This window comes from Enterobacter sp. 01-M-03-SI-ECC, from assembly GCF_047530215.1.
In the GTDB taxonomy this organism is placed as follows: domain Bacteria; phylum Pseudomonadota; class Gammaproteobacteria; order Enterobacterales; family Enterobacteriaceae; genus Enterobacter; species Enterobacter chengduensis.
In genome coordinates this window covers 114,840-345,525 of the sequence record NZ_JBLKDA010000002.1, presented here as the reverse complement: position 1 = coordinate 345,525, position 230,686 = coordinate 114,840, and the positions used below count along the sequence as shown (strand labels likewise).

201 protein-coding genes, 2 tRNA genes, 2 pseudogenes and 1 riboswitch (1 of these 206 running past the window's edge) are annotated in these 230,686 nt (G+C 56.9%); of the genes and pseudogenes, 63 read left to right on the top strand and 142 right to left on the bottom strand.

The genetic code is table 11. From position 1 onward, the window contains the following. Positions 1-47 precede the first annotated feature (47 nt). From ftsZ to leuO, 19 genes are all read right to left on the bottom strand, one after another. Positions 48-1,199: a cell division protein FtsZ gene (ftsZ, locus tag ACMWKK_RS03490; protein ID WP_008501978.1), complete on the bottom strand. Its 1,152-nt coding sequence runs from the start codon at positions 1,197-1,199 to the stop codon at positions 48-50. Between the two features lie 63 nt (positions 1,200-1,262). Then, the gene (gene ftsA / locus ACMWKK_RS03485) at positions 1,263-2,519 is read right to left on the bottom strand and encodes a cell division protein FtsA (RefSeq protein ID WP_023334508.1); all 1,257 of its coding nucleotides are present in this window, start codon (positions 2,517-2,519) and stop codon (positions 1,263-1,265) included. Further along, positions 2,516-3,358 carry a cell division protein FtsQ gene (gene ftsQ, locus ACMWKK_RS03480; protein WP_025756756.1) on the bottom strand — a complete coding sequence of 281 codons (843 nt, stop codon included), beginning with the start codon at positions 3,356-3,358 and terminating at the stop codon, positions 2,516-2,518. The genes ftsA and ftsQ overlap by 4 nt, the downstream gene beginning before the upstream one ends. A 1-nt stretch (position 3,359) precedes the next feature. Then, positions 3,360-4,280 carry a D-alanine--D-alanine ligase gene (locus tag ACMWKK_RS03475; RefSeq protein ID WP_112781163.1) on the bottom strand — a complete coding sequence of 307 codons (921 nt, stop codon included), beginning with the start codon at positions 4,278-4,280 and terminating at the stop codon, positions 3,360-3,362. Next, on the bottom strand, positions 4,273-5,748 hold the full coding sequence (gene murC / locus ACMWKK_RS03470) for a UDP-N-acetylmuramate--L-alanine ligase (RefSeq protein WP_045327725.1): 1,476 nt from the start codon (positions 5,746-5,748) through the stop codon (positions 4,273-4,275). The genes ACMWKK_RS03475 and murC overlap by 8 nt, the downstream gene beginning before the upstream one ends. 57 nt (positions 5,749-5,805) lie before the next feature. Continuing rightward, positions 5,806-6,870, bottom strand: coding sequence for an undecaprenyldiphospho-muramoylpentapeptide beta-N-acetylglucosaminyltransferase (gene murG / locus ACMWKK_RS03465; RefSeq protein ID WP_045327723.1), 1,065 nt, complete (start codon positions 6,868-6,870; stop codon positions 5,806-5,808). After that, positions 6,867-8,111, bottom strand: coding sequence for a cell division protein FtsW (ftsW, locus tag ACMWKK_RS03460; protein WP_045327720.1), 1,245 nt, complete (start codon positions 8,109-8,111; stop codon positions 6,867-6,869). The genes murG and ftsW overlap by 4 nt, the downstream gene beginning before the upstream one ends. Next, complete coding sequence (gene murD / locus ACMWKK_RS03455) at positions 8,111-9,427, bottom strand: UDP-N-acetylmuramoyl-L-alanine--D-glutamate ligase (protein WP_112781162.1); 1,317 nt, start codon at positions 9,425-9,427, stop codon at positions 8,111-8,113. Before murD ends, ftsW begins: the two co-directional genes overlap by 1 nt. A 2-nt stretch (positions 9,428-9,429) precedes the next feature. Then, positions 9,430-10,512 (bottom strand): phospho-N-acetylmuramoyl-pentapeptide-transferase, encoded by a 1,083-nt coding sequence (gene mraY, locus ACMWKK_RS03450; protein ID WP_008501985.1) that lies wholly within the window; start codon positions 10,510-10,512, stop codon positions 9,430-9,432. After that, entirely contained in the window at positions 10,506-11,864 is a 1,359-nt protein-coding gene (gene murF / locus ACMWKK_RS03445; RefSeq protein WP_112781161.1) for a UDP-N-acetylmuramoyl-tripeptide--D-alanyl-D-alanine ligase, read from the bottom strand. The genes mraY and murF overlap by 7 nt, the downstream gene beginning before the upstream one ends. After that, positions 11,861-13,348: a UDP-N-acetylmuramoyl-L-alanyl-D-glutamate--2,6-diaminopimelate ligase gene (gene murE / locus ACMWKK_RS03440; protein ID WP_112781160.1), complete on the bottom strand. Its 1,488-nt coding sequence runs from the start codon at positions 13,346-13,348 to the stop codon at positions 11,861-11,863. The genes murF and murE overlap by 4 nt, the downstream gene beginning before the upstream one ends. Beyond that, positions 13,335-15,101 carry a peptidoglycan glycosyltransferase FtsI gene (locus ACMWKK_RS03435; RefSeq protein ID WP_029741225.1) on the bottom strand — a complete coding sequence of 589 codons (1,767 nt, stop codon included), beginning with the start codon at positions 15,099-15,101 and terminating at the stop codon, positions 13,335-13,337. Before ACMWKK_RS03435 ends, murE begins: the two co-directional genes overlap by 14 nt. Before the next feature lie 15 nt (positions 15,102-15,116). Further along, entirely contained in the window at positions 15,117-15,482 is a 366-nt protein-coding gene (gene ftsL, locus ACMWKK_RS03430) for a cell division protein FtsL (protein WP_406542744.1), read from the bottom strand. Beyond that, complete coding sequence (rsmH, locus tag ACMWKK_RS03425) at positions 15,479-16,420, bottom strand: 16S rRNA (cytosine(1402)-N(4))-methyltransferase RsmH (protein ID WP_021240527.1); 942 nt, start codon at positions 16,418-16,420, stop codon at positions 15,479-15,481. The genes ftsL and rsmH overlap by 4 nt, the downstream gene beginning before the upstream one ends. Positions 16,421-16,422: 2 nt before the next feature. Next, the gene (gene mraZ, locus ACMWKK_RS03420) at positions 16,423-16,881 is read right to left on the bottom strand and encodes a division/cell wall cluster transcriptional repressor MraZ (RefSeq protein ID WP_032642561.1); all 459 of its coding nucleotides are present in this window, start codon (positions 16,879-16,881) and stop codon (positions 16,423-16,425) included. Between the two features lie 598 nt (positions 16,882-17,479). Continuing rightward, on the bottom strand, positions 17,480-18,487 hold the full coding sequence (gene cra, locus ACMWKK_RS03415; RefSeq protein ID WP_032644059.1) for a catabolite repressor/activator: 1,008 nt from the start codon (positions 18,485-18,487) through the stop codon (positions 17,480-17,482). A 179-nt stretch (positions 18,488-18,666) separates the two neighbouring features. Next, positions 18,667-19,158 carry an acetolactate synthase small subunit gene (gene ilvN / locus ACMWKK_RS03410; RefSeq protein ID WP_406542743.1) on the bottom strand — a complete coding sequence of 164 codons (492 nt, stop codon included), beginning with the start codon at positions 19,156-19,158 and terminating at the stop codon, positions 18,667-18,669. Between the two features lies 1 nt (position 19,159). Beyond that, positions 19,160-20,884: an acetolactate synthase 3 large subunit gene (ilvI, locus tag ACMWKK_RS03405; RefSeq protein ID WP_112781159.1), complete on the bottom strand. Its 1,725-nt coding sequence runs from the start codon at positions 20,882-20,884 to the stop codon at positions 19,160-19,162. A 380-nt stretch (positions 20,885-21,264) separates the two neighbouring features. Next, positions 21,265-22,227, bottom strand: a complete 963-nt coding sequence (leuO, locus tag ACMWKK_RS03400; RefSeq protein WP_274533062.1) for a transcriptional regulator LeuO — start codon at positions 22,225-22,227, stop codon at positions 21,265-21,267. A 589-nt stretch (positions 22,228-22,816) separates the two neighbouring features. On the opposite strand from leuO, the gene leuL reads away from it, so the two are divergent. From leuL to ACMWKK_RS03365, 7 genes are all read left to right on the top strand, one after another. After that, positions 22,817-22,903: a leu operon leader peptide gene (leuL, locus tag ACMWKK_RS03395; protein WP_071787438.1), complete on the top strand. Its 87-nt coding sequence runs from the start codon at positions 22,817-22,819 to the stop codon at positions 22,901-22,903. Between the two features lie 91 nt (positions 22,904-22,994). Further along, positions 22,995-24,566: a 2-isopropylmalate synthase gene (gene leuA, locus ACMWKK_RS03390; RefSeq protein WP_045327712.1), complete on the top strand. Its 1,572-nt coding sequence runs from the start codon at positions 22,995-22,997 to the stop codon at positions 24,564-24,566. Next, positions 24,566-25,657, top strand: coding sequence for a 3-isopropylmalate dehydrogenase (leuB, locus tag ACMWKK_RS03385; protein ID WP_023310385.1), 1,092 nt, complete (start codon positions 24,566-24,568; stop codon positions 25,655-25,657). Before leuA ends, leuB begins: the two co-directional genes overlap by 1 nt. Positions 25,658-25,659: 2 nt before the next feature. Next, on the top strand, positions 25,660-27,060 hold the full coding sequence (leuC, locus tag ACMWKK_RS03380) for a 3-isopropylmalate dehydratase large subunit (protein WP_045327710.1): 1,401 nt from the start codon (positions 25,660-25,662) through the stop codon (positions 27,058-27,060). A 10-nt stretch (positions 27,061-27,070) separates the two neighbouring features. Next, positions 27,071-27,676 carry a 3-isopropylmalate dehydratase small subunit gene (gene leuD / locus ACMWKK_RS03375; RefSeq protein ID WP_045327709.1) on the top strand — a complete coding sequence of 202 codons (606 nt, stop codon included), beginning with the start codon at positions 27,071-27,073 and terminating at the stop codon, positions 27,674-27,676. A gap of 161 nt (positions 27,677-27,837) precedes the next feature. Next, positions 27,838-28,728: a cation diffusion facilitator family transporter gene (locus ACMWKK_RS03370; protein WP_112781158.1), complete on the top strand. Its 891-nt coding sequence runs from the start codon at positions 27,838-27,840 to the stop codon at positions 28,726-28,728. A 106-nt stretch (positions 28,729-28,834) separates the two neighbouring features. Beyond that, positions 28,835-29,416, top strand: coding sequence for a cytochrome b/b6 domain-containing protein (locus ACMWKK_RS03365; protein ID WP_112781157.1), 582 nt, complete (start codon positions 28,835-28,837; stop codon positions 29,414-29,416). A gap of 47 nt (positions 29,417-29,463) precedes the next feature. On the opposite strand, the gene ACMWKK_RS03360 is transcribed toward ACMWKK_RS03365, so the two are convergent. Together ACMWKK_RS03360 and sgrT are read right to left on the bottom strand one after the other, a co-directional pair. Continuing rightward, positions 29,464-30,642, bottom strand: a complete 1,179-nt coding sequence (locus tag ACMWKK_RS03360) for a sugar efflux transporter (protein ID WP_112781156.1) — start codon at positions 30,640-30,642, stop codon at positions 29,464-29,466. A gap of 120 nt (positions 30,643-30,762) precedes the next feature. Then, complete coding sequence (gene sgrT, locus ACMWKK_RS03355) at positions 30,763-30,915, bottom strand: glucose uptake inhibitor SgrT (RefSeq protein ID WP_032644049.1); 153 nt, start codon at positions 30,913-30,915, stop codon at positions 30,763-30,765. A gap of 88 nt (positions 30,916-31,003) precedes the next feature. Between sgrT and sgrR the strand changes: the two genes are divergently transcribed. The 4 genes from sgrR (at position 31,004) to thiQ (ending at position 36,082) form a co-directional block, all read left to right on the top strand. Continuing rightward, the gene (gene sgrR, locus ACMWKK_RS03350; RefSeq protein WP_406542742.1) at positions 31,004-32,659 is read left to right on the top strand and encodes an HTH-type transcriptional regulator SgrR; all 1,656 of its coding nucleotides are present in this window, start codon (positions 31,004-31,006) and stop codon (positions 32,657-32,659) included. Between the two features lie 36 nt (positions 32,660-32,695). Continuing rightward, positions 32,696-32,796: riboswitch (TPP riboswitch) on the top strand. A gap of 31 nt (positions 32,797-32,827) precedes the next feature. Further along, on the top strand, positions 32,828-33,811 hold the full coding sequence (gene thiB, locus ACMWKK_RS03345; RefSeq protein WP_045327696.1) for a thiamine ABC transporter substrate binding subunit: 984 nt from the start codon (positions 32,828-32,830) through the stop codon (positions 33,809-33,811). Then, positions 33,787-35,397 (top strand): thiamine/thiamine pyrophosphate ABC transporter permease ThiP, encoded by a 1,611-nt coding sequence (gene thiP, locus ACMWKK_RS03340; protein ID WP_112781155.1) that lies wholly within the window; start codon positions 33,787-33,789, stop codon positions 35,395-35,397. The genes thiB and thiP overlap by 25 nt, the downstream gene beginning before the upstream one ends. After that, positions 35,381-36,082 (top strand): thiamine ABC transporter ATP-binding protein ThiQ, encoded by a 702-nt coding sequence (thiQ, locus tag ACMWKK_RS03335; RefSeq protein WP_112781154.1) that lies wholly within the window; start codon positions 35,381-35,383, stop codon positions 36,080-36,082. Before thiP ends, thiQ begins: the two co-directional genes overlap by 17 nt. Before the next feature lie 482 nt (positions 36,083-36,564). Here thiQ and ACMWKK_RS03330 read toward each other — a convergent pair whose 3' ends face one another. The 7 genes and pseudogenes from ACMWKK_RS03330 to dusC all read right to left on the bottom strand — a co-directional run bounded on the left by ACMWKK_RS03330 (position 36,565) and on the right by dusC (position 45,967). Further along, complete coding sequence (locus ACMWKK_RS03330) at positions 36,565-37,329, bottom strand: SDR family oxidoreductase (protein WP_072265666.1); 765 nt, start codon at positions 37,327-37,329, stop codon at positions 36,565-36,567. A gap of 50 nt (positions 37,330-37,379) precedes the next feature. After that, the gene (mdtQ, locus tag ACMWKK_RS03325) at positions 37,380-38,798 is read right to left on the bottom strand and encodes a multidrug resistance outer membrane protein MdtQ (protein ID WP_112779757.1); all 1,419 of its coding nucleotides are present in this window, start codon (positions 38,796-38,798) and stop codon (positions 37,380-37,382) included. A 201-nt stretch (positions 38,799-38,999) separates the two neighbouring features. Continuing rightward, complete coding sequence (locus ACMWKK_RS03320) at positions 39,000-40,394, bottom strand: glycoside hydrolase family 1 protein (protein WP_112779758.1); 1,395 nt, start codon at positions 40,392-40,394, stop codon at positions 39,000-39,002. Between the two features lie 12 nt (positions 40,395-40,406). Further along, positions 40,407-42,372: pseudogene (gene bglF / locus ACMWKK_RS03315) on the bottom strand (PTS beta-glucoside transporter subunit IIABC). Positions 42,373-42,396: 24 nt separating this feature from the next. Further along, entirely contained in the window at positions 42,397-43,230 is an 834-nt protein-coding gene (gene licT, locus ACMWKK_RS03310) for a BglG family transcription antiterminator LicT (protein ID WP_112779760.1), read from the bottom strand. 155 nt (positions 43,231-43,385) lie between these two features. Further along, the gene (locus tag ACMWKK_RS03305) at positions 43,386-44,693 is read right to left on the bottom strand and encodes a carbohydrate porin (RefSeq protein ID WP_236653132.1); all 1,308 of its coding nucleotides are present in this window, start codon (positions 44,691-44,693) and stop codon (positions 43,386-43,388) included. 341 nt (positions 44,694-45,034) lie between these two features. Further along, positions 45,035-45,967 (bottom strand): tRNA dihydrouridine(16) synthase DusC, encoded by a 933-nt coding sequence (dusC, locus tag ACMWKK_RS03300; protein ID WP_112779762.1) that lies wholly within the window; start codon positions 45,965-45,967, stop codon positions 45,035-45,037. A 167-nt stretch (positions 45,968-46,134) separates the two neighbouring features. On the opposite strand from dusC, the gene ACMWKK_RS03295 reads away from it, so the two are divergent. The 5 genes from ACMWKK_RS03295 to ACMWKK_RS03275 all read left to right on the top strand — a co-directional run bounded on the left by ACMWKK_RS03295 (position 46,135) and on the right by ACMWKK_RS03275 (position 50,593). Continuing rightward, entirely contained in the window at positions 46,135-46,530 is a 396-nt protein-coding gene (locus tag ACMWKK_RS03295; protein ID WP_023336341.1) for a CidA/LrgA family protein, read from the top strand. Next, entirely contained in the window at positions 46,527-47,222 is a 696-nt protein-coding gene (locus ACMWKK_RS03290) for a CidB/LrgB family autolysis modulator (RefSeq protein ID WP_024908161.1), read from the top strand. The genes ACMWKK_RS03295 and ACMWKK_RS03290 overlap by 4 nt, the downstream gene beginning before the upstream one ends. Positions 47,223-47,351: 129 nt before the next feature. Then, positions 47,352-48,236, top strand: coding sequence for a cytidine deaminase (gene cdd / locus ACMWKK_RS03285; RefSeq protein ID WP_045328031.1), 885 nt, complete (start codon positions 47,352-47,354; stop codon positions 48,234-48,236). Positions 48,237-48,363: 127 nt separating this feature from the next. Continuing rightward, positions 48,364-49,080 (top strand): outer membrane permeability protein SanA, encoded by a 717-nt coding sequence (gene sanA, locus ACMWKK_RS03280; protein ID WP_045328029.1) that lies wholly within the window; start codon positions 48,364-48,366, stop codon positions 49,078-49,080. A gap of 124 nt (positions 49,081-49,204) precedes the next feature. After that, positions 49,205-50,593: a glutamine synthetase family protein gene (locus ACMWKK_RS03275; RefSeq protein ID WP_112779935.1), complete on the top strand. Its 1,389-nt coding sequence runs from the start codon at positions 49,205-49,207 to the stop codon at positions 50,591-50,593. 50 nt (positions 50,594-50,643) lie between these two features. Here the strand turns inward: ACMWKK_RS03275 and mglC are convergent, their stop codons facing one another. The 7 genes from mglC to ACMWKK_RS03240 all read right to left on the bottom strand — a co-directional run bounded on the left by mglC (position 50,644) and on the right by ACMWKK_RS03240 (position 58,836). Beyond that, positions 50,644-51,654, bottom strand: coding sequence for a galactose/methyl galactoside ABC transporter permease MglC (gene mglC, locus ACMWKK_RS03270; protein WP_008500921.1), 1,011 nt, complete (start codon positions 51,652-51,654; stop codon positions 50,644-50,646). Between the two features lie 15 nt (positions 51,655-51,669). Further along, on the bottom strand, positions 51,670-53,190 hold the full coding sequence (gene mglA, locus ACMWKK_RS03265; RefSeq protein ID WP_008500922.1) for a galactose/methyl galactoside ABC transporter ATP-binding protein MglA: 1,521 nt from the start codon (positions 53,188-53,190) through the stop codon (positions 51,670-51,672). 79 nt (positions 53,191-53,269) lie between these two features. Continuing rightward, complete coding sequence (gene mglB, locus ACMWKK_RS03260) at positions 53,270-54,268, bottom strand: galactose/glucose ABC transporter substrate-binding protein MglB (protein ID WP_014884564.1); 999 nt, start codon at positions 54,266-54,268, stop codon at positions 53,270-53,272. Between the two features lie 293 nt (positions 54,269-54,561). Beyond that, on the bottom strand, positions 54,562-55,584 hold the full coding sequence (gene galS / locus ACMWKK_RS03255; protein ID WP_045328027.1) for an HTH-type transcriptional regulator GalS: 1,023 nt from the start codon (positions 55,582-55,584) through the stop codon (positions 54,562-54,564). A gap of 155 nt (positions 55,585-55,739) precedes the next feature. Beyond that, on the bottom strand, positions 55,740-56,897 hold the full coding sequence (gene yeiB / locus ACMWKK_RS03250) for a DUF418 domain-containing protein YeiB (RefSeq protein WP_112779763.1): 1,158 nt from the start codon (positions 56,895-56,897) through the stop codon (positions 55,740-55,742). Positions 56,898-56,916: 19 nt separating this feature from the next. Continuing rightward, entirely contained in the window at positions 56,917-57,585 is a 669-nt protein-coding gene (gene folE, locus ACMWKK_RS03245; RefSeq protein WP_048993901.1) for a GTP cyclohydrolase I FolE, read from the bottom strand. Between the two features lie 102 nt (positions 57,586-57,687). Beyond that, on the bottom strand, positions 57,688-58,836 hold the full coding sequence (locus tag ACMWKK_RS03240; RefSeq protein ID WP_112779764.1) for a YbfB/YjiJ family MFS transporter: 1,149 nt from the start codon (positions 58,834-58,836) through the stop codon (positions 57,688-57,690). Between the two features lie 138 nt (positions 58,837-58,974). On the opposite strand from ACMWKK_RS03240, the gene fghA reads away from it, so the two are divergent. Next, positions 58,975-59,802: an S-formylglutathione hydrolase gene (gene fghA, locus ACMWKK_RS03235; protein WP_112779765.1), complete on the top strand. Its 828-nt coding sequence runs from the start codon at positions 58,975-58,977 to the stop codon at positions 59,800-59,802. Between the two features lie 103 nt (positions 59,803-59,905). Here the strand turns inward: fghA and cirA are convergent, their stop codons facing one another. The 3 genes and pseudogenes from cirA to yieE all read right to left on the bottom strand — a co-directional run bounded on the left by cirA (position 59,906) and on the right by yieE (position 64,590). Then, on the bottom strand, positions 59,906-61,876 hold the full coding sequence (gene cirA / locus ACMWKK_RS03230; RefSeq protein WP_112779766.1) for a catecholate siderophore receptor CirA: 1,971 nt from the start codon (positions 61,874-61,876) through the stop codon (positions 59,906-59,908). A gap of 224 nt (positions 61,877-62,100) precedes the next feature. Further along, on the bottom strand, positions 62,101-63,570 hold the full coding sequence (locus ACMWKK_RS03225; protein ID WP_112779767.1) for an amino acid permease: 1,470 nt from the start codon (positions 63,568-63,570) through the stop codon (positions 62,101-62,103). A gap of 152 nt (positions 63,571-63,722) precedes the next feature. Continuing rightward, positions 63,723-64,590, bottom strand: a pseudogene (gene yieE / locus ACMWKK_RS03220) (DNA-binding transcriptional regulator YeiE). A gap of 97 nt (positions 64,591-64,687) precedes the next feature. On the opposite strand from yieE, the gene ACMWKK_RS03215 reads away from it, so the two are divergent. Further along, positions 64,688-65,734, top strand: coding sequence for a YeiH family protein (locus ACMWKK_RS03215; protein ID WP_112779769.1), 1,047 nt, complete (start codon positions 64,688-64,690; stop codon positions 65,732-65,734). Between the two features lie 64 nt (positions 65,735-65,798). After that, positions 65,799-66,656, top strand: a complete 858-nt coding sequence (gene nfo / locus ACMWKK_RS03210; protein ID WP_032641793.1) for a deoxyribonuclease IV — start codon at positions 65,799-65,801, stop codon at positions 66,654-66,656. Positions 66,657-66,703: 47 nt separating this feature from the next. Here nfo and fruA read toward each other — a convergent pair whose 3' ends face one another. From fruA to fruB, 3 genes are read right to left on the bottom strand one after another with little or no spacing between them, the layout of a single operon-like run. Next, entirely contained in the window at positions 66,704-68,383 is a 1,680-nt protein-coding gene (fruA, locus tag ACMWKK_RS03205; RefSeq protein WP_045328012.1) for a PTS fructose transporter subunit IIBC, read from the bottom strand. A 16-nt stretch (positions 68,384-68,399) separates the two neighbouring features. Next, a complete protein-coding gene (gene fruK, locus ACMWKK_RS03200) occupies positions 68,400-69,338 on the bottom strand; it encodes a 1-phosphofructokinase (protein WP_008500936.1) in 939 nt (312 codons plus the stop codon). Further along, entirely contained in the window at positions 69,338-70,468 is a 1,131-nt protein-coding gene (gene fruB / locus ACMWKK_RS03195; protein WP_112779770.1) for a fused PTS fructose transporter subunit IIA/HPr protein, read from the bottom strand. The genes fruK and fruB overlap by 1 nt, the downstream gene beginning before the upstream one ends. Positions 70,469-70,829: 361 nt before the next feature. On the opposite strand from fruB, the gene setB reads away from it, so the two are divergent. Then, positions 70,830-72,011: a sugar efflux transporter SetB gene (gene setB / locus ACMWKK_RS03190; RefSeq protein WP_112779771.1), complete on the top strand. Its 1,182-nt coding sequence runs from the start codon at positions 70,830-70,832 to the stop codon at positions 72,009-72,011. Here the strand turns inward: setB and ACMWKK_RS03185 are convergent. Continuing rightward, the gene (locus tag ACMWKK_RS03185; protein ID WP_045328007.1) at positions 72,008-72,262 is read right to left on the bottom strand and encodes a zinc/iron-chelating domain-containing protein; all 255 of its coding nucleotides are present in this window, start codon (positions 72,260-72,262) and stop codon (positions 72,008-72,010) included. The two genes, setB and ACMWKK_RS03185, sit on opposite strands and share 4 nt — an antisense overlap. Positions 72,263-72,426: 164 nt before the next feature. On the opposite strand from ACMWKK_RS03185, the gene yeiP reads away from it, so the two are divergent. After that, positions 72,427-72,999: an elongation factor P-like protein YeiP gene (yeiP, locus tag ACMWKK_RS03180; protein WP_008500940.1), complete on the top strand. Its 573-nt coding sequence runs from the start codon at positions 72,427-72,429 to the stop codon at positions 72,997-72,999. A 117-nt stretch (positions 73,000-73,116) separates the two neighbouring features. Here yeiP and uxuA read toward each other — a convergent pair whose 3' ends face one another. Continuing rightward, complete coding sequence (gene uxuA / locus ACMWKK_RS03175) at positions 73,117-74,307, bottom strand: mannonate dehydratase (protein WP_045328005.1); 1,191 nt, start codon at positions 74,305-74,307, stop codon at positions 73,117-73,119. Positions 74,308-74,512: 205 nt separating this feature from the next. Between uxuA and ACMWKK_RS03170 the strand changes: the two genes are divergently transcribed. From ACMWKK_RS03170 to yejF, 9 genes are all read left to right on the top strand, one after another. After that, on the top strand, positions 74,513-75,979 hold the full coding sequence (locus tag ACMWKK_RS03170; RefSeq protein WP_112779772.1) for a mannitol dehydrogenase family protein: 1,467 nt from the start codon (positions 74,513-74,515) through the stop codon (positions 75,977-75,979). Between the two features lie 122 nt (positions 75,980-76,101). Continuing rightward, entirely contained in the window at positions 76,102-77,088 is a 987-nt protein-coding gene (locus ACMWKK_RS03165) for a CobW family GTP-binding protein (RefSeq protein ID WP_045328002.1), read from the top strand. 33 nt (positions 77,089-77,121) lie between these two features. Then, a complete protein-coding gene (locus ACMWKK_RS03160) occupies positions 77,122-77,835 on the top strand; it encodes a phosphatase PAP2 family protein (RefSeq protein WP_162837908.1) in 714 nt (237 codons plus the stop codon). A 415-nt stretch (positions 77,836-78,250) separates the two neighbouring features. Then, positions 78,251-78,820, top strand: coding sequence for a bifunctional murein DD-endopeptidase/murein LD-carboxypeptidase (gene mepS, locus ACMWKK_RS03155; protein ID WP_008500946.1), 570 nt, complete (start codon positions 78,251-78,253; stop codon positions 78,818-78,820). A 127-nt stretch (positions 78,821-78,947) separates the two neighbouring features. After that, complete coding sequence (locus ACMWKK_RS03150) at positions 78,948-80,504, top strand: cyclic di-GMP phosphodiesterase (protein WP_112779773.1); 1,557 nt, start codon at positions 78,948-78,950, stop codon at positions 80,502-80,504. 74 nt (positions 80,505-80,578) lie between these two features. Next, entirely contained in the window at positions 80,579-82,384 is a 1,806-nt protein-coding gene (locus ACMWKK_RS03145; RefSeq protein WP_112779774.1) for an extracellular solute-binding protein, read from the top strand. Between the two features lie 9 nt (positions 82,385-82,393). Then, complete coding sequence (locus tag ACMWKK_RS03140) at positions 82,394-83,488, top strand: microcin C ABC transporter permease YejB (RefSeq protein WP_045327997.1); 1,095 nt, start codon at positions 82,394-82,396, stop codon at positions 83,486-83,488. Continuing rightward, positions 83,488-84,513, top strand: a complete 1,026-nt coding sequence (locus tag ACMWKK_RS03135; protein WP_112779776.1) for an ABC transporter permease — start codon at positions 83,488-83,490, stop codon at positions 84,511-84,513. Before ACMWKK_RS03140 ends, ACMWKK_RS03135 begins: the two co-directional genes overlap by 1 nt. A 1-nt stretch (position 84,514) precedes the next feature. Further along, positions 84,515-86,104: a microcin C ABC transporter ATP-binding protein YejF gene (yejF, locus tag ACMWKK_RS03130; RefSeq protein WP_112779777.1), complete on the top strand. Its 1,590-nt coding sequence runs from the start codon at positions 84,515-84,517 to the stop codon at positions 86,102-86,104. A 3-nt stretch (positions 86,105-86,107) separates the two neighbouring features. Here the strand turns inward: yejF and ACMWKK_RS03125 are convergent, their stop codons facing one another. From ACMWKK_RS03125 to rsuA, 3 genes are all read right to left on the bottom strand, one after another. After that, on the bottom strand, positions 86,108-86,452 hold the full coding sequence (locus tag ACMWKK_RS03125) for a YejG family protein (protein WP_032641823.1): 345 nt from the start codon (positions 86,450-86,452) through the stop codon (positions 86,108-86,110). Positions 86,453-86,730: 278 nt separating this feature from the next. Continuing rightward, positions 86,731-87,927 carry a Bcr/CflA family multidrug efflux MFS transporter gene (locus ACMWKK_RS03120; RefSeq protein WP_112779778.1) on the bottom strand — a complete coding sequence of 399 codons (1,197 nt, stop codon included), beginning with the start codon at positions 87,925-87,927 and terminating at the stop codon, positions 86,731-86,733. A 15-nt stretch (positions 87,928-87,942) separates the two neighbouring features. Continuing rightward, the gene (gene rsuA, locus ACMWKK_RS03115) at positions 87,943-88,650 is read right to left on the bottom strand and encodes a 16S rRNA pseudouridine(516) synthase RsuA (RefSeq protein ID WP_045327991.1); all 708 of its coding nucleotides are present in this window, start codon (positions 88,648-88,650) and stop codon (positions 87,943-87,945) included. Between the two features lie 281 nt (positions 88,651-88,931). Here rsuA and ACMWKK_RS03110 point away from each other — a divergent pair, with 281 nt between their 5' ends. Both ACMWKK_RS03110 and rplY read left to right on the top strand, forming a co-directional pair. Beyond that, positions 88,932-90,692, top strand: coding sequence for a DEAD/DEAH box helicase (locus ACMWKK_RS03110; protein WP_112779779.1), 1,761 nt, complete (start codon positions 88,932-88,934; stop codon positions 90,690-90,692). A gap of 125 nt (positions 90,693-90,817) precedes the next feature. Next, positions 90,818-91,102, top strand: coding sequence for a 50S ribosomal protein L25 (gene rplY, locus ACMWKK_RS03105; RefSeq protein ID WP_008500956.1), 285 nt, complete (start codon positions 90,818-90,820; stop codon positions 91,100-91,102). A 50-nt stretch (positions 91,103-91,152) separates the two neighbouring features. Here the strand turns inward: rplY and yejK are convergent, their stop codons facing one another. After that, positions 91,153-92,160 carry a nucleoid-associated protein YejK gene (gene yejK, locus ACMWKK_RS03100; protein WP_032641831.1) on the bottom strand — a complete coding sequence of 336 codons (1,008 nt, stop codon included), beginning with the start codon at positions 92,158-92,160 and terminating at the stop codon, positions 91,153-91,155. A gap of 134 nt (positions 92,161-92,294) precedes the next feature. Between yejK and ACMWKK_RS03095 the strand changes: the two genes are divergently transcribed. The 3 genes from ACMWKK_RS03095 to ACMWKK_RS03085 all read left to right on the top strand — a co-directional run bounded on the left by ACMWKK_RS03095 (position 92,295) and on the right by ACMWKK_RS03085 (position 94,451). After that, positions 92,295-92,522, top strand: a complete 228-nt coding sequence (locus ACMWKK_RS03095) for a YejL family protein (protein WP_008500958.1) — start codon at positions 92,295-92,297, stop codon at positions 92,520-92,522. 19 nt (positions 92,523-92,541) lie between these two features. Further along, the gene (gene yejM / locus ACMWKK_RS03090; RefSeq protein WP_045327986.1) at positions 92,542-94,302 is read left to right on the top strand and encodes an LPS biosynthesis-modulating metalloenzyme YejM; all 1,761 of its coding nucleotides are present in this window, start codon (positions 92,542-92,544) and stop codon (positions 94,300-94,302) included. A gap of 72 nt (positions 94,303-94,374) precedes the next feature. Next, positions 94,375-94,451, top strand: a tRNA-Pro gene (locus ACMWKK_RS03085). Between the two features lie 37 nt (positions 94,452-94,488). Here the strand turns inward: ACMWKK_RS03085 and ACMWKK_RS03080 are convergent. Beyond that, positions 94,489-95,676: an MFS transporter gene (locus tag ACMWKK_RS03080; RefSeq protein WP_112779780.1), complete on the bottom strand. Its 1,188-nt coding sequence runs from the start codon at positions 95,674-95,676 to the stop codon at positions 94,489-94,491. Positions 95,677-95,801: 125 nt separating this feature from the next. Further along, positions 95,802-96,062, bottom strand: coding sequence for a DUF2534 family protein (locus ACMWKK_RS03075; protein ID WP_070534233.1), 261 nt, complete (start codon positions 96,060-96,062; stop codon positions 95,802-95,804). Between the two features lie 209 nt (positions 96,063-96,271). Between ACMWKK_RS03075 and eco the strand changes: the two genes are divergently transcribed. Continuing rightward, positions 96,272-96,775: a serine protease inhibitor ecotin gene (gene eco, locus ACMWKK_RS03070; protein WP_045327981.1), complete on the top strand. Its 504-nt coding sequence runs from the start codon at positions 96,272-96,274 to the stop codon at positions 96,773-96,775. 93 nt (positions 96,776-96,868) lie between these two features. Here eco and mqo read toward each other — a convergent pair whose 3' ends face one another. Next, on the bottom strand, positions 96,869-98,518 hold the full coding sequence (mqo, locus tag ACMWKK_RS03065) for a malate dehydrogenase (quinone) (protein ID WP_112779781.1): 1,650 nt from the start codon (positions 98,516-98,518) through the stop codon (positions 96,869-96,871). A 187-nt stretch (positions 98,519-98,705) separates the two neighbouring features. On the opposite strand from mqo, the gene ACMWKK_RS03060 reads away from it, so the two are divergent. Beyond that, positions 98,706-99,995: a SulP family inorganic anion transporter gene (locus tag ACMWKK_RS03060; protein ID WP_112779782.1), complete on the top strand. Its 1,290-nt coding sequence runs from the start codon at positions 98,706-98,708 to the stop codon at positions 99,993-99,995. Here ACMWKK_RS03060 and mgtE read toward each other — a convergent pair. The 6 genes from mgtE to ACMWKK_RS03030 form a co-directional block, all read right to left on the bottom strand. Then, the gene (mgtE, locus tag ACMWKK_RS03055) at positions 99,958-101,394 is read right to left on the bottom strand and encodes a magnesium transporter (protein WP_045327976.1); all 1,437 of its coding nucleotides are present in this window, start codon (positions 101,392-101,394) and stop codon (positions 99,958-99,960) included. The genes ACMWKK_RS03060 and mgtE overlap by 38 nt on opposite strands. A gap of 174 nt (positions 101,395-101,568) precedes the next feature. Beyond that, positions 101,569-103,212, bottom strand: coding sequence for a multidrug ABC transporter permease/ATP-binding protein (locus tag ACMWKK_RS03050; protein WP_112779937.1), 1,644 nt, complete (start codon positions 103,210-103,212; stop codon positions 101,569-101,571). 69 nt (positions 103,213-103,281) lie between these two features. Further along, positions 103,282-103,938, bottom strand: a complete 657-nt coding sequence (alkB, locus tag ACMWKK_RS03045; RefSeq protein WP_045327974.1) for a DNA oxidative demethylase AlkB — start codon at positions 103,936-103,938, stop codon at positions 103,282-103,284. Further along, positions 103,938-104,996 (bottom strand): bifunctional DNA-binding transcriptional regulator/O6-methylguanine-DNA methyltransferase Ada, encoded by a 1,059-nt coding sequence (gene ada, locus ACMWKK_RS03040; protein ID WP_112779783.1) that lies wholly within the window; start codon positions 104,994-104,996, stop codon positions 103,938-103,940. Before ada ends, alkB begins: the two co-directional genes overlap by 1 nt. A 72-nt stretch (positions 104,997-105,068) precedes the next feature. After that, positions 105,069-106,124: an FAD:protein FMN transferase ApbE gene (gene apbE, locus ACMWKK_RS03035; RefSeq protein ID WP_112779784.1), complete on the bottom strand. Its 1,056-nt coding sequence runs from the start codon at positions 106,122-106,124 to the stop codon at positions 105,069-105,071. 114 nt (positions 106,125-106,238) lie between these two features. After that, a complete protein-coding gene (locus tag ACMWKK_RS03030) occupies positions 106,239-107,354 on the bottom strand; it encodes a porin OmpC (RefSeq protein ID WP_045327971.1) in 1,116 nt (371 codons plus the stop codon). A 741-nt stretch (positions 107,355-108,095) separates the two neighbouring features. Between ACMWKK_RS03030 and rcsD the strand changes: the two genes are divergently transcribed. Beyond that, a complete protein-coding gene (rcsD, locus tag ACMWKK_RS03025) occupies positions 108,096-110,768 on the top strand; it encodes a phosphotransferase RcsD (RefSeq protein ID WP_045327970.1) in 2,673 nt (890 codons plus the stop codon). Between the two features lie 16 nt (positions 110,769-110,784). After that, a complete protein-coding gene (gene rcsB / locus ACMWKK_RS03020) occupies positions 110,785-111,435 on the top strand; it encodes a response regulator transcription factor RcsB (protein WP_003859405.1) in 651 nt (216 codons plus the stop codon). Between the two features lie 111 nt (positions 111,436-111,546). Here rcsB and rcsC read toward each other — a convergent pair whose 3' ends face one another. Together rcsC and gyrA are read right to left on the bottom strand one after the other, a co-directional pair. Then, a complete protein-coding gene (gene rcsC, locus ACMWKK_RS03015; RefSeq protein WP_112779785.1) occupies positions 111,547-114,393 on the bottom strand; it encodes a two-component system sensor histidine kinase RcsC in 2,847 nt (948 codons plus the stop codon). 134 nt (positions 114,394-114,527) lie between these two features. Continuing rightward, a complete protein-coding gene (gyrA, locus tag ACMWKK_RS03010) occupies positions 114,528-117,164 on the bottom strand; it encodes a DNA topoisomerase (ATP-hydrolyzing) subunit A (protein WP_045327968.1) in 2,637 nt (878 codons plus the stop codon). Between the two features lie 146 nt (positions 117,165-117,310). Here gyrA and ubiG point away from each other — a divergent pair, with 146 nt between their 5' ends. The 4 genes from ubiG (at position 117,311) to yfaE (ending at position 122,138) form a co-directional block, all read left to right on the top strand. After that, positions 117,311-118,039, top strand: a complete 729-nt coding sequence (ubiG, locus tag ACMWKK_RS03005) for a bifunctional 2-polyprenyl-6-hydroxyphenol methylase/3-demethylubiquinol 3-O-methyltransferase UbiG (RefSeq protein ID WP_045327966.1) — start codon at positions 117,311-117,313, stop codon at positions 118,037-118,039. 347 nt (positions 118,040-118,386) lie between these two features. Beyond that, the gene (nrdA, locus tag ACMWKK_RS03000; RefSeq protein ID WP_032641913.1) at positions 118,387-120,672 is read left to right on the top strand and encodes a class 1a ribonucleoside-diphosphate reductase subunit alpha; all 2,286 of its coding nucleotides are present in this window, start codon (positions 118,387-118,389) and stop codon (positions 120,670-120,672) included. Positions 120,673-120,753: 81 nt separating this feature from the next. Further along, positions 120,754-121,884, top strand: coding sequence for a class Ia ribonucleoside-diphosphate reductase subunit beta (gene nrdB, locus ACMWKK_RS02995; protein WP_045327964.1), 1,131 nt, complete (start codon positions 120,754-120,756; stop codon positions 121,882-121,884). Continuing rightward, a complete protein-coding gene (yfaE, locus tag ACMWKK_RS02990) occupies positions 121,884-122,138 on the top strand; it encodes a class I ribonucleotide reductase maintenance protein YfaE (protein WP_032641917.1) in 255 nt (84 codons plus the stop codon). Before nrdB ends, yfaE begins: the two co-directional genes overlap by 1 nt. Before the next feature lie 89 nt (positions 122,139-122,227). Here yfaE and glpQ read toward each other — a convergent pair whose 3' ends face one another. Continuing rightward, a complete protein-coding gene (gene glpQ / locus ACMWKK_RS02985; RefSeq protein ID WP_112779786.1) occupies positions 122,228-123,283 on the bottom strand; it encodes a glycerophosphodiester phosphodiesterase in 1,056 nt (351 codons plus the stop codon). Between the two features lie 11 nt (positions 123,284-123,294). Beyond that, on the bottom strand, positions 123,295-124,647 hold the full coding sequence (gene glpT / locus ACMWKK_RS02980) for a glycerol-3-phosphate transporter (RefSeq protein ID WP_047652552.1): 1,353 nt from the start codon (positions 124,645-124,647) through the stop codon (positions 123,295-123,297). 251 nt (positions 124,648-124,898) lie between these two features. On the opposite strand from glpT, the gene glpA reads away from it, so the two are divergent. From glpA to glpC, 3 genes are read left to right on the top strand one after another with little or no spacing between them, the layout of a single operon-like run. Beyond that, positions 124,899-126,527, top strand: a complete 1,629-nt coding sequence (glpA, locus tag ACMWKK_RS02975; RefSeq protein WP_112779788.1) for an anaerobic glycerol-3-phosphate dehydrogenase subunit A — start codon at positions 124,899-124,901, stop codon at positions 126,525-126,527. Further along, positions 126,517-127,734, top strand: coding sequence for a glycerol-3-phosphate dehydrogenase subunit GlpB (glpB, locus tag ACMWKK_RS02970; RefSeq protein ID WP_112779789.1), 1,218 nt, complete (start codon positions 126,517-126,519; stop codon positions 127,732-127,734). Before glpA ends, glpB begins: the two co-directional genes overlap by 11 nt. Continuing rightward, a complete protein-coding gene (glpC, locus tag ACMWKK_RS02965; protein ID WP_112779790.1) occupies positions 127,731-128,921 on the top strand; it encodes an anaerobic glycerol-3-phosphate dehydrogenase subunit GlpC in 1,191 nt (396 codons plus the stop codon). Before glpB ends, glpC begins: the two co-directional genes overlap by 4 nt. A gap of 33 nt (positions 128,922-128,954) precedes the next feature. On the opposite strand, the gene ACMWKK_RS02960 is transcribed toward glpC, so the two are convergent. From ACMWKK_RS02960 to ACMWKK_RS02915, 10 genes are all read right to left on the bottom strand, one after another. Beyond that, the gene (locus ACMWKK_RS02960; protein ID WP_112779791.1) at positions 128,955-130,154 is read right to left on the bottom strand and encodes a nicotinamide mononucleotide deamidase-related protein YfaY; all 1,200 of its coding nucleotides are present in this window, start codon (positions 130,152-130,154) and stop codon (positions 128,955-128,957) included. 93 nt (positions 130,155-130,247) lie between these two features. Further along, the gene (locus ACMWKK_RS02955) at positions 130,248-130,787 is read right to left on the bottom strand and encodes a YfaZ family outer membrane protein (RefSeq protein WP_112779792.1); all 540 of its coding nucleotides are present in this window, start codon (positions 130,785-130,787) and stop codon (positions 130,248-130,250) included. A 124-nt stretch (positions 130,788-130,911) separates the two neighbouring features. Next, positions 130,912-132,273, bottom strand: a complete 1,362-nt coding sequence (gene menE, locus ACMWKK_RS02950; RefSeq protein ID WP_112779793.1) for an o-succinylbenzoate--CoA ligase — start codon at positions 132,271-132,273, stop codon at positions 130,912-130,914. After that, positions 132,270-133,235 (bottom strand): o-succinylbenzoate synthase, encoded by a 966-nt coding sequence (gene menC / locus ACMWKK_RS02945; RefSeq protein ID WP_112779794.1) that lies wholly within the window; start codon positions 133,233-133,235, stop codon positions 132,270-132,272. The genes menE and menC overlap by 4 nt, the downstream gene beginning before the upstream one ends. Continuing rightward, on the bottom strand, positions 133,235-134,092 hold the full coding sequence (gene menB / locus ACMWKK_RS02940; protein ID WP_023312524.1) for a 1,4-dihydroxy-2-naphthoyl-CoA synthase: 858 nt from the start codon (positions 134,090-134,092) through the stop codon (positions 133,235-133,237). Before menB ends, menC begins: the two co-directional genes overlap by 1 nt. Continuing rightward, complete coding sequence (menH, locus tag ACMWKK_RS02935) at positions 134,089-134,865, bottom strand: 2-succinyl-6-hydroxy-2,4-cyclohexadiene-1-carboxylate synthase (protein WP_112779795.1); 777 nt, start codon at positions 134,863-134,865, stop codon at positions 134,089-134,091. The genes menB and menH overlap by 4 nt, the downstream gene beginning before the upstream one ends. Then, positions 134,862-136,532, bottom strand: coding sequence for a 2-succinyl-5-enolpyruvyl-6-hydroxy-3-cyclohexene-1-carboxylic-acid synthase (menD, locus tag ACMWKK_RS02930; protein ID WP_112779796.1), 1,671 nt, complete (start codon positions 136,530-136,532; stop codon positions 134,862-134,864). The genes menH and menD overlap by 4 nt, the downstream gene beginning before the upstream one ends. A gap of 88 nt (positions 136,533-136,620) precedes the next feature. Next, positions 136,621-137,916, bottom strand: a complete 1,296-nt coding sequence (gene menF, locus ACMWKK_RS02925; protein ID WP_112779797.1) for an isochorismate synthase MenF — start codon at positions 137,914-137,916, stop codon at positions 136,621-136,623. 95 nt (positions 137,917-138,011) lie between these two features. Beyond that, on the bottom strand, positions 138,012-138,317 hold the full coding sequence (elaB, locus tag ACMWKK_RS02920) for a stress response protein ElaB (RefSeq protein ID WP_008500219.1): 306 nt from the start codon (positions 138,315-138,317) through the stop codon (positions 138,012-138,014). 53 nt (positions 138,318-138,370) lie between these two features. Then, positions 138,371-138,832, bottom strand: coding sequence for a GNAT family N-acetyltransferase (locus tag ACMWKK_RS02915; RefSeq protein WP_045327936.1), 462 nt, complete (start codon positions 138,830-138,832; stop codon positions 138,371-138,373). A 71-nt stretch (positions 138,833-138,903) separates the two neighbouring features. Here ACMWKK_RS02915 and rbn point away from each other — a divergent pair, with 71 nt between their 5' ends. Both rbn and ACMWKK_RS02905 read left to right on the top strand, forming a co-directional pair. Continuing rightward, entirely contained in the window at positions 138,904-139,821 is a 918-nt protein-coding gene (rbn, locus tag ACMWKK_RS02910; RefSeq protein WP_112779798.1) for a ribonuclease BN, read from the top strand. A 64-nt stretch (positions 139,822-139,885) separates the two neighbouring features. After that, positions 139,886-140,890: a chemotaxis protein gene (locus tag ACMWKK_RS02905; protein ID WP_045327932.1), complete on the top strand. Its 1,005-nt coding sequence runs from the start codon at positions 139,886-139,888 to the stop codon at positions 140,888-140,890. Positions 140,891-140,989: 99 nt separating this feature from the next. Here ACMWKK_RS02905 and nuoN read toward each other — a convergent pair whose 3' ends face one another. The 14 genes from nuoN to lrhA form a co-directional block, all read right to left on the bottom strand. Next, positions 140,990-142,447, bottom strand: a complete 1,458-nt coding sequence (nuoN, locus tag ACMWKK_RS02900) for an NADH-quinone oxidoreductase subunit NuoN (RefSeq protein WP_032641954.1) — start codon at positions 142,445-142,447, stop codon at positions 140,990-140,992. A 6-nt stretch (positions 142,448-142,453) separates the two neighbouring features. Beyond that, positions 142,454-143,983, bottom strand: a complete 1,530-nt coding sequence (gene nuoM / locus ACMWKK_RS02895; protein WP_023312532.1) for an NADH-quinone oxidoreductase subunit M — start codon at positions 143,981-143,983, stop codon at positions 142,454-142,456. Positions 143,984-144,132: 149 nt separating this feature from the next. After that, positions 144,133-145,974 (bottom strand): NADH-quinone oxidoreductase subunit L, encoded by a 1,842-nt coding sequence (gene nuoL, locus ACMWKK_RS02890; protein ID WP_112779799.1) that lies wholly within the window; start codon positions 145,972-145,974, stop codon positions 144,133-144,135. Further along, the gene (gene nuoK, locus ACMWKK_RS02885) at positions 145,971-146,273 is read right to left on the bottom strand and encodes an NADH-quinone oxidoreductase subunit NuoK (protein ID WP_045327927.1); all 303 of its coding nucleotides are present in this window, start codon (positions 146,271-146,273) and stop codon (positions 145,971-145,973) included. Before nuoK ends, nuoL begins: the two co-directional genes overlap by 4 nt. After that, a complete protein-coding gene (nuoJ, locus tag ACMWKK_RS02880) occupies positions 146,270-146,824 on the bottom strand; it encodes an NADH-quinone oxidoreductase subunit J (protein WP_023336404.1) in 555 nt (184 codons plus the stop codon). Before nuoJ ends, nuoK begins: the two co-directional genes overlap by 4 nt. Positions 146,825-146,834: 10 nt before the next feature. Then, entirely contained in the window at positions 146,835-147,377 is a 543-nt protein-coding gene (nuoI, locus tag ACMWKK_RS02875) for an NADH-quinone oxidoreductase subunit NuoI (RefSeq protein WP_003861491.1), read from the bottom strand. A 13-nt stretch (positions 147,378-147,390) separates the two neighbouring features. Then, positions 147,391-148,368, bottom strand: coding sequence for an NADH-quinone oxidoreductase subunit NuoH (gene nuoH / locus ACMWKK_RS02870; RefSeq protein WP_008500211.1), 978 nt, complete (start codon positions 148,366-148,368; stop codon positions 147,391-147,393). Further along, complete coding sequence (gene nuoG / locus ACMWKK_RS02865; protein ID WP_284948353.1) at positions 148,365-151,088, bottom strand: NADH-quinone oxidoreductase subunit NuoG; 2,724 nt, start codon at positions 151,086-151,088, stop codon at positions 148,365-148,367. The genes nuoH and nuoG overlap by 4 nt, the downstream gene beginning before the upstream one ends. 54 nt (positions 151,089-151,142) lie before the next feature. Then, the gene (nuoF, locus tag ACMWKK_RS02860) at positions 151,143-152,480 is read right to left on the bottom strand and encodes an NADH-quinone oxidoreductase subunit NuoF (protein WP_003861487.1); all 1,338 of its coding nucleotides are present in this window, start codon (positions 152,478-152,480) and stop codon (positions 151,143-151,145) included. Beyond that, positions 152,477-152,977 (bottom strand): NADH-quinone oxidoreductase subunit NuoE, encoded by a 501-nt coding sequence (nuoE, locus tag ACMWKK_RS02855; RefSeq protein ID WP_003861486.1) that lies wholly within the window; start codon positions 152,975-152,977, stop codon positions 152,477-152,479. Before nuoE ends, nuoF begins: the two co-directional genes overlap by 4 nt. 2 nt (positions 152,978-152,979) lie before the next feature. Further along, the gene (gene nuoC / locus ACMWKK_RS02850) at positions 152,980-154,782 is read right to left on the bottom strand and encodes an NADH-quinone oxidoreductase subunit C/D (RefSeq protein WP_014884637.1); all 1,803 of its coding nucleotides are present in this window, start codon (positions 154,780-154,782) and stop codon (positions 152,980-152,982) included. Between the two features lie 89 nt (positions 154,783-154,871). Then, on the bottom strand, positions 154,872-155,546 hold the full coding sequence (gene nuoB / locus ACMWKK_RS02845; protein WP_003861482.1) for an NADH-quinone oxidoreductase subunit NuoB: 675 nt from the start codon (positions 155,544-155,546) through the stop codon (positions 154,872-154,874). Between the two features lie 15 nt (positions 155,547-155,561). Further along, positions 155,562-156,002 carry an NADH-quinone oxidoreductase subunit NuoA gene (gene nuoA / locus ACMWKK_RS02840; protein ID WP_006176516.1) on the bottom strand — a complete coding sequence of 147 codons (441 nt, stop codon included), beginning with the start codon at positions 156,000-156,002 and terminating at the stop codon, positions 155,562-155,564. A 630-nt stretch (positions 156,003-156,632) separates the two neighbouring features. Beyond that, positions 156,633-157,571, bottom strand: a complete 939-nt coding sequence (lrhA, locus tag ACMWKK_RS02835; protein WP_032641961.1) for a transcriptional regulator LrhA — start codon at positions 157,569-157,571, stop codon at positions 156,633-156,635. Positions 157,572-158,509: 938 nt separating this feature from the next. On the opposite strand from lrhA, the gene alaA reads away from it, so the two are divergent. Together alaA and yfbR are read left to right on the top strand one after the other, a co-directional pair. After that, complete coding sequence (gene alaA / locus ACMWKK_RS02830; RefSeq protein WP_003861471.1) at positions 158,510-159,724, top strand: alanine transaminase AlaA; 1,215 nt, start codon at positions 158,510-158,512, stop codon at positions 159,722-159,724. Positions 159,725-159,842: 118 nt separating this feature from the next. Next, positions 159,843-160,442 carry a 5'-deoxynucleotidase gene (gene yfbR / locus ACMWKK_RS02825; protein WP_045327921.1) on the top strand — a complete coding sequence of 200 codons (600 nt, stop codon included), beginning with the start codon at positions 159,843-159,845 and terminating at the stop codon, positions 160,440-160,442. A 54-nt stretch (positions 160,443-160,496) separates the two neighbouring features. On the opposite strand, the gene ACMWKK_RS02820 is transcribed toward yfbR, so the two are convergent. From ACMWKK_RS02820 to yfbV, 4 genes are all read right to left on the bottom strand, one after another. Further along, positions 160,497-162,329 carry an SLC13 family permease gene (locus ACMWKK_RS02820; RefSeq protein ID WP_112779801.1) on the bottom strand — a complete coding sequence of 611 codons (1,833 nt, stop codon included), beginning with the start codon at positions 162,327-162,329 and terminating at the stop codon, positions 160,497-160,499. A 75-nt stretch (positions 162,330-162,404) separates the two neighbouring features. Continuing rightward, positions 162,405-163,064, bottom strand: a complete 660-nt coding sequence (locus ACMWKK_RS02815) for a sugar phosphatase (protein WP_112779802.1) — start codon at positions 163,062-163,064, stop codon at positions 162,405-162,407. Positions 163,065-163,075: 11 nt separating this feature from the next. Further along, positions 163,076-163,570, bottom strand: a complete 495-nt coding sequence (locus tag ACMWKK_RS02810; protein ID WP_008502874.1) for a YfbU family protein — start codon at positions 163,568-163,570, stop codon at positions 163,076-163,078. Between the two features lie 91 nt (positions 163,571-163,661). Beyond that, entirely contained in the window at positions 163,662-164,117 is a 456-nt protein-coding gene (gene yfbV, locus ACMWKK_RS02805; protein WP_032641969.1) for a terminus macrodomain insulation protein YfbV, read from the bottom strand. Between the two features lie 337 nt (positions 164,118-164,454). On the opposite strand from yfbV, the gene ackA reads away from it, so the two are divergent. Both ackA and pta read left to right on the top strand, forming a co-directional pair. Beyond that, complete coding sequence (ackA, locus tag ACMWKK_RS02800) at positions 164,455-165,657, top strand: acetate kinase (protein ID WP_045327914.1); 1,203 nt, start codon at positions 164,455-164,457, stop codon at positions 165,655-165,657. A 76-nt stretch (positions 165,658-165,733) separates the two neighbouring features. Next, entirely contained in the window at positions 165,734-167,875 is a 2,142-nt protein-coding gene (pta, locus tag ACMWKK_RS02795) for a phosphate acetyltransferase (RefSeq protein WP_045327913.1), read from the top strand. Between the two features lie 115 nt (positions 167,876-167,990). On the opposite strand, the gene ACMWKK_RS02790 is transcribed toward pta, so the two are convergent. The 5 genes from ACMWKK_RS02790 to ACMWKK_RS02770 form a co-directional block, all read right to left on the bottom strand. Continuing rightward, entirely contained in the window at positions 167,991-168,944 is a 954-nt protein-coding gene (locus ACMWKK_RS02790; protein WP_112779803.1) for a transketolase family protein, read from the bottom strand. Beyond that, positions 168,937-169,767, bottom strand: a complete 831-nt coding sequence (locus ACMWKK_RS02785) for a transketolase (RefSeq protein ID WP_112779804.1) — start codon at positions 169,765-169,767, stop codon at positions 168,937-168,939. The genes ACMWKK_RS02790 and ACMWKK_RS02785 overlap by 8 nt, the downstream gene beginning before the upstream one ends. Then, positions 169,764-171,155, bottom strand: coding sequence for a PTS ascorbate transporter subunit IIC (locus tag ACMWKK_RS02780; protein ID WP_045327911.1), 1,392 nt, complete (start codon positions 171,153-171,155; stop codon positions 169,764-169,766). Before ACMWKK_RS02780 ends, ACMWKK_RS02785 begins: the two co-directional genes overlap by 4 nt. A gap of 21 nt (positions 171,156-171,176) precedes the next feature. Then, positions 171,177-171,449, bottom strand: coding sequence for a PTS sugar transporter subunit IIB (locus tag ACMWKK_RS02775; RefSeq protein ID WP_045327910.1), 273 nt, complete (start codon positions 171,447-171,449; stop codon positions 171,177-171,179). Between the two features lie 80 nt (positions 171,450-171,529). Further along, positions 171,530-171,973, bottom strand: coding sequence for a PTS sugar transporter subunit IIA (locus tag ACMWKK_RS02770; RefSeq protein ID WP_112779805.1), 444 nt, complete (start codon positions 171,971-171,973; stop codon positions 171,530-171,532). Positions 171,974-172,207: 234 nt separating this feature from the next. Between ACMWKK_RS02770 and ACMWKK_RS02765 the strand changes: the two genes are divergently transcribed. Beyond that, positions 172,208-173,227, top strand: a complete 1,020-nt coding sequence (locus ACMWKK_RS02765) for a LacI family DNA-binding transcriptional regulator (protein WP_045327908.1) — start codon at positions 172,208-172,210, stop codon at positions 173,225-173,227. 3 nt (positions 173,228-173,230) lie between these two features. Here ACMWKK_RS02765 and yfcD read toward each other — a convergent pair whose 3' ends face one another. Genes yfcD through yfcF form a run of 3 tightly spaced genes read right to left on the bottom strand, consistent with a single transcriptional unit; the run spans position 173,231 to position 175,093 of the window. Next, complete coding sequence (gene yfcD / locus ACMWKK_RS02760; protein WP_045327907.1) at positions 173,231-173,785, bottom strand: NUDIX hydrolase YfcD; 555 nt, start codon at positions 173,783-173,785, stop codon at positions 173,231-173,233. A 55-nt stretch (positions 173,786-173,840) separates the two neighbouring features. Then, positions 173,841-174,392, bottom strand: a complete 552-nt coding sequence (yfcE, locus tag ACMWKK_RS02755; protein WP_045327905.1) for a phosphodiesterase — start codon at positions 174,390-174,392, stop codon at positions 173,841-173,843. A 56-nt stretch (positions 174,393-174,448) separates the two neighbouring features. Next, positions 174,449-175,093 carry a glutathione transferase gene (yfcF, locus tag ACMWKK_RS02750; protein ID WP_045327903.1) on the bottom strand — a complete coding sequence of 215 codons (645 nt, stop codon included), beginning with the start codon at positions 175,091-175,093 and terminating at the stop codon, positions 174,449-174,451. 139 nt (positions 175,094-175,232) lie between these two features. Here yfcF and yfcG point away from each other — a divergent pair, with 139 nt between their 5' ends. The 4 genes from yfcG to ACMWKK_RS02730 all read left to right on the top strand — a co-directional run bounded on the left by yfcG (position 175,233) and on the right by ACMWKK_RS02730 (position 177,767). After that, positions 175,233-175,862, top strand: a complete 630-nt coding sequence (gene yfcG / locus ACMWKK_RS02745; protein WP_032641992.1) for a GSH-dependent disulfide bond oxidoreductase — start codon at positions 175,233-175,235, stop codon at positions 175,860-175,862. Between the two features lie 75 nt (positions 175,863-175,937). After that, entirely contained in the window at positions 175,938-176,306 is a 369-nt protein-coding gene (gene folX, locus ACMWKK_RS02740) for a dihydroneopterin triphosphate 2'-epimerase (RefSeq protein WP_045327902.1), read from the top strand. 13 nt (positions 176,307-176,319) lie between these two features. Next, a complete protein-coding gene (locus ACMWKK_RS02735) occupies positions 176,320-177,213 on the top strand; it encodes a TIGR01777 family oxidoreductase (RefSeq protein WP_161656385.1) in 894 nt (297 codons plus the stop codon). Between the two features lie 44 nt (positions 177,214-177,257). After that, the gene (locus tag ACMWKK_RS02730) at positions 177,258-177,767 is read left to right on the top strand and encodes a GNAT family N-acetyltransferase (RefSeq protein WP_112779807.1); all 510 of its coding nucleotides are present in this window, start codon (positions 177,258-177,260) and stop codon (positions 177,765-177,767) included. Between the two features lie 92 nt (positions 177,768-177,859). Here the strand turns inward: ACMWKK_RS02730 and hisP are convergent, their stop codons facing one another. From hisP to pdxB, 15 genes are all read right to left on the bottom strand, one after another. Further along, positions 177,860-178,633 carry a histidine ABC transporter ATP-binding protein HisP gene (gene hisP, locus ACMWKK_RS02725; RefSeq protein WP_045327899.1) on the bottom strand — a complete coding sequence of 258 codons (774 nt, stop codon included), beginning with the start codon at positions 178,631-178,633 and terminating at the stop codon, positions 177,860-177,862. Positions 178,634-178,641: 8 nt separating this feature from the next. Next, entirely contained in the window at positions 178,642-179,358 is a 717-nt protein-coding gene (locus ACMWKK_RS02720; protein WP_008502590.1) for an ABC transporter permease, read from the bottom strand. Beyond that, positions 179,355-180,041: a histidine ABC transporter permease HisQ gene (locus ACMWKK_RS02715; protein WP_045327897.1), complete on the bottom strand. Its 687-nt coding sequence runs from the start codon at positions 180,039-180,041 to the stop codon at positions 179,355-179,357. Before ACMWKK_RS02715 ends, ACMWKK_RS02720 begins: the two co-directional genes overlap by 4 nt. Positions 180,042-180,129: 88 nt before the next feature. Further along, positions 180,130-180,912: a histidine ABC transporter substrate-binding protein HisJ gene (hisJ, locus tag ACMWKK_RS02710; protein WP_406542741.1), complete on the bottom strand. Its 783-nt coding sequence runs from the start codon at positions 180,910-180,912 to the stop codon at positions 180,130-180,132. Between the two features lie 226 nt (positions 180,913-181,138). Further along, the gene (argT, locus tag ACMWKK_RS02705) at positions 181,139-181,921 is read right to left on the bottom strand and encodes a lysine/arginine/ornithine ABC transporter substrate-binding protein ArgT (protein WP_008502593.1); all 783 of its coding nucleotides are present in this window, start codon (positions 181,919-181,921) and stop codon (positions 181,139-181,141) included. Positions 181,922-182,219: 298 nt separating this feature from the next. After that, a complete protein-coding gene (locus tag ACMWKK_RS02700) occupies positions 182,220-182,789 on the bottom strand; it encodes a UbiX family flavin prenyltransferase (protein ID WP_112779808.1) in 570 nt (189 codons plus the stop codon). Between the two features lie 89 nt (positions 182,790-182,878). After that, positions 182,879-184,396, bottom strand: coding sequence for an amidophosphoribosyltransferase (gene purF / locus ACMWKK_RS02695; protein WP_021241570.1), 1,518 nt, complete (start codon positions 184,394-184,396; stop codon positions 182,879-182,881). Between the two features lie 33 nt (positions 184,397-184,429). Further along, positions 184,430-184,918 carry a colicin V production protein gene (gene cvpA / locus ACMWKK_RS02690; RefSeq protein ID WP_045327894.1) on the bottom strand — a complete coding sequence of 163 codons (489 nt, stop codon included), beginning with the start codon at positions 184,916-184,918 and terminating at the stop codon, positions 184,430-184,432. A 229-nt stretch (positions 184,919-185,147) separates the two neighbouring features. Continuing rightward, positions 185,148-185,834 (bottom strand): cell division protein DedD, encoded by a 687-nt coding sequence (gene dedD, locus ACMWKK_RS02685; protein ID WP_112779809.1) that lies wholly within the window; start codon positions 185,832-185,834, stop codon positions 185,148-185,150. After that, complete coding sequence (folC, locus tag ACMWKK_RS02680) at positions 185,824-187,092, bottom strand: bifunctional tetrahydrofolate synthase/dihydrofolate synthase (RefSeq protein WP_112779810.1); 1,269 nt, start codon at positions 187,090-187,092, stop codon at positions 185,824-185,826. Before folC ends, dedD begins: the two co-directional genes overlap by 11 nt. Positions 187,093-187,162: 70 nt before the next feature. Beyond that, positions 187,163-188,068, bottom strand: coding sequence for an acetyl-CoA carboxylase, carboxyltransferase subunit beta (gene accD, locus ACMWKK_RS02675; RefSeq protein ID WP_045327889.1), 906 nt, complete (start codon positions 188,066-188,068; stop codon positions 187,163-187,165). 154 nt (positions 188,069-188,222) lie between these two features. Continuing rightward, a complete protein-coding gene (locus ACMWKK_RS02670) occupies positions 188,223-188,882 on the bottom strand; it encodes a DedA family protein (RefSeq protein WP_045327886.1) in 660 nt (219 codons plus the stop codon). Positions 188,883-188,910: 28 nt separating this feature from the next. Next, positions 188,911-189,723, bottom strand: a complete 813-nt coding sequence (gene truA / locus ACMWKK_RS02665; RefSeq protein ID WP_112779811.1) for a tRNA pseudouridine(38-40) synthase TruA — start codon at positions 189,721-189,723, stop codon at positions 188,911-188,913. After that, complete coding sequence (locus ACMWKK_RS02660; RefSeq protein WP_112779812.1) at positions 189,723-190,736, bottom strand: aspartate-semialdehyde dehydrogenase; 1,014 nt, start codon at positions 190,734-190,736, stop codon at positions 189,723-189,725. Before ACMWKK_RS02660 ends, truA begins: the two co-directional genes overlap by 1 nt. Before the next feature lie 67 nt (positions 190,737-190,803). Beyond that, entirely contained in the window at positions 190,804-191,940 is a 1,137-nt protein-coding gene (gene pdxB, locus ACMWKK_RS02655) for a 4-phosphoerythronate dehydrogenase PdxB (protein WP_112779813.1), read from the bottom strand. A gap of 113 nt (positions 191,941-192,053) precedes the next feature. Here pdxB and flk point away from each other — a divergent pair, with 113 nt between their 5' ends. Next, positions 192,054-193,058 (top strand): flagella biosynthesis regulator Flk, encoded by a 1,005-nt coding sequence (flk, locus tag ACMWKK_RS02650; RefSeq protein WP_406542740.1) that lies wholly within the window; start codon positions 192,054-192,056, stop codon positions 193,056-193,058. Between the two features lie 89 nt (positions 193,059-193,147). On the opposite strand, the gene ACMWKK_RS02645 is transcribed toward flk, so the two are convergent. Together ACMWKK_RS02645 and fabB are read right to left on the bottom strand one after the other, a co-directional pair. After that, on the bottom strand, positions 193,148-194,326 hold the full coding sequence (locus ACMWKK_RS02645) for an MFS transporter (protein ID WP_112779814.1): 1,179 nt from the start codon (positions 194,324-194,326) through the stop codon (positions 193,148-193,150). A gap of 68 nt (positions 194,327-194,394) precedes the next feature. Continuing rightward, the gene (gene fabB, locus ACMWKK_RS02640; RefSeq protein WP_023312571.1) at positions 194,395-195,612 is read right to left on the bottom strand and encodes a beta-ketoacyl-ACP synthase I; all 1,218 of its coding nucleotides are present in this window, start codon (positions 195,610-195,612) and stop codon (positions 194,395-194,397) included. Positions 195,613-195,770: 158 nt separating this feature from the next. Between fabB and mnmC the strand changes: the two genes are divergently transcribed. Beyond that, entirely contained in the window at positions 195,771-197,771 is a 2,001-nt protein-coding gene (gene mnmC, locus ACMWKK_RS02635; RefSeq protein ID WP_112779815.1) for a bifunctional tRNA (5-methylaminomethyl-2-thiouridine)(34)-methyltransferase MnmD/FAD-dependent 5-carboxymethylaminomethyl-2-thiouridine(34) oxidoreductase MnmC, read from the top strand. Between the two features lie 97 nt (positions 197,772-197,868). Here the strand turns inward: mnmC and ACMWKK_RS02630 are convergent, their stop codons facing one another. From ACMWKK_RS02630 to prmB, 6 genes are read right to left on the bottom strand one after another with little or no spacing between them, the layout of a single operon-like run. After that, on the bottom strand, positions 197,869-198,150 hold the full coding sequence (locus ACMWKK_RS02630; RefSeq protein ID WP_045330976.1) for a YfcL family protein: 282 nt from the start codon (positions 198,148-198,150) through the stop codon (positions 197,869-197,871). A gap of 13 nt (positions 198,151-198,163) precedes the next feature. Beyond that, positions 198,164-198,709: an elongation factor P hydroxylase gene (locus ACMWKK_RS02625; RefSeq protein WP_045330974.1), complete on the bottom strand. Its 546-nt coding sequence runs from the start codon at positions 198,707-198,709 to the stop codon at positions 198,164-198,166. Continuing rightward, positions 198,709-199,518: a sulfite exporter TauE/SafE family protein gene (locus tag ACMWKK_RS02620; RefSeq protein WP_045330971.1), complete on the bottom strand. Its 810-nt coding sequence runs from the start codon at positions 199,516-199,518 to the stop codon at positions 198,709-198,711. Before ACMWKK_RS02620 ends, ACMWKK_RS02625 begins: the two co-directional genes overlap by 1 nt. After that, the gene (mepA, locus tag ACMWKK_RS02615; RefSeq protein WP_045330969.1) at positions 199,518-200,342 is read right to left on the bottom strand and encodes a penicillin-insensitive murein endopeptidase; all 825 of its coding nucleotides are present in this window, start codon (positions 200,340-200,342) and stop codon (positions 199,518-199,520) included. Before mepA ends, ACMWKK_RS02620 begins: the two co-directional genes overlap by 1 nt. Before the next feature lie 2 nt (positions 200,343-200,344). Further along, on the bottom strand, positions 200,345-201,430 hold the full coding sequence (aroC, locus tag ACMWKK_RS02610) for a chorismate synthase (protein ID WP_045330967.1): 1,086 nt from the start codon (positions 201,428-201,430) through the stop codon (positions 200,345-200,347). 60 nt (positions 201,431-201,490) lie between these two features. Beyond that, positions 201,491-202,423, bottom strand: a complete 933-nt coding sequence (prmB, locus tag ACMWKK_RS02605; protein WP_045330965.1) for a 50S ribosomal protein L3 N(5)-glutamine methyltransferase — start codon at positions 202,421-202,423, stop codon at positions 201,491-201,493. A 145-nt stretch (positions 202,424-202,568) separates the two neighbouring features. Here prmB and smrB point away from each other — a divergent pair, with 145 nt between their 5' ends. Further along, positions 202,569-203,120, top strand: coding sequence for an endonuclease SmrB (smrB, locus tag ACMWKK_RS02600; RefSeq protein ID WP_045330963.1), 552 nt, complete (start codon positions 202,569-202,571; stop codon positions 203,118-203,120). Between the two features lie 46 nt (positions 203,121-203,166). Here the strand turns inward: smrB and sixA are convergent, their stop codons facing one another. From sixA to ACMWKK_RS02580, 4 genes are all read right to left on the bottom strand, one after another. Continuing rightward, positions 203,167-203,652, bottom strand: a complete 486-nt coding sequence (gene sixA / locus ACMWKK_RS02595) for a phosphohistidine phosphatase SixA (RefSeq protein WP_045330962.1) — start codon at positions 203,650-203,652, stop codon at positions 203,167-203,169. A gap of 209 nt (positions 203,653-203,861) precedes the next feature. Next, complete coding sequence (fadJ, locus tag ACMWKK_RS02590) at positions 203,862-206,009, bottom strand: fatty acid oxidation complex subunit alpha FadJ (protein WP_045330959.1); 2,148 nt, start codon at positions 206,007-206,009, stop codon at positions 203,862-203,864. After that, complete coding sequence (fadI, locus tag ACMWKK_RS02585; protein WP_032666638.1) at positions 206,009-207,319, bottom strand: acetyl-CoA C-acyltransferase FadI; 1,311 nt, start codon at positions 207,317-207,319, stop codon at positions 206,009-206,011. Before fadI ends, fadJ begins: the two co-directional genes overlap by 1 nt. 235 nt (positions 207,320-207,554) lie before the next feature. Then, positions 207,555-207,839 carry a YfcZ/YiiS family protein gene (locus tag ACMWKK_RS02580; RefSeq protein ID WP_112779816.1) on the bottom strand — a complete coding sequence of 95 codons (285 nt, stop codon included), beginning with the start codon at positions 207,837-207,839 and terminating at the stop codon, positions 207,555-207,557. A 372-nt stretch (positions 207,840-208,211) separates the two neighbouring features. Here ACMWKK_RS02580 and fadL point away from each other — a divergent pair, with 372 nt between their 5' ends. After that, positions 208,212-209,534, top strand: a complete 1,323-nt coding sequence (gene fadL, locus ACMWKK_RS02575) for a long-chain fatty acid transporter FadL (RefSeq protein ID WP_181663631.1) — start codon at positions 208,212-208,214, stop codon at positions 209,532-209,534. A 44-nt stretch (positions 209,535-209,578) separates the two neighbouring features. Here fadL and mlaA read toward each other — a convergent pair whose 3' ends face one another. Continuing rightward, entirely contained in the window at positions 209,579-210,331 is a 753-nt protein-coding gene (mlaA, locus tag ACMWKK_RS02570) for a phospholipid-binding lipoprotein MlaA (protein WP_045330950.1), read from the bottom strand. 315 nt (positions 210,332-210,646) lie between these two features. On the opposite strand from mlaA, the gene ACMWKK_RS02565 reads away from it, so the two are divergent. Continuing rightward, a complete protein-coding gene (locus ACMWKK_RS02565; RefSeq protein ID WP_045330947.1) occupies positions 210,647-211,582 on the top strand; it encodes a formate/nitrite transporter family protein in 936 nt (311 codons plus the stop codon). Between the two features lie 68 nt (positions 211,583-211,650). Beyond that, positions 211,651-211,722: transfer RNA gene (locus ACMWKK_RS02560), tRNA-Arg, on the top strand. Positions 211,723-211,764: 42 nt separating this feature from the next. Here the strand turns inward: ACMWKK_RS02560 and ACMWKK_RS02555 are convergent. The 18 genes from ACMWKK_RS02555 to ACMWKK_RS02470 form a co-directional block, all read right to left on the bottom strand. Continuing rightward, positions 211,765-213,084, bottom strand: coding sequence for a VasL domain-containing protein (locus ACMWKK_RS02555; protein WP_112779818.1), 1,320 nt, complete (start codon positions 213,082-213,084; stop codon positions 211,765-211,767). A gap of 102 nt (positions 213,085-213,186) precedes the next feature. Beyond that, complete coding sequence (locus ACMWKK_RS02550; protein WP_112779819.1) at positions 213,187-213,657, bottom strand: hypothetical protein; 471 nt, start codon at positions 213,655-213,657, stop codon at positions 213,187-213,189. Positions 213,658-213,671: 14 nt separating this feature from the next. Then, a complete protein-coding gene (tssE, locus tag ACMWKK_RS02545) occupies positions 213,672-214,127 on the bottom strand; it encodes a type VI secretion system baseplate subunit TssE (protein ID WP_112779820.1) in 456 nt (151 codons plus the stop codon). Continuing rightward, positions 214,127-214,672, bottom strand: a complete 546-nt coding sequence (gene tssJ, locus ACMWKK_RS02540) for a type VI secretion system lipoprotein TssJ (protein WP_112779821.1) — start codon at positions 214,670-214,672, stop codon at positions 214,127-214,129. Before tssJ ends, tssE begins: the two co-directional genes overlap by 1 nt. Continuing rightward, positions 214,650-215,735, bottom strand: a complete 1,086-nt coding sequence (gene tssG, locus ACMWKK_RS02535) for a type VI secretion system baseplate subunit TssG (protein ID WP_284948351.1) — start codon at positions 215,733-215,735, stop codon at positions 214,650-214,652. Before tssG ends, tssJ begins: the two co-directional genes overlap by 23 nt. Then, the gene (gene tssF / locus ACMWKK_RS02530) at positions 215,699-217,453 is read right to left on the bottom strand and encodes a type VI secretion system baseplate subunit TssF (protein WP_112779823.1); all 1,755 of its coding nucleotides are present in this window, start codon (positions 217,451-217,453) and stop codon (positions 215,699-215,701) included. Before tssF ends, tssG begins: the two co-directional genes overlap by 37 nt. Before the next feature lie 40 nt (positions 217,454-217,493). Next, entirely contained in the window at positions 217,494-219,092 is a 1,599-nt protein-coding gene (gene tssA / locus ACMWKK_RS02525) for a type VI secretion system protein TssA (protein ID WP_112779824.1), read from the bottom strand. After that, the gene (locus tag ACMWKK_RS02520; protein ID WP_112779825.1) at positions 219,092-222,529 is read right to left on the bottom strand and encodes an ImcF-related family protein; all 3,438 of its coding nucleotides are present in this window, start codon (positions 222,527-222,529) and stop codon (positions 219,092-219,094) included. Before ACMWKK_RS02520 ends, tssA begins: the two co-directional genes overlap by 1 nt. Next, entirely contained in the window at positions 222,507-223,634 is a 1,128-nt protein-coding gene (locus ACMWKK_RS02515; RefSeq protein WP_406542739.1) for a hypothetical protein, read from the bottom strand. Before ACMWKK_RS02515 ends, ACMWKK_RS02520 begins: the two co-directional genes overlap by 23 nt. A 5-nt stretch (positions 223,635-223,639) precedes the next feature. Beyond that, a complete protein-coding gene (locus ACMWKK_RS02510; protein WP_025912756.1) occupies positions 223,640-223,897 on the bottom strand; it encodes a PAAR domain-containing protein in 258 nt (85 codons plus the stop codon). Positions 223,898-223,911: 14 nt separating this feature from the next. Further along, a complete protein-coding gene (locus ACMWKK_RS02505) occupies positions 223,912-226,356 on the bottom strand; it encodes a T6SS phospholipase effector Tle1-like catalytic domain-containing protein (RefSeq protein WP_112779827.1) in 2,445 nt (814 codons plus the stop codon). Next, a complete protein-coding gene (locus ACMWKK_RS02500) occupies positions 226,344-226,877 on the bottom strand; it encodes a DUF3304 domain-containing protein (RefSeq protein ID WP_112779828.1) in 534 nt (177 codons plus the stop codon). Before ACMWKK_RS02500 ends, ACMWKK_RS02505 begins: the two co-directional genes overlap by 13 nt. Before the next feature lie 181 nt (positions 226,878-227,058). After that, positions 227,059-227,592, bottom strand: a complete 534-nt coding sequence (locus tag ACMWKK_RS02495) for a DUF3304 domain-containing protein (protein WP_112779829.1) — start codon at positions 227,590-227,592, stop codon at positions 227,059-227,061. A 181-nt stretch (positions 227,593-227,773) separates the two neighbouring features. Further along, complete coding sequence (locus tag ACMWKK_RS02490; protein ID WP_112779830.1) at positions 227,774-228,307, bottom strand: DUF3304 domain-containing protein; 534 nt, start codon at positions 228,305-228,307, stop codon at positions 227,774-227,776. 181 nt (positions 228,308-228,488) lie between these two features. Continuing rightward, positions 228,489-229,022, bottom strand: a complete 534-nt coding sequence (locus tag ACMWKK_RS02485; protein WP_112779831.1) for a DUF3304 domain-containing protein — start codon at positions 229,020-229,022, stop codon at positions 228,489-228,491. 181 nt (positions 229,023-229,203) lie between these two features. Next, positions 229,204-229,737 carry a DUF3304 domain-containing protein gene (locus ACMWKK_RS02480; protein ID WP_112779832.1) on the bottom strand — a complete coding sequence of 178 codons (534 nt, stop codon included), beginning with the start codon at positions 229,735-229,737 and terminating at the stop codon, positions 229,204-229,206. Positions 229,738-229,851: 114 nt separating this feature from the next. Next, on the bottom strand, positions 229,852-230,634 hold the full coding sequence (locus tag ACMWKK_RS02475; RefSeq protein ID WP_112779833.1) for a DUF4123 domain-containing protein: 783 nt from the start codon (positions 230,632-230,634) through the stop codon (positions 229,852-229,854). Continuing rightward, positions 230,635-230,686 carry the 3' portion of a type VI secretion system Vgr family protein gene (locus tag ACMWKK_RS02470; protein WP_112779834.1) on the bottom strand. It continues 2,330 nt past the right edge of the window, so the window shows 52 of its 2,382 coding nt (coding positions 2,331-2,382); its start codon lies beyond the right edge, outside the window; its stop codon occupies positions 230,635-230,637.

The window sequence follows — 230,686 nt, the reverse complement described above, 5'->3', positions numbered from 1 at the left end:
GGCCAGTTTAGCACAAAGAGCGCAAATCCCCTAATTCCAGCCAATTCTTAATCAGCTTGCTTACGCAGGAACGCCGGGATATCCAGATAATCTGGCTCTTTCGCCGTTTGCGGCGTTGGGTCGTTCACCACTTTCGCGGCCGGTTTCTGCTCCTGAGTCAGAGGAGACATACCGTGCTGCTGGTAACGATCCATTACCGGTTGCTGAGTCTGCTTGTTGGTCACTAAAGTGATCTCAGGACGTTTGTCCATACCGATACCGGTCGCAACAACGGTCACACGCAGCTCGTCGTTCATTTCAGGGTCAAGGGAAGTACCGATTACCACGGTCGCGTTGTCAGAGGCGAACGCACGGATAGTGTTACCCACGGTTTCGAACTCATCCAGACGCAGGTCAAAGCCAGCGGTAATGTTGACCAGCACGCCGCGCGCACCAGACAGATCGATATCTTCCAGCAGTGGAGAAGAGATCGCCATTTCAGCCGCTTCTTCTGCACGGTCTTCACCGCTCGCCACGCCAGAGCCCATCATCGCGTAGCCCATTTCGGACATCACGGTGCGAACGTCTGCAAAGTCAACGTTCATCAGGCCAGGACGGGTAATCAGCTCAGCGATACCCTGAACAGCGCCTTTCAGCACGTCGTTTGCCGCACCGAAGGCGTCCAGCAGGGAGATACCGCGACCGAGCACTTTCAACAGCTTATCGTTCGGGATGGTGATCAGCGAGTCCACATGCTTGGACAGCTCGGTAATACCCTGCTCCGCGAAGGCCATACGCTTCTTGCCTTCAAAGTTGAAAGGCTTGGTCACGACAGCAACGGTCAGGATACCTAAATCTTTAGCGACTTCCGCCACAACAGGTGCTGCGCCGGTACCGGTACCGCCCCCCATACCTGCTGCGATGAAGACCATGTCCGCACCTTCCAGTGCAGCGCGCAGGGCTTCACGATCTTCTTCAGCCGCATTGCGACCGACTTCCGGGTTAGCCCCCGCTCCCAGCCCTTTGGTGATACCACCGCCGATCTGGATAGTCTGGCCTACAGCCGTCTTACGCAGTGCCTGTGCATCGGTGTTAACTGCAAAGAATTCAACACCTTCAATGCGTTCACGCACCATATGCTCTACGGCGTTACCGCCGCCGCCACCGACGCCGATGACTTTAATCACCGCGTCGTTGGTCAGTTCCATAGGTTCAAACATAATTTCTCTCTCCGTTGTGCCTGTCGCCCGAGACCGCTAATTCTCTCCGGTCTCTTAAAAAAATTAAAACTCTTTTCGCAACCAGTTGTTCAGTCGTTTGACCCACGACCCCACTGAGACGCGTTTTTCCACTTCTGCTTCACCACTGAGATGAGATTCCTTCCCGTAATGGAGCAGGCCCACGGCCGTTGAATAATACGGCTCCTGAGCATAATCCGTTAAACCGGTGATATTCAGCGGCGCACCAATACGCACCTGCGTATGGAACACGCGCTGAGCACAGGCCGCAAGACCTTCAATTTGCGCTGCACCGCCGGTTAATACAATCCCCGCCGCAAGATGATGCTTAACGCCCTGCTGACGAAGCTGTTCCTGTAACTGTAAAATCTCTTCGTTGACCAGGTTGAGCAGCTCGGTATAGCGCGGCTCAATCACCTCTGCCAACGTCTGGCGCTGCAGGCTGCGCGGTGGACGACCACCAACGCTCGGCACTTCAACGCTCTCATCTTTGCCAACGATAGACCCCAGCGCACAGCCGTGGCGTACTTTAATCGCTTCTGCATCGCTCGGTGGCGTACCAAAAGCGTAAGCAATATCGCTGGTCACAACGTTCCCGGCATACGGGATCACTTTGGTGTGGCGCAGCGCACCGCCGGTATACACGGCGATATCCATTGTACCACCACCAATATCGACCACACAGACACCCAGTTCACGTTCATCTTCGGTCAGCACAGAATAACTGGCCGCCAGACCGGCGAAAATAAGTTGGTCAACTTTCAGGCCACAACGTTCAACGGCTTTAACAATGTTCTTCGCCATATCGTTGTGACATGTGATCAGGTGCACTTTTGCCTGCATACGGACGCCAGAAAGGCCGACCGGATTCTTGATCCCTTCCTGGTAGTCAATCGCATATTCCTGCGGGATGACGTGCAGCACGCGGTGCTCATCGCGGACACGGACTGATTTCGCCGTGTGCACGACGTTTTCAACGTCTTCCTGCGTCACTTCTTCTTCAGAAATCGGCACCATACCGATTTCGTTCTGGCAGCTAATATGCTTACCAGAAAGGGCAAGATAGACAGAAGAAATCTGGCAATCTGCCATCAATTCAGCCTGATCGATGGCGCGCTGAACGCATTTCACCACCGATTCAAGATCGTTTACCCCACCTTTATCCATACCACGGGACGGGCAACTGCCCACGCCAATGATATTGACCATACCGTCGGGCAGAACTTCCCCTACTAAAGCGGCAACCTTCGCGGTGCCAATCTCCAGTCCAACTACCAGTTTTCTGTCCGTCGCCTTGATCATTGTTGTTCTGCCTGTACCTGTGCCTGATTCTGTTGCTGATTAGGTTCCTCGACCGGAGCCGGTACCCAACCGACTGCTGCGCCTGAGTCATAGCGCAAATCAACGTAGCTTATCCGTTTGCCGTCAGTCTGTGCCTGCTGCTGTAAAACCGGGTAAAGTTCGACAAAACGCGCCAGACGCTTCATGGTGTCGCCGCGTCCCAGGTTGAGCTTAATGCCGTTCGTTAAGGTCAGCTGCCAGGAACGGCGCGCCGTCATGGCTGCATCTTTTAACGTAAACCTGTCCTTCGCCAGCACCTGACCCATTTCACGAAAACCCTGTAACACTTCGTTTTCGCTGCCTTCAGGGCCATACAACATCGGTAAATTTTGCTTGTTGACACGATCGGCCGGGACGCTGAAGGAATTTCCGTCTACGTCAACCATGTGCTGATCATTCCAACGCGCAATGGGCACATATTCAACCAGATGAATCTTCAATTCATCAGGCCATTGCTTTCTTACGCTCGCCTGTTTTATCCAGGGCAGACGTTCAATCTGGCTCTGGATAATATTGACGTCCTGCGTCATAAAGGTGCCGGGCGAGCCCAGCGCCAGAATTGACTGGCGAATATCGTCGTTACGCGTGTAGTGACGCTCACCGGTGACCACCAGCTTAGAAAGCGGCAACCGCTGCGCATCTTCCATCCAGCCCAGGACCATCCAGCCGCTGATAAACACGGTGCACAGCACCCCGAGCAGGAAAATGATGCCTGCAAGACGCGTTCCATTGCTGCGGCGTGAAGAGGCGTATTCTTCCTCGTCATCGCGGTTGCGCGTGTTCAATGCAGCCTGAGACATATCAGCCCGCCTGGTCCAGAATGCGTACGACTAACTGCGAGAAGCTCATCCCCGCCTGACGCGCCGCCATTGGCACAAGGCTGTGGCTGGTCATTCCCGGAGAGGTATTCGCTTCCAGCAGATAAAATTGTCCATCGCTGTCCTGCATCACGTCGATGCGTCCCCAGCCCTGGCAACCCAGGACATGCCAGGCTTTAAGCACCAGGGACTGTAAATCGGCTTCGCGCTCTGCTTCAAGACCACCTGGACAGAAATATTGCGTCTCATCAGAGAGATACTTCGCCTCATAATCATAGAAGACGCCAGCGGGTTGGATACGGATTGACGGTAAAATTTCTTCGCCAAGCATCGCGACGGTAAATTCCGGCCCACTAAGCCATTTTTCTACCAGAACTTCATCATCGTGTTGAAATGCCAGCGCTAAAGCGGACGCTAAATCGTCAGCTTTATCGACTTTGGACATGCCCACGCTGGAGCCTTCCCGGCTGGGCTTTACAATAACCGGTAAGCCCAGATCAGCAATGCGTGCATTAACGCTATCCGGCAGGCCCAATTCAAATTCGCGACGCGTCAGTGCCACCCACGGAGCAACCGGTAGCCCTGCGCCCTGCCACAGCAGTTTGCTGCGCAGTTTATCCATAGAGATAGCGGAAGCCATCACGCCGCTGCCGGTGTACGGCAGGCCGATCAGATCCAGGAGCCCTTGCAGGGTGCCGTCTTCACCGCCGCGACCATGTAAAGCGATAAAGACTTTATCGAAGCCCATGGATTTTAACTGCGTCACGTCGACCTCTTTTGGATCGACCAGGTGCGCATCGACGCCACCTTCACGCAGGCCCGCCAGCACGGCCGCGCCGGAATTCAGAGAAACGTCGCGCTCGGCGGAGGTGCCGCCAGACAGGACAGCAATCTTATCAGCCATGATGCTCATCCTCCTGGTTTTGCGGCTTCAGTTTGATTTCAGCTAAGGTACGGGCGATTTTGCCGATATTTCCCGCACCCTGAATCAGAATTAAGTCGTTGCCCGTCAAAACCGGTGCCAGAATTTCCGCCACCTGTGCCGGGTCAGAGACCAGAATAGGGTCAACTTTACCGCGTCCGCGGATGGTGCGGCACAGAGAACGGCTGTCTGCACCGGGAATCGGAGGCTCGCCCGCGGCATAAACGTCCAGCATCAGCAGCGTATCCACCTGCGACAGCACGCTGGCAAAGTCGTCATACAGATCGCGGGTACGCGTGTAGCGGTGCGGCTGGAAGATCATGACCAGATTTTTTTCTGGCCAGCCCGCGCGTGCGGCTTTAATAGTCGCATCCACTTCGGTCGGATGGTGGCCGTAGTCGTCCACCAGCATCGCGGTGCCGGCTTTACCGTTCACGGCGTCCAGCGGGAATTCACCGAGGAAGTCGAAGCGACGGCCGGTGCCCTGGAAGCTTTCCAGCGCGCGCAGGATCGCGTCATCATCAATGCCTTCTTCCGTCGCGACGGCCACTGCCGCTGCGGCATTGAGGGCATTGTGGCGCCCTGGCGCATTTAGCGTCACGTGCAGCAGCTCTTTGTCCTGACGCGCCAGCGTAAAGTGCCCCTGCGCGCCAATCTGTTTGTACTCTTCTACGCGGACGTCAGCGTCTTCGCTGAAGCCGTAGGTGGTGATTTGACGACCCACGCGCGGCAGCAGCTCGCGGATCACCGGATCGTCTACGCACATCACCGCGCGACCGTAGAACGGCAGGTTGTGCAGGAAATTGATAAAGGTCTGCTTTAAATTCTCGAAGTCACCCTGGTAGGTATCCATATGGTCAGCTTCGATGTTGGTGACAATCGCCACCATCGGCTGCAGGTGCAGGAACGACGCGTCGCTCTCATCCGCTTCCGCAATCAGATAACGGCTGTGGCCCAGACGCGCATGTACGCCTGCGGCCTTGACCAGACCGCCGTTGACGAAGGTCGGGTCGAGACCCGCTTCCGCATAAATACTGGAAACCATCGCCGTGGTCGTGGTTTTACCGTGAGTCCCGGCAATGGCGATGCCGTGGCGGAAACGCATCAGTTCCGCCAGCATTTCTGCACGGCGGATCACCGGGATGCGCGCGTCGTGCGCGGCAACGATTTCCGGGTTGTCAGAGGAGATGGCGCTTGAAACCACCACCACGCTCGCATCGCGCACGTTTTCCGGGCGATGGTTGAAATAGATAGTCGCCCCAAGCGACGCCAGCTGCTGCGTAACAGGGTTTGGCGCCAGGTCAGACCCGCTGATCTGATAGCCTTCGTTAGCTAACACTTCGGCAATACCGCCCATGCCGGCACCACCGATGCCAACAAAGTGAATGTGCCGGACGCGACGCATCTCGGGCACGATTGAACGCAGTTTTGCCAGTTGTTGTGTATTCATTCTCTAAACGCCATCGACTACTTAAAAATTCGTGCCGCGCTTCACGCGCTGCGAGGGTTAAGCCTGGGCTGCCAGGCTCACTTCTTTTGCCACCCGTTCCGTCGCATCAGGGATGGCCGTCGCGCGCGCGCGTTCAGCCATCTCAAGCAATACGTCTCTGTTCCAGCCCGCCAGGGTGGTGGCGACCGCGTCAGCGGTAAATTGTGGCTGCTCAAATATCTTCGCCGCCCCCGCTTTCTCAAGCGGCAGGGCATTCCAGTACTGCTGTCTGTCTTTGTGCTGGAACGGCACAAACAGGGCCGGCAGCCCCGCGGCAGCGATTTCGCTGACCGTTAAGGCACCAGAACGACAAACCACGACATCGGCCCACGCATACGCTGCCGCCATGTCGTCGATAAACTCTGTGACTTTATGCTGCGGCTGCCCCGCCTCGGCGTAAGCCTGCTCGACGGTCTGCTGAGCGCCTTTTCCGCTCTGGTGCCAGAGGGTTACGGCATCTCCGAGCTTTGCAGCAACCTGCGGCATCGTCTGGTTTAAAATGCGTGCGCCCTGAGAGCCGCCGACGACCAGCACACGTACCGGCCCTTCACGGCCCGCCAGGCGAACCTCCGGCAGCGGCAGCGCCAGCACGTCCACGCGTACCGGGTTACCCACCACGTCCGCTTTAGGGAACGCGCCGGGAAACGCCTGCATAACTTTGGTGGCGATTTTCGCCAGCCATTTGTTGGTCAGGCCGGCAATACCGTTCTGCTCATGCAGCACGACGGGAATACCTAACGACCACGCCGCCAGCCCGCCGGGACCAGAGACATAGCCGCCCATACCCAGCACCACATCAGGCTTAAAGCGCTTCATGATGGTGCGCGCCTGACGCCAGGCGTTAAAAATACGCACCGGCGCCAGCAGCATTGCCTTGAGGCCTTTGCCGCGAAGGCCGGAAATACGAATAAAGTCGATCTCGATACCGTGCTTCGGTACCAGGTCGGCTTCCATGCGGTCTGCGGTTCCCAGCCAGCGTACCTGCCAGCCCTGATCCATTAAATGGTGCGCAACCGCCAGCCCCGGGAACACGTGTCCGCCGGTACCGCCTGCCATCACCATTAACCGCTTCGGTTGATTCATCGTGAACCTCGTGTAAACGCCTGGGCTTTTTCCAGACGCGTCTCATAATCTATGCGCAACAACAGCATGATGGCCGTCGACATTATCAACAGACTGGAACCACCATAACTGATCAACGGCAACGTCAGACCTTTGGTCGGCAGCATACCCGCTGCGGCCCCGACGTTAACCAATGCCTGGAAGCTAAACCAGATACCAATTGAGCAGGCCAGGAAGCCTGAGAAGCGGTGATCGATCTCCAGCGCTTTCCGGCCGATGGACATGGCGCGGAAAGCGACGAAGAATACCATTAAAAGCGCTAATACCACACCGATATAACCCAGTTCTTCCGCAATAATGGAGAAGATGAAGTCGGTGTGCGCTTCCGGTAAATACTCCAGTTTCTGTACCGAGTTACCCAGCCCCTGCCCCCAAAGTTCACCGCGACCAAAGGCCATCAGCGATTGCGTCAGCTGATAACCGCTGCCGAACGGATCTTCCCACGGGTTCCAGAATGAGGTCACGCGGCGAATACGGTAAGGCTCGGCGAGGATCAGCAGCACAACCGCTGAAATACCCATCCCGATGATGGCGATGAACTGCCACAGCTTCGCGCCCGCCAGGAACAGCATGGCCAGCGTGGTCACAAACAGCACGACAACGGTACCGAGGTCAGGCTGCGCCAGCAGTAATACCGCCAGCACCAGAATCACGCCCATCGGTTTCAGGAAGCCGCGCAGGTTGTTACGCACCTCATCTACCTTACGCACCAGGTAGTTCGCCAGGTAGCAGAACAGAGAGAGCTTGGTGAATTCCGCAGGCTGAATACGCAGCGGGCCAAAGGCGATCCAGCGCGATGCCCCGTTTACGGAACTCCCCACCACCAGCACGATCAGCAGCATAATGATCGATGCGATCAGCATCGCCGTGCTGTGCCGCTGCCAGAACTCCATCGGCAGACGCAGGGTCACCAGCGCCAGGCAAAACGCCAGGATGATGTAAAGCCCGTCACGCTTGGCGAACAGGAAGGGGTCATTCGCCAGACGCTGCCCAACGGGCATTGAGGCTGACGTCACCATAATAAAGCCGACCGCCGCCAGCCCCATCGTGAGCCAGAACAGCGTGCGATCGTACATGACCAGGCTGTCGTTATCCTTTTGACGAGAGCCCATCACCCAGCCTTTGAGCGCCGCAAACAGCCATGCCAGGATCCCAAATCCTGGCAGACGCGGCATTTTCAGGCGAGGGAGAGATAAACGCATCAGCCTAACTCCTTCGCCAGGCGGGTAAAGACATCACCACGCTGTTCGAAATTCTTGAATTGATCGAGGCTGGCACAGGCCGGAGAGAGCAGCACCATATCACCCGGCTTCACGCGAGGCGCAACCAGCCGCATCGCCTGTTCCATGGTCTCGGTTTGCTCGGCAACCTCAGGGCGCAGTTCAGCCAGCGCGCTGCCGTCGCGGCCGAAGCAGTACAGACGGATGTTATCGCCGGAGAGATACTGCTTAAGGGACGAGAAATCAGCGGATTTACCGTCACCGCCCAGCAGCAAATGCAGAGTGCCGTCAACGTGCAGGCCGTTCAGCGCGGCCTCCGTGCTGCCCACGTTGGTCGCCTTGGAATCGTTGATCCAGCGCACGCCGTTGTGCTCCAGCGCCAGCTGGAAGCGGTGCGCCAGGCCAGAAAACGTGGTTAACGCTTTCAGGCTTGAGGAGCGCGGCAGCCCTACGGCATCCGCCAGCGCCAGCGCCGCCAGGGCATTGGTATAGTTATGCTGGCCGGAAAGCTTCATCTCTTTCACGTTCAGCACTTTCTCACCTTTCACCCGCAGCCAGGTTTCGCCCAGCTGGCGGTTCAGATGATAATCCCCCATGGTGATGCCGAAGCTGATACAGCGATCGTCTGCGCCACGCACCGGCATGGTCAGCGCGTCGTCGGCGTTCACCACGCAGACTTTGGCATTTTCATACACGCGCAGCTTGGCGGCGCGGTACTGCTGCAGACCAAATGGATACCGGTCCATATGATCTTCCGTCACGTTAAGGATCGTCGCAGCGGCGGCGTGCAGGCTGGAGGTGGTTTCCAGCTGGAAGCTGGAAAGTTCCAGAACATACAGTTCACAGCCTTTGTCCAGCAGCATCAGAGCAGGCAAGCCGATGTTACCGCCCACGCCGACGTTCATGCCCGCCGCTTTCGCCATTTCACCCACCAGGGTGGTGACGGTGCTTTTACCGTTAGAACCGGTAATGGCAATAACGGGAGCCTGCGCTTCACGGCAGAACAGCTCGATATCGCCGACAATCTCAACGCCCGCATCCGCGGCGGCGCTCAGCGAAGGGTGCGCCAGCGCCATACCCGGGCTGGCGACAATCAGATCGGCTGCCAGCAGCCAGTCATCATTCAGACCACCAAGGTGGCGTTCAACCTGTTCCGGCAGCTTGTCCAGACCCGGCGGAGAGACACGCGTATCCATCACCCGCGGCGTCACGCCGCGCGCGAGGAAAAAGTCCACGCAGGAGAGCCCCGTGAGGCCCAACCCGATGATAACGACTTTTTTGCCCTGGTAATCTGCCATGATTAACGTACCTTCAGCGTTGCCAGGCCAATCAGCACCAGCATCAGCGAAATAATCCAGAAGCGCACAATCACGCGCGGCTCCGGCCAGCCTTTCAGTTCATAGTGGTGGTGAATCGGCGCCATACGGAAGATGCGCTGACCGCGCAGCTTGAAGGAACCGACCTGCAAAATCACCGACAGGGTTTCAACCACAAACACGCCGCCCATGATCACCAGCAGGAACTCCTGACGCAGCAGTACGGCGATAATGCCGAGCGCACCGCCCAAAGCCAGAGAACCGACGTCACCCATAAAGACCTGAGCCGGATAGGTGTTGAACCACAGGAAGCCCAGCCCCGCGCCGACAATCGCCGTACAGACGATCACCAGCTCACCCGCGTGGCGCAGATAAGGGATGTGCAGGTAGTTCGCAAAATTCATGTTACCGGTCGCCCAGGCTACCAGCGCAAAACCAGCCGCCACAAAGACGGTAGGCATAATGGCGAGGCCATCCAGACCGTCGGTCAGGTTAACGGCGTTGCCGGTGCCGACAATCACAAAGTAGGCCAGCAGGATGTAGAACAGACCCAGCTGCGGCATCACGTCTTTAAAGAACGGCACAACCAGCTCGGTCGCCGGCGTGTCTTTTCCGGCCAGATACAGCGCAAAAGCCACGCCCAGCGCGATCACCGACATCCAGAAATACTTCCAGCGCGCGATCAGGCCCTTCGTATCTTTACGAACCACTTTGCGGTAATCATCGACGAAACCAATGATCCCGTAACCCACCAGAACCGTCAGGACGCACCAGACGTACGGGTTGGACGGGTACGCCCACAGCAGTACGGAAACGACGATCGCCGTCAGGATCATGATCCCGCCCATGGTCGGGGTACCGCGCTTGCTGAAGTGCGATTCCGGACCGTCGTTACGCACAACCTGGCCGAAAGAGAGTTTTTGCAGACGGGCAATCATGCGCGGGCCCATCCACAGCGAGATGAACAGCGCAGTCAGCAGGCTGACGATGGCGCGAAACGTCAGATACGAAAAGACGTTAAAGCCTGAGTAATATTTGACCAAATGTTCGGCCAGCCAAACTAACATGTCCCGTTCTCCTGTAATGCGTGCACAACCTCTTCCATGGCGGCACTACGTGAACCTTTCACTAACACAGTCACAATTTGTTTTTCTGTTATCAATGTTTTAAGGCGTTCAATCAACGCTGCTTTATCGGCAAAATGCTCGCCAACGCCGCTGGCCTGGCTAATCGCCTGGCTCAGTTTTCCTGCGCTCAGCACGCAGTCCAGCCCCGCCGCTTTCGCCGCTTCACCGACCTGGGTATGGCAGGCTTCGCTTTCGTCGCCCAGCTCTGCCATGTCGCCAACCACCATGATGCGGTAGCCCGGCATTTCCGATAGCACCTGCACCGCCGCCGTCATTGAGCCAACGTTCGCGTTGTAGGAGTCATCCAGCAGCAGCTTGTTTTCCGAAAGCGGAATCGGGAACAGACGCCCCGGCACGGCCTTCAGGTTCGCCAGCCCGGCTTTGATCGCCTCATGCGGCGCGCCCACCGCCGTCGACAGCGCCGCCGCCGCAAGGGCATTGGCGATGTTATGACGACCCGGCAGCGGCAGCAGCACATCCATGCCGCCCGTTGGGGTCGTGAGGGTGAACTCCGTGCCGTGCGACGTCACATGGATATTGGTCGCGGTAAAATCACTGTTGGCCGCATTCGGCGAGAAGCGCCAGGTTTTACGCGCCCCAATGATGCTCTGCCAGTTCAGCCAGTCGTTGTTATCGGCGTTCAGAATGGCGATACCGTTTTCCGGCAGGCCGGTGTAAATCTCGCCTTTCGCTTTCGCCACGCCTTCCAGCGAACCAAAGCCTTCCAGATGCGCCGCCGCGAGGTTATTCACCAGCGCCGCCTCCGGGCGTGTCAGGCTCACGGTCCAGGCGATTTCGCCCTGGTGGTTTGCCCCTAACTCGATCACCGCATAGTCGTGCTCTTTGGTCAGGCGCAGTAACGTCATCGGCACGCCGATGTCATTATTGAGGTTGCCCGCGGTATAAAGCGTGTTGCCGCACTGGCTGAGGATCGCCGCCGTCATCTCTTTCACCGACGTTTTGCCCGATGAGCCGGTCAGCGCGACGACGCGCGCAGGCACCTGCTGACGAACCCAGGCAGCCAGCTCGCCGAACGCGAGACGCGTATCTTTCACCACAACCTGCGGCAGATCGACATCAAGCTTGCGGCTGACCAGCAGCGCACCCGCGCCGTTTTCTTTGGCCTGCTCGGCAAAATCATGCGCGTCAAAACGTTCGCCCTTCAGCGCCACGAACAGACAGCCTGCGGTGACTTTACGGGTGTCCGTCGTCACGGCATCAATGGTCAGGTCTTGCCCATGCAGGTCGCCGTGCAGCAGCGCAGCGGCCTGGCTTAATGAGAGGCTAATCATGCGACGACTCCCAGCAGGCGAGCTGCCGTTACGCGATCCGAGTAGTCCAGACGGCGATTGCCAACGATCTGATAATCTTCATGGCCTTTGCCCGCCAGCAGAACCACATCGTTTTCTTTGGCCTGCATGATGGCGTTGGTCACGGCTTCCGCACGGCCTTCCACGACGCGCGCGCGGCCCGCGTCCAGCATGCCCGCCAGGATGTCATTAATGATGGCGCGCGGCTCTTCCGTACGCGGGTTGTCATCGGTAACAACCGGAATATCCGCAAACTGCTCCGCAATCGCGCCCATCAGCGGGCGCTTGCCTTTGTCGCGATCGCCGCCGCAGCCAAACACGCACCAGAGCTTACCGGTACAGTGCAGGCGCGCCGCTTCCAGCGCTTTCTCCAGCGCGTCCGGCGTGTGGGCATAATCAACCACAACGGTCGGCTTGCCCGGCGCGCTGAACACTTCCATGCGGCCACAAACCGGCTGCAGACGCGCTGAGGTTTTCAGCAGTTCCGCCATCGGATAACCCAGCGCCAACAGCGTCGCCAGCGCCAGCAGCAGGTTGCTGACGTTAAACGCCCCCATCAGGCGGCTTTCAATTTCGCCTTCACCCCAGGAAGAGGCAAAGCGAATGGTCGCCCCGCTGTCGTGATAGTTCACCTCAACCGCCTTCAGCCAGCGGCCGTGGCAGTTAGGATTGATATGGTCTTCCATCGACACGGCAACCGCATCCGGCAGCTTCGCCAGCCAGCGGCGTCCGACTTCATCGTCGGCGTTGATGATCGCCTGACCACAGTGGTGAGTGGAATAGAGCAGCCATTTCGCGGCTTCGTAATGCTCCATATCACCATGATAATCAAGATGATCGCGGCTCAGGTTGGTAAACACGGATGCCGCAAATTTCAGCGCCGCGACGCGGTGCTGTACCAGACCGTGTGAAGAGACTTCCATTGCGGCAAAGGTTGCGCCCTGCCCTGCCAGACCGGCAAGCACGTGCTGGACGTCAACCGCCGAGCCGGTGGTGTTTTCCGTCGGGCTCACTTTGCCCAGCAGGCCGTTGCCCACGGTTCCCATCACCGCACCGGTTTCACCCAGCAGCTGGGCCCACTGCGCCATCAGCTGCGTGGTGGTGGTTTTTCCGTTGGTGCCCGTTACGCCAACCAGACGCAGCTGGTTGGAAGGTTCGTGATAAAAACGTCCCGCCAGCGCGGAAAGACGCTCGTTCAACTGGCTGAGATAGATAACCGGCACGCCGTGCATTTCACGGATCTCACCGTCGGTTGCCTCATCTTTAGCCTCAGCAATAATGGCAGCCACACCTTGCGCAATCGCCTGCGGGATATAACGACGCCCGTCCGCCTGATGACCGACCACCGCCACAAAAAGATCGCCAGAAGCCGCTACGCGGCTGTCCAGAACCATCTCTCGCAGTGCTCGCTCCGGTGCGTTTGGCACCCACGGAGCGAGAAGGTCGCGCAAATTACGATCTGCCACCTGTACCCTCGCCTTGATTAATTACAAATTCACTTTTTTCGCCCGTCGCCAGCGCATCCGGTTCAATGTTCATGGTGCGTAACACGCCGCCCATGATGGCCCCGAACACGGGCGCGGAGACGGCGCCGCCGTAGTATTTACCCGCCTGTGGATCGTTAATTACGACCACCAGCGCAAAACGCGGATTGCTTGCAGGCGCTACGCCTGCGGTATAGGCAATGTATTTGTTGATGTAGCGGCCGTCTGGCCCCACTTTTTTCGCCGTACCGGTTTTAATGGCGATGCGGTAGCCTTTAATGGCCGCCTTCACGCCGCCACCGCCGGGCAGCGCCACGCTTTCCATCATGTGAACAACGGTACGGACGGTCGATTCCGGGAAAATACGCTCACCGGGAACCGGTGGATCAACTTTGGTAATCGACAGCGGACGATAAACGCCATAGCTGCCGATCGTTGCGTAGACTCGCGCTAACTGTAACGGGGTTACCATTAGCCCGTAGCCGAAAGAGAAGGTGGCCCTCTCTATGTCAGACCACCGTTGTTTTTGAGGATATAAGCCACTGCGTTCTCCGACCAACCCCAAATTGGTCGCCTTTCCAAGCCCAAAACGTGAGTAAGTCTCTACTAACGCTGAGGACGGCATCGCTAACGCCAGCTTAGAAACGCCGACGTTACTCGACTTCTGCAACACCCCGGTCAGGGTCAATTCGCTATAACGTGCCACGTCTTTGATTTCGTGACCGTTAATTCGGTAAGGAATGGTATTCAGTACGGTGTTTTCATTCACGATACCGCGCTGAAGTGCAGTCATGACCACCATCGGCTTAACGGTCGAGCCCGGCTCGAAGACGTCGGTGATGGTTCGGTTACGCATCACATCCTTCTGCGTACCGGTAAGATTGTTTGGGTTGTAGGACGGGCTATTGGCCATCGCCAGCACTTCCCCCGTGTTGACATCGACCAACACGGCACTGCCCGATTCCGCCTTGTTAAAGGCCACGGCATTGTTCAGCTCGCGGTAAACCAGCGCCTGCAGACGTTCATCAATGCTTAGCGCAAGGTTGTGCGCCGCCTGGCTGTCCGTTGAAGAGATATCTTCAATGACGCGGCCATAGCGATCCTTACGCACGATACGTTCGCCCGGCTGGCCGGTAAGCCATTTATCAAAGCTTTTTTCAACGCCCTCAATCCCCTGACTATCAACGTTGGTGAAGCCAATGAGGTGAGCAGTCACTTCGCCGGAGGGATAGTAACGACGGGATTCTTCACGCAGATGAATGCCCGGCAGCTTCAGTTTTTTGATGTAGTCCGCCATGTCAGGGTTCACCTGACGCGCCAGATAGATAAAACGCCCTCTCGGGTTTGTATTCACGCGTGACGCCAGCTGGTCCAGCGGCATCTTTAGCGCATCGGCAAGCGCCTTCCAGCGGTTATCCAGCGTGATCCCGCCCGCGTCATGTAGCTCTTTCGGATCGGCCCAGATCGCCTTCACCGGCACGCTCACCGCCAGCGGACGGCCAGAGCGGTCGGTGATCATCCCGCGGGATGTCGATACTTCCTGGACGCGCAGAGAGCGCATGTCGCCCTGGCGCACCAGCATGTCAGGGGCGACGATTTGCAGCCACGCCACGCGTCCCAGCAGAAAACCCAGAGCGAGTAAAATGCAGCCGCAAAGCAGCGCAAAACGCCAACTGATAAAGTTGGCCTGTTCTTCCTGACGTTTTGGTTTTAGCGTTTTTGCCGCTGCTTTCATGCGTCGCGTTTTCCCTTATTTTTGTACTACGATATTTTCCTGTGAAGGATCAACATGCTGCAGCTGCAGCTTTTCCGTTGCGATCCGTTCAACCCGGCTGTGATCGCCGAGCGCGTTTTCTTCAAGGACCAGATTTCGCCATTCAATATCCAGCGCATCGCGTTCCAGTACCATCTGCTCGCGTTGCGCAGTCAATAAACGTGTATGGTGGGCGGTGGTCACCACCGTCACTGCCGTGACAATGATGCAAATGAACAGACAGAGTGGCAGTTTCCCAAACCGCAAAAGATCGTCGCCGATCACGCCAGGCAAGGCATGGCGCTCGTTGCTTCCTAACGAATCCTTAACTTTGCTTAGGGTCTCTGTCACTCTGCCGATCATGCGTTCGTCCTCTCTGCAACACGCAGCACTGAACTACGGGCGCGTGGATTCTCTGCCACTTCTTCTTCGCCCGGCATCAACTTGCCTAGTGCTCGCAACTGACGGCCACCCAGCTTCCTGAGTTGTTCTTCCGTCATCGGCAGCCCCGCTGGTACCTGTGGACCGCGGCTTTGTTCACGCATAAAGCGTTTCACAATACGGTCTTCCAGCGAATGGAAGCTGATGATGGATAACCGCCCACCCGGGGCCAGCACGTCGAGCGAGCTTTTTAGCGCCAGCTCTATTTCCTCCAGTTCACTGTTTACCCAGATGCGAACCGCCTGGAAGGTACGGGTCGCGGGATGTTTGTGCTTATCCTTCACCGGTGTCGCCGCCGCGATCACCTCGGCCAACTCTTTGGTACGGGTCATGGGCTCAATGCGATTGCGCTCAACGATGGCGCGCGCAATGCGTTTGCCAAAGCGCTCTTCGCCAAACGTTTTGATGACCCAGGCAATATCGGCTTCATCAGCGGTCTGTAACCACTCCGCGGCAGACTGACCGCGCGTCGGGTCCATTCGCATGTCCAGCGGGCCATCACGCATAAAGGAGAAACCGCGTTCAGCATCATCAAGTTGGGGTGAAGAGACGCCAAGATCGAGAAGAATCCCGTCGATCTTGCCCGTCAGGCCGCGCTCGGCAACGTAATCCGCGAGCGCAGAGAAAGGTCCATGCACGATGGAAAAGCGTGGGTCATTGATGGTCTGCGCAACGGCAATAGCCTGCGGATCGCGATCGATTGCCAGCAGACGCCCTTCCTCTCCAAGCTGAGAGAGAATCAAACGCGAGTGACCACCGCGACCAAACGTGCCATCAATGTAGATGCCATCCGGACGAATATTCAGACCGTTCACGGCCTCGTCCAGTAACACCGTTTTATGTTTATAATTTTCCATCATATTTATAGAGACAAGTCCTGCAGCCGTTCCGATAATGTCGCGGAATCAGACTGCTCAGCGTCGATATCTTCCTTGACCTGTTGATACCAGGTCGTTTCATCCCACAGTTCAAACTTGTTGAACTGCCCGACCAGCATCACTTCTTTGGTCAGACCGGCATGTTGCCGCAACACAGGGGCAATCAGTAATCGCCCTGCGTTATCCATCTGACATTCACTGGCATGTCCCAATAACAGCCGCTGCACGCGGCGTTCCTGCGGGTTCATGCTCGACAGTCGCGACAGCTTTTGCTCAATAATTTCCCATTCGGGCAAGGGGTAAAGCAGCAGGCAGGGGGAGTTAATGTCAATGGTGCAAACCATTTGACCCGCAGCGTTCTCAATCAGCCGGTCGCGGTATCGGGTTGGTACCGATAAACGTCCTTTGCTGTCGAGATTGACTAACGTAGCTCCACGGAACATGCCAGTCACACCCCTCCTCACCACTTTAACCCACAAATTCCCACCTAAAGGAGTTTACGGAGCGAGGGAAAAGCTTGTCAAGCCAGGACTCTCCCTATAAGGACTCGAAAGCCCTCTATTTACAGAGATAAACAACCCTGGTTAATAACTGCACAACTGGCGAGGCAAAATTAACGTTATGAATATTTGTAAGAAAAAAACCGAATATGCACACTAGCGTTAAGGCTCACTCAATATCATCGCAGATAAATATAAAGTGTCAGTTTGCGACGCGGGCAGCATTTTATGACAGATTCCCAGGGGATAACAGCGCCAGATTCACCCAGGCGCGCGGTAAGCGCGGCGGTTGCCACGTAAGTTGGCAAAGGCGAAGGAAAAACGTCTGAATATTCATCGCCCGAAGAGGGTTTGTAACAAATTAATACAAATAGTGCCGTTTAAAATTGCCCGCACGTTCTTTAAATGGGCAATTTAAAGGCCAGAATGAATTAAGAAAATAGGTAATAACGATCCCGCAAGAATTATCCTAATTTCTCTCCGGGAATTATCTGTACGAGTCATCGCAACAAAATGGGGCAGTTTTCGCTGCCCCGTCGTTTCATTTTTGGCGGCTTAAAATTCCGCGATGGTAGAGATTACGTTTGATACGCGTCAGGCCCGGCTTCGGTTTGCGCGGCTCATCCAGGCTTGCCAGCACAATCTCAAGCACGCGTTCAGCCACGTCGCGGTGGCGCTGTGCAACCGCCAGCACCGGGCACTGAAGGAAGTCGAGCAGCTCGTTATCCCCGAACGTGGCAATCGCCAGGTCGGAGGGCAGTTTACCTTCACGGCGTAAGGTCACATCCATGACGCCCTGCAGGAGCGCAAATGAGGTGGTAAACAGCGCCTGAGGCATCGGGTGCGTTTCAAGCCATTTCTCGAACAGCTGCGCGGCTGCTTCGCGCTCGTAGCTGTTGGCGTAGAGATAGTGCACCTCGCGCGGATCGTCTTTCCAGGCGGTTCTGAACCCCTGCTCACGCAGGAAGCTCACGGAAAGCTCGGGCAGCGCGCCAAGATACAGCACCGTTTCAGCAGGGAAGGTTCTCAGCTCCGCGGCCAGCATTTCGGCATCATCCTGATCCGCCCCCACGACGCTGGTGAAGTGCTCGCGATCGAGCGCGCGATCCAGCGCAACGATTGGGAACGCGTCGTTCGCCCAGCGCTGGTAAAAAGGATGCTCTGGCGGCAAAGAGGTCGACACGATGATGGCATCCACCTGGCGCTGGAGCAGATGCTCAATGCAGCGCATCTCGTTGTCGGGCTGGTCTTCCGAGCAGGCAATCAGCAATTGATAGCCGCGCTGGCGCGCCTGACGTTCAAGATAGTTGGCGATACGGGTATAGCTGGTGTTTTCGAGGTCAGGGATCACCAGACCAATAGAGCGGGTGCGCCCGGCACGCAGGCCGGCAGCGACAGCATTCGGATGGTAGTTATGCTCACGAACCACCGCCATCACTTTTTCAACGGTCTTGTCGCTGACACGGTACTGCTTTGCTTTACCGTTAATCACATAGCTGGCCGTTGTTCGTGACACGCCGGCTAGCCGGGCGATTTCATCCAGTTTCACAATTGCCCCTTAAAAAAAGAAAAGAGTCCATGGCCCTGTCAAGGTTATGGTTAAATCTTTTAACATCTAAACGCAGAAAAGCCTTCGCGGCAACCGCTTTTGTTTACGTTGTCGGCTGATTACGCAAAAAAAAGCCCGGCTTTGGTGACCGGGCAGAAAGAGGCGAACCTTTTTGACAACTAACGCATGATTTTCTCGCCGCGCGACAGGCCGACGACACCCGATCTCGCGACTTCAACAATTTTTGCGACATCCCGCACGGACGCCAGGAAAGCATCCAGCTTGTCGCTTGTCCCGACCAGCTGAACCGTATAAAGAGAGGGCGTGACGTCGATAATCTGTCCGCGGAAAATATCCGCATTGCGTTTGACTTCTTCACGTCCGTAGCCGCTGGCCTGAATTTTTACCAGCATAACCTCACGCTCAACGTAAGCGCCCTGCCCCAGCTCGCTCACGCGGAGCACGTCGACCAGCTTATGCAGCTGTTTCTCAATCTGCTCAAGCACTTTGGCATCGCCGACGGTTTGGATCGTCATGCGCGACAGCGTCGGGTCTTCCGTCGGGGCAACGGTCAGGCTTTCAATGTTATAGCCGCGCTGCGCAAAAAGGCCAATGACGCGCGACAGTGCGCCAGACTCATTTTCCAGTAAAATAGATAATATCCGGCGCATATCAGGTTCTCTCCGTTTTGCTTAACCACATTTCATCCATACCACCACCACGAATATGCATCGGATAAACGTGCTCGGTCCCATCAACAATCACATCCATAAAGACGAGGCGGTTGTTTTTAACGTGCTCAAGCGCCTGGGCGAGCTTCGTTTCCAGCTCAGCCGGATCGGCCACCCGCATGCCTACGTGGCCGTAAGCTTCAGCAAGACGAACAAAGTCCGGCAGCGATTTCATGTAGGACTGGGAATGACGGCCAGAGTAGATCATATCCTGCCACTGCTTAACCATGCCGAGATACCCGTTATTCAGGTTCAGCACCAGCACCGGCAGCTCATATTGCAGCGCGGTAGACAGCTCCTGAATGTTCATCTGAATGCTGCCATCACCGGTCACGCAGACGACGGTTTCATTCGGCAACGCCAGCTTCACGCCCAGCGCGGCGGGCAGGCCAAAGCCCATGGTGCCTAAACCACCGGAGTTGATCCAGCGTCGCGGTTTATCAAATGGGTAATACAGAGCGGCAAACATCTGATGCTGCCCGACGTCTGAGGTCACATACGCCTCACCTTTCGTCAGGCGCCACACCGCCTCAATGACCGCCTGTGGCTTAATGTTTTCACTTTGCGCGTCATATTTCAGGCACTGACGCGCGCGCCACTGTTCAATCTGCTGCCACCAGTCGCGGATCTCATCCAGCGGCTGAGCCGTGCTTTCGTGGGTCAGCAGATCCAGCATTTGCTCCAGAACCTGACGGGCATCTCCGACAATCGGCACATCAGCCGATACCGTCTTTGAAATTGACGTAGGATCGATATCAATGTGCAGTACGGTGGCGTTCGGGCAATACTTCGCCAGGTTGTTGGTAGTGCGATCGTCAAAGCGCACGCCGACGGCAAAGATGACATCGGAGTGATGCATCGTCATGTTGGCTTCATAGGTCCCGTGCATACCCAGCATACCCAGCGCCTGACGGTGGGTCGCAGGGAATGCCCCCAGCCCCATCAGTGACGACGCCACGGGCAGATTAAGCTTTTCAATCAGTTCACGAAGCTGGACTTCACAGGCCGAGCTTATTGCGCCGCCGCCGACATAGACCACCGGTTTTTTGGCGGCCAGCAGCGTCTGCAGCGCCCGCTTGATCTGACCTTTGTGCCCCTGCGTTGTGGGGTTGTAGGAACGCATGCTGACCGAGTCCGGCCAGACGTAAGGCAGCCTGTTTGCCGGGTTCAGGATATCTTTCGGCAGATCGACCACCACCGGTCCCGGGCGTCCACTTGCCGCCAGCCAGAAGGCTTTTTTCAGTACGCCGGGGATGTCTTCGGTTTGCTTGACCAGGAAGCTGTGCTTCACAACGGGACGCGAAATCCCGACCATGTCGCACTCCTGAAACGCATCGTAGCCAATCAGTGAGGTTGCCACCTGCCCGGAGAGGATCACCAGCGGGATGGAGTCCATATACGCTGTCGCAATGCCGGTAATAGCGTTTGTCGCGCCGGGGCCGGAGGTGACTAACACCACGCCCACTTCACCCGTCGCACGCGCCAGGCCGTCAGCCATGTGAACCGCCGCCTGCTCGTGACGCACCAGAACATGGTCAATGCCCCCTACCGTGTGCAGCGCATCATAAATATCGAGGACCGCACCGCCAGGGTAGCCGAACACTTGCTTTACGCCCTGATCGATCAGCGAGCGAACGACCATTTCCGCGCCAGACAACATCTCCATGCTTTGCCTCCAGGCATTTTGTTATAGACGGACTGCCGAATTCATTTCCGCACCGTCTTACGATTGGACTAAACCAATCTTATATTTTGCAGAGTGTTCTTTACCTTAACCGCTCGTTATGAGGCAGGCAATTAGCAAACCCGGAGAGATAAACGGTGCGTAAAGCAGAAAAAGCAGCCGTTAAGAGAAGATATGGTTATTTCGTCTGGGAAGAGAGGATGGGGTGATAAATCATCGCTGAAAAGCGCGACAATGCAGGAAATCATCTATTTTTACGCGCCGGAGAGCCGCCCGAAAAAAAACATCGCAGAATAAAATAGCAGTTATCTAAAAGAACTCAGGATAAATCGCATGAGACAATGCAATTTATCCTGATACGTTTACCGGCGACAGATGCTAACCAGCAATTCTTCCATCCACTGATGCCCTTTATCCCGGCCCGCCGCTTCGTGCCAGGAAAGATAACAGGTACGGCTATTGAGCTTGAGCGGCAGAGGCAAAATTTGCAGATTCAAAGGGTCAGAAAACTCTTCTGCCAGCCAGCGCGGCGCAATCGCTACCAGCTGTGTCTGGGAGACCACGTTTAATACGCTCACCATAGCCATGCCCTGATACGCCACGCTCGCCTGTTTGTCCGCCGTCTCATACCACGGCAGGCTAAAGGAAGCATATCTGTCGAGGGCAACCACGGCGTGCTGCTCGTTATAAACGTCGCTTTCGCGCAGCGGAGAATTCAGGCGCGGATGCTTTTTACTGGCGACCAGAACCATTTCATCTTTAAACAACGGTACGCAGGAAAATTCAGGTCGACGGAACTCTTCATACCCAAGAACGAATTCTATCTCCTGATAGCGTAACTGGTGCTCCGTGTTTTGATTCAGGGATGATTTAAAAACCAGATTGATATTGGGTGCGATCTCTTCAACTTTATTATAAATAACCGACGTTAAATAATTATCTAATGGGCTACAGACGCAAAGATGGAATACGCGCTCGCTGCTTAAGGGTTCAAAGCCCGATCCCGGCAGCTCATTTTGCACCAATTGCAGCGCCTGGCGGATAGAGCCGAACAGCTGAAATGCACGCGCCGTAGGCTGGATCCCTCTTCCGTAGCGGACAAATAATTCGTCGTTAAACATGACTTTAAGTCGGGCAACGGCATTACTCACGGCAGGTTGTGACATCCCCAACGTTTGGGCTGCGCGGGTGATGTTTTGCTCCTGCATGACCGCATCAAATACCGTCAGAAGATTAAGATCCACCGTGCGTAACTGCGGTTTAATCCCATCAGTAGCTTGAGGTTGTTTAATATTATTTTCTGGCACTTCTGACTCCACTGTCACGCTACACTTCCTTTGCCGCCGTACGGTAAAAATCTCGGAAAATATGATTTATCATGCAAATACGATCAGCGAAAGAGAATTATTTAAAATTCGGAATATATAAAGACGCTATATTAACGAAATCTAAAGAGCGCAAATGATATGTTTGACTTTAGGATTTAAATGAAACCATAAACCAAACAAATACACAATTGCCGTCAGGTTAATGATGACTTAAGTATTATTAAACTGTTAACGCTGTCGACCAGCCGTGCGTTAACAACCTGTTATCTCCCTTCGCTTTTCAGCATTCTGGAATAGATTCACTATAATTATAACTTAATGATATCAAAACCCTTTACGCCAAAGGCCTCCACGCCGGGACAGTTTACGCATTTTTAAAGAATTATATTTATCTCTTTCTGCAACTCTTTTCTTAAGTCCAAAATTAGACAATTCGTCGGCCCATGAAAGCAAAAACCAGCACAATTAGCTAAAGTAAATACCCTGTCGATTCCTTCTGTCGGGCCCGTTTTCATCCTCAGGGGTTGACATGAATGTCCGTATCCAGTACCACTAAAAGCATATTGAATTTAACGGAGCACGATTCATGATTCGCACCATTCGTTTCACCGGTCTACTACTACTAAACGCATTCACTGTGCGCGGTAGACTGGCGGGCGAAATTCAGCGTTGAATCGTCACCAGTAAGACTAAAAACCCGCGCCACTGCGCGGGTTTTTTTATGCTCGTAGCAAGGCGCCCTAAGACTGACAAGGACCTAACCCATGAGCCAGCAAGTCATTATTTTCGATACTACTTTACGTGACGGTGAACAGGCATTACAGGCAAGCCTGAGTGTAAAAGAGAAACTGCAGATTGCGCTGGCTCTCGAACGTATGGGTGTCGACGTGATGGAGGTCGGTTTCCCGGTCTCGTCCCCGGGTGATTTCGAATCCGTCCAGACCATCGCGCGCACCATTAAAAACAGCCGCGTGTGTGCCCTGGCACGCTGCGTAGAGAAAGATATCGACGTTGCCGCCGAGTCGCTGAAAGTCGCCGAAGCGTTCCGTATCCACACCTTTATTGCGACCTCGCCTATGCACATCGCCACCAAGCTGCGCAGCACGCTGGATGAGGTGATTGAGCGCGCGGTCTACATGGTTAAGCGTGCGCGCAACTATACCGATGACGTTGAATTCTCCTGTGAAGATGCGGGCCGTACGCCAATCGAAGACCTGGCGCGTGTGGTAGAAGCCGCCATCAACGCGGGCGCAAAAACCATCAACATCCCGGACACCGTCGGCTACACCATGCCGTTTGAGTTTTCCAACATCATCACCGGCCTGTATGACCGCGTACCCAACATTGATAAGGCAATTATCTCGGTCCACACCCACGATGATTTGGGCCTGGCCGTCGGCAATGCCATCGCCGCAGTCCACGCCGGCGCGCGTCAGGTAGAAGGCGCGATGAACGGAATCGGCGAGCGCGCGGGCAACTGCTCGCTGGAAGAAGTGATCATGGCGATCAAAGTGCGCAAAGACATTATGAACGTGCACACCCGCATCAATCACAACGAAATCTGGCGCACCAGCCAGACCGTCAGCCAGATTTGCAACATGCCTATTCCGGCGAACAAAGCGATTGTCGGTACCGGCGCCTTCGCGCACTCCTCCGGTATTCATCAGGATGGCGTGCTGAAAAACCGTGAAAACTACGAAATCATGACCCCGGAATCCATCGGCCTGAACCAGGTGCAGCTGAACCTGACCTCCCGCTCCGGCCGCGCGGCGGTGAAGCACCGCATGGAAGAGATGGGTTACAAGGACAGCGATTACAACATGGATCAGCTGTACGACGCGTTCCTGAAGCTGGCCGATAAAAAAGGTCAGGTCTTCGACTACGACCTGGAAGCGCTGGCCTTTATTAACAAGCAGCAGGAAGAGCCAGAGCACTTCCGTCTGGATTATTTCAACGTGCAGTCCGGATCCAGCGACATCGCTACCGCCTCGGTCAAACTGGCCTGCGGCGAGGAGATTAAAGCGGAAGCAGCGAACGGCAACGGCCCTGTCGATGCCATCTATCAGGCGATTAACCGCGTCACCGAGTACGACGTTGAACTGGTGAAATATGACCTGACGGCCAAGGGCCACGGCAAAGATGCGCTGGGTCAGGTGGATATCGTGGTCAATTACAACGGCCGTCGCTTCCACGGCGTGGGCCTGGCGACAGATATCGTCGAATCCTCCGCGAAAGCGATGGTGCATGTTCTGAACAACATCTGGCGCGCCGCCGAAGTCGAAAAAGAGTTGCAACGCAAAGCTCAGAATAAAGAGAACAACAAGGAAACCGTGTAATGTCGAAGAATTACCATATTGCCGTGTTGCCGGGTGACGGTATTGGCCCGGAAGTGATGGCACAGGCGCTGAAAGTACTGGAAGCCGTTCGCGCACGTTTTGCGATGAAAATCACCACCAGCCATTACGATGTGGGCGGTATTGCCATTGATAACCACGGTACGCCATTGCCGAAAGCCACCGTTGAAGGCTGCGAAAATGCCGATGCCGTGCTGTTTGGTTCCGTGGGTGGCCCGAAATGGGAGCACCTGCCGCCAGCGGAGCAGCCTGAACGCGGCGCGCTGCTGCCGCTGCGTAAACATTTCAAGCTGTTCAGCAACCTGCGTCCGGCGAAGCTGTATCAGGGTCTGGAAGAGTTCTGCCCGCTGCGCGCCGATATCGCCGCCAACGGTTTCGACATTCTGTGCGTGCGTGAGCTGACCGGCGGGATCTATTTCGGTCAGCCAAAGGGGCGCGAAGGCAGCGGTCAGCATGAAAAAGCGTTTGATACCGAGGTGTATCACCGTTTCGAAATTGAACGTATTGCCCACATCGCGTTCGAGTCGGCACGTAAGCGCCGCCACAAAGTCACCTCCATTGATAAAGCGAACGTGCTGCAGTCTTCCATTTTGTGGCGCGAGATCGTCAGTGAAGTGGCTAAGCAGTACCCGGACGTCGCGCTGTCACACATGTACATCGACAACGCAACCATGCAGCTGATTAAGGATCCGTCCCAGTTTGACGTCCTGCTGTGCTCCAACCTGTTCGGCGACATTTTGTCAGACGAGTGCGCGATGATCACCGGCTCCATGGGCATGCTGCCCTCCGCGAGCCTGAACGAAGAAGGCTTTGGCCTGTACGAACCCGCGGGCGGCTCTGCGCCGGATATCGCAGGTAAAAACATCGCCAACCCGATTGCGCAGATCCTCTCCCTGGCCCTGCTGCTGCGCTACAGCCTGGATGCAGGTGATGCAGCAACCGCAATTGAAAACGCCATTAACCGGGCGTTAGAAGAAGGCGTCCGTACCGGTGATTTAGCACGCGGCACGGCGGCAGTCAGTACTGATGAAATGGGCGACATCATTGCCCGCTATGTCGCAGAAGGGGTGTAACCATGGCCAAAACCTTATATGAAAAGTTGTTTGATGCGCACGTTGTCCACGAGGCGCCAAACGAAACCCCGCTGCTGTACATTGACCGTCATCTGGTGCACGAAGTGACCTCTCCTCAGGCGTTTGACGGCCTGCGCGCGCACAAGCGTCCGGTACGTCAGCCGGGTAAAACCTTCGCGACGATGGATCACAACGTTTCAACCCAGACCAAAGACATTAACGCCTCGGGTGAGATGGCGCGTATCCAGATGCAGGAGCTGATTAAGAACTGCAACGAGTTTGGCGTAGAGCTTTACGACCTGAACCACCCTTATCAGGGCATCGTTCACGTGATGGGGCCGGAACAAGGGATTACCCTGCCGGGCATGACCATCGTCTGCGGCGACTCCCATACCGCAACGCACGGCGCGTTTGGCGCGCTGGCGTTCGGGATCGGTACGTCCGAAGTGGAACACGTTCTGGCGACGCAGACCCTGAAGCAGGGCCGCGCCAAAACCATGAAGATTGAGGTTAAGGGTAAAGCCGCGCCGGGGATCACGGCGAAAGACATCGTGCTGGCCATCATCGGCAAAACCGGCAGCGCTGGCGGTACCGGGCACGTCGTTGAATTCTGCGGCGACGCCATTCAGGCGCTGAGCATGGAGGGTCGTATGACCCTGTGCAACATGGCGATTGAGATGGGCGCCAAAGCCGGTCTGGTCGCACCGGATGAAACGACCTTCAATTATGTGAAGGGCCGTCTGCACGCGCCAAAAGGTCAGGATTTTGACGACGCGGTCGCGTACTGGAAAACCCTGAAAACCGACGATGGGGCAACGTTTGATACCGTCGTCACCCTGCAGGCAGAAGAGATTGCACCTCAGGTGACCTGGGGCACCAACCCGGGCCAGGTGATTTCCGTCAACGACGCCATTCCCGATCCGGCCTCCTTCGCCGATCCGGTCGAGCGCGCCAGTGCGGAAAAAGCGCTGGCCTATATGGGGCTGAAGCCCGGCGTGCCGTTGACCGATGTTGCCATTGATAAAGTCTTTATCGGTTCCTGCACCAACTCCCGTATCGAAGATTTACGCGCTGCGGCAGAGATTGCCAAAGGCCGCAAAGTGGCGCCCGGCGTGCAGGCGCTGGTGGTTCCTGGCTCCGGTCCGGTGAAGGCCCAGGCGGAAGCCGAAGGTCTGGATAAGATCTTTATCGACGCGGGCTTCGAGTGGCGCCTGCCTGGCTGCTCCATGTGTCTGGCCATGAATAACGATCGCCTGAACCCGGGCGAGCGCTGCGCCTCTACCAGCAACCGTAACTTTGAAGGCCGCCAGGGCCGCGGTGGGCGCACCCATCTGGTCAGCCCGGCAATGGCCGCCGCCGCGGCCGTCACCGGCCACTTCGCCGATATTCGCAGCCTGAAATAAGGAGACAATCATGGCAGAGAAATTTACCCAACATACGGGCCGGGTTGTCCCGCTGGACGCCGCGAACGTCGACACGGACGCGATCATTCCTAAACAGTTCCTGCAAAAAGTGACGCGTACCGGTTTTGGCGCACACCTGTTTAACGACTGGCGTTTCCTGGACGACAAAGGCGAAGTGCCTAATCCCGAATTCGTTCTGAACTTCCCGGAATATAAAGGCGCCTCCATCCTGCTGGCGCGGGAAAACTTTGGCTGCGGCTCATCCCGCGAGCACGCGCCGTGGGCACTGACCGACTACGGTTTTAAAGTGGTGATTGCGCCGAGCTTCGCGGATATCTTTTACGGCAACAGCTTCAACAACCAGCTGCTGCCGGTGACGCTGAGCGATGAGCAGGTCGATGAGCTGTTTGCGCTGGTTAAGGCGAATCCGGGCATGGCGTTTGAAGTGGATCTGGAAGCGGAAGTGGTGAAAGCCGGGGACAAGACCTACAGCTTCAGCATTGATGCGTTCCGCCGTCACTGCATGCTGAACGGACTGGACAGCATTGGCTTAACGCTCCAGCACGACGCGGCAATTGCCTCCTACGAACAAAAACAACCTGCGTTTATGAGATAATGCTCCGGCCTGCAGTGCACGCTGCAGGCCGCACTTTACGCTCGTCCCCTCTCATTCTGTCACTGCTTCCAACATTTAGCGGATAAAGACGTTATATTTAATGTCAATTTAATATTCCCTGCGCAGAATACTCGCTCAATCAGTTTGTAGCGGAAATCATCATGGAAAAGAAAAATGGCAATGAGTCTCATCTCCGTTCGCGAGAAATACATAAATGCACATTAGTGAGCGTGATAATTAATATTATACTCACCGGCTTTCAGATACTTGCAGGATTATTTTCCGGCTCGCAAGGGTTAATTGCTGATGGGATTCATTCTCTTTCCGATTTATCCTCTGATTTTGTTGTTCTGATTGCGAATAAAAAAAGTCATAAAGCCTCTGATATCGATCACCATTACGGTCATCTGCGTTTCGAAAACGGTGCGAAGCTCATTATTGGCGCTATTCTGCTGCTGGTGGGCGTTGGGATGCTGTGGTCCGCAGGCAATAAACTGCTTCACCCCGAGACCCATCAGCTGGTGAAAGGGGCCGCCTTGTGGGTGGCAATACTGGCGCTGGTGGTGAAGGAAAGTTTATTCAGATACATGTTCGCCACGGGAAAACGCATTCAGTCCTCGCTGCTGATTGCCAACGCCTGGCATGCCCGCTCTGACGCCGCGTCGTCCGTGGTTGTCGCTATCGGCATTGCCGGAAATTTACTCGGTTTTCACGCAATGGACCTGGTTGCGGCTCTGATTGTCGGCATCTTCATCGCCCATATGGGCTATAAATTCTCTGCCGATGCCCTGCACGATCTGATGGACCGTTCGCTTGAACCCGAACTGGAAAACGATATCAAAACGTGCCTGCTCTCAACCGAAGGCGTCACCGGACTCCATGACTTAAAAACCCGCAAGATGGGCGATTTAGCTCTCGTCGATGTTCATCTCGAAGTGAACGGCGAATTAAGCGTAAAAGAAGGGCATCAGATTGCCGTCAATGCCAGAAACAAGGTGATGCAAAAGTTTAAGGTGCTGAACGTCATGACGCATATTGATCCTGCCCAGTAACCGGCACGCATAAATACAGCGTGACGCACCCGCTAGTTAAGGTTTCGTTAATTAATCTGCGTCACACTGCATCGCATCAGCTCTCTCATTATTGAGGTAAAAAGCGATGAACCCAACAATACGCGATACGCTTCCCCATAAAGAAACGCCTTTTCTTCGCGTGCTGCACATTGTTGTGGCCGTGCTGGTATTAGCGCAAATAATTAATTCCAATTTTACCGAAAGCGAAGCCCTCCACGAATCCGGGCTGAACGGAATTGTTACCTGGATCCACGTTATCTCCGGATTTGGTTTAATTTTTTGCGGCATTGCCATGTTGGCATGGATGTTAACCCAGCGCGGATTTAAGTATTACTTCGCCTGGCTGGCGCTGGATTTTCGCGGAATCGTTGACGATATTCGTACCCTCACGCAGCGTCAGCTTCCCGACGCGCATGCTGGCGGGATGGCGGCCACGGTGCAGGGTCTTGGCGTGCTGGCGCTGCTGGGCGTGGCACTCTGCGGCGCAGCCTGGTTCGTGCTGAACGCCACGCTCGGGCCGGTGTCGCCCGTCACGGAATCCGTCCTGGGTTTGCATAAATTCCTGACGGTCTTTATTGAGACCTATTTCTGGGCACACGGCTTCATGGGCCTCGTCCACATGTATCTGACGCTACGCGCACAGCGCAAATATCAGTATTCAGAATAAAAGGTTCGCAGAGCCCGGCGAGCCCGGGCTCCGCTTCATTTACCCGGTCACACGTCTTTAACGCGGCAGGTCAGCAGGAGCGTCACGACGGAGAGCGCCGCAATCATCCAGTACACCGCGCCGTGCCCGTAGCTTTGCGCCAGCGCCCCCTGGATCACCCCCGCCAGAATCACCCCGGTTGAAATGCTGTTGGTAAAAAGCGTCGTTGCCGAGCCTGCACGCCCCGGCATAAGGTCCTGAAACCAGAGCATGCCGATCCCGGCGACAATCCCGATGAACACGGCGTTAAACAGCTGCAGCGCCAGCAGCGCCTCGCGCGAATGAAAAAGGATCAGCCCCGCGTAGAACAGCACCCCGGCCGCTACGGCGACGATCATCATCCGACGCTTTCCGAAGCGTTTAACGTAGTAACCCGCCAGAATCATCGCCGGGATTTCCAGCCCGGCAGCGGTCCCCATTAAAATCCCCGCGAGCTTGTCCGGCAGACCGAGATCGCTGCTGATCCACAGCGGCATATCAATGATGTACATGGTGTTGCAGGTCCACATCAGCGTCGAGGCAATAAACAGCATGCGGACGTTTTTGTCCTGCCAGCCGCTCGCTTGCGTTATCGGTTTATCCGTCGTCTGTTCCACCCGCCCCACCGACGGCAGCGCGAAGGCAATTAGCACCAGGCTAATGGCAAAAATGGCCGCGGCGATAGAGAACATCGCGGTAAAGCCATAGTTTAACGCCAGCATAAAGGCCAGCGGCGGGCCGATGACCCACGCCAGCGAGAGCTGGGCACGCATCACCGAGCTGAACATCACCACTTCCCGCGCCGAGCTATCCGCATATTCCCGGGCCAGGGCGAACAGCTGCGGCATAGCGGTATTCGCCAGCGACGCCAGCAGCACGCCACAGGTAATCAGCGTCAGATAATGACGGTTGAACGCAAAGAGCAGCGCGTTGCCGACGGCCATCGCGCAGCAAAAGAGGATCAGCTTACGGCGATCGCCCTGGCTGTCCGATCGTTTCGCCAGCGCGAGGCTGACCAGGATCCCGGCAATGGCGTTGACGGTGTAGAACAGGCCGACCCAGAACGGCTGTGCCCCCACCTCGCGGCTGAGAAACAGGCTCAGCGTCGGCGCCTGCAGCGCCCCCGCCACGCCCATCATAAAGGCCACCAGCATAAAAGCGGCGTACACGCCGTTCAGGCGTCGCCCCATCGTCATCAACCAGAGCATGCGCAAGTCCTTGTGAAAGCAAATCGAAACCGGGTGAAAGAATAAACGAAAAAAGCCAGCAAAAACATTTTGCTGGCGGGTGATAAGCACCAATACTCAGTCACACATGATCGAGGCGAGTTAGCGGGAAGAGGTCGGCGTTGTAACGTCCCACTGCATCAATTCTTCTAACGTTTTCAGCCGCTGTTCTGCACACTGACGGGCCAGCCAGGACGATCCCTTTGTCGCTGAAAAGTACTGCTGATAAAACTGACGTGCGGTAGACCTCTTCATAATTTACCTCCTCGCTTCATCGAGAAGAATTATTGGCCTAATATAGGGATTAATAAATTGCTGGTTTTTTGTCAGGAGTTCCCCTTTTATGCCTTCCGGTCGTCTGCAACAACAGTTTATCCGCCTCTGGCAGTGCTGCGAGGGGCAATCGCAGGAGACCACGCTCAACGAGCTGGCCGACCTGCTCAGCTGTTCCCGCCGCCATATGCGCACGCTGCTCAACACCATGCAGCAGCAGGGCTGGTTAAGCTGGGAAGCGGAGGCGGGACGCGGCAAACGCTCGCGGCTGACCTTTCTCTACACCGGGCTGGCGTTGCAGCAGCAGCGCGCGGAAGACCTGCTCGAGCAGGACCGCATCGATCAGCTGGTCCAGCTGGTGGGCGACAAGGCCGCCGTGCGCCAGATGCTGGTTTCACATCTTGGACGCAGCTTTCGCCAGGGCCGGCACATCCTGCGGGTGCTTTATTATCGTCCCATGAAAAATCTGCTGCCCGGCACGGCGCTACGCCGCTCGGAAACCCATATCGCACGGCAAATTTTCAACGGCCTGACGCGCATAAATGAGGAAAACGGGGAACTGGAGGCGGATATCGCGCACCACTGGCAGCAGCTTTCCCCGCTTCACTGGCGGTTCTTCCTGCGCCCCGGCATCCACTTTCACCACGGGCGCGAGCTGGAGATACACGACGTCATCGCCTCTCTGGAGCGCGCCCGCAGGCTACCGCTCTACTCGCATATTTCCCGCGTTCATTCCCCCACGGCATGGACGCTGGATATTGAGCTGTCGCAGCAGGATAAGTGGCTTCCCTGGCTGCTGGGCTATGTGCCGTCGATGATTTTGCCCGCCGAGTGGGAGTCGCTGAACAACTTTGCCAGCCTGCCGATTGGCACCGGGCCCTACTCCGTGTCCCGCAATAACAGCAACCAGCTAAAAATCCGCGCTTTCGATGACTACTTTGGCTATCGGGCGCTGATTGACGAGGTGAACGTCTGGGTATTGCCGGATCTCAATGAAGACCTGAGCTGCGGGCTGACGCTGGAAGGGCCCACTGCGGGAGAAAAGGCGGTGGAGAGTCGTCTGGAGGAGGGATGCTACTATCTGCTGTTTGATAGCCGCACCCACCGGGGGGCAAACCAGGCCGTTCGTCAGTGGGTCAGCCACGTGTTGTCCCCCTCCAATCTGATCTACCACGCGGAAGAGCAGTACCAGACATACTGGTTCCCGGCCTACGGCCTGCTTCCGCGCTGGCACCACGCTCGCCCGACGCGCTGCGACAGGCCTGCCGGGCTGGAGTCCATCACCCTGACCTACTACCGCGAGCACGTGGAGCATCGTTTTATCGCCGGGATCATGGCCCGGCTGCTGGCCGCAGAAGGCGTTACGCTGGAGGTGAAAGAAGTGGACTATGACGAATGGCACCGCGGAGACATCGTCAGCGATATCTGGTTAAACAGCGCCAACTTCACCCTGCCGCTCGATTTCTCGCTCTTTTCTCACCTGTATGAGGTCCCGCTGATCCAGCACTGCATCACGCGCGACTGGCAGCAGGACGCCGAACAATGGCGCGCTGGCGACATGAATCTTGCCGTATGGTGCAAGGACCTGCTGGAGGAACAGGCGATCGTCCCGCTGATCCACCACTGGCTGATGATCCATGGCCAGCGCAGTATGCGCGGCCTGCGGATGAACACCCTGGGCTGGTTTGATTTTAAATCCGCCTGGTTTGCGCCGCCGGAGCCATAACGCTTTCGTAATATTCACCAAATCATTACAATAGCGCCGTTCTCAACGGGGTGCTGCATCACAGATGTGCGCTGAGATAATACCCGTCGAACCTGATCCGGATAACGCCGGCGAAGGGATTTGAGGCTGTTGCTCAAAATCCTTTGCCACTCAACTTTGAGGTGCAAAGTGTTAAAAAAAGTTCTTCCCCTGCTGGCGCTGTTTGCGCTGCCTGCTTTTGCTAAGCCCGTTCTGACGGTCTACACCTACGACTCCTTCTCTGCCGACTGGGGCCCTGGCCCGGTGGTCAAAAAAGCCTTTGAAGCCGACTGCAGCTGCGAGCTGAAGTTCGTGGCGCTGGAAGATGGCGTGTCGCTGCTCAACCGTCTGCGCATGGAAGGGAAAAACAGCAAGGCCGACGTGGTGCTCGGGCTGGATAACAACCTGCTGGAGGCCGCCTCGCAAACCAAACTGTTTGCCAAAAGCGGCGTCGCGGCCGATGCCGTTAACGTCCCGGGCGGCTGGAAAAATGACACCTTTGTGCCGTTCGACTACGGCTACTTTGCGTTTGTCTACGATAAAAACAAGCTGAAAAATCCGCCGAAGAGCCTGAAAGAGCTGGTTGAGAGCGACCAGAAATGGCGCGTGATCTATGAAGATCCGCGTACCAGCACGCCAGGGCTGGGCCTGCTGCTGTGGATGCAAAAGGTCTACGGGGATCAAGCGCCGCAGGCGTGGCAGAAGCTGGCCGCCAAAACCGTGACCGTAACAAAAGGCTGGAGCGAAGCCTACGGCCTGTTCCTGAAAGGCGAAAGCGACCTGGTGCTGAGCTACACCACCTCTCCGGCCTACCACATTATCGCCGAGAAGAAAGACAACTACGCCGCCGCGAATTTTGCTGAAGGGCACTACATGCAGGTAGAGGTCGCCGCGCGGACCGCCGCCAGCAAACAGCCGGAGCTGGCCGAGAAGTTCCTGAAGTTTATGGTTTCACCGGCGTTCCAGAACGCCATTCCAGCGGGCAACTGGATGTATCCCGTCACGAACATTTCCCTGCCGGCCGGTTTCGAGCAGTTAACCAAACCACAAACCTCGCTGGAGTTTACGCCGCAGCAGGTCGCCGCGCAGCGCGCAGCATGGGTAAGTGAATGGCAACGCGCCGTCAGCCGCTGATTCCCGGCTGGCTACTTCCCGGGCTGCTCGCCGCCGTTGTGATGGTGGCGGTCAGTCTGGGGGCTTTTCTTGCCCTGTGGTTTAACGCGCCAGAGAGCGACATGCTCGCCCTCTGGCACGACAGCTACCTCTGGCACGTGGTCCGGTTCTCCTTCTGGCAGGCGTCACTTTCTGCCCTGCTGTCAGTCATCCCCGCCATTTTTCTTGCACGCGCGCTGTATCGGCGGCGCTTCCCCGGCAGGCAGGCGCTGCTGCGCCTGTGCGCCATGACGCTGATCCTGCCCGTGCTGGTGGCCGTATTTGGTATTCTGAGCGTTTACGGTCGCCAGGGCTGGCTGGCGTCGCTGTTCGGCCAGCTTGGTCTGGAGTGGACCTTCTCTCCTTACGGACTGCAGGGCATTCTGCTGGCGCACGTCTTTTTCAATATGCCGATGGCGACGCGCCTTTTTTTGCAGGCGCTGGAAAACATTCCCGGCGAGCAGCGCCAGATTGCCGCCCAGCTCGGCATGCGCGGCGTGTCGTTCTTCCGCTTTGTCGAGTGGCCGTGGCTGCGCCGACAGATCCCACCCGTGGCGGCGTTAATCTTTATGCTCTGCTTTGCCAGCTTTGCCACCGTGCTGTCCCTCGGGGGCGGGCCGCAGGCCACCACGATTGAGCTGGCGATTTATCAGGCGCTGAGTTACGACTACGATCCAGGCCGCGCCGCGCTGCTGGCGATGGTGCAGATGGGGTGCTGCCTTGTGCTGGTGCTGTTGAGCCAGCGGCTGAGCAAAGCCATTCCCCCCGGCAGCAATCAAATAACCGGCTGGCGCGACCCGCAGGACAGCCTGCCCAGCCGCGTCACCGATTTTGTCCTGATCGCGCTGGCGCTTCTGCTTCTTCTGCCGCCGCTGATGGCCGTTATCGCTGATGGGCTGAACCTCAATCTGATGTCCGTCCTGCAACAGCCCGTCCTCTGGCAAGCCACCTGGACCTCGCTGCGCATCGCGCTGGCAGCCGGATTGCTGTGCGTGATCCTGACCATGATGCTGCTGTGGAGCAGCCGTGAGCTCTACGCTCGCCATGCGCAAAAGGCCGGACAGATGCTGGAACTGACGGGCATGCTGATACTGGCGATGCCGGGGATCGTGCTGGCGACAGGCTTCTTCCTGCTGTTCAACAGCACCGTCGGCCTGCCGGAACGCGCCGACGGCATCGTCATCTTTACCAACGCCTTAATGGCCATCCCTTACGCGCTCAAGGTGCTGGAAAACCCGATGCGCGACGTCAACAGCCGCTACGGTTTGCTGTGCCAGTCGCTGGGCATGCAGGGCTGGCAGCGGCTGAAGGTGGTCGAACTGCGCGCGCTAAAACGTCCGCTGGCACAGGCGCTGGCGTTTGCCTGCGTGCTCTCCATTGGAGATTTTGGGGTCGTGGCGCTGTTCGGCAACGACGATTTCCGCACGCTGCCCTACTGGCTCTATCAGCAAATCGGCTCTTATCGCAGTCAGGACGGGGCGGTCACCGCGCTGTTGCTCCTTATACTGTGCTTTGCCTTATTTACCGTTATCGAAAAACTTCCGGGGCGTGATGTTAAAACTGACTGATGTAACGTGGCTTTATCAGCATCTGCCGATGCGCTTCACGCTCTCCGTGCGCCAGGGAGAGAGGATTGCGGTGCTTGGCCCAAGCGGCGCGGGAAAAAGCACCCTGCTTAATCTGGTTGCGGGTTTTCTGCAGCCGGCAAGCGGCTCGATCGTCATCGATAACCGGGATCATACCCACACGCCGCCCGCCAAACGTCCGGTCTCCATGCTGTTCCAGGAAAACAACCTGTTTACCCACCTGACGGTGCGGCAAAACATTGCCCTGGGAATGCATCCGGGGCTGAGGCTGAACGATGCCCAGCGCCATAAGCTGGAGGAGATTGCCGCGCAGATGGGGATCGCCGGGTTTATCGACAGGCTGCCGGGCGAGCTTTCCGGCGGCCAGCGTCAGCGCGTGGCGCTGGCCCGTTGTCTGGTCCGCGAACAGCCGATGCTGCTGCTGGATGAGCCGTTCTCGGCGCTCGATCCGGCGCTGCGTCAGGAGATGCTGACGCTGGTGCAGGACGTCTGTCAGCGCCAGCAGCTGACGATGCTGATGGTGTCGCACAGCATAGAAGATGCCGCGCGGATTGCCCCGCGATCGGTGGTCATTGCCGAAGGAAGAATCGTGTGGGATGGGGTGACGGAAGAACTTTTGAAGGGTAAAGCGGGGGCGTCTTCACTGTTGGGGATTCGTGCGGTCTGATGCCCTCACCCTGGCCCTCTCCCACAGGGCTGAGAAATCCCCAGTAACTTTCAAACCTAAAGCAATGTATGTGCCATCAGGGTTATGAATGCCTTACAGCGATGCCCCGGTCCGGCTGTAAATCGCCGAAGCGTTTCCGTAAGGCCGGGGCGAGGCGCAGGGATGCGCCGAGAGGGCGTGGCCTGCAGGGATGCAGGCTCATGCCCGACCCGAAAGCCTGAAGGAATAAGCTGAGGGCACCGCGAAGCGGCGATTTACCGCCGGGAGCCCGGGTCGCCAGGATGGTGGCGATTGAGCCACCCTGGCACGTTCACCGGTCATTTTGTCACAAAGTAGCAAGGAACATGAAGTGAACGGAATGACCACTACAGCCGTATGTTCCCCCCCTCACCCCAACCCTCTCCCTCAATGGAGAGGGGGCCGAATGTGCTGGCATTATTTTGTGGGGATCCCTCAACCCACAGGGAGAGGGAGAAAGGAATCTACCCCTCTGGCTTAAACTGCGGGTTCGCCAGCATAAAACCCCCGTCGACGATAAACGATTGCCCCGTCGTGTAGCTGGCGTCGCTGTCGCACAGCCACGCCACCAGGCTGGCAATCTCTTTGGTGTGGCCCGGCCTCGCCAGCGGGATTTCCGGCATTGAGCCTGCCTTCACTCCGCTGTCGTCCATGTCATTCATCGGCGTGGCAATGGCACCCGGCGCGACGGCGTTCACCAGGATGTTGTGCTTAACCAGCTCCATCGCCATGGATTTGGTTAACCCGCCGAGCGCGTGTTTCGCCGCCGTGTAGGCACTCGCTTCCGGCAGAGGCGTGTGTTCATGCACCGAGGTAATGTTCACAATCCGCCCCCCGTTCCCCTGCTTCACCATCTGCCGGGCGGCAATTTGTGAACAAAGAAACGCGCCGTCCACGTCGACGGTGAAAATTTTCCGCCAGTCGTCAAACGCCATATCAAGGAACGGCGCTTTGCTCATCGCCCCCGCATTATTGACCAGCACGTCCAGTCGACCAAAGCGCGCAATCAGCGTGTCAATGGCCTCGGCGCCTTCCGGCAGCGTGCTTAGATCCAGATGGATAGCCTCCGCGCGCTGCCCTTTTGCTTCGACTTCACGGCAGGTTTCCAGCGCCCCTTTTTCATCCGAGTGCCAGGTGACGCCGATATCAAACCCGCGCTCGGCCAGCATCAGGGCCGTGGTTTTCCCAATCCCGGAATCCGATGCGGTAACAATCGCTACTCTGGTCATACTCACCTCCTGAAAAACAGCAAAGAGGTAAGTATAGATAATGACCTTTTTTAGCCATGATGATAACCACCACCCAGCGCCGACGTCAGCTGCAGCGTGGCGTCGACATACTGGCCTTTTAGCAGCAATCCTTCGAGGTGCTCTTTGAGGGCCGGTATTCTGGCTTCGCTGACCCGGGAGCCCGCAATGATACCCGCGCTGAAACGGGCCTGGGCCAGCGCCACAACGCGCGCCGCATCTTTTTCAACCTGCTGCTGATGGCTATTCTTCGCCATCAGCGTTTCGACTTCACTGGCCGTGCGCGCCACCTGGTTGACGGCCTCCACCACCGCTTTGTTGTAGTTAGCCACCGAGAGATTATTCTGCGCCTGGGCGATATCCAGGTTGGCGTTTAGCCTTCCGCTGTCAAAAATCGGCAGCGTCAGCCCGGCGGTCACGCCCATCTGCTGGGCGGATGAACGGAACAGATCGCTCAGATGGAGAGCATCCTGCTGCAAGAACGCCATCAGGTTCACGTCAGGATAAAACGCCGCTTTGGCGGCCTCCACCTCGCTCAGGGAGGCTTCGATATACCAGTGTGCCTCCTGGAGATCCGGACGGCGTGCCAGCAGTTCATAGCCGAGCGTCGACGGTAATGCGGCGTCGACCGTCGGCAACGCGTGCCGCGTAAGCTTCACGGAGGAGGAATTCGTCAGCGCGACCAGACGCGCCTCGATGGCTTTCATCTTGCCGTTGACCCCGGCCAGCTGCTCTTCGGTTTTGCTGGCGTTGATATCCGTTTCAACACCCTCCACGGAGGAGGTGATTCCGTGCTGATACAGCTCGCGGTCGGCGCCGATAATATTGTCCTGCTCATGTTTGATCTGCGCGAGGACTTCCCCCACGGCGGCCTGCGTTTGCCATTCCCAGTAGAGCCGCGCCACGCTGCTGGCCAGCAGCTGACGGGTCTGCTCCATCTCCGCCTTTTGCGCATTCACTTTGCCAATTCGGGCCTCGACCCGGGCGCGATTTTTCCCCCACAGATCGAGATCCCAGCCTGCGGTCAGGCCAAAGGTGCCGTTGGTGTACCAGGGCCCGGTTGTCCCCGCAGCCGGATCGGTAAGGGCAAAGGGTCCCATCAGCCCTTCAGCGGACATCTTCTGGCGCTCCGCATCGGCCGAAAAATCAATTTGTGGACCGTCTGCGGCCATCGCGGCTTTGGCCTGAGCTTCGGCAAGCGTAATGCGCTGACGGGCAATTTGCATATCCGGCGCATCGCTCAATGCTTTCGCAATCAGCGAATTCAGTTCGGGATCGTTATAGTCTTTCCACCACGCATTTTTCGGCCAGTCCTGATGATGCAGAACCGTATTCACCGACGCCGCCGTGGTTTGCGTTTTAATGGGAGATACCGTGGCATGTTCTGGCGCGCAGGCAGCCAGAATGAATGCGAAGGGAACACTCAGAGATAAAATAAAAGAACGATTCATTACGCCATATACTCAAAAAATAAAGGCGCAAATTACGCTTGATTCTGTTTATTTTTTTAGTAATACGTGGCAATGCGTAAATTGTCATAAATTTAAATATACCGAAAAGTATTCACCGGAATTATTATTTAAATTTAATTATGCAAATAAAAAATAATCAACCCGACAGCGTAAATGCCCCCTGCCAGGTTGATCGTTTTATTACACTTTCAACGAAGCGCCTTTTGTCGCAATAACCTCTTTATACCAGTAGAAACTTTTCTTCCGGCTGCGCGCCAGCGAGCCGTTACCGCTGTCATCGCGATCGACGTAAATAAAACCGTAGCGCTTAGAGAGTTCAGCTTTAGAGGCGCTCACCAGATCGATTGGCCCCCAGCTGGTATAGCCCATCACCTCAACGCCGTCGTCAATGGCTTCCCGCACCTGCACAAGGTGATCGTTAAGGTAGCTGATGCGATAGTCATCCTGCACCATGCCGTCAGGGTCCGGCTTGTCCTTCGCCCCGAGGCCATTCTCCACGATAAACAACGGCTTCTGATAGCGATCCCAGAGCACGTTTAACAGGGTGCGCAGACCGATGGGGTCAATCTGCCAGCCCCACTCGGAGCTGGCCAGATGCGGGTTTGGCACCATGCTCAGGATATTTCCGCGCGCCTGCTGATTGAGGGCCTCATCCGCAGTGACGCAGCCCGTCATGTAGTAGCTGAACGAGATAAAATCGACGGTCGATTTTAATGCATCGCGGTCGGCATCCGTTACCTCAAGCTGAATACCGTTGTCGCGGAAGAAGCGCCGCATATACCCCGGGTAAGCACCACGGCACTGCACGTCGCCAAAGAACTGCCAGGTGCGGTTTTCCTGCAGCGTCTCCAGAACATTTTCCGGCTTGCAGGTCAGCGGATACATCAGGCCGCCCAGCAGCATGTTGCCGATTCTGGCATCCGGAATAATCTCGTGGCAGGCTTTCACCGCCAGCGCGCTGGCCACCAGCTGATGGTGGATTGCCTGGTAGACCTCCGCTTTGCTGCTGGTTTCCGGCAGGCCCACGCCGGTCATCGGCGCGTGCAGAGACATGTTGATCTCGTTAAAGGTCAGCCAGAGCTTCACCTTCTCCCTGTAGCGCGCAAACACGGTGCGGGCATAGCGTTCAAAGCATTCGATAGTCTGACGGTTGCCCCAGCCGCCGTACTTTTTCACCAGTCCCCACGGCATTTCGTAATGCGACAGCGTCACCAGTGGGGTGATGCTGTACGCGGCCAGTTCGTCAAACAGCCGGTCGTAAAACGCAAGCCCCGCTTCGTTAGGCTCCAGCTCGTCGCCGTTCGGAAATATGCGCGTCCAGGCAATGGAGACGCGCAGGCAGCTAAAGCCCATCTCGGCGAACAACTTGATGTCTTCAGGGTAACGATGATAGAAGTCGATGGCGACATCCTTGATGCCGCTGTCTCCTGGGACGCGCTCAACTACCGGGCCGAAGACTCCCTGCGGCTGAACGTCTGAGGTGGACAGACCTTTTCCCTCCTCCAGATACGCGCCTTCTACCTGATTCGCGGCAACCGCGCCGCCCCATAAAAAATCGTCCGGGAAAGTTTTCATCACGTTCTCCTGTTATTGATGGCTTACGCTGAGTAATGGCGCACCGGCACTGACGGACGTTGCCGCCACGGTCACCACGTCACGATATTCATCGCTGTTGCTGATAATGATCGGGGTCGCCAGGTCGTATCCGGCAGCGATAATCGCCTGTCGGTCAAACTCCAGCAGCAGGTCGCCGGCCTGTACCTTATCGCCCACCTTCACGTGGGCGGTAAACGGCCTGCCGTCGAGCTTCACGGTGTCGATACCCACGTGGATCAACACTTCTATTCCGCTGTTACTGAGCAGGCCAATGGCGTGTTTGGTCTGGAACAGCGAGGCCACCACGCCGGCAAACGGGGCAACCACTTTGTTATCGGAAGGAATAATGGCGGCACCGCTGCCCAGCAGACCGCTGGCAAACGTGGTATCCGGCACCTGGTCGAGCGCCAGAACGGTTCCGGTCATCGGGGACAGGACATCGTCTTCGCCTGCCGAAACGACTGCTTCCGGCGCTTCGTGTCCCCGCATGCCTGCCACCAGCGTCAGCCCGCAGCTCAGCACCAGCGCTACCGCGGTGCCGATCACACCGCCCCACAGCGTGGCGTTTACTCCACCGGGCGGAATCATCTGGGCGATGGTAAAGATATTGGCGAAGCCGAAGGAGTAAACGTGGGTGTCGCTGAAGCCGACAATGGCCCCGCCGATAGCCCCCGCCACGCAGCCAAAGATAAACGGACGGCGCAGCGGCAGGTTTACGCCGTACACAGCCGGTTCGGTAATACCAAATATCCCGGCCGTCACCGATGAGCCGGCCAGCATCTTCTGGCGGGCGTCGCGGGTACGCAGGAAGATCCCGAGCGCCGCGCCGACCTGGCCAAACACCGCCGGGAGCAGCATTGGCAGCATCGAGTCGTGGCCCAGCACCGCGAGGTTGTTAATCATCAGCGGCACCAGCCCCCAGTGCAGGCCAAAAATGACGCAGACCTGCCACAGCGCGCCCATCGCCGCCCCCGCCAGCCACGGCGCCAGAACGTAGATGCTCTGATAGCCGTTCGCCAGCATTTGGCTCAGCCAGGTCGCCAGCGGCCCGATAACGAGGAAAGTCAGCGGCACGGTCACGCCCAGACAGATCAGCGGCGCGAAGAAGTTTTTCATCGAGGAAGGCAGCAGCCTGGTGCTCTGTTTTTCCAGCCAGCAGCTGACCCACGCGGCGAGAATAATTGGGATCACCGACGAGCTGTAGTTGAACCACGTAACGGGGATGCCTAAAAAGGCTTCCGAAACCGCACCCGGCTGCTGGCTGGCGTTAAACGCCGCAATCATCATCGGGTGGGTGAGCGCCCCGCCGATCACCATGGTAATAAACGGGTTGCCGCCGAATTTTTTCCCGGCGGTATAGCCCAGCACCAGCGGGAAGAAGAAAAACAGCGCGTCGCTGGCGGCGAACCAGATTTTATAGGTCCCGCTTTCGGTGGTGAGCCAGCCGCAGACCACTGCCAGCGCCAGCAGCCCCTTCAGGATACCGGAGGCCGCCAGAATGCCAATAAACGGGGTGAAAATCCCGGAGACAATGTCGATCAGACGGCCCAGCAGATTACCCTTTTCCCCTTTTTCTTCCACGACTGGCGCGTCGTCGGTGAGCCCGGCCTCGCTGCGCACCGCCTGCCAGACGTCGTGAACGTGGTTGCCAATCACCACCTGAAACTGGCCGCCGCTTTCGACCACCATGATCACGCCCGGGTTTTTCTTTAGCCCTTCGGCATCCGCTTTCTGGTTCTCTTTCAGTTTGAAGCGAAGCCGGGTCGCGCAGTGCACGAGGCTGACGATGTTCTCTTTTCCGCCAACGTGGCCGAGAATATCCTTCGCTAATGCCTGGTATTCCATCTCGATTTCCTTACATCCGATGCCCGCAGGCACCTGTTGACTGAGTACAAAAATAAAAAAACCCGAGAACGTCCTTCTTTCGAAGGCCGCGCTCAGGTTTTGCTTGCGTGATGCAGTAACAATCCAGATTTGAGGCTTAACGCCCCTCTTTTCTCACCCGCTCGATATGAATAGCGAGGAACATAATTTCTTCGGTTGTCAGCTCGCGCTGATAGCTTTTGTTCAGGTGCTGCGCGATTTTCTCGGCGCATTTCCACGCTTTCGCGTAGTTGTCTTTTACCGCCGTATGCAGCGAGACATCGTCATCCTCCACCACGGTGCGGGTAAGCATCCGCTGGGCAAAAAACTTCAGATGCGTCACGAAACGCTGGTAGCTGAGCGAGTCTTCATCGTACTCAAGCTGCAGCTGATACTTCACCAGCTGCAGGATCTCCTGCATAACCCGCGTCACGTGCATCACTTCCGGCATTTCGCTGTTCAACTGCGCGGTGACCAGATGCAGCGCGATGAACCCGGCCTCATCCTCCTCCAGTTCGACGTTCAGGCGTCTGGCAATAATGCTCCGCGCCTCCTGCCCTAATTCGAACTCCTTCGGATACAGCCGTTTAATATCCCACAGCAGCACGTTTTTGATCGCCAGCCCTTTTTTCTGCCGTTCGATCGCAAAGTAGCAGTGATCGGTTAGGGTGATATACAAACTCTCCTGCAATTTTCCGAGCCGCTGCGCCGCCAGCTCGATGATGCGGTCGCAGGTGGTCATCACCTCCAGCGGAATTTGACTCAGCAGCTCGCCAAGTCGACGCACCAGCTCATCGCTTTGTAACGCAAATACCTTTTCAACCAGCGCCGTATCCAGCGCTTCACCGACGCGCTTCTGAAAGGCCAGCCCACGGCCCATCACCACCTGTTCGCGCCCGCGCTCATCCTGAACAACCACCACGTTATTATTGAGTATCTTGGCGATTTTCATCTGAACCCCAGAAACAAAAAAACCTGACCTCCGGCAGATGCCAGAAAATCAGGTTTTGCCTGCCTAAGCAGTAACAATCCAGTTCTGGCACTCTATCAGTTTCATTCGTAGCCTCAATACGTCACGCGTCAGAAACGTGACGCGGATCGACATTGCTAGAACGTCACGACGGTTTTCAGCTCCGTTACCCAGGCATCCTGCGTCCGGGATACACCACCCGGATGGTGCCAGTACTGAATGCCCGGCTGCAGCTCCAGCCACGACACCGGACGGAAGCGATAGTAAAACTCTCCATTCAGGGAGTGGCCCGGCACCGGGTGATACGCCGGATTGTCATAATCGCTTACGCCGCTCACGCTGTTCAGGTAACGCTGGTTGCGCGCGTACTGGCTGCTCATATCAATCCAGGTTAAACCAAAGCCAATCCAGTCTTCCGGCCGGGCGTCAAACAGCCCGCGGTAGCGCAGCGAGGCGGCGTAAACCTGGTGCATGTAGTTAGTGCTCCGATCCGCAAGGCTCATGCTGAACGAGGTGCTCAACCCGCGATTCGGATCGTCCTGATGCTGCGTAAGCTGCTGGTTCAGCCCGGCGTACATAAACCAGGTTCGGCTGTGCGTTTCAAACCCGTCCGGGTCCGTCACGCCCGCACCGCCGGATTTGCCGCGATAGAGATCGGTTTGCGGCGCGTTGGTAAACACCACGCCCAGGTTGTACGCGCCCGGCAGGCCGTTAATCAGCGGACGCGCTTCGATTTCAACGGGCAGCAAGACCCCTTTGCTGCCCTTCGTCGACCAGCTCCAGGCGTGGCTGCGGCTGGAGGCCTGCGGATTCTGCTCCATCACGCCGCCTTTTAAGGTGACGGTTGGCGTCAGCTTATACTCCAGCGTGGTGCCCCAGGTGTGAACGTTCCAGTTGTTCCAGGTCAGCGAGTTGGCAGACTTCCCACCGCACTGGGACAGCAGCTGGAAATCACAGGGGATAATTTGGTCGAAGGTTTGCACCTTGTTCATCATCCCGATGCGCCAGGTGAGACGCCGGTCGTCAAAGCTGCGGGCAAAGGTCAGCCAACCCAGACGGGTAATCGACTGCCCTCCCCAGCTCTCCTGGGTCAGGTCGTTAAAGTTGACGCGCGGATCCTGCACGCGTTTGGTGGTGAGATCGTCATTGTGGTTGCGGTTGACGATGTTCCCCTCGATGCGCGCATCCGGGATACCGGTCCAGCGCTCCAGATCCTGGTTGAAGGTCAGCGCAAACTGGTCAATATAGGCCACGTGTGAGTCGTGGTTATAGCCACCGCCGCCGTTCCAGCCAATTTCATTCAGATACCCGAGGTTATAGGTAAAACCGTTATCGTTTAGGATTTTACGTATGCCGAGCATTTCGCCCAGAACTGGCTCCGGCGGGGCTTCAAACCCTAATACCGTTCCATTCCACTCCTGCGCCATTGTTAAAGGCGATATCATCAATAAAGCGAGGCCATAGAGATTATTTTTATATGTCATAATAGCAACCTGTAGCTGAGTATTATTGCGTAACCGTTCGCAGGAAATTTTTCTATTCCCTGTCGATATTTCATTTTTTTAAAATCAGTAAAAAGCGCTAAGCCAAATGTCTCTCCTGCGTAAACGACAGGCAAAAAAAAAACCTAAGCGCTCCACAGCGAAAATGCTGTGAAACGCTTAGGTTTTGCCTGTTAACCAGTAACAATCCTGCGTTGAAAACAGTGGCACCTTAACACCGTCGCGCCACGTTGAAAACCAGAACTGTTTTCTGGTTTAAAAAAGTGTGAGCAATTTAACGCTTATTATTTTGACTGAATCACCCGGGCAATATCAGACGAAGTCTGTAATGTCCGAATCTCCTGAAATAATCCCAGCGCTTCATCGTACTCTTTGCGTAAATAACTTAGCCACTGCTTAATTCGCGCGACGTGATACAAACCGGTGTCGCCCTGCTTTTCAAGACGGCTATATTTTTGCAGCAGCGTGACGACGTCTGCCCAGGGCATACGCGGTGCGTTATATTTCACTACCCGGCTGAGATTAGGCACGTTCAGCGCGCCGCGGCCGATCATGACCGCATCGCAGCCGGTGGCCTGCAGACAGGCCCGCGCGCTCTCGTAGTCCCAGATTTCGCCGTTGGCGATCACCGGAATGGTGAGGCGTTTGCGGATCTCACCGATAGCCTGCCAGTTAATGCGCTCGGCTTTGTAGCCATCTTCTTTTGTGCGGCCATGCACCACCAGCTCGGTAGCCCCGGCCTGCTGCACCGCATCGGCGATCTCGAACTGGCGGGCATCGCTGTCCCATCCCAGGCGCACTTTAACCGTCACCGGCAAATGCGAGGGCACGGCCTCGCGCATGGCTTTCGCGCCGCGGTAAATCAGCTCAGGATCTTTCAACAGCGTCGCCCCGCCGCCGCTGCCGTTCACCAGCTTTGACGGGCAGCCGCAGTTGAGATCGACGCCGTAAGAGCCCAGCTCCACCGCGCGGGCGGCGTTTTCCGCCAGCCATTCAGGATACTGGCCGAGGAGCTGAATGCGCACCAGCGTCCCGGAAGAGGTCCGGCTGTGGTTGTGCAGCTCGGGGCACAGCCGATAGAAGGATTTTACCGGCAACAGCATATCGACCACGCGCAGAAACTCCGTCACGCAGAGATCGTAGTCGTTTACCTCGGTCAGAAGCTCGCGCACGAGGGAATCGAGCACGCCTTCCATTGGGGCCAGTAAAACACGCATAGCAGTACCTGTGAAAAAAGACGCGCTATAGTATCTGCTCTGCCCGAGCGTGGAAAGCACGACGTTCCATTCCGGAATGTCTGTTATGCTCAAATTTCATGATGTGATCCGTGGCACATTTTTAGGTTTAATTGTATGATGAATGCGTTTCAGCAAGGACTATCACCATGAGCAAATCATTGAACATTATCTGGCAATATCTGCGCGCATTCGTCCTGATCTACGCCTGCCTGTATGCCGGGATTTTCGTCGCATCGCTGCTGCCCATCACCATCCCCGGCAGCATTATCGGGATGCTGATCCTCTTCGTCTTGCTGGCGCTGCAGATCCTGCCCGCAAAATGGGTCAACCCCGGCTGCTTCGTCCTCATCCGCTATATGGCGCTGCTTTTCGTGCCCATCGGCGTCGGCGTCATGCAGTATTTTGATTTGCTCAAGGCCCAGTTCGGCCCGATCGTGGTCTCCTGCGCGGTCAGCACGCTGGTGGTTTTCCTGGTGGTGAGCTGGAGTTCGCATCTGGTGCACGGCGAACGTAACGTGATTGGGGAGAAAACCAAAAAATGATGGCCAATATCTGGTGGTCGCTGCCGCTCACTCTGGCAGTGTTTTTCGCCGCACGTAAGCTTGCCGCGCGTTTCAAAATGCCGTTGCTGAACCCCCTGCTGGTGGCGATGGTGGTGATTATTCCGTTCCTGCTGCTCACCGGCATTCCTTACGAACGCTACTTTGCCGGCAGCAAAATTTTAAACGACCTGCTGCAGCCCGCCGTCGTGGCGCTTGCCTTTCCTTTATATGAGCAGCTGCACCAGATCCGCGCCCGCTGGAAATCCATCATTACCATCTGTTTTGTCGGCAGCCTGGTGGCGATGATCACCGGCACGTCGGTGGCGCTGCTGATGGGGGCTTCCCCGCAGATTGCCGCTTCTATTCTGCCTAAGTCGGTGACCACCCCTATCGCAATGGCCGTCGGCGGCAGCCTCGGCGGGATCCCGGCCATCAGCGCAATGTGCGTCATTTTTGTCGGTATTCTCGGTGCGGTGTTTGGCCACACCCTGCTGAACGCGATGCGTATTCATACTAAAGCGGCACGGGGGCTGTCGATGGGCACCGCCTCGCACGCGCTGGGCACGGCCCGCTGCGCGGAGCTGGATTATCAGGAAGGGGCGTTTAGCTCCCTGGCGCTGGTGATCTGCGGGATTATCACCTCCCTGCTTGCCCCGTTCATTTTTCCGCTTATTCTGGCGGTGATGGGCTAAAATTTGCGATGCGTCGCGCAAATTTCATTTTGATTTCATAAGTTGCATACATAATGAGAAGTGGATCACATATAAAGCCCAAGCGGCTCCGTAAACTACCGATCCATTAACCTTTATGAGGCAAACGCCATGCACCCACGTTTTCAAGCTGCTTTCGCCCAGCTTGCAGAGAATTTGCAGTCAGCCCTGGCTCCCGTACTGGCAGATGCGCACTTCCCCGCCCTGCTGACCGCGGAGCAGGTCACGATGCTGAAACAGGCAACGGGACTGGACGAAGACGCGCTGGCTTTCGCACTGCTTCCCCTGGCTGCCGCCTGCGCGCGGGCCGATCTCTCCCACTTTAACGTCGGGGCCATTGCCCGCGGCGTCAGCGGCACCTGGTACTTCGGCGGCAATATGGAGTTCCTGGGCGCCACCATGCAGCAAACCGTTCACGCCGAGCAGAGCGCCATCAGCCACGCCTGGCTGCGCGGTGAAAAAGCCCTGAGCGCCATTACCGTTAACTACACCCCGTGCGGACACTGCCGTCAGTTTATGAACGAGCTGAACAGCGGGCTGCAGCTGCGCATCAACCTGCCTGGCCGCGCGCCGCACACGCTGGCGGATTACCTGCCCGACGCGTTTGGCCCGAAAGATCTGGAGATCAAAACCCTGCTGATGGACGATCAGGACCACGGTTTCGCCCTGTCCGGCGATGACCTGAGCCAGGCAGCCATTCGCGCAGCCAACAAGAGCCACACGCCGTACAGCAAATCCCCAAGCGGCGTGGCGCTGCAGTGCCGCGATGGCCGAATCTTCACCGGCAGCTATGCGGAAAATGCCGCGTTTAACCCAACGCTTCCGCCGCTGCAGGGCGCGCTCAACCTGCTGAGCCTCAACGGCTATGACTACCCGGACATTCAGCGCGCCATTCTGGCTGAAATTGCCGATGCGCCGCTGATCCAGTGGGATGCCACTGCCGCAACGCTTAAGGCGTTGGGCTGCACGACGATTGACCGCGTGCTGCTGGCGTAAACCTTCCGGCGGGCAGAAATGCCCGCCAGTTTGCTGAAAAACCCCTCAGTTGAGTCGCTGTTTCTTGCGCTAACCAGGCGGGTAAAGTAGCCTGAGTTAAATTTCACCTTCGGTACGAGCCATCTGCATGTTAAAGCGCGTTTTTTACAGCCTGTCTGTCCTGGTCGGCATACTGCTGTTGATCGTGCTCGGTCTCGACCGCTGGATGAGCTGGAAAACCGCCCCCTACATCTTTGACGACCTGCAGGACCTGCCCTACCGTCAGGTTGGCGTGGTGCTCGGCACCGCCAAGTATTACCGCACCGGCGTCATTAATCAGTATTACCGTTACCGCATTCAGGGCGCGCTGAACGCCTACAACAGCGGCAAGGTGAACTATCTGCTGTTGAGCGGCGATAACGCGCTGCAAAGTTACAATGAACCGGTGACGATGCGTAAGGATTTGATTGCCGGGGGCGTGGATCCTGCCGATATCGTGCTCGACTACGCCGGGTTCCGCACCCTGGACTCCATCGTCCGCACTCGCAAGGTCTTCGATACCAACGACTTCATCATCATCACCCAGCGCTTCCACTGCGAGCGCGCGCTGTTTATCGCGCTGCATATGGGCATTCAGGCGCAGTGTTACGCGGTGCCGTCGCCAAAAGATATGCTGAGCGTGCGCGTGCGCGAGTTTGGTGCCCGCTTTGGTGCCCTGGCAGACCTGTATATCTTCAAACGTGAACCGCGCTTCTTAGGCCCGCTGGTGCCGATTCCGGCGATGCACGAAGTGCCGGAAGACGCGCAGGGCTATCCGGCCGTCACGCCCGAGCAGCTGCTTGATATGCAGAAAAAAGAGAAGTAACAGGGCCGTCTTTAGACTTTCTTTACGCCGCTGTTGACGCTTTTTATCTCGCCTTTACGTCGGCTCTTTTAAGCTGAGTTCACTGCCGCTACGGCTTCATTGAAGAATGACTATGAACTCGATAATGAACGCGTTTTTCCTCAAAAGTCTCCGCCCCTATTTTAACTTTCCCGGTTTATCACTCCCCGGCGCACCCGGTTCCGGTCTCTGGCTGGATGAAAAAATTGACGCCCTGCAGCACAACGTCGCCGTGGAAGTGGCCGATTACCTGGAACGTTTCCCGCAGACGAAACATATCGACGTTTACCTGAACGATATCAACGGCACGATGCGCGGCAAGCGCCTCTCGGTAGAGAGCATGCTGAATCTGGAAAAAGGCTGTTATTTTCCGCTGTCCGTATATTCGATGGACCAGAAGGGAAAAATCGCCGCCCCGCTTTATGATGAACCCGACCGGCTGTGCGTCCCGGTTGCCGGATCTTTGCGTCCCTGCCCGCAGGATCCGGAGCATAACGCGCAGATCCTGCTGACGATGAAGGACAGCGACGATAGCCCCTGCCCGCTTGAGCCGCGCGTGATACTGCAGAACGTTGTGGCCCGCTTCCACCAGCACGGCCTCTTTCCGGTCATCGCGCCTGAAATCGAGTTCTACCTGACGGGACGGGGAGATCGCGATCCACAAAATCAGGGCTGTTTTCATATGGATACCTCGTCGGCCCATACGGAACTGTTTGACGAGCTGGAACAGCTGGCGCACCTTCAGCGCATTCCGCTGTCCGGGGTCGTGGCGGAAGCAGAGTCCGGTCAGTATGAATTAAACCTGAAGCACAGCCATCGCGTCGTTGAGATGTGCGATAACGTGCTGGCGCTGCGCCGCCTGACCCGATACGTCGCTGAAAAGCACGGCCTGCAGGCCAACTTTATGGCTAAGCCGTTCAGCGAGCTGTCCGGCAGCGGTTTGCACGTCCATTTCAGCCTGAACGATAGCCGTGGCGAAAACGTTTTTGCCTCGCCGGTGAACGCCCTTAACAGCATGATGCGCTTGTGCATCGCGGGCCAGCTGGCGCTGATGCCCGCCTCTGTCGCCATTCTGGCACCGGGCGTTAACGCGTTTCGTCGCCTGCGTAAAAACCTGACGGAGCCGGTGTTTAACTCCTGGGGCTACAACACCCGCTCCGCCGCGTTGCGCATTCCCTGCTCGGATGAGCACAACCGCCGTATCGAGTACCGTCTGGCCGGGGCCGACGCCAATCCGTATCTGGTGGCGGCAACCGTCCTGATCGGCATGCTTTACGGGCTGGAACATATCGACGAGGGGGATCTCCCTGAACCGCAGCACGACCAGCCCGATCTGCCGCTGTTCCAGCAGGAGGCGATTGAGGCCTTTGCCCGCTGTCAGTATCTCACCGACAGCCTGGGCGACGCCTTTTCCGAACAGTGGGTCGCCTGCAAGCTTTCTGAGCTCGACTGGTTTGAACGCATCGTGACGCCAGAGGAGTCGCATCTGGCATAGGGCATAAAAAAGCCCGCTCGGTGAGCGGGCCCGGATATAGCCAGAGATGATTACTTCTTACGGGCGTACTTCAGTGAATCCAGCGCAACGGCGAAGATAATGATGGCGCCCTTGATGATGTACTGCCAGTACGGGTTCACGCCGATGTAGGTCAACCCGTAGTTGATGACGGTGAAGATGATCACACCGGTCACCACGCCGAGCACCGTCCCGACGCCGCCGCTGAAGGAGACGCCGCCCACCACGCAGGCTGCGATCGCATCCAGCTCGTACATGAAGCCAAGGTTGTTGGTGGCAGAGCCGATACGGCCCGCTTCCAGCATCCCGCCGAAGGCGTAGAACACGCCGGACAGGGCATAGATGATGAGCAGGTTCAGGGCCACGTTTACGCCGGACACCTTCGCCGCTTCCGGGTTACCGCCGATAGCGAAGATGTTTTTACCAAAGCGCGTCTTGTTCCACAGGATCCAGACGAAGGCCACCGCAATCAGCGCATAGAAGGTGATATACGACAGGCGGAAGCTGCCGAGCGCGATAAACCCTTGGGTAAAGGTCGAGAAGCCGCTGTCAAAGCCAGAAATGGGCGACGCGCCGACGAAGTCGTAGTACAGGGAGTTGATACCGTAAACGATGATCATCGTACCCAGGGTGGTGATAAACGGCGTCACGTTGAGATAAGCGATGATAATACCGTTGATCAGACCAATCACCGCCCCGATGGCGCAGACAATCAGGATCACCACGAAAATCGGCATGGTCGCCATTTCCGGGAAGACCTTGTTGGCGTTTTCCATCGACTGCAGCAGGGTTGCCGCGATAACCGCCGCCAGGCCCACCTGGCGACCGGCAGAAAGGTCCGTCCCCTGGGTCACGATCAGGCCCGCCACGCCCAGCGCGATGATAATACGCACGGAGGACTGGGTCAGAATGTTACTCAGGTTCAGCAGGCTTAAGAACGTAGGGTCCTGGAAAATAATGATTGCCAGCAAGACTAAAAGAACAACGTAAATACCGCCTTCTTTCAGGTAAGTGAGAAAACTTTTTTTATTTAACGCACTCATGAGGAGCCCCTGATCTTAAAGGTGCAAAGACGCAAGACGCAAAATTTCGTTTTGCGTTGTCGTTTTGGTGTCAACAATACCGGCGACGAGACCATTGCTCATAACCAGAATACGGTCTGTGATCCCTAACAGTTCCGGCATTTCGGAAGAAATAATAATGATCCCTTTATTCTTTTTCGCCAGCTCGGCAATCAGCTGATAAATTTCAAACTTCGCGCCGACGTCAATCCCGCGGGTCGGTTCATCCAGCATCAGAATTTCTGGCTGGGTCAATAACCAACGGCCAATAATGACTTTTTGCTGGTTACCGCCCGACAGCGAACCAATTTGGGTGCGGTGGCCTGGCGTTTTCACGCGCATGGAGTCAATCACCCATTGGGTATCGCTCTTCATGCGGGAGTTATCCAGCAGCCCGACTTTGTTTTTGTAATTGCGAATGTTAGAAATTAACGAGTTAAAGTTAATATCCAGATAGGCATAAATACCGGTCGAACGACGCTCTTCCGTCACCAGCGCAAAACCATTATTAATGGCTTCGTTGGCGTTGTGGTTATTGATTTTCTTTCCGTGCAGCGTGATGGTGCCTTCGGCTTTCTCACGGATGCCAAACAGGGTTTCCACGATATCGGTGCGTTTTGCGCCGACCAGACCGGCAATCCCCAGGATTTCACCCTTGTGCAGGTCGAACGAGACATCGCGGATAGACGGCTGGCGCAGCGAGGTCAGGTTGCGCACTTCCAGGATCACTTCACCCGGCTTGTTCTCTTTATCCGGGAAGCGCTGGTTCAGGGAGCGGCCGACCATCATGGCGATGATCTTGTCCATGTCCAGCCCTTCCAGCGGCTGCGTGGCAATCCACTGGCCGTCGCGCAGGATGGTGATCTCATCGCACAGCTGGAAGATCTCTTCCATTTTGTGGGAGATGTACACAATGCCGCAGCCGCGATCTTTAAGCTTACGAATAATGGTAAAAAGGTGATTAACCTCTTTTTCCGTTAATGACGATGTGGGCTCGTCCATAATGACGATTTTCGCGTCATAGGAGAACGCTTTGGCAATTTCGATCATCTGCATCTGGGAGACGGATAATGTTCCCACGCGGGCGCGCGGATCGATATCAATATCCAGCTCGTCGAAAATCGCCTTGGTGTCGCGATACATTTTGTCCTGATCGACAAAGACACCTTTGGTGGGATAACGCCCCAACCACATGTTATCCATGACTGAACGCTGCAGCACCAGGTTTAATTCCTGGTGAACCATTGAGATGCCGTTTTCCAGCGCTTCTTTCGCTGAATGGAAATCGATCTCTTTCCCCTGAAAAAGAATGCTGCCAGAATCTTTTTGATAGATCCCAAAAAGGCATTTTAATAATGTTGATTTACCCGCACCGTTCTCACCCATCAAAGCATGAATAGAGTGAGGACGCACTTTTAAATTAACATTATCGAGTGCCTTAACGCCGGGAAATGACTTGTTGATACCGCTCATTTCCAACAGGTATTCACCGGATGACTGAGTAGTTGTGCTGACCATAATTATACCTTGTTGGCCTCGCATATCGCGTTATAAAAGGGCGCAACGAATTGCGCCCAGTGAAGACATTTCAAATCACTTATTTACCGATAAACTCAGCCAGGTTGGACTGGTCTACGCCCACGTAAGGTACGCGAACGATTTTGTTGTCAATTTTCCAGCTGGTGCCATCTGCCGCGCCTTTGCCATCGGCGAGGTTTTTCGCCAGATCGAAGGTGGCTTTCGCCTGGTTGTTGGCATCGTTCAGCACGGTACCGGCCATCGCGCCGGATTTAACCAGCGCCAGCGCTTCTGGCAGCGCATCGACGCCGAATACCGGGATAGAAGATTTGTTGTGTGCTTTCAGCGCTTCTACCGCGCCCATTGCCATCGCATCGTTGTTGGCGATAACCACTTCGATTTTGTTGGCATTCGGGCCGGACAGCCATGCGTCCATCTTATCTTTCGCCTGAGCGGTATCCCACATCGCGGTATCTAACGCCAGCTGCTGGGTTTTCAGACCCTTGTCGTTCAGCTCTTTGATGACGTAGGTGGTACGCGCTTCAGCATCCGGGTGGCCTGGTTCGCCTTTCAGCAGCACGAACTGGATCTGACCGTCTTTGTTCAGGTCCCAGTTCGGGTTCGCCGCCCAGTGTTTCGCGATCAGATCTCCCTGAATAATGCCGGACTCTTTGGAGTCGGTACCGACGTAATACGCTTTGTCGTAGCTATCCAGCGCCTTACGGGAAGGTTCTTTGTTGAAGAAGACGATCGGCACGTTCTGGCCGCGCGCTTTTTCAATTACCGTGCCTGCTGCAGCCGGGTCAACCAGGTTGATGGCCAGGGCTTTCACGCCTTTCGCCAGCAGAACGTCGATCTGGTCGTTCTGTTTGGACTGGTCGTTCTGGGAGTCGTTCATCAGCAGCTGAACGTCTGGCGCGGCTTTCGCATCTTTCTCAATCGCTTTACGCACAACAGACATGAAGTTGTCGTCGTATTTATAGATGGTCACACCAATACGGGTATCCGCAGCGTGCGCTGCTGCACCAAAAAGCATGCTTGCCATTACAGCAGACAGGGTCAACACCTTCTTATTCATGGTATCTCCGGTTTTTTATGCAGGGTAGTTCTGGTGAATAACGATCGGCGGGCAGGTGTTAATAAAACGTTACTGACAGCCGAAGTTCACTTATAAAATTTCTTTCTTCCGTGTTCGGTAACGCTCCAGAAATGCGTTTTATTCGTTGTTTGCGGCACATTGGCTATAGTGAAAGTGAATAATCACCGTTACATAGCGTTTCAGCCCCTAAAACGCTGACATCATAGACAGCGCCTTGTTAAGATACTGTGAATTTACTCACAGATTGAAAACGGTTACATCACCTCATGTAATCAGTTAGTGATCGGAACCACAATTTGCCGGGCGGCGACCGAGTGGCGACGCACTAAAGTCGGCATGAAACAATGTGTTGCACCCGGATCCAGCAGCCCTGCCGCCCCCTGTAACGCCAGCTCCGTTGCCAGTTTCGCCATAGAGGCAATGGGATAGCGCACCGTTGTCAGCTGCGGGTCGGTGTAACGCGCAATGGGGATATCATCGAAACCGATGAGTGACAAATGCTGTGGCACCGCAATGCCGTTATCCTTCAGCGCCGTCAGGGCGCCTGCCGCCATGCTGTCGTTATAGGCAAATACCGCAGACAGCTGAAGATTGCGGCCCAGCAGCTCTACCATCGCCGCCTCACCGCCCTGCATGTCCGGCGTGCCGGTCCCTATCCAGCTTTCCGATGGCGTAATACCGTGCTCTTTCAGGGCGTTTTGCCACCCCTCGCGCCGCAGCTCGTCATCTTCGATCCGGTGGCTGGAGGCCAGATAGCCAATCCGCTGGTGCCCGTTGTTGATGAGCATTTTCGTGGCCATCATGGCGCCGCTGACGTTATCCAGCCCGACGCAGCGATGGGCATAGCCGGGAACGATGCGGTTGATCAGCACCATGCCAGGGATCTGCTCCATCAATCCGGTGAGCTCTTCATCGCTCAGGGCTTTTGAATGGACAATCAAGGCGTTACAGCGCTGGCGGATCAGCACTTCGATGGCGTGGCGCTCTTTTTCCGCCTCATGATAGCTATTGCCGATCAGGACATATTTCTGATGCTGCTGGGCGACCATATCGACCGCTTTCACCAGCGCGCCGAAAAAGGCATCTGATACATCCATTACCACCACGCCGATGGTGTCGCTGACCTGCGTCGCAAGCGCCTGGGCGTTGGCATTTGGCCGGTACCCGAGCTGGGTCACAGCCTTCATTACGGTTTCACGGGTTTCAGGGCTAACCAGCGCGCTGTTATTCAGCACGCGTGAGACGGTGGCCACGGAAACGCCCGCCTGGCGGGCGACGTCACGAATGGTGATCATATTCACCATCCTTCAAAGGATTGCAGCAACTCACAGACACCCCCTGTGTTTAGCAAGGTGGCTATTTTGGCAGCGAGAGAAAGGGGACTACGTGAAGAAGCTCACACTCATGAAAACGCTTACATCCGTTTTGTTAATGATTGTGATCCAGATCGTTATCTGGATGTATTCCGCAATGATACCCCTGAAGCATGTGCGGTTAACTGACGCCATACCCACTCCAGCGGCCCCTGGCGGAAATAGCGTAGCCAGAGAACAGAAAACGCCAGGTTAATCACCCAGACCGGAATAACAAACGCCAGCAGCGCGAGGCGGTCGAATTTCATAAACAGGCCAAAGCGATAGAAAAGCGTGGTGCAGACAAGCGTTTGCAGGAGGTAATTACTCAACGCCGTGCGGCCCACGCAGGCGATAGCGCTGACAATCCACAGGCGAGAAAGCGTAGGCCAGAAGCCGTAGATCAGCGCCGCGTAGCCGATGGTCTGGAACGGCGCGCTCAGTTCGCGCGGCACCTGGAGCAGGAACGCGCACCAGCGGTAATCCCAGTGGATGTGCCACTGCACAACCACCGCCGGGAGGTTAATCAGCACGCCGAGCAGCACCAGACCGGCGCCGGTGCGGCGATAGTGCCGCAGGCTGAATTCACCTTTCAGCCAGCCGGTGCGCATCAGCGACGCGCCCATCAGCATCATCCCCGCCAGCTGCCAGCCGTATTGCGCCCCCAGCGCAAGGAGGTTATCCCCCAGCATGTCCGCGCGGTTGCTTATCGCTTCCGTACCGCCTTTCAGCTTCCAGAACTGCTCGTACTGCAGGTTAGCCGCATCCGGGATCCAGGCACGGTTTGTCGCCTCGCCGGAGATCGTCCCCAGCAGCAGCAATACTCCAAGCCCCATGACATAGAGCATCACGCCGGTATTAAACAGGCTTTTTACGCTCTGGGCATCGCGAATGAGGCGCCAGCAGATGAGCCCGACTAGCCCATACGCGAGAAGGATATCGCCGTCCCAGAAAAACAGGCCGTGAACAAAGCCGAGGATAACCAGCAGCGTCAGCCGCGACTGGATCCAGCGCGTGCCGCGTTTGAGGAGAAGCTGAAGACCTGCGCCAAACAGCAGGGCAAAAAGCGTGAGAAATTTAACCTGCGCGAAGAGGTCGAGGATAGCCCACGTCCAGGCATCGCGGAGAGTGATGTCGCCATACCAGGCAGGATTGAGATAAGCGGCCTTCGGCAAACCGAAGGCGCTGATATTAAGCAGCAGGATACCGAGAATGGCGACGCCGCGAACAAAATCGAGCGTGACGTTTCGCTCCATGGTCCCTGCCCTGTAAAACTTAATTGTGGTGACGTACGGCGCGCAGGAACTCCTGGCGGGTATTCTGGCTCGATTTAAACAGACCGCCCAGCGAGGTGGTGGTCGTTGCGCTGGTCGCATCGCGCACGCCGCGCGCCTTCACGCAGTAGTGAACCGCGTCGATAGAAACAGCCACGTTACTGGTGCCCAGCAGCGTTTGCAGCGCGGTCAGGATTTGCTGCGTCAGACGCTCCTGCACCTGCGGACGCTGAGCGAAGAACTGCACGATGCGGTTGATCTTCGACAGGCCAATCACCGTGTCTTTCGGGATATACGCCACGGTCGCTTTCCCGTCGATGGTTACGAAGTGGTGTTCGCAGGTGCTGGTCAGCGTGATGTCGCGCACCGTCACCATCTCATCCACCTTCATCTTGTTTTCAATGACGGTGATTTTCGGGAAGTTGGCGTAGTCCAGGCCGGAGAAAATTTCGTCGACGTACATTTTCGCGATGCGGTGCGGCGTCTCCATCAGACTGTCGTCACTCAGATCGAGATTCAGCAGCTCCATGATATCGGTCATGTGACCGGCAATCAGACGCTTGCGGGTTTCATTGTCCAAATCCTGCACGGGCGGACGCAGGGGCGTTTCAAGACCGCGCGCGACCAGAGCTTCGTGGACCAGGGCAGCTTCTTTACTGAGTGATGACATTTTGTTCTCCTGCAGGTGTGGCGTCTTTTGCCCTCGTTGTGGCAAAAGTATGCTCTCATTGTGCGTGAGGCGGCGCACATAATCCAGTATTCACGACGATAATTATTGCAATTGCTGTTGCCTTTCAGCGTGACGATTCCAGACCAGGGCTCCCCCGACGAACAGCGCCACGCCCGCCAGCCCCAGCGCGGGCTCCAGGCGGTGGGTAAGCCAGGTTGATAACGCCGAGGTGACCGGACCCACCAGTTGCCCAATCGCATACCCGGTGGTGAGCAGGCCTGCCATATAGCGCGTGTGGTTGGGCGCCAGCTCGCGACCGTATAAAAGAGAGAGCTGCACGGCGCACAAAAAGCCGCCGCCCACCAGCAGCCCGCCCGTCAGCAACCCGCCAATCCCCGGCAGCAGCCAGGCCGCCAGCACGCCTGCCCCCTGCAACCACAGAACGATAGCCAGTCTGCGGTTAGCCGTTGAGGTATGGCGCAAAAGAATACTCAGCGCAATGCCCACCACGGCGGCGAGGCCAAATATCGGCCAGACGAACTGGGCGAACAGGCTGCCGGGAAAACGCACCGCCGCCATTTGCGACAGGAAGGTCGCCGGGAGGATATAGCCAAACCCCGCCAGGCTGTAGCTCCAGACCAGGCGCTTTAAATCCGCCGTCAGCACCAGCGGCTCCGGCGCGGTGCCGGGGCGATGGAGCTGACCGGATCGCGGCAGATAGCGCGCCACCAGCGCAATCAGCACCAGCGCCAGCACGCCGTAGATTTGCCATGCCGCCCCGGCCGACAGGGATTTCGCATGAATATAGACGGCGAGCAGACCGCTCAGGGCAATGCCCGCCCCCGGCCCGGCAAACACGGCGGCGCTCAGACCCGGTTTACCCAGCTGTCCCAGCCGTTCGTTGGTCCAGGCGGCAATGAGCACCATGGACCAGCCGCTCATGCAGCCGATAACAAAGCGCAGCAGGCCGTGGACGACGGCGTTATCCGCCGCCGCGGAGAGCAGCGTCAGCGCAACCGCGCCGGTGATGCCAAGCCAGAGGCGCGTTTCAACGAAGCGGTGCGCGCGCATCGCATCCCACGCGCCCACCAGATAGCCCAGATAGTTCATCGCCGCCACCAGACCTGCGCTGGTCAGCGTAAGCTGCCCGGCAGCAATCATCAGCGGCACCTGGGGCGTAAAGGCAAATCGCCCTATCCCCATCGCCACCACCAGCACGACAAACCCACTGAGCGCAATACGCAGCGCCATGACCGCTCCAATTGTTAAATAAAAGTAAATTTATGATGCAGCATCTCGCGGTCTGGCGAAAGTGAAAGTTACTCACAGGTCAATGAAAAGGCTGTATTATGGTTTTTATGAATACGCATTCTCATTAAGGAGCCCTGCATGGAACTGCTCGAAGAGCACCGTTGTTTTGAAGGTCGACAGCAGCGCTGGCGGCACGACTCCACCACCCTGAACTGTGCCATGACGTTCAGCATTTTCCTGCCCCCGGCGGAAAATCCACCGGTTCTGTTCTGGCTTTCAGGCCTGACCTGCAATGACGAAAACTTCACCACCAAAGCGGGTGCGCAGCGTATTGCCGCCGAGCTTGGCATTGCGCTGGTAATGCCCGACACCAGCCCGCGCGGGGATGAGGTGGCCGACGATGCGGCATATGACCTCGGCAAAGGCGCCGGGTTTTATCTGAATGCCACCGAGCAGCCCTGGGCGCGCCACTACCGTATGTATGATTACATTCGCGGCGAGCTGCCTGCGCTGATTCAGTCCGAATTTGCGGTCAGCGAACGCTGCGCCATTAGCGGACATTCCATGGGCGGACACGGGGCGCTGGTGTTGGCCCTGAAAAACCCGGATAAATTTACCAGCGTCTCTGCCTTTGCGCCGATTGTGAACCCCACACAGGTGCCGTGGGGGCAAAAAGCCTTCACACACTATCTGGGTAACGATGAAGCGAAATGGCAGGAATGGGACAGCTGTGCGCTAATGCTGGCCTGCAAAGCGGAAGCGGCGATTCCCACCCTTATCGATCAGGGTGATGCGGACCAGTTCCTCGCCGGACAGCTGCAGCCTGCGGTGTTTGCTGAAGCCGCGCGCCAGAAGGACTGGCCGCTGACGCTGCGCATTCAGCCGGGATACGATCACAGCTATTACTTTATTGCCTCCTTTATTGAGGATCATCTCCGCTTCCATGCGGAGCATTTATTTGCATAAGCGCTGCCTGTTTTGCCCGGTGGCGCTTCGCTTACCGGGCCTACGGGCCTGTGCCCTTATGTAGGCCGGGTAAGGCGCAGCCGCCACCCGGCACATTACCCCATCAGAACTTATAATCCACGCCCACAAAGTAGCGACGGCCATCTTCCGTGTAGCTGTAATCGTCCCGACTCAGATCTTTGTCCAGCAGGTTCTGCACGCCCGCGCGCAGCTTCACGCTTTTCGTCGCCTGCCACGCGGCGCCGGTATTCCAGATAACGTAGCCACCCGGCGTTGGTGCACTGCTGGTCAGCGCGCGTTTCTCACCGGTGTAGTTGCCCTGAACATAGAACGACCAGTCCTGCGTCGCCTTCCAGTCAACGGTTCCGTTGGCGGTATGGAACGGCAGATCGGACAGCGGCTTGTTGCCGCCGTTGCTGATATCACGACCGTCGTTGTAGGTGTAGTTCAGGGTCACCTTCCAGTCGTCCGCCAGCGGGAATTTCAGCTCGGTCTCCACCCCGCGGATGCGCGCCTTGTTAACGTTGTAGTAGCGGAAAATCGGCTCGCCGTCCGCGTTCAGGCCAACGTAGTTTGGGTAGCTCTGCGCCTGCTTCACGTTCGCCGTACGGCTAATGCTGATACGGTCATCGACATTATTCTGGAAGGTGGTAATACTCGCCTGTACGCCCTCTAACCAGCCCTCTTCCCCGCTGTAGTAAAGACCGAATTCGAAGCTCTCGCTGGTTTCCGGCTTCAGGTCCGGGTTACCCACAATCTCACAGGCGCCGCGACACGAGCCGGTGACCCAGTCCGGGCTCAGCTGGAGCAGTGACGGGGCTTTAAACGCCGTAGCCCAGCCCCCTTTCACCGTGACGGTATCGGTCGCGTTGTAGACCAGATACGCCCTCGGGCTCCAGTGGTCGCCGTAGGTATCATGGTCGTCCATGCGGATGCCGGTGGTCAGCGCCAGAGGTTCAAAGATGCGCCACTCATCCTCAAGGAACAGCGCGTACTGGCTTGTCGACGTACTGCTGCCGGAGCCGCCCGTCAGGTTGACCGGATCTTTCAGCTTATCGTGACGCCATTCGCCGCCGAAGGTCATCAGCTGGTTGATTTCGCCGAGCGGCAGCACGTATTTTCCGTCCACCGCGTTGCTCTCGGAGGTGATCGGATTGCTGTTGCCCGGGTTTTTGTTATCAACCTTTTCGCCGTAAACCTTCAGCTCGCTGCTGCCCACACCCCAGCGGCCGTTGTGGCTAAGGGAGTAGTTCTGACGCTCGAGGCGGTTTTTGTCGAGGGAATCCGAGTCGCGATCCTGGCGGTCGAACCCGTAGCCCGCCGTAAAGTCGTGGTTTTCTGACGGCGTCCAGGCGAACTCCACGTTGGCATCGCGGCTGGTAAAGCCCTCAATGCGCGGGGTTTCACCGCTCGCCGTGGTAGAGGACTTCTGCTGACCGTCTTTCTCACGCTTCGCGAGGCTACCGTAGGCTTTCAGCCCCAGCAGGCCGTCCACCAGCGGGCCGCTGGTATAGAACTGACCGTTGTACGTGTCTCCACGGTCGCGATGTTCCTGAATGGTGGAGTCGGCGCTCAGGGTGCCCGTCCATTTCTGACCGATTTTTTTGGTGATGATGTTCACCACGCCGCCGAGCGCATCGGAGCCGTATAGCGAAGACATCGGGCCGCGCACCACCTCGATGCGTTCAATGGCGTCAACCGGCACCCAGTTGAGGTCGAAATCATTATGGCGGAATACCGCGTTACGCGAGTTGACGCGCTTGCCGTCGATCAGGATCAGCGTATAGCTGCTGTCCAGGCCGCGAATGCTTACCCCCTTACGGTTGTCCCCTTCGCTGGTGAGCTGTACGCCCGGCACATCCCGTAACACATCTTTCAGGTTCTGAACGGGTTTGCGCTGCAAATCTTCCTGGGTGATGACGCTGATGCTTGCCGGCGCGTCTTTCAGGTTTTGCTCGGTCGCGGAGGCCGTGACAACCATTGTGTCGCCGGATTCCGCTGCGATAACAGGCAGGGCCAGGGACATTGCGGACGCGCAAAGTCCTCCCCTGACGAAGGGATTCAACCTAAACATTCCATATCTCCATGAGGTAAATACAACTCAATCAAATCATCATTGCTCACGCGTCTTCCTTGCCGCCCACGTCTGCGGTGGGTCGGTGACACGCTTATTTTTGATAACGATAAAGCAAACGATAATTATTATCAATTAAATTGTTAAGAAATATATCTTTGTTTCTGCGGAGCGGGCATAAAAAAACCCGCTCAAACGAGCGGGCTAAAAGAGAGGAAGTGCGGTTATTTTTTAAATCGTTCCGGGAATTCCATTTCACTGTAGCGAACGAAGTGTGTTCCTTTCGTCAGCTTGTAGCCAAACCAGATGACGAGGAACAGCGGAATACCAATGTAGGTTGCCGTGACGGCGCCCCAGTCAATGGTGTCCGCCAGGAACGCTTCATAGTTCTGTCCCAGCGTAATGATCAGGCACAGAATGAAGGCGAAAATGGGACCCAGCGGGAAGAAGCCGGAGCGATACGGCAGCGAGTTAATATCGTGACCCTGCTTGACGAAGCCGCGGCGGAAACGGTAGTGGCTGATGGCAATCCCCAGCCAGGCGATAAAGCCCGTCATCCCGGAGGTGTTCAGCAGCCACAGGTACACCGTCTGGTTGCCAAACATAGAGGTCAGGAAGCACAGACCGGCAATCACCGTTGTGGCGTACAGCGCGTTGCGCGGTACGCCGCCGCGGGAGAGTTTGGCGAAGATTCGCGGCGCCTTACCGTCGCAGGCCAACGTGTAGAGCATACGGGTAGAGGCGTACATCCCGGAGTTACCGGCTGACAGGACGGCGGTCAGGATAACGGCGTTCATCACTGCCGCAGCAGAAAGCAGACCGGCGTGCTGGAAGACCAGCGTGAACGGGCTGACGCTAATGTCTTTGACGTCATTACGCAGCAGGCTTGGATCGGTATACGGAATGATCAGGCTGATAATCAGGATCGCAAAGACATAGAACAGCAGGATACGCCAGAAGACCTGACGAACCGCGCGCGGAATGTTTTTCTCCGGGTTCTCTGACTCACCGGCGGCGATACCGATCAGTTCGGTCCCCTGGAAGGAGAAGCCGACAATCATTGCCACGCCAATCATGGCCGACAGTCCACCGGCAAACGGCGCATCGCCTGTTGTCCAGTTGCTCCAGCCCGCAGGTTCTGCGCCTTTGAAAATACCAACGATCATCGCCACACCGACGACGATAAAGATGATGACGGTTGCCACTTTGATCAAAGAGAACCAGTATTCCGCTTCGCCGAAACCGCGCACGGAGATGTAGTTCAGCAGGAAGATGACGGCGAGGAACAGGGCGCTCCAGATCCAGCCCGGCGTATCCGGGAACCACCAGTTCATCACCAGCTGCGCGGCGACGAGGTCAACGGCGATAGTGACCGCCCAGTTGTACCAGTAGTTCCAGCCCAGCGCGAAGCCAAAGCCTTCCTCAACGTATTTTTGCCCGTAGGTCGAGAACGAACCGGATACCGGCATATACGCGGCCAGTTCGCCGAGGCTGGTCATCAGGAAGTACACCATCAGGCCAATCAGAATATAAGAGAATAATGCCCCACCCGGGCCGGCTGCCGAAATCGTTGCGCCAGAGGCAACGAAAAGACCTGTACCGATTGAGCCGCCAATGGCGATCATCGTCAGGTGACGCGCCTTGAGTTCACGACGTAGCGTGGGCGCTTCTGTGGTTTTAATTTCTGAAACCATGTGAAAATGCTGTCCATTCAATAAATGAGGCGCGATTGTAGCAGACGATCGCCGTTCCTTCCGGCAGAAATACCCTGTTATAAGAGAGCTTCATGACGCGGCCAGGATTATAAGTAAAGCATCATTTTTCCCTCTCCCCTTTGGGGAGAGTGTTAAATAGCGCAGTAGCGCAGAAAACGCTGCAGCGAGCTGGACAGGTGTTTCTGACGATGGTGAATGCACCACAGCGTGCGCACCAGCTTCGGCAATGGAACCGGGATTTCAACCAGCGACCCGGTCTCAAGCTGTTCGGCAATGACCCGCCGGGGAAAGACAGCTGATCCCCAGACCGTGGCGCACCGCGTGCTTGATGGCCTCCGAGTTCCCCAGTTCCATCCCCAGCTGGAAATGCGGCAGATGAGACAGCAGCAGGTAATCGACAATTTCACGCGTGCCGGACCCCTGCTCGCGCAGGATCCACTGCGCCTGCGCCAGGCGCTCCAGCGTCACCTCGCCCTGCAGTAACGACGAGGCCGGGGAGGCAAACACCACCAGCTCATCTTCCAGCCAGGGCTCGGCGATAATATCGACGTTATGACACGGACCTTCAATAAGGCCGATATCCACGCGGAAATCGATCACCGCGTTGATAACGTCCTGGCTGTTGCCCACGCTCATCTCGAGCGGAAGCGTCGGGAAATCCCGGCGGTAGCGGGCAATCACCTCCGGAAGGATATAGTTCCCGATGGTGCTGCTGGCGTAAACGCGGATCGCGCCGTTGTCTTCACGGAACAGCTGTTCGATTTCGACAGCCTGCTCCAGCAGCGCCAGCGCGCGTGGATAAAGAAGACGACCGTGCTCGTTGACCACCAGACGCTTCCCTACCCTGTCGAAAAGCTGTACGCCCAGCTGCCCTTCAAGATCGGTCAACGCCGCGCTGACCGCAGACTGTGAGAGCGCCAGCATTTGTGACGCCTGGGTCGTCGAGCCGCTTTTCAGCACCTCGGCAAACACTTCCAGCTGACGCAAAGTAATGTGCATGGTTGCTTACCACTTATATAGATTGATTATAAGTATATAATCAATTTTATTTTTAAGCCAGAGCGCCGTAACCTTTAGCCAGACAAAGGAGAAGGTTATGTCAGAAATCACCTTACAACATCATCGTACAGTGTGGCACTTCGTGCCGGGTCTTGCCCTCAGCGCCGCAGTCACCGCCGTCGCGCTATGGGGAGGCAGCATCCCGGCTATTGCAGGCGCAGGTTTCAGCGCGCTGACGCTGGCTATTTTGCTCGGCATGGTCGTGGGTAATACCGTTTACCCGCATATCTGGAAATCCTGCGACGGCGGCGTGATCTTTGCCAAGCAGCACCTGCTGCGTCTCGGGATCATTCTTTACGGCTTCCGCCTCACCTTTTCGCAGATTGCGGACGTGGGCGTGAGCGGGATTGCCATCGACGTCCTGACCCTGACCAGCACCTTTTTGCTGGCCTGCTTTATCGGCCAGAAAATCTTTGGCCTGGATAAGCAAACCAGCTGGCTGATCGGCGCCGGGAGCAGTATCTGCGGCGCAGCGGCGGTGCTGGCAACGGAGCCCGTCGTTAAGGCCGAAGCCAGCAAGGTGACCGTGGCGGTGGCGACGGTCGTGATCTTCGGTACGCTGGCGATTTTCCTCTACCCGGCCATGTATCCGCTGGTGGCCCACTGGTTTAGCCCGGAAACCTACGGCATCTACATCGGTTCGACCATGCACGAAGTGGCCCAGGTGGTGGCGGCAGGTCACGCCATTAACCCGGAAGCGGAAAACGCGGCGGTGATTGCCAAAATGCTGCGCGTGATGATGCTGGCGCCGTTCCTGATTTTCCTCGCGGCGCGGGTTAAGCAGCTGGCGCCGGCGAACAGCAATCAGAAGAGTAAAATCACCATTCCGTGGTTTGCGATCCTGTTCATCGTGGTTGCGATCTTTAACTCCTTCCACCTGCTGCCTAAAGCGGTCGTGGATATGCTGGTGACGCTGGATACCGTGCTGCTGGCGATGGCTATGGCGGCGCTGGGGGTGACCACGCACGTCAGCGCGCTGAAAAAAGCCGGGGCGAAACCGCTGCTGATGGCGCTGGTGCTCTTCATCTGGCTGATTGTCGGCGGCGGCGCGATTAACCTCGCGGTCCATAGCCTGATGGCATAAACCATCTCGTCCTTCTCCTGCTAACCCGCTATCATAAGCGTTTCGGGTTAGCAGGAGTTTTTTTATGAAATATGTTGGAGCGCACGTCAGCGCTGCCGGTGGTCTTGCAAACGCCGCCATTCGTGCCGCCGAAATTGAGGCGACCGCTTTCGCCCTGTTCACCAAAAATCAGCGCCAGTGGCGCGCCGCACCGCTCACCGCTGAGGTGATTGATGATTTCAAAGCCGCCTGTGAGAAATACCGGTACGGGCCCGGCCAGATCCTTCCCCACGACAGCTACCTGATCAACCTCGGTCACCCGGTTGAAGAGGCGCTGGAAAAATCCCGCGAGGCGTTTCTTGATGAAGTCCAGCGCTGCGAACAGCTGGGGCTGACGCTGCTGAACTTCCATCCGGGTAGCCATCTGATGCAGATCGACGAAGACGCCTGTCTGGCGCGCATTGCCGAGTCCATCAACATCACCCTGGACAAAACCAAAGGCGTCACCGCGGTGATTGAGAATACCGCCGGTCAGGGCAGCAATCTGGGCTTTAAGTTCGAACATCTGGCGGCAATCATTGACGGCGTGGAGGACAAATCCCGCGTCGGCGTGTGCATTGATACCTGCCACGCGTTTGCGGCCGGCTATGACCTGCGCACAACCGAGGCGACGAAAAACACGTTTGATGAGTTCGAGCGCATTGTGGGCTTTCAGTACCTGCGCGGCATGCACCTGAACGATGCGAAAAGCGCCTTTGGCAGCCGCGTTGACCGCCACCACAGCCTGGGCGAAGGCAACATCGGCCACGATGCGTTTCGCTTCATCATGCAGGACGCCCGCTTCGACGGAATTCCGATGGTGCTGGAGACCATTAATCCGGACATCTGGGCAGAAGAGATTGCCTGGCTGAAGGCACAGCAAACCGCAGAACAGGCGGCATAAAAAAAGCCGGGTGCGCGATGCGACCCGGCTTTTTTGTTGTTTATCGCTTACGCGGCTTTTGCCACAACTTCCGCTTCAGGACGTTTCAGCACCGCGTAAGAGAGACCCGCCACCAGCGTACCGGCAACAATTGCCAGCAGGTAGCCCAGTACCGGGGTAATGGCGCCAGGGATCAGCAGCACGAACAGACCGCCGTGCGGTGCCATCAGCTTCGCGCCAATCGCCATGGAGATGGCTCCCGTTACCGCACCGCCCACGATACAGCACGGCAGCACGCGCATTGGGTCACGCGCCGCAAACGGAATCGCCCCTTCGGTGATGAAGCACAGACCCAGCACCAGCGCGGCTTTACCGCCTTCCTGCTGCGCTTTATCGAACTTACGACGGGCAATAATCGTCGCCAGGCCGAGCGCCAGAGGAGGCACCATACCTGCCGCCATGATCGCCGCCATCGGCGCGTAGGTCTGGGTACTCAGCAGGCCCACGCCAAAGGCGTACGCTGCCTTGTTCACCGGACCGCCCATGTCGGTACACATCATGCCGCCGAGGATTGCGCCCAGCAGAACCGCGTTCGCAGTACCCATGGTTTGCAGCCAGTGGGTCAGACCCGCCAGGATGCCCGCAACCGGCTTACCAATCAGGTAAATCATCGCCAGACCGACCACCAGGCTGGAAATCAGCGGGATGATCAGAATCGGCTTCAGCGCTTCCATACTCTGCGGCAGCTTCAGCTTCGAACTGATCAGCTTCGCGACGTAACCGGCCAGGAAACCGGCGATGATGCCGCCGATAAAGCCGGAACCGGTGCTCACGGCCAGCATACCGCCGATAAGACCCGGCGTCAGGCCTGGACGGTCAGCGATGGAGAAGGCAATAAAGCCTGCCAGAACCGGCACCATCAGCGCGAAGGCTGAACCCCCGCCGATCTGCATCAGCGCTGCGGCCAGCGTGCCTTGTTCTTTAAACGCGGTGATACCGAACGCAAAGGAGAGCGCGATACAGAGACCACCCGCCACCACCATTGGCAGCATGTACGACACGCCGGTCAGAAGGTGGCGATAGGCGCCTGCGGACTCTTTCTTACCTTCGGTGGCGGTTTTAGCCGCACCGGTAGCCTGATAAGGTTTGGCTTCCGCCAGCGCCTTATCAAACTCCTGCGCGGTCTTTTTCAGCGCCAGGCCAGTGGAGGTACGGTACATTGGCTTACCGGCGAATTTCGCCAGGTCCACTTCGATATCCGCCGCCACAATCACCAGATCGGCCTCAGCGACTTCTTCCGGGGTGATAGCATTACCCGCGCCAACGGAGCCGCGCGTCTCAACTTTTACCCACCAGCCGCGTTTTTTCGCTTCGGTTTCAATGGCTTCAGCCGCCATAAAGGTGTGCGCCACGCCCGTTGGGCAGGCCGTCACCGCAACAATGCGTTTCGGACCCGCCGCCGGAGCCGTCGCGACCGGCGCGCTATAGACAGACGCGTGACCTTTCGCTTCGCTCAGGAACAGTTCCGGATGGGCCACCGCGCGATTAATATCGCCGAGCCACACTTTTTTGCCGTTCAGCGCACTGTCAGCCGGGATTTTGTCGCCCAGGACAATGGCCAGTTCTGCATCACCTGGATTATCGATAATCTCCAGATGTGCTTTTTGTGCCGCCGCGCCCAGCAAGGTCTTCGCCATATAGGCGCGAGCCTGTCCGAGACCGGAGTCAATGATCAGCAGCGTTTTCATTATTCCTCTCCTGCTGTTAGTTAAAAGGTTTTAAGTCAACGCGCGCCATCATCGCGGCTAACTGGGTACGATCGGTAATACCGACATTGCTCTGGCTGACGGCCAGGGCAGCAACGGCGGTGGCAAGACGTAAGGTATGTTCACTGGATTCACGCATCAGCAGGCCGTAAATCAGGCCGCCAACCATGGAATCCCCCGCGCCAACGGTACTCACAACTTCCATTGACGGCGGTTTGGCGATCCATTCGCCGGACGCGTTAACCCACAGCGCGCCTTCTGCACCAAGCGAGATAACCACGTGAGCGATCCCCTGCTCGCGCAGCGCATGGGCAGCGTCAATCACATCTTTTAATTCTGGCAGCTTACGGCCCGCCCAGATCTCCAGCTCGCGGCGATTCGGCTTCACCAGCCACGGCGAGGCTTTCAGGCCCGCAACCAGCGCGTCGCGGCTGCTGTCAAAAATGATGCACGGGCACTGGCTGCGCAGGCGCGTCATCCAGTCGGTAAAGGCTTCCGGGCTCACGCCGGACGGCAGGCTGCCGCTGACGCAGACCATGTCAAACTGGCCCAGCCAGGTCAGAGAGTCGTTCACAAAACGCTCCCAGTCCGACGGCGTCACCTCGAAGCCAGAGAAGTTCAGGTCGGTCACTTCACCGTCTTTCTCCGTCAGCTTAACGTTGATACGGGTACGGCCCTGCACAACCTGAAAACGGTTAGCAATGCCCAGCTCGCTGAACAGCTGCTGAAAACCATCCTGGTTATCTTTACCGAGGAATCCCCCCACGGTGACGTCGATACCGAGATCCTTGAGCACTTTCGCGACGTTGATCCCTTTGCCCGCAGCATGCAGGCCAGTGGTACGCACGAGGTTGACTTCGCCGCGCTCAATTTCCGGGCAAAATCCTACCAGGTCATAAGCCGGGTTCAGCGTAATAGTCGCAACACGTCTGCTCATTATGCGCCCTCCCCCAGACCTGCCGCGATGGCGTCGCCAATCGCTTTCAGCGCCTGTTCAGCATCGGCACCCTGCGCGGTGAAGCGCAGACGGTGGCCTTTCTTCACGCCCAGCGCGACCACTTTCATCAGGCTGCGGCCGTTGGCCGGTTTGCCCGTACCGTCAAGATTCGCCACGGTGATCTCACTTTCAAATTGTTTAATGGTATTTACCAGCATGGTGCCCGGACGGGCATGCAGGCCGTGTTCATTGCGAACCACGAACTCAGCGGTCTGCACGTCTTCCTTCAGCGCATCATCACTGGTCAGCAGTGCCAGCACGGTGGAGGCATCAGCGTTCAGCAGTTTTTCAGCCTGGTTGTTCAGCAGCAGATCGCCCAGACGCTTCAGCACGGAAACCGGCTGTTCATCGTTCATCGCTACGGTCACCAGCATGGCCGCGCGCTCGCCTTCGACGTCAAACGCAGTGGCCGCACGGCTCACGGCGATAGCGCTGCGCAGGTTGCCTTCAGCACTGTCGTTCAGCCAGATACCCTGGCCGAGATTCAGCGGCTTATCGTTAATCACGCGCGTCACAAACGTGGCATCCGCCGCGCCGGCCTCTTTCAGACGACCCGCGTTCAGCGCCTGCAGCGTCACCAGATCGGAGGCAACCACATCCAGGGTCAGCGTTTCATTATCGAGCTTCAGCGCTTCGCGCTGTTTTTCGCCCATCAGCAAGGCGCGCAGCTCTTCGGCAGTCGTGGCGGACTTCAGCTGTTCCGCCACCGCGTCATCGCTCAGGACATGCGTCAGCTGACGCAGCAGGCCTAAGTGTTCGTCGCTGCTGGCCGCGATCCCGATAGCCACATACGCCACCTGACCGTCGCCCCAGAGCACGCCCTGCGGGAACTGATAAACCTTAACGCCGGTTTTCAGCACCTGATCGCGGGTGTCGGTTGTGCCGTGAGGAATGGCAATGCCGTTGCCGAGGAAGGTTGAGGTCTGCTGCTCGCGGGCCAGCATGCCGTTGACATAGCCGTCCGCGACGTTACCCGCCTGCACAAGCGCAGCGGCAACCTGGCGAATAGCCTCTTCTTTATCCCCGGCCTGAGCGCCCGGGTGGATATCCTGAACAGATAACTGGAACATGGTTCTCCACTCCTGCTGAACTTGAATCGTTTCAGCTTTAATGAGAAAAAATGCGCTAGCCTGCTCCGTTTGTTAAAACAAGATAGCGCTGAAACGTTTCAAAAAGTCTTGCGCTTTCTGCAATACCTTGCAAGTAAACTCGTATTTCTGATGTCAGAATTTAGAGATACAGCACATTTCTTCTTCGCTGAGCTGAATGTTGCTGAAGTTCAGCACGTCAGTTTCAGCTAAGTTCAGCCGGGTCTGAAGGAAGTTGAAATGCCATTTTGATTTTTCGTGGCATCCTTGACGCCACCCACTGTTTATTTTTTAGCTAACGGCGTAAACTCCGCCCCTCTCTGCTACTCGCTAATTATAAAACATGCATAACACCCCTGCGGCCGTCTCGCCGAAGCCCTTTGATTTAACCTCAGCGGCGTTTCTGATTGTTGCCTTCTTCACGGGCATTGCCGGTGCGTTACAGACGCCGACATTGAGCCTGTTTCTGACCAACGAGGTTCACGTCCGTCCGGCGATGGTCGGCTTCTTTTTTACCGGAAGCGCCATCATCGGTATCCTGGTCAGCCAGTTTCTGGCGGGGCGATCCGACAGAAAAGGCGATCGCAAAAGTCTGATCGTTTTCTGCTGTCTGCTGGGGGTCATGGCCTGCGTTCTGTTTGCCTGGAACCGCAACTACTTCATTCTGCTTTTCATCGGGGTATTCCTGAGCAGCTTTGGCTCAACGGCGAACCCCCAGCTTTTCGCACTGGCCCGCGAGCACGCCGACCATACCGGACGGGAAGCAGTGATGTTCAGCTCTGTCCTGCGCGCTCAGGTATCGCTGGCATGGGTGATTGGCCCGCCGCTGGCCTACGCGCTGGCGATGGGTTTTGGCTTTACGGTGATGTACCTGAGTGCGGCCGTCGCGTTTGTGGCGTGCGGTGCGCTGGTGTGGTTCTTCCTGCCGTCCATGCGCAAAGAACCGAAAGTGGCAACGGGCGTGCTGGAAGCGCCGCGCCGCAACCGCCGAGACGCCCTGATCCTGTTTGTTATCTGCACGCTGATGTGGGGCACTAACAGCCTGTATATCATCAATATGCCGCTGTTTATTATTGACGAACTGCACCTGCCGGAGAAGCTGGCGGGCATCATGATGGGCACCGCGGCCGGGCTTGAGATCCCGACGATGCTGATAGCGGGCTATTACGCAAAGCGCTTCGGCAAGCGTTTTTTAATGCGCATCGCCGCTGCCGCCGGTCTGCTGTTCTATATCGGTATGCTGACGGTACATACGCCGGGGCTGCTGCTGGCTTTACAGCTGCTGAACGCCATCTATATTGGCATTCTCGCCGGGATAGGCATGCTCTATTTCCAGGATCTGATGCCGGGCCAGGCAGGCTCTGCCACCACCCTTTATACTAATACCACCCGCGTGGGCTGGATTATCGCTGGCTCCCTGGCCGGCGTGGTGGCTGAAATCTGGAACTATCACACGGTGTTCTGGATTGCGCTGGTGATGTGTACCCTGACGCTCGGCTGTCTGGCGAAGATTAAAGACGTTTAAGGCGCGGTGAGCGCTTCCAGCTCAAGAAGGTACGTCATCGCCTGCTCGCGCGTGCTGCCGCACATTTCGGCCGTGGGCTGAAGCCCGGAGCAGACTTTCGGGCGTAGCGGCGAACCAAAGATCATACACAGGTTGGCTTCAGAGAGCTGAACGCAGCGGGTGTTGGCAGGCTTGCCCTCGGGCATTCCTGGAATCGGGCTTGAAATGGACGGTGCAGTACAGCACGCGCCACAATCGGGACGGCAATCCATAAATGCTCTCTTTCGCGGACGAATGCCCGTGCAGTCGGGCATCGTGCGCACAGTAACACCTTTTGCGTATTGATAGCAAAAGCCGCGAATTCCGCTTGCCTGAAAGGCCGCGCGCGAGTAATTTGGCGCGATATTTTTTACCTCCCGTAAACAGGATTACTGCAATGCCAAGAGCGAACGAAATTAAGAAAGGTATGGTGCTGAATTACAACGGCAAACTGCTGATTGTGAAAGATATCGATATTCAGGCCCCGAGCGCCCGTGGTGCAGCAACGCTGTACAAAATGCGTTTCGCCGATGTGCGTACCGGCCTGAAGGTAGAAGAGCGCTTTAAGGGTGACGATATCGTCGATACCGTGACCCTGACCCGTCGCTATGTTGATTTCTCCTACATCGACGGCAACGAATACGTGTTCATGGACAAAGAAGATTACACGCCGTACATCTTCACCAAAGATCAGATTGAAGAAGAGCTGCTGTTCATCCCTGAAGGCGGCATGCCTGACATGCAGGTTCTGACCTGGGACGGCGTGCTGCTGGCGCTGGAACTGCCGCAGACCGTCGATCTGGAAATCGTTGAAACCGCGCCAGGCATCAAAGGCGCGTCCGCAAGTGCCCGCAACAAACCGGCGACCCTGACCACCGGCCTGGTTGTACAGGTGCCGGAATACCTCTCCGCAGGCGAGAAAATCCGCATCCATATCGAAGAAAAACGCTATATGGGTCGCGCTGACTGAGTGCGGCATGTGTCGGGTGGCGCTACGCTTACCCGACCTACGAAAAAACCGGCCCAGAAGCCGGTTTTTGTGTTTTTGTAGACTGGGTAAGGCGAAGCCGCCACCCGGCAATTCCGGTTACAGAAGCTCCGGATACTTCGTCATCTTCAGCGCCAGCTCAACGCCGCGCACTTCCGCCATCCCTTTAAGACGGCCTATCGCTGAATAACCCGGGTTGGTTTTCTTACGCAGATCGTCCAGCATCTGGTGGCCGTGATCCGGACGGAACGGAATAGGACGCATATCGCCCGCCTGCTTACGACGCGCCTCTTCCGCCAGAATGGCGTCTACTACCGCGACCATATTCACATCGCCGCCCAGATGCGCGGCCTCGTGGAAGGTCTTTGGATTCTCTTCACGGCAGGTCGCGCGCAGATGCGTAAAGTGGATACGATCCCCAAAGGCTTCAATCATCTGCACCAGGTCGTTATCCGCACGCACGCCGTAGGAGCCCGTACACATGGTAAAACCGTTATAGATGCTGTTGACCGTCTCTTTCAGCCACTGCATATCTTCAATGGTGGACACGATGCGCGGCAGGCCGAGGATAGGACGCGGCGGATCGTCCGGATGCACCGCCAGGCGCACGCCGACCTCTTCCGCGACCGGCACGATAGCGCGCAGGAAATACGCCATGTTTTCCCGCAGCTGCTGCTTATCGATATCGCCATATTCCGCCAGGCGCGCGCGGAACTGATCCAGCGTATAGCCCTCTTCCGCGCCGGGCAGGCCAGCAATGATATTGCGGGTCAGCTTTTCAATGTCCGCGTCGCTGGCGGCGTTAAACCACGCGCGCGCCTGCTCCAGCTCTTCAGCGGTATAGTCCGCGTCGGCGCCCGGGCGTTTCAGAATGTGCAGCTCAAACGCCGCAAAGGCGATCTGGTCGAAACGCAGCGCTTTTGAACCGTCCGGCATCTGATATTCAAGGTCGGTTCGCGTCCAGTCGAGGATAGGCATGAAGTTGTAGCAGACCGTATCAATACCGCAGGCCGCCAGGTTGCGAATGCTCTGCTGGTAGTTCGCAATCCAGGTCTGGTATTCACCGGAATGGGTTTTGATATCCTCATGAACCGGAATGCTTTCCACGACAGACCAGGTTAACCCCTTCTCCGCCAGCAGCGCCTGACGCTGTTGAATTTCCTCTACCGGCCAAACCTGACCGTTAGGAATATGATGCAGCGCCGTGACCACACCCGTTGCGCCAGCCTGACGCACATCATCAAGAGAAACCGGATCGTTCGGCCCGTACCAACGCCACGTTTGTTCCATTGCCTCACCCTCTTAAGTTGTTATACCAATATGTGCTACTGCAATGACGACTACCATACATGTTTACTGTCAAGGGTCAATACAGCGCCACACATTGATTGATCAAACTCACAGAACGGGGATATTTACGGCTCACCAATTTTATTTGCTGTCATATAACTTTACACTGGCATTGTTAATTAATGGTTAATCAGGTGTGTATCTCATGAAGACAATTGCCTCCGCCGTCCTTCCTGCCCAGGTTCAGCAACCGCGCTACGATCGTGCGCAATTACGCTCCCGCATCGTACATTTTGGCTTTGGCGCGTTTCACCGTGCGCACCAGGCATTGTTAACAAATCGGGTGCTGAATGAAAAAGGCGGCGACTGGGGCATTTGCGAGATTAGCCTCTTTAGCGGCGACGTGCTGATGAGCCAGCTGCGCGCGCAGGATCATCTGTTCACGGTGCTGGAGAAAGGTGCAGAAGGCAATGAGGCCATTATCGTCGGTGCCGTCCATGAATGCCTGAACGCAAAGCTGGACTCTCTGCCCGCCATCATTGAGAAATTTTGTGAGCCGCAGGTCGCGATTGTGTCGCTTACCATCACGGAGAAAGGCTACTGCATTGACCCCGCCACCGGAAAGCTCGATCTGCACAACGCGCGCATCATCCATGACCTCGAGAACCCGGCAGAGCCGCATTCCGCCCCCGGGATCCTGGTCGAGGCGCTTCACCGCCGCCGCGAGCGCGGCCTGCCTGCCTTTACCGTGCTCTCCTGCGACAACATCCCTGATAACGGGCACGTGGTGAAAAACGCGGTGCTGGGCATGGCGCAAAAGCGTTCCGCGGAGCTGTCTGAATGGATTGATCGCCACGTGAGCTTCCCCGGAACGATGGTCGACAGGATTGTGCCCGCCGCCACGGAAGCCTCGCTGGCGGAAATTACCGACGCGCTGGGCGTAGACGATCCGTGCGCCATCAGCTGCGAGCCGTTTATTCAGTGGGTAGTGGAAGATAACTTTGTCGCCGGTCGTCCGGCGTGGGAAGTCGCGGGCGTTCAGATGGTGCAGGATGTTCTTCCGTGGGAACAGATGAAATTGCGCATGCTCAACGGCAGCCACTCTTTCCTGGCCTATCTCGGGTATCTCGCGGGCTACGCCCATATTAATGAATGCATGGAGGACAGCGCGTTCCGTGACGCCGCCCGTCGCCTCATGCTGGACGAGCAGGCGCCCACCCTACGCATCAAAGATGTTGACCTCACCGCCTATGCCGACAGCCTGCTGGAGCGCTTTGCCAACCCGGCACTCCAGCATCGAACCTGGCAAATCGCGATGGACGGTAGCCAGAAACTGCCCCAGAGAATGCTGGACGGGATCCGCGTCCACCTTGAGCGAAAAACGCCGTGGCCGCTGCTGGCTCTGGGCGTGGCCGGCTGGATGCGCTACGTCAGCGGTACCGACGAACGTGGCAATGCGATTGACGTTCGCGATCCCCTTAACGATAAAATCCGCGCGCTTGCCAGCGCCAGCGGCGACAGCGACCGCGTCAACGCGCTGCTGGGGCTGAGTGAAGTCTTTGGGCACGATCTCGCCCAAAACAACGTTTTTGTAGAGGCTGTCAGCCAGGCATACCAGCGCATTATCCGCCACGGCGCGCGTCAGGCTGTTATCGAAACGTTAAATATTTAACGATTATTGCGCTTAAGGTGAACGGATGTGGCCTCCGTTCGCCCTTCCCCTTCTCACCGGTCACGTTTTTCGCCAGGATAGAGAGAAGTGTTATAGCATCACAATTCTCACCTGGAGCGCACGTGACCAAAACCAACCTCATCACCGGTTTTCTCGGCAGCGGTAAAACCACCTCAATTCTCCACCTGCTGGCGAATAAAGATCCGGCCGAGAAGTGGGCCGTGCTGGTTAATGAATTTGGCGAGGTGGGCATCGACGGCGCGTTGCTGTCATCCAGCGGCGCGATGATTAAAGAGATCCCCGGCGGATGCATGTGCTGCGTCAATGGCCTGCCGATGCAGGTCGGGCTCAATACGCTGCTGCGTCAGGGTAAACCCGACCGCCTGCTGATAGAACCCACCGGGCTGGGTCACCCGAAGCAGATCCTCGATTTACTGACCGCCCCGGTTTACGAGCCGTGGATCGACCTGCGCGCCACCCTGTGCCTGCTCGATCCGCGTCAGCTTCTGGATGAGAAAGCGGTAGCTAATGATAACTTCCGCGACCAGCTCGCCTCGGCAGACGTTATCGTTGCTAATAAAGAAGATCGCGCCACGGCTGAAAGCCAGGCCGCGCTGGAGGCGTGGTGGCAACATTTCGGCGGCAATCGCACGCGGGTGCAGGCCACTCAGGGAAATATTGATATCGCTCTGCTTGACCTTCCACGTCTCAACCTGGCTGAACTTCCGGCCAGCGCGGAACATGCTCATCGCCATCCGGTGAAACAGGGGCTAGCCGCCCTCAGCCTGCCCGAACATCAGCGCTGGCGTCGTAACCTGAACAGCGGTCAGGGATACCAGGCCTGCGGGTGGATTTTTGATGCTGACACCGTTTTCGATACCATCGGGATCCTGGAGTGGGCCCGACATGCTCCCGTCGATCGCGTGAAGGGGATCATGCGCACGCCGGACGGCCTGGTGCGGATCAACCGTCAGGGCGACGATTTCTTTATTGAAACGCAAAATGTGGCGCCGCCCGATAGCCGAATAGAGTTAATTAGTGCGGTTAACGCCGACTGGAATGCCCTCCAGTCCAGCCTGTTGAGGATTCGTTTAAGTTCGGGCGGCTAACGTTGCCCCAGTTTTCACACTATGCAGAACGTTATGACAACTCGATTTCCCCTGATATTACTGCTTAATGTCGCCGGTCTGGCGCTTTTCTTCTCCTGGTATATCCCGGCAGATCATGGTTTCTGGTTCCCGCTGGACTCTGCCATTTTTCACTTCTTCAACCAGGAGCTGGTGAAGAGCAACGCATTCCTGTGGCTGGTGGCTATTACCAACAACCGCGCCTTCGACGGCTTCTCGCTGCTGGCGATGGGCTGCCTGATGCTCTCCTTCTGGCTGAAAGAAGATAAGGCGGGACGCAGACGTATTCTGATAATCGGCCTGGTGATGCTGCTGTTTGCCGTTGTCATCAACCAGCTGGCCACCGCGATTATTCCGGTTAAGCGTTCCAGCCCCACGCTCTTCTTCACCGATATTCATCGCGTCAGCGAACTGCTGCATATTCCAACGAAAGATGCGTCGAAGGACAGTTTCCCCGGCGATCACGGCATGATGCTGCTTATTTTTTCCGCTATCATGCTTCGCTATTTCGGCAGAAAAGCGTTTGCCATAGCCCTGATTATTTTTGTGGTTTTTGCCTTCCCGCGCGTCATGATTGGCGCTCACTGGTTCACCGATATTGTCGTCGGTTCGCTTTCCGTGGCGCTGATTGCGCTGCCGTGGTGCTTAATGACCCCGCTGAGCGACGGGATAATAGCGCTGTTCGATCGCTATCTTCCCGGCAAAACGCAACAACAATTAAACAAATAACCAACCTAAATTAACCTGCACTATCAGGGATCGACATGATCCCTGATAGCGTTCTCGCCACGCACTTTCCCCACTGTCATATTCTCGTCATCATATTCATGATAGAAATTAAGCAATTGCACGATAAAACATCGGATCTGACTGCATTTTGAGCAATTCCGGTTTTTTACTTTCTGTATCACATTTTCTTATAAAAAAAAGGCTTTTTTTACTCGCAATACCCCAGGCAATCGGTTAATCTCGAACTCGTTTTGCCCCATAGAGATAATTATTTCGATGGCGAATATTTTTGTGCGCTATGCCACAAATGTGACCAGAAACAATTGTCTCAATGTGAACAGATAATTAGTCTCGTCACGTTTGGCATTTTTATAACGATATTTGTCGTTAAGGACTTCAAGGGAAAATAAACAACATGGTCAAATCTCAACCGTTTCTGAGATATATCTTACGGGGGATCCCGGCGATAGCAGTCGCGGTACTGTTATCTGCATGTAGTACATCGAACACCGCAAAGAATATGCATCCTGAGACGCGTGTTGTGGGAATGGAAGATTCCTCTTCACTGCAAGCCTCTCAGGATGAATTTGAAAATATGGTACGTAATCTGGACGTGAAGTCCCGCATTATGGACCAGTATGCTGACTGGAAAGGCGTGCGCTATCGTCTTGGCGGCAGCACGAAAACGGGTATTGATTGTTCCGGTTTTGTACAGCGTACGTTCCGCGAGCAATTTGGGTTAGATCTTCCGCGTTCAACTTATGAACAGCAGGAGATGGGCAAGTCGATTTCACGTACCAAACTGCGCACCGGTGATTTAGTCCTGTTCCGTGCCGGTTCTACAGGTCGACATGTTGGCATCTACATTGGTAACGATCAGTTCGTCCATGCCTCCACCAGCAGCGGTGTGACCATTTCCAGCATGAACGAACCATACTGGAAGAAGCGCTACAACGAAGCGCGTCGCGTACTGACCCGCAGTTAATATGATAATTGTATCGTTGGTTATCCCTTGGCTGACGATATGATGAAAAAAAGCACTGCTTAGGCAGTGTTTTTTTTTGCCCATTACACTGAATACATCCAGCGGCATTTCAGGAATCACGACGTCTATGTTTACCCGCTACTTCTCCAGCAATCGCAAGATACTGATCCTCAGCATTATCACAGGCCTGATCGCCGCCCTGCTCCTGGGTTCGTTGCAATTTTTCTGGAGCTACCACAAGCGGGAAGTCAAATTCGACAGCCTGATCCACGACATTAGCATTTACATGGAGAGCTATTTCGACGAGCTAAAGAACGCTATCGATGTTCTCCAGCCGCTCACGCTAAATAGCTGTCACGACGTCAACCAGGAGCTCACCTCGCGCGCCGCCTTTAGCATTAACGTTCGCGCGTTCCTGCTGGTCAGAGACAAAATGGCCTTCTGCTCTTCTGCCACCGGTCCGATGAATGCCCCGATGCAGGAGCTGATACCCGAGCTGCACATCGACAAGCAGATCGATATGGCGTTGCTTCCGGGCACCCCCATGTTGCCCAATAAGCCCGCCATTGCCATCTGGTATCGTAACCCGCTGGTGAAGGACGGCGGCGTGTTCACCTCGGTGAATATCAATCTCACGCCCTACCTGCTCTACACCGCGCGTCAGGACGAGTTCGCCGGCATCGCCCTCATCATTGGCGATAAGGCGCTGTCAACGCGATCCAGTACGCTGGTCAGGGCGAGCGACCTGCATGAAATCCCGGCCCGCATCGCGACGCTAAAAGACGTCCCTCTGACGATCGAACTGTATGCGGATGCCTGGACAAGCGATGAAATTCTCTACGCCCTCTTCTTTGGGCTGGTATGCGGTATTTGTGCCGGATCGCTCAACTACTACATCCTGAGTATTCGGCTCAACCCGGGTAAAGAGATTTTAAGCGCCATCAAGCGCGGCCAGTTTTACGTGGTTTATCAGCCCGTCGTCGATGCCAAATCGCTCCGGATGACCGGGCTTGAAGTCCTGATGCGCTGGAAGCACCCGACAATGGGGGAAATTCCGCCGGACGCGTTTATCAACTTTGCTGAAGCGCAGAAGCTCATTGTCCCGCTGACGCTGCATCTCTTTGACCTCATCATTCACGATGCTCCCGTGTTGCAAACGCTGCTACCGCCGGGCGCGAAGGTGGGCATCAACATTGCGCCGGGGCACCTGCATGCGGAAAGCTTCAAAGACGATATGCGCACCTTCAAAGCATTGCTGCCGCCGGATTATTTCCAGATCGTGCTGGAAATTACCGAGCGCGACATGCTTAACCATCGGGAGGCCAATAGCCTCTTCGAATGGCTGCATAACGAAGGGTTTGAGATAGCCATCGATGATTTTGGCACCGGCCACAGCGCGCTGATTTATCTTGAGCATTTCACCATGGACTATCTCAAGATCGACCGTGGTTTTGTTAATGCGATAGGTACGGAGACCGTGACCTCGCCGGTGCTGGATGCCGTTCTGACGCTGGCAAGACGCATGAATATGTTGACCGTCGCCGAAGGGGTGGAAACGCCGGAACAGGCTGCATGGCTGCGCGAGCACGGCGTTAACTACCTGCAAGGCTACTGGATTAGCCGCCCGATGCCGCTGGCGCAGTTCCGCGAATGGCGGCCTGATATTTCGCCCGAGGACGATTAATTTCACATTGCCCGTGACGTCACTTATTATTCAGCTTAACCGAGCCGGTTTGTCATAGAGGGAGCCGCCGCCAGATGCTTATGCGCTTCATGTTGCTGATGTTGGCATTAACGAGCCTGTCCAGCCGGGCGCAGGCCATCAAAGAAAATATCGCCTTCGCGGTGATTGGCGAGCCGAAATACGCGGTCAATTTTACGCACTTTGATTACGTCAACCCTGCCGCGCCGAAAGGCGGTAAGGTCACGCTTTCCGCCACGGGAACGTTCGATAACTTCAACCGCTTCGCCCTGCGCGGCGTGGCGGCCGCGCGCACGGAATCGCTTTACGATACGCTCTTCGTGACGTCTGATGATGAACCCGGCAGCTACTATCCGCTGATTGCCGATAACGTGCGTTACGCCGATAACTTTTCCTGGGCGGAGATCTCGCTGAACCCGCGGGCGCGTTTTCACGACGGTACGCCGGTTAAGGCCAGCGACGTTGCGTTCACCTTCCATAAATTTATGACCGAAGGCGTACCTCAGTTTCGCATCGTGTACAAAGGCGCATCCGTCAGCGCCATTGCGCCGCTTACCGTGCGCATCGCGCTGAGCGAACCCAACAAAGAGAATATGCTCAGCCTGTTCTCGCTGCCGGTGATGCCGGAATCGTTCTGGAAAAATCATAAGCTAAGCGACCCGCTCTCCACGCCGCCCCTGGCAGGCGGCCCCTACCGCATTACCGACTGGCGCATGGGGCAATATGTCGTTTACTCGCGCGTTAAAGACTACTGGGCGGCCAATCTGCCGGTAAACCGCGGGCGCTGGAACTTCGACACCCTTCGCTATGATTACTACCTCGACGATAACGTGGCGTTTGAAGCCTTCAAAGCCGGAGCCTTCGATTTGCGCATCGAGAGCAGCGCCAAAAACTGGGCGACCCGCTATATCGGTAAAAATTTTGCCAAAGGCTATATCGTCAAAGACGAGCACAAAAATGAGTCTGCTCAGGACACCCGCTGGCTGGCGTTTAATATTCAGCGCCCGGTATTTACCGACCGTCGGGTGCGGGAAGCGATATCTCTGGCCTTTGATTTTGAATGGATGAACAAAGCGCTGTTTTACGGGGCCTACAGCCGTGCCGACAGCTATTTCCAGAACACAGAGTACGCCGCGCGGGATTATCCGAAAGCCGACGAGCTGGTCCTGCTGGCGCCGCTGAAATCAGAGGTACCGCCGCAGGTGTTCACCACCGTGTTTCAGCCGCCCGCGTCGAAGGGAGACGGTTACGATCGCGACAACCTCCTGAAAGCCAGCAGGCTGCTGGATGACGCAGGCTGGCACCTGAAAAATCAAAAGCGCGTGGACGACAAAACGGGTAAGCCTCTCAGCTTTGAGCTGCTGCTCTCGTCCGGGGGCAACGATCAGTGGGTACTGCCGTTTAAGCATAACCTTGAGCGGCTGGGCGTGACCATGAACATTCGTCAGGTCGATAACGCCCAGATCACCAGCCGCATGCGCAGCCGTGATTACGACATGATGCAGCGCCTGTGGCCCGCGCAGCCCTGGCCCAGCTCGGACCTGCAAATCTCCTGGGCCTCCAGCTACATCGACTCCTCGTACAATGCGCCGGGGGTAAAAAGCCCGGCGGTTGACGCGCTGATTGCGAAAATCGTGGCGGCGCAGGGGGATAAAGAAAAGCTCCTGCCGCTCGGGCGCGCGCTCGACAGGGTCTTAACCTGGAACTACTACATGCTGCCGATGTGGTACATGGGCGAAGACCGCCTTGCGCGCTGGGATAAGTTCTCCGTGCCTGCCGTGCGCCCCGTCTATTCCCTGGGTTTTGATACCTGGTGGTATGACGTTAACAAAGCCGCCAGACTTCCCGCTGAGCGGCGATGAGGAATCATTATGGGCGCCTATCTTATCCGTCGTCTCCTGCTGGTCATCCCCACCCTGTGGGCCATCATCACGATTAACTTTTTTATCGTGCAAATCGCCCCTGGCGGCCCGGTCGATCAGGCCATTGCCGCCATTGAATTTGGCAACAGCGGCGGCATGCCGGGCGGCGGCGGTGAAGGCATGGGCGCGAGCCATGCGCGAACCGGGGTTGGCAATATCAGTGAAAGCCATTATCGCGGCGGACGCGGGCTGGATCCGGAGGTGATCGCCGAGATCACCCACCGCTACGGCTTTGACAAACCTATTCACGAGCGCTATTTCAAAATGCTCTGGGATTACATCCGCTTTGATTTTGGCGACAGCTTGTTTCGCAGCGCGTCAGTGTTAACGTTGATTAAGCAAAGCCTGCCGGTTTCGATCACGCTGGGGCTGTGGGGAACGCTGATTATCTATCTGGTCTCTATACCGCTCGGGATCCGCAAAGCGGTACATAACGGCAGCCGGTTTGATATCTGGAGCAGCACGTTCATTATCATCGGCTATGCCATTCCGGCGTTCCTGTTTGCCGTCCTGCTGATCGTTTTTTTTGCCGGGGGCAGCTATTTCGACCTCTTCCCGCTGCGGGGGCTGGTCTCCGCCGATTTCAGTTCCCTGCCGTGGTATCAGAAAATCACCGACTACCTCTGGCATATCACGCTGCCGGTACTGGCCACGGTCATTGGCGGGTTTGCCGCCCTGACCATGTTGACCAAAAATTCCTTTCTCGATGAAATTCGCAAGCAGTACGTTGTGACTGCCCGCGCCAAGGGCGTGAGCGAGAAGCAGATCATGTGGAAACACGTGTTTCGCAACGCCATGCTGCTGGTGATCGCCGGATTCCCGGCCACGTTTATCGGCATGTTTTTTACCGGCTCGCTGCTGATCGAGGTGATGTTCTCGCTCAACGGTCTGGGGCTGCTGGGCTATGAGGCTACCGTATCGCGTGACTATCCGGTCATGTTCGGCACGCTCTATATTTTTACCCTGATTGGCCTGCTGCTGAATATCATCAGCGATATCAGCTATACGCTGGTCGATCCCCGAATTGATTTTGAGGGCCGCTGATGCCGCGTTTAAGCCCCGTCAACCAGGCCCGCTGGGCCCGCTTTCGCCACAACCGCCGAGGCTACTGGTCGCTGTGGATTTTTGCCGTCCTGTTTGCCTTGAGCATGTGTTCGGAGCTGATCGCTAACGACAAGCCGCTGCTGGTGCATTTTAACGACCGCTGGTACGTGCCGGCGATCGCCAACTACAGCGAAAGCGACTTTGGCGGCCCGTTTGCGACGCCGGCGGAGTATCAGGATCCGTGGCTTCGCCAGCAGATTGAGCAGCACGGCTGGGCGCTCTGGGCGCCGATACGCTTTGGCGCAAACAGCATTAACTTTGCTACCACAACTCCCTTCCCTTCCCCGCCCTCCGCGCAAAACTGGCTGGGAACGGATGCCAACGGCGGTGACGTGCTGGCGCGCATCCTTTACGGCACGCGCATTTCGCTGCTCTTTGGGCTGATGCTGACGCTCTTTTCCAGCGTGATGGGCGTGGTAGCGGGCGCCGTTCAGGGCTACTACGGCGGGAAAATTGACCTGTGGGGCCAGCGGGTGATTGAAGTCTGGTCAGGCATGCCGACGCTGTTTTTGATCATCCTGCTTTCCAGCGTGGTGCAGCCCAACTTCTGGTGGCTGTTAGGCATCACCGTCCTGTTCGGCTGGATGGCGCTGGTGGGCGTGGTGCGGGCCGAGTTTCTGCGTACCCGCAATTTCGACTACATTCGCGCCGCGCAGGCGCTTGGCGTGAGCGACCGGGGGATCATCTTCCGCCATATGCTGCCCAACGCCGTGGTGGCCACGCTTACCTTCCTGCCGTTTATTCTCTGCAGCTCCATCACCACCCTCACCTCGCTGGATTTTCTGGGCTTCGGCCTGCCGCTGGGCTCTCCGTCGCTCGGCGAACTGCTGCTGCAGGGCAAGAACAACCTGCAGGCGCCGTGGTTAGGCATCGCCGCCTTTCTTTCCGTCGCCGTGCTGCTGTCGCTGCTGATTTTTATCGGCGAAGCCGTGCGCGATGCCTTCGATCCGAACAAGGCGGTATAAGATGACCCAGCCTCTTCTCAGCATTGATAACCTGTCGATTGCTTTTTCCACGCAGGGCGAGACGCGCACCGTGGTCAGCGACCTGTCGCTGCAGATCCAGCCCGGTGAAACGCTCGCCCTGGTGGGTGAGTCGGGTTCAGGCAAGAGCGTCTCGGCGCTCTCCATCCTGCGGCTACTGCCTTCTCCGCCGGTCAGCTACCCGCAGGGGGATATTCTGTTCCACGGCCGTTCGCTGCTGCACGCCGACGAACCTACCCTGCGCGGCATTCGCGGCAATAAAATCGCGATGATCTTCCAGGAGCCGATGGTTTCACTTAACCCCCTGCACAGCCTGGAAAAACAGCTCTATGAAGTGCTCTCCCTGCACAGGGGGATGCGCAAAGAGGCCGCGCGGGGCGAAATTCTGGACTGTCTGGAACGCACCGGCATCCGCAACGCGGCCAAACGGCTGAATGATTTCCCGCATCAGCTTTCCGGCGGCGAGCGCCAGCGGGTGATGATCGCCATGGCCCTGCTCACGCGCCCCGAGCTGTTGATTGCCGACGAACCCACAACGGCGCTGGACGTGACGGTACAGGCGCAAATACTGACGCTGCTGCGGGAGCTGCGCGACGAGCTGAACATGAGCCTGCTGTTTATCACGCACAACCTGAGCATTGTGAGAAAGCTGGCCGACAGCATCGCGGTGATGCAAAACGGACGCTGTGTGGAACAGAACAGCGCCTCCACGCTGCTGAGCGCGCCGCAGCACCCCTATACGCAGCGGCTGCTCGACAGCGAACCCTCAGGCGACCCGGTTCCCCTCACGGCCGACAGCACGCCATTGCTGCGCGTTGAGGATCTCTCCGTTTCGTTCCCGATCCGCAAAGGTATTCTGCGGCGCGTTGTCGATCGCAACTTGGTGCTGAAAAACATCCGCTTCTCGCTGCGCCCGGGGGAATCCCTGGGGCTGGTGGGCGAATCCGGGTCGGGTAAAAGCACCACCGGTCTGGCGCTGCTGCGCCTGATTGCCTCCGAGGGCGAGATCCTCTTTGACGACATGCCGCTGCACCGCTGGAGCCGCCGCCAGATGCTGCCCGTGCGGCCCCGCATGCAGGTGGTGTTTCAGGATCCCAACTCCTCGCTTAACCCGCGGCTCAGCGTGTTACAGATTATCGAAGAGGGCCTGCGCGTGCACCAGCCTGGCCTGAGCGCGCAGCAGCGCGAGCAGGAGGTCATGCGGGTCATGGCCGAAGTGGGTTTAGATGCCGAGACGCGCCACCGCTATCCGGCTGAGTTCTCCGGCGGGCAGCGCCAGCGTATCGCCATCGCCCGCGCGCTGATCCTCAAACCGGAGCTGATTATTCTGGATGAACCGACGTCGTCGCTGGACAGAACCGTTCAGGCGCAGATCCTGGCGCTGCTGAAAGGGCTTCAGGAAAAGCACCGGCTGGCCTATATTTTTATCAGCCATGATCTACAGGTGGTGCGGGCGCTATGCCATCAGGTGATTGTGTTGCGTCAGGGAGAGGTGGTCGAGCAGGGCGAGTGCCAGCGCGTGTTCAGCGCGCCAACGCAGCGCTACACGCGCCAGCTGTTGTCGGCGGACTAGCGGTCAGAACGGGTACTGGCCGGAAAAAGGCTCGGCAATCGCAACGCCAAAATTCTTCAGGCGGCAGGTGGCGGCAAACTCGTCCTGGCTTTTCACAAACAGGCACGGCTCACCTTCGCACTCCAGCACGGAGCTGTCCACTTCGATATCCGTCAGGGCCTGGCTGAGACGCTCCATCACCCGCCATGCATTTTCGTCGCTCGGGCTCAGCAGCTTGAGCGCCACCAGGCAGTTGTCACAGCCCGCGACGTTTTGCGGAATCGGTTCAACTTTCGAACCAGCAAAACCCGCCGACCAGCGATAGCTCTGGGGCAAGCGATGGACAATAGAAAGTTGTAATGTATTCACGTTCGTTCCCCGGAAGCAAAATTTACTTCACAATTTATTTACATTTATAGTAACACATCATTGCCAGCCTGCACTATTCAGCGCTTTTTTATCGGTATCCAGGCTCGCGTCGGCGCTATATGTACCCGTTTCTGCGATCTAACTCAACCTTTTTGAATACAATGATGTGACTTTTTACACAAATAGATTTTACATAAAATAAACAAACACAGCATAAACGAACGGGGTTTGGTTGATATGCGTCAACAAAAAAGGCCCTGCCGGGCCTTCTCTGTATTTTAGTGCGCCGCTTTTCGCGGTCGACTGGCGTAGAGATAGAAGAGTATCGAGCCGGTTGCGCAAAACGCCATCGCCCACAGCATGGGCCATGCCGTCGTAAAGGTGGCCATCGACAGCAACGCGCCAACAATAGCGCCGATGCCGAAGCGGAACGTCCCCGCCAGGGATGATGCGGTTCCCGCCATGTGCGGAAACTCATCCAGGATCACCGCCATCGCGTTGGATGACACCATCGACACGCAGCCGACAAAGGCCGCCACGCCGACCACCAGCGCCCAGAAGCCCACGCCGAGAAACGCGCTCGCCACCAGCCAGATAGCCATCACAAACTGGATCCACAGCCCGGCGCGGAACATATTCAGCGCCCCCACCCGCCGGACAAAGCGGCTGTTGATGATGGTCATGATGAACAGGAAGACGATGTTCAGCGCAAAGTAATAGCCGAAGTGCTGCGGCGAAACGTGGTTCAGCTCGATGTAGACAAACGGCCCGGCGCTCAGAAAGGAGAACATCCCGGCAAAGCTGAACCCGCTCGCCAGCATATAGCTCAGCACGCGCTTGTGGCGAAACAGCGAGGCGAAGTTGCCCATTGTGGTGCGAATGTGGAACGTCTGGCGGCGCTCGACGGGAAGCGTTTCATCAATAAAGAAGAAAATCATCGCCGAAGCCAGCAGCGCGGCCAGGGCCAGGATCCAGAAAATGACATGCCAGCTAAACCACGCCAGCACCGCACCACCTGCCATCGGCGCCACCAGCGGCGCAATCGTCGTCACCAGCATGACAAACGACATCATGCGGGAGAACTCTTCTTTCGGGTAGATATCGCGCATCAGGGCGTTGATCACCACGCTCGCAGCAGCAGCGGCCAGTCCGTGCAGGAAGCGCATGACGATGAGCTGGTCAATACTCTGCGCCAGCGCACAGGCAACCGCCGCGGCCGCAAAGACCAGCGTCCCGCCCAGAATGACGGGCTTGCGTCCAAGGCTGTCCGCCATCGGGCCATAAAACAGCTGGCCGAGGGCAAAGCCGAGAATATAGGTGCTGAGCGTCATCTGTGCGCTGCCCGCCGGGACGCCAAACTGCGCGGAAATCACCGGCAGCGCGGGCAGGTACATATCAATAGACAGCGGCATCAGCATGGCCAGCAGGCCAAGAATGAAGACGATTTTGAACGACGAGTGTGGCCTGGTGGTCACAGAGCTCTCCTGAAATTAGTGCGAAGGCAGACCGACGCTGGCGATCTCTTCTTCCGTTAACGGGCGATATTCGCCTGGCGCCAGGTCGGGATCGAGTTCAATCGCACCAATCCGCTCGCGGTGCAGGCCAACAACGTGGTTCCCCACCGCGGCAAACATGCGTTTCACCTGATGGTAGCGCCCTTCACTGATGGTCAGGCGAACTTCCGTCGGCGTGATCACCTCAAGCACCGCCGGTTTGGTCAGGTCTTTTTCATTATGCAGCTGAACGCCTTTCGCAAAGTGCTCTGCCGTGTCATCCGCAACCGGCGACTCCAGCGTGACCAGATAGGTTTTCTCGCAGTGATGGCGCGGAGAGGTGATGCGGTGCGACCACTGCCCGTCGTCGGTCATCAGCACCAGCCCGGTGGTGTCGATATCGAGACGGCCTGCGGCGTGCAGCTTGTGCGCCACCGGTTCATCGAGGAAATAGAGCACCGTCGGGTGATCCGGATCGTCCGTTGAGCAGACGTATCCTTCCGGCTTGTTGAGCATGAAGTAGCGCGGACCGTGCTGCTGGGTCAGCGGATTGCCGTCATACGCCACCTGATGGTCAGGTTGCAGTTTGAACGCGCTGTCTCTCACAATGTCGCCATCCACGGTAACGCGGCTGGCGCGAATTTCGCGCCCGGCAATAGCGCGGCTTACGCCGAGTTGCTGAGCGATAAACTTATCAAGTCGCATGAAATCTTTTTAGCCTTAATGGTGCTGGAAGTCGGACAACGGGTCCGAAAAAAGAAGCAGTCTGGAACGGTTCAGTATAATGGTCTGGTTGCGCCACTCAAGGGAAAAAGTTTCGTGGCATACTATCTATACCCTAAATAATTCGAGTTGCATGCAGGCGGCAAAGGAGTGAATCCCCGGGAGCTTACATAAGTAAGTGACCGGGGTGAACGAGTGCAGCCAACGCACAGGCAACTTGAAGTATGACGGGTATATGTGCGGAATAACGAAACCGAGACCCTATGACTTTTACACTTCGTCCCTATCAGCAGGAAGCCGTTGACGCCACCCTCGCCTGGTTCCGTAAACATCGCGAGCCGGCGGCGATTGTGCTCCCGACCGGCGCAGGCAAAAGCCTGGTCATCGCCGAACTGGCGCGCCTGGCCCGCGGCCGCGTGCTGGTGCTGGCGCACGTCAAAGAGCTTGTCGAGCAAAACCATGCCAAGTACCGTGCGCTTGGGCTGGAAGCCGATATTTTCGCGGCCGGGCTGAAGCGCAAAGAGAGCCACGGCAAAGTGGTCTTTGGCAGCGTGCAGTCGGTGGCCCGCAATCTGGATCGGTTTCGCAGCGAATTTTCGCTGCTGATTGTCGACGAATGCCACCGCATCAGCGATGACGACGACAGCCAGTATCAGCAAATCCTGACTCACCTTAAAGCGGTGAACCCTCACCTGCGCCTGCTCGGCCTGACGGCAACCCCGTTTCGCCTGGGGAAAGGCTGGATCTATCGCTACCATTATCACGGCATGGTGCGTGGCGATGAAAAAGCGCTGTTCAGCGACTGTATCTACGAACTTCCGCTGCGCTACATGATTAAACATGGCTACCTGACGCCGCCCGAGCGGCTGGATATGCCGGTGGTGCAGTACGATTTCAGCCGCCTGCAGGCGCAGAGCAACGGGTTATTCAGCGAAGCCGAACTCAACCAGGAGCTGAAAAAGCAAAAGCGCATTACGCCGCATATCGTCAGCCAGATAGAGGAGTTCGCCGCGACGCGCAAAGGGGTGATGATCTTTGCCGCCACCGTTGAGCACGCGCGCGAAATCACCGGCTTGCTGCCCTCCGGCGACGCGGCGTTAATCACCGGTGAGACGCCCGGTGCGGAGCGCGACAGCCTGATTAACGCGTTTAAGGCCCAGCGGTTCCGCTATCTGGTCAACGTCTCGGTATTGACCACCGGCTTTGACGCCCCGCACGTCGATCTGATTGCCATTTTGCGCCCGACCGAATCCGTCAGCCTGTATCAGCAGATTGTTGGTCGCGGCCTGCGTCTGGCCCCGGGAAAAACCGACTGCCTGATTCTGGATTATGCCGGTAACCCGCACGATCTCTATACGCCAGAGGTCGGCGCGCCAAAAGGGAAAAGCGACAACGTGCCCGTGCAGGTCTTTTGCCCTGCCTGCGGGTTTGCCAACACCTTCTGGGGCAAAACCACCGCCGACGGCACGCTCATCGAACACTTTGGCCGCCGCTGTCAGGGCTGGTTTGAAGATGATGACGGGCATCGCGAGCAGTGCGATTTTCGTTTCCGCTTTAAAAACTGCCCGCAGTGCAACGCCGAAAACGACATTGCCGCTCGCCGCTGCCGCGAGTGCGACACGGTGCTGGTTGATCCGGACGATATGCTGAAAGCGGCATTAAAGCTGAAGGACGCGCTGGTGCTACGCTGTTCCGGCATGGCCTTACAGCCCGGTGCCGATGAAAAAGGCGAATGGTTGAAAATCACCTATTACGATGAAGACGGGGCGGACGTCAGCGAGCGCTTCCGGGTGCAGACGCCCGCCCAGCGAATGGCCTTCGAACAGCTGTTTATCCGCCCGCACACCCGCACGCCGGGCGTGCCCCTGCGCTGGATCACCGTGGCCGATATCGTGCATCAGCAGGTGCTGCTGCGCCACCCCGATTTCGTGGTCGCCCGCAAAAAAGGTCAGTTCTGGCAGATACGTGAGAAGGTCTTTGACTACGAAGGGCGCTTCCGTCGCGCCAACGAATTGCGCGGGTAGCGGGACTTTTCATTGATGTGAGGGGCATTTGAGTATAAAATGCCGCCCGCTTCACATCCGTGAGGCAGAACACTCGCCTGCTGCTGGGTCGCCTGTAGTAGGGTTTTAAATACAGAGAGAAATCAATGTTTACTATCGAAGCAGAAGTACGTAACGTGCAGGGTAAGGGTGCGAGCCGCCGCCTGCGTACCGCTAACAAGTTCCCGGCTATCGTTTACGGTGGCGAAGCTGCTCCAGTTGCAATCGAACTGGATCACGACAAACTGTGGAACCTGCAGACCAAAGCTGAATTCTACAGCGAAGTTCTGACCATCGTTGTTGGCGGTAAAGAAGAAAAAGTGAAAGTTCAGGCTGTTCAGCGTCACGCGTTCAAGCCAAAACTGACTCACATCGACTTCGTTCGCGCGTAATCGCAAACACGTCGAAAAAAACCCCGCTTCTGCGGGGTTTTTTGTGCCTGCTATTTACCGCCCGACGTGCGGCGCTGAAGCTGATCGCGCAGGTTCGGCGGCGTGCCTTTGATGGTCAGCGTGTCGGTGGCCGGATCCCAGAAGATACGTTCCCCCAGCAGCATCGCGTCAAAGTTGATGGTTAACCCACCGCCGCTACCGGCAAACTTGGTTAGCTGACGCAGCGTGCTGCGATCCGCCGGGAAGCTCTCTTCGAGCTCATAGCCCTTTTCTGCGGTAAATTCCTGGAAGCTGACTTCGCTGACGCCCGCCAGCTCTTTTGACAGCGACTCCAGCTCAATCTCTTCCCCTGCCTGCAGCTGTTCGTTGCAGTAGCTGTAAACCTGCTGGCGCACCGTCTGGCGCTCAGATTTATCGAGCTGCGCTTCAGCCGTGAAGTCGTCTACCGCCTGGAGCAGCCCTTTGTTCTGCGCTTTGGCGTTGAGACCTTCGCTGGCACCCAGGAAATCCATAAAGAAATCCGCCACTTTGCGGCCCACGCGCCCCTTCAGAAAAGTCAGGTAGCGAGTCGACTCCGGGTTGGTTTCCCATTCGGTCAAATCAATACGCGCCACGATATCCGCATGGTTGATATCCAGATAATGCGTTGAGCTAATGTCCAGCTGCTCGTTCACGCGCATGCTGCTTAAGTTGTTCAGCACGGAAACCAGCAGATACTCGACCGCCAGATAGCGGTAGTGGCAGAACAGCACGATCCCGCCGTCGGCGAAGGGATATTTCGCCAGCTCGTCGCGCAGACGCCCGGTTGCGGCGCGGCTAAACGCCAGGAAATCCTCCTCGCCCTGACGCTGCAGGCGCAGGCTATCAGCCAGTTCACTCTCTTCGCTGAACAGACCATAGGCTTTATTTTTGGCGCTGTAGACGCGATGCAGCTCTGCCATCATCTCCACCACGGTCGCCGTGGGTTCCAGTAACGAATCGCGCAGCACCACTTCAAGGGTTTGCTCATCACGCTTGATAAGCTGGTGCAAGGCAATCTGGTTGATTTCCAGACTCATGATAAACTCTCCTTTTAGACCGGGCGGTATTCAACCACCACCAGGACATGTGTGCAACAACAGATAAAAAAGGGGAAAAAAAGCTGTTGCTACGGTAATATGTTGCCCTTTCATCAACAAACTGATTTTGATTTATGCCACAACATTCCCGCTACAGTGATGAACACGTTGAACAACTGCTCAGTGAGCTGGTCAACGTACTGGAAAAACATAAAACGCCGACCGATCTCTCCCTGATGGTTTTGGGAAATATGGTCACCAACCTGATTAACACCAGCGTTGCTCCGGCTCAGCGTCAGGCGATCGCAAAATCTTTCGCCCAGGCTTTACAATCGTCCGTCAGCAACGACCCGGCCCATTAAGGGATACGAACAACAGTTTATGGTGACGAATCGTCAGCGCTATCGTGAAAAAGTCTCCCAGATGGTCAGCTGGGGGCACTGGTTTGCCCTGTTCAACATTCTGCTGGCGGCGGTCATTGGCTGTCGCTATCTGTTTGTCGCAGACTGGCCAACCACGCTAACCGGGCGTATCTACTCCTGGATAAGCGTTGTCGGACACTTTAGCTTTTTGGTTTTCGCCACCTATCTGCTGATCCTGTTCCCTCTGACGTTTATCGTCATGTCGCAGCGTCTGATGCGGTTCTTGTCCGTCATCCTTGCGACGGTGGGGATGACGCTGCTGCTTATCGACAGTGAAGTCTTCACCCGCTTCCATCTCCATCTCAACCCCATCGTCTGGGAACTGGTGATTAACCCCGACCAGAACGAAACGGCACGCGACTGGCAGCTGATGTTTATCAGCGTTCCGGCGATCCTGCTGATTGAGATGCTGTTTGCCACCTGGAGCTGGCAAAAACTGCGCAGCCTGACCCGTCGACGCCACTACGCGAAGCCCGTCGCCGCGCTCTTTTTCGTCTCCTTTATCAGTTCGCACATCATGTACATCTGGGCGGATGCGAACTTCTATCGCCCGATTACCATGCAGCGCGCCAACCTGCCGCTCTCCTATCCGATGACGGCCCGTCGCTTCCTTGAGAAACACGGCCTGCTTGATGCGCAGGAGTACCAGCGCCGCCTGGTCGAACAGGGTAATCCGGAAGCCGTCAGCGTGCAGTATCCGCTGAGCGACCTGCGCTATCGCGATATGGGCCGCGGACAAAACGTCCTGCTGATCACCGTGGATGGTCTGAACTATTCCCGTTACGAGAAGCAGATGCCGGTGCTCGCCGATTTCGCGAGTCAAAACGTCTCGTTTACTCAGCATATGAGCTCCGGTAACACAACCGATGCGGGCATCTTTGGCCTCTTCTATGGCATTTCAGCCGGCTATATGGACGGCGTTCTGTCTACCCGCACGCCTGCGGCGCTGATCACCGGGCTGAATCAGCAAGGCTATCAGCTTGGGTTGTTCTCCTCCGATGGCTTCAACAGCCCGCTCTACCGCCAGGCGCTGCTGTCCGATTTCTCTCTGCCGGCGGCACAGAATCAGTCCGATGCGCAGACCGCCAGCCAGTGGATAAACTGGCTCCAGCGCTACGCCCAGGAAGATAACCGCTGGTTCTCGTGGGTTGCCTTTAACGGCACAACGCTTGCGAACAGCAACCAGAATGATTTCGCGCGCCGCTATGGCCGCGCGGCGGGCGATGTTGATGCACAGATTGGCCGCGTGCTTGATGCGTTACGCGCGTCAGGCAAGCTGGACAACACCGTGGTGATCGTCACCGCAGGGCATGGCATCCCGTTAGGTAATGAGACGAAGAGTATGAGCTGGTCACGCCCGAACCTTCAGGTTCCGCTGATCGTCCACTGGCCGGGCACGCCGGCACAGCGCATCAATATGCTTACCGAGCATAAAGATGTCATGACGACCCTGATGCAACGCCTGCTGCACGTCAGCACGCCTGCAAACGAGTATTCCCAGGGCCAGGATCTCTTCAGCGCCGCACGCCGCCATAACTGGGTCACGGCGGCGGGAAATAATACGCTGGCGGTGACCACGCCGAAGCTAACGCTGGTGCTGAACAACAACGGGAATTACCAGACGTATAACCTGCAGGGTGAACGGCTGAAAGACCAGAAACCGCAGCTGAGCCTGCTGCTGCAGGTCCTGACGGATGAGAAGCGCTTCATCGCTAACTGATTAATAATAAACCAGTTAGCGACGGATTCCCTTGCATTCAAAGCGGAATCGAGTACTATTCTTTCTATGCGTCGGCACGTAGCGCAGCCTGGTAGCGCACCGTCATGGGGTGTCGGGGGTCGGAGGTTCAAATCCTCTCGTGCCGACCAAAAATACTTTGAAAACCAGCCTTTTACGGCTGGTTTTTTATTTCGCCTCGTCCGGCGTTTTGCGCAGATACACCAGCGTAACCAGACAAATCACCGCTCCGGCATAAAACGTATATTCCGCGCCAAACGTTTCCCAGATGGCTCCAGCCCCCAGGCTGGCAACTAACAACCCCACCCCGCTGACCAGACTAAAAATACCAAAAGCCGTACCGCGCAGATCCGCAGGCGCGGTTTTCGCAATCATTGCCGCCAGCAGCCCCTGCGTCATCCCCATATGCACTCCCCAAAGCGCAACGCCCAGCAGCATTCCCGCCCAGTGGGTGCTCAGCGCCAGCACAATGTCCGCCCCAATCAGCATCACCAGACCCCACTGCAATAATCGGGTGTGGCTCATCGCGTCGGATAACTTTCCAAACGGGTAGGCAGAAAGGAAATAGAGCAGATTCATGGCCACCATCACCAGCGGGATGAGCGCCAGCGGCACCCCCGACTGCTGAGCGCGCAGCACCAGAAATGCTTCACTGAAACGTGCGAGCGTGAAGATGGCCCCGAGTCCAATAACCCACCAGCAGCCTTTTCCGAGACGCCTGAGGTTCTCTTTTTTGATGGGATTCGTGCGTTTATGCTCGACGGGCGCTTTCGGCTCATGCAGGCCGAAGAAAAGCAGCGCTACGGCGAGTACGCCGGGAATCACCGCAATCCAGAAAATGGTACGAAAATCATCGTTCCACAGCAGCATTAGGCCTACGGCCAGCAGCGGACCGAGAAATGCGCCGATAGTGTCCATCGACTGACGCAGTCCAAAGGCCGCGCCGCGGAGTTCCGGCGGCGTCACATCGGCAACCAGCGCATCGCGCGGCGCACCGCGGATCCCCTTCCCTACCCGATCGATTAAGCGTGCCCCAAGAATCATGCCGGAGGATGAGGCGATAGCGAACAACGGTTTACTTAACGCGCCCAGACCGTAGCCCAGAACCGCCAGTCCTTTACGTTTGCCCAGATAGTCGCTGATGGCACCGGAAAACACTTTGATAAACAGCGCGGTGGCCTCGGCCAGGCCTTCAATCAATCCAATGAAAATCACGCTGGCACCCAGCGTCGTGACCATAAATAACGGCAGCAGGCTGTGAATGATTTCCGAGGAGATATCCATCCACATGCTGACGCCGCCCACCACCCAGACGCCTTTCGGGATCCGGCTGAGCGTTGCAAACCGGGATAACATTGCGCATCTCCTGCTTTATGTCGAACAATCTTGTTCGGAACAGAATATCCTGGAAATGCGAATAAAAATCATCTGACATAAAAAAAGCCAGCCCGCAGGCTGGCTTGATTCTACCCGGTGAGTGATTAGTGCTTTTCACGCCCACCCAGGAAGAAAATGCCCAGCGGGATGGCCAGCAGAACGGTGAACACCAGGCTGTAGACGAAGATCATTGCCGATTGCAGGACATACATGCTGATTGTCCAGGCAGAGAGGGGGATATTGTACTGTTCGATAACGCCCACAATGGTTGCGCGCCCCACGCACGCGGCAGCAATCATAAACACGACCAGCAGCGCCAGGAGGAATTTGCGGCCTTCAGGCGTTTTCAGTTTTGCACGAACCATCTCTCTTCCCTTTTACAGATGAATAACATTATATACAGCCTAAAATAACACGAACTGACACCTGACTCCACACCAGCACAAACAACCAATAAACTGGACAATTAAAAGCGCATAACGCTATTCATACTGAAAATGTAAGTAAATAACACCAGTTATTCATAGTTGTTATGTTAACCTGCGCAGGATCGTTTTGACATAAAGGAATGACAATGAAAAACGCACCTAAATTTGCCCTCGCACTCATCGCCGCCGCGTGTGTCAGCGGCACGGCTTTCGCCAGCGAAACCCCAAAAGAGCAGCCGCTGGAAAAAGTCGCCCCGTATCCGAAAGCGGACAAAGGGATGAAGCGTCAGGTCATTCAGCTGCCGGCGCAGCAGGATGAAGCGAATTTCAAAGTGGAGCTGTTGATTGGCAAGACGCTGGAAGTGGACTGCAACCAGCATCGTCTGGGCGGCCAGCTGGAAAGCAAAACCCTGGAAGGCTGGGGCTACGACTACTACGTCTTTGATAAAGTCACCTCGCCGGTCTCCACCATGATGGCCTGCCCGGACGGCAAGAAAGAGAAGAAATTTGTGACCGCGTATCTGGGCGACAACGCTCTGCTGCGCTACAACAGCAAGCTGCCGATCGTGGTGTATACGCCTGAAAACGTGGAAGTGAAGTATCGCGTGTGGAAGGCGGACGAGAACGTCGGACAAGCGGTAGTACGGTAAAAATAAGTCGGGTGGCGGCTTCGCCTTACCCGACCTACAAAATAATATCGAACGTAGGCCGGGTAAGCGTCAGCGCCACCCGGCTTTTTTACATTACAGCGCGATATCCGCGACCGGTTTGTTTTCCGGCTGAGGCTTCAGCTCCGCTTTAGGCGCAGCATCTGCAGCCTGCGGTTTAATGTACTGCAGCTGAAGTACGCGGCTGGTGTATTCCAGCTCCTGCTCCGTCGCGTCCACGTTACCGTTCAGCTTCGTGCCGTAGGATGGAATAATGGTTTTCAGCTTCGCCTGCCATTCCGGGCTGGCGACTTTATCTTTAAACACTTTTTCCATCAGGTGCAGCATGATTGGCGCAGCGGTAGACGCACCCGGTGACGCACCCAGCAGCGCGGCGATGGTGCCATCCTTATCGCTCACCACTTCGGTACCCAGACGCAGCACGCCACCCTCTTTCGGATCGCGTTTGATGATCTGTACGCGCTGGCCCGCCTGCCAGAGACGCCAGTCTTCTTTCTTCGCCTGCGGATAGTACTCTTTCAGCGCCTCGAAACGATCGTCGTCAGAGAGCATCACCTGGCTAATCAGGTATTTCACCAGGTCGAAGTTATCCAGACCCACGTCCATCATCGGCTTGACGTTAGAGGTGGTGGTGGCGCTCAGCAGATCCCACAGTGAGCCATTTTTCAGGAACTTAGTGGAGAAGGTCGCGAACGGCCCAAACAGCACCACGCGTTTGCCATCAAGCATACGGGTGTCGATATGCGGAACAGACATCGGCGGTGCGCCCACGGAAGCCTGGCCGTACACTTTCGCCAGATGGCGATTCACCACTTCCGGGTTATCGGATACCAGGAACTGACCGCCCACCGGGAAGCCCGCGTAGTCGTCCGCTTCCGGAATACCGGACTCCTGCAGCAGCTTCAGCGCCGCCCCGCCCGCGCCGATAAAGACAAACTTCGCCTTGATGACGTGCTCGGCTTCGTTGTTTTTCAGATCGGCAACGGTCACGCTCCAGCTGTTATCCGCGTTGCGCTTGAAGCCGCGCACTTCGGTGCTGAGCTGGAGGTTGAAGTTCTCTTTTTTCTTCAGCGACGTCACCAGCTGACGGGTAATTTCACCGTAGTTAACGTCGGTACCAATTTCGGTACGGGTCGCCGCCACTTTCTGGTTCGGGTCACGCCCTTCCATGACCAGCGGTGCCCACTCTTTGATCTGCGCGTGGTCTTCAGAGTATTTCATCCCGCGGAACAGCGTGCTCTGCTGCAGCGCAGCGTAGCGCGCGCGCAGGAAGTTGACGTTCTGCTCGCCCCACACGAAGCTCATGTGCGGTACGGTGTTGATGAAGGAGTGCGGGTCATGCAGCACGCCGCTGTTAACCTGGTGAGACCAGAACTGGCGAGAAATCTGGAATGCCTCGTTGATCTCGACCGCCTTCTCGATACTAATGGAACCGTCCTTTTTCTGCGGCGTATAGTTCAGTTCCATGAGTGCCGAATGTCCGGTACCGGCGTTGTTCCAGCCGTTCGAACTCTCCTGCGCCACGCCATCAAGGCGCTCGACCATGGTCATGGACCAGTCCGGCTGCAGTTCTTGCAGATAGGTTCCCAGCGTGGCGCTCATGATACCGCCACCAATTAAAAGGACGTCCGTTTCCTGCTCTTTTGGTGCGTCAGCTTTCGCCGCCATGGAGACGGTGTTAAGCCCCACGGCCAGAGAAAAGAGCATGGCAGTCATTTTTTTCATAATTTATGCCTTAGTGTAAAAGTGCTTGATGCGTGGAAATTGCAGGTGAAAAAAGCTGCGGGGGCACGGTAACAACTTTTAAATATTGTTTAAAGGTTAAGAAATTATTGTAATTGTGAAATTTAATGATGGGTTGTTTGTAAGGGATTATCGAAGCGTCTGGTAAAGCGCGGTTTTACTGGCTAGTATGTTGCGTTTTGTGATCGCGCGCACGGAAGCCTGCCCTAACCAGCGAACCGTTATGTCCTTATCCCATTCTGCTGTCTCCCCCGAAGACCGCGTAGCCAACGTGCTGCGTTCCCCTCAGCTGCTGGCGCGTGAAACGCTGGCAGGCGTCATTACCGCCCTGGCGCTGATCCCCGAGGTCATCTCATTTTCCGTGGTGGCGGGCGTTGACCCAAAAGTCAGCCTGATCGCCTCCGTGGTGCTGTGTCTCGCCCTGTCCGTACTGGGCGGTCGTCCGGCGATGGTGACGGCAGCGGCCGGTTCCGTGGCGCTGGTAATTGGACCCATGGTGCATCAGCACGGCGTACAGTACATTCTGCCCGCCGTGCTGATGGCTGGCGTGATTCAGATTCTGTTTGGCGTTCTGGGCATGGCAAGGCTGATGCGCTTTATTCCCCAGTCGGTCATGACCGGGTTTGTGAACGCCCTGGGTATTTTGATCTTCTTCGCGCAGGTGCCGCATTTCTGGAGCCGAAGCCCGCTGATTGTGGGCCTGTTCGTCCTGACGCTGCCGATCGTGCTGTGGGTGCCGCGCTATATCAAAAGTATTCCTTCCCCGCTGATTGCGATTGTGGTGCTTACCGTGTTCACCGTTTCCACCGGTCAAACCCTGCCGACCGTGGGCGATGAAGGCGCCATGAGCGGCGGTTTGCCGGGTCTTACCGAACTTCTGGTCCCCCTCAATTTACAGACGCTGAGCATTATCTGGCCGTGCGCGTTAAGCATCGCGTTTGTCGGCCTGCTGGAATCCCTGCTGACGGCACAGCTGGTGGATGAGCTGACCGCGACGCCGTCAGGTAAACGCCGTGAGAGCATCGGGCTGGGCGTCGGCAATATTCTGGCCGGTTTTTACGGCGGCATTGCGGGCTGCGCGATGATCGGACAAACCATCGTCAACGTGGAGATGGGTAAAGGCCGAAGCCGCATTTCAACCCTTGCGGCGGGCATCGTGCTGCTGATCCTGGTGACGGCGCTCAGCGACGTGATGGCTAAAATTCCGATGGCGGTGCTGGCCGGGATCATGGCGATTGTTGCCGTCAAAACCTTCAGCTGGCACAGCATAAAACCGGCTACGGTAAAAACAGCCCCGATTACCGAAACGCTAGTCATGCTGGTCACCGTTGCCGCCACGGTATCAACCGGCAATCTGGCGATTGGCGTGCTGGGCGGGATTATCGTCATGGCCCTGCTCCCCGCCCGCATCATGCGACGACTTAAAGCAGAAAAAGCGTCGCCAGCCCAAGAAAAATAAAGAAACCGCCGGTATCGGTGATGGCGGTAATCATCACGCTCGACCCCACCGCGGGGTCGCGCCCCAGCTTGGTCATGGTCAACGGGATAATAACGCCCATCATCGAGGCCACCAGCAAATTCAGCACCATCGCCAGCATCATCACCCCGCCTAAGGCCATATCGTCATACAGCCACCAGGTGATGCCGCCCATAATACCGCCCCACACCAGGCCGTTGATCAGCGCCACGCCCATCTCCCTGAAGATCAGAAAGGCAAAGTTGCCGGGCTGAATATTTTCCAACGCCAGCGCGCGAACGATCATGGTGATGGTCTGGTTCCCGGTGTTGCCGCCAATGCCGGCCACAATCGGCATCAGCGAGGCCAGCGCCACCAGCTGCGAAATGGTGTGTTCAAAGCCGTCAATCACGCGGGAGGCGATAAAGGCGGTGCACAGGTTAATGGCCAGCCACGCCCAGCGCGTTTTCACCGCCTTGCCGACGGAGGCATGGACGTCATCTTCGGCGCTGATCCCGCCGAGCGCGCGCAGGTCGTTGTCGGTTTCTTCATAGACCACGTCAACGATCTCATCGATGGTCAGACGCCCCATCAGCTTGCCGACGGAATCCACGACCGCCGCACTCACGAGGTCGTCACGTTCGAAGGTACGCGCCGCTTTTTCCGCATCGTCTTCCGGGGAAAAGACCATCGGCTCGTTTTCCATCACCTCGCTCACCCGCCGCTGGGTGCTGTTGAGCAGGATGGTTTTCAGCTCCAGCTCGCCGAGCAGGGTTTTATCCCGGGAGGTGACAAACAGCTTATCGGTGTTATCCGGCATTTTGCCCAGGCGGCGCAGATAGCGCTGCACGGTGCCGAGCGTCACGTCCGGGCGCACCGTGATAACGCCGAACTCCATGATTGCGCCGACGCTGTTTTTCTCGTAGTGCATCACCTGACGCACGCGCGCGCGTTCATCGGCAGGCAGTGACGCGAGCAGGCGACCGGTCAGGTTTCGCGGCAGGTGCTGAACGAGGTAAATCTGCTCGTCGATATCCAGGGTTTGCAGAGCATCGAGAATGTCCCGGTCGCTCATCTCGTCGATCAGGTCGTCCCAGACGTTTTCGGAGGCCTCAAGCAGCACCTGCCCGCGCTCGTGATCCTGCACCAGGCGCCACAGGGCGTGACGCTCTTCCGAGGGAAGCGCTTCGAGGGTATCCGCCAGGTCCGGCGGGGGTAAGTGAGCAACCAGCGCACCTACCTCAGCAATATCGTCGGCAAGGGTGCCGACATCATATTGCTCAGCCAGGGTCAGTTTGCCTAATAGCGTAGACGTGACGGCCTTATCCGTCGTGAGAAGCCAGATGAGGCGCGCGCGCTCCTGGTCACGCTGCCTGGCGCTGTTTTTCTTTAATACCGACATTAATCATAAATCCATGAAATAAGTTGGTATTAAGCATAGCGCGGGGATATGTAAATAAGAATAAACAACGAGGCGGGATGGAGAAATAAACGGCATGCCCGGCGGCGCTCCGCCTGCACGGGCCGACAAAATCGTAGGCCGGGTAAGGCGAAGCCGCCACCCGGCACATGGGCATCAGGCCGTGCGCGCCACCGCGTCACGCGAGGCTGCATCGCGCTCTTCGCCGGTCAGCTCGCTCAGCCTGCCGTCGCGCATCTCCAGCAGGCGATCGGCATGTATGAAGTAGTGATCGTCGTGGCTGATGGCGAAAATGGTTTTGCCCATCGCCTGCACCAGCGGCAGCAGCACCTGATAAAACTCGCGGCGGAAATGCGGGTCCTGATCGGCCGCCCACTCGTCCAGCAGAATGATGTCGCGCTCTTCCGCCAGCGCCAGCAGCAGCGCCACGCGCTTCTTCTGCCCTTTGGAGAGCTTCAGGTTGAGGATCTTCCCATCCTGAAGTTCCAGCTTGTGCGACATCTGCAGCTGCGCCAGCCATTTCTCCACCAGCGCAGGATTGGCCTGCTGCCCTTCCGGCCCCAGCAGCCGATCGAATAGCCAGACGTCGGTGAACACCGCCGAGAACAGCTTGCGGTAATCTTCGGGCTTCTCGGCGCTCAGCGGCGTGCCGTCCAGCAAAATCTCGCCCGACTGCGGCTGATAAAGCCCGGTAAGCAGCATCGCCAGCGTCGATTTACCGCTGCCGTTGCCGCCAATCAGGAACAGCAGCTCGCCGCGGCGGATCGTCAGGTTGACCGGCCCCACGGAGAAGGCGCTGTCCTGATAGCGAAACGTGACGTTACGCAGCTCCAGCGTCTGCCAGTTCGGGAAGGCTTTCGGGCGCGGGAATTCGGCCTTAAACGGCGCAAGATCGAATTTTTTGAGCTTATTGAAGGCCACCTGCGCGCTCAGCAAGGTGGGCAACGCGCCAACCGCCGAGAGCAGCGGCGTGCGCAAAAACAGCAGCGTCAGCGAGTAGGTTGCCGCGACGTTGGTGTCCGCCCAGCCCAGGCTGTTTGCCATCCAGAACACCAGGCCAATGGCGCCCAGCATCATGATGTTTGACCAGTTCACCGCGCTCAGGTGGAACGTGTCGGCGCGAATGATGTGGTGCCGGTACTCTTGCGCGTCCGGGATATAGAGATGGTTAAAGATATACTCGGCGCGCTCGCGGTTCAGGGTGAGTTCTTTGCGCCCTTCCAGCACCGTCTGGTAATCGTTATAGAGCTTATCTTCCGTTTCGCGCAGCACCGCCATGTGCTTATAGACGCGGGACACCAGCACAAAGCCGCCCCAGATAGTGATGACAATCCACAGCGCGGTCACCGCCAGCATTTTGCTGGAGAGCCAGGCGAGATAGGCTGCCGAGCCAAAGGTGAGAATGATCCCCTGCACCAGCTCCGGCAGGCGAACGAACGCAATGGTAATGGCGCGCACGTCGCTGGTCAGCCCCGCCAGCAGAGAGGCGCTGCCGATCTGCTCAACGCGCTCTATCTGGGTGTCCAGGATGCGCTTGATAAACTCGCTGCGCAGGCGGAAAACGAAATGGTGGCCGAGCGCGGTGAGCGCCAGCTGGGAACCGAGCGTCACCGCCATCAGCAGCAGCAGCAGGCCAAGAAACTCCGGCAATACGGAGAGCGAGGTGTCGACCATTTCGATCAACCGCACGTTGATAAAGGCGATCAGGCCAATGCCCAATGCGGCGCTGGCAAGGCTTAACGCCATGACGGCGATGAAGGGCCAGCGATACTGACGCCATACGAGGAGAAGTAGTTGCATGCAGGCAATCCGGACAATAAAAATCAGCCAGCAGTGTAAACTGCCCTGCGCGGACATCAAGAATAATTCTTATTTTAGTTTATTGTGCCCCGCCTGACGGAAGGTCAGGTTGTAACGGTACTCACCCGTGAGCGGGTGAACCCCGGGCTTCAGCGGCTGAATACCGTGGTAATACAGCCGCGACGCCCTGCCCCACACCACCACATCGCCATGTTCCAGCATGATGCGCTTGAGCGGGTCGTTGCGGCGCAATCCGCCAAACTGGAAGACGGCGGGCAGCCCTAACGATACCGAAACGATAGGCGCGCGCAGGTCGGGCTCGTCCTTGTCCTGGTGCAGGGAGAGCTTCGCACCGACGGCGTAGCGGTTAATCAGGCAGGCATCCGGCCGAAAGTCAGGGTACTCCGCCGCCACCGCCGCCTCGTGACAAAGTGCCTGAAAAACATCAGGCATCGGGGGCCACGGCTGCCCGGTCGTGGGATCGTGCGGGGCATACACATACCCACGTTCGTTTGTCGACCAGCCCAGTTCACCGCAGTTGGCCATGGCCACCGACATCGTGTAGCCACCCGGCGTGACCATATGGCGAAACGGCGAAACCGCCGTCACCGCTTCGATACCGGCAAGCAGTTCCGCCGCGCGGGAGAGCGCAAAGCGGCGCAGGACCGCCGCCCCCGGGGCCAGCGGCTCCTGCCAGGGTTCAGCATCCGCAAAAAGATCGAGCATTATCCCTCCCGGCGTTTCGCCTCACGTTTTAGTAACAGCGCTTTTCGCGCCGTTCCCCATCGGTAACCGGACAGCGCGCCGTCGTGACGCACCACGCGATGACAGGGGATCACAATGGCCAGCGTGTTGGCCGCACAGGCTCCGGCAACGGCGCGTACCGCATTGGGCTTACCAATCGCCAGCGCCACCTGCCGGTAGCTTGCCGTTTCGCCGCAGGGAATGTTGCGAAGGGCCTGCCAGACGCGCTGCTGGAACGCGGTACCGCGGATATCCAGCGGCAGCGCAAGCGGTAGGTCGCGGTCATCAATACTGGCAATCACCTGATGGATCCGCCGAACGAAAGCGTCGTCCAGCGGCGCGTGCGTGGCTTTTGGAAATTGTGCGGCAAGCTCTGCGGTTAGCTCAGCATCGGTGTCCCCCAGCAGGATCGCGCAGATCCCCCGCTCGCTTTCTGCAACCAGACAGCGCCCTAACGAACAGTCATCGATGGCATAGCGCACCGCCACCTCACCTTTACGGTACTGCTTCGCCGTCATGCCCAGCGCATTGTCGGCTTTACGGTAATAGCTGCTGCTGTCGGGAAACCCCGCCGCCAGCACGGCGTCGGTAATTTTCTCTCCCTCTGCAAGCGCGGTTCGCAGACGCTGGCTTCGCGCCGCCTGCTGCCAGGCTTTTGGCGTCATGCCGGTCACGGACTTAAACAGACGGTGGAAATGGAAAGGACTCATGGCGACCTGCAGCGCCAGCCCCTCCAGCGTTAACGCAGGATCCTGTTCCAGCAGCCGGCAGGCCTGTTCCACTTTTTCCAGCTTTTGCGCCTGCGGATCGCGCCTGTCCGGCATGCAGCGCTTGCAGGGACGAAAGCCAGCCTGCGCGGCATGGTGGGCATCGGGATAGAAACGGACATTTTTACGCAGCGCGTGGCGGGCGCGGCATGACGGGCGGCAGAAAATACCCGTTGTCTGCACGGCGAAGACAAACTGCTCGTCAGCGCGCGGATCGCGGGCCATCACCGCCTGCCAGCGATCCTCATCGGTAATAAAGGTGAGGTTTTTCATTATCGGCTCCTCTTGTAAGCATACATAGAGCGTGCCTGAGCGCCACTGATAAAAAACCCGCAACCTTGCTTTTTAATTTTTGTCGCGCACCAGGAAGCTGTCGAACTGCGGTGAATGCCAGGTTTTGAACCCGTCGCCCTCTTTGGTGATCATATAAACGGCCAGCCCTTCCTGACGCACCACCTCTTTGGCTTTTTCCGGGCCGAGAACCATTAATCCGGTATCCCAGGCATCGGCTTCCAGCGCGGTGGGAGCAATCACCGTCACCGAGACCAGGTTATGGGAGATAGGACGTCCGGTCTGCGGATCGATAACGTGCGAAATACGCTTCCCGTCGAGCTCGTAGTAGTTGCGGTAGCTTCCGGAGGTGCTGATGCCGTGTCCGTTGATGTCCACGATTGCCTGTACGGCATTTTGCCGATCGGTCGGTTTTTGAATCGCAACGCGCCACGGCTTATCGCTGGCGTTCATGCCGCGGCTGACCAGCGCGCCGCCCACGGAGACCAGATAACGGGAAATCCCTTCCTGCGCCATCAGCGCCGCAAGATGATCCGCCGCATAGCCTTCCCCGACCGTCGACAGATCGACAAACAGATCGGGGATATCTTTTTGCAGGTACTGCTGTCCGTACTGGTTGATCACGGTCAGATGCTTAAGCCCCGTCCGGGCGCGGGCGTCATCAATGGCCGCCTGTTCGGGCGTCTTCACCGGCTGTTTATTCGGGCCAAAACCCCAGAGGTTCACCAGCGGGCCGACGGTCACATCCATCGCCCCGTTGGTTTTGTAGCCTACGCGCATGGCCTCGGTCACGATATCGGCCATCGCCTCGCTCACCGGCCACAGGGAGGTGCTGGTTGAGAGGTTGAAGCGCATCAGCGCCGAGTCATTTTTATAGGTCGACAGCAGCTGGTCGTCGGCATCCAGCTGTGACTGGATTTTACCGCGAAGTTCATCTGCGCGCGTTTTATCGAGGTTCATCACGCTGACGCGCCAGAAGGTCCCCATCGTTTTGCCTTCGAGCACCGTCGCGGCAGGTGCATCGGTCTTCGCTACGGGGGCGGGATCGTTACACGCGGTCAGGAAAAAAAGCATAGCCAGAAAGCTGGCGCGTAAAAAAGTCATGTCCATTCATTATTATCCTCATGCCAGGGCGGCAAGAGTACACCAAAACGGGTAAGTTGTGAGAACCGGAGAGGCACAAAAAAGGGGCCATCAGGCCCCTTACGTCACACGATCGCGCGATTAGAACTGGTAAACCAGGCCCAGCGCGACGATATCGTCAGTACCGATACCCGCCTGACGGGTGAATTCATTTTCATCAACCAGGTTGATTTTGTAATCCACGTAGGTGGACATGTTTTTGTTGAAGTAGTAAGTCGCACCCACATCAACATATTTCAGCAGATCCTGGTCGCCGTAACCTTCGATGTCCTTGCCTTTAGACTGCAGGTAAGCCACGGATGGACGCAGGCCGAAGTCGAACTGGTACTGAGCAACCACTTCGAAGTTCTGCGCTTTGTTAGCGAAGCCGTAAATCTGGCTGCTGCTCTGAGAGTTGCCGAAGCGCGTTGCGTTATAGGTCTGAGAGTACTGTGCCGCCAGGTAGATGTTGTTGGCGTCATATTTCAGGCCACCGGTATACACTTCAGCGTGGTCACCTTCGCCTTTCAGCGCCTGGTTAGCCGTGTTGTTCTGGTCAGCAGTACGCTTCGAAGAAGACATTGCACCGCCGATGCTGAACCCTTCGCCCAGATTATAGGTCAGGGACGCACCGTAGCCGTCACCGTTCTGTTTCAGGGTGCTGCGACCGGTCTCGTTTTCACCGCTTACGCTGCCGTTTTTACCCTGATACTGCAGAGCAAAGTTCAGGCCGTCAACCAGACCAAAGAAGTCCTGGTTACGGTAGGTAGCCACGCCGTTAGCACGGGACTGCAGGAAGTTGTCTGCACCGTAGGTATCGCCGCCAAATTCTGGCAGCACGTCGGTCCAGGAGGTTACGTCGTAGATTACGCCGTAGTTACGACCGTAATCGAAAGAACCTGCTTCAGCGAACTTGAGACCCGCGAACGCCACACGCGTCCAGGCCTGGTTGTCGCTTTCAGAGGTGTTGCCCTGGATCTGGTATTCCCACTGGCCGTAACCGGTCAGCTGATCGTTAACCTGGGTTTCGCCTTTGAAGCCCAGACGCATGTAGGTCTGGTCACCGTCGGCACTCTTGTCGTCAGAGAAATAGTGCAGACCATCAACTTTGCCGTACAGATCTAATTTGTTGCCATCTTTGTTATAAATTTCGGCCGCATTCGCTGCGCCTGCCACCAGGAGTGCTGGTACCAGGAGGGACAGTACTTTAACTTTCATTTTATTAACCCTCTGTTATATGCCTTATAATTGCCACTGCTTACTGGCTAACCCTCATTAACCAGTCGGCAATTTCATTCTCCGCAAAATTACAGAATAATCCAATGCGAATATGATACTAAAACTTTGAAGATGTTTCATTTACCTATCAACATGTTTCAAAATGTAAATATCAAGGAACTTTTACAAAGCACAAATAGCTTAGAAAATTAGCACTTATAATCAAAAGAAAAAACCACCATATTAATATCAATACCTTACAATAAAAAACGTTACCGCACTGAATGACAAAACAAGATCGCACCGAATCTCTAAAATAACTCTCGCTATCATCATTAACTTTATTTATTACCGTCATTCAGTTTTGAATGTCTGTTTATCCCTAATTGAGCCGGATGCTTCGCATTCGGTTTTTTTTACCTTTCTTTACGTAACTTGTCATTTTTTGTGCTACCGCACCGAAATTGTAACGACTATTAACTAAATTCCCGACAGGTTCCGGCGAAATTCTCAAGTTGATGCAATTCTTAATTTCTTGTTAATTCGTGCTATTTACTGGCTGCGCTGGGCGATTATTTGTACGCGCACGGCGCGTTTGTACATATTTACCGCACGCCTCACCGCCGATAATGTCCCGTGAAAAAGTCGCCTCTTCCCGGTCAGTGGCGCTGGAAATTCAGTTATTACCCTTTATACTGCCCTATCGCCACAGAGCACGACCATAACGGGTTAAAGATATCAATGAGTCAGACTGAAACTACCGCCCCGAGCAAATTCTCTCTCCTTCCCGGGAGCATTACCCGTTTCTTTCTTCTTTTGATCGTTGTGCTGTTAGTCACCATGGGGGTAATGGTACAAAGCGCGGTTAACGCCTGGCTGAAGGATAAAAGCTATCAGGTCGTCGATATCACCCATGCCGTGCACAAGCGCATAGATACCTGGCGCTACGCCACCTGGCAGATTTACGACAATATCGCGGCGTCGCCAACCTCCTCTTCCGGGGATGGGCTTCAGGAGACGCGGCTTAAGCAGGATGTCTACTATCTCGAAAAACCGCAGCGTAAGACCGAAGCGCTTATCTTTGGCTCTCACGACAGCGCGACGCTTGAGATGACGCAGCGTATGTCGGCCTATCTCGATACCCTCTGGGGTGCCGAAACGGTGCCGTGGTCGATGTACTATCTGAACGGTCAGGACAACAGCATGATCCTGATCTCCACGCTGCCGCTAAAAGATCTCTCTTCCGGTTTCAAAGAGACCACCGTGGGCAGCATCGTCGACTCCCGCCGGGCAGAGATGCTGCAGCAGGCGAACGCCCTTGATGAACGCGAAAGCTTCTCTTCCCTGCGTCGCCTGGCCTGGCAAAACGGCCATTATTTTACCCTGCGCACCACCTTCAACCAGCCAGGACACCTGGCGACGGTAGTGGCCTTCGATTTACCGATTAATGATTTAATCCCGCCGGACATGCCGCTCGATAGCTTCCGCCTGGAGCCCGACAGCAGCACCCAGAACCTGCGTGCGGCGTCAGACAAAGAGGCTGCTGAGAGCGTTTCAATCTCCTTTAACGGCTCGAAAATCGAAATTGCCTCATCGCTGAACTCGACCGGTATGCGCCTGGTGTGGCAGGTGCCGTTTGGCACGCTGCTGCTCGACACGCTGCAAAATATCCTGCTGCCCCTGCTGCTGAATATCGGCCTGCTGGCGCTGGCCCTGTTTGGCTACAGCACCTTCCGTTTCCAGTCGGGGCGTCAAAGCGACACTTCTGCGGTTCCGGCCGGCACCAGCAATGAGCTGCGGGTACTACGTGCGCTGAATGAAGAGATTGTTTCCGTGCTGCCGCTGGGGGTCTTAGTTCATGATCAGGAGGCGAATCGCACGGTGATGAGCAACAAAATCGCCGACCATCTGCTGCCGCATCTTAACCTGCAGAACATCACCACCATGGCGGATCAGCACCAGGGGGTGATTCAGGCCACCATCAACAATGAGCTGTACGAGATCCGTCAGTTCCGCAGCCAGGTGGCTCCCCGTACGCAAATCTTCATTATCCGCGATCAGGATCGCGAAGTGCTGGTCAATAAAAAGCTCAAGCAGGCGCAAAGGCTGTATGAGAAAAACCAGCAGGGGCGCGCCGCATTCATGCAGAACATTGGCGATGCCTTCAAGCAGCCGTTAAGAACCCTGGCAACCCAGGCGGCGGCGTTAAACGCCCCTGAAAGCCACCAGCTTGCCAGCCAGGCCGACTCGCTGGTCAGAATGGTTGATGAGATCCAGCTGGCAAACATGCTGGAGAATGATTTCTGGAAGGGAACGCCAACCCTCTTCTCCATTCAGAACCTGATCGATGAAGTGGTGCCGGAGGTGCTGCCCGTGATTAAGCGCAAAGGGCTGCAGCTGCTGATCAATAACAATCTTCCGGCGAACGATGAACGCCACGGCGATCGCGAAGCGCTGCGCCGTATTCTGCTGATGATTATCCAGTACGCCGTTACCACCACGCAGATCGGCAAGATCACGCTCGAAGTCAGTACGGAGGAGTCCGCTGAAGACCGCCTGACGTTCCGCATCCTCGACACCGGGGAAGGCGTTACCACGAGTGAAATTGATAATCTCCACTTCCCGTTCCTGAATGACACGCAAAGCGATCGCTACGGCAAGGCCAATGCGCTCACCTTCTGGCTGTGCGATCAGCTGGCGCGTAAGCTCGGCGGCCATTTGAATATCAAAGCCCGTGAATCCCTTGGCACCCGCTATTCTCTGCACGTGAAAATGGCGGCTAATCCGCAGGAAGAAGATGAAGAACGTCTGCTGGATGATGTCGTGGTAATGGTCGATGTGACCTCGAACGAGATCCGCAATATTGTCGTTCGTCAGTTAGAAAACTGGGGTGCGGCCTGCATCACGCCGGATGAAAGACTTTCAAGTCAAGAATTTGATCTGTTTTTAACTGATAATCCGTCTAATCTTACTGCCTCCGGCTTGCTTTTAAGCGATGATGAGTCAGGCGTGCGGAAAATCGGCCCTGGCCAGCTGCGCGTCAACTTTAATATCAGCAATGCGATGCAGGAAGCTGTACTACAACTCATAGAAGAGCAGCTGGCACAGGAAGAGATAGCGGAATCGCCGTTAGGCGGCAATGAAAATGCCGAGCTTCACGCCAGCGGATACTATTCACTCTTTGTTGATACAGTACCAGATGATGTTAAGCGGTTGTATACTGAGTCCGCTGCGAATGACTTTGCAGCGCTGGCGCAGACAGCACACCGGCTTAAAGGGGTGTTTGCCATGCTTAATCTGGTTCCCGGCAAGCAGTTATGTGAAACGCTGGAACATCTTATTCGTGAGAAAGATGCCTCTGGCATTGAAAAATACATCAGCGACATTGACGACTACGTCAAAAGCTTGCTGTAGCAAGGTAGCCTTATACATGAACAATATGAACGTAATTATTGCCGATGACCATCCGATTGTACTGTTCGGTATTCGCAAATCACTTGAACAGATCGAGTGGGTGAATGTAGTCGGTGAATTTGAAGACTCTACAGCACTGATCAATAACCTCCCAAAGCTTGATGCGCACGTGCTCATTACCGATCTCTCCATGCCAGGAGACAAGTACGGTGATGGGATCACGCTCATCAAATACATTAAACGCCACTTCCCGGATATCTCGATCATCGTTCTGACCATGAACAACAACCCGGCGATCCTGAGCGCCGTGCTGGATCTGGACATCGAAGGGATTGTGCTGAAACAGGGCGCCCCGACCGATCTGCCAAAAGCGCTTGCGGCGCTGCAGAAAGGCAAGAAATTCACGCCTGAGAGCGTCTCCCGTCTGCTGGAAAAAATCAGCGCGGGTGGCTACGGTGATAAACGCCTGTCGCCGAAAGAGAGTGAAGTTCTGCGCCTGTTCGCAGAAGGTTTCCTGGTGACCGAGATTGCCAAGAAGCTGAACCGCAGTATTAAAACCATCAGCAGCCAGAAGAAATCCGCGATGATGAAGCTGGGCGTGGACAACGATATTGCTCTGCTGAACTATCTCTCCTCCGTCACGCTGAGCGCAACGGATAAGGATTGATCTCCGCTGTTTATGCCGGGTGGCGCTCGCGCTTACCCGGCCTACAGATCCCGTAGGCCCGCGCAAGCGCAGCGCCGCCGGGCAAATAAAAACGGCCCTTCCGGGCCTTTTTTATATTCGCGTTTTTCTCACGCGCTCGGCGTAAATCGACAGAGTCTGCTTCAGCACGTCCAGCGTGACCGGTTTCGACAGACAGCTGTCCATGCCCGATTCCAGACAGCGCTGCTTCTCTTCCGCCAGGGCGTTCGCCGTGACGCCCACTACCGGCAGCGTCAGGCCAAGCTGGCGGATGCGCTGCGTCAGACGGTAGCCGTCCATGTTCGGCATGTTGACGTCGCTCAGCACGATATCAATATGGTTTTTACTGAGCACATTCAGCGCATCCACGCCGTCATTGGCCGTTTTGCACTGGTAGCCCAGCGATCCAAGCTGGTCAGCCAGCAGGCGACGGTTTATCGGATGGTCATCCACCACCAGAATCATCATATCGTCATTCACCGACGCCAGAGACTCCGGTGACGGCAATCCGCCCGCGCCGTCACGCTCTTCCAGCTCCACTTTGTAGATGCGCGCCAGCAGGCTTAACAGCTCGTGCGGCGTGGCGACGCTGTGTACCCATTCCCCAGGCGCACGCTCGACAGGAATACCGATGTGGCGACGGCAGAAGAGCACCGACCCTCTCCCCTGCCACGGCTCTTCCAGCGCCTCGTCAGCGATCAGCACATCGTCCACATCCGGCATCTGGCCTTCATAGCGACACACCCTCACGCCGCTGCGGGTGAGCAGCGCCGTCAGGTAGTCATTCAGCGAGGCGTTATGCACCGCCAGCCAGCAGCGCTTGTCGCTCAGCCCGTCCACCGTCGCTTTTGCCGGATACTGCGCGGAATAGAGCGGAATACGGATAGTGAACTGGCTGCCCATGCCGGGTTCGGTATCGACGGAAATATCACCGTCCATCATGCTGACGAGCTTCTCACAGATCGCCAGCCCCAGTCCGGTCCCCTGGAAGTTACGCTGCACGCCGGTCCCGACCTGGAAGAACGGGTCGAACAGACGAACGACTTCCTTCGCCGGGATGCCAACGCCCGTGTCGCGCACGCGAATGCTCAGGTAATCTCCCGCCCGGCAGACGTGCAGCACAATACAGCCCACGTCGGTGAATTTGATGGCGTTGCTGAGCAGGTTAGAGATGACCTGCTGCAGGCGCATCGGATCGCCATGCAGCGTCAGCGGCACGTCCGGCTCGATAAAGCAGTAGAGCCCGAGCTGTTTACGCACCACCAGCGGCAGATAGTTGGCGCTGATATGGTTCATTACCTCGCGCGGGGAGAACTCGCGCGGCTCGATTTTCAGTTGCTCAGACTCAATTTTCGAGAAGTCGAGAATATCGCTGATGATCTTCAGCAGCAGGCTGGAAGAGTTGTTCATTGCCGTCACCAGCCTGTCGACCCCTTTCGGCAACTCTTTGGTCTGCAGCAGATCGAGGTTACCGATGATCCCGTACAGCGGCGTACGCAGCTCGTGGCTGACCGTCGCAAGGAACATAGATTTGGACTGGCTGGCCTGCTCTGCGGCCTGCGCCATCTCCTGCAGCGACTCTTCCATCTTCACGCGCGCGGAAACATCCACCAGCACGCAAATCGCCACGTTTTCGTTACGATAGCGGGAATGGACAAAGCTGATCTGCAGGTTGGTGTGCGTGCTGGTGAGCACGTCGACAAAGTTAACCTGCTGGCCGCAGATAATTTGCGTTAGCCTCTGCCGGTCCTCGTGCGTCAGCATGTTCAGGTAGTTATGCGCCAGTTCGTTACTGAGGATATTGGTCCCGTCCTGGGTACGCAGAATACAGATCCCCACCGGTGCCGACGCGACAATCTTCCGGTTAAACTGCTCGTGCTCTTCCAGCCGCTGGGCGTCGCTTTCGGCGGGAATAAAGATTTTCCGCTCGTACATGCGCGCCAGCGTAAACAGCGCCCCACCCGCGATCAGGTTCAGCAGAATGGCATTCATGATGAGAATACGGATCCGCTCAAGCACCATATCCACCGGCAGCGAATAGACAATGCTCAGCGACGAAGGCGGCAGGCTCTTCTTCAGCACCAGCTCGCGGAAGCCTGAGGTATAGCCAAACCACGACCGCTCCTGCATCCAGTGCGGTTCGACGTTTAACCGGTTATCCGGCCCGGCAAGCGAGATCAGCTGATGGCCGTTTTCATCCAGAATGGTCACCGCCATGGGCAGGCTGCCCGGGGTGAAAAAGTTTTCCATACGAATGGTCTGCTCAATCCCCAGCAGCGCCTGCAGGCGATTGCCGAGATAGACCGGCGTCAGGGCATAGAAATAGCCCACGCCCGGACGCGGCCCCTGGCTCACCCAGAAGATGTTATTTCCACGCTCGTCCTGCGGCGCATTGCGGTATTTCACAATACGTTCATGCAGGCTTTTCAGCGCATCGTCACGCTCAACGGGCGCGTCGCGCAGGCCAAAGTCAGCCATGCAGAGATTTTCACTGCCAATCAGGAATACGCGGTTCAGGTCATAAGCGGCGGAGAAATTATCGCGCCAGTAGCGCATAAACCAGGCAAGAGACTCCAGCGACCCGCGCCAGGTATTGCTCATGGTGGAGCAATCGGAGTCCGGGAACAGCGGCTGAAAATCAGGGACTTCGGTTTTGTCGTTACGCCCGCGAAGCGCAAGGATGCCGTTTTCCGCCGTGAGGCGATTTTCGGCAATATACTTCAGCTCCTTCATCACGTCAGACGTTCGCTGAATGTAGCGCTGGGCCTGGTCGGAGCTTGAGTTAAACTCCTGGCGGATCTCCGCTTCTTTCTGGTGCAGGGCGTTAACGATGTAAAACACCGACAACAGGGCCACCAGCAGCCAAAGCAGGAGCGCCAGCGCCCGGAACAGATAGCGAGAGACTTTCAGCGTATTACGAAAGGAGACGAGGTATTTCAAGGGGGCGAGGCTCCGCCGTCGGGGTCAAAAGAATGTGGTTAAGGTAGCGGTAAACGCGCCAGGTCGCAACGTTGACTTATCTGGTTGTGCAAAAGAAAAGGGCCGGAATCCGGCCCTTTTTGCATCAGGAGACATTACTCGTCAGCGTCATCCGCTGCGTCATCGTCGGTGTCCGCTTCCGGCGCGATTTCATCGTCACCTTCCGCGACGCTGCCGTCGATGGAATCGAGCTCTTCGTCATCCACCGGCTCGGCCACGCGCTGCAGACCCACCACGTTTTCATCTTCCGCTGTACGGATGAGGATCACGCCCTGGGTGTTACGACCCACCACGCTGATCTCAGACACGCGGGTACGCACCAGCGTACCGGCATCGGTAATCATCATGATTTGGTCGGCATCGTCCACCTGCACCGCGCCGACAACGGAACCGTTGCGCTCGGTCACTTTGATAGAGATAACGCCCTGCGTGCCGCGAGACTTGGTCGGGTACTCGCTTTCCGCGGTGCGTTTACCGTAACCGTTCTGGGTGACGGTCAGGATTGCACCTTCGCCGCGCGGAACGATCAGGGAAACCACGGAATCTTCACCCGCCAGCTTGATGCCGCGAACGCCGGTCGCCGTACGACCCATGGCGCGCACCGCGTTCTCCTTAAAGCGCACCACTTTACCGGCCGCAGAGAACAGCATCACTTCGTCAGAACCGGAGGTCAGATCCACGCCGATCAGCTCGTCGCCTTCGTTCAGGTTGACGGCAATGATACCGGCAGAACGTGGACGGCTGAACTCGGTCAGCGCGGTTTTCTTCACGGTACCGCTGGCGGTCGCCATAAAGACGTTCACGCCCTCTTCGTACTCGCGTACCGGCAGGATGGCGGTAATACGTTCATTCGCTTCCAGCGGCAGCAGGTTGACGATTGGACGACCACGCGCACCGCGGCTCGCTTCCGGCAGCTGATAGACTTTCATCCAGTACAGACGACCGCGGCTGGAGAAGCAGAGGATCGTATCATGGGTGTTGGCCACCAGCAGGCGGTCAATAAAGTCTTCTTCTTTAATACGTGCTGCAGATTTACCTTTACCGCCACGACGCTGTGCTTCGTAGTCGGTCAGCGGCTGATACTTCACATAGCCCTGGTGAGACAGGGTGACCACCACGTCTTCGCGGTTGATCAGATCTTCAATGTTGATATCAGAGCTGTTCGCGGTGATTTCGGTGCGACGCTCGTCGCCGAACTGATCGCGGACCAGTTCCAGCTCTTCACGGATCACTTCCATCAGACGCTCTGCGCTACCCAGAATGTGCAGCAGCTCGGCAATCTGTTCCAGCAGCTCTTTGTATTCGTCGAGCAGTTTTTCGTGCTCAAGGCCGGTCAGTTTCTGCAGACGCAGATCCAGAATCGCCTGGGCCTGCTGTTCAGTCAGGTAGTACTGACCGTCACGCACGCCGAATTCCGGTTCCAGCCACTCAGGACGCGCCGCGTCATCACCCGCACGTTCCAGCATCGCGGCAACGTTGCCCAGATCCCACGGACGGGAAATCAGCGCGGCTTTCGCTTCTGCAGGCGTTGGCGCACGGCGGATCAGCTCGATGATCGGGTCGATGTTGGCCAGCGCAACCGCCAGCGCTTCCAGGATATGCGCACGGTCGCGGGCTTTACGCAGTTCAAAGATGGTACGGCGGGTCACCACTTCACGGCGGTGACGCACGAACGCGCTCAGGATCTCTTTCAGGTTCATGATCTTCGGCTGACCATGGTGCAGCGCAACCATGTTGATACCGAAGGAGACCTGAAGCTGAGTCTGGGAGTACAGGTTGTTCAGGACAACCTCGCCCACCGCGTCGCGTTTGATCTCAATCACGATGCGCATGCCGTCTTTGTCAGACTCGTCACGCAGCGCGCTGATGCCTTCAACACGTTTTTCTTTTACCAGCTCGGCGATTTTTTCAATCAGACGCGCTTTGTTCACCTGATACGGGATCTCGTGAACAATGATGGTTTCACGGCCGGTTTTGGCGTCCGCTTCCACTTCGGCGCGGGCACGGATGTAAATCTTGCCGCGGCCGGTACGGTACGCTTCTTCAATACCGCGACGACCGTTGATGATCGCCGCCGTCGGGAAGTCCGGGCCCGGGATGTGGGTCATCAGCCCTTCAATGCTGATGTCTTCATCGTCGATATAGGCCAGGCAGCCGTTGATCACCTCGGTGATATTGTGCGGCGGAATGTTGGTTGCCATACCGACCGCGATACCGGACGAACCGTTAACCAGCAGGTTCGGGATCTTGGTTGGCATCACATCTGGGATGCGCTCGGTGCCGTCGTAGTTATCGACGAAATCAACGGTCTCTTTTTCCAGGTCGGCCATCAGCTCATGAGCGATTTTCGACATACGGATTTCCGTATAACGCATCGCCGCAGCGGAGTCGCCGTCGACTGAACCAAAGTTACCCTGACCATCTACCAGCATGTAACGCAAGGAGAATGGCTGCGCCATACGAACGATGGTGTCATACACGGCGGTATCACCATGCGGGTGATATTTACCGATGACGTCACCGACGACGCGGGCAGATTTTTTATAGGCTTTATTCCAGTCATTGCCCAATACGTTCATGGCGTATAGTACGCGACGGTGTACCGGCTTCAGGCCATCGCGGACGTCCGGCAGCGCACGGCCAACAATGACCGACATCGCATAATCCAGATAGGAGCTCTTCAGCTCTTCCTCGATGTTAACCGGTGTAATTTCTCTCGCAAGGTCGCTCATCTAACCGCTATCCCTCTACTGTATCCCGGATTCAAAGGTCGCAAATTATAACACAGCCGAGGTGATTGAGGTAAACCTATACGCTTTATTCACGGGGATTGCCTGATATACTCCTTTGTCTTGCTAAATAAGGAGTAAAAGCGCCCATGAATGCCGAAAAATCCCCGGTGGCCCACAACGTTGACCACGAAGAGATTGCCAAATTTGAAGCGGTGGCGTCCCGCTGGTGGGATCTCGAAGGTGAGTTCAAACCGCTGCATCGCATTAACCCGCTGCGTCTGGGCTATATCGCGGAACGTTCCGGCGGTCTGTTCGGTAAGAAAGTGCTCGACGTCGGCTGCGGCGGCGGTATCCTGGCAGAGAGCATGGCGCGCGAAGGGGCGAATGTGACGGGCCTGGATATGGGCTTTGAACCGCTGCAGGTTGCCCGCCTTCACGCCCTGGAGTCCGGCATTCAGGTCGACTACGTGCAGGAAACCGTAGAAGAGCACGCGGCAAAACACGCCCACCAGTACGACGTGGTGACCTGCATGGAGATGCTGGAGCACGTTCCCGATCCGCAGTCGGTGGTGCACGCCTGTGCAAAACTGGTGAAACCGGGCGGCCAGGTCTTCTTCTCCACCATCAACCGCAACGGTAAAGCCTGGCTGATGGCCGTCGTCGGCGCGGAGTATGTGCTGCGCATGGTGCCGAAAGGCACGCACGACGTGAAGAAATTCATCAAGCCTGCGGAGCTATTGAGCTGGGTTGACCAGACGTGGCTCAAAGAGCAGCACATCACCGGTCTGCACTACAATCCGCTGACCGATAAATTCAAGCTCGCGCCGGGCGTGGATGTTAACTATATGTTGCACACAACCGCCAAAAACGACTAACGTCATTCGTTATTCTTATAAAGATTGCGCGACATCATGTTGCGCAATTCTGACCTCCCGTTGAAGAAATCAGCACTCGATCAAATTTTGAATTTTTTTTCTTAATTATTGACATGTCTTCCAGGCCTTACGGCACGAGGACTTAGCCTTTTTTACCCTTTCACAACCTCAATTTAACGTCAAAATCAACCCTTGTGCTGAAAAGATTCGATACTAGAATACTCACCATATAGCGTTTTTCTTATCGCAAACCCCCTATATGTAGTATTTATCCACAGAGTTAGTCACAAGACGGATCTGTGGATAAGCGGGGGATATTTTTTATTTCACGGACAGGTAAACCCCACATGAATCAGAGTCTGCTGGTGACAAAGCGCGACGGTACTACCGAGCGTATCAATCTGGACAAAATCCATCGAGTTCTCGACTGGGCAGCAGAAGGACTGAACAACGTATCTATCTCCCAGGTTGAACTGCGTTCCCACATTCAGTTCTACGACGGCATCAAAACGTCTGATATCCACGAAACGATTATTAAAGCAGCGGCAGACCTGATCTCCCGCGAAGCACCGGATTATCAGTACCTGGCTGCACGTCTGGCGATTTTCCACCTGCGTAAAAAAGCCTACGGCCAGTTTGAGCCGCCGAAGCTTTACGATCACGTGGTGAAAATGGTTGAGCTGGGCAAATACGACACGCATCTGCTGGAAGACTATACGGAAGAAGAGTTCGAGCAGATGAACGGGTTTATCGATCACTGGCGCGACATGAACTTCTCCTACGCGGCGGTGAAGCAGCTCGAAGGCAAATATTTGGTTCAGAACCGCGTAACCGGTGAGATCTACGAAAGCGCCCAGTTCCTCTATATTCTGGTGGCCGCCTGCCTGTTCTCGAACTACCCGCGTGACACCCGTCTGGACTACGTGAAGCGTTTCTACGATGCGGTATCCACGTTCAAGATTTCTCTGCCGACGCCAATCATGTCCGGCGTGCGTACCCCTACCCGTCAGTTCAGCTCCTGCGTGCTGATCGAATGTGGTGACAGCCTGGATTCCATCAACGCCACCTCCAGCGCCATCGTGAAATACGTTTCCCAGCGTGCCGGTATCGGCATCAACGCCGGTCGTATTCGCGCGCTGGGCAGCCCGATCCGCGGCGGCGAAGCGTTCCACACCGGCTGTATCCCGTTCTATAAGCACTTCCAGACGGCGGTAAAATCCTGCTCTCAGGGCGGCGTGCGCGGCGGTGCAGCGACCCTGTTCTACCCGATGTGGCACCTGGAAGTAGAAAGCCTGCTGGTCCTGAAAAACAACCGTGGCGTCGAAGGCAACCGCGTGCGCCACATGGACTACGGCGTGCAGATCAACAAGCTGATGTACACCCGTCTGCTGAAAGGCGAAGACATTACGCTGTTCAGCCCGTCCGACGTCCCGGGCCTGTATGACGCGTTCTTCGCCGATCAGGACGAGTTTGAGCGTCTGTACACCAAATACGAAAAAGACGACAGCATCCGCAAGCAGCGCGTGAAGGCGGTAGACCTGTTCTCCCTGATGATGCAGGAACGTGCCTCTACCGGTCGTATTTACATCCAGAACGTTGACCACTGCAACACTCACAGCCCGTTCGATCCGGTGGTTGCGCCAGTGCGCCAGTCTAACCTGTGCCTGGAGATCGCCCTGCCGACCAAACCGCTGGAAGACGTGAACGACGAAAACGGCGAAATCGCGCTGTGCACGCTGTCCGCGTTCAACCTCGGCGCGATTAAGAGCCTCGACGAGCTGGAAGAGCTGGCCGTGCTGGCGGTTCGTGCCCTCGACGCCCTGCTGGACTACCAGGATTACCCAATCCCGGCCGCTAAACGCGGCGCAATGGGCCGCCGTACCCTGGGTATCGGCGTGATCAACTTCGCCTACTGGCTGGCGAAAAACGGCAAGCGTTACTCCGACGGCAGCGCCAACAACCTGACGCACCAGACGTTCGAAGCGATTCAGTATTACCTGATGAAAGCCTCTAACGAGCTGGCGAAAGAGCAAGGCGCGTGCCCGTGGTTCAACGAAACCACCTACGCGAAAGGCATTCTGCCGATCGACACCTACAAGAAAGACCTGGATGCGATCGTCAGCGAGCCGCTGCACCTCGACTGGGAAGGCCTGCGCGAGTCCATTAAAACGCACGGCCTGCGTAACTCCACGCTCTCTGCCCTGATGCCGTCCGAGACCTCTTCGCAGATCTCTAACGCCACCAACGGCATTGAACCGCCGCGCGGCCACGTGAGCATTAAAGCGTCGAAAGACGGCGTGCTGCGTCAGGTGGTGCCGGATTACGAGACCCTGGGTGACAAGTACGAGCTGCTGTGGGAAATGCCAAACAACGACGGCTACCTGCAGCTGGTGGGTATCATGCAGAAGTTTATCGACCAGTCGATCTCTGCTAATACCAACTACGACCCGACGCGCTTCCCGTCCGGCAAGGTGCCAATGCAGCAGCTGTTGAAAGACCTGCTGACCGCCTATAAATTTGGCGTGAAAACGCTGTACTATCACAACACCCGTGATGGCGCGGAAGATGCCCAGGACGACCTGGCTCCGTCCATTCAGGACGATGGCTGCGAAAGCGGCGCATGTAAGATCTAATGTAAATGCCGGGTGGCGCTCCGCTTACCCGGCCTACGATTTTGTTTGCCCAACCGACAAAATCTCTCACAGGACACACTCATGGCATATACCACCTTTTCACAGACGAAAAACGACCAGCTCAAAGAGCCGATGTTCTTCGGCCAGCCGGTCAACGTGGCACGCTACGACCAGCAAAAATATGACATCTTCGAAAAGCTGATCGAAAAGCAACTCTCCTTCTTCTGGCGCCCGGAAGAAGTGGACGTCTCCCGCGACCGTATTGACTACCAGTCGCTGCCGGATCACGAAAAGCATATCTTCATCAGCAACCTGAAGTACCAGACGCTGCTGGACTCCATTCAGGGCCGCAGCCCGAACGTGGCGCTGCTGCCGCTGATCTCCATTCCGGAGCTGGAAACCTGGGTGGAAACCTGGGCGTTCTCCGAGACGATCCACTCCCGCTCTTACACCCACATCATTCGCAACATCGTGAACGATCCGGCGGTGGTGTTTGACGATATCGTCACCAACGAACAGATCCAGAAGCGCGCGGAAGGCATTGCCCATTACTACGACGAGCTGATCGAGATGACCAGCTACTGGCATCTGCTGGGCGAAGGCACCCACAGCGTGAACGGTAAAACCATTACCGTGAATCTGCGCGCGCTGAAAAAACAGCTGTACCTGTGCCTGATGAGCGTCAACGCGCTGGAGGCGATCCGCTTCTACGTGAGCTTCGCCTGCTCCTTCGCCTTTGCCGAGCGCAAGCTGATGGAAGGCAACGCCAAAATCATCCGCCTGATCGCCCGCGACGAGGCCCTGCACCTGACCGGCACCCAGCACATGCTGAACCTGCTGCGCAGCGGCACGGATGACCCGGAGATGGCGGAGATCGCCGAAGAGTGCAAGCAGGAGTGCTACGACCTGTTCGTGCTGGCCGCGCAGCAGGAGAAAGAGTGGGCAGACTATCTGTTCCGCGACGGTTCCATGATCGGCCTGAACAAAGACATTCTGTGCCAGTACGTTGAGTACATTACCAACATCCGCATGCAGGCTGTCGGTCTCGATCTGCCGTTCCAGACGCGCTCTAACCCGATCCCGTGGATCAACACCTGGCTGGTGTCCGATAACGTCCAGGTCGCGCCGCAGGAAGTGGAAGTGAGTTCTTACCTGGTCGGTCAGATTGATTCTGAAGTCAACACCGACGACCTGAGCGACTTCCAGCTCTGATGTCACGCGTCACGCTAAGTCTTTCCGGCACCGAGGTACTGTGTCGGGAGGAGCACCCTTCTCTGCTGGTGGCGCTTGAGGCGCATCAGGTAGAAGTAGAGTACCAGTGTCGTTCCGGCTACTGCGGCTCCTGCCGCTGCCGTCTGGTCACAGGCCAGGTAGACTGGCTGACCGAGCCGCTGGCCTTTATCAACGAAGGGGAAATTTTGCCCTGCTGCTGCCGGGCAAAAGGCGATATCGAAATCGAGATGTGATTGTGTCGGGTGGCGCTTCGCTTACCCGACCTACAAAACCGCAGTTCGTAGGCCGGGTAAGGCGCAGCCGCCACCCGGCAATTTCAGCGTTAATCCTTCAAAAAGCTCACCGCTTTATCCGGGAAATCCGTAAACAGCCCGTCCACGCCCGTCTGATTGTACAGCACCTCATAAAGCTGATTCACGTCCGCGGCATACGGCGGCAGCTGGTCTGCTCGCACGGTATACGGATGGACCTGCATCTTGCTCTCATGCGCCTCTTTCACCATCGCCGTCAGCTTCACGTGACCCGGCGCTGAGCCTTCCGCCACCAGCATGTGGTAATCCGGCCCGATGCCGTCGGCGTACTGCGCAATCTGCTTCATCGCGCCCGGCTTGAACATCCAGTCGTAGCTATAGTTCACCCACTTCCCGTCAGGCTGCTTCTCCTGGGTTTCATTCCAGTCGGTATAGGCAATCAGCTGTACCAGATTGAGATCCATCCCCATCTTCGGCTCCAGCTCGGTTTTGATGCGCTTCAGCTCGGCGGCGTCAAAACACTGCAGGTAAACCTTGTCCTTCTTGCTGGTGTAGCCGTACTGTTTCAGCACCTCCAGCGTCTTCGCGGCAATGTCTTTCCCTTCCTGATGGTGGAACCACGGCGCTTTGATTTCCGGGTAGATGCCGATGTTTTTGCCGGTTGAGTGATTCAACCCCTGAACAAACTCAATCTCCTCCTGGAAGGTATGGATCCGGAAGTCAGATTTGCCCATCGGGAAGCGCCCCGGATAGACCTGCACCTTTTTACCGTTCTCAATTTCGAAGCCTTCGGTAAACTTCAGGGAGCGGATCTCCGCCAGGGTGAAGTCGATGGCGTAGAAGCGGCCATCTTTACGCGCGCGGTCCGGGAAACGTTCCGCCACGTCCGTCACGCGGTCAAGATAGTGGTCGTGCAGGACGACCAGCTGGTCGTCCTTCGTCATCACCAGATCCTGCTCCAGGTAATCCGCACCCTGCGCATAGGCCATCGCTTTTGCCGGCAGGGTATGTTCCGGCAGATAGCCGCTGGCGCCGCGGTGGGCAATCACGATTTTATCCGCCGCCAGCGCGGATCCGGTCATCAGGCCCGCCAGCAGCAGGCCCGTCGCTAACTGAGTTAATTTCATCGTAATGTTCCTTATTGACGACGTGCCAGCACTTCAGCGTGGTGACGTTTTTCCCCGATCATCACGACAATCAGCAGCAGTACCGCCAGCACGCTACCGCCGATCATCACCATAAAGCCGCCGTCCCAGCCGAAGAAGTCAACGGTGTAGCCCACGATGGCGCTCGCCGCGACCGAACCGCCCAGGTAGCCGAACAGGCCGGTAAAGCCTGCCGCCGTGCCCGCCGCTTTTTTCGGCGCCAGCTCCAGGGCGTGCAGACCGATCAGCATCACCGGCCCATAAATCAGGAAGCCGATGACGATCATGCAGGCCATATCTACTGATGGGTTACCCGGCGGGTTAAGCCAGTACACCACGGTGGCGATGGTCACCAGGGTCATAAAGAAGACGCCCGTCGCCCCGCGGTTACCTTTAAACACCTTGTCCGACATCCAGCCGCACAGCAGCGTGCCCGGGATCCCCGCGTACTCATACAGGAAGTAGGCCCAGGACGATTTATCCAGCGCGAAGTGCTTCACCTCTTTCAGGTAGGTCGGAGACCAGTCCAGAATGCCGTAGCGCAGCAGGTATACAAACACGTTCGCCACCGCGATGTACCACAGCAGCTTGTTCGGCAGCACGTACTTCATGAAGATCTGTTTCGCGGTCAGCTCTTCTTCATGCTCCTTGCTGTAATCGTCCGGGTAGTCATTTTTGTACTCTTCAATCGGCGGCAGGCCGCAGGACTGCGGCGTATCGCGCATCAGCGCGAAGGCAATAATCGCCACCAGAATGGCGCCAAACGCAGGCATGTAGAGCGCCGCGTGCCAGTCGTTGAACCAGGCCATCCCCAGCAGGAACAGCAGCGGCGGAATACCGCCACCCACGTTATGCGCACAGTTCCACACCGAGACGATGCCGCCGCGTTCCTTCTGCGACCACCAGTGCACCATGGTACGCCCGCACGGCGGCCACCCCATCCCCTGGAACCAGCCGCAGAGGAACAGCAGCACAAACATGACGGCAATGCTGGAGGTTGCCCACGGCACAAAGCCCATGAACAGCATGACCGCGGCCGCCAGGATCAGGCCGGCGGGCAGGAACACGCGCGGATTCGAGCGATCCGACACGGAACCCATAATGAATTTGGAAAAACCGTAGGCGATGGAGATCCCCGACAGCGCGAACCCCAGATCGCCGCGAGAAAAGCCCTGCTCCACCAGGTACGGCATGGCGAGCGCGAAGTTTTTACGTACAAGGTAGTACGCCGCGTACCCGAAGAAGATCCCCAGGAAAATTTGCCAACGCAGACGGCGATAGAGCGGATCTATTTCTGCCTCTGGCAGACGCGCCCTGTGCGGCGCAGGTTTGAAGATACTGAGCATAACAGCCTCCGTGGCCTTGAAATGAATGAGCAGGTGGCTCGCACCTGGATTCCAGAGGCGGGGATGTTAAGAAATCACGGTGATTGTTACTGTGAATCAACGCACAGATTGTTACAGAAATATGACAGAATGCGCAAAAAAGCGCATGAAATCACGTTTCACTTTCGAATTCCGCGCGTTTATGTTCGAAATCAAACAAACCACAAAATTAATATGGCTAAATGATAAAAAACGAACATAGAGGATAAACAATGACCAGTCACGATCCTCGTTACAGCGATGTGATAATCATTGGTGGTGGCGCCACCGGTGCCGGGATCGCGCGCGACTGCGCCCTTCGCGGCTTAAGCGTCACGCTGCTGGAACGCCACGATATTGCCACGGGCGCAACCGGACGTAACCACGGCCTGCTGCACAGCGGCGCGCGGTATGCGGTCACCGACGGTGAATCCGCGCGCGAATGTATTGCTGAAAATCAGATCCTCAAGCGTATCGCCCGCCACTGCATTGAGCCGACCGACGGCCTCTTTATTACCCTTCCTGAAGATGACCTCGCCTTTCAGGACACCTTTATCACCGCCTGCACTGCAGCGGGCATTCAGGCTGAGGCCATGGATCCGGCGCTGGCGCGGCGGCTGGAACCGTCGGTTAACCCTGCGCTTATCGGCGCGGTGAAAGTCCCTGACGGCACCGTCGATCCGTTCCGCCTGACGGCCGCCAATATGCTGGACGCCCGCGAGCACGGCGCGCACATCCTGACCGGGCACGAAGTGACCGGGCTAATCCGCGAAGGCCATCGCGTCTGCGGCGTACGGGTGTTTGATACGCAATACCATGAACACAGCGAGCTGTATGCCTCCGTGGTCATTAATGCCGCGGGGATCTGGGGGCAGCGCATCGTGGAATACGCCGACCTGCAGGTGCGCATGTTCCCGGCGAAAGGCTCGCTGCTGATCCTCGATCACCGCATCAATAACCATGTCATCAACCGCTGCCGCAAACCGTCCGACGCCGATATTCTCGTTCCGGGCGATACCATTTCGCTGATCGGCACGACCTCCACCCACGTGGACTACAGCGAGATTGACTACAACCGCGTGACCGCCGAAGAGGTAGATATTCTGCTGCGTGAAGGCGAGAAGCTGGCCCCGGTGATGGCCCAGACGCGCATTCTGCGCGCCTATGCGGGCGTGCGTCCGCTGGTCGCCAGCGACAACGATCCGAGCGGACGTAACGTCAGCCGGGGCATCGTACTGCTCGATCACGCCGAGCGCGACGGCATGGACGGGTTTATCACCATCACCGGCGGCAAGCTGATGACCTACCGCCTGATGGCCGAATGGGCGACCGATGCCGTCTGCCGCAAGCTGGGCAATACCGAGCCGTGCGTCACGGCAGAACAGCCCCTGCCCGGCTCGCGTCAGTCCACCGAAAAAACGCTGCAAAAAATTATCTCCCTGCCCGCGCCGCTGCGCGGATCCGCGATTTACCGCCACGGCGACAGAACGCCGGTCTGGCTTGGAGAAGGCCGGCTGAGCCGCAGCCTGGTGTGCGAGTGCGAAGCCGTCACCGCCGGTGAGGTGCAGTATGCGGTAGAGAACCTGACGGTCACCAGCCTGCTCGATCTTCGCCGCCGCACCCGCGTCGGCATGGGCACCTGCCAGGGCGAGCTCTGCGCCTGCCGTGCCGCCGGGCTACTGCAGCGTTTTCACACCACCACCGCCACCCAGTCGCTCGATCAGCTCAGCGCCTTTTTAAACGAGCGCTGGAAAGGCATTCAGCCTGTCGCCTGGGGCGACGCCCTGCGCGAAAGCGAATTTACCCGCTGGGTCTATCAGGGGCTTTGCGGTCTTGAGAAGGAGCAGCGCGATGAAATTTGACACCGTGATTGTCGGCGGCGGGCTGTCGGGCCTGCTTTGTGGCATCAGGCTCACGAAGCAGGGTCTGCGCTGCGCCATTATCACCCGGGGCCAGAGCGCCCTGCACTTTTCGTCCGGATCGCTGGATCTGGTGGACGAAGCGTACCGCGACAAACTGCCGCCGGAGCACCCGTATCACCTGATCGGCGCGCAGCATATTGACCGCTTTGCGCTGGAAACCGAAGCGCTGCTGGCAGACTGCGGCGCGCGCCTGAAGGGGAGCGCCCGGCTCAATCATCAGCGCGTCACGCCGCTGGGCACCCTGCGTTCCGCCTGGCTCAGCCCGGAAGAAGTGCCCGTTGCCCCCTTCACTGCCGCCCGTGTGCGGGTGGTGGGCATTAGCGGCTTTCTGGATTTTCAGCCCCATCTCGCGGCGGCGTCGCTCTCTCGACAGGGCGTTAACGCCGAAACGGCAGAGATAGAGCTGCCCGAGCTTGATGTCCTGCGCGATAATCCGAGCGAGTTTCGCGCGGTGAATATCGCCCGCTTTCTGGATAACGAGGACAAATGGCCGCTGCTGTACGACGCGCTCAGGCCGATCGGCGAGACGTGCGACGCCCTGCTGATGCCCGCCTGCTTCGGCTTACGCGACAACCGGCTCTGGCGCTGGCTGTCGGACCGTCTTCCCTGCTCGCTCTACCTGCTGCCTACGCTGCCCCCTTCCGTCCCCGGCATTCGCCTGCATACTCAGCTTCAGCGTCAGTTTGTGGCACAGGGCGGCGTGTGGATGGCGGGTGACGAGGTGAAAAAAATCACCCTGACCGACGGCAAGGTAAGCGAAATCTGGACACGCAACCACGACGATATTCCGCTGCGCGCCCGCTATACGGTGCTGGCAAGCGGCAGCTTCTTCAGCAACGGGCTGCTGAGCAGCCGGGAGGGCATCCGGGAAGCCATTATGGGGCTGGATGTCCGCCAGCGTTCCTCCCGCGCGGACTGGTATCAGAGCGATTTCTTCTCGCCGCAGCCGTGGCAGCAGTTTGGCGTGATTGTCGACAGCCAGCTGCATCCGCAGCTTTCCGGCAAGCCCGTCAGGGATCTCTTTGCCATCGGCTCGCTGCTGGGCGGGTACGATCCCATTGCTCAGGGATGCGGTGGCGGGGTCTGCGCCGTCACGGCGCTGTATGTGGCAGAGCAGATTAGCCAGCGCATGGAGGCTGAACAATGAACGACACCCGATTTGAAAGCTGCATTAAATGCACGGTCTGTACCACCGTCTGCCCGGTCAGCGGCGTGAACCCGCGCTATCCGGGACCAAAGCAGGCTGGCCCGGACGGCGAGCGTCTGCGTCTGAAGGACGGCAAGCTGTACGACGAGGCGCTGAAATACTGCATCAACTGCAAACGCTGCGAAGTCGCCTGCCCGTCGGATGTGAAAATCGGCGATATCATCCAGCGCGCCCGGGCGCGCTACGGCACGCAAAAGCCGACGCTGCGGGACGCGATCCTGAGCCATACCGATCTGATGGGCAGCGTCTCGACGCCGTTTGCCCCGCTGGTGAATGCCGCCACCGCACTCAGGCCGGTGCGCCAGCTGCTGGATGCCACGCTGAAGATAGACCATCACCGCAGCCTGCCGAAATATTCTCACGGTACCTTCCGCCGCTGGTATAAATCCGTCGCAGCACAGCAGGCACAGTATGCCGACCAGGTGGCCTTTTTCCACGGCTGCTACGTGAATTACAACCACCCGCAGTTGGGAAAAGATCTGCTGAAGGTGCTGAACGCCATGGGAACGGGCGTTCAGCTACTGAATAAAGAGAAGTGCTGCGGCGTACCGCTGATTGCCAACGGGTTTACCGATAAAGCGCGCAGGCAGGCTCAAAGCAATGTCACCTCCCTGCGCGAAGCGATTATCGATAAAGGTATTCCGGTGCTGGCGACCTCGTCAACCTGTACCTTCACCCTGCGCGATGAGTACCCGCATCTGCTGGACGTAGATAATACCGGCCTGCGCGAGCACATCGAGCTGGCGACGCGCTTCCTGTGGCGCAAGCTCGATAGCGGGCAGACGTTGCCGCTGGGGAGATTACCGCTGAAAGTGGTGTATCACACCCCGTGTCACATGGAGAAGATGGGCTGGTCGCTCTATACGCTTGAGCTGCTGCGGCTAATCCCGGGCCTGGAGCTGACGGTGCTGGATTCACGCTGCTGCGGGATTGCGGGGACCTACGGCTTTAAGCGTGAAAACTACGAAACGTCACAGGCGATCGGCGCCCCGCTGTTCCGTCAGATTGAAGAGAGCGGCGCGGATATCGTGGTGACCGACTGTGAAACCTGCAGGTGGCAGATTGAGATGTCCACCAGCAAGCGCTGCGAGCATCCGATTACCCTGCTGGCAAAGGCGCTGGGGTAAAGATGGCCGGGGCGCAAGGCCCCGGCACAGGTTTTACTCGATGAACAGCGACTCGACCACATGGATCCAGCCGTGCTCGCTGGCCACCTCTTTGCCGTTCAGCCAGCGGCGCAGCATGTTCAGCGCCATCATGGCGCACACCTCCTGACGCACCGCCAGGCTGTGGCGGGTAATGCTCATTTTTACCCGCAGCGCCCAGGTGCCTTCCGGCGTGGCCAGTGCGAAATTGAGGTATTCCTCGTCCAGCCCGCCGACAAACAGCGCCAGACCGGCAAAATGCTTCACCCTTCTCTCGGAGGCCCAGCGGGCGGTCTGCGCGAGGGTCTCCTGCTGGAACGGCACCACCTCGCTTGCCAGCAGCGGCGCGTTGACGCGCGACAGCTGCAGCGCCAGCAGGCCACCGGTGAACTGCTCGCTTAAGGTCACGCTCAGCTGGCGAGTCTGGAGATGCGTCGCAATCTGCGCGGGCAACCCTTCCGTCCCTTCGAAAATCAGGCTTTCGCCCGCCACGCGCTGCACCTCGGGCCACAGGGCCAGCATAGCCGCTTTCTGCTCGGCCGGGCCCGTCAGCTTAAGCTCAATGATCGGCATGGAGGAGCGGTAGCCCATAGAGACGCCCGGCGGCAGCGGGAGATGATCGAGGCTCTGGGCCAGATCGCTTTCCGAGCGGCCAAAGGTGGTCAGACGCAGGCACAGCGGCGGCTCCGGCAGGGTAAAACGATCGCGAAGGCGCGGCAGGATCTGCTGCTCGACCATCACCTTAAATTCTGAGGGCACGCCCGGGGTAAAGAACATCAGGCAGCGGTTCAGCTGCATGGCAAATCCGCACGCGGTACCGACCGGGTTATCGACCAGCTCGGCGCTGGCGGGAATTTCAGCCTGCTTGCGGTTGCTGGGGGCCATAACGCGGCCACGTTCGGAGAAAAAGCGTTCCATCTGCGAAAGCCAGGCCTCATGCAGCACCAGCTCTTCGCCTTTTGCGGTTGCGGCGGCCAGCGCGCTGAGATCGTCACCGGTGGGGCCAAGCCCGCCGTTCACAATCAGCACGTCGCACTGTTCGCTCCGCTCGCGCAGCACGCTGACCAGCGACTCAAGATTGTCGCCCACCGTATTGCGGCGCGTTAACGGTAATCCTTGCTCAAAGAAAAGATCGGCAAGCCAGGCCGCATTGGTATCAATAATTTGTCCATGCAGCACTTCGTCGCCGGTGGATAACATCTCCACGTTAATCATTGTGTTCTCCCGCTTATTTGGTGAAAACACTATAGCGCAAACGCGGAAGGGAGAAGAGAGAAACTGGCGCGACGGAACGCCGCGCCGACAGGATTAGAAGCCTGCGCTCACGCCCACGTACGGGCCATCGGCCAGCGCGTTGTCGCGGTTGCCGTCTTTGCCCGCCAGGTTCAGATAGCGATAGCCTGCTTCGATAGTAACGGGACGCATGATGGTCCAGCGCGCGCCCGCGTTGGCTTCTTCGTAGCTTTCAATACCGCTGGAGAGGGAGTCCGGAGAGTAGTAGTACTCGCCAAACAGGCCGAAGCTGTCGCCAATTTTCCACTGCAGGCCGCCGCCCACGGCCGCCGCGTAGCCTTCGCTGCCGTCGTTAGGGTTGGTATAAACCCCTTTACCGCCGACGGTGGCCAGGAATGGGCCCAGGGGCACGTTCAGGCCGAGGCCAAGGCTGGCCGCGTCGCCGTCGTCATCGTTATGCGTCCAGCCGCCGGTCATCGCCAGACCGGCGGTCTCGGTCCCCATGCCGAAGCCCAGGTGGGTATAATCCTGACCCGCTGAGCCGTTAAAGCTGATGGCGTTAGCCGCCGCAGATACAACCATCAGGCCTAAGCCCAGTAATGCCACTTTTTTCATTGTCGTGATCCCACACAATTTTTGTAGAGAAGTCCCAAAACCGCGAGATTTTAACCGGAGTCTCCCGAGGATCAAGCACTCTGCGTGCGGCAGGTCGGTAGATTGTAACTATTTGAAACCGCTATTATCCCTTCAGCGTTGCGTTCACCCACGCCTGCAGCGCGCGGCGCGAGACTTTAATGCCGCCATTTTTGAGTTCGGTCGGCAACAGCAGCCAGCGGACGGGCTGCTCAAAACGCGCCAGCTTATCCCTCACCCAGTCAGGCAAGCAGGTGATATCCGCTCCCGGCTCGCACTCCACCACCGCCACCGGCCGTTGGCCAAACTCGGCGTCGTCCAGCGGGACGATAAACGCCTGGTTAACCTGCGGGTGCGTGGCGATAACGCGCTCCAGCGATTCCGGCTGGATCCCTTCGCCGCCGCTAAAAAAGAGGTTGTCCATGCGGCCCAGGATCGTCAGGCGGCCTTCATGCCATTCGCCGCGGTCGCGGGTGGCGAACCAGCCCTGAGCGTTGGTCAGCGGAATCAGTTCGCCCTCTCGCCAGTAGCCTGAGGCCATGCACTGCGCCCTGATCCACACTTCCCCGTCGACGACTCGCACCTCTCTGCCCGGCAGCGCATGGCCCACGTCCGGCTCGCCGTCCGCCTCTTTCGCGCAGACGGTAGAGGCAAACTCGGTCAGACCGTAGCCGCAGAAGGTGCGAATCCCCTGCTCGCGCGCCTGCTGCGTCAACTCGACAGGGATGGCGGCCCCGCCCAGCAGCACCGCTTTTAGTGCGACGGGCTGGTGGGCATGAAGCAGACGCCAGAGCTGGGTCGGCACCAGCGAGGCGTGGGTGCAGCCACACAGCGCCTGTTCCAGAGGCTGCTTCTCGCGCACGGTTAACCGCGCGCCGGCCTGCAGCCAGCGCCATAAAATCCCCTGGCCGGAAACGTGAAACAGCGGCAGCGAAAGCAGCCAGTCGTCGTCTTCACCGTAGGGCATCAGCGACAACACGCCGCGCGCGCTGGCAAGATGGGCCTCGCAGGTATGCACCGCCGCTTTCGGCAGCCCGGTGGAGCCGGAGGTCAGCGTCATGGAGGCCAGCCGCGCCGGTTGCCATACCGCGCAATACGCATCGGCTGACTCGCGCATGTTCAGGGCAGGAAGTCCGTCGTAGCTGCCGTCCAGCACCAGCGCGAAGCGCAGCGTCATCTGCGGGAGCAACACGTCCAGCAGCGGACGCGGCAGCTGGGGATTCACGGGAAGAATCCGTGCCCCGCACTGGAGCAGCGCCAGCCACGCCAGCACGGTTTGCGGATGATTGTGGGCCAGCAGCAGCACGCCGTTGCCCTCCGTCACGCCCTGCTGGTGAAATGCTGCCGCAAGGCGGTCGATACGGTCGCACAATTGCTGCCAGCTGAGCACCTCGTCGTTCAGCCTCAGGGCCGGTTTATCAGCACACTGCGCGCGCCAGTGCCGCCACGGCCAGTCGGTAAAGCTCATTGCAGCGGCTCCAGCGCCGCGACGTCGAGGCACGGCAGCGCGCTGCCCGGCCACGGGCGGATAAGCTGGGCCTGCATCAGGTTCAGCGTGTCGAGGCCGGGAATGGTATCCGGCGTTAGCCAGGCGGCAATGCGCGCCAGCTGGGTCAGCCCAAGGCTGGACTCGATCGACGAGCTGATCACCGCCGTCAGCCCCGAGGCGTGCGCCGCCGCGACCTGCTCGCGTACTTTCGCCAGGCTGCCGGTCAGCGTCGGTTTAATCACCACCGCGCTGACGCCCGGCTCGGCGACAAATTCAAAATCGTCCTCGCGCAGGCTTTCATCCCAGGCAATGGCGATCCCCGTTTCGCGGGCAAACGCGCGCGAATCATCGCGGGTTTTACACGGCTCTTCGAGAAAGGCAATGCGGCTGCGGTACGCCGGATTGACGTATTTCGCAAACTGCTGCGCCTTAAGCGGCGTCCAGGCGCGGTTGGCGTCCAGACGGAGATGAAGGTCGGGGATCGCCTCCAGCAGCAGGTTAGCGACCATGCCGTCGCGCACCGCTTCGTAGAGGCCGACCTTAATTTTCGCCACCTTCTCGCCCTGCATGGCGGAGAGCAACGCGAACAGCTCGTCAGGATCGCCCGTGCAGAGCGGTGCCGCGCGGTAGTTAGCCTCTTCGGGCAGGCTACCGTCCAGCTCCGCCAGCGCGCAGCTGATGCCAAAAGCCGCGGACGGCACGTCCGGCAAAGCCGGATCCGCACCTTCGCGCCACGCGTCTGCCCACGCCAGCACCGCAGCCTGCGCGTCTTCCAGCGACTCCAGGCTAAAGCCCGGCAGCGGTGAAATCTCGCCCCAGCCTTCCCGCTCGCCCAGTTGCAAATGCACGAAGAAGCCGTCACGGGTTTTTAACCGCCGTTCACGCAGCACCACGCCCGCGTCCATCGGTATCTGCCAGCGGTAAACCTGCGCGCGACGCATTACGGGTTCCGTTTGTATTTGCTGAAGTCCGGCTGGCGTTTTTCGTTAAACGCGTTGCGCCCTTCCTGACCCTCTTCGGTCATGTAGAACAGCATGGTGGCGTTACCCGCCAGCTCCTGCAGACCCGCCTGGCCGTCGCAGTCGGCGTTGAGCGCGGCCTTCAGGCAGCGCAGCGCCATCGGGCTGTTTTGCAGCATTTCACGGCACCAGCGGACGGTCTCTTTTTCGAGATCGGCAATCGGGACCACTGTATTCACCAGGCCCATATCCAGCGCTTCCTGGGCGTTGTACTGACGGCACAGGAACCAGATTTCACGCGCTTTTTTCTGCCCGACGATGCGCGCCATGTAGGAAGCACCCCAGCCGCCGTCGAAGGATCCCACTTTCGGACCCGTCTGGCCAAAGATGGCGTTCTCAGCGGCAATGGTCAGATCGCACATCATGTGCAGCACGTGGCCGCCGCCGATGGAGTAGCCCGCTACCATCGCCACCACCGGTTTTGGACAGGTGCGGATTTGACGCTGGAAATCAAGGACGTTCAGATGGTGCGTGCCCGCATCGTCCTGGTATCCGCCGTAGTCGCCGCGCACCTTCTGATCCCCGCCGGAGCAGAACGCTTTATCGCCTTCGCCGGTCAGGACAATCACCCCGATGTTGTCGTCGTAGCGCGCATCCGCCAGGGCCTGAATCATCTCTTTCACCGTCAGCGGGCGGAAGGCGTTACGCACCTGCGGACGGTTAATGGTGATTTTGGCAATGCCGTCGGTGGATTTGTGGTAACGAATGTCGGTGTAACCTTCGGAGCAATCTTGCCATTCAACCGGGGCATAAAGCATGTTTTCATCAGGATAGATCATAGAGTGTCCTTTATACGAAGACGCAGTATCTGAGCCAGACTCGCCGCAACCGCATCGGGGTTTTCCCGGTGGGCGTTGTGTCCGGCGTTGGGAATTGCATGGCGAGCGGCGTTCAGCTCAGCGGCAAGGGCCGCGAACTTCTCATCACGTTCGCCATAGAGATAATCCAAAGAGAAATCGCGTTCGCCGAGCGCGGCACGCAGGTCGGGCTGCACGGCCAGCGAGGTCGCCTCAAGCATCTTTGCCAGCGCTACGCCGCTGTTCTGGCTGCGCAGGGTAATCAGCGCGTCGCGCTGGGCGTCCGTGAGTGAGGCGAACACGGGCTGGCGATACCAGTCACTGAACACGTTCTCCAGCGGTTCGCGGCGAAAACGCGCTGCCCAGCGGCGGTCGGATGCCCGCCGCGCCTGTCGCGCCCCGGCATCCTGCAGGCCCGGATGTCCGCCTTCTACCGCCACGCCCAGCAGCCCCTTTGGCCGCTGGCAGGCATGGAACATCGCAATGCGGCCGCCGAGGGAGTACCCGACGAGCCAGAAGTTCAGTATGTTGTAACTAATAAGGGTATGGGCGAGCAGCGCGCTCATCTCGTCAAAGCCCGCCACGTCCAGATTTTGGGATCCACCGTGCCCCGGCAGATCCAGATACAGCCGGGGGTAATCGCTCAGCGTCTTGCCAACAGGCTGCCACTCGCGGCAATCTCCGGAAAAACCGTGCAAAAAAACCAGCCAGGGGTAGCCTGGCTTTCCGGCCTGCTGCACGCCCGAGAGGATCACAGCTGGCTCACCTGCGCCAGCAGGCTTTGCAGGGCATGCGCCCCGTCGGCATCGTTCACCACCAGCTCGATCAGCGTCGCGCCCGGCTGCTTCCAGGCGCTGCTTAGCGCCGCGTCCAGCTGTTCCCAGCTCTCCGGACGATGGTATTTCAGGCTGAACATCGCCGCGGCGTGTTCGAACTGCACGTTCTGCGGCATCAGATAGAAGCGCTCGCGCTCGCTCTGGGGCGTTGGCAGCAGGGAGAAAATCTGTCCGCCGTTGTTATTCACGACAATCAGCACAAACGGTGCGGAAGCCTGGCGCAGCAGCGCCAGCGCGTTGAGATCGTAGAGCGCGGAGAGATCGCCCACGATAGCCAGCGTCGATTTCGCGCTGGCGCGCTGCACGCCCGCCGCCGTGGAGATCAGCCCGTCGATGCCGCTGGCGCCGCGGTTGCTGTAAACCGGGTAGCCCGCGGGCAGCTGCGAAAAGGCGTCTATCAGACGCACGACCAGGCTGTTGCCGACAAACAGCTGCCCCTGTTCAGGCAGATACTGGCGAATTCGGTGCGCCAGCCCGGCTTCGCTGAAGGCCTCACAGTGCGCTTTGGTGATTTCCCAGGCCCGGCGCGACAGGTCCGGGATCGCCACCGCCCAGGGTTGACGTTTTTCCGCCGGATGCAGTTCCAGCCAGCTCTCAATGTCGCTCACCAGACGACGACCGCGATGGTGCGCCGGGTCAAGCCGCCCTTCCAGCGGGTCGACCAGCCAGTACTCTTCCGGCGTGCAGGTGGCCTGCCACTGCAGTAACCGTTTGCCGGTTAAACTCGATCCAAGCTGGACCACAATCTGCGCCTGCGACAGCTCGGTGACCGCTTTGGCATTACCCAGCCAGAGATCCGCGCACGGCAGCGGCTGCCCGGTCTGGGAAAGCACGTCGCCTATCAGCGGCCAGCCCAGGGTTTGCGCCCACTCGGCGACCCGCTTGCCTTCGGCGGCGCTCATGCGCCCGGCGATAACCACGCCGCGCTTCTGCCGCCAGAAGAACCAGTCGCGCTGCTTCGCGCTCTCAAGATGCGTTTGCTCGCGCAGCCACGGTTTTTCACTCTGCCACCAGTCGCCGAGCGTCTGCTGCCAGTCATAACCCGTGTCGTCCAGCTCACCGTAGAGCGGTTCGGCAAACGGGCAGTTGATGTGCAGCGCCCCGCCGCGCAACGTCTCCATCGCGTGATCGACGGTGGAGACCAGCCAGCTTGCCGGAATATCCTGGGTGGGGCGCGGGAGCGAAACCGTCTGCGAAGGGTGAGAAGAAAAGATCCCCGGCTGGCGAATGGCTTGATTGGCGCCGCAGTCGATCAGTTCAGGAGGACGGTCGGCCGTCAGTAAGATCAGTTTTTCACCGGTTAAACCGGCTTCAATCAGGGCCGGATAGAGGTTCGCCACGGCGGTACCGGAGGTGACGATCACCGCCACGGGCTCTTTGCTGACCTTCGCCAGCCCGAGCGCCAGATGGCCGAGACCGCGCTCATCAAAGTGGGTGTGGTGAATCAACGCCCGGTTTTCGGCGGCCGCCAGCGTCAGCGGCGTTGAACGCGAACCCGGTGCAATACACACGTGCCTGACGCCGTGGCGGGTCAGAGCTTCAAGGATCACCGCCGCCCAGCGTCGGTTAAAAGAACTTACTGACATGAGATTGTCCGGTATCAAGAATGCGACACAGTATAAAGAATAGAAAAAAATGGAATTTTGATATGAATCGGGATTGCGCGATTCAGTATTAATCCCTTAGGAGCAGGGAGCGCAATCCGGCCGCCTTATTTTCAATCTCCTGCCACTCCTGCTCCGGGTCAGATCCGCTGACGATGCCCGCCCCGGCGTAGAGCCGCAGGGCGTCATCCTGGACCCGAGCCGAGCGCAACGCCACACAGAATTCGCTTTGATCGGGCGATAAATACCCGGCCGAACCGGCGTACCATTCGCGGTTGAACGGTTCTACGGTCTGGATAAACTCGCGCGCTGGCTGGCGCGGGAGCCCGGCAACGGCGGCTGTCGGCTGGAGTACGTGCAGGCACAGCGCGTCGTCTGGCTGTTTTAGCTCGGTCCAGATACAGCGTCGTAAGTGCTGGACTTTACGCAGGCGGACGACCTGGGCAGGCAACACCTCAAGCGTCTGCGTATGGTGCTGAAGACGCTGGCAGATATCCTCCACCACCAGCATATTTTCACGCTGGTTTTTATCATCGTTCAGCAGCCACTCGCCCAGGCGCTGCGCCTGGCTATCGTCCGCGTGGCTGGCAACGGTACCCGCCAGCGCTTCCGTGCGCAGCAGCGCGCCGCGCCGCCGCCAGAGGCGCTCGGGCGTAGAGCCGAGAAACGCGTTGCGGGCATCGAAAACCATGCAGAAATGATAGCAATTGAGATTCAGGGCGCGGCTGGCGGCCATCAGCGCGACAGGGTTAACCCGCTGTTTACACTGCAGATCGGTGGCCCGGGCGAGGACCACCTTTTCGAAATCGCCGTGCGCGATAGTCTCTGTCGCCTTGTTGATAAGGCTCAGCCACGCCGATTTTTGCGGCAGATGCGTTTCATGCTCTACCTGCACGGACAGCGGACGGATCGGTTTGGCCGCAAGCAGCGCCTGTAAGAATACCTGCGCGGCGCGGGCATCATCCTGAAGCGAGCTATCGCCCCACAGCTGCAGGCGCAGCGTAGCGTTACCGGCGGTGCGTCGCCAGAGCAGGCGCGGCAAAAAGAGGCTGCCCTGCTCCGGGTTAAAGGCGTTCAGGCCGCAGATACGGGTATCGCCAGGCGCACGTTGGTCACGCAGAAACTGCGAGGCTAATGCCAGAGAGGAAAAGTGGGCAACGGCCCCCAGCGCGGCCAGCTCTTCGTCGCCGTTACGCTGCTGCCAGTAAAACTGGGGATAGCACTGCTGCGCCCCCAGCCAGGCAAGGGGATCGAAGGCGTCGTTTAACGGGAAAGTAACGTCGAAATGACGCAGGCCGGGTGCTGCGGGTAACGCCTGCGTAAGCTGGGTACGCAGCTGCTCCAGCGCGAGGAAAATCGAATTCACGCGAACCTCTCCCTGTTAAAACCGCATATTATACGGGGTACCATAAGAAATATCAGTACCCACGTATAGGGAGTGGTTAAGCGTTCAAAACGCTGTTAACGACGGGCTAAGAGCAGACCCAGCACCAGCCCTACGGCAGCCCCCACGCCAATACCCTGCCACGGTTTCTCATGCACGTAGTCATCGGCACGATACACCGCTTTTTTAGCGCGGTAGTAGTAGGTGTCCGACGCATGGCTGACGCGGTTTTTCACTTCATGCAGCGCCTGTTCCGCACGGGCTTTTAGCTCAATATATTTCTGATCGGCAGGGTCGCCCGAGGAGCGTAGCACCTCTTCCAGCGTTTCGCTCAGCAAGGCCAGGTCGTCGTCGATTCGGGTATCCCAGGATTGAAATGACATATTTTTCTCCATGTTAGTGCACCAGTCCGCTAACTATAGCCAACGCGCCGCCATTATGCCTGTTTCGTTTCCCGCGCCATGCCGATGTGGGGAATGCCATCTTCGTCATACACTTCCGTTACCGGCGTGAAGCCAAAGTGCGCATAGAACGACTGCAGATGCGCCTGCGCGCCCAGGTATAACGCCTTGTCCGGCCACCGTTTTTGGCACGCTTCCAGCGTTTTCTCCATTAGCTGATAGCCCAGCTTTTCACCGCGCGCGCTGCCGCTGATGATGACCCGACCAATCACGACGGGCTCGAATTCGTCTTCGCTTTTCAGAATCCTCGCATACGCCACCAGCTCGTTATTCCGCCAGCCGAGGATATGGCGGTTCTCGCCGACCAGATCGTCGCCGTCGATGTCCTGATACGGGCAGGTCTGCTCTACAATAAATACCTCGCAGCGCAGCTTCAGCAGGGCGTAGAGTGAATGGACGGTAAGGTCACTATGATGTAAATCTTGCCACTGGATCATGTCAGTCTCCTTCCTGGGGTTCATGACGTTATACTAAACCCCTCCCCGTTCGGCAAAGGGCTGATTGCGTTATGGAACTGATTTTTCTGGGTACGTCCGCTGGCGTGCCAACCCGCTCACGAAACGTGACGGCGATCCTGCTGGATCTTAAGCACCCTACCCGCGGCGGGCTGTGGCTGTTTGACTGCGGTGAAGGGACGCAGCATCAGCTGCTGCATACCGCTTACCATCCCGGCAAGCTGGATAAAATTTTTATCACCCATCTGCATGGCGACCATCTGTTTGGCCTTCCCGGCCTGCTGTGCAGCCGCTCGATGGCCGGTAACCCCAATCCGCTGACGATTTACGGACCCGTGGGAATCCGGGAATTTGTTGAAACCACGCTGCGCCTCAGCGGTTCGTGGACGGATTATCCGCTGGAGATCGTTGAGATTTCCGAAGGCCAGGTTTTCGATGACGGTGACGTTAAGGTTAGCGCTCGGCCGCTCAGTCATCCGGTAGAGTGCTATGGCTATCGTATTGACGCGCACGACAAGCCCGGCGCGCTGGACGCCGCCGCGCTGATGGCCGATGGCGTAAAACCCGGGCCGCTGTTCCAGCGCCTGAAGCACGGCGAGAGCGTCACGCTGGAGGACGGGCGCGTCATCAACGGCCAGGACTATCTCGCCGCCCCGCAGCCCGGCAAGAAGCTGGCGATTTTTGGCGACACGGCCCCGTGCCCGGCGGCGCTTGAGCTTGCCCGGGGCGTGGACGTGATGGTGCATGAAGCGACGCTTGAAACAGCAATGGAAGAGAAAGCCAACGGCCGGGGCCATAGCTCGACGCGTCAGGCGGCGCGGCTTGCACGTGACGCGGGCGTCGGGAAACTCATCATCACCCACGTCAGCTCGCGCTACGACGCGCGCGGATGTGAAAAGCTGCTGGCAGAGTGCCGCGCATTGTTCCCGGAATGTGAGCTGGCCGAAGATTTCGCTCAGGTCAGCGTTTAGCCCTTCACTTTTCCCTCAGGATGCCGATAACGATTAAAAGGCCAGCATTTCTCTCGAGGGTAGAATGGATAATTTCCAGAAAGATATTGATGACAGGGCGAATCTGACCCTGTCGAACCGTTTTGAACTGTTGCTGTTCCGTCTTGGCACCTCTCTTAACGAAAATAAATCCGAGCTGTTTGGCATTAACGTCTTTAAGCTGCGTGAAATTGTGCCGATGCCGGAGTTCACAAAACCCGCCGGGATGAAATCGCCGCTGATGGGAATGGTGAATATTCGCGATCAGGTGATCCCGGTGATTGACCTGGCCGCCGTGGCGGGCTGTAAGCCCACCACCGGGCTGAACATCCTGCTGATCACCGAATACGCGCGCAGCGTGCAGGCGTTTGCCGTGGAGTCGGTTGAGAACATCATGCGTCTGGACTGGAAGCAGGTGCACGCGGCGGAAACCGCCGTCAGCGGCCGCTACATTACCAGTATTGCGTGTCTCGACGAGAAGACCGATACCAACGATCTGGCGATGGTGCTGGACGTTGAGCAGATCCTGTACGACATCACGCCGGCCAATCACGATCTGCACGCCACGGATTTGAAGACCACCAAGTTCAATATTAAGCCAGGCGCGGTCGCCATCGTCGCGGAAGACTCCAAAGTGGCGCGCTCGATGCTGGAGAAGGGTTTGCAGGCAATGGAGATCCCTGCGCAGCTGCACATCACCGGCAAAGACGCGTGGGAGAAAATTGGCGTACTGGCCGCTCAGGCGCAGGCAGAGGGCGTGCCCATCACCGATAAGATTGCCCTGGTGCTGACCGACCTCGAAATGCCGGAGATGGACGGTTTTACGCTGACGCGCAAAATCAAAACCGATCCGGTACTGAAGGATATTCCGGTGGTGATCCACTCTTCGCTTTCTGGCAACGCCAACGAAGACCATATTAGGAAGGTGAAGGCGGATGGCTACGTGGCAAAGTTCGAGCTGAACGAGCTGTCGTCGGTGATCGAGGAGGTGCTGGACCGTTCGATGAAGAAGATTGACGGGCCGTTGATTAGCCGCAAACAGCTGGCGTAGTCGGGTGGCGCTTCGCTTACCCGACCTACAAAACCCGTAGGCCCTGCAAGCGCAGCGCCGCTGGGCAATAAAAAACCCGCCGAGGCGGGTTTTTTGTTTTTACATCAATGGCATCGCTCGCTGCACGATATCAATCAGCGGCTGCGGATAGATACCGAAGATCAGCACCAGCAGCGCGGAGATGAGTACCACGATCCCCCCGGCGCTGTACTGCCAGTTGGATGGCGCATCGCGGTTGAGCTGCTGAGGGGCGCTCAGGTACAGGCTCACGGCAACGCGCAGGTAGTAGTAGAGACCAATCGCGGAGCCGATAACCACGCCCGCGGTCAGCCACCACAGGTGCGCCTGCACACCGACGGCCAGCACGTAGAACTTACCGATAAAGCCGAGCGTCATCGGGATACCTGCCAGAGAGAGCATCATCACGGTCATCACTGCGGACAGGATCGGACGGTGCCAGAACAGACCACGGTAGGAGAACAGTGAATCAGCGTCCGGACCACGGTACGGGCTGGACATCAGGCTCACCACGCCGAAGGCGCCGAGGCTGCTGAACAGGTAACCAGCCAGATACACGCCCACGGCTTCCATCGACATCTCACCGCTCTGCAGCGCAATCAGCGCCACCATCAGGTAGCCCAGATGAGAGATAGACGAGTAGCCCAGCAGACGCTTGATGTTGGTCTGGCTCAGCGCCATCAGGTTACCGAAGATGATGGAGACGAACGCGATAATGCCCAGCACCACGCGAACCGCTTCGCTGTCACCCACCGGTGCGTACAGGAACAGACGCATGACCACCCCGAAGATGGCGATTTTGCTCGCCGTCGCCAGGAAGGTGGACACCGGCGCAGGAGCGCCCTGGTAGACGTCTGGCGTCCACAGGTGGAACGGCACCAGAGAGAGTTTGAAGCCGAGGCCAACAATCATCATGCCCAGACCCGCCAGCAGCAGCGGCTCGTGCAGCATGCCGTCGCCGAGGCTCTTGCCGAGCGCCATGAAGGAGAGGTTACCGGACTGTGCGTAAACCAGCGCTATACCAAACAGCAGGAACGAGGAGGCAGCAGCAGACAGGATGGTGTACTTGATGCTTGCTTCCAGGGAGCGCTTCTGGCGGAAGGCGTAACCAATCAGGCCGAACAGCGGCAGAGAGATCAGCTCAATGCCGAGGAACAGCGCGGCCAGATGGTTGGCATTCGCCAGCAGAATGCCGCCCAGCGCGGCAATCAGAACCAGCAGGTAAAACTCTTCTTTGTTGTCGTTGTAGCCTTCGAGCCACGGGTACGCAAAGGTACAGGTCGCCAGGCTCGCCAGCAGCACCAGACCGGTATACAGCATAGCGTAACCGTCAACGCGCATCAGCGGGGTGACGTCCATCGCCCCGCCCTGACCAACAAACCAGAGAGAGACTAACGCGGCGTTCAGGCCGATGACCGACAGCGTGGCATTCAGGAAGTGATTGCGTCGCCACGCAATGGAGAGCATTACAACCACCACCGTCAATCCGACGATCAGCAGCGGTAGCAGCGCAATCAGTTGTTGTGGAGTTATTGTCATGGCGATTTACGGCCTTGTAGTAGAAGCAGAATTAACAAACCACTGCTGGATGTTACCCATCGCGCTGTGCGAGGTATCCAGAATCGGCTGCGGGAAGAAGCCCAGCAGCACCAGCAGTACGACCAGCAGCAGGATGATGAACAGCTCGCGCAGCGACATCCCCGGCAGTTCTTGTGCGGCAATTTCGCTCTTCGCTTTACCGAAGTAAGCGCGGTGCAGCATCGCCAGCGAGTAGACGGAAGCGAACACCAGACCAAAGGTGGAGATCACGGTAATCACCGGCACCACTTTGAAGCTGCCAAACAGAATCATAAATTCGCCGACGAAGTTACCGGTGCCCGGCATCCCCAGCGTCGCCACCGCGAAGAACATAGACAGCGCTGGAAGCCACTTAATTTTGCTCCACAGACCGCCCATCATGCGCATATCACGCGTGTGCAGACGTTCGTACAGCTGGCCGCACAGGATGAAGAGGCCGGCTGCGGACAGGCCGTGCGCAATCATCTGGATCACCGCGCCCTGGTACGCCAGCTGGCTGCCGGTGTAGATAGCAATCAGCACGAAGCCCATGTGGGAAACGGAGGTGTAGGCAATCAGACGCTTGATGTCGTACTGCGTGAAGGCCATCCAGGCACCGTAGAAGATACCGATCACGCCGAGCCACATGGCAATAGGCGCGAACTCTGCGGAGGCGTTCGGGAACAGCGGCAGCGCGAAACGCAGCAGACCGTAGGCCGCGGTTTTCAGCAGGATGCCCGCCAGGTCAACGGAACCCGCCGTTGGCGCCTGAGAGTGCGCGTCCGGCAGCCAGCCGTGCAGCGGAACCACCGGCATTTTCACCGCGAACGCGATGAAGAAGCCCAGCATCAGCAGGTATTCCACGCCGTGAGACATTGGCGTTTTCAGCAGGTCTTCGTAGTTGAAGGTCCAGGTGCCGGTCGCGTTGTGGTGAACAAACACCAGCGCCAGAATGGCAATCAGCATCACCAGACCGCTCGCCTGGGTATAGATGAAGAACTTGGTTGCCGCCGTGATACGCGTTTTACCGTCGGACGCCTTGTGGCCCCACAGCGCGATCAGGAAGTACATCGGCACCAGCATCATCTCCCAGAAGAAGAAGAAGAGGAACATGTCGATGGCAAGGAACACGCCGATAACGCCGCCCAGGATCCACATCAGGTTCAGGTGGAAGAAGCCCTGGTATTTTTCGATTTCTCGCCAGGAGCAGAGTACCGCCAGAACGCCGAGCAGACCGGTCAGCACCACCATCAGCAGCGACAGACCGTCAATCGCCAGGTGGATGGTAATGCCGAAACGTGGGATCCACGGCAGGATGAACTCAGACTGCCACTGCGGAATGCCCGCAGACTGGGTCAGTGAGTAACCGCCCTGCAACCACAGTTGCAGGCCAAGCGCGAGCGTCAATCCCATGGTGATCAGCGCGATCCAGCGCGGCATCTTCACGCCAAAGCGTTCAGTCTGCCAGCACAGGAAGCCACCGATAAAGGGAATTAATATTAGCCAGGGTAGTAACATGGCGATTTTTATTCCTTGTTAAAGTCCCTAAAGGACCGATTTTCAACAAATTCACGCGTTAGTGCGGTATGTGGTGTCGGGTGGCGCTCACGCTTGCCCGACCTACGGTATTGTAGGCCCGGTAAGCGCAGCGCCACCGGGCAAAACCACTATCGCAACACCATCAGCAGCGCCAGTACGACAACCGCACCGATGCTCATGGACGCCACATACCAGCGCAGGTAACCGTTCTCGCTGTACAGCAGGCCTTTACCTGCAAAGCGGGAGAGGATCGCCGGGATATTCATCAGGCTGTTCAGCGGGTCGCGCTTCAGCAGCCACGCAATACCCAGGAACGGCTTAACGAAGATCATGTCGTACAGCCAGTCGAAGCCCCACGCGTTGTACCACCAGGTGCCCAGCAGACGGCCTGGCGCGCTGTTGGCAATGGCCGTCACCAGCGTACGTTTACCCAGCCACAGCCATGCGGCAATCAGGATGCCCGCGATAGCGACCACACCGGAGGTGATTTCAAGCGTCAGAACGCGACCGTGCTCAAGCTCGGTGGTGTCCGGCAGTACGCCCTGCAGCGGCGGCACTATCATCGCGCCAACGAAGGTGGACAGTACCAGCAGCACAATCAGCGGCAGGTGATGGGTAATCCCCTTCCCTGCGTGAGCGTGAATTTGTTCTTTACCGTGGAATACGATGAAAATCATACGGAAGGTATACAGAGAGGTCATGAACGCACCGACCAGACCCGCAACCATCAGATTGATATGACCATTCGCCATGGCACCCGCAAGGATTTCGTCCTTACTGAAGAAGCCCGCGGTAATCAGCGGCAGTGCCGCCAGCGCCGCGCCGCCAACCAGGAAGCAGACATAGACCAGCGGGATAGACTTACGCAGTCCGCCCATCTTGAAGATGTTCTGCTCGTGGTGGCAGGCCAGAATCACGGAACCGGATGAGAGGAACAGCAGCGCTTTAAAGAACGCGTGCGTCATCAGGTGGAAAATGGCCGCGTCCCACGCCTGAACGCCCAGCGCCAGGAACATGTAGCCAATCTGGCTCATGGTGGAGTACGCGAGAACGCGCTTGATGTCGGTTTGCACCAGCGCGGCAAAGCCTGCCAGCACCAGCGTAACCGCACCGACGATACCCACCAGATGCAGAATTTCCGGGGTCATCAGGAACAGGCCATGGGTACGCGCAATCAGGTAAACACCGGCGGTGACCATGGTCGCAGCGTGGATCAGCGCGGAGACAGGGGTTGGACCCGCCATCGCGTCGGCCAGCCAGGTCTGCAACGGCAGCTGCGCGGATTTACCCACGGCACCACCCAGCAGCATCAGCGTTGCCCACCACAGCATGTTGTTGCCTGCGGCGAAGTGCGCTGGCGCCAGTTCCACCATTTCGCGGAAGTTCAGCGTGCCCAGTTCGTTGTAGAGAATGAACAGCGCGAAGGCGAGGAAGACGTCACCCACGCGGGTCACGACGAACGCTTTCATGGCCGCTGCGCCATTCTTCGGATCGGTGTAGTAGAAGCCGATCAGCAGGTAAGAACAGAGCCCCACGCCTTCCCAGCCCAGGTACATCAGCAGCAGGTTATCGGCGAGCACCAGAACCACCATGCTGGCGATAAACAGGTTGGTGTAGGCGAAGAAGCGGGAGTAACCCTCTTCACCGCGCATGTACCAGGAGGCGAACATGTGGATCAGGAAGCCGACGCCGGTGACCACGGAGAGCATGGTCAGCGAGAGACCGTCCAGCACCAGGTTGAAGCCGATGTTGAAATCACCCACCGACATCCAGGTCCACAGCGGCACGCTGAACGGCTGGCGTCCATTGTTAAAGAAGTCGATACCCGCATACGCTGTCACCAGCGCAGCCAGACCGACAGAGCCCATGCCGACGGTTGCAGACAGATTCTCGGACCAGCGGCCGCGAGAAAACGCCAGCAGCACGAAGCCAATCAGCGGAAAAATAATGGTTAAGGCAAGCATGTTCATCCACGCAACTCACTTACTGAATCGATGTTCAGATTCTGGCGGCGACGATGGAGCTGCAGCAACAGCGCCAGGCCAATACTCGCTTCAGCAGCCGCGAGGCTGATGGCGAGAATGTACATCACCTGACCATCGGTCTGGCCCCAGTAGCTTCCGGCGACCACGAAGGCCAGCGCGCAGGCGTTAATCATGATTTCCAGCCCGATCAGCATAAACAGCAGATTTCGGCGGATAACCAGACCGGTCAGACCCAGAACGAATAAAATCGCCGCGAGGATCAGTCCATGTGTTAAGGGGATCATGCGCGCTCCTCCATTTTTCTTTTCGCGCGGTCGTCAGTGCGGTTGCTCAGCACCTCGCCAGCGCGCTCTTCGCGGCCGACGTGGAAAGCAACAACCAGGCCTGCCAGCAGCAGCATTGAGGCCAGTTCCACCGCCAGAACGTATGGGCCAAAGAGCGTGATACCCACCTCTTTCGCGCCAATCGGCGTGCCGTCGATGCCCTGATCGTTGACGCCCAGAATGGCGTAAACGATCACCACCAGCATGATGGCCGACAGAATTGCCGGGCCAATCCACACCTGCGGTTTTAACCACTGACGTTCCTGCTCAATTTCAGAGCCGCCCAGGTTCAGCATCATCACCACGAACACGAACAGCACCATAATGGCCCCGGCGTAGACGATGATTTCCAGCGCACCGGCGAAATGCGCGCCCAGTGCGAAGAACACCCCTGAAATGGCCAGCAGCGAGATGATTAAGTACAGCAGCGCATGCACCGGATTGGTGTGCGTGATCACTCGCAGCGTAGCCAGGATGGCGATAAGGCCACAGATATAAAAAGCGAATTCCATTGCCCTCTCCTTACGGTAACAGGCTCTTGACGTCGATAGGCTTAGCTTCGTTCTCTGCTTCGCCCTTATCTTTGCCGTCGATTGCCATACCCGCCATCCGGTAGAAGTTATATTCCGGGTATTTGCCCGGACCGGAAATCAGCAGATCCTCTTTCTCGTACACCAGGTCCTGACGCTTGTACTCACCCAGCTCGAAGTCTGGAGTCAGCTGAATCGCCGTGGTTGGGCACGCTTCTTCACACAGACCGCAGAAGATGCAGCGTGAGAAGTTGATGCGGAAGAACTCAGGGTACCAGCGGCCGTCTACCGTCTCAGCTTTCTGCAGAGAGATACAGCCTACCGGACACGCTACCGCACACAGGTTACAGGCAACGCAGCGCTCGGAACCGTCCGGGTCGCGCGTCAGCACGATACGGCCACGGTAGCGCGGCGGCAGATATACCGGCTCTTCCGGGTACATCCGGGTTTCGCGTTTGGCAAACGCGTGCAGGCCGATCATCCAGATACTGCGTACCTGGGTACCGAAGCCTACCAGTAATTCTTTTAAGGTCATGGTCTATAGCCCCTTATGGCTGCTGCCAGAGAATGACAGCTGCCGTTACCAACAAGTTGACGAGCGTCAGCGGCAGGCACACTTTCCAGCCGAAGGACATTACCTGGTCATAACGTGGACGCGGTAACGCTGCGCGAATCAAAATGAACATCATCATGAAGAACGCGGTTTTCAGCGCGAACCAGATGAACGGCGGTAAGAACGGGCCATGCCAGCCACCGAAGAACAGCGTTACCATCAACGCGGAAATGGTGACGATACCGATGTACTCGCCCACGAAGAACAGACCGAACTTCATACCGGAATATTCGATGTGGTAACCGTCGGCCAGTTCCTGTTCGGCTTCTGGCTGGTCAAACGGATGACGGTGGCACACCGCCACGCCCGCGATGGCAAAGGTAATAAACCCAAAGAACTGCGGAATCACGTTCCAGATGTCGGCCTGGTTGTTGACGATGTCGGTCATGTTGAATGAACCGGCCTGCGCCACCACGCCCATCAGGGAGAGCCCCAGGAACACCTCGTAGCTCAGGGTCTGCGCGGAAGCACGCATCGCACCCAGCAGCGAGTATTTGTTGTTACTGGACCAGCCGGCGAACAGCACCGCGTACACCGCAAGGCCCGCCATCATCAGGAAGAACAGAATGCCGATGTTCAGGTCAGCGACCACCCAGGTCGGGCTGACCGGCACGATAGCAAACGCCAGCAGCAGCGAGGTGAAGGCGATCATCGGTGCCAGAGTAAAGATCACGCGGTCAGAGAAGCGCGGGATCCAGTCCTCTTTAAAGAACATCTTGATCATGTCCGCAACCAGCTGGAGTGAACCACCCCAGCCCACGCGGTTCGGTCCGTAACGGTTCTGGAACAGGCCGAGCAGACGACGCTCACCAAAGCTCATGAACGCGCCGCAGGTGACCACCACCAGCAGGATAACAATCGCTTTCAGAATGCTCAGCAGGATGTCGATAAGATCCGGCGTTAACCAACTCATGCTTTTGCCTCCTGCAGATTATCAAGACGCGCACCCGCCAGAACCGGCGCGATGCCTGGCATACCCATCGGCAGACCGACCTGCCCTGCCGTCAGACTTTCAGAAATAATCAGCGGCAGGCTGATGGTCTGGCCGTCATAGCTAAAGGCAACGTTCGCGCCCGCGTTAACGCCAAGCTTCGCGGCATCCGCCGGGTTGAGCTTGATGTAAGGCTGCGGCATGCGGGTCTGGAAGACCGGTGAACGCTGGGACAGCTCGTCGCTACCGAACAGATGGTAGTACGGGGCAATACGCCAGCTACCGTCCTGCGCCTGGAAGCTTGCCGGTACGGTGGTGAAGAAGTCCAGACCGGTTTCGGAGGCTTCAATCAGACGCACGCCCGGATCGCCGTGGCGCAGGGAGCCGCCCACTTCAGCCTGGAACTTGTTCCATGCCTGCGGGGAGTTCCAGCCCGGTGCCCATGCGAACGGAATTTGCGAACGCGGCGCAGACGGCTGGTTGTTCCCTTCCATGGAGAAGGCGAACATGGTGTCTTTATCCTGCGGCTGGCGCGGTTCGTGTACGCTGATGTTGGCGCGCATGGCGGTACGACCGCTGTAGCGGTGCGGTTCACGCGCCAGCTTCTGGCCGCGAATGCGGAAGCTTGCTTCAGGTGCGGCATCTTTAATGCCTGCCAGCTGAGGCAGTTTTTCCACCACCGCGTCGATAACGTGGTCAAGCTGCGTCCAGTCCACTTCACGGCTCTGCACGGTGCTGTGCAGGGAGTGCAGCCAGCGCCAGCTTTCCAGCATCACGGTGTTGCTGTCGTAGTACGCCGGGTCATAAACCTGGAAGAAACGCTGCGCGCGGCCTTCGTTGTTAATAACCGTACCGTCGCTTTCTGCGAAGCTTGCCGCAGAGAGCACCAGGTGCGCTTTGTCCATGATCGCGGTGCGCTGATGGTCGATGACCATCACCAGCGGCGCTTTCGAGAGCGCGGCGTCAACGCGCGCGGCTGAGGCGTGGCGATGCAGGTCGTTTTCCAGCACCACGACGGCGTCAGCGGCACCGGACTCCAGTTCGCTTAACGCTTCTTCCAGCGAGCCGCCGCCAATCATCCCAAGGCCAATGCTGTTCACCGCACGGGCAATCATGGTGATCCCCACGTCCGCGCCGCGGCCTTTGAGGGCTTTAGCAACGTTTGCAGCGGCCTGAACGATCTCCGCGCTGCCGGCGTTGGTACCGGAAATGATCAGCGGCTTCTTCGCCCCCGCCAGCGCCTGAACAATCACGTCAACCTTGTTCTGCAGGTCGCGATCCAGTTCTACAGCCGGGGAGTTGTTGTCCAGCGCGTGGGCAATGGCAAAGCCAAGACGAGCCTGATCTTCAACCGGCGCGCAGTAGGTCCACGCCGCGATATCGTCCAGACGGGTGTTGTCGACGTTGGTCACAAACAGAGGATGCTTCGCGCGCTGGCCGATGTTGAGGATCGCCGCAATTTGCCAGTCAGCCACTTTCTGCGCCGCTGCCATTTCACGTGCTTTACCCTTCACCGCCTGACGAACCGCCAGAGCCGCGCGTGCGCCGGTCTGGGTGAGGTCTTCACCCAGCACCAGGACCGCATCGTAGGATTCAATTTCGCGCAGCGCAGGGGTATGAATACCGCCTTCACGCAGCACTTTCAGCACCAGCTGCAGACGTTCCTGCTCGCCCTGGGCGATACCGGTGTAGAAGTTTTCAGCCCCAACCAGCTCGCGCAGCGCAAAGTTGCTTTCAACGCTGGCACGCGGGGAGCCGATACCGATAACTTTCTTCGACTGGCGCAGAATATCTGCCGCGCCCTGCATTGCCTGTTCGGCGTTCAGGGTGATGAAGTCGTCGCCACGGCGCTGAACCGGCTGACGCGGACGGTCTTTCAGGTTCACATAGCCATAGCCGAAACGACCGCGGTCGCAGAGGAAGTAGTGGTTAACGGTACCGTTGTAACGGTTTTCGATACGACGCAGTTCGCCGTAACGCTCACCCGGACTGGTGTTACAGCCGAGGGAACACTGCTGGCAGATGCTTGGCGCAAACTGCATGTCCCATTTACGATTGTAACGCTCGGAGTGGGTTTTATCCGTGAAGACGCCGGTCGGGCAGATTTCTACCAGGTTACCGGAGAATTCGCTCTCAAGCGTACCGTCTTCCGGACGACCGAAGTAGACGTTGTCATGCGCGCCGTACACGCCCAGATCCTGACCGTCCGCGTAGTCTTTGTAGTAACGCACGCAGCGGTAGCAGGCGATGCAGCGGTTCATTTCGTGAGAGATGAACGGCCCCAGGTCCTGGTTACGGTGGGTACGCTTGGTAAAGCGATAGCGACGGAAGCTGTGACCGGTCATTACGGTCATATCCTGAAGGTGGCAGTTACCGCCCTCTTCACAAACCGGACAGTCGTGCGGGTGGTTGGTCATCAACCACTCCACCACGCTTTCGCGGAACTGTTTGGCTTCTTCGTCATCAATCGAAATAAAGGTGCCTTCGGTGGCTGGCGTCATACAGGACATCACCAGGCGACCACGCGTGTCTTCCGCGTTTTGATATTGCTTCACCGCACACTGGCGGCAAGCACCGACGCTGCCCAGCGCCGGATGCCAGCAAAAGTACGGAATATCGAGGCCCAGAGACAGACAAGCTTCTAGCAGGTTGTCCGCCCCGTTGACTTCGTATTCTTTGCCGTCTACATGAATCGTAGCCATTAGCATGCTTCCAGTTGGCTCGAATTGCTTCGAGCGTTAATCAAAATTCTGTCTTTACCAGCGTGCTTTCAGCAGGTTCGGCTGAATCCCATTGATTGAATGGGTATTGCTGAACGGCTGCTTGATGCCTGCTTCGAATTCGTCGCGGAAATATTTAATTGCGCTCTGCAGCGGTTCGACGGCACCCGGTGCGTGGGCACAGAAGGTTTTACCCGGGCCTAAGAATCGACACAGTTGCTCAAGCGTCTCGATATCCCCAGGCTGGCCTTCGCCACGTTCGATCGCGCGCAGGATCTTCACGCTCCACGGCAGACCATCACGGCACGGTGTACACCAGCCGCAGGACTCACGGGCGAAGAACTCTTCCAGGTTACGCACCAGCGAAACCATGCCGATCTCGTGGTCGACGGCCATCGCCAGCGCCGTACCCAGACGGCTGCCTGCTTTACCAATGCTTTCGAATTCCATCGGCAGGTCAAGGTGGGCTTCGGTCAGGAAGTCTGTCCCTGCCCCACCCGGCTGCCAGGCTTTGAATTTCAGGCCATCGCGCATGCCGCCCGCGTAGTCTTCAAGAATTTCGCGTGCGGTAGTACCGAACGGCAGTTCCCAGACGCCAGGGTTTTTCACGCGACCGGAGAAGCCCATCAGCTTGGTACCGGCATCTTTGCTTGAAGAGATGCCCTGATACCACTCCACGCCGTTGGCGAGGATAGCCGGAACGTTACACAGGGTTTCAACGTTGTTGACGCAGGTCGGTTTACCCCATACGCCGGAGCTTGCCGGGAACGGTGGCTTAGAACGCGGGTTCGCGCGGCGGCCTTCCAGGGAGTTAATCAGCGCGGTTTCTTCACCGCAGATATAACGCCCGGCACCGGTATGCACGAACAGCTCGAAGTCAAAGCCGGTGCCCAGGATGTTTTTGCCCAGCAGGCCCGCTTCGGTGGCTTCGGCAATCGCGCGACGCAGGTTTTCTGCCGCTTCGATGTACTCGCCGCGCAGGAAGATGTAGCCGCGGTACGCTTTCAGCGCAAACGCGGAGATCAGCATGCCTTCCACCAGCAGGTGCGGCAGCTGTTCCATCAGCAGGCGGTCTTTATAGGTGCCCGGCTCCATTTCATCGGCGTTACACAGCAGGTAACGGATGTTCATGGATTCGTCTTTCGGCATCAGGCTCCACTTCAGACCGGTGGAGAAGCCCGCACCGCCGCGCCCTTTCAGGCCGGATTCTTTGACAGCGTTAACGATGTCGTCCGGCGCCATGCCGCCAAGGGCTTTACGCGCGCCGGCATAGCCGTTTTTGCTCTGGTATTCGTCGAGCCATACCGGCTGTTTGTCATCGCGCAGACGCCAGGTCAGCGGATGCGTCTCAGCAGTACGAATTACAGTTTTCATTTGTACTGCTCCAGCAGGTCAGGAATTGCTTCCGGCGTCAGATGGCTGTGAGTGTCCTCATCAATCATCATGGTCGGCCCCTTGTCGCAGTTACCCAGGCAGCAGGTTGGCAGCAGGGTAAAGCGTCCATCGAACGTGGTCTGGCCCGGCTTGATATTGAGCTTCTTCTCAATCGCAGCCTGAATGCCCTGATAACCGGTAATGTGGCAGACAACGCTGTCACAGTAGCGGATCACATGGCGGCCTACCGGCTGACGGAAGATCTGGCTGTAGAACGTGGCCACGCCTTCTACGTCACTTGCCGGAATACCCAGCACTTCCGCGATCGCATAAATCGCCCCATCCGGCACCCAACCACGCTGTTTCTGTACGATTTTCAGCGCTTCAATGGACGCCGCACGCGGGTCTTCGTAGTGGTGCATCTCGTGCTCAATGGCGGCACGTTCTGCTTCACTCAGCTCAAAAGCCTCGGTTTGTGGTTGTTGATTCTCGTGCATAATTAGCGGTCCACATCTGACATAACAAAATCGATACTACCCAGATACACAATCAGGTCAGAGACCAGACTGCCGCGGATGGCGGACGGGATCTGCTGCAGGTGCGCAAAGCTCGGCGTACGCACGCGGGTACGGTAGCTCATGGTGCTACCGTCACTGGTCAGGTAGTAACTGTTAATACCCTTGGTCGCTTCAATCATCTGGAAGGATTCTTGCGCCGGCATGACCGGACCCCAGGAAACCTGCAGGAAGTGGGTGATCAGGGTTTCGATATGTTGCAGCGTGCGCTCTTTCGGCGGCGGCGTCGTCAGCGGGTGATCCGCCTTGAACGGGCCTTCCGGCATGTTGTTGAGGCACTGCTCAAGGATGCGCAGACTCTGGCGCAGCTCTTCCACTTTCAGCATCACGCGGGTGTAGCAGTCGGACACGCCGCCGCCCACCGGGACTTCAAAGTCGAAGTTCTCGTAGCCAGAGTAAGGACGGGCTTTACGCACGTCGAAATCAATACCGGTTGCGCGCAGACCTGCACCTGTTGTGCCCCACTCCAGCGCCTCTTTCGCGCCGTAGGCAGCAACGCCCTGGGAACGGCCTTTCAGGATGGTGTTACGCAGCGCGGCTTTCTCGTAAGAGGCCAGACGTTTCGGCATCCAGTCGAGGAACTCACGCAGCAGACGGTCCCAGCCGCGCGGCAGATCGTGTGCCACACCGCCGATACGGAACCAGGCCGGGTGCATACGGAAACCGGTAATCGCTTCCACCAGATCGTAGATTTTCTGACGGTCGGTAAAGGCGAAGAAGACCGGCGTCATCGCGCCGACGTCCTGAATAAACGTGGAGATGTACAGCAGGTGGCTGTTAATACGGAACAGCTCGGACAGCATAACGCGAATCACGTTAACGCGATCCGGCGTAACGATACCCGCCAGTTTCTCAACGGCCAGCACGTACGGCATCTCGTTGACGCAGCCGCCGAGATACTCGATACGGTCGGTGTACGGAATGTAGCTGTGCCAGGACTGACGCTCGCCCATCTTCTCAGCACCACGGTGGTGGTAGCCGATGTCCGGCACGCAGTCGACAATCTCTTCGCCATCAAGCTGAAGAATAATACGGAATGCACCGTGCGCAGACGGGTGGTTTGGACCGAGGTTGAGGAACATGAAGTCCTCGTTCTCAGTACCGCGCTTCATGCCCCAGTCTTCCGGCTTGAAGGTCAGCGCTTCCATCTCCAGATCCTGCTTGGCTTTAGTCAGCTCAAATGGATCGAATTCGGTGGCACGTGCCGGATAGTCTTTACGCAGCGGGTGGCCGGTCCAGGTCTGCGGCATCATGATGCGCGTCAGGTGCGGGTGGCCGTCGAAGGTCATGCCGAACATTTCCCAGGTTTCACGCTCGTACCAGTTCGCGTTCGGGAAAAGTTTGGTGATGGTCGGCAGATGCATGTCGTTTTCAGACAATGCCACCTTGAGCATGATATCCGTGTTGCGGTCTATTGAGATCAGGTGGTAGAAAACGGAAAAATCCGCAGCAGGGAGACCCTGGCGGTGGGTACGCAGACGTTCATCCATGCCGTGTAAATCAAACAGCATGACGTACGGCTTTGGCAATTTCTTGAGGAAATCGACAACTTCCAGCAATTGTTCACGCTTCACCCAAACAACGGGTACCCCGGTGCGGGTCGCCTGAACGGTAAAGGCATCCGGCCCAAAACGGTTGCGCAGTTCGCCAATGACTGGGTCATCCAGATGATCCCGGGTCTGCCAGGCGGCTTCTTGCGCGGTTAAGTCGGTCATATTGTTCACCATTGCAAATGGTCCGTGGTGACTGTTGAGCCTGGCTTCGCGCTATTTGAGTAGTGATATGCGAAGGTGTTCTCCAGGCCTACAGGCGCAAATTAAATTTCGTCAGGCGTACGCAGATTGGTGACGGCAATACGTTCACCACGTTTACGCTCGCGCTCAGACTGCATGTTCGCGCGATACACACCCTGATCGCCAACCACCCACGACAGTGGGCGACGTTCTTTACCGATAGATTCCTGCAGCAGCATCAGCGCCTGCATGTAGGCCTCCGGACGTGGCGGACAACCCGGGATGTACACATCCACTGGGATAAATTTATCTACGCCCTGCACGACGGAATAGATGTCGTACATACCGCCAGAGTTAGCACATGCGCCCATGGAGATAACCCATTTAGGCTCCAGCATCTGGTCATAAAGACGCTGAATAACAGGCGCCATCTTGGTAAAGCAGGTACCGGCTACCACCATCAGGTCAGCCTGACGCGGGGAAGCACGCAGTACCTCGGCCCCAAAACGCGCAACGTCATGCACCGCAGTGAATGACGTCACCATTTCAACGTAGCAGCAAGAAAGGCCAAAGTTGTACGGCCAGATAGAGTTCTTACGACCCCAGTTGACCATATCGTGCATGGCATGCTCGAGCTTGCCCATGTACACGCTTTTATTGACTTCTTGCTCCAGGGGGTCGGTTACGATCTCCTGTTTTTGCAGGGGGTAACGGTCATTCTCACCGTTAGGATCTATGCGGGTGAGCGTATAATCCATCTTATTGCCTCGCTGTTACTGCTGACGATTAGAGATACTGTTTTCCGGGTTGATGTGTTCACGACGTGAACGCGCAGGCGTCCAGTCAAGCGCGCCAATACGCACCAGATAAACCAGACCGGCCAGTAGCACTAAAATGAAAATTGCGGCCTCGACAAAGCCCACCCAACCACTTTCGCGAATGGACGTTGACCATGCGAAAAGGTAAAGCGCTTCCACGTCAAAGATGACGAAGAACATGGCTACCAGATAGAACTTGGCAGACAGGCGTAAGCGAGCGGTACCTACTGAATCAATACCTGATTCGAAAGGTGTGTTTTTGTGCCTTGCACGGGCGCGACCGCCCAGGAACCAGCCGCCGACTAACATCAGGCAGCACAGGCCAATGGCTACAATAAGAAAGATTGCGAATGCCCAGTGATGAGCGATGACTTCTGTGGATGTTGACATACTCATTGCTTACTCATCAAAAGTGATACCGACGACACTGCTCTTGCTGGCAGATGGGCATCACATCGATTCATGGGGAGGAACAAATAACCTTACACTAACTGTCAGAAATGAGACGTAGACAGCAAAATGATGGGGTTTTTTACTCCTTTCTATAACCTATTGTCAACTTTAACAAAGGTTTCTTCACATTAAATTACATCGAGCGATTCTCATTAACATTTGGTGCCCTTTAACCCTGGTGGGTACATGACTTTCCGTCAAATGTATGTTGTTGAATCGTGTCCGTTTCGGAAGTAAAAAAAATAACCCTCCTATTTTGACAGGATTTGCCAACGATTCCTCCCCCCAAATAGGAGTATTTTCTTGATCTGCGACACGCTTTTGTTAATTCAGCCTGGAAAACGGCAACATATTTCCTGTTTTTTTAACATGAGGGGGATATGGATGAAGTTAGAACGGAAAACGGACGAGTTTTAAGCAAACGCATTTATCTTATTGATAAATAGGAAGTCGCCTGAAAACCCACGCGCCATTAACGGGTATTATTGCGAAAAAAAAGCCACTGCATGTGAAAATCACACGAGTGGCTTTTTTTTACACTTACATTTTGTTACCAGAATTTTGAGCTATCGATCACTCAAAATCCCCCTCAACGATCAGGGAATCATCGCCCCCTTCGGAAGTAACCTGCTCGAACTGCCACGGGTTATGGTAGTTTTGCATCGCCTCGAATACCACTTTGGCCAATTCGTTATGACTGGACGAATTGTGGCAAAGCAGATACTCGGTATCCGGCAGCGCAGGCAGGCCATCGGATTTCCCCAGAACGCGCAGATCGGGGCTCATCATCTCTACCGGACGGGCCGTTACGCCCAGGCCGGCCTTCACGGCGGCGCGAACCGCCGGCAGCGTGGACGCCACATACGCCAGACGCCACGGAATGTTGGCTTCATTTAGCGCCGTGAGCACCATATCGCGGAACGGACTTGGGTCATCCAGTAAGACCAGCGGAACCGGCTCCCCTTTTTGCAGCACGTATTCGGCTGCGCAATACCAGTGCGTGGGCGATGTACGCAGCGTCAGGCAATCAAACTGCCCGGGACGATGCGTCGTCACCACCAGATCGACTTTATTCTCATTTAACATCTCAACCATAAAGGCATTACGCTTTACGCTAACGTCCAGCGCAAGCTTCGGATAAACCGAACTAATACGATTGAGAAGAAACGGCAATATTGTATCCGCTGACTCATCAGATGCGCCTAACGTTAGCACCCCTTGAAGGTTGCTAAACATTAATGACATACATGCTTCATCATTAAAGCGAAGAATTTTCCTGGCATAACCCAGAAGCTGAATACCGTGTTCCGTTAAGAGCTTATTACGCCCATGACGCGCAAAAAGCTCTTTACCAACCAGCTGCTCCAGCCTCTGCATTTGCTGGCTGACGGCGGACTGAGTTCGGCAAACGGCGGCAGCAGCTGCTGCAAAAGTGTTGAGATCGGCGACCGCAACAAACGTTCTCAGCAGATCGAGGTCGAGATTCATTATCGGACGATTTGCATTTATCATATCTATTCACTTTCAGGTTGCTCGTGCGGAGCTGCCCGGGTTGAAGCTGTGTGTGTACCGTTAAGCAATTCCCTCTGAAGATTTTCCCTCGCATCCCGGCCCGGCAGACTGCCTGACAGATAGTTATTGTGCTGCTTTATATCAACAGTCAGAAAGCACGTTTCATGACGTTATTTTTATTCTCTTAAACGTTCAGGATATTTAGATGTTCGCAGGTTTATGTAAATTACATTAAAGGTGTAACACCTTTTCTGCCATCTTTATCGCAGCGCTGTCAACGTAGCAGGAGATGTTTGACACATTCCAGCCAGAGATAACTCCAACAATAACAATCAATTAATTCGGAAAAGCAGTGCCAGATATACAAAAAATGTGCCTCTGCCCTCTGCTTTCCTGGAAGACATCTTAACCCAAATCCACTTTATTTATAAGTCTTATTGCAATATTGGGGATTAAAGAAGAATGTTAAGCTTCTCAACTAATTTTATTAAAATTAACTAAAGTTGCATTTTATGGGTTAATAATAAATAAAATTTAATTTAGATTAAGACCATTCATTAATGGCACTTAACATTAATTTCACATGAGTAACTTTTAGCCACAGCATGCTATTACAAAAACATGCATTGAGCATTCAGGTTTAACGAAATGTCACTCAGGGTGATTGCCACCGTTGTCCTGCATACCACCTATTTTCCCCAGCACAATATACACCTTTTTTACAACACAACAGCACATTTAACCTACCCTCGCGCTTTATGCGCAACTTTAAGACAGTAAAAAAGCGCACGCACAGCGAAAAAGATTAATCATGATTACCCCGCTGACACAAAATCTTCTACTGCATACCCTTCAAAACGAAGCGAGGGGGGAGTACATTATTCCGTGCTGACTTCCACGGCAGGGAGTGGCAATAATAGCGAAAAGGTTAAAGGTTCATGTCCCCTATCGAAAAATCCAGCAAGCTAGATAACGTCTGTTATGACATCCGCGGCCCGGTTCTGAAAGAGGCAAAACGTCTTGAAGAAGAAGGCAATAAGGTTCTGAAACTCAACATTGGTAACCCTGCGCCATTTGGTTTTGAAGCGCCGGATGAAATTCTGGTTGATGTGATCCGCAACCTTCCTACTGCACAGGGCTATTGCGATTCAAAAGGACTTTACTCCGCGCGTAAAGCCATCATGCAGCACTACCAGGCACGCGGCATGCGTGATGTTACCGTGGAAGATATTTATATCGGCAACGGCGTCTCCGAGCTTATCGTGCAGGCGATGCAGGCGCTGCTGAACAGCGGGGACGAAATGCTGGTACCCGCGCCGGACTATCCGCTGTGGACGGCCGCAGTATCACTCTCCAGCGGTAAAGCCGTGCACTATCTGTGCGATGAGTCCTCTGACTGGTTCCCGGATCTCGATGACATTCGCGCGAAAATCACGCCCCGCACCCGCGGCATCGTGATCATTAACCCAAACAACCCGACGGGCGCGGTGTACTCAAAAGAACTGCTAATGGAGATCGTTGAGATCGCCCGCCAGCACAATCTGATCATCTTCGCTGACGAAATTTACGACAAGATCCTGTACGACGCGGCGCAACATCACTCCATCGCCGCGCTGGCCCCGGATCTGCTGACCGTCACCTTTAACGGCCTGTCTAAAACCTACCGCGTGGCCGGTTTCCGTCAGGGCTGGATGGTGTTAAACGGTCCGAAAAAGCACGCCAAGGGCTATATTGAAGGGCTGGAGATGCTGGCCTCCATGCGTTTATGCGCCAACGTTCCGGCGCAGCACGCCATCCAGACGGCGCTCGGCGGCTACCAGAGCATCAGCGAGTTTATCGTTCCCGGCGGTCGCCTGTACGAACAGCGTAACCGCGCGTGGGAGCTGATCAACGATATCCCGGGCGTCTCCTGCGTGAAGCCGAATGGGGCGCTCTATATGTTCCCGAAAATTGACGCGAAGCGCTTCAATATCCATGACGATCAGAAAATGGTGCTTGATTTCCTGCTGCAGGAAAAAGTGCTGCTGGTTCAGGGGACGGCGTTTAACTGGCCGTGGCCGGATCACGTGCGTATCGTGACGCTGCCGCGCGAAGATGACCTCGAAATGGCCATCAGCCGCTTTGGTCGCTTCCTCTCTGGATACCATCAGTAACGTTGCCTTTCTGCCGGGTGGCGCTTCGCTTACCCGGCCTACAAAATCCGCAAATTTGCATCTTCCCTTCCCTCCCCGCACAATGAACGCCTGTCGCAGTGAAGACATAAGGTAACCTATGAGTCAGAGTCATTTCTTTGCCCACCTCTCCCGCCTGAAGCTCATCAACCGCTGGCCGCTGATGCGCAACGTGCGCACGGAAAACGTGTCAGAGCACAGCCTGCAGGTTGCGATGGTCGCTCACGCGCTGGCGGCGATTAAAAACCGCAAATTCAACGGTCAGGTCAATGCAGAGCGCATCGCCCTGCTGGCGATGTATCACGATGCGTCAGAAGTGCTGACCGGCGACCTGCCCACTCCGGTGAAATATTTCAACTCGCAGATTGCGCAGGAATATAAGGCCATCGAGAAGATTGCCCAGCAGAAGCTGATTGAGATGGTGCCCGAAGAGCTGCGCGACATCTTCGAGCCGCTCATCAATGAGCATCAGTACACGGAAGAGGAAAAGTTGCTGGTGAAACAGGCCGACGCGCTGTGCGCCTACCTGAAGTGTCTGGAAGAACTCTCTGCGGGCAATAACGAATTTTTACTGGCGAAAACGCGTCTGGAAAAAACGCTGGAATCCCGCCGCAGCGAAGAGATGGATTACTTTATGCAGGTGTTTGTACCGAGCTTCCATTTATCGCTGGATGAGATCAGTCAGGATTCGCCGTTGTAATTTTTCGTCGGGTGGCGGCTTCGCCTTACCCGGCCTACGTTTCTGCACTCACGCTTAAAACGGGAACAGAATCGGGATCAATACCACGCACACCGCCATCACCAGGACGGTCAACGGCACGCCAATCTTCACAAAATCGCTGAACTTATAATTCCCCGGCCCCAGCACCAGCGTATTGACCGGGGATGAAACCGGCGTCATAAATGCCGCGGATGCCGCCATGGCCACCATCATCGCAAACGGGTACGGCGATACGCCCATTGACTTCGCCATCGCCAGCGCAATCGGCGCCATCAGCACCGCCGTCGCGGTGTTGGAGATAAACAGGCCGATGGTGGCGCACATGATAAACAGGCAGACCAGCATCATGTATGGCCCATAACCGCCGCCCACGTCCATTAAGCCTTTAACGATCAGATCCACCCCGCCGGTTTTTTGCAGCGCCAGGGCGAAGGGCATCATCCCGACAATGAGAATAATGCTCGGCCAGTGAATGGCTTTATAGGCGCTTTCGGCGTCAATGCAGCGGAATTTGCCCATCAGCAAACAGGCAATAATGGCGGCTATGGGGTTTGGAATTTCATCGGTCAGCATCAGCGCGACCATCAGTACCAGACAAAAAATCGCATGCGGCGCCTGGCTGTGCGCCGGGGAAGCATCGCTCTCCTCAACCGGCATGTTGAGCACCACAAAATCACGCCCTTTTTGCCCGAGCTGGCTAATCAGCTTCCAGTTACCGACCACCAGGAAGATGTCGCCTAACAGGATCGGCTCATCCACGACGGCCCCTTCCATCGCCACGCCGTCGCGCTTCAGCCCCACAACGTTCAGGCCGTAGCGGGTGCGGAACCCCATCTCCCGCACGGTTTTACCCAGCAGTTCGGACTCCGGGATCAGCGACACTTCGGCCATGCCCACGTCCAGCGCCTGGTCGGAAAAATACTCTCCGCGCAGCACCATCGGCTCCAGCAGCTGTTCGCTACAGAACTCGCGCAGATCCACGTCCGCGGTGGACATATCGATCAGCAGGACGTCACGCGCCCGAAATTCCGATACACCGTTGACGTTGACGATCACCCGGCGAAAACGGCGCCAGCGCTCCACGCCGATCACGTTCGCCCCATAGCGCTCGCGCAGCTTCAGGTCATCGAGCCGCTGCCCCACCATCGGCGAGCCGGGGCGAATGGCCAGACGGCGCGCCCGCCCGGTAAGTCGGTACTCTTTAATCAGATCGCGGAAGGTGCGCCGTTTCCACCCTTCTTTATTTTTATCCTGCTTTTCACCTTTCAGGGCAAAACGGGTCAGCAGCATGTAGACCACGCCCAGCACCAGAATCACCAGACCCAGCGGAGTGACGCTGAAAAAGCTGAAGCCCTGAAAGCCTTCCCGGAGCAGCTCGCTGTTCACCACCAGGTTCGGCGGGGTGGCCACCAGCGTCATCATGCCGCTGATCAACCCGGCAAAGCTCAGGGGCATCATCAGGCGCGACGGCGTGCTCTGCATCCGCATGGAGACGCTCAGCACCACAGGGATAAAGATGGCGACCACGCCCGTGGAGCTCATAAACGCGCCCAGCCCGGCGACGGTGACCATCAGGTAGATCAGCATTTTGGTTTCGCTGCTGCCCGCCACCTTCACCAGCCACGACCCCATAATGGTCGCCACGCCGGTGCGCACCAGGCCGTCGCCAATAATAAACAGGGCGGCAATCAGGATTACGTTGGGGTCGCTGAATCCGGAGAAGGCTTCCGGCAGCGTCAGCGTGCCGCTTAGCACAAACGCGACGATAACAAACAGGGCGACGGCGTCCATGCGTACCTTGCCTGAGGCGAAGAGAATAATGGCGATTAAAAGCAGGCTCAGGACCCAAATCAGTTCACCGTTCACAACCTATCCTTGTCAGTGGAAGATGAGGAATTTTGCCATAAAAAAGCCCCAGCAATGTGGGGCTAAATCATGGGATTACATTTTTAGCGAGACGGTTACCACGCCGTCCGGCGCTTTTGACACCGCCAGCGCCGTCAGGGAATCCAGCACAAAGTCCGCCTCATTCAGCCGGGGAGACCCGGCAGGAACGTTAACAGCAATGACGTGACTCCCGGCGTTCAGCCCGGCCAGTACGCCTGCCGCCGCATCTTCCACCACCACGCACTCTGCGGGCGTGAGACCCAGCAGTTCAGCGCCGAGCAAAAACGCATCCGGCTCTGGCTTGCCGCGCTTGACGCGCTCTGCGGTGATGAACACTTCAGGCTTCGGTAAACCGGCCGCCTTATGACGGGCATGCGCAACCGGAACAGAGCCGGAGGTGACGATAGCCCACGGGATCTGCGCTTCATTAAGGTGCTCAAGCAGCTCGCGTGCGCCGGGCAGCGCGGTGATGCCTTCGGTATCGGTGGCTTCAATCTGCTCCAGGTATCTGAACTCCGCCTGAATCTCTTCCTCAGAACGCCCCGCTAAGAAGTGCCGCAATGAGGTGATGGCCTGTTTGCCATGGATGAAATTCAGCACGTCCTGATGGTCGATGCCATGCCTGTCAGCCCAATGGCACCACGAGCGCTCCACAACCGGCAGCGAATCCACCAGCGTACCGTCCAGATCAAACAGAAAACCTCTACACTGCACACGCACCTCCGTCAGGCATTAATGATTTGTTGAATTTCGTTGCTGCTTAAATGGTACTGACGCGGGCAGGCGTGCCACGCGCTCAGCATGCGCTGATATTTATCCCACATTGGGGTCTGCGCGTTAAAGCCGTGAGTGCCCGCATCAAAATGGGTATAGCGCCCTTCGGTATTCACCATAAAGCGAACATAGCTGAGATAGCGCGCTTCCGTTGCCGCATCAAAGCCTAAGAAGGTCACGCGGCGCTCGTCGATGGACTGCTGGTCTTTGAGATTCGTCCAGGACACGTGCAGGGCGTGGTACATCTCCATAATGTCGATCACGATGCGGCAGGTTTCTTCTTTCAGCTCGCCAAACTCGCGGTCCAGTTCGCGCATTTGCAAACCAAAGCCGCGTTCAACGATGGTCTGCAGGCGGCTGTAGCGCGCAGCGTTATCGGGATCAAGCATAGTCATCATCTTGTACTGGTTGGACAAAATCAGACGTTGAGCATGGGTCATTTCCATCTTTCGACTCCTGTAGCGCATTGCACTTAAAAAAAAGACACGGTAACTGATTGTTACTGTGCCCTCTTTTCGTCGTCGTTTCGATGATCAATCACAAGTCATCGAGGAATGTTTTATCCAGTTGCTTAAAAGCACGCTTCAGCGTGTCCGCCAGCGCCTGGTAATCGGGCTTGCCTTCAACCGGAGCCAGCGCCTGCCCGGCCTCCTCCAGTTTTCCGCGCACTTCATAAAACCAGTGTAAAATAGAAGGGGGAAGTGGCGTGACGGAGCGTTTTCCTAGCCACCACAGGCCCTGCATCGGCAGGCTTAGCGCGAAGAGCGCCGTCGCTACCGCAGGGCCAAGCTGGCCACCCAGCGCAATTTGCCAGCATAAGGTAAAGACAGCGACGGGCGGCATAAAGCGAATCGCATAGCGCGTGGCGCGAATCGTGCGATTCTCAATGAACATTGGCGCAAGGCGCTTTTCCATCGGCCACGTCTTTGCGTAATGCTGTCCCCGACGAAACAGACTGAAGAAATTGACGGACGGGTTCTCTGGTGTCGACATGGCTGTACCTCAACTTCACATATAAAAATTAAAATTTTCGTGCAAAACCACAACAGGCTATGACAACGTTCAAAATATTTTGTCATCCCTACCCCGTATCAGGTATCCTGTGCCAGCCTGATAGGGCCATAGACGAGAAACATTAACTCGTCAAATTATTGCACATTATGCCATTGGCTGAAAATTGTGCAAAATGGCATAAAATCATAGTTATTTCTTCCATCATGCCACAATGTTCGTTTGGCATGATGTTAATCATAAATGTCTGAGTCATCCTGCGTTACGCTGTTAGACTCACTGACGTTTTTTTAGCCACGTATCAATAATAGGTACTTCCATGTCGAGTAAGTTAGTACTGGTTCTGAACTGCGGTAGCTCCTCACTGAAATTCGCCATCATCGATGCGCTCAACGGTGACGAATACCTCTCTGGTTTGGCCGAATGTTTCCATCTGCCTGAAGCACGTATCAAGTGGAAGATGGACGGCAGCAAACAAGAAGCGGCTTTAGGTGCAGGCGCCGCTCACAGTGAAGCGCTGAACTTTATCGTTAACACTATTCTGGCACAAAAACCAGAACTGTCTGCTCAGCTGACTGCGATTGGTCACCGTATCGTCCACGGCGGCGAAAAATACACCAGCTCCGTCGTCATCGACGAATCTGTGATCCAGGGCATCAAAGACTCCGCCTCTTTTGCACCGCTGCACAACCCGGCGCACCTGATCGGTATCGCTGAAGCGCTGAAATCCTTCCCGAATCTGAAAGACAAAAACGTGGCCGTATTCGACACCGCGTTCCATCAGACCATGCCGGAAGAGTCTTACCTCTATGCCCTGCCATACAGCCTGTACAAAGAACACGGCGTACGTCGTTACGGCGCGCACGGCACCAGCCACTTCTATGTGACGCAGGAAGCCGCAAAAGTCCTGAACAAGCCGGTTGAAGAACTGAACATCATCACCTGCCACCTGGGCAACGGTGGTTCCGTTTCTGCTATCCGCAACGGTAAATGTGTTGATACCTCTATGGGTCTGACCCCGCTGGAAGGTCTGGTGATGGGTACCCGTTCCGGCGACATCGACCCGGCGATCATCTTCCATCTGCACGACACCCTGGGCATGAGCGTTGACCAGATCAACAAAATGCTGACCAAAGAGTCTGGCCTGCTGGGTCTGACCGAAGTCACTAGCGACTGCCGTTACGTTGAAGACAACTACGCAGAGAAAGCTGACGCGAAACGTGCAATGGACGTTTACTGCCACCGTCTGGCGAAGTACATCGGCTCTTACACTGCGCTGATGGAAGGCCGCCTGGACGCGGTTATCTTCACCGGTGGTATCGGTGAGAACGCGGCAATGGTCCGTGAACTGTCCCTGGGCAAACTGGGCGTTCTGGGCTTCGAGGTTGATCACGAGCGTAACCTGGCTGCCCGCTTCGGCAAGTCTGGCTTCATCAACAAAGAAGGCACCCGTCCTGCTCTCGTTATTCCAACTAACGAAGAACTGGTCATTGCGCAAGACGCGCACCGCCTGACTGCCTGATTCCACACCGCCAGCAATGCTGGCGGTGCTGTTTTGTAACCCGCCCCATTTGGGCGGTAACGAAAGAGGATAAACCGTGTCCCGTACTATTATGCTGATCCCTACCGGAACCAGCGTCGGCCTGACCAGCGTCAGCCTTGGCGTTATCCGTGCTATGGAACGCAAAGGCGTTCGTCTGAGCGTCTTTAAGCCAATCGCCCAGCCACGTGCCGGTGGCGATGCGCCAGACCAGACCACCACCATCGTTCGCAAGAACTCCAATCTGCCAGCGGCTGAACCGCTGAAGATGAGCCACGTTGAGTCGCTGCTGTCCAGCAACCAGAAAGACGTGCTGATGGAAGAGATCATCGCCAACTACCACGCTAACGCGCAGGACGCGGAAGTGGTGCTGGTTGAAGGTCTGGTCCCGACTCGCAAACACCAGTTTGCCCAGTCTCTGAACTTTGAAATCGCGAAAACCCTGAACGCAGAGATCGTGTTCGTGATGTCTCAGGGTACTGATACCCCAGAGCAGCTGAACGAGCGTATCGAACTGACGCGCAGCAGCTTCGGCGGCGCAAAAAATACCAACATCACCGGCGTGATCGTGAACAAGCTGAACGCACCGGTGGATGAGCAGGGCCGTACCCGTCCTGACCTGTCCGAGATCTTCGACGACTCTTCCAAAGCGAAAGTGATCAAAGTTGACCCGGCTAAGCTGCAGGAATCCAGCCCGCTGCCGGTTCTGGGCGCGGTGCCATGGAGCTTCGATCTGATCGCCACCCGTGCCATCGACATGGCGCGTCACCTGAACGCGACTATCGTTAACGAAGGCGACATCAACACCCGCCGCGTGAAGTCCGTGACCTTCTGCGCGCGCAGCATTCCGCACATGCTGGAACACTTCCGCGCAGGTTCCCTGCTGGTAACCTCCGCAGACCGTCCAGACGTGCTGGTTGCAGCCTGCCTGGCCGCGATGAACGGCGTGGAAATCGGTGCGATTCTGCTGACCGGTGCCTACGAGATGGACCCACGCGTCAGCAAGCTGTGCGAACGAGCGTTCGCCACCGGCCTGCCGGTCTTCATGGTGAACACCAACACCTGGCAGACCTCCCTGAGCCTGCAGAGCTTCAACCTGGAAGTGCCGGTTGATGACCACGAGCGTATCGAGAAAGTTCAGGAATACGTTGCGGGCTACATCAACGCAGACTGGATCGAATCCCTGACCGCGACCTCCGAGCGTAGCCGTCGTCTGTCGCCTCCAGCCTTCCGCTACCAGCTGACCGAGCTGGCGCGTAAAGCGGGCAAACGCGTTGTTCTGCCAGAAGGCGACGAACCGCGTACCGTTAAAGCGGCCGCTATCTGTGCAGAGCGCGGCATCGCGACCTGCGTACTGCTGGGTAACCCGGACGAGATCAACCGCGTGGCGGCGTCTCAGGGCGTTGAGCTGGGCGCGGGCATCGAAATCGTTGACCCTGAAGTGGTTCGCGAAAGCTACGTTGCCCGTCTGGTTGAGCTGCGTAAGAGCAAAGGCATGACCGAAGCCGTTGCGCGCGAGCAGCTGGAAGACAACGTGGTTCTCGGCACGCTGATGCTCGAGCAGGACGAAGTTGACGGTCTGGTTTCCGGTGCGGTTCACACCACCGCAAACACCATTCGTCCACCGCTTCAGCTGATCAAAACCGCACCGGGCAGCTCTCTGGTTTCTTCCGTGTTCTTCATGCTGCTGCCTGAACAGGTTTACGTTTACGGCGACTGCGCGATCAACCCGGATCCAACCGCTGAACAGCTGGCTGAAATCGCTATCCAGTCCGCAGACTCGGCCACCGCTTTCGGTATCGAGCCGCGCGTTGCGATGCTCTCCTACTCCACCGGCACCTCGGGTGCAGGTAGCGACGTAGAGAAAGTTCGTGAAGCGACTCGTATTGCGCAGGAAAAACGTCCTGACCTGATGATCGACGGCCCGCTGCAGTACGACGCCGCGGTTATGGCTGACGTTGCGAAATCCAAAGCGCCGAACTCGCCGGTTGCGGGTCGCGCTACCGTGTTCATCTTCCCGGATCTGAACACCGGTAACACCACCTACAAAGCGGTACAGCGTTCTGCCGACCTGATCTCCATCGGGCCGATGCTGCAGGGCATGCGCAAACCTGTGAACGACCTGTCTCGTGGCGCACTGGTAGACGATATCGTTTACACCATCGCGCTGACGGCGATTCAGTCTTCGCAGCAGCAGTAATTGTAAGGTCTTGCCGGATGGCGCTTCGCTTATCCGGCCTACAGGACCGTAGGCCCGGTAAGCGTGAGCGCCACCGGGCAACAAAAAGGCGACCACAAAGGGTCGCCTTTTTTATTTACAGCAGCTCTCTCGCCGCCGACACAATGTCATGTGCCGTCAGGCCATACTCTTTCTGCAGAAAATCCTGCGTTCCCACCTGGCCGTAACGCTCCTTGACCCCGACCCGCCGCATCGGCACCGGGCAGGTTTCCACCAGCACTTCCGCCACTGCCGATCCCAGCCCGTTGTGAATGCTGTGGTTTTCGCAGGTCACGATGCGCCCGGTTTTCTCGGCGTAGTTTTTCACCAGCATCCGGTCGATGGGCTTGAGGGTAAACATGTCGATGACCGCCGCGCTGACCCCCTCCTGCTCCAGCTGTCGCGCCGCCTCCAGCGCTTCCGCCACCATGATGCCGTTGGCAATCAGGGTAATATCGGAGCCTTCGCGCAGCACGTTGCCTTTACCAATGGTGAAGGTGGAGCCTGGCGCATACACGCTCGGCGCCTGCTTACGGATGGTGCGTACCCAGTAGAAGCCTTCGAGGTCGATAAGCTGGCGCAGCACGTCCTCGAACATTACCGCGTCGGTAACCTCCAGCACTACCGAGTGCGCCAGGCCGCGCACGATGCCCATATCCTCAAACGACATATGCGTCCCGCCGTTGTGGCAGGCCGTCACGCCCGCATCCGACGCGATCACCTTCACGTTGTTGCGCTGATAGTCCAGGGACATAAACAGCTGGTCGAAGCAGCGGCGGCTGGCAAAGGCGGTGAAGGTGTGAACAAAGGGCTTACGTCCGGTCAGCGACAGCCCCGCCGCGGTGCCGATGACGTTGGCCTCCATAATGCCGCAGTTGATCACGTGCTGCGGATAATCGCGCGCCACGCCGTCCATCGCCATCGAGCTCATCAGATCCGCTTCCAGGGCGATAATCTCGCTTCCGGCCTCAATCTGTTTTGCCACGAAGCCCGCGTACACCTTACGCATCTCAACGGCGTCTTTCAGTCCTGCCGGTGCAACCTTAATCATGTGAAGCCTCCAGTTGGCGAATCGTCTCTTTGAGGGCCGCTTTGCTCTCCGGGGTTAACCGCAGGTGGTGCGAATTGCTGAGCTGTTCCAGGTACGGCACCCCCTGCCCTTTGATGCTGTCGAGGATCACCACCAGCGGGCGCGCATCGGCTTCGGGCACGCGGGACGTCACCGCCAGCAGCGTCGGGATGTCATCCCCCTTCACCGTGGCGACGTCATAGCCAAAGGCGCGGAATTTCCCCTCCAGGTCAAACGCGCTGATGATCTCGTCCAGCTCGCCGTCGAGCTGCTGTTTGTTCCAGTCCACAAACACCGTCAGGTTGTTCAGACGATGGTGGGCGATAAACTGAAATGCCTCCCAGCACTGCCCCTCGTTCAGCTCGCCGTCACCGACGATGCAAAATACCCGATTCGGCCTTCCCGCCAGCCTGTGCGAGAGCGCCATCCCGCCGGCAATGGAAATCCCCTGCCCCAGCGAGCCGGTGGTGGCATCCACGCCGCGCGTTTTCAGGCGGTCCGGGTGGCTCGGCAGACGCGTGCCGTTCTGGTTCAGGGTGCTCAGCTCCTCCACCGGGAAATAGCCCTTGATCGCCAGCGTGCTGTACAGTGCCGGGCCCGCATGGCCTTTCGACAGGACGAAGTTGTCTCGCTCCGGCCAGTCCGGATCCGCCGGGTCGATCTTCATCACCGCGCCGTACAGCACGGCCAGGGTTTCAACCACCGACATACTGCCGCCGTAGTGGCCAAAGCCGAGCTGCGTGAGCGATTTCAGCGTCTCAAGGCGGATCTGTCGCGCGAGTTCGGTTATCTCTTTCTCATTCATAATTTGGCTCCGGTGTTTTCCTGCGCGTTACCGCCAGCAGGTTTGTTTTTTGCGAAGACGTTGTACGCCACCAGCAGCACGAACAACGCCACAACCAGCCCGGTGATGGCCAGCGGCGACAGGAAGCGCGCCAGGTTGCCAAGGACAATCCCGACCGCGCCGAAGTCGGCGTCCGAGAAGGTGGTGTTGGCAAAGCCAATGGCGCCCAGCACCGGCAGCAGCAGAACGGGCAGGAAGGTGATCAGCAGGCCGTTAGCAAAGGCGCCAATCATGGCCCCGCGACGTCCGCCGGTGGCGTTACCGAATACGCCCGCCGTTGCGCCGGTGAAGAAGTGCGGCACCACGCCCGGGAGGATCAGCACCCAGCTAAACTGACCGCAGATGAACAGCCCCACAATTCCGCCGAGGAAGCTGAACAGGAAGCCAATCAGCACCGCGTTCGGCGCATACGGATACACCACCGGGCAGTCCAGCGCGGGACGCGCATTGGGCACCAGCTTTTCCGAGAATCCGGTAAAGGCCGGAACGATTTCTGCCAGAATCAGGCGCACGCCCTGCAGGATGATGAAGACGCCTGCCGCGAAGGTGATCGCCATGATGATGGCGTAGACGAGGTAGTTCTGGCCGCCGCTGAAGGTGGCTTCAACGTACTCGCGCCCGGCGCTCACCGCCATGATCAGGTAGATAATCATCATGGTCAGGGAGATGGAGATCGAGCTGTCGCGCAGGAAGCTCAGGTTTTTCGGCAGGTTCATCTCTTCGGTTGAGCGAGAGCCTTTGCCGACCTTGCTGCCAATCCAGCCGGAGAGCACGTAGCCCAGCGTGCCGAAGTGGCCGAAGGCAATTTCATCGTTGCCGGTAATGCGCTTCATATAGCGCTGCGCAATTGCCGGGAAGAAGGCCATGATCAGGCCGAGGATCAGCGAGCCGGTAAAGACCAGCCCCACGCCCTCAAAGCCCGCGACCGTCAGGATCACGCCAATCATGCACGCCATATAAAACGTGTGGTGCCCGGTGAGGAAGATGTACTTCAGGCGGGTAAAGCGCGCGACGATAATATTCGCCACCATGCCGAAGGCCATAATCAGCGCGGTCGCTGCACCGTATTTTTCCAGCGCGATGGACACAATCGCTTCATTGTTTGGAATAATGCCCTGAATCGTAAAGGCGTGCTCAAACATGCCACCCAAAGGATTTAACGACCCCACCAGTACCGTGGCACCGCCGCCCAGCACAATAAAGCCCAGAATGGTTTTAATGGTTCCCTTCACGACGTCCGAAAAAGCTTTTTTCTGCGCAACCAGTCCAATAAGCGCAATTAAACCGACCAGCACCGAAGGGACTTTTAAAATATCAACAACGAAATTCAGCGTTTCAAGGATAAACATATCCACCTCGCCTTATCAGGGTTATTGTCTTTCGAACCAGGCGCGCAGCTGCGCTTCAAGCTCGTTGATGTCGATGATGTTGTTGATCACCACCAGCTGGCTTTCCGGGACGCTGGCGCTGGCCGCAATGTCTTTTGCCATCACGAACAGATCCGCCGCGCCCGGCGTGGCCGAGGAGAGATCGGAATGTTCAACCTCTGCGCTAATCTCCAGCTTTTTGAGCACCTTTTTAATATTCATTTCGACCATAAAACTGCTGCCCAGGCCGGAGCCGCAAATAGCCATGATTTTCATTGTTGTCCCCTTATTTTGAGTAGAGCACGCCCCATCACGCCGACGCGTAATGTTGTGAATAATCGGATTAAAGAATTAAATCAGAAGCGGTCAATAATCGTTTTAATTTCCTCCAGGGTATTCGCCTGATGCAGTTTTTCCATATCTTCGTCGCTGGAAAATAATTCAGCCAGCGATGAGATCATCTCGATATGGCTATTTTTGTCGGGTGCCGCGAGCATAACAATGACGTCGACAGGGTCAAACTCATCGGCACCAAACGAGACGCCCTGCTTTAGTTTTAATAACGACAGCCCCAGTCCTTTGGCACCTTCCTCCGGCCGCGCGTGCGGCATGGCTAGCCCTGGTGCCAGCACATAATAGGGTCCTAACGCGTGGTGCTGCTGGATAATGGCCGTGACGTATTCAGGCGCAATCACCTCCAGACCCAGCAGCGGCTTCGCGCACATCTCCAGCGCCTGCGGCCAGTCTTCCACGCTCTCCTGCAGCGTGATGGTTGTATCATATATCCATTTTTTGAGCACTTTTCACTCCCGCGACACGATTAAGATGAGCAAACTTTATTCAACGCGTCGGTGATTGACTGCGATCGCGATCACAAAGATAGCGCTACCAATGCTTAACATGCAGAAATGTGATAGCGCTATCAAATTGCAATCACGTTGCTAAATCACAGCAAAAAAAGGGATTTAAGGCGTATACTGCCTGTCACGTGAAGCGAAGGAAAAGAAGAACGCGTCTGGTCAGCAGGAAGGTGTATGTCTCTAACCCGAAAACGGCGCAGTACCGGTAAAGTGACACTCGCCGATGTCGCACAGCTTGCCGGTGTGGGCACGATGACCGTGTCCCGTGCACTCCGCACGCCCGAACAGGTTTCCGATAAACTACGTGAAAAAATTGACGCTGCCGTGCAGGCGCTGGGCTATATGCCTAATCTTGCCGCCAGCGCGCTGGCCTCGGCCTCGTCATGGACGATAGCCATGGTCGTGCCCAACCTCTCCGAAGCCGGCTGCTCGGAGATGTTCGCCGGGCTACAGCAGGTGCTGCAGCCTGCCGGATACCAGATCATGCTGGCTGAATCCCAGCACCGTCTGGAGCAGGAGGAGAAGCTGCTGGAGACGCTGCTGGCGTCGAACATTGCGGCCGCAATCCTGCTCAGCGTTGAACATACCGACACCGTTCGCCACTGGCTGAAAAATGCCTCTATTCCGGTAATGGAGATGGGCGCCATGCGCGCCGATCCGATTGATATGAATATCGGGATTGATAACGTGGCCGCGATGTATGAGCTCACGGAAATGGTCATTAAGCGCGGCTATCAAAATATAGGACTGCTGTGCGCCAACCAGGAGCAGTGGATTTTCCAGCAGCATCTGCAGGGCTGGTACAAAGCCATGCTTCGCCACCATATGTCGCCGAACCGGGTCATTAACGCGGCGATGCCGCCGAGCTTCTCAACCGGCGCGGCGCAGCTGCCCGAGTTCCTGCTGGCGTGGCCGGAGCTGGATGCGCTGGTGTGCGTCTCCGACGAGCTGGCCTGCGGCGCGCTGTACGAGTGCCAGCGCAGGCGAATCAAAGTGCCGGACGATCTGGCGGTGGTTGGCTTTGGCGATAGCGATGTGAGCAGCGTCTGTCAGCCGCCGCTGACGACGATGGCGGTACCGCACCGCAAGATTGGTATTGAGGCCGGGAAAGCGCTGCTGGAGCGCCTGAATGGCGGAGACTGGCGCGATCAAAAGCCCATCGCGTCCAGTCTGTGTCTGAGGGAGAGTTGCTGAGGCTTACTCGGCCTCTTCCTCTTTCTCTGATTTAGTCGATTCGTTTTTGGCGTTGCGGGTCATCCACAGCGCCAGCGCTTTTAACGAATCCGGCGTGAACTCGTCGCAGCGCGCGGTGATCTCTTCCGGCGTCATCCAGCTGACTTCGCTCACCTCTTCTTCCTGCAGGGCGAACGGGCCGTGGGAAACGCAGCTAAACAGCCCGCCCCAGACGCGGCAATGTTCATCCTCGAAGTAGAACTGCCCGTGCTCGGCAAACGGCACGCCGGCAATGCCTAACTCTTCTTCCGCTTCACGACGGGCGGAATCCAGCAGCACTTCATCCGCCTGGACGACGCCGCCCGCGGTGGCATCCAGCATCCCCGGGAGAAAATCTTTGGTGTCCGTGCGGCGCTGCACCAGAATTTTGCCCATACCGTCATGCACGACGATGTACGTTGCGCGGTGACGCAGGCGCTCCGCCCGCATTTGCTCGCGGCTGGCCTGCGCGATCACTTCATTCTCTTCGCTGACAATGTCAACCCACTCTGTACTTGCCAAATGACTCTGCTCCACCATCGGGAAACCTTCTCTTCTAAGCGCTCTTTCGGCGCGTTTGCAGTTGTGGTGTAACTTACGGATTAATCGCTATCTGCGCAATAACTTGCTGATCATTAAGTGCGAAAACGCTCAGGGTATTTTCATCCAGCATGCCGTAGCTCGCAGGATAGCCCCCCTTCGGGATACTGACGGAGCCCGGATTAAAGTGATAAATCTCACCGCGTTTTTCCGCAACCGGAATATGAGTATGACCGTAAACCAGGACATCGCCAGCCGCGAGGGGCGGGAGATTATCCGGGCTATAAAGGTGCCCATGGGTCAGAAACAGCCGGTGTTGTTCGAGCAGCACCTGTTGCCACGGCGCGGTAAGGGGGAAATGCAGCAGCATCTGGTCCACTTCGCTGTCGCAGTTGCCGCGAACGGCGATAATGCGCGAGGCAAACGGGTTAAGCTTTTCCGCCACCTGCGCAGGCGCGTAGCCCTCCGGCAGCGCGTTACGCGGGCCATGATTGAGCACATCCCCCAGAATAATCAGCCACTGCGCGCCGCTTTGTACAAACAGGGAGAGGACGCGCTCGGTCGCGGGCAGGGATCCATGGATATCCGACGCAAACATCAGTTTCATCAGTCACTCCTCGGGAAAACAGACTGCCCCCATCATACCTGAAGCGTCGGGGCTTATCAGCCCGCGCGCTTGGCCGAGAGTGCCACATAGCGCTGCACGGAGGCGCGCTGCCACTGGAACGCGGCATAATCCACCAGCAGCTGCGGCACCGCATCGCCGTTGAGGATCAGGCGGTTGAGCATCAGCGCCAGGTCGGCGTCGGCAATGCACCACTCGCCGAACAGGTTTGGGTTGCCGTGGGCGAGCAGCGAGGTGGCGGTCTCAATCAGCTTTTGCGCGCTGACGCGGCCTTCTGCGCTGAGCGCCGGCTTTTTCACCCCGGCAAACACGACGTCCGTCGAGCGCTCCTCGCGAATCGGCACCAGATCGCTTCGCAGCCACGCCTGGATCTGCCGCGCCCGGGCGCGTTTTTGCAGGTCGTGAGGATAGATGCGCTCCCACTCAGGCGGCGCGAAGCGATCTTCCAGGTATTCATCAATCGCTGATGATTCGCTCAGGGCAAAACCATCAACCTCCAGCACCGGCACGCGTCGGGTCAGGTCGTAGCCCTGCCACTGCGGTTTGAGGTGTTCACCGCCGTCAAGATCGACGGTTTTAAGCGTAAAAGTCAGTCCCTTTTCGGCCAGCGCAACGTATACGCTCATAACATACGGAGAAAAGAAATTCGCATCGGACCACAACGTGATTACGGGCTGGTTCATAACATCCTCATCGGCTGATCGGTTTTTACTCAACATATAATCTCTTTGCCGCGCTGTCACTTGATGAAAACTCACGATTTACAACAACCACCTATACTCATTTTCATGGCACCCCTCTTCGCATGGACAGGAGTTGAGAATGATCGACCTTTATTATGCCCCCACCCCAAACGGCCATAAGATCACCCTCTTTCTTGAAGAAGCCGAGCTGGATTACAGGATCATTCGCGTGGATATCAGCAAAGGCGAGCAGTTCAGCCCTCTCTTTCTGGCTATCTCGCCGAATAATAAAATTCCGGCCATTATTGATAACCAGCCGGCGGACGGAGGCAGGCCGCTGAGCCTGTTTGAATCCGGTGAAATTTTGCTCTACCTGGCGGAAAAAACCGGCAAGCTGCTGAGCGGCGAACTGCGCGAGCGTCACCATACCCTGCAGTGGCTCTTCTGGCAGGCGAGCGGGCTGGGCCCCATGCTGGGGCAAAATCACCACTTTACCGCCTACGCCCCGCAGCCTATTCCTTACGCGATAGAGCGCTATCAGGTAGAGACTCAACGGCTTTATGACGTTCTGAACCGTCGGCTGGAAAAGACGCCGTGGCTCGGAGGCGATCACTACAGCATTGCCGATATCGCCTGCTGGCCGTGGGTGAATACGCATGAAAAACATCGGATTGACTTAACCTCTTACCCGGCGGTGAACAACTGGTTTGAGCGCATCCGGACTCGCCCGGCCACCGAGCGGGCGATGCAAAAAATCCAGCAAATTTAGCCCCCTATGAGGCTGGGTGCCTGCAAACCTCTCATGTATGATGAGCAGGAAATACTGACACGGAGAAGACCTGCAATGTCACAGCCAGACGCTATTATTCGTATAAAAAATTTACGCCTGCGTACCTTCATCGGTATCAAAGAGGAAGAGATCGCCAACCGCCAGGATATTGTCATTAACGTGGTGATCCACTACCCCGCAGACAAAGCGCGGGCCAGCGAAGACATCAACGACGCGCTGAACTACCGCACAATCACCAAAAATATTATTCAGTTTGTGGAGAATAACCGCTTCTCTCTGCTGGAAAAATTAACTCAGGATGTGCTCGATATCGCACGCGATCATCACTGGGTCACTTATGCTGAAGTAGAGATCGATAAACTTCATGCCCTGCGCTACGCCGATTCCGTCTCCATGACGCTAAGCTGGCGGCGCCAGGCATAAACCTGGAGGTTGTATGAAGATTTTGCTGACCGGCGGTACAGGCCTGATTGGTCGCCACCTTATTGCACGTCTGCAGGCTCTGCATCACGACGTTACCGTGGTCACGCGCAGCCCGGAGAAAGCGCGTCAGGTGCTGGGGGCCGGTGTCGATATCTGGAAAAATCTGGCCGAGCAGCAAAATCTGGACGGTTTCGACGCCGTCATAAACCTCGCGGGTGAGCCCATCGCCGATAAGCGCTGGACGGAAGAGCAAAAACAGCGGTTATGCAGCAGTCGGTGGACCATCACCGAAAAGCTGGTCGAGCTGATCCGCAATAGCCACACCCCACCTTCGGTGCTGATTTCCGGGTCAGCCGTGGGCTATTATGGCGATCTTGGTGAGGTGGTGGTGACCGAGGAAGAGCCGCCCCACAACGAATTTACCCATAAGCTCTGCGCCGAATGGGAGCGCATCGCCTGTCGTGCCCAGAGCGATAGCACCCGCGTCTGCCTGCTGCGGACCGGTGTGGTGCTTGCGCCAAAAGGCGGCATTCTGGGCAAAATGCTTCCGCCGTTTAAGCTGGGACTCGGCGGCCCCATTGGTAATGGCCGTCAGTATCTGGCGTGGATCCATATCGACGATATGGTCAACGGCATCCTCTGGCTGCTCGATAACGATCTGCGCGGGCCGTTTAACATGGTTGCGCCGTATCCGGTGCGTAATGAACAGTTTGCTCATGCGCTGGGACGTGCTCTGCACCGCCCGGCGATATTACGCGTGCCCGCCACGGTGATTCGCCTGATGATGGGCGAAGCGTCCGTGCTGGTATTAGGCGGGCAACGGGCGCTGCCAAAACGGCTGGAAGCGGCCGGTTTTGCGTTCCGCTGGTATGAATTAGAAGAGGCGCTGGGGGATGTGGTGCGGTGAATATGCTACAGTGACAGGCCATGTTCCGAAAATATGGCGTAACAATGGCAACTCTCACCACACCCCGGCTTCACCTTACTCCTTTCGAACCCGCTGACTGGGCGTTTTTCCGCTCGCTGCGCGAAGATCGCCGCATCATGCGCTACATGGCCGCCGTCGCGCCGGAAAAAGAGACCCGACGCGTATTTGCCGCACGGCTGATGGCGGAGCATGTCTTCGTCATCCGCTCTCTGGAGGACGATACGCCGCTTGGCGATATCGGCCTGCAAATCAGCCCTGAGAATCGTGAAGAAGCGGATATCGGCTACACGGTGGTGCCTGCCGCACAGGGAAAAGGTATCGCCAGCGAGGCGCTGCGCGCGGTGTGTGATTACGCGTTCAACCAGACCGGCGTGAAGGCGATTAGCGCGTACGTGCTGGCGGACAACGGCGGTTCGGTGCGGGTGCTGGAGAAAGCGGGTTTTGTGCGCACGCAGGTGCTTGAAAAGGCGTATGAGATTGACGGCGTGCGTTACGACGACTGGGTGTATCGGCTGGAGCGCGGTGCGGCCTGAATGCCGGGCGGCACTGCGTTTGCCCGGCCTACGGTTTTTGTAGGCCCGGTAAGCGAAGCGCCACCGGGCGATTAGGCTGCACCGCGGCCTGCCTACTTCAACGATCCCTTAAGGAACTGCTGCAAACGCGGGCTTTGCGGATTCGCTAAAACGTCGTCCGGGTGCCCCTGCTCTTCAATTTTTCCCTGGTGCAGGAAAATCACGTGATTCGAGACGTTACGGGCGAAGCCCATCTCGTGCGTCACCACCACCATCGTTTTGCCCTCTTCGGCCAGCTTCTGCATAATGCGCAGCACTTCGCCAACGAGTTCCGGGTCGAGCGCGGAAGTCGGCTCGTCGAACAACAGCACCTCGGGTTCCATCGCCAGCGCGCGGGCGATGGAGACACGCTGCTGCTGACCGCCGGAGAGATGCACCGGGTATTTTATCTGCTGGCGCTCGTCGATACCCACTTTCGCCAGGTATTTCACCGCGCGCTCGCGGGCTTCCTGCTTGCTCAGACCCAGCACCTGAATCGGCGCCTCCATCACGTTCTCCAGCACCGTCATGTGGCTCCAGAGGTTGAAGTGCTGAAATACCATCGTCAGACGCGTGCGCAGCAGGCGCAGCTGATGCTTATCCGCCACCTTCAGCTGGCCGTCTTTGTCACGCACCAGGTTAATATTCTGCCCGCTCACCACAATCGAGCCTTCGCTCGGCTTTTCGAGGAAGTTTATGCAGCGCAGGAAGGTACTTTTACCCGAGCCGGATGAGCCGATGATACTGATCACGTCGCCCGCATTCGCCTGCAGCGACACCCCTTTCAGCACTTCATGTTCGCCGTAGCGTTTGTGCAAATCAATAACGTTTAATTTGTTCTCAGCCATCATCTTTCTCAGTGCGTCGAAGAGGGTTTTATATGCTGCAACCAGCGTTTTTCAGCCTTACGGAACAGGCTAATCAGAACATAAGAGATAATTAAATAGAGCACCGCCGCAATGCCAAAAGCGGTAAACGGCTGGTAGGTCGCGGAGTTAATATCGCGCGCGATTTTGAGCAGATCCGGCACCGTCGCGGTAAAGGCCAGCGCGGTGGAGTGCAGCATCAAAATCACTTCGTTACTGTATGCCGGTAACGCGATGCGCAGAGCCGACGGCAGAATAATGCAGCGGTAGAGCTTCACGGAGGAAAAGCCGTACGCGCGCGCCGCTTCAATTTCGCCGTAAGGGACAGAACGAATAGCCCCGGCGAAAATCTCGGTGGTATAGGCGCAGGTGTTGAGCGTTAAGGCCAGCACCGTACAGTTGAGACCGCTGCGGAAGAACGCGTTCAGCATCTCGGTGCCTTTTACGATCTCCAGCGTGTACATCCCCGAGTAAAACACCAGCAGCTGCACGTACAGCGGCGTACCGCGAAACACGTAGGTGAACAGCCAGATCGGGAACTGGATAAATTTATTGTTCGAGACGCGGCCAATGGCGAGAAACACCGCCAGAATGCCGCCCATCACCACGGAGGAGATCAGCAGCCAGAGCGTGATCGCCACGCCGGTAAAGCGGTAGCCGTCCGTCCACAGCAGCGATTTCCAGTATTCCTGAATAATCTCAATCACAGGTCAGCCCTCTTCACACCCACGGAGTAACGACGCTCAAGCAGAAGCAGCACGCCGTTGGAGACGGTCGTAAAGACCAGATAGATCACGCCGCAGACCACCGCAAAATAGAACGGCTCCCAGGTGCTCTTGCCCGCCAGCTGAGTCGCTTTCACGACGTCTTCCAGGCCGAGCAGCGAGACCAGCGCCGTCGCTTTGAGGATAACCTGCCAGTTATTGCCGATGCCCGGCAGCGCATAGCGCATCATGGCCGGAAACATGATCCGACGAAACGTTTGTGAAGAGGTAAAACCAAATGCGGTGGCCGCCTCAATGTGGCCTTTCGGCACCGCCATGTAAGCGCCGCGGAAGGTTTCGGTGAAGTAGGCACCATAGATAAAACCGAGGGTAATAATACCGGCCACCATCGGGTCGATATCAATTTGTCCCATGCCCATCGCGTCCGTTATGCTGTTCAGCGCAATCTGCAGACCGTAAAAGATAAGCAGCATCAGCACCAGATCGGGAACGCCGCGAATCAGCGTGGTGTAGCCTTCAAAAATTAGCGCCAGCGGTTTGTTAGCCGAAAGCTTCGCCCCTGCGCCCGCCAGACCTATCAGCACCGCCAGCACCACGGAGCTGATAGCCAGCTCAAGGGTGACAAGCGCGCCCTGTAAAATAACGCCAGAAAATCCGTACAGCATACCGCGAGCCCTGTCGTATCGTGAGTGGTGGAACCGTGTCTTATCCCCTCCCGCTACGGGAGGGGCCGCACGTTATTTGACGGGGCGATTAGCCGCCGTAAACGTTAAAATCAAAGTACTTTTTCGCCAGCTTGTCGTAGGTGCCGTCAGCGCGCATTTCAGCGAACGCTTTGTTCAGCGCCTCGCGCAGCTCGTTGTCTTCTTTGCGCAGGCCCATACCGGTGCCCACACCGAACAGCTTCACGTCCTTAATGGACGGGCCGCCAAACTTGTAATCTTTACCTACCGGCGTTTTCAGGAAGCCTTCGCTCGCCGCGACTTCATCCTGGAATGCCGCATCAATACGGCCCGCCGTCAGGTCAGCGTAGATATTTTCCTGGCCCTGATAGGAGACGATTTCAATCCCCTTCGGCGCCCAGTGTTCGTTGCCGTAGGTTTCCTGGGTAGTGCCCTGCAGCACGCCGACGCGTTTCCCCTTCAGCGACTCCAGCGTTGGCTGAATATCAGACGATTTTGCTACCACCAGACGCGAATCGGCCGCGTAGAGCTTGTCGGTGAAGGCATTCTCCTGCTGGCGTTTTTCGGTGATGGAGAGGGAGGACATGATTACGTCGATTTTTTTCGCTTTCAGGGATGGGATCAGCGCATCCAGCGGGTTCTCAACGTAGGTACACTGTGCTTTGATGCGTTTGCACAGCTCATTGGCCAGATCGATGTCAAAACCGACCAGTTCACCCTTTGAATTCTTCGATTCGAACGGCGCATAGGTTGGATCGGTACCGATGCGAATTTTCTGCGGAATGGCTGCGAATGCCGCGGTGGCGCTGGAAAAAGCCAGTACCAGAGATAGTGACAACACGAGTTTTTTCATCTTTGTCCTCAACAAACTGTCTTCATACGGGATTTTTACGATGACGGGGTGGTGCTAATGTGCCATTAATCCCCTCTGTCAGGCAAAGACTAATGCCCTTCAGGCGGGAATTTTTGCATTATAAATGCGTAAGTATGCACAAAGCGTTCCAATACGGTGCAATGCATGCACCGTATTGGTTCAACCGCTCCCGTAACGCACCGTGCTGGTGCGTTACCGCCAGGCGTTATTCACCGTATACGTTGAAGTCGAAGTATTTCTTCGCCAGTTTGTCGTAAGTACCGTCTTTACGCAGCTCTGCAAAGGCTTTGTCGAAGGCGGCTTTCAGCTCGGTATCATCCTTGCGCAGGCCAATCCCGGTGCCGTCACCAAAGTACTTTTTGTCTTTCACCGACGGGCCCGCAAACGCGTAGTCCTTGCCCGCAGGCTGCTTCAGGAAGCCTTCGCTCGCGGCGACTTCATCCTGGAATGCCGCATCCAGACGGCCTGCCGCCAGGTCAGAGTAAATCAGATCCTGGTTCTGATAGGCCACCACGTCGACGCCCTTCTCGCGCCAGTTAGCATTGGCATAGCCTTCCTGCGTCGAGCCCTGAAGCACGCCAACATGCTTGCCCTTCAGCGAGTCGATGGTGGGCTTGATCGGGGAACCTTTTGGCGCAATCAGGCGAGAATCCGCGGCGTATAGCTTGTCAGAGAAGGCAATCTCCTGCTGGCGTTTTTCGGTGATGGAGAGAGAAGAGATAATGGCGTCGATTTTCTTGGCTTTCAGCGACGGGATTAACGCGTCAAAGTCGCTGCCCACCCATGTGCATTTCACCGCAATGCGCTTGCACATTTCATTTCCCAGATCGATATCAAACCCCACGAAATCGCCTTTCGCATCCTTGGAAGAGAATGGCGCGTAGGTTGCGTCTGTACCGATACGAACCGTCTGTGGAAGCGCTGCGTAGCTACCTGCTGCCGCACTTAACCCCACGAGCAAAGACAGAGCCAGAACCGTCTTCTTCATACATTTACCCTCAAGTACCGTGATTTTATTATGTATTGTGTTGTGTGTTGTGTGTTGTGTTGCAGGCTTCATCTTGCAGGTCTTATGCCACATTGCCGTCGGGTCAAAACTTCGACGTTAAATATGTTAATAAAACGTTGCGATACTGCCTTAATGGTGAAAGATAGCAGGTCTGCCGAACGAACCGGAAAGAGAAAAAGGGAAAAAACGAATTAAATGTCGAGGATATGATCGCCGTTGCATAATTGCCCTGAAACAGGGCAACGTCTTTTTTTATGCACGCTGTTTGTGCACAGAATCAGGCTCCCTGCCAGCGGGTGAAGAGATCTTCAGGCAGGTCGATATCGAACTGATCCAGCACGCGGTTAACGGTCTGGTTAATCACGTCGTCCAGCGTTTGCGGGCGATGGTAGAACGCGGGCACCGGCGGCATGATCACCGCTCCCAGCTCGGCGGCCTGCGTCATTAAGCGCAGATGTCCCAGGTGCAGCGGCGTTTCCCGCACGCAGAGCACCAGAGGACGCCGCTCCTTCAGCACCACATCCGCCGCGCGCGTCACCAGGGTGTCGGTATAGCTGTTCACAATGCCGGAGAGCGTTTTAATTGAACAGGGGAGGATAACCATGCCGGCGGTTTTAAACGAGCCCGAGGAGATGCTGGCGGCGATATCGCGCGCATCGTGAACCACGTCAGCCAGTGCCTGAACATCGCGCAGGGAGAGATCGGTTTCCAGAGAGAGGGTCTGCCGCGCCGCCTGGCTCATCACCAGATGGGTCTCGACATCCGCCACGTTCCGCAGAATCTGTAGCAGACGTACGCCGTAAATGGCGCCGCTGGCGCCGCTGAGCCCAACAATGAGTCGTTTCATGATTTTCGCCCTTACTGATTTCAGGGCAGACTGTGCAGGATTTTGCGGGGAGTTGCAAGTGAGGGCATTCGCCCTCACCTGCACGAGCATCAACCTTCGTTGTGCATCTCTAAGCTTTCAAGATCGTTCTGCAGCTGGACGGCTTTCGCGTCGTCATTGCGCAGCGAATCAAGATAGTCGAGGTACTGCTGGTCAACGTCTTTGGTCACGTAAATACCGTTGAACACGGAGCATTCAAACTGCTGAATTTCCGGGTTCTCGGCGCGCACGGCGTCAATCAGGTCGTTGAGGTCCTGGAAAATCAGGCCGTCAGCGCCGATGATCTGGCGAATTTCATCCACTTCACGCCCGTGAGCGATCAGCTCGTTGGCGGTTGGCATATCGATACCGTACACGTTCGGGAAGCGAATTTCCGGCGCGGCAGAGGCCAAGTAAACTTTCTTCGCACCCGCTTCGCGCGCCATCTCGATAATCTGCTCAGAGGTGGTGCCGCGAACGATGGAGTCATCCACCAGCAGGACGTTCTTGTCGCGGAATTCCGCGCGGTTGGCGTTCAGCTTGCGGCGCACGGACTTACGACGCAGATGCTGGCCCGGCATGATAAAGGTGCGGCCAACGTAGCGGTTCTTCACGAAGCCCTGACGGTACGGCTTGTCCAGTATGCGGGCGATCTCCAGCGCGATATCGCAGGAGGTTTCCGGGATAGGAATCACCACGTCGATGTCGAGATCGTCCCACTCGCGGGCAATCTTCTCGCCCAGCTTCGTGCCCATGTTGACGCGCGCGCTGTAGACGGAGATCTTGTCGATGAAGGAATCCGGACGAGCAAAGTAAACGTATTCAAACAGGCACGGGTTGCTGACCGGGTTGTCGGCACACTGGCGGGTAAACAGCTGGCCCTTCTCGGTAATGTAGACCGCTTCGCCCGGCGCAACGTCGCGCAGGAACTCAAAGCCCAGGGTATCCAGCGCCACGCTCTCAGAGGCAACCATATATTCGGTACGGCCATCGCCGAGATCGCGTTTGCCGAGCACCAGCGGACGAATGCCGTTTGGATCGCGGAAGGCGACCATGCCGTGACCGATGATCATCGCGACGCAGGCGTAAGCGCCGCGGATCTGGCGGTTGGTCGCGGCAATCGCAGCAAAGATGTTGTCTGCTTCCAGCGGGTAGTGGCGGAAGTTATCCAGCTCGCTGGCGAACACGTTGAGCAGGATTTCAGAATCAGAGGTGGTGTTAATGTGGCGACGTTTCTCTTCGAACAGCTTTTTACGCAGCTCGTGCGCGTTGGTCAGGTTGCCGTTATGAGCCAGGGTGATGCCATACGGTGAGTTGACGTAGAAAGGCTGTGCCTCAGAGGCGCTGGAACTGCCAGCAGTAGGATAACGAACGTGACCGATCCCCATATTACCTTGCAGACGCTGCATATGGCGGGCTTCAAACACATCGTTTACCAGGCCATTCGCCTTGCGTAAACGGAAGCAGTTGTTTGCATCAATGGTGATGATACCCGCAGCATCCTGCCCACGGTGCTGAAGCACCGTTAACGCGTCATAAATCGACTGGTTTACCGGCATGAAACCGGCGATACCGACAATACCGCACATTCGTCTTTTCCTCGTTAAGCCACATCTCAGGGCTTATGCCCTGGGCAAAAAACTCGACGAGCTTTGCAGATAGTCAAAGAACCATCTGATGATGAAGCTGAACTCTGGAATGAGCTGCGATTTCTGCCAGTCTTCGCTTTTGGAGAACCCGGTGAAGGTATCCAGGAAGAACAGGATCGCGGCCACAATCAGCACGCCTCGTAATGCCCCGAAACAGATCCCGAGCACCCTGTCCGTTCCTGACAGACCGGTTTTCTCGACCAGCTGACCTATCACGAAATTCACGATAGCGCCGACAATCAGCGTTGCGATAAACAGCACCGCGATAGCGATTCCATTTCGGACCAGTTCATCTTCAAAGCCCGTGAACCAGACAGACAGGTAAGTGTAGTAATGGCTGGCGACAAAGAAAGCACAACCCCAGGTCACCAGCGATAACGCTTCACGAACAAAGCCACGGATCAGGCTAACCAGACAGGAAAAACCAATCACCGCAATGATGGCGTAATCAATCCAGACCATATATGTCCCACGATTTAACGCCCTGTCATCCAGTTCGGGGCGAATTCTAACAGAAAAAGAAAACGTTTGCGTAGGGATTTCCTTCCCGCGCGTAAATAAAAAAGGCGCTGAAAAAATAATCAACGCCCCCGGTCCTTTCGACGTTTCTTTGAACGTCTACTCCCCCTCACCCCAGCCCTCTCCCTCAAGGGAGAGGGCGCAAACCACTCCGGGGTTGGGTAAGATCTTATCAGTTCGCGCTGTAGCCCATCACCACGCCGCTCAGGCCGGAGATCTGCTTCAGCTCACCGAGTGAACTTTTAAGTTTATCTTTGGATGCTTCTGGCCCCACGAGGATACGGGTAATTTTACCCTGCACCGGCGTGGAAGGTGAAGTGTAAACACGGTATCCCGCACTGCGCAGTTTGCTCACGACCTCGTTGACCTTATCGGCGTTTTTCAGGGCACCGAGCTGCACCACGTAGGCTTTGCCCGTCGGTACCGCGTCTTGTTTAGCCGGCGGTGGGGTTTCTGACGCGGCAGCCAGCTGCTCTGCGGCTCTATCCCGCTGCGGTTTCGGCTGCGGCTTTTCAACCGGATTCGGTTTTTCAACCGGCTTAGGCTGCTCGACCGGCACAGGATCGATGTCGCTGCTGCTCGCGGCCGCCAGGCGAGACGGATCGAGCGACGGTGCGGCGGCATCGCCCGCGCGCACCTCTTCCGCCGCCCCTTCCGGTGGCTGAGCAGGCAGCGCCTGCGTCGCCGCGGGCAGCATGTCCGGCTCATCGCGGTCACCCGGTTTCGGCACCAGCGGAATCGCGGCAAACTCATCCTGATAATGCTTTTTCTGCCCGTCGAGCAGGCCCGGGAGAATGATCACCCCGAGCGCGACCAGCACGATGGTTCCTGTTAAACGGTTCTGAAACTTACTCGCCACCGGTTCTCCCCGCGTCCATTACTTCCATGACATGTGCCACCGTGTGGAATGAACCACACACCAGCACGGTATCTTCTGGTTTAGCATCCGCCATCGCGGCATGCCAGGCCTGCGCCACGCTAGTATAGATTGCGCCTTTGCCGAGATGTTCCATCAGCTGCTCGGCCGTCGCGCCGCGCGGCCCCTCCAGAGGAGCACAATACCAGCTATCGACCACACTCTCCATGCAGGCCAGCGTCCCGCCGATATCTTTATCATGAAGCATACCGATAACCGCCAGCACTCGCCCGGTTTTTGGTAACGATTTGAGACGTCCCGCGAGATACGCCGCCGCATGCGGGTTATGCGCCACATCGAGAATCAGGCGCGGTGACTCGCTGACGATCTGGAAACGCCCGGGCAGAATGGCACTCTGAATGCCGTCGCGGATCGCCTGCTCGCTAACCACGAGGCCGCTGGCGCGCAGTGCCGCCAGCGCGGTGGCGGCATTCGGCTGCGGTACCTGCGGCAGCGGCAGGTTGTCCAGCGCGCCCTGCGCATCGCTAAAGCGCCAGCCGTTTTCCTGAACCTCATACCGCCAGTCAGCGCCGCGGCGCAGCAGCTGCGCGCCCTTCTCGTTCGCCACGTCCGCGATGGTGTGCGGCATATCCGGCTCGCCCACCACGGCGGGTTTGTTTGCCCGGAAAACGCCGGCCTTCTCGCGGCCAATGCTTTCACGATCCGGTCCCAGCCAGTCGGTATGATCCAGCGCGATGCTGGTCACCACCGCCACGTCCGCATCCACGATATTGGTCGCATCAAGACGTCCGCCGAGACCAACCTCAAGGATCACCACATCCAGCTGAGCCTGCTTGAACAGCCACAGGGCCGACAGGGTGCCGTATTCAAAATAGGTTAATGAGATATCACCGCGCGCGGCTTCAATTTCCGCGAACGACGCCGTATGCGCGGATTCCGGCAGCTCGCGGTTCTGCACGCGCACCCGCTCGGTGTAGCGGACGAGATGTGGAGAGCTGTAAACGCCAACCCGGTAACCTGCCGCCATCAGGACGGACTCCAGCGTGCGGCAGGTCGTGCCTTTACCGTTGGTCCCCGCGACGGTAAACACGAAAGGCGCCGGTTTGAGCACATCGAGACGCGCCGCAACCTGGCTTACGCGCTCAAGCCCCATATCGATGGTTTTACTGTGCAGGTTTTCCAGATAAGAAAGCCACGCGGCCAGGGGCGACGTGGCTTGGGGAATGCTTTTATTTTCCATAATGCCCGGTTGTCATTAACAGATTAGAAAGCAAAAGGGCAGCGCCAACCGGCCCTGCCCTTTTCAGTTATCAGGCCTCGGGTTCCTGATCCGGCACCACCACGCCTTCGCGCGGCTCATCCGGGTTCGGCGCGGGCAGATTCATCAGCTTCGCCAGGATGCTCGCCAGCTTGAGGCGCATTTCCGGACGGCGGACGATCATGTCGATGGCGCCTTTCTCAATAAGGAACTCACTGCGCTGGAAGCCCGGCGGCAGCTTTTCACGAACGGTCTGCTCGATAACGCGAGGACCGGCAAAGCCGATCAGCGCTTTTGGCTCAGCGATATTCAGGTCGCCCAGCATCGCGAAGCTTGCGGAGACGCCGCCCATGGTTGGGTCGGTCAGCACGGAGATGTACGGCAGACCGCGCTCCTGCATCTTCGCCAGCGCTGCAGAGGTTTTCGCCATCTGCATCAGCGACATCAGCGCTTCCTGCATACGCGCACCGCCGGAGGCAGAGAAGCAGATCAGCGGGCAGTTGTCTTCCAGCGCCTGCTCAACGGCACGCACGAAGCGCGCACCGACCACGGAGCCCATCGAGCCGCCCATAAAGGCAAACTCAAACGCAGCGGCAACAACCGGCATCTCGTGCAGGGTGCCTTTCATGACGACCAGCGCGTCTTTCTCGCCGGTCTCTTTCTGTGCCGAGGCCAGACGATCTTTGTATTTTTTGGAATCGCGGAACTTCAGCACGTCTTTTGGCTCAAGCTCGCTGCCCAGCTCTACCAGAGAACCTTCGTCCAGCAGGCTATGCAGGCGGTTGCGCGCCGACATACGCATATGGTGGTCACACTTCGGACACACCTCAAGGTTGCGCTCCAGCTCTGCGCGATACAGAACCTGACCGCAGCTATCACACTTCGTCCATACCCCTTCAGGAATGCTCGCTTTGCGCGTTGGGGTAATGTTGCTTTTAATTCGTTCAATCCAGCTCATTGATAACCTTTCTGCCTGAACCTGGTCGTATGCCAGTTTTGCTATAAGAGGCGAATAATGCCATTTTTGCCTCCAACAGACCATGAATGTTGCACATTAAAACATAACAGCCCGAAACTTTGGATAAAAAAGTGGTCGAACCGCTAGCGTGCATTTACTTCGCTTGCTTAGCCGCCGCACGCTTGTGGCGAATGATTTCAATCACGCCCGGCAGTACGGAAAGCACAATAATCGCTACAATCAGTAACTTAAGATTTTCCTGAACGATCGGAAGATCGCCAAACAGGTAGCCGGCATAGGTAAACAGCAGTACCCACAGCAGCGCCCCCACGACGTTATACATCGCAAAATGACGATAGGACATGTGCCCCATTCCCGCCACAAACGGTGCAAACGTACGCACAATAGGCACAAAGCGCGCAAGGATAATGGTCTTTCCGCCATGGCGTTCATAAAACGCATGGGTTTTGTCTAAATAGCTGCGACGGAAAATTTTCGAATCAGGATTGCTGAAAAGCCGCTCACCGAATACCCGGCCAATCGTATAGTTAACCGCATCACCGACGATCGCGGCAATGACCATCAGCACCACCATAAGATGCACGTTCAGATCGTTAGTGGGCAGCGCCGATAACGCCCCGGCAACGAACAGCAGTGAATCTCCCGGCAGGAACGGGGTAACGACCAGCCCGGTTTCACAGAACAGGATGAGGAACAGAATGGCGTAAACCCAGACGCCATACTGCGCGACCAGCTCCGCCAGGTGAACATCAATATGCAGGATAAAATCAATTAAAAAACGAATTACGTCCATATTGTCTAAGCCCTAATTGCACCTTTGTTTAGTCCGCTAAAAATAGCGGGCCCATTGGCGGTTTCGGCAGGTCAAACCGATCCGGATAGTCTACCGAGACCAGATACAACCCTTCCGCTTTCGCCGTCGCTGCCGCAAGCGTTCTGTCCTTCGCTGCCAGCAGGTCTGCAATCCAGCTCTCCGGCTGGTGTCCGGCACCCACTTCCATCAGGCTGCCCACAATATTCCGAACCATATGATGTACAAAGGCATTGGCTTTGATATCCACCACCACATACGCGCCAAAACGGCTGACGTGAATGTGCATGACGTTACGCCACGGCGTGCGGGACTGGCACTGCACCGCACGAAACGACGTAAAATCATTTTCACCAAGCAGACACTGCGCCGCACGATGCATGCGTTCAGCGTCGAGCGGTTCATAAAAATGCGTCACGCCCTGGCTTAACACCGCTGGCCGCAGACGCTGATTGTAGATGACGTAGCGGTAACGGCGCGCCGTGGCGCTGAAGCGCGCGTGAAAATCATCCGGCACAGCTTTCACCCAGCGCACCGCAATGTCACCAGGCAAATTCGCATTTACACCCAGCGTCCAGGCGGCGTCCTTGCGCACGGCGGTGGTTTCAAAGTGCACCACCTGACCCGTACCGTGAACGCCTGCATCCGTGCGGCCTGCGCACAGGACGTTAATCGGCTCGTTTGCCACCTGAGAGAGCGCTTTCTCCAGCTTTTCCTGGACGCTGCGCACCTCATTCTGACGCTGCCAGCCATAATATTTACTGCCGTCGTACTCAATGCCGAGGGCAATTCTATGGACCGGCTTTTGTTCCACGTCTGACATCAGTACAGGTACTCCTGAACCAGTTTTTCAGCGATCTTGACCGCCATCAGCGCGCCGCCGAAGCGAACGTTGTCGGCAACGGACCAGAACTGAACCTGCTCAGGCATACCGTAGTCGTTACGCACGCAGCCAACGGAAAGATGCGCGCTACCGGTGGCATCGCCCACCTGGGTCGGGAAATCGGTCTCTTCAGAAAGAACAATGTCCTCACCGCGGCCAAACGCATCGCGCGCCTCTTCCGCCGCCAGCGGACGCAGCGCTTCAAAGCCGACCATCTGCGCGTGGCCGTAGAAGACCGGGGACTGCACGACGTTGGCGGAGATCATCAGCCCGTCGTCCTGCAGAATTTTACGCACTTCATCGACGATACGACGCTCTTCGCGCACGGATCCCTCGCGATCCGGCAGCAGCGGCAGCATGTTGAACGCCAGCTGGCGGCCAAAGAAATCATCTTCATCAATCGGGATACCGTTCAGCAGCTTCGCGCTCTGCCCGGCCAGCGCGTCGACGGCCTTTTTGCCGTTCGCAGACGCGGACAGCAGGCTGGTGACGGTAATGCGCGACAGGCCGCCGTCGTCGATCAGCGGTTTCAGGGCGGTCAGCAGCTGGCTGGTCAGGCTGTTCGGTACCGCAATGACGTTACGGTTGCGGTAGTCAGCCAGCACGAACGGGTTCACGTCCGGCACCACCAGCGGCACGTCCGGCTCCATGGAGAACAGGCCGCTCAGGTCGATCACCAGGCAGCCCGCGTTGGTCGCCTCTTCAACGTACGCGGCAGTGGCTTCAGCGCCCGCGGCGAAAAACGCCAGCTGCGCCTGGGTCCAGTCAAATTCTGCTGCATCCTGAACCATCACGGATTTACTGTTAAAACGCAGATGCTCACCCGCGCTATCGGTACGCGCCAGCGCATAGATATCGCCCACCGGGAACTGACGCTCAGCAAGGGTTTCGAGCAGGGCTTCGCCCACGGCACCGGTGGCACCTAAAATGGCAATGTTCCAGCCTTCAGACATGGTGGTTTACTCCAGAAATAAAAAAGCGTCCCTGTCGGAGTATCCAACAGGGAGCATTAAGAAGACATTAATGCGCCGGGTGATGAACGGCGTTAAACCCAAGCTTGTGCAGCAGCGTCGCCGCCGAGGCGTCGTCGCACATCACATACAGGGAGGACCACTCGCGGCGCTCAACATAGTTCTTGCGCAGCTTATCAAATTCACCCGGGATCCCCGCCACTTTACGCAGCAGCGCATCATCGCGGCGCACATCATACACCAAATGCACCAGCCTTTTCAGCGTTGCCTGATCGAGCGGACCGTGCAGGGTAATGCGGCCAAATTCAGGCGCGGGGAGTAAGGTATCCAGCGCGACCTGCTGCGGATGGCCGATAAAAGCGCTGTAGGCTTCGAAGACCTGCGTCGTGCCGCGGGCTTTCCCTTCAAGGGTATAACCGGCAATATGGGCGGTGGCTACGTCCGCCTTGTTAAGCAGCTCAACGTTGAGATCCGGCTCCGGCTCCCAGACGTCCAGCACCACGCTGAGATCTTGCCCTTCGTTCAGACACCTCAGCAGCGCGGCGTTATCGACCACCGGCCCCCGGCAGGCATTTATCAGAATAGTGCCAGCCTTCAGACGGCGGATCAGCGCCTCGTCGGCCAAATGCAGCGACTTATACGGCCCCTCTTTAAACAGCGGCGTATGGAAGGTCAGCACGTCGCACTGTTCAACCAGCTCGTCCAGCGAGCGAAAATCCCCGTCGTCGCCGTTGTCTTTGCGCGGCGGATCGCACAGCAGCGTGCGGATCCCTAGCGCCTCAAGGCGCTTTTGCAGGCGACCGCCTACGTTACCCACGCCAACAATCCCCACGGTGCGGTCTTTCAGCGCAAAACCGTCGCGCTCGGCCAGCATCAGCAGCGAGGAGAAGACGTATTCCACGACGGCAATCGCGTTACAGCCCGGCGCCGCGGAGAAACCGATTCCGGCCTGCGCCAGCCACCGATCGTCCACATGATCGGTCCCTGCCGTAGCGGTACCAACGAACTTAATCGCCTTACCGGCGAGCAATGCCTCATTTACTTTGGTCACCGAGCGCACCATCAGCGCGTCTGCATCATCCAGTTCGTTGACCGGGATCGGGCGACCAGGGACAGCCTTAACGTTACCCAGGCGGCTAAACAGCTCACGGGCGTAAGGCATATTTTCATCAACGAGGATTTTCACGTCTGAGTACCTGTTTGAGAGGAAGAAAACCTGCCAAGTGTGCCATAATCTGGCCGCCAGGCATATACGTCTGCCAGGTTTACGCTGAGTTTTGACTTTAAGGATTTTTGACGATGCAGCCCATTTCAGGTACGCCGCCACGCCCTCCGGGTGAAGGCCCCGTCACGCCAAACGTTGCCGGTGAACAGCCGCTATCCACGCAACAGCGCACCGTGCTGGAGCGACTGATCACGCGCCTGATTGCGCTGACTTCCCAGCAAAATGCGGAAGTCTGGGCCGGGGTAAAGCATGATTTAGGCGTGAAGAACGACGCACCGCTGCAGTCGCGCCATTTCCCTGCGGCCGAGCAAAACCTGAACCAGCGTATTACGACCGCTCAGCAAAACCACACCACGCGCCAGATTGTTTCTCAGCTGACGGAGCTGCTGGGCCAGGGAAATAACCGTCAGGCGGTGAGTGATTTTATCCGCCAGCAGTATGGTCAGACCGCCCTTGGCCAGCTGACGCCAGACCAGCTCAAAACCATGCTGACGCTGCTGCAGAACAACGAGCTGTCGATTCCGCAGCCTCAGGTGCGCCCGGCGACCGAGCGCCCGCTGCTGCCCGCCGAGCACAACACGCTCAAGCAGATGGTGACCAAGCTGGCCGCGGCTACCGGCGAGCCGACAAAGCTCATCTGGCAATCCATGCTGGAGCTGTCCGGCGTGAAGGCGGGCGAGCTGATCCCGGCCAAACAGTTTACCCATCTGGTGACCTGGCTTCAGGCGCGCCAGACGCTCAGCACCCAGAGCGCCCCTACCCTGCATACCGTGCAGGCCGCGCTGAAGCAGCCGCTTGAGCCGCACGAGTTCGAGGTGATTCGGGATTACGCCCAGCAAAACTGGCAGGCCACGCCGCAGACGGTGCTGACCACCGCCCAGGTGCAGGATCTGCTTAATCAGATCTTCGTTCGCCGCGCCGAGCGCGAAGGCGGCGTGCCGGAGGTGAGAAATATTCAGCCGATCTACAGCCCGCTGTTTGCGCCGGTCGTCGAGACGTTCAGAACGCTCTCTGCGCGTCCGGGACTGATGTTTATTGCACTGCTTGTTGCGCTGGCGATTTTCTGGCTGGTTGCCTGAGGATTTGCCCGGTGGCGCTGTGCTTACCGGGCCTACAACGGCTCGAACCGTAGGCCGGGCAAGGCGCAGCCGCCCCCGGCAACAACGGCTCACGTTCTGCGAAACGCCACCAGCGTCACCACAATCCCCACTACCGCTGAAACCGCACCGGCCAGGAAGACGGACGGGTAGCCAAACGACGTCGCCAGCAGCCCGGCCAGCGGGCCGGTGACGCCGTACGAGATATCCTGGAACGCCGCATAGCCGCCGAGCGCCGTCCCGCGCACCTGCGGGGCCACGCGCTTCACCACTTCCACGCCCAGCGCCGGGAAAATCAGCGAGCAGCCGCAGCCGGTGAGCGCGGCGCCAAGCAGCGCAACGGAGGCGACCGGCGCTTGCCACAGCAGCAGCAGGCCCACGGTCTCAATCATCAGGGACGCCACCGCCACCTTCACGCCGCCGAAGCGATCCGGCATCCAGCCGAACAGTACGCGCATTAGCACAAACGCGCCGCCAAACGCGGTCAGCGTAAAACCGGCCATCGCCCAGCCGCGGCTCATGAAATAGAGCGAGACGAAGGTGCCAATGACCGCAAACCCCACGCCCTGCAGCGCCAGGCCAAGGCCCGGCTGCCAGATTTGGCCGACCACGCTCCAGAGGGAAGGACGCTCGCCTTTATGCGCGGGCACCTTACGCACCGAGCCGTTAAACGCCCACGCCACCAGCGGCAGCACCATGGTCGTTGCCGCCAGGGCCGCAAATCCAAACTGGCTGTTGATGAGCAAACCAAGCGGTGCACCGGCGGCCAGCGCGCCGTAGATGGCCATGCCGTTCCAGGACATCACCTTGCCGGAGCGCGCAGGCCCCACCAGCCCCATTCCCCAGGTCAGGGTGCCGGTCAGCAGCTGGCTTTCACCGAAGCCAAGGATTAAGCGGCCCAGCACCAGCAGCGCAAATTTATACGCGGCGTCGAGCGGCAAAAGGGCCGCCAGCAGCCACGCCACGCCCGCCAGCCCACAGGCAAACATCCCCTGTAACGCCGAGCGTTTAGCGCCGTGCTGGTCCGCCAGCCGTCCGGCGTAACCGCGGGTTAATACCGTGGCTAAAAACTGAATGCCCACGGCAATGCCGACCATGGTGTTGCCATAGCCCAGTTCCTGATGGACGAACAGCGGGATCACCGGCAGCGGCAGACCAACGGTCATGTAGGTCAGGAATACCGCAAAGGCGATACGGAATAAGGAGAGATTACCGGAAGGGATACGTTTATCCGGGATAGCGGCCGTCATGCATAACTCCGTGTTGAGGCATAAAAAAAGGGAACCTTCCGGTTCCCTTATACTATACATTCAAACGCTTATGCTTTCAGCTTACGCATAACCAGCGTGGCGTTGGTGCCACCGAAGCCGAAGCTGTTTGACATGACGGTGGTCAGCGTCGCGTCCATTGGTTTGGTCACGATGTTCAGGCCAGCAGCCTGCTCGTCCATCTCGTCAATGTTGATGCTTGGCGCGATAAAGCCGTTTTCCAGCATCAGCAGAGAGTAGATCGCTTCCTGCACGCCAGCCGCACCCAGAGAGTGACCGGTCATGGCTTTGGTCGCGGAGATCGCCGGGCTGTTGTCGCCGAAGACTTCACGGATCGCACCCAGCTCCTTCACGTCGCCTACCGGAGTCGACGTGCCGTGGGAGTTCAGGTAGTCGATTGGGGTATCAACGCCGTGCATCGCCATCTTCATGCAGCGCACCGCGCCTTCGCCGGATGGCGCAACCATGTCGGCGCCGTCAGACGTTGCACCGTAGCCTACGATCTCAGCGTAAATGTGTGCGCCACGTGCCAGGGCATGCTCCAGCTCTTCAACCACAACCATACCGCCGCCGCCCGCGATAACGAAACCGTCGCGGTGCGCATCATAGGTACGGGAGGCTTTATCCGGGGTTTCGTTGTACTTGGTGGACAGTGCGCCCATCGCGTCGAATTCACAGGCCATTTCCCAGCCCAGCTCTTCGCCGCCGCCAGCAAATACGATGTCCTGTTTACCCAGCTGGATCTGCTCAACAGCATTACCGATGCAGTGCGCGGACGTCGCACACGCGGAGCTGATGGAGTAGTTCACACCGTGGATTTTGAATGGGGTAGCCAGGCACGCGGAAACCGCAGACCCCATGGCTTTGGTGACCACGTACGGACCTACCGCTTTCAGACCACGCGGGCTACGCATTGCGTCAGCGCCGAAGACCTGCGCTTTTGATGAGCCGCCGGAACCGGCAATCAGACCCACGCGCGGGTTGTTCTGATAAACCTCTTCACTCAGGCCGGAATCTTTGATCGCTTCCTGCATGGAGAGATAAGCGTAAATAGAGGCATCGTTCATGAAACGAACCACTTTGCGGTCAATCAAACCGGTGGTGTCCAGTTTGACGTTACCCCATACGTGGCTGCGCATACCTGAATCTTTAAACTCTTCAGAGAAAGTGATCCCGGAGCGTCCTTCACGCAGAGATGCCAGGACTTCCTGCTGGTTATTACCGATGCTGGAAACAATGCCCAGGCCAGTAATCACTGCACGTTTCATTCAATACCTCTGTAAGTCGCACTATAGTAAGTTTCGAGTCGCACAATAGCGTACACTTGTACGCCGAACAAGTCCGATCAGACATTTTCTGCGGAAATTTGCACCGATGGACTCACATCGTTAAGATCGTGCCACTGCCTGTCAGACGAGTAACTTACGTGAAACAAAACGCTATACAACCCGCCAACCTCGAATTCAACGCTGAGGGTACACCTGTTTCCCGAGATTTTGATGACGTCTATTTTTCTAATGATAACGGACTCGAAGAAACTCGCTATGTTTTCCTCGACGGAAACCAGCTCAGCACCCGCTTCCCGGCGCACCCGCGGAGCCTGTTCGTGGTCGCGGAAAGTGGATTCGGCACCGGGCTGAATTTTTTAACCCTCTGGCAGGCGTTTAATCAGTTCCACGCTGCTCACCCTGAGGCTGCGCTACAAAGATTACATTTCATCAGTTTCGAAAAATTTCCGCTTACCGCGCACGATCTGCGGCTTGCCCACCAGCGCTGGCCGGAGCTTGCGCCCTGGGCGGAGCAGCTTCAGGCTCAGTGGCCGCCCCACATCGGCGGCTGCCATCGCCTGATTCTGGACGGCGGGCGCGTGACCCTGGACTTATGGCTTGGCGACATCAACGACCTGACCGATACGCTCGATGATTCGATGAATCAGACGGTGGACGCATGGTTCCTTGACGGCTTCGCCCCTGCCAAGAATCCGGACATGTGGAGCCAGCATCTGTTTAGCGCGATGGCGCGACTGGCCCGCCCTGGCGCAACGCTTGCCACCTTCACCTCGGCAGGCTTTGTCCGCCGAGGCCTGCAGGAAGCGGGGTTTACCATGCAGAAGACCAAGGGCTTTGGCCGCAAGCGCGACATGCTGGTCGGCAGGATGGAACAGAGGCTGGACGTTCCCGCTCAGGCCCCGTGGTTTGCTCGCCGCGCCAGCGCAGCCCGCGAGGTGGCAATCGTCGGTGGGGGCATCGCCAGCGCCCTGCTCTCGCTCGCGCTTATCCAGCGTGGCTGGCAGGTCACGCTCTACTGCGCTGACGATGCGCCAGCAAACGGCGCGTCCGGCAACCGCCAGGGGGCGCTCTACCCGCTTTTAAGCGCGCACGACCCGGCCCTGTTCCGGTTTTTCCCTGCGGCGTTTACCTTCGCCCGTCGCCTGTATGACTCTCTTCCTGTCGCGTTCGACCATGACTGGTGCGGCGTAACTCAGCTCGGCTGGGATGAAAAAAGCCAGCAGAAGATCGCGCAGATGCTGTCTCTGGGCCTGCCCGAAGAGATTGCCCGCGCGGTAAGCGCGCAGGAGGTGAAAGACACCGCTGGCGTGGATACCGGGTGTGGCGGCATTCAGTATCCGCTCGGCGGGTGGCTGTGCCCGGCTGAACTGACCGCGGCGGTCATTGCCCTGGCGCAGTCGCGCGGGCTGACGGTGCGGTATGGTCACAAGGTGGAATCGCTCGGCCGGACGGAAGGCTGGCACCTGCGTTTTGCAAATGGCAAGGAGGCAAACCATGCCAGCGTTGTGCTGGCAAACGGGCATCACATCAGCCAGTTTACCCAGACAGCGACGTTGCCGGTTTATCCGGTTGGCGGCCAGGTCAGCCATATTCCCTCCACACCGGAGCTCGGCCAGCTGCGTCAGGTGCTGTGCTATGACGGCTATCTGACGCCGCAAAACCCGTCTAACGGCCATCACTGCATCGGAGCCAGCTACCATCGCGGCGAGACGGAGATGCGCTACAGCGAGGGGGATCAGGCGCAAAACCGTCAGCGCCTCATCGACTGCTTCCCGGATGCGTCATGGGCACAAGAGGTTGACGTCAGCGCGGGTGACGCGCGCTGCGGCGTGCGCTGCGCCACCCGCGATCATCTCCCGATGGCGGGTAACGTGCCGGACTACGAGGCAACGCTTGAGGTGTATCAGGACCTTGCTGATAACCGGGATAAAGCAGCAAGCGCGCCGGTCTATCCGGAGCTGTATATGCTGGGCGGGCTGGGCTCTCGCGGACTGTGCTCTGCCCCGCTGCTGGCAGAAGTGTTAGCCGCGCAAATGAGCCACGAGCCGATTCCGCTGGACAGGGTTACGCTTGCGGGACTGAATCCGAATCGATTGTGGGTGCGGAAACTGCTGAAGGGAAAAATGGTGAAATCGTAGGCCCGGTAAGCGCAGCGCCACCGGGCATCTGGCAGAAGAGCCGTTTTCACGCCGGGCGGCGCATGCGCTTGCCCGGCCTACCAGTCCGAATGCTAACTTATGATGTCAGGCTGGCTTTCTGAAACAAGGTTTCCCACATGCCCAGCACCAGAGACTGGTCGCGCGGAGAGAGCTCCCCGGCCAGAATGGCTTTCTCCAGGCTGCGGGTGACTTCATCGTGAACGGCGTCGGCAGAGTGATCGTCACCCGCTTCCAGCTCGGCTACCGCGAGCGTCAGGTGGCCACGCAGATAACCGCTGGCGAACAGCTCATCATCACTGGCGTGTTCCACCATGTCATCAATTAACGCCAGAATGCGTGCTTCAAATTCTGCGATCATCTTCTTTCCTCTGTTAAAGATCTTCCGGCCACGGGAAGCATTCCGCCGTGATTTCCGGCGTGTGGTAATAATTCTGTAAGGCCTCGATCAGGCGCGCCGGACGTTCCGGGATGCCCTTCTCAAGATATTCCATCACCTGCGCATGCACGCGGCGCTGGAAGACGATACGGTCTGGCTCGAAGTCGCCTTCGAGATTGTCGCAGCTCACGTTGAACGGGAAACCCGCCGCGACGCAGAACAGCCATTCCAGCGCCTGCGGCTTCACCTCAACGTCCTCAAACTGCCCTTGCGTCGCGGCGTCGCGCCCGTCCGGGCAGTACCAGTAGCCAAAGTCCACCAGCTCGCGCCGCGCTTTTCCGGCGATGCACCAGTGAGAAATTTCGTGCAAACCGCTGGCGTAAAAGCCGTGGGCAAAGACGATGCGGTTATACGGAACCTCTGCATCAGCAGGAAGATAGATCGGTTCGTCGTCGCCTTTAATCAGACGGGTATTAAAATCATCAGCAAAACAGCCGTCGAAAATCTCAATCAGCTGTTCGTATTTATGCGTACTGTTCATTAGTGCATCCCCAACCAGGTGAGGATCTCCTGTCCATGGCTGTCATAAAGAAGTTTGGCGCTCATTACGGCCGAGACGATAACGATCATCGGTCGAATCAGTTTTTGTCCTTTGCTTAATACCAGGCGCGAGCCCGCGCGCGCGCCCAGAAACTGCCCCGCCATCATCACAAACCCGGTTGCCCAGATGACCTTGCCGCCAATGATAAACAGCAGCAGGCCGCCGAGGTTCGAGGTCGCGTTAAGCACTTTGGCATGGGCGGTGGATTTGGCAAGGTTAAACCCGGCCAGCGTCACAAACGCCAGCGCGTAAAATGAACCGGCCCCCGGCCCGAAGAAACCGTCGTAAAAACCGACGCAGCCCCCGGCAATCAGGGCAAACGGCAGGCCGTGCAGGCGACGCTGCCGGTCTTCCTCACCGAGCTTTGGCATCAGCAGGAAGTAAAGCCCAATGCAGATGACCAGAACCGGCAGTATCTGGCGCAAAATATCGGACTGCACGTGCTGGACCAGCAGCGCGCCCGACGTGGAGCCGATAAAGGTCATCAGGATGTTCAGCTTCTGGTCGGCCAGGCTCACCACCTTGCGGCGGATAAAATAGAGCGACGCCGAGAGCGAGCCGCCGCAGGCCTGCAGCTTGTTGGTGGCCAGCGCCTGCGCCGGGCTCATGCCCGCCGCCAGCAGCGCGGGGACGGTTAATAACCCGCCGCCGCCCGCAAGGGCATCAATAAAACCGGCCAGCATCGCCACAAAGAACAGCACCGCCAGCAGCAGCGGTGACACCATAAACAGATCGACGAAGTTATCCATTAAAGTACATGCTCATCCAGTAGCGCCTGGCAGGAAGGCGGCAGCGGAGGCGGTGTCTTCTTCTCAGGCTTAGAGGTTCCAGGTTTTGCCGGTTCAAACCAGCTTTGCAGTTCCGCTCCGCAGCCATCGCCTGGCGGCGGGAGCGGCTGATCTTCACACTCCAGGCTGTTCGCCGGGCAGCGCAGACGAACGTGCATATGCGCGCGATGCTGGAACCACGGGCGCACCTTGCGCAGCCAGTCGCGGTCGGTTCCGGCATCCAGGCAGAGCTGCTGCTTGATGGCCGGGTTGACGAAAATCCGCGTGACGTCGTTATCTTCTGCCGCCAGCTTGATCATGCTGGATATGTCCCGCGTCCACAGGGACGGCACCACGCGCTTGCCGTCACTCGCCACCAGATCCAGCGCCTGCGGCTTGAGCAGTTGGGCGGAGGTCCAGCGCGTCTTCGGCAGCTGCAGGAAGATATCGACGTCCAGCCCGGTCTGGTGGCTGGCGTGCCCGCCGTTGAAGCGCCCGCCGGCAGGCATACCCATGTCGCCAATCAGCATCGTCCCCAGCCCCAGGTTGTGCACCTGATTTCCCAGTCGCTGGATAAACAACACCAGGTCAGGGTGGCCGAAGTAGCGGCGCTGGTCGGTACGCATCACCTGATAGGTATCCGACTGCAGCGGAAGTTCCTGCGCGCCGACGATACAGCCGTTCGAAAAGGCGCCGATAGACTGCGCGCTTCCCGCGACCGGGTGGGTGATTTTTTGCCATGGCGTCGCGGCCAGACTGGCTCCACTGGCGAGCAGCGCCAGCAGAGCAATTGCGGTTTTTTTCATGTTTACCAGCGTGGAATGGTGGTCGTCACGTCCGCATTCTGCGCGCGCTGGCGCAGGAAGTGATCCATCAGCACGATCGCCAGCATCGCTTCTGCGATCGGCACCGCGCGGATCCCCACGCACGGATCGTGACGTCCTTTGGTGATCATCTCAACTTCTTCGCCATCGCGGTTAATCGTGTGGCCCGGCACGGTAATGCTTGAAGTTGGTTTCAGCGCGATGTTGGCAATAATCTGCTGCCCGCTGCTGATCCCGCCCAGAATGCCGCCCGCGTGGTTGCTCTGGAAGCCCGTCTTCGTGATTTCGTCTCGGTTCTGGCTGCCGCGAAGCCCAACTACGTCAAAGCCGTCGCCAATCTCTACGCCCTTCACCGCGTTGATGCTCATCAGCGCGTGGGCAATGTCGGCGTCGAGACGGTCAAACACCGGCTCGCCCCAGCCAGCCGGGACGCCGTCCGCCACCACGGTGACTTTCGCCCCAATGGAGTCGCCCTCTTTTTTCAGGCCGCGCATCAGTTCGTCCAGCGCCTCAAGCTTGTCGGCATCGGCGCAGAAGAACGGGTTTTGCTCAACCTGATCCCAGTCTTTGATCGCCAGCGGAATGTCGCCCATCTGGGTCAGACAGCCGCGAATGACGATGCCAAATTTCTGCTGCAGGTATTTCTTAGCAATGGCGCCAGCCGCCACGCGCATCGCGGTTTCACGTGCGGAAGAACGTCCGCCGCCGCGATAGTCGCGGAAGCCGTACTTTTGTTCGTAGGTGTAGTCGGCGTGGCCCGGACGGAAGACGTCTTTGATGGCGCCGTAGTCCTGGGAGCGCTGATCGGTGTTTTCGATCAGCAGACCAATGCTGGTTCCGGTGGTGCGGCCTTCAAAGACGCCGGAGAGAATTTTGACCTGGTCCGGCTCGCGACGCTGCGTGGTGTAGCGAGAGGTGCCCGGGCGACGACGGTCGAGGTCGTGCTGTAAATCGGCTTCGGTCAGTTCGATGCCTGGCGGTACGCCATCAACGATACAGCCCAGCGCCAGCCCGTGCGACTCGCCAAAGGTGGTCACGCGGAATAACTGTCCAATACTGTTTCCTGCCATCACGGCTCCGATGTTGTTGTTTGTGTTTGAGCGTTGTGAAACGGGCCGAAGCCCGCTGGATTAATCTTTATAGATGCTGAAGTGTTCGCGCGCGTCGAGCAGCTGCGCTTTGGTCAGCATAAAGACGCCGTCACCGCCGTTGTCGAACTCAAGCCAGGTGAACGGCACATCCGGGTACTGCTCTATCAGATGTACCATGCTGTTGCCCACTTCACAAATCAGAACGCCGTCGTCGGTCAGATAATCCGGCGCGCAGGCCAGAATGCGGCGAGTCAGCTTCAGGCCGTCAGATCCGGACGCCAGACCCAGCTCCGGCTCGTGGCGGTATTCGTTCGGCAGATCCGACATGTCTTCCGCATCGACGTACGGCGGGTTGGTGACGATCAGATCGTACTGCAGCGTCGGCAGGTCGCGGAACAGGTCAGAGCGAATGGGCGTGACGTGATGGATCAGGCCGTGCTCTTCAATGTTGTGCTCGGTGACCGCCAGCGCGTCGGTGGAGATATCGACGGCGTCCACTTCCGCTTCCGGGAAGGCGTACGCGCAGGCGATGGCGATACAGCCGCTGCCGGTGCACATATCCAGAATGTGCTGCGGCTGATGGCCAATCAGTCCTTCAAAGCGGTTGTTGATCAGCTCACCAATCGGCGAACGCGGCACCAGCACGCGTTCGTCAACATAGAACTCGTGGCCGCAGAACCAGGCTTTGTTGGTCAGATAGGCGACCGGGATACGCTCGTTGACGCGGCGGATCACGCGCTCAACGATGCGGTGTTTTTCGCTGGAGGTCAGGCGCGCGGTGCGCATATCTTCCGGAATATCCAGCGGCAGATAGAGGGACGGCAGCACCAGCTGCACCGCCTCATCCCACGGGTTGTCGGTACCGTGGCCGTACCAGATATTGGCGGCGCTGAAGCGGCTAACCGACCAGCGCAACATGTCCTGTATGGTATGCAGCTCGTTTACTGCTTCATCGACAAATATTTTATCCACTCTTTCCTCCAGGGCATGCTCGCATAATTTTCGGCGGCTAGTTTGCCATGAAGACGGCGATAAATCAGCAATGACGCGTCTCGCTTGAGGTTAAAAAATGCGTTTAGTCGGGTACACTATCGGAAATACGAGATGAGAATGACGAATGAAAAAGAAAACATCGCTCAGCGAGGAGGATCAGGCACTCTTCCGACAGCTCATGACCGGGACGCGTAAAATCGCGCAGGACACGATTGTCCATCGCCCACAGCGCAAAAAAATCACTGAAGTACCGGTCAAACGGCTGCTGCAGGAGCAGGCGGATAACAGCCACTATTTTTCAGATGAATTTCAGCCGCTGCTCAACACGCAGGGTGCGGTGAAGTACGTACGCGAAGACGTCAGCCATTTTGAGCTGAAAAAATTACGCCGCGGGGATTATTCGCCGGAGCTGTTTCTCGATCTGCACGGTTTAACGCAGATGCAGGCCAAACAGGAGCTGGGGGCATTGATCGCCGCCTGTCGCCGCGAGCATGTTTTTTGCGCCTGCGTGATGCACGGCCACGGGAAGCATATCCTCAAGCAGCAGACGCCGCTGTGGCTGGCTCAGCACCCCCACGTGATGGCGTTTCATCAGGCACCTAAAGAGTACGGCGGAGATGCCGCATTGCTGGTGTTGATTGAAGTGGAAGAGTGGCAGCCGCCAGAGTTGCCCTGACAGAATGGCGGGAAGCAGATTGCCTCCCGCCCTATCGCACGTCACGTCAGATGGCTTTAGCCATCTTCAGGTTGCACGGACTCATTTGCCAGTTGAAGACACCTTTACCCGTTTCGTCGAGCGAAACATTGGCAATGGCGGATGTCGTGAACATCGGCGGGGTCTCGCCCGGGCACAGCTCAGATACCAGATAGCCAACCAGTGGCAGGTGGGAAATGACCAGCGCGGAGGCGACACCTTCATTGCACAGCGCCTGAAGGTAAGCGCTGACAAGGCCGACATCGCCACAGGGAGTGAGTTCAGGGAGAACGTCCACGCTGGATGGCAGGTTCATACACTCCCCTACCACGTCCAGCGTCTGTTCTGCCCGCAGGAACGGGCTCACCAGAACGCGTTCGATGTCCACTTTTTGACCATTAAGCCAGGTCGCCATCAGACGCGATTCGTCGCAGCCACAGACGGTCAAAGGACGTACTGAGTCACTGGCGGCATCGAGTGCCGCGTCGCCGTGACGCATGATAAAAACTTGCATATTGCACCGCTTTTGTTAACCAGAATCACCGGCGTTAACTACCCGCGATAAAAGCTGAGAGGTAGAAAACCCGATGGCCGGGCATTGTGCCTGATCCATTCGGTGAATGAAACGCTGTTTTTTACCTCAATGGCGTAAGTATAGTCAATCTCTGTTTACAAAATCGCCAGAACAGGTCCATTCACTTCAGGATTTACCCTTCTTTGACCTCAGCTTACGAGGACAGTTTCCCTTGCGGGCCAAAATGTCTGGCCCCGTTCCGCCATCTGCAATAATTCGTCACACGGTGTAAAACGTGGACCATATTGCGACGCCAGACGTTGCAGGATTGCAACCACTTCACCCGCGCCGAGGGTATCCATGTACCGGAACGGGCCGCCAAGGAACGGCGGAAAACCAATGCCAAATACCGCGCCGATGTCGCCGTCGCGCGCGCTCCCGATGACCTTTTCACCAAAGCAGCGCGCTGCTTCATTGAGCATCATCATCACGCAGCGCTCAGCACACTGAACGGCGGACAGTTTTCCCTGACCGCTGGTCGAAATAAGCCCATAAACCGAAGGGTCGACCTGTTTCTTGCTTTTACGCCCTTTCGCGCCGTAAAGATAGAAACCGCGTTCATTTTTTCTGCCTTTGCGATCGTCCTTCAAAATTGCAGAAACAATGTTTGCAGGCGGGCTAAAACGATCGCCATAAGCCGCCTCCAGTACAGGTATAATTTTAGTGCCGGTGTCTATTCCCACCTCATCCAAAAGTTGGATTGGGCCAACGGGGAAACCAAACTTCACCAGCGCCTCGTCGACGTGCTCAATCTTCTCGCCTTCCGTCAGCAGCCGCATGGCTTCATTAATATAGGGAGCCAGAATGCGGTTAACGTAGAAGCCGGCTTTATCTGCGACCACGATCGGCGTTTTCCCCTGCTTCTTCGCAAGCTTGACCACCGTGGCGATGGTTTGCGGACTGGTGGTCGCGTGGGGAATAACTTCCACCAGCGGCATTTTTTCGACCGGGCTAAAGAAGTGCAGTCCAATCACCTGCTCCGGACGCGCGGCGTTTGCCGCGATATCGCCAATCGGTAACGACGAGGTATTGGAGGCAAAAATGGTGTGCGGGGCGCAATGTTGCTCAACGTCTGCCACCATCTGCTGCTTAAGCGCCAGATCTTCAAATACGGCTTCAATCACCAGGTCGCGGTGCGCAAAACCGCTGTAATCCGTCGTACCGGAGATCATCGCCAGGGTTTTATCACGCTCGCTTGCCTTGATATGGCGGCGTTTAACCTTTTGATCAAGGTTCTGCCAGCTGTACTGCAGCGCGTGATTGATTCCCTTAGGATTAATGTCTTTGATGCGTACAGGCAGTTTGCCTTTGCTGGCGGTAACAAACGCGATACCGCCGCCCATGAGCCCCCCACCGAGTACGCCAATGGCGCGCAGCGGTGCGGGTTCTGCCTCGCTGCCGGGATCTTTTTTCACGTCCGTGCTGGCGAAGAAGATGCTGCGCAGCGCCCGGGACTGCGGCGTCATCGCCAGTTCGCCAAAGGCTTTGGCCTCCGCGGCATAGCCGCTGCTGCTTCCCTGGGCCAACCCGGTCTCAATGACCTCCAGGATGCGCTTTGCCGCCGGGTAGTTGCCTTTGGTTTTTTGTTCGGTCTTTTTGCCCACCATGTTGAACAGGAACGCTCTCCCCAGCGGGCCGGCCAGCACGCGCTCGCGAACCGGCAGAGGACGTTTCGCCTGACGCCCTTTCAGCGCAAGCTCAACGGCGGCCTCCAGCAAAATGGACTGCGGCACGACGTCATCGACCAGACCGGCTTTTAGCGCCTGACGGGCGCGCAGCTGTTTACCGGTTAAGATCATCTCCAGCGCGGTGCTGACGCCCACCAGGCGCGGCAGCCGCTGCGTTCCGCCGGAGCCTGGCAGCAGGCCCAGCTGCACCTCCGGCAGGCCGAGAATGGTTTTCGCATCGTCAGTACAAATTCGACTGTGGCAGGCCAGCGCCAGCTCAAGCCCGCCGCCCAGGCAGGCACCGTGGATCGCCGCGATGACCGGGATCGGCAGGCCGTTGATCTCCGCCATCACCTGCTGTCCCTGACGCGCCAGCTCTTCAGCCTCGAGCGCGCTTTGCGCCCGGGCGATCATATTGATATCGGCCCCGGCGATAAAGTTGTCCGGCTTGGCGGAAATAAACACCAGACCACGAATGTCTTTGTTATCGCGGATCTGCTTTAGCATCGCGCGCACCTGAACGCCAAATTCGGCCTTCAGGGTATTCATCTTTTCATCAGGCACATCAATCGTGATAACAGCCACGTTGTCGAGGCGAACCGTCAGATTAAATGCAGAGGGCATATCCATTATTCAGCCTCCAGAACCATTGCTGCGCCGAGGCCACCCGCCGCACAGGCGGTAACAAGGCCAAACCCGCCGCCGCGGCGACGGAGTTCATGTAATGTTTGCGTGATCATGCGCGCGCCCGTGGCGGCAAACGGATGTCCGTAGGCGATAGACCCGCCCAGCACGTTAAATTTACTCTGATCCACTTCGCCCGTGGCATGGGCGCGGCCCAGCACATCGCGCGCGAAACGCTCGCTTGCCAGCAGCTGGACGTTTGCCAGGGTCTGCGCGGCAAACGCTTCGTGCATATCAATCAGGGTTAAATCGGCCAGCGTCAGCCCCGCGCGCTCCAGCGCCAGCGGCGTGGACCAGGCCGGCCCCAACAGCATGTCCTGCCAGACGTCAATCGCGGTGAAGGCATAGCTGCGTAAATAGCCCAGGGGAGTGATGCCCAGCTCCTTCGCGCGGGATTCGGTCATCAGGATCACGGCGGCGGCCCCGTCCGTCAGCGGCGTACTGTTCGCCGCCGTCACCGTACCGTGCTTGCGGTCAAACGCCGGGCGGAGCTTGGCGTAATCCGCCAGGGTTGAGGTGCCGCGAATATTGTTGTCCTCCGCGAGCGGTTCGCGATAGGGCGGAATGTAGGCGGTCATGACCTCGTCGGTCAGCTTGCCTTCCGACCAGGCTTTTGCCGCCAGCTGATGTGAACGATGCGCCAGGGCGTCCTGCTGCTCACGCGTGATGCCGTAGGTTTTCGCCATCTGTTCGGCGGTATCGCCCATGCGAAGGCCGGTGGAGTACTCCGCAACGGCAGGCGGTACGGGCATGAGGTCGCGCAGGCGTAACCGCGAGAAGAGTTTAAGTTTCTGACCCGTCGTACGGGCTTTGTTGGCATCCACCAGGATGCGCGCCAGCTTTTTACTGACGCCAATCGGCAGCACCGAAGAGGAGTCCGCCCCACCCGCAATCCCGGCGCGAATCGTACCCGCCATCAGGCTTTCCGCGACGTTAGCCACGGCCTGGAAACTGGTTGCGCAGGCGCGGCTGACGCTGTAGGCGTCGGTATGCACGTTCATCCCGGTTCCGAGGACGATTTCTCGCGCAATATTGGGGGCTTCGGGCATCTGTACAACCTGGCCGAACACCAGCTGTTCGATAACCTCCGGCGGAATTTCGCTGCGAGCCAGCATCTCCCCCACTACCATTTTCCCCAGGTCGACGGCCGGTATGCCATGAAACGCCGTTGCCTGACGCGCAAAGGGTGTGCGCAATCCACTGACTATGGCAATGCGGTCGCCCTGACGGGTAATAAGCGGTAATGCCTGACTCATAACACTCCCCTGTAAAAAATTTACGCAAACATAAAGTGGTCTGACCTGATACTAGTCTTAACCATTTTTTTACATTCAGCCAATCAGGGAAACGAAAAAGTGCGAGCTAAAACACAGAGAAGAAAAAGAAAATGCCCCTGCAAGGCAGAGGCATTTGTGCCGGGTGGCGGCGTTGCCTTACCCGGCCTACACGATCGTAGGCCCGTGCAAGCGAAGCGCCGCCAGGCAAAAAGGATTAACGCAGACCCAGCTGGAAAATCAGCGTTTCGGCTTCGCAGGCGAAGACAAAATCGATGTCCAGCTTCACGCCGCCTTCCACTTCGGTAAAGGTAGACTTGATTTCGCACGGATCGGATTCAACATCACGCGCACGCTTGCTCAGCGCGGCCAGAGTCTCTTCCGCTTCGGCACGGTTGCTGAATACACGGCTGTAAGAGGCGGTGCAATCGGTGTTGTCCATGATGGTGCCAACATCCATACAGCAGCAAACCGGGGTTTCATCAGCACTGCATTTACTCATAGCTCAATTTCCTCTGTATTCGCGCGGCGCGCGAGATAAACACGATGCTGCTATTTTACGCCCCGGGGCAGGCTCTCTCCAGCCGTTAATGGCGCAAAATCGGATAAGTGACCAATATCACACTAAAAAATGATCTAAAACAAAAACCACCCTTTTGGATGAATCGTGCTGGTCACAATTTTGCCAACCAGATCTCGTTTCAAGAAACATGTTTGAAAATATTAATAAACAAACTTGCAACATTCAGGCTGGTCAGACCTATACTCTGGCCACTGGTCTGATTTGTCTGTCATACCTCAGACCCTACACTTCGCGCTCCTGTTACGGTATGTAACAATTATTGAATAAAAATAACTCAATGAGGTTATGGTCATGAGCCAGAAAACCCTGTTCAACAAGACTGCGCTGGCAGTCGCAGTGGCACTCGTCTCCACTTCCGCATGGTCAGCGGGCTTTCAGTTAAACGAATTTTCTTCCTCTGGCCTTGGCCGTGCGTATTCCGGGGAAGGCGCTATTGCGGATGATGCGGGTAACGCGAGTCGTAACCCAGCATTAATCATGATGTTCGATCGTCCGACATTCTCTGCCGGTGCGGTTTTTGTCGATCCAGGCGTTGATATCTCTGGTCGTTCTCCAACAGGTGCCAATCTTAAAGCGGATAACATCGCCCCAACGGCATGGGTTCCAAACCTGCACTTCGTGGCGCCGATTAACGACCAGTTTGGCTGGGGCGCATCCGTAACCTCTAACTACGGTTTGGCAACCGAATTCAACAACGACTATGCAGCAGGGGCGTTTGGCGGCAAAACCGACCTTGAAACCCTGAACCTGAACCTGAGCGGTGCTTACCGTCTGGATAATCACTGGAGCTTCGGCGTTGGCTTTGACGCTGTGTATGCAAAAGCGAAGATCGAACGCTACGCGGGCGATCTGGGTAAAGTTGTTGCTGGCTCAGGTGCGCTGCCGCCAGCTCTGGCGCGTCAAGTTGCGGGCATCCCGGCAGACACTCAGATCGCTTATCTGAAGGGTGATGAGTGGGGCTTTGGCTGGAACGCCGGTATCCTTTATGAACTCGATAAAAACAACCGTTACGGCTTTACCTACCGTTCCGAAGTTAAAATCGACTTTGACGGCGATTACAAGAGCAGCCTGCCTTCTGCCTATAACCAGATCCTCGGCAACTTCGGTCTGCCGATGGGTACCAACGGCAGCACCACCGGTGGTTCTCTGAGCCTGCACTTACCAGAAATGTGGGAACTGTCTGGTTATAACAAAGTAGCGCCGCAGTGGGCTGTCCACTATAGCCTGACCTACACCAGCTGGAGCCAGTTCCAGGAACTTAAGGCGACCAACAGCAACGGCGACACGCTCTTCTATAAAGATGAAAGCTTCCGTGATGCTTACCGCCTCGCGCTGGGGACCACCTACTATATGGATGATAACTGGACCTTCCGTACCGGTATTGCCTTCGATGATAGCCCGGTACCCGCAGACAAGCGCTCTATCTCGATTCCGGATCAGGACCGCTTCTGGCTGAGCGCGGGTGCAACTTATGCATTCAACAAAGACGCCTCTGTTGATGCGGGCATCTCTTATATGCACGGTCAAAAAGTTAACTTCAAGGAAGGCCCGTATGAGTTCTCTTCCGAAGGTAAAGCCTGGCTGTACGGCATGAACTTCAACTACGCGTTCTAATCGCGCCTGAATAAAAAAAGGTGAGCATTGCTCACCTTTTTTATTTACTGTGAATCGATATCTTTGAGATCGTTTTCGATCGCCTTCGCGTTCGGATTCTCTTCCGGCTTCAGCTTACCGCCGTTGGCAATAAAGTCATGATTCTGGAAGTAAGCTTCACGCACCATAATGTACGGGTCAGAAGACTGGCGCAGCAGGCCATCAGAGTCGAGCAGCTGTGCGCGGGTTTCAATCCCTTCCACCGTCCATTTACCCACCGACAGCGGCCAGGTCAGCCACGACAGAACCGGATACAGCGTATCCACCATATCGCCACCGTCATCACGGAGGGTGAAACTGCCGTAGAACGGAAGCTGCATGTATGGACCATACCCAACGCCGTAATGCCCCATCGTGCTGCCGAACCGGTGCGGCTGTTCACGCTGCAGTTTCGGGTTCGCCATGCCTGCGACGTCAATAAAGCCGCCCATCCCCAGAATGGAGTTCAGGAAGAAGCGGGTAAAGTGCACCATCCCCTGATACGGGTTACCCTGCAGGAAGTAGTTCACCATTACCGCAGGCTCTTCGAGGTTGCTGGTAAAGTTACTTAACCCGTTACGCGCGGGTTGTGGAACATAATCGCGCCATGCAACTGCCACCGGACGAACCACATACGGGTCCAGCACGTTGAAGTTGAAGTTATACATGGAGCGGTTAAATCCTTCGAAAGGATCGGAGCGTCCCGTTTGCTCACCGGAGCTGGCGCAGCCCACAAGCATCGTTGCGCCAAGCGCAAGCGCCGACAGCCGAAGTTTCATAAATATCTCCCTGTTCAGTATGGCTATCGTTGATTGCCATCCGTAACGGAGCCGTTGGCGCTCCGTCTGTAAACGTGCAGGCGATTGTAACAGCACGTTTACCGATGTCTATGAGCACAATTACGGGCAGTAACCACCGTGACTCTGATCTCAGCATAGCCTGGCTTTTGGAATTCGTTTCGCTGCCAATTTTATAATGACTTTGAAAGAGATGTATCGCCTTTGTTGTCATTGCCGCCAATTTAAGAGCATCCCCACAGGCATCCTGATAAAAGCCGCTACGCTTAACAGAAAGATCAACCTCCGGGAGCAGATATGAAAGACGTAGGCGAAGAAAAAATTGGCGAGAGCAATGAGGAACTTGAAATTGAAAGCGAGGAGAAAGCGCGCGGCGAGAAGATAGAAATTGATGAAGATCGCCTCCCCTCCCGCGCGATGGCCATCCACGAGCATATACGCCAGGATGGCGAAAAAGAGATGGAGCGCGATGCCATGGCCCTCTTCTGGTCTGCCATCGCAGCCGGGCTGTCAATGGGCGCATCTCTGCTGGCAAAAGGGATATTTCATGTCCAGCTTGAAGGCGTTCCCGGAGGATTTTTACTGGAGAACCTCGGCTATACCTTCGGCTTTATTATTGTCATCATGGCCCGCCAGCAGCTGTTTACCGAAAATACGGTGACCGCCGTCCTGCCGGTGATGCAAAACCCTACCCTCGGCAATTTCGGCTTATTGATGCGGCTATGGAGCGTAGTCCTGCTGGGGAATATTATCGGCACCGGCATCGCGGCATGGGCGTTTGAATATATGCCGATCTTTGATGAACCCACCCGGGATGCCTTTGTGAAAATTGGCATGGATGTGATGAAAAACACGCCGGTCGAGATGTTCTCGAATGCCATCATCTCCGGCTGGATTATTGCCACGATGGTCTGGATGTTTCCCTCGGCGGGGAGCGCCAAAATTGTGGTGATCATATTGATGACCTGGCTGATTGCCCTGGCGGACACCACCCATATTGTGGTCGGTACCGTTGAAATCCTCTATCTGGTCTTTAACGGTACGCTTCACTGGAGCGATTTTTTCTGGCCGTTCGCCCTTCCGACGCTGGCGGGAAACATCTGCGGCGGGACGTTTATCTTCGCGCTGTTAAGCCATGCCCAAATCCGTAACGACATGTCAAACAAGCGCAAAGCTGAGCTTAAGGCGCAGCAAAATGAGGATAAATCAGCAAAAAAACGGGCTGAACGGTGACTCTTTGAGCAGTCAGGCGGCGATGCGCTTAACGCAAAGTGCAAATAACGCTATACTCGTGCCGCCTCGTCCCCTTAGTTAAATGGATATAACGAGCCCCTCCTAAGGGCTAGTTGCAGGTTCGATTCCTGCAGGGGACACTTTGACCTCCCTCTCTTTTTACCCCAATTCGCCCCTACAACTCATTGAGCAGAAGCCTCCTTTTTTATTTGGGCGTAGCGCGTTACCAGCTGTTTGAAATGCAGTTCAAATTGAGTCTTGTTAGCTTCAGGAAGCGCATCTCCTGCGGGAGACTGCGACAGCCGTCGAAGCTGTTCTTCAGCCGGTACTGATTTGTTGAATGACTGCATGGCAGCAAAAACGACTGACTTCAGTTCGCTGACGGTCATGTATTTCCCCTTCTGTTCATCCAGGCCGTTCAGGCGGTTACTCAGCGTCTCCAGCGTTGCCATTCCCTGATGCCAGCCGTTCAGTTGTTCCGCGGGTAGTGCCGCGGCATTCCGCTGTTGCTGCCAATGTTTTACAAGTGGCTTAGCCTGCTCCGGCCACAGCATCTCCGCCTGCTCGGTGAGTTTTCGGCTGTAGGTAATGCTCCAGTCAGGAGGCAGCTTGTCCAGCAGGGCAAGCTGCTGCTGCGTTTGCGCGAGCGCCGTTTGCGGTAGCGGTGAGCGCTGCCGCAACGTTTTAAGCTGTTCAGGTGACAGCGGTGCTGGCAGGGGTGACAGGGAGGCTGCAAGCTGAGCCTGCAGCGGGTCAGGACGGTGAAAATACTGCCAGCCCCACAGTGCAGATGCGCTTAGCACCAGCATGGTACACATTCCGGCGACGAAGAATGTCCATCTATTGACCTGAACGGGTATTGCCGTCTGAACCCCAACATTCGCCCGGGGTTCCGGCTGCGCGACGTACACCCACTTTACGGCTTCGTTCAGGGCGATATTTTCCTCTACCGGACTGCTGGCTGGGGCTGTTGCTCCATCGCTGTTTTCCAGCCGGACTGCGCTGTTGTGCACCTGGGTACGCAACGTATCGAGCTGGCTCAGATGCTTTAGCTCAAGGCGCTGCAGCACCTCCCCCAGCGCGGTGAGGCGCTGCTCAGCCAGGTAGAGCTGGCTAAGATCGCTGTACTGGAGCGGAAGCGAGCGCATCCGTTGCTGCAGGCGCTGGCTCAGACTGCTGAGGATTTCCATGCGGGCATGAACCGGCTGCGGCCACAGCGTCCCCCACTGATGGCTTATCAGCGCCTCCAGTATCACCAGACCTTCATTGAGCCCGGGCAGCCCGGCCAGCTGCGTTCGAGCCAGCGTATACCAGGAGAGCGTATGTAGCTCCACGCCGTTCTGCTCAAACAGTGAGAGACAGCGTTTTTCGACGTACTGCCAGTTCACATCAGGGCGAGCCGGATGTGTCAGCTTACTCAGTTCATCGCGCAGAGCGGCATAGTCCGGCAGCGTGCGCGGGTCGCCGCCGGTTTTGATTTTTCGCGGGGTGATGTTATTCATGGCCAGCTGTCCATTTGGCGTATAAAGAACGGATTAAGATTGTCGGTTATGCGGCTTAGCATGCTGCATATTCAGAGAGGGCGGAGAATGCAATACCCGCAGCTAGGGAAGAAGCGCCAGGATCAGACTGAAAAACGTGCTCTCATCAAACGCCTGCCCGGAGCGGGGCAATGCCCCCGGCGGCGTAAAGGTCCAGCCGCTCGTCGTCCCTGACCGCATAAATAAACGCCCCAGTGACGTCATGGTCCCTTCATTATGGAAGACCGCTTCCACACATCCGGTTACGCCCTGCCCGTACAAAAATGCTGGCGTAAACGTGATGGACAGGTCGTCGTAATGCAGGGCGACACCGGGAATGTCAAAAGCCCCGCCCTCCACCAGCAGGTCCGTGACGGAGACGGAAAACGGCTCCATATTCAGTCCGGTACCTGTCAGCCATGCGTCCATTTGCTCCTGAAGCTGCGCCATTCGCTGGCGGAATTCTGCGATATCGGCCTGAGCTTTACGGGTAAACGAAACCGGAACCGGCTGCCTGGCCTCGAGTTTTTTGAGGAACTGTGATTTTGCTGACATGCTGTTCTCTGGCCTTACAGACGGGTTGTCGTATCAAGATACTGCTGTTGCTTAAGATGCCGCAGGAGAACCCTCCCCTCAGGCATAAACTCGGTGCCGTAGCGGACGAGGCCGATCCCTTTGAGCTCGGCATCAATGGCATAGCGCAGCTCGCCGGGGACGTTCTGCTCCAGCAGAATCACATCTATCCTTTTCAGGCGGGGCTCATATTTGAGCAGGACGGCAGACAGGGTGCCCATCAGCTCATGGGCCGTTCCCGGCATCCCCTGGAGGATTTTGGTCATATCGGGCAGTCCGTAGTCGGGCAGATGCGCCAGCGTGCCGGCTCGACAGTTGAGAACGCGCTGCATGTTATCCAGCACCGAGAGAATGACCTGGTTCTCCTCACTGACCTGGTTGAGATTAAGGCCTCCGGTAAAATTGCCGGTGAGAATTTCATACAGCGACGGCGTGTTATGTCCCTGTGGCATTAGTCATCCTTAAGCGGTTGCAGCGTCAGGTGATTATCGCCAGCCTCCAGAATGCGGGGTTTATCCGGATCCAGTTCGCTGCGGTTGATTACCTGCTTCCAGGTATTGTTGGTCATATCCGGATGGCGAAACAGCCCCACCACGGCAACAAACTGCGCCGCTTCCTCCAGGGGCATATCAAGGTTTGCATCACCGCCCGGCTTCACCACGACATCACGGCTCGCCAGCAGGTCGTCTTTCAGAAGGGTGGCATCATCCTGAAGCAGTTGCTGATAGACCGTCTTATCAAAGGTTTTGCGGTCTTTGAGCTGGTAAACCCGGATCACTACAGGTTCAGAAAGCGAATGATTTTCCCGGGAATCGGTGTTCAGCGACTCACGTGCGGTGAAGTCCAGATGCAGTACTTTAATTTTTTTATAGAACACGGCATTAAACGCTGATCGGGTACCATCGGTGACGCTCTGCGTCACTCCGCAGCCCGTCAGAGTCAGCGCCATCAGAGGCAACAGCCAGCGCGTGGTCTTAGTTAAACTTGTACGTAACACGTCGGTTTCCTTGTTGTGGTTTGGCGGGCTCCAGCCCACGGTAGTCACCCAGCTCTGTGGTAAATGTCTCAGGGACGTCATCAGGAAGGCTGTCACCTTCTGCTCCCAGCACGCCGTTCATTCCCAGCCAGAAAGGATTTTCGCCCAATGGAGGAACGGTCAGCAGCCGAACGGAGGTAGTCAGGGTGATTCTGGCCTTAAACCGCCATCCCAGATATACCCGCAGCATCACTAAAAAATCCTGATACAGCAGACCATCCGGTTTCCAGCCCTGCGCTTCCTGTTCGTTATCCGTCGTGAGGGCGACCAGCAGCTGGCTGCCGGCATCCATTGCTTCATCCCCCAGAGGCGTATTGCCATCAAGCAGGAAATCGTCATCACCGTAAAAACCCAGTGGCTGACGGATCTCCACCGGTCGAAGGCAGTACGGGCTAACCTTTACGCGGGTATCCGGGGCAAGCAGGCTCACCAGTGCCTGCATCCCTTCCTGGGTTTTACCCGGCTGCTGCAAAACACCCAGCAGCGCCAGAAAGCGGGATACTGGCGTGGCAATATGATTTGCCGTACCCGGTATCCCGAGCCCCACCAGGCCCAGCAGCGACTGTGAAATGCTGTCGGTGCCGCCCGCTTCAAACGTGGCGGGATAGGAGTATTTACGCCAGATGCGGTAAAACTGCGTCAGGATGCGGTGGCTGAAGATATCCAGAAAGCCCTGCAGCGCCTCATGCCCTTCCCGTCGCTGCGTAATGTCATCCAGATACGCCGCTGGTAACGGCGAATCGACGCCGTACATGCCCATAAACGTGGTGCGAATAACCGGCGGCTTGCCGTTCTCATCCTCGTCGTATTCAACCGCTTTCAGTTCGCTGGCCGGGAACCCCATCCCCGGATGCGGTGCAAAGCGTACCGGATCGTCTGCCGGATGGCTGGTCGACCCCATCAGCGGCTTGTACGGATTACGCTTCTCCAGCAGCTGGCATAAACGGTAAAAGTTGATGCGATGAAGTTCGGCTTCCAGCCGCGGGGTCAGCCGGGAATGCGCCGGTTGTGCTTCTCTTCCCATTCCAGGCGTTCTCCGGTCGGTTGCAGAATAATAATCAGGCGGTTAAACAGATAGATATCGGTGTAGAGCGCAAAGAAACGGCTCAGCATCTCGCCAAACAGACAGATGTCGCCGCGCCCGGCAAAGCCGTGACTATCGAGCGTGACTTCAATCTGCACGCCGCGAACAAGATAACCCTGTTCGAAGCGCTCGATCTCGCAGTGCTTCACCTCCACGATCGCCTCGAGGCGACGGCGGTTCATCTCGCTGTCGGTCCATTCGTAAAGTGCCAGGGTGCCGCGCAGCACGTCGGCGTTGTCCATCATAGACAGGAATCCGCTGCCAAGGTGGCTCAGCACGCGCCAGTGAAAACGGTCCTGTGCAGGGGGATAACAGGGCAGCGTCGGGGCGCAAAGATTACGCACGGTAATGCTGGCCGATGTGGTTTTCATCACCGTATCGAGCACGGTACTTTGCAGCGCCCGTCTCGGCAGCTGGCCGTTGGTGCCGGTGAGCGTCAGGGACAGGCTCTCGTCTGCCGGTACCGTGTGGTTATCAAACGCTTCGCCGCCAAGAATAAGCCAGGTATTGTGCAGACCCGACGGGCCGCGGCGCACGCGGGTATGGTAGTAATATTCCGGCGCTTCATGGCGCATCATCCCGCCTTTGTGGCGGAAGCTCGAAAACGGCACGTAAGTATGCTGGCTTGAGGACATCACTGAATCGACTGCGTAAATCTCAGTATGACCGTCCTGCACGCGCATCGGCCGCAGCAGGTATTCGGTCTGCAATGAGTCGAGCGTCAGCGGGTCAGATTCCAGCGGAAACAGGTTAATCACCGGCACGCAATTCAGGCAAAGATGCTTTTCGGTAAAGCTGAAGTCATGCTCCCAGCGTTCAGCCAGCACCACGTCGATTTCAAACCAGGGGAGTTCAGCCGGAAAAACCACGCCTTCCAGACCACGCAGGCCGGTGAACATGAACTTCTCGCGGAACGTGAAGTACTCCAGCAGCAGCTGATATCCACTGAAGCTGCTGCTGCCCTTCGGCCACAGGTCGTCGTCATCGCCAAATCCCAGCGCGGTGAAATACCCGTCGAGCGGTCTTCTGTCCATATCGCCCGGCATCCGCAGCCAGAGGCGAGCAACATTCATGGTAAATGCTTCATGCATGGCGCAGGCAAGGGGTGCGTCGGCGTTGAAATAGAATGGGATCTGGCTAAGATCGACACGGCTCCAGTCGGCAAGAGGGCTGCAGCTAAAGCGCAGGCTAATAACCGAACGCCCGTCAGGATCGGTCGACAGGCGGGCGTGCTCTAGCGACAATGGCTGAAGGGTAATCTCTTTAGTGGTCGTGTAGCGGCAGCGCGTGCCCTTCTCACCGATGGGCCGCGAATTGACCTCAAAGCCTTTGACAATACGCATCGGCTCTTTCATTTCGCGCCAGTCAGCTGTGAATTCCACCACTGACATCGATGGAATAGTACGCAGATAATGCGGCCATAGCAGGCTGACCAGCCCTTCGGTCAGTTCAGGCAGATCGTCATCGAGCTTTTCCCGCAGTCGTCCCATCAAGAAGGCAAAGCCTTCAAACAGGCGTTCTACGTACGGGTCCCGCGCGCCCGCTTTATCGAGATTGAGCATTGCTGCCTGCTCGGGATGAGCGCGGGCAAACTCTTCGCCGGCTTCCAGCAGGTAGCGCATTTCGGCGTCATAATAACGAAGGGTTAAATCGTCCATAAAAACCTGAATAATTTTGTTTTAAAGGTGAGCCAGCGTGTTACCCACAAAGCACCGCGCTGCTTGCCGGATCGAGCGCAATCAGACCGGACAAAAGCAAATCCATCTCGGGCTGAAGCCGCGATTTATCGGTTTCACTGCGGGTGGCTTTCATGCGCAGCAGTCTGAGGCGACGTGATTTCACCTCAAACAGCAGCGCCGGTGTCCACTGCGTGAGGGTGATTGACTGTGCGGCACTGTCGAGCTCGCCCAGCAGATGCAGGGCCAGTTCATTCTTGCCCTTCTGCTCGGCAATGCGTGCCATCAGCAGGCGCAGCAGCCATTTGTCTTTTGCGGAGTCGGTGCCCGGGCGGGTCTGCAGCCAGTGGAGCGTAGCGTCCAGACCGTCAGCGTCCGCTTTCTCAAGTGCTTCCGGCTCGAGGGCGAGGATATCGTTAATTTCCCCGCTGGCGGCGCTGGCCGGCTCATCGCGCCAGCCGGACATATCGTCCAGCACGCTCTGGTTTATCCAGTTCAGCGTCACTTCATCCGCAAACGGCGTTCCGTCATTAAAGGCCAGCGTTTCAAGCCCTGTAAGACGGCTCAGCAGCCCTTTCAGGTCGGCGGTAATGATATCGGCCAGCACATCCTGCCCCAGCTTCACCAGCGCCTGATGGATATACCACTGCAGATCCAGCCAAAGGTGATTAGCGCCGCGCGAGAAAGTGCTGTCGGCATGCTCAAGTATCTCCAGCCAGCTTTGCTGAAGGTACAAACGTTTCAGCATCGCCCGCTGGTCAGCGCGCGGCGGTTCGATACGCGTTTTCCCTGCGGCATCCGGTGCCGGAATAGCGCTCAGCGTGTCATGCCTGAGGCTCTTCATCAGCCGGTGAGCGGCAAGCCAGCCATCGGGTTGCTCACGCAGATACCCGGCCAAAGTGCGAGCCTGCGCCAGCAAATCCTGACCGGAGGTGATGCGGCTCATGGTTGGAGTGTCAAACTCCGTCGTGTGCGAAGCCTGGCGCAGGGCATTATTACCGGCATTCTGAGGCACCACGGCATCCACGCCTCCCGCCTTTATCAGGCGGGATTCCAGCGCGCTGTACAGGGCATTCAGCTCGGGTCGTGACGCTTCCGGCTCCGTTTGCAGAGCGTCATGAATGAGCAGCAGCGCCCCAGCCGTGCGAAGGGCATCGTCGCGTGCCACTTCTGGCCAGAGTGACAGGCTGTCAAGCAGACGGGAACCGGCAAGCCACTCAAGCGCGGGCCTGCGGCTTCGCTCCCGCTGCGGATGAAGTTGCGTTCCGAAATGCTGCAGCAATCCCGCCACCAGCTCGAGCCCTTCGGCAAAGCCTGTTTCTCCGTCCTGATGCAATCGCGCCCAGCAGTAATAGGTGGCAATGCGGATATCTTTGGCGGTCGTCGTCAGCAGTTTTTCAGCAAGCGTACAAATCAGTTCGGTATCGATGCCGGAGAGTTTATTCACTTCCTCTCTTATACGCTGGAAATCATCGTCATACCCGGGATCTTCTCCTGTTGGGCTGGTCTCATTTAATGGAGCAAGCCAGGGATGCCAGCTTTCCGTGCGTGCCTGAGCCTGCTTTCGCAGCTGGGTTTCGTCCGCCTGGCAGGCGGCAATCAGATTCTGCAGAGTGTCCATTATTGGCTTTCGTCCATGTCATTGTCTGCGGTGTTAGCCATCAGCGCCTGAGCCGTGGCCGCGCTGTCAACACTGAATATGCGATCCGGCAGCGTGAAACCACGCAGCTCCAACAGAGCCAGCGGGCCTTTTCCAAGTTGTGAGCGCAGCACCCATTGCAGGGTGCGACCATCCGGGGCGGTGAAATTCATCATCCACTGACTGCGGTCGAGCTGCTGGCGCTGGCCCTGATCCAGCCAGCGAATAAAGCCCCATGTTCCGCTGTAGTCCCCGAACAGGCGCGCCCCCGCGTTAACCGTGGTCCAGGTCACCATGGTTCCCGGCTTGTAAGTCTCGCCCGGCCAGCGGAAGGACTGCCAGTCGGCCATCTGGTTGAAGTAGTGCAGCTTTTGTCCATCAATGGTTAGCTGTGTCTCCACCACCTGCGGCACAGGACGCGCCTGCAGCTCGAAGCTGATGCCCTGACTGCCATCGGTAAACAGAATGTCTGACAGCTGAGTCAGCTGGTTAATGGCCCGCAGAAACGCCGGGTTAAAGTTTAATCCCTGACTGTTAACCTTATCCGGCACCCACTGGCTGCCTTCTTTGTGCAACACACCGCTAAGTTCCGTGTTCAGAAAGCGTTCAATACGCCCGCTGTCCTTACGTATAAACTCGGCCAGCATCGGCAAGGAAGCATCGCTTTTACTCGCCGCAAACGGGAAGCGTCCGTCAAATGCCGTGTGCCAGTTCGCCACGACTGAACGGCTCCATTTATCATTCAGGCTTGCGGCAGACGGCTGAAGCACGGTCTCCCAGGCCTGAGTCAGCGGCTGTACAAACATCGTGCTGCCAAATCCGCTCCACTCCTCACCAAGGCTTGCCGAAATCAGGCTGCCGTATTGCTGAGTGTCAGTCAGGTCAACGCTTTTGCCCTGGAACACGGTCTGCGCCAGGGTTTGCATCATCTCCTGCGGATCCGAGGCGCTTGCAACCTGCTGCAGACGCAGGCGTACGCGGGTGATGCGCGTCAAATACGTCTGCAGGCTCAGCGAGTTGTCAGCCGACATCACGTTGCTGCCTTTGTTTTTACCCAGAAGCTGAAGCAGCGGGCCAAAGGTTTCATCCAGCGGCCCCTGCGGGCCAGACGCAGACTGATCAATCGCAGGTTTATCTTTTCCGCCTACCAGGTCTTTAGCCGATTTGAGGATGGAATCCGACAGGCCTTCGCTTTGCTGGCCGGTCTGTCCCTGCCAGGCGAGGGTATTCATCAGGGCAATCATCGGAGACTGGCGGACATCACTCATCAGGGTCAACTGGTCGGTTACATCGGCAATATTGTTTGCCGGTTTCAGCCGCAGACTGTTGAGGAAACTCAGCCAGCTGCCTGCAAAGTCGGTAAAGTACCGCTCTGTCAGACGGGCTTTGAGCGCTTCCGGCGACAGCTCAGCTGATACTGCCTTGTGTGAATCACTGAGTACCCAGTCAATTTCATCCCGACGTGAACTGGCCGCCTTCTCAATGGCCTGCTGAATGCCACCTTCCCATGCCTGACGGGAGAACATGCCCGGCACCACCTCCTCGGTGGTAAACAGTCGCCGCGCATCGGTACCGCTGGTCATGTCTTCCAGAGAGATATCGGCAAAGTTACGACGCACGGATTTGAGCATGTTCTCATACAGCGTACTTTCCGCATTGCGGCGGCCAATCTGCTGAAGCAGCACCTGGCGGCTCTGGCTGACCAGCTGCGCATCCGGCGTGATTTTCCACTGCGGCTGCTTTGGCAGTTCGGTGATGTAAAACGCCCACAAATCCGGCGACAGGCTTTGCCACAGGCCGGTTGAAATGCCCATTCGCGTCGGCTGCACGCTTTTCATCGTCTGGGCGTAATACGCGCCGTCGGCTTTATCCGGACGCGCCATCATCAGCCAGGCTTTCAGCTGGTCATAGCCCGGCTTCGCCAGCTGTGCCCGCTGGTCGCTGCCGGGCGCTGAGCCTACCAGCGCCGTGAGCTTCTGCGCCAGGGCGGTATTTGCCGGGTCGCGGATCAGGCGGTTGTTCGCCACGCCGTACCAGGGCAGCAACGCGTCGAGCAGCTGCTGGTTATGGTCAAGGCCAAAACGCTGATACCACGGACTCCCCTCCTGAACATTGTGCAGCAGGCGGCCTGCGTCGTTACGCAGGGTATGCAGAGCCGTGAGCTGGTAATCCGAGACGGAAGGATGTTCAACCAGGGCATGTGCCTGCTCGGCAACAGAGACTATCTGCATGCGGTTGAACGTGAACGACAGCAGTGTACCCGCTCCCCAAACACCAATAATGGTCATCAGTGTCCAGGCAAGGGTCTGCTCCCAGGCCATACCGACACGGCGACCACGAACTCGGGCGCAGTCTTCAATAATACCCTGCCAGGTTACAGGCAGAGTAAGGGCATGACGCTGTACAGACGGGATAGAGAACTCTGCATCTGTAGATTTTTTGTCCGGCAGGCAGCTAAATATCAGGCCACGCAGCGGAACACGCTGCTGGGAGACAAAGAGCCATGGCGCCAGCTGCTGAGCCCAACGGACAATGCCGCCGTCTTTGAGATGCTGGCCCAGACGTAGCAGGAAATCGTGACGGTTGTTTTCAGTGACCTGGTTCACCCCCTGCGTCCGCAATGCCGGCAGCATAAGTTCAAGCTGACCGATAATGTCGCTTTCTTTAGCGCGCAGCGGGAAATGTGCCTCCACCACCTGCTCAATACGCTTAGCCTGCGACCATGTACTGTCGTGCAGTTGCCATAACCAGACCGGTGCGGAATAACGCAGCAGTTCGCTGATTTTTTCCAGCCCGCGTAAATCATTGTCACTCATCTGCGGTGTCAGGTTAAACGCTGGAGGCATGACACGGACAATCCCGTCCAGTGGACGTCCCCGGCGAAGTTTACGCAGCGCGGTGTATTTTTCGCGATCGGGCTCAGAAGCCAGACTGCCGCCATAAATCAGTACGGTGCGATTGCCTTCAAGCCACTGGTTTTCCTGCAGACCAGGAACCAGCTGTTCGATTGCCGTCTCATCACCGGTAACCAGCAGCAGGCGGACGTTACGGCGCCAGAAAAGGGTATAGCGCTTGCGCAAAGAACCCGCGATTTCGGCTTTTAATCCCTGCAGTTTTACTTTTTGCTTTCTCTGGTTTTCTCTCTCTCCTCTCGTCGAGAGCGTCTTGGCATGCCATATTTGCCACAGCTGAACGCCGAAAAAGCCCAGCACAATCAGGCAAATTGACGCAATCCAGGCAATGCCGCAGACAATAAGCAGGGGCCGAACCGACTCCCAGCCCAGCGAGACATCAACAGCGAAATACCAGTAGAGGAGTCCTCCAAAAAGTATCACCAAAGTGACAACAGCAAGGGTGATAGTCACCGTTACGGCAGTCGAGATACTTGCGTCTGGTTTAAGGGCGTTTTCCTTTTCCATGTGGCTTTACTATTCCAAGAGCGAGGGTATGTTGAGGATCGGTACTCATCCAGCCGCAAGGCTGTGCTTCGTTTTGGGCAAAAAGAGCGGCAAGAGAAATAACAATAAGAGGTTCCATGCTTCCCGGGTTCCCCCAATAGCTATCCTGCAGGTTATGGGTGGTATTCCAGCCACATTCGTTCACCTGGGGAATTTGAGGGTGCGAAAACAAAATGCAGGCGGCCGGATCTTCATCAAGTTCGCACTGAGTCACGGCCCGTTCGCAGATATTGCTTAATGGGGCTGAAGCAGAGGCGTCATAAAATTCTCCCCGAGCCATTACCACTGGTGCATCCGCACCGACCAGCCACATTGCTGCTGATTCCCCCGCGGGAAGCACGCTATCAGGTGATGCGGGACAAGAAACGCATCCCACCACAAGGTGCTGGCTTTTCGCGTCCTCACGAAGCAGGGCTGTCAGCCTCGCAAGCGTTGCCTCTCCCTCCCAGGGTTCGGGCTGGTCAGGTAAGTTGATTCCAGGAAAAGCGTCATGCATTTGTGCGTGAAAAGCGGGCCAGACGGCGGCATCTCCCAGAAAAAAACACCGCGAGATCGCCTGCGGCATACCGCGAGAGGTCGTTTTCCACTGCATTACCAGCGCGCGAACAAGCTGCCGTTCCCGTTCCTGACTATCAGCAGAGAAGGTACGGGCAATACGCAATGTTTTCCCCCCCGTCTCATGACGTTCAACGGGGGGACGCTGAATACGACGAAGCACCCGCTGCCAGTCCATCGTTTCCGCACCTGCCGGGCCAAGCAGCAGGACGTCTTGCAGCCCAAGCAGGCTTTGATGTTCTTCCCACCACAGGCTCTGCTCGCGCCTGACGTTGCGTTGCCAGGCCATTGCATGGTGCAAAGAGAAGCGGTAATAAAGCAGTCGGCAAAGCCAGAGAAAACCGATGAAAACCAGGGCAAAGCCCATTACCGCAAAAGCCGCAGCGCTGCGGTTAGCCTCGCCGGTCAACGCCCCTGCCCCGCCGGCAAGTAAAATAATCAATGCCCCTGCCTGCAGCCAGCGACGGGTTATGGGTGCGCTGGCTGTATCCCAGACAGGATATTCCGGCACGCTCCTCACTGTTCGATACCAAAATCAGGGAAGGAACTCACCAGCGTGCAGCCACACGCGCAGCGATGCCCGTGCAGGGCGACAGGCTGACCATCGACCTCTGAGAGTGAACTGCCTTCCGCTATGATCGTCATACCGTGCTTGTTGCATTTAACCGCATCCCCTTTAGCGGCTATCCCTTTACCAAAACAGAGATAGTGGCCCCCCAGAACCTTACCGCCATACTCCTTCAGGGTATCTCCCTCACGAATGACCTGTTTCATTCATTGCCTCCTGCTTAGGTAGTCACCAGCGATTGTGCTTTTTCCAGCCATCCGGACTGAATAATTGATTTCGCCATTTCCAGGCGCTTTTCACCTATTGCTGCGGTCTGTTGCGCCGTGACCACGCCAGGCTCGGTGGTAAAGGCTTTTAACGCATCAGCGTTGTCGACCATTGGGATAGCCAGTCCGGTCAGGTAATCCACTGCCTGCGATTCCAGCGTGAATAGCCCGGCCGTTGCGGCAAGGCCAGCCAGTTTTGCCGACGTGCCTTTCTGCCTGAAGCTGAAGATCACCCCACCCACCACCGTGGCGGCCCCAACGACGTCACCGGCAATGGTCAACGGAGAGAGCGATTTATTGCAGTTATCACCGAAGTAGATCATCCGGTAGAGGAAGTAGCTTCCCCAGGGCTCACGCGTTCCCAGCGCGTAATGCATAAACCACGCGCGGGAATCATGTACCTGATCGTCAAAAAGCGCTCTGACCAGCCCGGCCGGGGTGTCTGCATTTGAGGCCTCTCCGAGTGGCGGGAACAATGTCGCAACCTTCGTGTCGGCTGAGGCTTTGATCAGGGCATATTCTCGCGGCCTGTCATCGATATTAAACAGGAATATGCTGTTGTGCGGGATGGCCGCCAGCACCAGTTGCCCAATGCTGGTCGGGCTGCGGAACTGTTGTCGATAGTCCTCGCCAAACTCCACCGATGCCTGCTTCAGCTGGGTTTGAGCGATATCCGGGTCAAAGTCCTTTATCCCGGCTTCCAGCACCAGCTCATCCATTTTATCTGCAGGCTGGCTGGCGATTTTTTCTTTCCGTCGGGCCTCAACCGCCCCCTGCTTCAGGTCCCGTTTAGCTTTGGACGTTTCCAGCGCCCCCGGGTTGCCATCTTTATCCGATGCCCGCAGGTAAAACGGCGTAGTAAGCATGGTGCCTTTGGCATAGCGGTCGATTCGCCACGCGGTGATCCAGGCTATCTGATTTTCGAGGGCTTTTTCGAGACTGACTGTCGCCCGAGGAGGATCGTATTCTGCAGCCTGTTCGTCAGTTATTTTTTTGCCTGAGGAGGGAAGGTTAAGTGTGAGTTCTCGCCAGGCGTTGAAGCGGTTAATTAACGATGGGTGGAGTGAATACTCCTTAAGGACATCAAGAGGAAGAGTTCGCCATCTATCATTTTTTAAATCATCAGGTATAGCATTAATCGCAACCTTTAATGGAGCTCCAGCACTAAAAGCGTTGCAGTACATATCATGTAACGCGATTTGGGAAAGTATCTGACTATCGCTTACATCTATATAATTTGCTTTCCCTTGATCACCCGGTGGGTACCCGCCCCCAATATCTGAATGCATACCCGGATAAACTATTTCCTTACTGTTTTTCGGATATTGACCGTCAGCGCGACGAATCGAATCCAGCGGGAAACAAAGACGCTGCTCGTGGGAGGACACAAGATGCACACAGCTCTTAATCAATCCGCCATACGTTTCTTCATCCGGTAACTCTTGAGTATCATCGGCCCAGGACATATGCCCTTCCGCCACCGGGGCGACATGCGCAATCCCCACGGACGCCACGGTATCCAGCAGCCCAAGAAATTCCACGCTGACGGGAATTTTCAATTCATCAACCATCAGGCACTGCTCGGGCTTTTCGTCTTTGCCTGTTGGTGCGGGCAGCAGCTCGCTCAGCCAGTTGACAAAGGCACGCGCTGCGGCCGCCCCACGGGAGAAACCGTACACATACAGCTTGATACCCAGAAGCTTTGGCTGCCTGGGGCTCGGCTGCTGCAACGCAGGCCCCAGCAAAGGCTTCAGCTTTTTTAGCTCATCGGTAAACGTTTCGTAACGATTATGGCTCCCGGTTAAACCAAAGGAGGCCCAGGTTGTTCCCATTCGATCCAGCGCCTTTCTGGTTTCAGCATTGCTCATCCACTTCTGGGTCAAAGTAAATTTCAGTGCATCAATAATGCGCAGTAGAGCCCAGTTAATTCGCTCCTCTCCCATTGCTGCTGTAGCCAGCCCCCAGCCGGTGTAGTCAAGATCGTTAATTTCAGGAAAAGGGGTGCCCACGCCCGGAATATAATATTTAAAATACCGCCCGGAGACGGCTTCATTGCTGTCAAAAAGAGCATCAGACTGACCAATACCCCCTGCATACCCGCTGCCGATGGTGGCACGAAACAGACGAGCAATATTTGTTGGGTGTTTTTGCTCAGAGAGATAAAGGTCGTTATTAAGGTTATTACCGGTGCCATCAAAGAACAGACTAATATGCAGGGTTTTGCAGCAAGGCATATCTACCAGCTTGTTTTTAGCCTGACAGAGTTCATTGCGGTAAGCTCGCTCCCGGCTTTCCTGCTGCCTGCAGTTTTTCCCAACCAGGGTCGCCTGCGAAGGCAGGCGACCCTGGGCAGGAAATTCAGGTGGATACCAGACTAAATCCGTGGTTACTTCGGACATACTTTCGGCTCCTTCATTTCCAGCGGTAGTTTGATTGGATAATTAGCATTAGCAGGTGACCAGCAGCTGGTTGTGACCTTTATGTCATCACAGGGTAAAAAATGTACCGTAATACCACAGGTTTCCTGTCCTGTATAATCGGGCAGTGGGACTGTTTTGCTGTGCTCCCTGTTATTTGCACTCATTTTCTTTTCCCAGGCCTTATATTTTTCATAGTCAGCAAATCCCGGGAATCCCTCTGTGGAAGCCTCACCGCTTTCCCAGTCTATACGTACTGTCATTCCGGGTTTCCAGACTGCCGGCACGCCGTAGCAGCAACCACCTCCACCACCGTCAAAAGGCCCAATAGCATCTATGCCCGACTGACCGTTAACGCTGAAATGATTGATGGCCCATTTGGTATGGTTGATCGCTTTTATTGTTCCCGTACCACCGCTTGGCGTTTGCGCCTCAGCCTTTGGCTGACTGCACCCGGCCAGTAAAAAAACACCCAGTAATACGCCTGATATTGTTATCTTCATCCTTATTTCCCTTGTATTGCGTCGTCCACTCTTACAGGTAAAATCATTTAGTTGTGCCGCCGACTGACATAATTAAATCATTTCCGTTCCGGGATAACTTTCTGTTCAGGTTATGGTCGACAGGCTTTAAGCCTGCTGCCACGAGCAGGAAATTCAGGCGGGTACCAGACCAGAACCGCGGTTACTTCGGACATACTTTCGGCTCCTTCATTTCCAGCGGTAATTTGATCGGGTAGGACGGACTGCCGTAGGTGAAACAACTGGTCGTTACCTTTACGTCATCACAGGGTAAAAAATGCACCGTAATACCGCAGGTCTCCTGTCCTGTGTAATCGGGCAGTGGTACTGTTTTGCTGTGCTGGCGATTCTCTGCCTTCATTTTTTTTTCCCATGCAAGATATTTAGCGTCATCACCAAACCCAGGAAAGCCATCGGTATCCCCGCGTCCGGTTTCCCAGTCTATACGTACCATCATTCCTGGTTTCCAGACTGCCGGTACGCCATAACAACACCCCCCACCGCCGCCATCAAAAGGCCCGATAATATCAATACCCGACTGACCGTTTACGCTGAAATGATTGATGGCCCATTTGGTATGGTTAATCGCTTCTATTGTTCCCGTACCACCGCTTTGCGTTTGCGCCTCAGCCTTTGGCTGACTGTATCCGGCCAGTAAAAAAGCACCCAGTAATACGCCTGAGATTGTTATCTTCATCCTTATTTTCCTTGTATTGCGTCGTCCACTTTTACAGGTAAAATCATTTAGTTGTGCCGTCGACTGACATAATTAAATGATTTCCGGTCCGGGATAAGTTTCTGTTCAGGTCATGACAGACAGGCTGTAAGCCTGCTGCCCCGAGCAGGAAATTCAGGCGGGTACCAGACTAAATCCGTGATTACTTCGGACATACTTTCGGCTCCTTCATTTCCAGGGGGAGTTTGATCGGGTAATTTGCATTAGCGGGTGACCAGCAACTGGTTGTCACCTTTATGTCATCACAGGGTAAAAAATGTACCGTAATACCACAGGTTTCCTGTCCTGTATAATCGGGCAGTGGGACTGTTTTGCTGTGCTGGCGTTTAAATGAGTCCATTTTGTTCTGCCATTTTAAGTATTCATCCCAGTGGTCATAACCAGGAAAACCGTCTGTTCCTCCAACTCCTGTTTCCCAGTCAATTTTGACTGTCATTCCCGGTTTCCAGTTTGAAGGTACACCGTAACAGCATCCCCCGCCGCCCCCCTGAAATGGACCAATAATATCAATACCCGACTGACCGTTAACGCTGAAATGATTGATGGCCCATTTGGTATGGTTGATGGCTTTTATTGTTCCCGTACCACCGCTTTGCGTTTGCGCCTCAGCCTTTGGCTGACTGCATCCGGCCAGTAAAAAAGCACCCAGTAATACGCCTGAAATTGTTATCTTCATCCTTATTTTCCTTGTATTTCGTCGTCCACTCTTACAGGTAAAATCATTTAGTTGTGCCGTCGGCTGACATAATTAAATGATTTCCGGTCCGGGATAAGTTTCTGTTCAGGTCATGACAGACAGGCTGTAAGCCTGCTGCTCCGAGCATGAAATTCAGGCGGATACCAGACCAGAACCGCGGTTACTTCGGACATACTTTCGGCTCCTTCATTTCCAGCGGTAGTTTGATTGGATAATTAGCATTAGCAGGTGACCAGCAACTGGTTGTTACCTTTATGTCATCACAGGGTAAAAAATGTACCGTAATACCACAGGTTTCCTGTCCTGTATAATCAGGTATTGAAACAATTGCGCTATGTTGTTTTTTTTGCAAATCAATCTGTCGTTTCCAGTTTTTATATTTTTCTCTGTCAGAAAAGCCCGGAAAACCTTTCGACCCACCAAATCCTGTTTCCCAGTCAATTTTGACTGTCATTCCCGGTTTCCAGGCTGAAGGTACACCGTAACAGCATCCCCCGCCGCCCCCCTGAAATGGGCCAATAATATCAATACCCGACTGACCGTTAACGCTGAAATGATTGATGGCCCATTTGGTATGGTTGATCGCTTTTATTGTTCCCGTACCACCGCTTTGCGCTTGTGCCTCAGCCCTCGGCTGACTGCATCCGGCCAGTAAAAAAGCACCCAGTAATACGCCTGAAATTGTTATCTTCATCCTTATTTTCCTTGTATTGCGTCGTCCACTTTTACAGGTAAAATCATTTAGTTGTGCCGTCGACTGACATAATTAAATGATTTCCGGTCCGGGATAAGTTTCTGTTCAGGTCATGACAGACAGGCTGTAAGCCTGCTGCCCCGAGCAGGAAATTCAGGCGGGTACCAGACTAAATCCGTGATTACTTCGGACATACTTTCGGCTCCTTCATTTCCAGCGGTAATTTAATCGGATAGGACAGACTACCGTAGGTGAAACAACTGGTTGTTACCTTTACGTCATCGCAGGGTAAAAAATGCACCGTAATACCGCAGGTCTCCTGTCCTGTATAATCTGACAGTGGTACTGTTTTGCTAAGTTCCTTGTTATTGGCCTTCTTTATTTTTAACCACGCTTTGTACTTCTCTCTATCAGCAAAACCAGGGAAACCCTCTGTTGAAGCCTCTCCTCGTTCCCAGTCTATACGCACCGTCATTCCAGGTTTCCAGACTGCCGGCACGCCGTAGCAGCAACCACCTCCGCCACCGTCAAAAGGCCCAATAGCATCAATACCCGACTGACCGTTTACGCTGAAATGATTGATGGCCCATCTGGTATGGTTAATCGCTTCTATTGTTCCTGCACCACTGCTTTGCGTTTGCGCCTCAGCCTTTGGCTGACTGCATCCGGCCAGTAGAAAAACACCCAGTAATACGCCTGAAATTGTTATCTTCATCCTTGTTTTCCTTGTATTGCGTCGTCCACTCTTATACCTCCCGGACCTGAGCCGGAAATTCAGGCAGGTACCTGATACGTGGTTACTTAGGACATACTTTCAGCACCTTCATTGTTAAATTCCGGCATGCAATCGGGTCAAATAGTCGATCACCCAGACATCACGTTCATCGTCGAACAATACGCCGGCCTGGGTAGCACTCACCATTCCCTCAAAGCACGCCCTGAATTCAGCTTCCTTTGAGGCAAACATCGTTGTCATTAGTAACTTCTGGTCAATAAAACGTTTTGCATCACATAAGCACATAAGTTTTTCATATTGCTTATCGCTGAAATCTACTTGCTCAGCGCGCTCGTCGCGCTTCGGGATTTTCCCGCTTCCTGTAAGCCATACCGACTGTCCATCACGATCCTGCCATCCCCAGCCTATTACGGGTCTTTTAAGTTGCGCCTGCTGTTCGGCGCTCAGAATATCCGTAAAAAGATAAGAAAAAATACGAGTATCCCAGAACCGAAAAACACCTTCTCTGCCTTCCTGGCGGGCATTAACGATTTCAGTAAGCCACTTACCCAATCCAGACAATGTCCATGGCGAACATATAATCAGTAAAGGTGCCGTTGAGGACATTTCTTTTGCAAGCGCCTGAAGCCAGTTCCATTGTTGCAGATCGTCAAACATAACCCGCACCAGCAGAGGCGCATCTTCGGGATAAATCTCCTCCGGTAAGCCCTTATACAGCGACTGCCATTTGATCTCCGGAGAAAAGCCGGATAACGCCGGAATGATTGAATAATCCACACTGCATTGATCAACAATGACATCGATATAGGTGTGTCCAATCTGCTGGCAAAGCCGCCGAGCGCTCTCCAGCACGTTTTCAGAATATTCATTCAGCACTTATAAACTCTCCCTCGGCACAAACCCTTTAGCCATTTCCTGTGCCCGTTTC

What these genes read in the sequence shown, in the direction of transcription:
- nuoN (WP_032641954.1), bottom strand. Translation starts at nt 142,447, where the DNA reads ATGACAATAACTCCACAACAACTGATTGCGCTGCTACCGCTGCTGATC.
- murF (WP_112781161.1), bottom strand. Translation starts at nt 11,864, where the DNA reads ATGATTAGCCTCTCATTAAGCCAGGCCGCTGCGCTGCTGCACGGCGAC.
- gyrA (WP_045327968.1), bottom strand. Translation starts at nt 117,164, where the DNA reads ATGAGCGACCTTGCGAGAGAAATTACACCGGTTAACATCGAGGAAGAG.
- argT (WP_008502593.1), bottom strand. Translation starts at nt 181,921, where the DNA reads ATGAAGAAGACGGTTCTGGCTCTGTCTTTGCTCGTGGGGTTAAGTGCG.
- ACMWKK_RS02735 (WP_161656385.1), top strand. Translation starts at nt 176,320, where the DNA reads ATGAAGATTTTGCTGACCGGCGGTACAGGCCTGATTGGTCGCCACCTT.
- yfcD (WP_045327907.1), bottom strand. Translation starts at nt 173,785, where the DNA reads ATGGTGGAGCAGAGTCATTTGGCAAGTACAGAGTGGGTTGACATTGTC.
- glpB (WP_112779789.1), top strand. Translation starts at nt 126,517, where the DNA reads ATGAAATTTGACACCGTGATTGTCGGCGGCGGGCTGTCGGGCCTGCTT.
- alaA (WP_003861471.1), top strand. Translation starts at nt 158,510, where the DNA reads ATGTCCCCTATCGAAAAATCCAGCAAGCTAGATAACGTCTGTTATGAC.
- ACMWKK_RS02915 (WP_045327936.1), bottom strand. Translation starts at nt 138,832, where the DNA reads ATGATCCAGTGGCAAGATTTACATCATAGTGACCTTACCGTCCATTCA.
- leuA (WP_045327712.1), top strand. Translation starts at nt 22,995, where the DNA reads ATGAGCCAGCAAGTCATTATTTTCGATACTACTTTACGTGACGGTGAA.
- apbE (WP_112779784.1), bottom strand. Translation starts at nt 106,124, where the DNA reads ATGGACATGACTTTTTTACGCGCCAGCTTTCTGGCTATGCTTTTTTTC.
- ftsW (WP_045327720.1), bottom strand. Translation starts at nt 8,111, where the DNA reads ATGCGTTTATCTCTCCCTCGCCTGAAAATGCCGCGTCTGCCAGGATTT.
- mglA (WP_008500922.1), bottom strand. Translation starts at nt 53,190, where the DNA reads ATGGTCAGCACAACTACTCAGTCATCCGGTGAATACCTGTTGGAAATG.
- nuoG (WP_284948353.1), bottom strand. Translation starts at nt 151,088, where the DNA reads ATGGCTACGATTCATGTAGACGGCAAAGAATACGAAGTCAACGGGGCG.
- ACMWKK_RS03145 (WP_112779774.1), top strand. Translation starts at nt 80,579, where the DNA reads ATGCTTATGCGCTTCATGTTGCTGATGTTGGCATTAACGAGCCTGTCC.
- yfcG (WP_032641992.1), top strand. Translation starts at nt 175,233, where the DNA reads ATGATCGACCTTTATTATGCCCCCACCCCAAACGGCCATAAGATCACC.
- ACMWKK_RS02555 (WP_112779818.1), bottom strand. Translation starts at nt 213,084, where the DNA reads ATGAATAACATCACCCCGCGAAAAATCAAAACCGGCGGCGACCCGCGC.
- menD (WP_112779796.1), bottom strand. Translation starts at nt 136,532, where the DNA reads ATGTCAGTAAGTTCTTTTAACCGACGCTGGGCGGCGGTGATCCTTGAA.
- thiP (WP_112781155.1), top strand. Translation starts at nt 33,787, where the DNA reads ATGGCAACGCGCCGTCAGCCGCTGATTCCCGGCTGGCTACTTCCCGGG.
- galS (WP_045328027.1), bottom strand. Translation starts at nt 55,584, where the DNA reads ATGATCACCATTCGTGACGTCGCCCGCCAGGCGGGCGTTTCCGTGGCC.
- ACMWKK_RS02500 (WP_112779828.1), bottom strand. Translation starts at nt 226,877, where the DNA reads ATGAAGATAACAATATCAGGCGTATTACTGGGTGTTTTTTTACTGGCC.
- nfo (WP_032641793.1), top strand. Translation starts at nt 65,799, where the DNA reads ATGAAATATGTTGGAGCGCACGTCAGCGCTGCCGGTGGTCTTGCAAAC.
- menB (WP_023312524.1), bottom strand. Translation starts at nt 134,092, where the DNA reads ATGATCTATCCTGATGAAAACATGCTTTATGCCCCGGTTGAATGGCAA.
- hisJ (WP_406542741.1), bottom strand. Translation starts at nt 180,912, where the DNA reads ATGAAAAAACTCGTGTTGTCACTATCTCTGGTACTGGCTTTTTCCAGC.
- ACMWKK_RS02955 (WP_112779792.1), bottom strand. Translation starts at nt 130,787, where the DNA reads ATGAAAAAAGTGGCATTACTGGGCTTAGGCCTGATGGTTGTATCTGCG.
- ackA (WP_045327914.1), top strand. Translation starts at nt 164,455, where the DNA reads ATGTCGAGTAAGTTAGTACTGGTTCTGAACTGCGGTAGCTCCTCACTG.
- ACMWKK_RS02485 (WP_112779831.1), bottom strand. Translation starts at nt 229,022, where the DNA reads ATGAAGATAACAATTTCAGGCGTATTACTGGGTGCTTTTTTACTGGCC.
- ACMWKK_RS02505 (WP_112779827.1), bottom strand. Translation starts at nt 226,356, where the DNA reads ATGTCCGAAGTAACCACGGATTTAGTCTGGTATCCACCTGAATTTCCT.
- ACMWKK_RS03140 (WP_045327997.1), top strand. Translation starts at nt 82,394, where the DNA reads ATGGGCGCCTATCTTATCCGTCGTCTCCTGCTGGTCATCCCCACCCTG.
- ACMWKK_RS02905 (WP_045327932.1), top strand. Translation starts at nt 139,886, where the DNA reads ATGGATAATTTCCAGAAAGATATTGATGACAGGGCGAATCTGACCCTG.
- ftsQ (WP_025756756.1), bottom strand. Translation starts at nt 3,358, where the DNA reads ATGTCTCAGGCTGCATTGAACACGCGCAACCGCGATGACGAGGAAGAA.
- ACMWKK_RS03170 (WP_112779772.1), top strand. Translation starts at nt 74,513, where the DNA reads ATGAAGACAATTGCCTCCGCCGTCCTTCCTGCCCAGGTTCAGCAACCG.
- ACMWKK_RS03320 (WP_112779758.1), bottom strand. Translation starts at nt 40,394, where the DNA reads ATGAAAACTTTCCCGGACGATTTTTTATGGGGCGGCGCGGTTGCCGCG.
- ACMWKK_RS02630 (WP_045330976.1), bottom strand. Translation starts at nt 198,150, where the DNA reads ATGATCGCAGAATTTGAAGCACGCATTCTGGCGTTAATTGATGACATG.
- mepS (WP_008500946.1), top strand. Translation starts at nt 78,251, where the DNA reads ATGGTCAAATCTCAACCGTTTCTGAGATATATCTTACGGGGGATCCCG.
- sgrT (WP_032644049.1), bottom strand. Translation starts at nt 30,915, where the DNA reads ATGAAGAGGTCTACCGCACGTCAGTTTTATCAGCAGTACTTTTCAGCG.
- nrdB (WP_045327964.1), top strand. Translation starts at nt 120,754, where the DNA reads ATGGCATATACCACCTTTTCACAGACGAAAAACGACCAGCTCAAAGAG.
- nuoA (WP_006176516.1), bottom strand. Translation starts at nt 156,002, where the DNA reads ATGAGTATGTCAACATCCACAGAAGTCATCGCTCATCACTGGGCATTC.
- ACMWKK_RS03160 (WP_162837908.1), top strand. Translation starts at nt 77,122, where the DNA reads ATGACAACTCGATTTCCCCTGATATTACTGCTTAATGTCGCCGGTCTG.
- ACMWKK_RS03080 (WP_112779780.1), bottom strand. Translation starts at nt 95,676, where the DNA reads ATGTTATCCCGGTTTGCAACGCTCAGCCGGATCCCGAAAGGCGTCTGG.
- ACMWKK_RS03365 (WP_112781157.1), top strand. Translation starts at nt 28,835, where the DNA reads ATGAACCCAACAATACGCGATACGCTTCCCCATAAAGAAACGCCTTTT.
- leuC (WP_045327710.1), top strand. Translation starts at nt 25,660, where the DNA reads ATGGCCAAAACCTTATATGAAAAGTTGTTTGATGCGCACGTTGTCCAC.
- ACMWKK_RS03050 (WP_112779937.1), bottom strand. Translation starts at nt 103,212, where the DNA reads ATGCAACTACTTCTCCTCGTATGGCGTCAGTATCGCTGGCCCTTCATC.
- dusC (WP_112779762.1), bottom strand. Translation starts at nt 45,967, where the DNA reads ATGCGTGTTTTACTGGCCCCAATGGAAGGCGTGCTCGATTCCCTCGTG.
- ACMWKK_RS02510 (WP_025912756.1), bottom strand. Translation starts at nt 223,897, where the DNA reads ATGAAACAGGTCATTCGTGAGGGAGATACCCTGAAGGAGTATGGCGGT.
- sgrR (WP_406542742.1), top strand. Translation starts at nt 31,004, where the DNA reads ATGCCTTCCGGTCGTCTGCAACAACAGTTTATCCGCCTCTGGCAGTGC.
- uxuA (WP_045328005.1), bottom strand. Translation starts at nt 74,307, where the DNA reads ATGGAACAAACGTGGCGTTGGTACGGGCCGAACGATCCGGTTTCTCTT.
- ACMWKK_RS03185 (WP_045328007.1), bottom strand. Translation starts at nt 72,262, where the DNA reads ATGGATTGCCGTCCCGATTGTGGCGCGTGCTGTACTGCACCGTCCATT.
- fruK (WP_008500936.1), bottom strand. Translation starts at nt 69,338, where the DNA reads ATGAGCAGACGTGTTGCGACTATTACGCTGAACCCGGCTTATGACCTG.
- aroC (WP_045330967.1), bottom strand. Translation starts at nt 201,430, where the DNA reads ATGGCAGGAAACAGTATTGGACAGTTATTCCGCGTGACCACCTTTGGC.
- mqo (WP_112779781.1), bottom strand. Translation starts at nt 98,518, where the DNA reads ATGAAAAAAATGACTGCCATGCTCTTTTCTCTGGCCGTGGGGCTTAAC.
- rcsD (WP_045327970.1), top strand. Translation starts at nt 108,096, where the DNA reads ATGAGTCAGACTGAAACTACCGCCCCGAGCAAATTCTCTCTCCTTCCC.
- cvpA (WP_045327894.1), bottom strand. Translation starts at nt 184,918, where the DNA reads ATGGTCTGGATTGATTACGCCATCATTGCGGTGATTGGTTTTTCCTGT.
- yejK (WP_032641831.1), bottom strand. Translation starts at nt 92,160, where the DNA reads ATGAGTCTGGAAATCAACCAGATTGCCTTGCACCAGCTTATCAAGCGT.
- mraY (WP_008501985.1), bottom strand. Translation starts at nt 10,512, where the DNA reads ATGTTAGTTTGGCTGGCCGAACATTTGGTCAAATATTACTCAGGCTTT.
- yeiP (WP_008500940.1), top strand. Translation starts at nt 72,427, where the DNA reads ATGCCAAGAGCGAACGAAATTAAGAAAGGTATGGTGCTGAATTACAAC.
- ACMWKK_RS02495 (WP_112779829.1), bottom strand. Translation starts at nt 227,592, where the DNA reads ATGAAGATAACAATCTCAGGCGTATTACTGGGTGCTTTTTTACTGGCC.
- cirA (WP_112779766.1), bottom strand. Translation starts at nt 61,876, where the DNA reads ATGTTTAGGTTGAATCCCTTCGTCAGGGGAGGACTTTGCGCGTCCGCA.
- ACMWKK_RS03060 (WP_112779782.1), top strand. Translation starts at nt 98,706, where the DNA reads ATGTTGCGTTTTGTGATCGCGCGCACGGAAGCCTGCCCTAACCAGCGA.
- yejF (WP_112779777.1), top strand. Translation starts at nt 84,515, where the DNA reads ATGACCCAGCCTCTTCTCAGCATTGATAACCTGTCGATTGCTTTTTCC.
- folE (WP_048993901.1), bottom strand. Translation starts at nt 57,585, where the DNA reads ATGTCATCACTCAGTAAAGAAGCTGCCCTGGTCCACGAAGCTCTGGTC.
- ACMWKK_RS02775 (WP_045327910.1), bottom strand. Translation starts at nt 171,449, where the DNA reads ATGAAAATCATGGCTATTTGCGGCTCCGGCCTGGGCAGCAGTTTTATG.
- nuoE (WP_003861486.1), bottom strand. Translation starts at nt 152,977, where the DNA reads ATGCACGAGAATCAACAACCACAAACCGAGGCTTTTGAGCTGAGTGAA.
- nuoC (WP_014884637.1), bottom strand. Translation starts at nt 154,782, where the DNA reads ATGGTGAACAATATGACCGACTTAACCGCGCAAGAAGCCGCCTGGCAG.
- ACMWKK_RS02625 (WP_045330974.1), bottom strand. Translation starts at nt 198,709, where the DNA reads ATGAACAGTACGCATAAATACGAACAGCTGATTGAGATTTTCGACGGC.
- murC (WP_045327725.1), bottom strand. Translation starts at nt 5,748, where the DNA reads ATGAATACACAACAACTGGCAAAACTGCGTTCAATCGTGCCCGAGATG.
- rcsB (WP_003859405.1), top strand. Translation starts at nt 110,785, where the DNA reads ATGAACAATATGAACGTAATTATTGCCGATGACCATCCGATTGTACTG.
- ACMWKK_RS02715 (WP_045327897.1), bottom strand. Translation starts at nt 180,041, where the DNA reads ATGCTGTACGGATTTTCTGGCGTTATTTTACAGGGCGCGCTTGTCACC.
- fadI (WP_032666638.1), bottom strand. Translation starts at nt 207,319, where the DNA reads ATGAGTCAGGCATTACCGCTTATTACCCGTCAGGGCGACCGCATTGCC.
- ACMWKK_RS03215 (WP_112779769.1), top strand. Translation starts at nt 64,688, where the DNA reads ATGTCAGAAATCACCTTACAACATCATCGTACAGTGTGGCACTTCGTG.
- ACMWKK_RS03110 (WP_112779779.1), top strand. Translation starts at nt 88,932, where the DNA reads ATGACTTTTACACTTCGTCCCTATCAGCAGGAAGCCGTTGACGCCACC.
- yfbR (WP_045327921.1), top strand. Translation starts at nt 159,843, where the DNA reads ATGAGTCAGAGTCATTTCTTTGCCCACCTCTCCCGCCTGAAGCTCATC.
- nuoI (WP_003861491.1), bottom strand. Translation starts at nt 147,377, where the DNA reads ATGACCTTAAAAGAATTACTGGTAGGCTTCGGTACCCAGGTACGCAGT.
- ACMWKK_RS03075 (WP_070534233.1), bottom strand. Translation starts at nt 96,062, where the DNA reads ATGGTTCGTGCAAAACTGAAAACGCCTGAAGGCCGCAAATTCCTCCTG.
- glpQ (WP_112779786.1), bottom strand. Translation starts at nt 123,283, where the DNA reads ATGAAATTAACTCAGTTAGCGACGGGCCTGCTGCTGGCGGGCCTGATG.
- nuoM (WP_023312532.1), bottom strand. Translation starts at nt 143,983, where the DNA reads ATGTTACTACCCTGGCTAATATTAATTCCCTTTATCGGTGGCTTCCTG.
- folX (WP_045327902.1), top strand. Translation starts at nt 175,938, where the DNA reads ATGTCACAGCCAGACGCTATTATTCGTATAAAAAATTTACGCCTGCGT.
- ACMWKK_RS02765 (WP_045327908.1), top strand. Translation starts at nt 172,208, where the DNA reads ATGTCTCTAACCCGAAAACGGCGCAGTACCGGTAAAGTGACACTCGCC.
- leuB (WP_023310385.1), top strand. Translation starts at nt 24,566, where the DNA reads ATGTCGAAGAATTACCATATTGCCGTGTTGCCGGGTGACGGTATTGGC.
- elaB (WP_008500219.1), bottom strand. Translation starts at nt 138,317, where the DNA reads ATGTCATTTCAATCCTGGGATACCCGAATCGACGACGACCTGGCCTTG.
- nuoJ (WP_023336404.1), bottom strand. Translation starts at nt 146,824, where the DNA reads ATGGAATTCGCTTTTTATATCTGTGGCCTTATCGCCATCCTGGCTACG.
- ACMWKK_RS02645 (WP_112779814.1), bottom strand. Translation starts at nt 194,326, where the DNA reads ATGACGGCCGCTATCCCGGATAAACGTATCCCTTCCGGTAATCTCTCC.
- mgtE (WP_045327976.1), bottom strand. Translation starts at nt 101,394, where the DNA reads ATGTCGGTATTAAAGAAAAACAGCGCCAGGCAGCGTGACCAGGAGCGC.
- menC (WP_112779794.1), bottom strand. Translation starts at nt 133,235, where the DNA reads ATGCGTCGCGCGCAGGTTTACCGCTGGCAGATACCGATGGACGCGGGC.
- glpC (WP_112779790.1), top strand. Translation starts at nt 127,731, where the DNA reads ATGAACGACACCCGATTTGAAAGCTGCATTAAATGCACGGTCTGTACC.
- rsuA (WP_045327991.1), bottom strand. Translation starts at nt 88,650, where the DNA reads ATGCGACTTGATAAGTTTATCGCTCAGCAACTCGGCGTAAGCCGCGCT.
- ACMWKK_RS02785 (WP_112779804.1), bottom strand. Translation starts at nt 169,767, where the DNA reads ATGAATGAGAAAGAGATAACCGAACTCGCGCGACAGATCCGCCTTGAG.
- ACMWKK_RS03290 (WP_024908161.1), top strand. Translation starts at nt 46,527, where the DNA reads ATGATGGCCAATATCTGGTGGTCGCTGCCGCTCACTCTGGCAGTGTTT.
- sanA (WP_045328029.1), top strand. Translation starts at nt 48,364, where the DNA reads ATGTTAAAGCGCGTTTTTTACAGCCTGTCTGTCCTGGTCGGCATACTG.
- ACMWKK_RS03370 (WP_112781158.1), top strand. Translation starts at nt 27,838, where the DNA reads ATGGAAAAGAAAAATGGCAATGAGTCTCATCTCCGTTCGCGAGAAATA.
- ACMWKK_RS02700 (WP_112779808.1), bottom strand. Translation starts at nt 182,789, where the DNA reads ATGAAACGACTCATTGTTGGGCTCAGCGGCGCCAGCGGCGCCATTTAC.
- smrB (WP_045330963.1), top strand. Translation starts at nt 202,569, where the DNA reads ATGAAAAAGAAAACATCGCTCAGCGAGGAGGATCAGGCACTCTTCCGA.
- yfcF (WP_045327903.1), bottom strand. Translation starts at nt 175,093, where the DNA reads ATGAACCAGCCCGTAATCACGTTGTGGTCCGATGCGAATTTCTTTTCT.
- ACMWKK_RS02780 (WP_045327911.1), bottom strand. Translation starts at nt 171,155, where the DNA reads ATGTTTATCCTTGAAACGCTGAATTTCGTTGTTGATATTTTAAAAGTC.
- ubiG (WP_045327966.1), top strand. Translation starts at nt 117,311, where the DNA reads ATGAATGCCGAAAAATCCCCGGTGGCCCACAACGTTGACCACGAAGAG.
- ACMWKK_RS03435 (WP_029741225.1), bottom strand. Translation starts at nt 15,101, where the DNA reads ATGAAAGCAGCGGCAAAAACGCTAAAACCAAAACGTCAGGAAGAACAG.
- fadJ (WP_045330959.1), bottom strand. Translation starts at nt 206,009, where the DNA reads ATGGATATGCCCTCTGCATTTAATCTGACGGTTCGCCTCGACAACGTG.
- ACMWKK_RS02960 (WP_112779791.1), bottom strand. Translation starts at nt 130,154, where the DNA reads ATGATTAACGTGGAGATGTTATCCACCGGCGACGAAGTGCTGCATGGA.
- ACMWKK_RS03095 (WP_008500958.1), top strand. Translation starts at nt 92,295, where the DNA reads ATGCCACAACATTCCCGCTACAGTGATGAACACGTTGAACAACTGCTC.
- ACMWKK_RS02580 (WP_112779816.1), bottom strand. Translation starts at nt 207,839, where the DNA reads ATGAGTAAATGCAGTGCTGATGAAACCCCGGTTTGCTGCTGTATGGAT.
- menE (WP_112779793.1), bottom strand. Translation starts at nt 132,273, where the DNA reads ATGAGCTTTACCGACTGGCCGTGGCGGCACTGGCGCGCGCAGTGTGCT.
- mglC (WP_008500921.1), bottom strand. Translation starts at nt 51,654, where the DNA reads ATGAGTGCGTTAAATAAAAAAAGTTTTCTCACTTACCTGAAAGAAGGC.
- fadL (WP_181663631.1), top strand. Translation starts at nt 208,212, where the DNA reads ATGAGCCAGAAAACCCTGTTCAACAAGACTGCGCTGGCAGTCGCAGTG.
- yfcE (WP_045327905.1), bottom strand. Translation starts at nt 174,392, where the DNA reads ATGAAACTGATGTTTGCGTCGGATATCCATGGATCCCTGCCCGCGACC.
- yeiB (WP_112779763.1), bottom strand. Translation starts at nt 56,897, where the DNA reads ATGGAGCGAAACGTCACGCTCGATTTTGTTCGCGGCGTCGCCATTCTC.
- mlaA (WP_045330950.1), bottom strand. Translation starts at nt 210,331, where the DNA reads ATGAAACTTCGGCTGTCGGCGCTTGCGCTTGGCGCAACGATGCTTGTG.
- yfbV (WP_032641969.1), bottom strand. Translation starts at nt 164,117, where the DNA reads ATGTCGACACCAGAGAACCCGTCCGTCAATTTCTTCAGTCTGTTTCGT.
- ACMWKK_RS03225 (WP_112779767.1), bottom strand. Translation starts at nt 63,570, where the DNA reads ATGGTTTCAGAAATTAAAACCACAGAAGCGCCCACGCTACGTCGTGAA.
- ACMWKK_RS02520 (WP_112779825.1), bottom strand. Translation starts at nt 222,529, where the DNA reads ATGGAAAAGGAAAACGCCCTTAAACCAGACGCAAGTATCTCGACTGCC.
- ilvI (WP_112781159.1), bottom strand. Translation starts at nt 20,884, where the DNA reads ATGGAGATGTTGTCTGGCGCGGAAATGGTCGTTCGCTCGCTGATCGAT.
- flk (WP_406542740.1), top strand. Translation starts at nt 192,054, where the DNA reads ATGCAGCCCATTTCAGGTACGCCGCCACGCCCTCCGGGTGAAGGCCCC.
- nuoB (WP_003861482.1), bottom strand. Translation starts at nt 155,546, where the DNA reads ATGGATTATACGCTCACCCGCATAGATCCTAACGGTGAGAATGACCGT.
- purF (WP_021241570.1), bottom strand. Translation starts at nt 184,396, where the DNA reads ATGTGCGGTATTGTCGGTATCGCCGGTTTCATGCCGGTAAACCAGTCG.
- lrhA (WP_032641961.1), bottom strand. Translation starts at nt 157,571, where the DNA reads ATGATAAATGCAAATCGTCCGATAATGAATCTCGACCTCGATCTGCTG.
- alkB (WP_045327974.1), bottom strand. Translation starts at nt 103,938, where the DNA reads ATGCTCGATCTTTTTGCGGATGCTGAACCCTGGCAGGAGCCGCTGGCC.
- leuD (WP_045327709.1), top strand. Translation starts at nt 27,071, where the DNA reads ATGGCAGAGAAATTTACCCAACATACGGGCCGGGTTGTCCCGCTGGAC.
- cdd (WP_045328031.1), top strand. Translation starts at nt 47,352, where the DNA reads ATGCACCCACGTTTTCAAGCTGCTTTCGCCCAGCTTGCAGAGAATTTG.
- ACMWKK_RS02810 (WP_008502874.1), bottom strand. Translation starts at nt 163,570, where the DNA reads ATGGAAATGACCCATGCTCAACGTCTGATTTTGTCCAACCAGTACAAG.
- nuoF (WP_003861487.1), bottom strand. Translation starts at nt 152,480, where the DNA reads ATGAAAACTGTAATTCGTACTGCTGAGACGCATCCGCTGACCTGGCGT.
- ACMWKK_RS03330 (WP_072265666.1), bottom strand. Translation starts at nt 37,329, where the DNA reads ATGACCAGAGTAGCGATTGTTACCGCATCGGATTCCGGGATTGGGAAA.
- ACMWKK_RS03295 (WP_023336341.1), top strand. Translation starts at nt 46,135, where the DNA reads ATGAGCAAATCATTGAACATTATCTGGCAATATCTGCGCGCATTCGTC.
- ACMWKK_RS03150 (WP_112779773.1), top strand. Translation starts at nt 78,948, where the DNA reads ATGTTTACCCGCTACTTCTCCAGCAATCGCAAGATACTGATCCTCAGC.
- mglB (WP_014884564.1), bottom strand. Translation starts at nt 54,268, where the DNA reads ATGAATAAGAAGGTGTTGACCCTGTCTGCTGTAATGGCAAGCATGCTT.
- nuoK (WP_045327927.1), bottom strand. Translation starts at nt 146,273, where the DNA reads ATGATCCCCTTAACACATGGACTGATCCTCGCGGCGATTTTATTCGTT.
- mraZ (WP_032642561.1), bottom strand. Translation starts at nt 16,881, where the DNA reads ATGTTCCGTGGAGCTACGTTAGTCAATCTCGACAGCAAAGGACGTTTA.
- tssA (WP_112779824.1), bottom strand. Translation starts at nt 219,092, where the DNA reads ATGGACACTCTGCAGAATCTGATTGCCGCCTGCCAGGCGGACGAAACC.
- eco (WP_045327981.1), top strand. Translation starts at nt 96,272, where the DNA reads ATGAAAAACGCACCTAAATTTGCCCTCGCACTCATCGCCGCCGCGTGT.
- fghA (WP_112779765.1), top strand. Translation starts at nt 58,975, where the DNA reads ATGGAACTGCTCGAAGAGCACCGTTGTTTTGAAGGTCGACAGCAGCGC.
- ACMWKK_RS02660 (WP_112779812.1), bottom strand. Translation starts at nt 190,736, where the DNA reads ATGTCTGAAGGCTGGAACATTGCCATTTTAGGTGCCACCGGTGCCGTG.
- nrdA (WP_032641913.1), top strand. Translation starts at nt 118,387, where the DNA reads ATGAATCAGAGTCTGCTGGTGACAAAGCGCGACGGTACTACCGAGCGT.
- tssF (WP_112779823.1), bottom strand. Translation starts at nt 217,453, where the DNA reads ATGGACGATTTAACCCTTCGTTATTATGACGCCGAAATGCGCTACCTG.
- ACMWKK_RS03135 (WP_112779776.1), top strand. Translation starts at nt 83,488, where the DNA reads ATGCCGCGTTTAAGCCCCGTCAACCAGGCCCGCTGGGCCCGCTTTCGC.
- tssE (WP_112779820.1), bottom strand. Translation starts at nt 214,127, where the DNA reads ATGCCACAGGGACATAACACGCCGTCGCTGTATGAAATTCTCACCGGC.
- nuoH (WP_008500211.1), bottom strand. Translation starts at nt 148,368, where the DNA reads ATGAGTTGGTTAACGCCGGATCTTATCGACATCCTGCTGAGCATTCTG.
- hisP (WP_045327899.1), bottom strand. Translation starts at nt 178,633, where the DNA reads ATGGCTGAGAACAAATTAAACGTTATTGATTTGCACAAACGCTACGGC.
- thiQ (WP_112781154.1), top strand. Translation starts at nt 35,381, where the DNA reads ATGTTAAAACTGACTGATGTAACGTGGCTTTATCAGCATCTGCCGATG.
- yejM (WP_045327986.1), top strand. Translation starts at nt 92,542, where the DNA reads ATGGTGACGAATCGTCAGCGCTATCGTGAAAAAGTCTCCCAGATGGTC.
- licT (WP_112779760.1), bottom strand. Translation starts at nt 43,230, where the DNA reads ATGAAAATCGCCAAGATACTCAATAATAACGTGGTGGTTGTTCAGGAT.
- ACMWKK_RS02480 (WP_112779832.1), bottom strand. Translation starts at nt 229,737, where the DNA reads ATGAAGATAACAATTTCAGGCGTATTACTGGGTGTTTTTCTACTGGCC.
- ACMWKK_RS02620 (WP_045330971.1), bottom strand. Translation starts at nt 199,518, where the DNA reads ATGGATAACTTCGTCGATCTGTTTATGGTGTCACCGCTGCTGCTGGCG.
- ACMWKK_RS02550 (WP_112779819.1), bottom strand. Translation starts at nt 213,657, where the DNA reads ATGTCAGCAAAATCACAGTTCCTCAAAAAACTCGAGGCCAGGCAGCCG.
- ACMWKK_RS02730 (WP_112779807.1), top strand. Translation starts at nt 177,258, where the DNA reads ATGGCAACTCTCACCACACCCCGGCTTCACCTTACTCCTTTCGAACCC.
- tssG (WP_284948351.1), bottom strand. Translation starts at nt 215,735, where the DNA reads ATGGGAAGAGAAGCACAACCGGCGCATTCCCGGCTGACCCCGCGGCTG.
- accD (WP_045327889.1), bottom strand. Translation starts at nt 188,068, where the DNA reads ATGAGCTGGATTGAACGAATTAAAAGCAACATTACCCCAACGCGCAAA.
- mdtQ (WP_112779757.1), bottom strand. Translation starts at nt 38,798, where the DNA reads ATGAATCGTTCTTTTATTTTATCTCTGAGTGTTCCCTTCGCATTCATT.
- glpT (WP_047652552.1), bottom strand. Translation starts at nt 124,647, where the DNA reads ATGCTCAGTATCTTCAAACCTGCGCCGCACAGGGCGCGTCTGCCAGAG.
- ACMWKK_RS03240 (WP_112779764.1), bottom strand. Translation starts at nt 58,836, where the DNA reads ATGGCGCTGCGTATTGCGCTCAGTGGGTTTGTCGTGCTGGTGGTGGCG.
- ACMWKK_RS03360 (WP_112781156.1), bottom strand. Translation starts at nt 30,642, where the DNA reads ATGCTCTGGTTGATGACGATGGGGCGACGCCTGAACGGCGTGTACGCC.
- ilvN (WP_406542743.1), bottom strand. Translation starts at nt 19,158, where the DNA reads ATGCGCCGGATATTATCTATTTTACTGGAAAATGAGTCTGGCGCACTG.
- ada (WP_112779783.1), bottom strand. Translation starts at nt 104,996, where the DNA reads ATGAAAAACCTCACCTTTATTACCGATGAGGATCGCTGGCAGGCGGTG.
- ftsA (WP_023334508.1), bottom strand. Translation starts at nt 2,519, where the DNA reads ATGATCAAGGCGACGGACAGAAAACTGGTAGTTGGACTGGAGATTGGC.
- ACMWKK_RS03275 (WP_112779935.1), top strand. Translation starts at nt 49,205, where the DNA reads ATGAACGCGTTTTTCCTCAAAAGTCTCCGCCCCTATTTTAACTTTCCC.
- glpA (WP_112779788.1), top strand. Translation starts at nt 124,899, where the DNA reads ATGACCAGTCACGATCCTCGTTACAGCGATGTGATAATCATTGGTGGT.
- ACMWKK_RS03030 (WP_045327971.1), bottom strand. Translation starts at nt 107,354, where the DNA reads ATGAAAGTTAAAGTACTGTCCCTCCTGGTACCAGCACTCCTGGTGGCA.
- ACMWKK_RS02490 (WP_112779830.1), bottom strand. Translation starts at nt 228,307, where the DNA reads ATGAAGATAACAATTTCAGGCGTATTACTGGGTGCTTTTTTACTGGCC.
- setB (WP_112779771.1), top strand. Translation starts at nt 70,830, where the DNA reads ATGCATAACACCCCTGCGGCCGTCTCGCCGAAGCCCTTTGATTTAACC.
- fruB (WP_112779770.1), bottom strand. Translation starts at nt 70,468, where the DNA reads ATGTTCCAGTTATCTGTTCAGGATATCCACCCGGGCGCTCAGGCCGGG.
- murG (WP_045327723.1), bottom strand. Translation starts at nt 6,870, where the DNA reads ATGAATCAACCGAAGCGGTTAATGGTGATGGCAGGCGGTACCGGCGGA.
- sixA (WP_045330962.1), bottom strand. Translation starts at nt 203,652, where the DNA reads ATGCAAGTTTTTATCATGCGTCACGGCGACGCGGCACTCGATGCCGCC.
- ftsZ (WP_008501978.1), bottom strand. Translation starts at nt 1,199, where the DNA reads ATGTTTGAACCTATGGAACTGACCAACGACGCGGTGATTAAAGTCATC.
- ACMWKK_RS03475 (WP_112781163.1), bottom strand. Translation starts at nt 4,280, where the DNA reads ATGGCTGATAAGATTGCTGTCCTGTCTGGCGGCACCTCCGCCGAGCGC.
- ACMWKK_RS02790 (WP_112779803.1), bottom strand. Translation starts at nt 168,944, where the DNA reads ATGATTAAGGTTGCACCGGCAGGACTGAAAGACGCCGTTGAGATGCGT.
- ACMWKK_RS02565 (WP_045330947.1), top strand. Translation starts at nt 210,647, where the DNA reads ATGAAAGACGTAGGCGAAGAAAAAATTGGCGAGAGCAATGAGGAACTT.
- mepA (WP_045330969.1), bottom strand. Translation starts at nt 200,342, where the DNA reads ATGAAAAAAACCGCAATTGCTCTGCTGGCGCTGCTCGCCAGTGGAGCC.
- ACMWKK_RS03305 (WP_236653132.1), bottom strand. Translation starts at nt 44,693, where the DNA reads ATGATATCGCCTTTAACAATGGCGCAGGAGTGGAATGGAACGGTATTA.
- leuL (WP_071787438.1), top strand. Translation starts at nt 22,817, where the DNA reads ATGATTCGCACCATTCGTTTCACCGGTCTACTACTACTAAACGCATTC.
- ACMWKK_RS02670 (WP_045327886.1), bottom strand. Translation starts at nt 188,882, where the DNA reads ATGGACGTAATTCGTTTTTTAATTGATTTTATCCTGCATATTGATGTT.
- rsmH (WP_021240527.1), bottom strand. Translation starts at nt 16,420, where the DNA reads ATGATGGAAAATTATAAACATAAAACGGTGTTACTGGACGAGGCCGTG.
- folC (WP_112779810.1), bottom strand. Translation starts at nt 187,092, where the DNA reads ATGGAAAATAAAAGCATTCCCCAAGCCACGTCGCCCCTGGCCGCGTGG.
- fruA (WP_045328012.1), bottom strand. Translation starts at nt 68,383, where the DNA reads ATGAAAACGCTGCTGATCATTGACTCCGGTCTCGGACAGGCTCGCGCC.
- fabB (WP_023312571.1), bottom strand. Translation starts at nt 195,612, where the DNA reads ATGAAACGTGCAGTGATTACTGGCCTGGGCATTGTTTCCAGCATCGGT.
- rplY (WP_008500956.1), top strand. Translation starts at nt 90,818, where the DNA reads ATGTTTACTATCGAAGCAGAAGTACGTAACGTGCAGGGTAAGGGTGCG.
- ftsL (WP_406542744.1), bottom strand. Translation starts at nt 15,482, where the DNA reads ATGATCGGCAGAGTGACAGAGACCCTAAGCAAAGTTAAGGATTCGTTA.
- rbn (WP_112779798.1), top strand. Translation starts at nt 138,904, where the DNA reads ATGGAACTGATTTTTCTGGGTACGTCCGCTGGCGTGCCAACCCGCTCA.
- yfaE (WP_032641917.1), top strand. Translation starts at nt 121,884, where the DNA reads ATGTCACGCGTCACGCTAAGTCTTTCCGGCACCGAGGTACTGTGTCGG.
- murD (WP_112781162.1), bottom strand. Translation starts at nt 9,427, where the DNA reads ATGGCAGATTACCAGGGCAAAAAAGTCGTTATCATCGGGTTGGGCCTC.
- truA (WP_112779811.1), bottom strand. Translation starts at nt 189,723, where the DNA reads ATGTCAGACGTGGAACAAAAGCCGGTCCATAGAATTGCCCTCGGCATT.
- nuoL (WP_112779799.1), bottom strand. Translation starts at nt 145,974, where the DNA reads ATGAACATGCTTGCCTTAACCATTATTTTTCCGCTGATTGGCTTCGTG.